Here is a 173,376-nt window from a genome sequence, read left to right on the forward strand (position 1 = left end):
GCGGAGATCGAGTGACGTCTAAAGTTCTGGACTGGATGATTGGGAGGGCACCTCAGTAATGAAGATTGAGGCTCCCCGTCCGATGTTTGACACAAGTGAGATGGTCCTAAACATGGGGCCACAGCACCCCAGTACACACGGCGTGCTTCGGATCGTGCTCCGCCTTGATGGTGAGCGCGTAGTTGATGCGGACGTTGTTGTCGGGTACCTCCACCGCGGGATTGAAAAACTTTGCGAGAATCGTGACTGGTCGCAGATCATCCTGCTGACCGATCGTATGGACTACGTGGCTGCAGCTTCTAGCAATCTTGGTTATTGCGAGACGGTGGAGAAGCTGATGTCGGTCGAGGTTCCACGTCGCGCACAATATATCCGGACGATCTTAGGGGAGCTCCAGCGGATTGCCAGTCACTGCCTATGGCTTGGAACCCACGCCATGGACATCGGCGCCATGACAGTTTTTCTCTACGCCTTCCGCGAGCGTGAGCTGATCCTCGACCTGTTCGAGGAGTACTGCGGAGCGCGACTGACGTATAACGCGACGCGTATCGGGGGACTGCCCCTCGACATACCGCCAGGTTGGGACAAGAAGGTTCGTGAGTTCTGCGACATCATGGACTCCAAGCTTGGCGAGTACGAGACACTACTCACACACAATCGAATCTGGCTAGAACGCACGAAGGGCATTGGTGTAATTGACGGACCCGAGGCAATCGCAATGGGTCTTTGTGGACCCACGCTGCGCGGGTCTGGTGTTCCTCGTGACGTCCGTAAGGATGAGCCGTACGCAGCCTATGATGAATTTGATTTCGAAGTGCCTATTGGGACTGAGGGGGATACCTACGATCGCTACCTCGTCCGACTCGAAGAGTTTAGGCAGTCGCTTCGCATCATCCGACAGGCCGTAGATGGGTTGCCCGAGGGGCCCATAGTTGGCAAGGTGCCTAGGCTTATCAAGCCACCAGCGGGGGAGACCTACCACGCTGTCGAGTCGCCCAAAGGCGAAATAGGTTTCTTCATTGCTAGTGATGGGCGATCGACGAATCCCTATCGATTCCGTGTGCGCCCGCCCTCGTTCTGTAATCTGCAAGGTCTACGTCGTCTCATCCGAGGACACTTGGTAGCTGACGTTGTGGCTCTAATTGGGTCCATAGATATCGTTCTGGGAGAGGTGGACCGCTGAAATCATGGTCGACACATTAGTGGTCCCGCTTCTCAAGATCGTCATTCTGCTAAATGCAGTGCTTATAGCTGTTACCTATATGGTTCTGCTCGAGCGAAAGGTGATCGCCTGGGTCCAGTCGCGGCTAGGCCCGATGCGCGTGGGTCCGTACGGCGCCTTGCAACCGATCGCTGATGCCGTCAAGTTGATGACGAAGGAAGATATTACGCCCACACGTGCGGACCGCTGGGTCTTTACCGCGTCACCGATCATTGTGATGGTGCCGGCTCTCATCGTCTTCGCGGTTATTCCCTTCGGCCCAGAGGTAGAGCTCTTTGGTCGGTCTGTGCCGCTTTACATTACCGACGTCAATGTCGGTTTGCTGTATATCGTGTCAGTTGCTTCGTTGGGCGTCTACGGCATCATCCTCGCGGGTTGGGCGTCGAACAGTAAGTATCCGCTATTGTCGAGCCTTCGTGCGTCAGCACAACTTATCAGTTACGAAGTTGCTGTGACGATGACGCTAGTCAGCATGATTCTGATGGCTGGTACACTTAGCATGGTCGGCATTGTTGAGTCGCAGCGCGAGGCTGGGCTGTGGTTTGCGTTCGTACAACCGGTAGCATTCGTCATCTTCTTCATCGGTGGTCTTGCAGAAACCAATCGCGCGCCATTTGACATGCCGGAAGCTGAACAGGAACTGACTGGCGGTTTCCACACTGAGTACAGTGGTATGCGGTTCGCACTGTTTTTCCTTGCTGAGTATGCAAACATGATCGTCATCTCGTGTGTGGCGGTCACACTCTTTTTGGGTGGGTGGCTCAGGCCGTTTCCCAGTGTGGAGGCGCTCAGCTTCCTTGACTTGGTACCATCGTGGATCTGGTTCTTGTTTAAGACCTTCGTATTCCTCTACATTTTTCTCTGGATTCGGGCAACCTTGCCCCGTTACCGCTACGACCAGTTGATGCGGCTAGGCTGGAAGGTGCTTATCCCCATCGCAATCGGAAACGTTGTGGTGACGGGCATAGCGAAGGTGCTGTTGTAGGCGGTGTAGTGATATGGGCGAAGCGGTCATTTTTTATGTTTTGTCGGCCTTGATTTTGGGTTTCGCAGTGCTGGTTATCAGTACCCGAAACACTGTTCACAGCGTGCTGTTTCTGGTTATGAACTTTCTCCTCGTTGCGATGTTATACGTCATGTTGGGCGCGGAGTTCTTGGCAGTCATTCAAGTCTTGGTCTACGCCGGCGGCATCGTCGTGCTGTATTTGTTTGTTGTTATGCTCGTGAATCTGAAGCGGCCTCCCGAGGTTCATCAAGACCCGCGCAGACAGGCACGGCTTGGATTGGCTGTGGCGGGTGCCGTGCTGGCCGAACTCGTAGCCATAATCGTGTACACCTCCACCAGCCCTGCCGCACCTGCCGTCGCCGCTGCGGGACAGACGGTCGAGGGCGGCAATGTCGAGCAGGTTGGTTGGTTGCTCTACACGGACTATCTGATTCCATTTGAGGTTGCGTCGATACTGCTGCTTGTCGCGATGGTTGGTGCGATCGTGCTGGCAAAGCGGGAATTGTAAAGGGATAAAACGTCGTGCTCGAAATCACTCCAGCGCATTACATGGTACTTTCATCAGCCCTTTTTATGATTGGGGTGATTGGCGTGATGGTGCGTCGTAACATCATCATTATCTTTATGTCGATCGAGCTGATGTTGAACGCGGTTAACGTCAACCTAGCGGCCTTTTCGCAGCAATGGCAGCATGTGATGGGGCAGGTATTTGCCATTTTTGTTATCGCGGTGGCAGCTGCCGAAGCGGCAGTTGGCTTGGGGATTATTCTGGCTTTCTACCGTAATAAGGAAACGGTGAACATTGACGAAATGAACGTGATGCGCTGGTAACATCACGTAATGGTGTAAGAACCTCTTATGGAAATTATCTGGCTGATTCCCTTGCTACCTGGCATCGGCGCTGCGGTGACTGGTCTACTTGGGATTCGGTTCTTCTCTAAGGCCCAAACCGCACTTGTTGCATGCACCTCGATGGCATTGGCGGCGCTTCTGTCGATTTATGCCTTTGTCCAGTTACTTGCATTGCCTGCGGAGGCCCGTGTCTATTTTGTCGTCGTGGCCCCGTGGATTCCGGCCATTCCCTTGGAGACCGCTGGTGGGATCGGGGAATTCGCTGTGGACTGGGGTTTCCGGTTGGATCCTTTGTCAGGCATGATGATCCTAATCGTTAGCGGCATTGGCCTTCTGATCCACTTGTACTCGACGTCATACATGCATGGAGAATCGGCGGCAGGCTACGCGAGGTTTTTCTGTTATCTGAATCTATTTTGCTTCTTTATGTTGACACTGGTGTTGGGTTCCAACTTCCTTGTCATGTTCGTCGGGTGGGAGGGCGTGGGTCTTTGTTCCTATCTGTTGATCGGATTCTGGTACCACAAACAGAGTGCGACCGACGCGGGGAAAAAGGCTTTTCTCGTGAATCGGATCGGAGACTGGGGCTTCGTCCTGGGTATTTTTCTTGTGTTTTTTACGTTCGGAACCATTGATTTTGAAGAGGTGATGGTATCCGCTGCGGCAATGCCGATTGAGGCCGCGGGGTTTGGTGTTATCTCGCTCATTTGTCTTTTGTTATTTATCGGGGCGACCGGGAAGAGTGCCCAGATTCCACTGTATGTTTGGTTGCCAGATGCCATGGAGGGGCCGACGCCAGTGTCGGCACTTATTCACGCCGCGACAATGGTCACGGCTGGTGTCTACATGGTGTGCCGCACTGCTACGCTCTTTACGCACGCACCCATGGTGATGACGGGCGTGGCGATAATCGGTGCACTCACCGCTTTGATGGCGGCGTCAATCGGCTTGTTGCAGACTGATATCAAGCGTGTACTTGCTTACTCGACAGTGTCACAATTGGGCTATATGTTTCTCGCAACTGGGGTGGGTGCGTTTGGGGCTGCGGCGTTTCACCTGATGACGCATGCATTCTTCAAGGCGCTGCTTTTCCTGGGAAGTGGCTCGGTTATCCACGCGATGGATGAAGAGCAGGACATGCGAGCCATGGGCGGGCTGAAACTGTATATGCCGGTCACATTTGTCACTATGTTGGTCGGGACGCTAGCGATTGCTGGCATTCCGCCGTTCGCGGGATTTTTTAGCAAGGACGAAATCCTCTTCCAGACCTTTTTACATAACCGGGCGCTATGGGTGATAGCAGTCTTGACTGCAGGGATGACCTCTTTCTATATGTTCCGGCTGATGGCAATGACGTTTTACGGTAAGTATCGGGGTCCGGCTTGGAAATCGGCCGCTGTGGTCCACGAAGGGGCTGACCATCACGGTGCTGATGCTGGGGAAGATGCCAACGATGGCCACGGATCTTGGCACGGTCCACACGAATCTCCGGCTCCAATGACCGGAACGCTGATGGCCTTGGCGATCGGCGCGATAGTGGCTGGTTTCGTGGGAATACCGGCGGCACTTGGCGGCAGTAATGCGATCGAGCATTTTTTGGAGCCGAGTTTTGTAGTTAGTGCCGATCATGAGGTCGGTGAAGCCAGTGGTGTTGCTCTGGCGGGAGCGGGGGCAGAACACGAGGTCTCACATGCGGTGGAATTGGGTCTGATGATTCTCTCGATTTTTGTCGCGCTCGGTGGTTTGGCGCTAGCCCATCGCCTGTACCTCAAGCAGCCAGAATTAGCTGGAGCGTGGAAGGCGCGATGGGCGGGAGTTCACCAACTGTTGTTCAACAAGTATTACGTGGACGAAATGTACCAGGGTACTGTTGTGCGTGGCACGATGTCTGGCGGCCGAGGACTCTGGCGTTTCGATGGTCGCGTGGTGGACGGTGCCGTCAATGGGAGTAGCTGGCTTACACTTGTGTCCTCCTGGTGTTCGGGATTGTTTGATCGTTACGTTGTCGATGGTGCGGTAAATCTTGTGGGCTGGTCGGCTTCAGAATCGAGCTTCAGTCTTCGTCGTATTCAGACTGGATTGATTCAGAACTATGCGCTGACCATGCTAATTGGGGTGTTCGTGTTCGTGAGTTTGTATCTATTGGTTGGTTGACGGGGTGTAATCGTACCGGCCTTTTGCCGGTAGGCGTCCCCACGTGGTTGCTTTATGAGTAACGTAGCTGAATTTCCTCTGTTATCACTAATCTTGTTCACGCCGCTGGCCGGCGCCATTGTCCTGCTATTCGTGAATCACCAGAGCACAGAAAAAATCAGGTGGATAGCGAACATCGTTGCGGGAATTGGTTTCCTCGTATCACTGCCTCTCTGGTTTTGGTACGAACCTAGGGGCACTCAATGGCAATTCGTAGAGCGCCTGTCTTGGATCCCATCAATTGGGGCCGATTATTTTTTGGGCGTTGATGGATTCAGCGCGCTGCTCGTACTGCTCGCGACGATGATGGGGTCGATTGCGATTCTGTCTTCGTGGACAGCGATTACCGAACGCGTGAAGGAGTACTACGTCTTTTTGTTACTGCTTCAAACAGGAATGATCGGTGCTTTTGTCGCACTTGACGCCCTCCTATTTTTTCTGTTCTGGGAGGTTATGTTGGTTCCGATGTACTTTCTCATCGGAATTTGGGGTAGCGACCGCCGGCTGTATAGCGCGATTAAGTTTTTCCTGTACACCCTTGTGGGTAGCGTTGTAATGCTACTTGGCCTTCTCGCAATCTATTTTGAGCACCAGGCGATTACCGGCATCTACAGTTTCGATATTACGCGTTTCCACGGATTGGACCTTCCTGTCGATCTGCAATGGTGGGTGTTTCTTGCACTCTTCTTGGGTTTTGCCGTCAAGGTGCCAATGTTTCCGTTTCACACCTGGCTTCCGGATGCACACACTGACGCGCCGACAGCCGGCTCAGTAATTCTGGCGGCCGTACTGTTAAAAATGGGCACTTACGGGTTTATTCGCTTCAGTTTGCCGATTCTGCCCGAGGCAACTGCAACGTTCGTGCCGATGGTCGTCACGCTGTCGATCATTGGGATTATCTATGGCGCACTTGTTGCTTTGGCGCAACGTGATTGGAAGCGATTGGTTGCGTATTCTTCGGTGAGCCACATGGGGCTGGTGATGCTTGGAATGTTTGCGTTGACGCCTGTCGGCATCACCGGGAGCATCGTTCAGCAACTCAACCACGGTATTTCAACTGGCGCGCTTTTCCTGATCGTTGGCATCGTCTATGAACGACGACACACGCGGGAGATCGCCGAGTACGGCGGGCTATCAAAAGTGATGCCGGTTTATGCCGTGATTTTTCTAATCATGACCTTGTCATCGATCGGACTGCCAACATTGAACGGTTTTATCGGAGAGATTCTGATTTTGCAGGGTGTTTTCGTGGTCAACAAGATGTGGGCAGCCGTGGCGGCAACCGGCATCGTACTGGGTGCAGCCTACATGCTCTGGCTGTACCAACGCACGATGTTCGGTACTATTGAAAATCCGAAGAACAAATCGCTGCCCGATCTAAACGCGCGCGAGGTGGCTACCTTTGTGCCTTTGATCGTGCTCGCGTTTTGGATCGGTCTGTATCCGGCCCCGTTCCTGAATCGCCTCGAATCGTCCGTGACGTATGTCATGTCACACGTCAACTCGACTTACGCGCCTCAAAATGTTAAGGCTGCTGTCGAGATGCAGGTGAGAGGTCAGTAGACGATGCCACCTGGGTTCTCTGCGGCGGATTTCTATTACATCCTGCCCGAGTTGGTGCTTGCGGGCGGTGCGCTGTTGGTCCTCGTGGTCGACGTTGTAACATCTCGGCAGCAGCGGCCGTTGCTGGGATGGGTAACGATCGGCGTTCTTCTGGCGACTACGCTGACACTCTTGCCGTTCAGTGATGTCGATGTTCTTGCGTCTCGTGGTCTCCTTGCTATTGACGGATTCGCGTTCTTCTTCAAGCTTGTCTTCTTACTGACTGCGCTCGTAACCGTCTTGATGTCGTCGTCGTATCTTGAGGTCGAGGGGTTGCGCGCTGGGGAATACTATTTCCTAATTCTCTGCGCCACGCTCGGCATGATGTTTATGGCGAGTGGCATTGATCTCGTCACGATTTTCATCGGTCTTGAGACGATGGCCGTGGCCTTCTACATCCTGACTGGGTTTCTCAAGCCGAACCGCCGGTCTAACGAGGCTGCCGTAAAGTATTTTCTACTCGGAGCGTTTTCACTGGGGATCTTGCTGTACGGCATGTCAATGCTCTATGGCCTATCGGGAACGACCAACCTCCGTGCATTGGCCACGGTGGTGGCAACCGGGGAATCTCGCCCCTTGTTAATTGTTGCGGTTGTGCTGGTTGTGTCCGGCATCGGATTCAAAATCGCTGCAGTCCCGTTCCACATGTGGGCCCCTGATGTCTATGAAGGTGCACCGACGCCGGTTACCGCATTTCTGTCCGTTGGGTCGAAGGCTGCGTCCTTTGCGATGTTACTGCGGATATTCATGGAGGGTTTACCATTTTTGGCTGAGGTGTGGCAGCCGATGTTTTGGGTGCTCGCAGTTGTCACGATGACGTTCGGTAACCTGGCAGCCTTGACGCAGAGCAACATTAAACGGATGTTGGCATACTCCTCAATCGCGCACGCAGGATACATCTTGATCGGAGTGGTGGCGAATTCGTCGCGTGGTGTCACTGCGTTGATGATCTATTTGATGTTGTATGTCTTTATGCAGCTAGGAGCATTCGCTGTGGTCGTGATGCTTCGTCGCCGTGACGTCGTGGGCGACGAGTTGAAGGATTTGAGCGGACTGTATTTTCGATATCCGGTGGCGGCCTGTGCGATGCTGTTCTTCATGCTATCGCTCGGCGGTATTCCGCCGACGGCTGGCTTCATGGGAAAGTTCTGGCTTTTTAGTGCGGCAATCGAGTCGGGTTACATCTGGCTCGCCGTTATCGGTGTAATCAACAGTGCCATCTCGCTCTACTACTACGTTCGGGTCGTCGTGTTCATGTGGCTGAGGGAAGAGACCCTAGGTTCGCCAATCGTTGCAAGTCCGGCCATGGCTCTGGCTCTGACCGTTGCACTAGTTGGTGCTGTTATTTTTGGGGTATATCCTGGTCCGCTGTTCGAGCTTGCCGAGTCCTCGGCACAGTCACTCGGGGGTGTGATTACCGGGATGGGTGTGTCCTCTTTTTAATCTGAATCGGCGCATCTGTCGTAGTCGCACGGGTGTCAGTACATGTGGCGTTTCGGTGAATCTCAGGGGCGCACTATTCGCACAGTCGGCGCACTAAGTGCCGTGGGGCTGTCATTCGTTCTGGCGGTTGTCATGGGGGCCGGCGCTGGCTACGTGGTGGATCGCTGGCTCGGCTCGTCTCCTTGGGGATTCCTGTTGTTCTTTTTTCTGGGTGTCGCTGCTGGTGTCCTCAACGTGATCAGGGTATCCACCGCTTACTTACGTGACGATGAGGGAGCACGATCCGAGTCTCCGCAGGATTGAACGCAATTCCGTGGCCGCCTGTGGACTCTTCGCGGTTGCTGCGTGGATTGTATCGGAACAGGTCGCATCAGCGGTTGGAGTAATGGTGGGCACCAGTCTCGTGGCGTTTAGCTACTGGATGATCAAAGGTAGCGTCAGCCGGTTAGGAACGTCACCAGCAGGCCGCCCGATGGCGATCGGGTGGTTCGTGGTGCGTATTCTTGGTCGATACGCTTTACTCGCTGGAATAGCGTACGTTACGATTGCGCGTTTGCACCTGCCCCCACTGGCTTTACTGGCTGGGGTATCGGCGATCGTGGTGGGTGTGGCGCTCGAAGGTTTTCGGGCGTTGGTCGGACGTCAAGTTCCTTCGTGACTGTCTTGGCTGAGATTTTAAGGTATGGAACAACTCGAACACCCCCTGTGGATCGTTGATACTGCTAACGCCGTGTTCGGGCCATTTATTGCTGCGCTCCTTGGCCTGCTAGGGTTCGACCTGAGTCACGCCGAGCACGTCATTCCGAATTACCTAGTCATCTCCGGGCTTATTGTTTTGGCGGTTATGGTCGGCTGTCTGCTGATCAAATCGCGCTTGAGTGTTGAGCACCCTGGACGCGTTCAACTGCTCCTTGAGGGTGGCCTCAGCGCTCTCTATGGGTTGCTCGAAGATATCGTTGGGCCGAAAGGTCGGCGGTATGCAACGTTGGTCGGAACGGTTGGTCTCTTCATCCTCCTGAGCAACTTATCCGGCCTTGTGCCGGGACTAATGGCCCCCACGAGTAACATTAACGTGACTCTTGGATGTGCTATCACGGTGTTTGTTTACTATCACTTTCACGGTGTGAAGGAACAGGGTGTGGTTGCGTACATCAAGCATTTCGCCGCGCCACCAGGCGCACCGATGTGGATTGCACCGATCTATTTTCCGGTTGAGATCATCAGTCACTGTTCACGAGTGTTGTCGCTATCTGTACGTTTATTTGGGAACGTCTTCGGTGAAGAGTTAGTAATTTTGATCTTGTTCTCGATTGTGCCATTTATTATTCCCTTGCCGATGATGTTGCTCGGCATCGTCACTGGTAGTTTGCAGGCGTTCATTTTTGTCATGCTGACAATGATTTATCTACAGGGTGCCGTGACCGTTGACCACGATCATGACCGGGACCATGATGAGAAAGTTCATGCACGTGGTGACGCGATGGCACCTGCGTCAGCGTAAGGTCTTTTAGTGGAAGAGTTGGTCGACGGGTTGATGTCATTCTTCGATTTAAGGAGGCAGTGGTCGTGAATACACGTGCAGTATGGATTTTAATGATCGGAATAGTGACGGTAGGATTAATTTCGCCGTTGCACGCACAAGAAGCTTCGGTGAGCGCGGATAGTGAATTGGTCAAGTGGTCGATCATTACCGCTGGATTCGCACTGGCAATCGCAGCCGCTTTCGGGACACTGGCTCAAGGGCTTGGTCTGAGCGCTGCGGCTAATGGAATTGCACGAAACCCGTCAGCAGCTCCGGACATTCGATTTTCGCTGATTTTAGGGCTCGTGTTGATTGAGTCGCTAGTTATTTATGTGTTGCTTATCGCCCTGATTTTATTCTTTGTACAGCCGTTCAGTGGATAAGCGGCAAGGTGAGTCGGGCGGGTTGCACGGCTGACCCGTCCGATCCATCTATGCCCTTAAGATTTACACGGATTGAATGGTTGCTTCTCCTCTTGACCCTTATCTGGGGTAGCAACTTCAGCGTCGTTAAAACCGCGATCGAAGAGTTTCCGCCTCTCCCGTTCAATGCTCTCCGGATGGCGCTCGCGTCGGCGATCTTCTTGGGCCTGCTGGCTAGTTCGTCCGCTTCTCGCCCGTGTCGCCGCGATTGGCCTGTCATCATCACCCTGGGTCTTGTAGGGCATTTTCTTTACCAGGTCTGCTTCATGGAGGGTATTTCCCGCACGAGCGTGGCCAATAGTTCACTGATTCTTGGGACAATACCTATTGCTGTTGCCATCCTGATGTGGTGTGGCGGCCGTGAATCTCTCTCGACGACGCACTGGCTCGGAATTGGGCTCTCTCTGGTCGGTGTCTACCTGGTTGTTGGTCAAGGCACTCGAATCAATAGTGCATCCTTGACTGGTGACCTCCTGATGATGGCTGCGGTTTGGTGTTGGGCGGCTTACACGGTCAGCGCTCAATCGATACTTAAAAGGTATTCGCCGTTGACGGTTACGACTTGGTCCATGGCGGTTGGCACCGCATTGTTCGTTCCTTTAGGGCTCCCTGGACTGTTCGTGCTCAATTGGCGTGATATCAGCTTCGGAGCGTGGGCCGGCCTTGTGTATTCTGCGATCTTTGCGTTGTGTGTTTCATACCTCATTTGGTACACGGCAGTTCAGCGTATCGGAAGCGCCCGCACCTCCATCTACTCCAATATGGTACCAGTGGTTGCGATGATCGTGGCTGCAGTGTGGTTGCGGGAGTCGATTAGCACCATGCAGATTGGTGGTGCGGTCAGTATTTTCGCCGGGGTTGCGCTTACTAAGGTCAGGCCGCCGCACGGGTGCTGATAATCCGCGCGAACGATACTCAAACGGGTTGTATTGCGGGATTTCGTGGATCAGTAATTGACAACGTCCTGAATCGCCCGAACGATGTCGGCTGCTTGTGGGAGCACGACTTCTTCAAAGACCGGATTGTAGCCAACGGGGCAGTCGAGTGCCGCGACCCGCTTAACTGGAGCATCCAAGGAATCAAATAGCTCGTCCGCCATACGAGCGACCAACTCGGCGCCGAAGCCGCATGTCAGCTGGTCCTCATGGGCCACGACCACGCGGTTTGTTTGGGCAACTGCCTCGGCGATCCCTTCCCAGTCGTATGGCATGATGGTTCTAAGGTCGAGCACCGACACCGCAATTCCCAATTTCTCAGCTTGCTGAGCGGCAGCGAGCGATCGTTGAACCAAAGCACCCCATGTGATGATCACAACATCGCTCCCCGAACGACGGAGTACGGATTGACCAAACGGCACCATGTGATCAACACCTGGGTAGGCTGCCTTATTGTAGGTCTGTCGGTATAAATGCTTGTGTTCGAGAAATAGTACGGGGTCATCGCACCGGATCGCTGTTCGCAATAAGCCACAGGCATCTGCGGCGTTGGAGGGATACGCGATTCGGAGGCCTGGAAAGTGCGCAAAAATACCCTCACCAGACTGACTGTGATAGATCGAACCACCGCGGAGATAGCCACCAATTGGCACCCGGACGACCATCGGACAGGAGTAAGTGTTATTGGAGCGGTAGCGCAACATCGCCACCTCGTTGCGCAATTGCATTGTTGCTGACCAGATGTAGTCGAAGAACTGAATCTCCACCACGGGCTTAATGCCTCGGATGGCCATGCCCATGGCTCGGCCGACGATGTTGGCCTCAGCCAGTGGTGAGTTGAAGACGCGCTCAGCACCGAATGTTCGTTGCAAGCTTTCTGTGACCTTGAACACTCCGCCCTTGCCCCGCACCTCCGATAGCGTTTCGGGGTGGCTGCTGTCAGCTACGTCTTGACCAAACACCACCATCCGGGAATTCCGAGCCATTTCGTCTTTGAGTGTCTGATTGATAGCCGAGACCATCGTCTTGGGCTCGCCTGACGGCTTTTCCGAGACGTCGAAAGTCTTAGAACAAGGGTCGACATCCGGGGAGTAGATGTAACGTGTGACTGTTTCCGAGACCGGCGAGGGCGCCTTGATCGCACCGTCTGTAGCCGCGGCAATCTCGTCTTCAACTTCACTGTCCAATGCATTTAGTTGATTGTTGGTGGCGACGCTGTTGGCCAGGCAGAACTCTCGAAAGCGTACCAACGGGTCTCGGACTGTCTCGCTATCTCGCTCAGCCTGTGTTTTGTAAACACGTTCGTCGTCAGAGTGCGAGTGTGAATAGGGACGGGTGGTATGCGCATGCACCAGTGCTGGCCCCCGGTGCGCTCGAACGTGGTCCACCGCGTCTTGCGCTGCCCTCCAGCTATCCAGCAGATCAGTACCGTCGGCGCGTGCGATCCGCAGTGAAGGAAAAGATTCAAGGAGTTTCGAAATACTTCCTCCAGGTGTCTGAATGTCAACCGGCACAGAAATCGCGTAACCGTTATCCTGGACTAAAAAGACAACTGGTAACTGCTGCGTGCACGCGGTGTTAAGCGATTCCCAGAATTCCCCCTCGCTTGTCGCACCGTCACCCAACGACACTAGAATCACCTCGTCGGCATGTGCCGACGGCTCTCGTCCATCACGGGTGCCAAGTGTTCGATTGAGCACGCCGCCTTCGGCACACCCGACGCCATGAAGGCACTGCGTGCCGGTCGCGCTCGACGGCGATACGATGTGAAGTAGACGGTCGCTCCAGTGCGAAGGCATCTGCCGACCACCTGAGGACGGATCATCCGACGATCCAACGCTACCTAAGAGCATCTCGGTCGGTGTAACACCGAGTGTCAAACAAAGAGCCCTGTCGCGATAGTACGGAAAAATCCAGTCGTAGCCGGGCCGGAGTGAAAAACCGATGGCGACTTGAATGGCCTCATGGCCAGCGGCACTGATCTGAAAGTAGGCGATACTTTGGTTCTTGAGTTGAATCTCCTTGTCGTCCAAGCGTCTCGACAATCGCATCGTGCGGTAGGCGCGAAGTAGTTGCTCTTGAGAAAGTTCAACGGTCTCGCGCCGGGGTGGGGTTGCTGCAGTGCGAGTCGAACTAGACGGAGTTTGCCCTTTAAAGCTCATTGACTATTTAGACCCGTTGAGACAGACCGTTTTTGGGGCCCGGAATCGCCTGACGACACCCACTGTCTGAGGCCATCTTCAGGCTGAACCGCGACATTATAGCACCGGATTCCGCTGATCAAATCTCGAGATTAACGAATGTAAATAGCTTAAAATGAGTGAGTTATGGTTATGACTACAAGGAGTGTCATCCAGTGAGTAGGGCCAGAGTGCATTGCTGGGATGACATTGCTCCGGAGAAAGTAACAGAGATGATGTCGCGCAAAATCGTTACTGGTGAACGCTCGCTGGTCGCGCAGGTTTATCTCAAGAAGGGCGCTCTCGTGCCGATGCACGCACATCCGAGCGAACAGTTAACTTATGTGCTAGAGGGTAGCCTTCGGATGATGGTGGCGGGGGAGGAGTCGATCGTGCGAGCGGGAGAGATCATTCACATCCCGTCGGACGTGTCGCACCAAGCTGAAGCGTTGGTTGACACGTTGGAACTCGACCTGTTCAGTCCGGTGCGGGAAGACTGGCTGGCGGCTGACTCTTCTCCGGGTCGCTGATTCAACTCTAGACCTCCATTAGTGAATTCGACGATCCCAGTCATCCTGACGTCCACCCGGGTGGACGCCGAACCGACTGCGCAGCCGGCGCATTTTCCACTTAATATACTGATACTTGATCTCGCCGATGAAACCACTTATCCCACCTTTTAAATACAAGTATCCAACTACTAAGCCGCCCAGGTGTGACGTGTGAGAAGTACCGCCACCCGTGTTGCCCACGTACAGAAAAGAGATCGCACCCAAAATCATGACGAAGTACTTTAATCGAATCGGGAACAGAAAATATACGAAGATGAGACGGTCGGGATAGTTGAGCGCTGACGCAAGCAATAAGCCATAGATCGCGCCGGATGCTCCGATTGTAGTACTCCCAGGGTGAACGAACGCAATCGATGGGAGGGCGGCGACGAGTGTTGTTACTGCAGCACCTAATCCCGTGATGAAGTAGTACTTGAGAAATCTTTCACTACCCCACAGCCGCTCCAGTTCAACACCGAACATCCAGAGCACCAGCATGTTGAAGAATATATGGGAGAGACCTGCGTGCAAGAATAGGTAGGTGATTGGCTGCCACAGCCAGAAATACTCGAAAACGGCAACAGGCGTAAGACCAAAGAAAGTGACTAAATCTGGGGCCAGAGTGGTCATGACGAACGCCACAACGTTCGCCCAGATGATTACCTTGATGGCGGGCGATATGCCTCCAGGCCCGAAGGAGTAGCTACTTGGCGCGTAACGGTATCGATACATCATCGGGGTGTTCCTGGAGTAGTGTCGACGCGTGCCTTGTGGGTCGGAGCCATCGTACCATAGGCCACACGCGTTACTTAGATACGGGTCTAGCGGGCATTGAGTCGGGTGAGAAGCCAACGACGCACATCGTCGAATTCCTCGATTCTTAACGCTCGTGCCGCAGTGGCCAATACGATGAGGCCAGCACTAATTGCAGTGCCGAGGCGGGTCGCCTGATGCCAGACCCCTAGTCCCGGCCATGTAGTTGCCAACCATTGTTCCGTTCCGAATGCTGCCCAGGCCATTAATGCAGAGGCCACACTAATCTTAACGAATGCCATCGCGATCCGAGGGCCCTCCAATCCACCGAGCCGGCGCTGCAGCAGGTAGAGTAGGGCTGCAGCGTTCACAAGGGCGGCGATAGCAGTACCGAGTGCGAGACCGCGATACCCCATTAGACGGATGAGCAATAAATTTAACGCAACGTTGAGGACTACCGAGCCCACACTGATGAGGGCAGGTGTTCGGCTGTCCCGAAGTGCGAAGAAACTCGGAACGGCAATTTTAACCGTTGAGTAACCAAGAAGGCCTGGCGCATAGCACATCAAAGCGGCGGCGGTGGCTGTAGTATCAGCGGGTGTGAAGCTACCGCGTTCAAAGATGAGGGCGACAATTGGTGACGCCAGAGTAACTAAGCCGAGCGTCGCGGGAACGTTCAGCATGAACATTAATCGCAGGCCGTTCGAGATCGTTTGCCGCATCTCTTCAGGGTTCTCACGCGCTGCTTGTCTGGAAAGGGTCGGCAGGGCGGCGGTCGCGATAGATACACCGAACAATCCGATCGGTAGGTACATCAGTCGAAAGGCATAGCTGAGCCAGGACACAGCACCTGTTCCTTCGCCAGTCGCGAGTATCGTATTGACGAGCAAGTTGATCTGTACAGCGGCTAGGCCAAGGATGCCAGGGCCCATCAGTCGCAGAATCTCTCTAAGGCCAGGGTCCCGTAGGTTGAGTATCGGGCGGTAGCGATACCCGGCGTGGTGCAGGGCGGGCCACTGGAGGACGACTTGGCCAACACCGCCGATTAAAGCTCCGATGGCCATGCCCGCAATCGGCGGAAGTCCCACGCTTGGCATCAGCGGGACCAGCGCAAACCCGCTGGCAATCATGGCGAGATTGAACATGGCGGGGGATAACGCAGGTGTGAAGAATCGCTGCAATGAGTTCAGCATGCCCATAAACGCGGCAGCGATAGCCACGAGACTGAGGAAGGGCAGCATGATGCGTGTGAGTGTCGTCGCAAGTTCGAGTTTGCCAGGCACTTCATTGAAGTGTCCGGCAAACAACATAACGAGCGGCGCGGCAAAAATGATACCGATCGTGACGAGGAGTCCGGTCACTATCAGCAGTGCGTTAATTAACTGATTGCCGAGTTGCCAAGCCTGGGTGCGACCCTCCGCGGTAAGTCGTTTTGTGAAGGTGGGTACGAAGGCCGCACTCATGGCACCCTCGGCGAAGAGGTCACGCATCAAGTTTGGAATACGGAAACCGACGTAAAAGGCGTCCATCGCGTTGCCAGCACCGAACAGGTAAGCTAGGACCTGGTCGCGGATAAGGCCAAGCAGTCGGCTGGTCATTGTTGCAGCACTGATCACGCCAGCCGAGCGGAGTAGCCCACTCGATGATGGTGTTTCAGGGACTGGCGCGTCGGCCGGCGGGGGAGGCTGTAAGTCGGGCATTAACTGTATGTCAGCCTAACATACGGCCTTAGCCGGTAGTTCGTCTGTCGGTTGAGCGGACCGAGGTGATCACTAGGAAAACCTTGGTTAATGCGGAGTGGGGAGGTATGGGTTCGACTCGCGAGCTGCCATTTGTCGGGGTTGCGTCGGTCCGCTTCAGTTCCTTGCGATCACCGCTGGGCCAGATTTTCTTTGTCATGTCAGGACGCGGACTCTGTAATGTCACCATTGGAGCCCGTCGACATGCTGAGTACCGAAGATACATGGAACGGCACTCGACCGAGGTCTGGCGTGACGATGAAGGCCTCCGTGACGTGTACGATGAATTTGTTGCTTACCTCAGCGGTCGTAGTCAGACATTTGTGGTGCCCACGGACCTCCGAGGTGTTACACCGTTCGTTGGGCAGGTGTTGCGTAAGGTTCAGGCGGTGACATTCGGGACCGTGACGAGTTACGGGTCGGTCGCTCGACAGCTAGGTCACCCCCGAGCCGGACGGGCAGTCGGAACTGCGTTGGGCAGAAACCCTGTGCCGATCGTTATTCCGTGCCACCGCGTTCTTCGCTCGACCGGCGAGGTCGGCGGGTATGCCTTCGGCAGTACGGTTAAGCGGGCCCTACTCGGCATCGAGGGCTATCGAACGCGTTAGCGTCACTGAGCCAGTTTTTGCTTGACGAGTGCTCCGATGGTCGAACCGTCGACAACCTGGCCGGCGAATTGGGCCATCACCTGTTTCATCACCCGTCCCATGTCCCGCGGCGAAGTGGCCCCCGTCTCAGTGATGGCGGTGTCGATGATCCGTTCGATCGCTGCCTCGTCGACCGGTGGCGGGAGAAATGGTTGAAGCGCCTCCAACTCAGCCTGCTCTTGGGTGACTAGTTCGGTCCTCCCCGCCTGCTCGAACTGTGCGATGGAATCCTGCCGTTGCTTTGCCAGGGTCGCAACCACCTTTTGAGCATCCACGTCTGTGAGTTCCTGACCGAGTTCAATGCGACGGTTGACCAGTGCGGTCTTCAACATGCGCAAGGAACCTAGTGTCGTTTTGTCCCGACTGCGCATGGCAGCTGTCATTGCTTCGTTGACACGTGCCAAGAGGTCCATAACGTTGACGTGCCTGGGGTCAGGTCACCCTTTCTGAAAATGTGCGATCACACGGGTCAGAATTTCGGTAAGTTGAACCTTTGGTTCATAACCGATGAATTTTTGGAGCTTAGTGATGTCGGGGACGCGCCTCGGCATATCTTCGAAGCCTGCTCCGTAAGCTTGGTCGTAGGGAACCTTGACGATCTCCGACTGACTGCCTGTCATTTCTTTGATTTTTTCAGCCAGTCCGAGGATGGAGATTTCCTGTCCGTTGCCGACGTTGAATACCTCCCCGACAGCCTTTGGCTCGTCGACGAGACGCATCAACGCGTCCACGACGTCACCGACGTAGGTGAAACTTCGCGATTGCGACCCGTCGCCGAACACAGTGATTGGCTGTCCTGCCAATGCCTGCTTCACGAAATTCGGCACCACCATGCCGTATTGGCCTGTCTGACGGGGTCCCACAGTGTTGAAGAGTCGCACGACGATGACTGGAAGCTTCTTCTCTTTCCAGTATGCGAGTGCAAGGAATTCGTCGAGGGCTTTACTACATGCGTAGGCCCAACGGTGTTTCCAAGTGGCACCAAGCCTGAGGTCGGCGTCTTCTCTGAACGGGATCTCCGTTGACTTACCGTAAACTTCTGAAGTTGAGGCAACAATGACAAGTTTCTTTTTCTGACTGTTCTTATTGGCCTGAGTCAGCACAACTTCCGTACCATGTACATTGGTCTCGATCGTGTGGACCGGACGTTCCACGATCAACTTGACTCCGACCGCAGCTGCTAGGTGGAACACAACGTCACAACGATTGGTTTGTTCGGCTAAGAGGTCTTCATTGGTGACTGAGTCGATTACGTATTGAAAGCCGCGCCGGTTCTTTAAGTGCTCAATGTTCTCCATTGAGCCTGTGGAAAGATCGTCAACCACTTCTACTTCATGGCCGGCGTCCAGAAGCGCTTCGGCAAGGTGAGACCCGATGAATCCGGCACCGCCAGTGATCAGGGCGCGCATAGCGGGATCGTATCACGTGGCGAAACGGAACGTGATGACGTCACCATCCCGTACGACGTAAGTCTTTCCTTCGAGGCGCACGAGGCCGTGTTCCCGACACGAAGCGAGTGAACCGTGCTCGATAAGATCGGTATAGGCTACGACCTCAGCGCGGATAAATCCTCGTGAAATGTCCGAGTGAATTTCCCTGGCGGCATCCTGGGCCACCGTGCCTCGTGGCAGTGTCCACGCCCGGCATTCATCTTCGCCTACGGTAAAGAAGGAAATGTAACCAAGAAGTTCGTAACTCGCCCGGATGATTCGATCTAGTCCAGATTCTGCGAGTCCGAGATCTGCTGAAAAAGCCTCCGCGCTCTCTTTATCGAGCTGCCCAATCTCAAGCTCGATTTTGGCGCACACGGCCACGGCTTTGGCGTCTGCCTCGCGAAGGACTTCCTGGAGGGAAGGGTCGGTTTCCTCTAATCCGCTCGGTAAATCAGATTCATCCAGATTGTTAATGACGAGTAATGGCTTAGCTGAGAGAAACTGGAAACCTCGAAGAAGCTTCGAGGCTTGTGGTTCCAGTGCCATTCGTCGTAACGGCGTTCCGGCCTCCAGTGTTGCCTGACACTTCGTTAGAACGGCCTGTTCGGCCTCTAGGTCATCGCTCTTATGCTTCTTTAGGTCTCGGTGCAGCCGCTCGATACGACGCTCAGCGACTCCGAGGTCAGCCAGAATCAGTTCTTCCTCCATGGTGCGTGTATCCCGCACTGGGTTGATACTGCCGGAGGTGTGGGGCACCCGTTCGTCGCGGAATGCACGGACGATGTGGAGGAGTGCGTCGGCGTCTCTGAACGCTGCAATGTCCACAAGTGACTGGGTCGTGGCGTGGCCGACCATTTCGGCCAACTCCACAGTTGCTGGAACGCGTTGCTGCGGCCGAAAGAGTTCAACCAAACGGTCTAGCCTTGGCTCAGGTACCTTGGCGATACCGACGTGTGCTTCGGCGCGCCTAGTTCCGTCGCGCGCTTCTTCCGCGCTAGTCATCAGACGGAATAGCGTTGTCTTACCGACAGCAGGGAATCCGATCAGGGCTGCTCTTAACATCGAAAATTTAACGAAAGCTCCTATTTCCCGTATGTTTTAACGGGAGAAAAATCTTGCAGACAGGCCAGGCGATGGTAACACGAAGGCGCCCAGCCAAACATTCCAACACCACAGCATATTGTGGCCTAAGTTGCTGCTGCTCTATATTTTAGGCATTGACAGGTTACGATGGTTTTCTTACGATTGCTGTGGATTTAAGTGGAGTTTTATGGAGTTTTTAGGTGATTAGAGGAAACCTGTCTGCAAAAATAGACGACAAGGGCAGACTGAAAATTCCGTCTGCCTTTCGTGTCTCGATAGAGAAGCGACACGGAAGCGCTCTGTTTATTACCAGCGTGACCGGCGAGTCGGTTCGTGTATATCCAATGCCGGTCTGGGAAGCCATTGAGGCCAAGTTAGCGAAGGTGCCAAACGCCCACCCGTCACGGCTCAGGTTTCTCGATCGCGTCAACTATTTTGGACAGTTTGCCGAATTCGACAAGCAGGGACGCGTTTCACTCCAAGCGCGGTTACGTGAAGCCGCTTCCATGACCGGTGAGGTCGACGTCTTAGGACAGTATGACTATCTCGAGATATGGAACCACAACCGCTTCGTTGCCAAGCTAGAGCGTGACCCGTATACGGACGACGACGCACGAGCCCTGGCGGAGTTTGGAATCTGATGGCCAACCCACATCACATGCCGGTGTTGACAGCGGAGACCATGGGCTATCTGGTGCCCGAATCCGGTGGGGTGTTTGTTGATTGTACCGTTGGAGCTGGGGGCCATGCTCGAGCGCTCATGGAGAGCGGCGCGACGAGGCTCCTTGGTTTCGATCGCGATCCTCAAGCACTTGTACATGCGGCCGAGGCGCTAGCGGCTTGGCGCGATCAAGTTCAACTGCTCCACGCGGATTTTCGAGACTTGGCATCAGTGCTTGACGACCGAGGCGTCGCCACTATCGATGGTGCCGTGGCTGATCTCGGTGTGTCGTCTATGCAATTGGATGGTGTGGAACGGGGTTTCAGCTTTCGGCGGGACGAGCCGCTTGACATGCGCATGGATCAGTCGACCGGTGCCACCGCCGCGGATCTCATTCGGGACATCTCCGAGCAGGATCTCGCGGATTTAATTTTTAAATTTGGAGAAGAACGACATTCTCGCCGGATCGCACGCGCCATCGTAGATACCCGCCGTAAGACACCCGTGCGCACCACAGGTCAGTTAGCAGCGATTGTACGGCGAGCAATGCCCAAGCGAGGCTGGCAACGGATCGACCCCGCGACCCGCACGTTTCAGGCCATTCGCATCTGGGTCAACCAGGAGCTCGATGGCCTCGAAAGGGCGCTCGAGGTGATCTGTAGACGACTTCGTGGTGGCGCGAGGGTGGTTATCATCACGTTCCATTCACTTGAAGATCGCATCGTTAAACACACGTTGCGCGCACTCGCCCGAGGACAAGAAGCCATTGTCCGAATCTTGACGAAGCACCCGCTTGTCGCAGACCTCGACGAGCGCGACCGGAATCCCAGAGCGCGGAGTGCCAAACTGAGAGCGGCGGAGCGGATTGCATGAGGAAACGTCAAATCGATTACGCGGTGAAGAAACGCGTCCGGAATCAGGTCATCCGTGAAGTTGACCCAATCCGACAGCGCGAATTTCGGCAGTCGCTGGGAGTTGGGATTCTGCTGGTTGCGGTGATCCTGTTTGCCGCCTGGCAACACCACGAGTTGCGGCAACACGGATACCAGATGGCGGGAATCGAAGAAGAACTAAAGAAAGTGCAGGAGGAAAATCAACGGCGACGGCTGGAGGTTGAGGGCCTTCGAGCACTGGAACGGATTTATACGATTGCGACCGAAGAGTTGGGTTTAGAAGTTCCTGCCGCGCAAGCGGTTGTGCACATCGAACGTATCACCCCGGCGCAACCAGCGGGCGACACCGTCGTGGCTCGCGGCACCGCAATGGGACAGCGCGACAATTAGAGGAGGTAAGTGGCTACACCCTCAGGACCGAAGAAGCGGCGACGGCGGGCGCCCCGTGAGCCCGGTGGCCTGTTTGCCTACTTCGATGCGCCGGAGGCACGCTTGGCAGACGCCCCAGCCGTTCAGTGGCGCCAGACGATACGCCGGCGAATCATCGTTGTGGTCGCCTTTCTAACGCTGTGGGCCGTTGGTATCGAGACCAGATTAGTTAACTTGCAAGTGTGGCAGCACGACTTCCTGAAGGGGCGCGCCGATTATCAGCGGGACCGAATGAGGGACGTGCTTGGCCGACGAGGCGACATTCTCGACCGCAACGGTGAGATCCTCGCGACTAGTTCCCAGGGTCATACGGTTTATGTGGCCGCAAGCGAAATCGACAAACCTCCTGAGGAGTTCGCTAAAGAACTCTGCGCTGTCGAGCTGAGCGGCTGTGACAACATTTCTCACCTCATTGAACGTTTACGCAAGGGAGTATTCACTTACGTCGAACGAAAGACGGTTTCGGAAGAAGAGGTGGCGGCAGTCAGGGCGCTAGAACTGCGAGGGGTCGGATTTGAAAGGGAGCCTCTACGGCAGTATCCGAACGATCAATTGCTCGCGCACGTCTTGGGTTGGGTCGGTACCGACAACATAGGTATAGAGGGTGTTGAAGCTACCTACGACGGGATCGTTCGAGGACGAGATGGCCAAACCCTCGACATGGTTGATGTGCGTGGGCGTGTCTTCAATTGGCAGCTGGAGCGTCCCTCCATGCCTGGCATCACGCTCGAACTAACGATCGACAAGCACCTCCAGTACATTGCGGAGCGCGAATTGCGCGCCGCGGTTAACGAGCACAAAGCGGAGGGTGGCACGGTCATCATTCTCGAATCCTCCACCGGCGACGTGCTAGCGCTCGCCAACGAACCTACCTTTGACCTGAATAAGAAAAAATTGGCGCCGGAAAAGGATCATCGGCGCAATCGCGCCACGCAAGATATTTACGAGCCGGGGTCAATATTCAAGCTGGTGCCTATTGCCGCGGCACTGGAGCAAGAGGTCGTTCAGTTGGACGACCAGTTCGATGTTAGTACTGGGAGTATCAGTCGCGATAATTGGGGTGGGCACAAAATTGATGACTACACTCGTTACGACGGCAGCCTGTCGGTTGTGGATATCGTCGTCAAATCGAGTAACGTCGGTGCTGTCCAGATCGCCGAGCACCTTAGGCCGGACACGCTCTACGAATACGCGAAGCGATTTGGCTTCGGCCAGAGGGTGTCAACCGAGACCTCTGGTTTCATCCCTGGCGAGGGGGATGATGGACCCGAGAAGTGGACAGTCCCGACAGAGTTTCCTGGCGAAAGTGTTGGCTTACTGCATCCCCCTAAGGACTGGAAACCCGTTAACATCGCCTCGTTCTCCATCGGCTATTACCTCAGTGCGACTCCGCTCCAGCTAGTGACCGCGGTCAACGCCATTGCTAATGGTGGCGTGCTCGTTCGACCCCGGCTGGTGCGAGCGACCCGGCAAAACGGTGACCGGGTCGAGTTGTTACCTCACTCGACCCAGCGGGCCGTCACTCCCACAACCGCCCTGATGCTGACGAACATCATGGAGGAAGTTGTCAAGCGAGGGACCGGAAGAAACGCTGCAATTCCTGGCTACACCGTGGCCGGAAAGACGGGAACCGCCAGGAAATACATTGGTGGGGCATACTCCGCGACGGAGCACAGAGCATCGTTTATTGGGTTTGTCCCGTCCCGCGACCCGGTTTTCACGATCTTGGTCCTGGTCGATTCTCCCGGCGTGGCGACAGACACGGGAGGGGCAGTCGCAGCTCCGGTCTTTAGGCGCATTACCGAAATTGCCCTTCGGGACAGCAGTGTCTCTCCTACAACGGAGCCCATTTCTCGAATCTTCGCCAAGCGCCGAGGTGATTCCTTGCCGGTCGTGCCGACCACGCCGTTGCCAGCTCCCGCATACGCCTCGGTCGCGGCTGTCGACTCTGAGTCACTAAGAATGCCCGACTTGTCAGGCATGGGTCTACGTAGAGCAACACGAACGCTTACGCAGCTAGGCCTATTTGTGAAGGTGCAGGGCGACGGGGTCGTCGTTGCTCAGTGGCCTAGTGCGGGTAGTGCTATCGAACGTGGTGAGGAAGGCGTGCTTCAGGGGACACGGCAGATGAGGGCCGTGGAATCCAGCAAGTCGCACCCATGACCCTAGGTGAACTGCTCTCACGGACGAGCACGCTGCTGGGGGAGGAGTTGACGACTGAGGACGGCCACGGAGATGTTCTAGCGCGCCCCGTTACATCGATCGCGTACAACTCAAAGCAAATGTCACCTGGAGCCGTGTTCGTCGGGCTTCGTGGACAGCGATCTGATGGAACGACGTTCGCGGGTGAGGCCGAACAGCAGGGTGCGGTGTGCATCGTTTCAGCTTCACCGGTGACCCCGGGTATCAACCTGCCGTGGGTGCGCGTACAGGACGCCAGACAGGCGCTGGCGGGACTGTCCGTTGAGTTCTTTGGGCATCCGAGCCAGGAGCTCTCGGTCATCGGCATCACCGGCACTAACGGGAAGACGACCACCGCGTGCCTGATTCAAAGCATTTTTGAATCGGCAGGTGTGCAGTGCGGCCGCATGGGGACGATCGGTCACCAGTTCGGCTCGACTCACCAGGTAGCATCACTGACCACACCTGAAGCGAGCGAAATTCAGCAGATGCTCAGGGAGATGATTGAAAACAGTATCGGTGCGTGTGCTCTGGAGGTGTCATCACACGCACTCGCTCTACACCGGGTAACCCACACCCGCTTTACGACGGCGGTTTTCACCAATCTGACTCGCGACCACTTGGATTTTCACGGAAATATGAATCGCTACTTTGAGGCGAAGCGCAGGTTGTTTGAGTTGCTCCCACATGGGCAGCCGTCGATTCTTAATATCGACGATCCCCGCGGCTCCACCTTGGCGGATTCCGTTGAGCGACCGGTCACCTATGCCCTTCGGAGCGAAGCTGACGTGACCTGCAGTTCAGTTGAGGGGTCTCTAACTGGATTGCGATTCGATGTGCGAACGCCACGAGGTGAAATAAGGGTGCGATCAGCGCTTATCGGACAAGCGAACGTCTACAACATCCTTGCAGCAGTGGCCACGGCTGTGGCGCTCGATGTGTCGTTTAGCGCGATCGAAACGGGCATCGCGGCGGTGACGGCCGTGCCGGGTCGGTTCGAAATTGTGTCGGATGCAACCGATGAAGTCGCGGTAGTGATCGACTTTGCTCACACGGACGACGCACTGAGGTTGCTGTTGGAGTCCGCCCGGCCATTGACGCCAGGAAGATTAATCACCGTGTTCGGATGCGGTGGTGACCGTGACCGCTCCAAGCGTCCCCTTATGGGAGCCGTGGCGGCCCGCTTGAGCGATCTCGTGGTTGTGACCTCGGACAATCCGCGTTCGGAGGATCCGGCAGCGATTATTGAGGACATCGTTGCCGGCATAGAGACGGGGCACGCCGGCCAAAAGGGAGATCGTGCTTCGGTTCGGGACGTAGGAGAGGAAACACCATTTATGACCATTGTCGATCGAGCTGAAGCGATTAGCCACGCTGTTGGGCAGGCGTGCAGAGGTGACGTTGTGATCATTGCGGGTAAGGGTCACGAAACTTATCAGGTTATCGCTGGCGAGACGGTGCCGTTCAACGATGCTGCCGTGGCTCGTGCAGCACTGACGAAGCGGCGGAGTAGTGCGCGCGTGTCGTGAAGGGACCTGTGCCGAAGCAGCCACCTTGGCAATTGACGGCAGAGGAGATCGCTAGTGTTGTCGGGGGGACGTTGGTTTCGGGTGAGCAAGATGAGCGGTTTGGGCCAGTCTCAATCGACACACGCACCCTAGCCGCTGGTGATTTGTTTTTTGCGATTCGTGGCGACCGGTTCGATGGTCATGACTTTGTGTCAGGTGCGCTCGATTGCGGAGCTCGAGGTGTGGTGGTGAGTGATCGCAGAGCGGTACCGACTTCGGTGACAGCGGTCGTCATCATCGTACAGGACACTGTCGGAGCGTTGCAGGCCTTGGCTCAGCATGTCCGGAGTGGGTCTGGGGCGCGTGTCATCGCGATCACCGGTAGCACAGGTAAGACATCAACTAAAGAGATCGTTGCAGTGATGCTTCAGACCCGTTATCGAGTTGTTCGAAATCAGGGTAACCGGAATAACCATATTGGGCTTCCGCTATCACTTTTGGCCTTACTGGCACGGCCGGAACTCGCCGTCGTGGAACTTGGCATGAACCACGTTGGCGAGATCGCACGTCTAGTAGCCATCGCAAAACCTGACGTTCGTGTATGGACTAATGTTGGGGACGCACATGTGGGGTTACTCGGCTCAGTCGAGAGGGTTGCCGACGCTAAGGCCGAGATCATGGAAGGGGCAACCCCCGACAGTTTATTGATTGCGAATGCCGACGACGCGTATGTGATGTCGCGCGCTCACCAGTTTCCTGGACAGGTCGTCACGTTTGGAATTCACGCACCAGCTGATGTCAAGGCGGGCGATGTACGCGATCGGGGCCTTAGTGGTATTGAGGCCACCATCACCACCAGCGAAGCATCGTTGCCGCTACGGGTGCCGCTCCTTGGACTCGGACAATTTGCGAATGTGCTAGCAGCGGTCACTGTCGCGTTACAGTTCCAGATTCCACTCCATACGATCGCGGCTGAGGCGAGCGCACTGAAACCGTTTGTGCATCGGGGCGAGGTGTTCAGGCTGCGGAACGACATTGTTGTTGTCGATGACTCCTACAATTCGAGTCCATCGGCTCTCACGGTTGCGCTGGAAATCTTGAACACTGAAAAGGCCGACGGGCGACGGGTGGCTGTGCTCGGCGAAATGCGTGAGTTGGGTTCGCGCGGTCGGGAACTCCACCGGCACAGCGGCCTCATGGCTGCCAAATGCGGACTTGATCTATTGGTGTCAGTGGGTGGCCCGGATGCGATCGCTTTAGCGGACGGTGCGGTCGATGGGGGCCTCAACCCGGAACAGGTTCACCACGTCACCACTAGTGATGAGGCCGGCCCGTTGACTGCGTCATTACTGCAGACGAGCGATCTCGTAGTCGTCAAAGGGTCCCGTGGCGTGCAGACCGACTTGGTCGTCGAGTATTTGAAATCGGAGCTGGCGTGATGCTGTATCACCTACTGTACCCGTTCCATACTGAGTTATCGGTGCTCAACGTGACGCGTTACATCACGTTTCGGACCGCCATTGCGAGTCTCACCGCGTTGGCGATCAGTCTTCTATTGGGCCCATGGATGATCCGAAAACTCCGCGAGGCGCAGATCGGCCAAGTCATCCGAGTGGAAGGGCCGGCAGCACACCAGCCAAAGGCTGGTACGCCAACGATGGGTGGATTGTTAATCCTTACTGCAGCACTCACGCCGACATTACTGTGGGCCGACCTCACGAACCCGTATATCTGGATTGCCGTCTTATCGACGATTGCATTCGGTGCGGTTGGGTTTGTTGATGACTACCTCAAGATCAGCAGACAGTCGCATCATGGACTACGCCCCCGCTACAAGTTCGTGGCCCAGATTGCCATCGCCGTGGGGGTGGGCATGGCTCTACTGGCTTTAACCGACGAGGGTGTTTACAACACGAACCTGATCTTTCCGTTCTTTAAGGACTTCGTTCCTGACCTCGGCTGGTTATATGTGCCGTTCGTTGTCCTGGTCCTTGTTGGCTCATCTAATGCTGTCAACCTTACTGATGGTCTAGACGGTTTAGCGATCGGTACCTTTACGGTGGCGGCAGCTGCGTTCACTGGGTTGGCCTATGTCACTGGCCATCGCGTGCTTGCGGAATATCTTCTGCTTGTTGGATTTCCGCCAACTGCTGAATTGACGATCTTTTGCGGTTCACTGGTCGGGGCGAGCCTCGGATTCCTCTGGTACAACTCTTATCCAGCCGACATATTCATGGGTGATGTCGGCTCCTTAGCACTTGGTGGTGCGCTCGGTACCGTTGCCGTGTTGATCAAGCAAGAGCTTCTCCTACCTCTGGTCGGTGGGATTTTTGTCCTCGAAGCGACTTCAGTGATTATCCAGGTGGCCGTGTTTCGTATGACCGGACGTCGAGTCTTTAAGATGGCGCCGCTCCATCATCACTTTGAACTCAGTGGATGGAGTGAACCGAAGATCATCGGACGGTCTCTCATCGTAGCGGTGATATTTGCGCTGTTTACCCTAACGACCCTGAAGCTTCGTTAGGCGAGATACACATGGTTGAAAAGGTGCAGTCAGAAGCCAACACGGAGTTCACGGTTGAGGGGCGCCGAGTGATCGTTGTCGGCGCCGCACGTAGCGGATTAGCGGCGGCTGAGCTCCTCGCTGCGCGAGGCGCTGACGTTGTGGTAACGGACATATGCACCGCGGTGAACCAGGACCTTGGCCGGTGGTCGAAACGGGTGACATTTGAACTCGGCGAGCATCGGAACCAAACGTTCCTCGGTGCCGACCTTGTGGTTCTGAGCCCAGGGGTGTCACCTGAGCAGTCAGCGGTTCGGACAGCACGTGAATCTGGTATTCCGGTTATTGGTGAGCTGGAGTTGGCGTCTCGATGGCTGAGTGGACGAGTCGTGGCGGTGACTGGGACCAAGGGTAAATCGACTACGAGCTTGCTTGCAGGCCGGCTTCTCGACGCCGCAGGATTCTCAACTCTGGTCGGTGGAAACGTCGGCCCGGCGCTAAGTGCCCAAGTTGCACAGTCGACACCTGACGTGATTCACGTTGTGGAGACTAGCAGTTTTCAATTGGAACTGACGGAGCAGTTTCATCCTTGGATTGCTGTCGTTCTCAATGTCTCTCCCGATCACTTGGATCGCCACGGGACGTTAGAGCGATACACCGCCGCTAAAGCGAAGATCCTGGCCAATCAAGGAGACACGGACTGGCTCGTGGTTAATGCCGATGATCCGCAGGTGCTCGCAATGGTTGACGGGAGTGATGCCCGGCGTTTGCCGTTCGCCTTGGACACATCGATTCCTGACGGTATCACGCTGGTCGATGACGTTATTGCGCGCCGGATGCCATCAGGGTCCGTGCCCCTAGTACCCCGCTCCGCAGTCCAGCTCATCGGCCGGCATCTTTTACAGGATGTCCTCGCGGCCGTCGCCATAGGAGTCATCGTCGGCGCGACACCTGAAGCGATGACACGTGCGGTGGCGGCATTCGAAGGTCTTGAGCACACGCTGGAGCCAGTGCGCCGGATCGGGGGTGTCCAGTTTATTAATGATTCAAAAGCGACAAATCTCACCGCCGCGCGACACGCTATTGAAAGCCTCGGTCCAGGCTTGGTGCCCATAGTCGGTGGGCGGTTTAAGGGTGGTGACTGGCGGGTTTTGCAGGACGGGTTGGTTCAGCGAGCGAAGGCGCTGGTGGCCATCGGTGAGGCGAGGCCGCAGATCGTGGAGGTGCTCGGCGGCAGCGTGCCAGTGCACGAAGCTGATTCTCTTGCTGAGGCGGTGAGGATGGGGTTCACGCTGGCAGCACCGCGTGGCACGGTGCTGTTGGCCCCAGCGTGTGCCAGTTTTGACATGTTCCGGGACTACGCGGAACGGGGCCGGTGTTTTAAGGAAGAAGTAGAGCGTTTAGCGGGAAGCGTGACGGAAATCGGTGAGCAGTGAGTAGTCATCAGTTGGCTTGCGGCGGTGGAGAACTGGCTGCTGGGAACGTAGGCTGCCCCGGTCTACGAGGCCGGTGTCTCGGTCCCCAAGTCTAGCTGATGACTACTCACTGCTCACGGACGGCCGCCACCCATGTTTCGGGCTGACCCGGCTAAACCTTTAGGGTTCGAACGGGCGAGCAGGAAACTGTAACTATGGCGCTAAAGCTAAAGTCAGACAAGGTGCTTTTTCTGGCTGCTTTTCTCTTGGTTTGCGTGAGTGTCGTGATGGTCTATGTCGCATCATCTGCGCATGCCGCTGAGCAGTACCAGAACGCGGAGTATTACCTTTGGAAACAGTTGAGCGTAGCGATCGTTGGACTCTTTGCCCTCTGGATTCTGATGCACATGGACTACCGGAATTATCGCCAGCCGGTCATTATTTGGACTGCGTTAGTCGGCATTATCGTGCTCTTGGTGGCCGTGTTGTTCTCGAAGGAGGTTGGCGGAGCACGAAGATGGCTTTGGTTGCCTGGGATCGGCGTCCAACCCTCAGAGTTTGCGAAGCTGGTAGTGATTCTATTCTCGGCTGCGATTCTCGAACGTCGGATGAATCGTATTAATGACATCGGCTACGCGCTCGCACCGATAGCGATCGTTCTAGCGACCGTAAGCATACTAATACTGCTGGAACCTGACCTCGGAACGGCGGTATCCATTATCGCGATTGTTGGGGTCATGATCTTCACCGCTGGCCTCAGTTTTCGGTATCTACTTGGAGGTGGGCTCGTCATCCTTCCACTGTTCGTTGCTGTCGTTGCCTATTCACCGGAGCGAGTGACTCGCTGGATGACATTTACGGATCCGTGGCATGACCCGTTGGGTGATGGGTGGCAGGTGATCCAGTCTCTGATTGCCGTTGGGACCGGCGGTATCTGGGGTGTAGGGAGGGGTGCTGGCGTGCAGCAGTTAGGTTTTCTGCCGGAGCCCCACACGGACTTCATCTATGCGGTCATTGCGGAAGAGACCGGCCTAATTGGAGCGACAGCAGTGCTGCTTTGCTTTTGTGTTGTTGTCTGGCGAGGAGCCCGGATCGCACTCCGCGCCCCTGATCGATTCGGTGCATTTATAGCGATAGGCCTCACTACGATGTTGACGCTTCAGGCCTTCATGAACATCAGTGTGGTGCTTAGTCTGCTACCCACCACGGGAATCCCACTGCCGTTTGTGAGCTCGGGTGGTTCGTCACTCCTCTGTAGTCTGGTGGGGATGGGTGTCCTACTCAACGTGTCACAGCACGCGTCGGCGGAGGGGTGAGGATGGATGGGTCAGACGGGCCAGTGGGACGCGAGGATGTCCAAGATGGTCGACCTCAGTGTGGTGATTGCAGGTGGAGGGACTGGAGGCCACGTATTTCCTGGCATTGCAGTCGGCAGGGAACTGCTGCGCCAGCGTCCGGAAGCATCGGTGATATTCGTAGGCACTTCACGGGGATTAGAGGCGAAGGCAGTGCCCCGGGCGGGATTCAAGGTCGAGTTTATCCGCAGTTCGGGTTTGAAGGGCAGAACTTGGCTGGAGACGGCATATGCCGCGATGCTACTTCCCCTGAGCGCTTGGGATGCGTGGCGCGTAGTCTCCCGTTGCAAGCCAGACCTTGTGGTAGGCGTTGGAGGATACAGTTCGGGCCCACTCGTGTTGGTGGCCGCACTGCGAGGTGTTCCGACCATGCTATTGGAGCAAAATGCTGTGCCAGGGTTGACGAATCGTCTACTGGCACCGTTCGTACGGTCTGCAGCCGTTTCGTTCGAGAGCACGCTAATATTTTTCGGTCGCAAAGGCTTCGTGAGTGGCAACCCCGTGCGTCCGGAGTTCTTGGACCCGATGGTCCAGAGCGACACGCCGTCCGACAGCTGTCGACTACTCGTCGTGGGTGGGTCTCAGGGCGCACAAAAGATCAACGAGGCGATGATGAGCGCTGCACCGGCGCTCGCGGCAATTCGCCCACGGCTGATTATTACCCACCAAGCTGGGCCTCGAGATGTCGACCCTGTGCAAGAAGCCTACGACACAGCTGGAATCGAGGCACGGGTGGCGTCTTTTCTCGAACCTATCGCTCCGGAGATGCACGCCTCGGAGATTGTCCTCTGTCGTGCGGGTGCGACAACGCTCGCGGAACTCGCGGCAGTAGGTCGCGCGAGCATCTTGGTGCCTCTTGCCACAGCTACCGACGATCACCAGCGCCGGAACGCGGAAGTGATCGCAGACGCTGGCGGTGCCGAAGTGTTACTGCAGGACGATTTACGAACGACGGTAGCTCAGCGGGTTGGCGCACTCGTTGCCGACCCGTCGCGCCGAACCCTGATGGCCAAGGCCATGCAAGGGTTTGCGCGCCCAGACGCTGCACGCGTCATTATCGAACGTGCCCTTCGGTTGGTGGTGTCGTGAGTGCCAGGATGAGACGCGCTGGCACCAGTGAGCATCTTCGAAGGTGTGGTGGCGGATTAGAGAGCCTGGACTAAGCAGATGTTGGGGTGTACGAGACGAATCCATTTTGTCGGCATTGGCGGTTCCGGTATGTGTGGCATCGCCGAGCTCTTGGCGAATTTCGGTTACGTCGTGAGCGGGTCGGATTTAAAGCGCTCAGTAGTTACTGATCAACTCGTCACCCTGGGTGTTGCTGTGCACATTGGTCACGACCCACAACTGGTATCCGAGGCCGATGTAGTGGTTGTCTCCTCGGCCGTCACTGACGACAACATCGAGGTTGCCGAGGCACGTCGTCGAAACATTTTGGTTATTCCGCGCGCAGAGATGCTAGCTGAACTGATGCGGCTACGCTCCGGTATTGCCGTGGCCGGGTCACACGGGAAAACCTCGACGACCTCAATGATTGCGTTGGCACTGGAAGGTGGCGAACTTGATCCAACGGTGGTAATAGGCGGCCGACTGAATGCGTTTGGCAGCAATGCACGGCGGGGGCAAGGCAAGTATATGGTGGCGGAAGCCGACGAAAGTGATCGTTCGTTTCTCCGTTTGACGCCGGAGATAGCTGTGATCACAAACGTCGATCACGAGCATCTTGAGCATTACGGTACATTCGAGAAGCTATGTGATGCGTTCGTCGAGTTTGGTAACGCTGTTCCGTTTAACGGTTCTGTTGTTGGATGCGCTGACGACGAGGGCCTGCGCCCTTTGCTGTGCCAAATGACAAGGCGGGTGCTGAGATACGGCCTAGACGAAAAACAGCCTGTTGATGTTCTCGGTAGTGAGGTGCAATTGCGACCCTTTGGGGTTTCCTGTGAGGTGCGTGTGCGCAAGACCGGCAAGAAACTGATGGAGTTATTGGGTCCCTTGCATCTACAGGTTCCGGGTCAGCACAACCTCGAGAATGCATTAGCCGCGGTTTGCGTTGGTTTGGAAGCCGGCGTGAGCTTTGGACGCATCGCAGACGCTTTGGCAGATTTTCGAGGCGTAGAGCGCCGATTTCAATTTCGAGGGGAAATCGGTGGGGTCATGGTCGTGGATGACTATGGTCATCACCCGACAGAGATTCAAGCGGTGCTAACGGCGATACGGGCTAGCCTTGATCGTCGCGTGCTGGTGGCCTTCCAACCCCATCGTTACACCCGGACTCATCAGTTAATCGAGGAGTTCGGAAGGGTTCTAGCGACAGCAGATGAAGTCGTGCTGACGGAAGTCTATGGAGCGGGTGAGGCTCCGATACCTGGCGCGACTGCTGCAGCAATTGCGGAGGCCGTCCAGCGGGCTGGCCAGCCCGCGGTGCATTTAGTCGACTCGGTGGACGATGTGACCGAGGCAGTCATGCAGCTCGTACGACCAGGGGATCTCGTTATCACTCTCGGTGCGGGGTCCATCGGTGATGTTGCTGATCAAATTGTTCAACAACTGCAATCTGGTCACTTTACTCGAGAAGATAGTGAAACGGGTGGTCGCCAGTACTTTGAGGTGAGGAACTAGATGGGGGTTCGAGCTCCTGCGGACAAGCGTTTCCATCGCTCGCACATCAAACCGTCACGACGACGGTCGATATGGCAGCAGGTGCGCAGACTCGGCCGAACCGTCGTACTGCTCGTCCTCGTGGGCTACGCGCTTCACCGTGCAACAGACTTGGTGCTCAACGCATCTATGTTGGCTATTAACAGGATTGAGGTCGAGGGCCTTTCGCGATTCTCGGAGGGAGAATTCAACGCCCTGGTGAGCCTTTTGCACGGACAGAACATCCTGACAATCGACCTCGATGGGTGGCGCAATAGGTTGACGGCGTCACCGTGGGTAAAAGATGTAGAGTTTCGTCGGGTGATGCCGTCGACGATCCAGATTGTTGTGTCAGAAAAGATGCCAGTCGGGGTCGGTCGATTCGGTGAGCGTCTTTATCTAATCGATGAACAGGGTGTTGTGATTGATGAGCACGGACCACAATATGGTGATTTCGATCTCCCGATTGTCGACAACCTTTTCGTGCACCTCGATCACGGGCGGCCCGTGATCGATTCGGACCGCAAGAAAATGCACGGCCGGTTCATTGAAGACTTCGAACGTCGGCCAGAGCTCTTGCGTCGAGTCTCGCAGATCGATGTTGCTGACCCTGACAATGTTGTCGTGCTGCTTGATGGTGACAGGGTGCATTTGCATCTTGGCAACGTCCGATTCGCAGACCGGATACACAAGTATCTGGAAATGATAGATGTGATACGGAAACACGTGTCTGAGATCGATTACGTGGATTTGCGGTATGGAAATCGGGTCTACGTCGGTCCTGCGGCATCAGAGTCTTTGAGTCCGATTGTTCCATGACGCACGCAAACGATAGTACGGAGGATATGTGGCTCGCAAAGATCGATATCTCGTAGGCCTGGACGTCGGCACGTCGAAGATTACCGCTATCGTCGGTGAGATCATGGACGACGGCGAACTCGACATCATCGGCATCGGTGTAGTGGAGGCGCACGGTATAAAGCGCGGTGTTGTCGTGAATCTGGAAGCCGCCGTGGGGTCGGTGAAGCAGGCGATCGACGCTGCTGAACTCACAGCTGGTGTGGAAATAGATTCAGTGCATCTCGGGCTTTCGGGTGCTCATGTCAAGGGTTTCAATAGTCGCGGCGTGGTTGCGGTTTCTGGAAAAAATAGAGAAATTTCTGGCGAGGATGTTCGTCGGGCGATTGATGCAGCTAAGGCTGTATCCCTGCCAAGCGGGCGAGAGATTCTCCATGTTCTTCCACAAGATTTCGTGGTGGATGACCAGGACGAGATTAGTTCACCCATTGGCATGACCGGCGCTCGACTCGAAGTGAACGTTCACATTATTACTGGTAGCGCGGCATCGACCCAGAATATCGTCGGATGCGTCAATCGCGCTGGGGTTGCAGTGCTGGATACCGTGCTTGAGCAGCTCGCTGCGAGCGAAGCGGTCTTGACGAACGACGAAAAACAATTAGGTGTTGTACTTGTCGACATCGGCGGAGGAACGACTGACTTCGCTGTCTTTGAGCGAGGAAGCCTCTGGCATACTGGCGTAGTCGCGATCGGAGGCGGGCATTTTACGCAAGATATCGCCGTTGGCTTACGGACACCAATTCCTGAGGCCGAGAAGATCAAACGCCGTTGCGGCTGTGCCTTATCTGCTCTGGTCGAAGAAGATCAGACAATCGACGTTGTTAGCCACGGCGGGCGACCACCTCGTGTTATGGCGAGGCGGCTCTTGTCTGACATCCTGCAGCCGCGTGCTGAGGAGGTCTTTCATCTTCTTTGGGACGAGATCCGGCGCGCGGGATACGAAAACGCCTTGAATGCAGGCATCGTTCTGACTGGTGGTGCGTCTGTACTTGAGGGAACAGCCGAGACTGCAGAACAAATCTTCGATCTTCCAATTAGGGTCGGGTCTCCAAGCGAAATCGGCGGACTAGCCGATCACGCACATAGCCCACAGTTTGCAACAGCGGTGGGACTCGTGATGTATGCTCACCGCAACTATTTTCCTCAACCATCGGGATTGGTTGGAGCAGGCGCGTTGAGTCGCGTCGCGGGTCGCTTACGAGGTTTGTTCCGGGAATTCTTTTAGATTGGGACTTGTTCTGGCGGTTTGCCCGCCCCTAGGTGGAGATTGAACTTGACACTCCTTTTTTCTTATCAATAATCTATATCTTGTATGAGGGAAGCTCGCTAGGCCTACCTGTTGTGAGCTTGTTAGCTGTTAATCATCGTAGATGAACTCCTAAAGATGACGGATGCGCGCCCAAACCGGACTAATGCCAACAGGGTTGCCCCTGGTAGCTCCTTGCGATTAACGCTTGACGATGAGAGTCGGGCGGGTGCTCGCATCAGGGTGATAGGTGTCGGAGGGGGTGGTGGTAACGCCGTTAACAGGATGGTGAAGTCTGGTCTGCAAGGAGTCGACTTCATTGTTGCTAACACAGACATCCAGGCTCTTCAAGCTAACGGCGCGCCGAGCAAGATTCAATTAGGGGTGAAACTCACCAAGGGACTCGGTGCGGGCGCCGACCCGAACCTCGGGCGAGAGGCGGCACTAGAGAATACAAACGAACTCATTGACGCTCTTGATGGTGCTGACATGGTGTTCGTGACAACGGGTCTTGGGGGTGGTACGGGCACGGGAGCGGCACCGGTGATCGCCAATTTGGCCAGTGAGCTTGGATGCCTGACGGTTGCTGTGGTTACTAAGCCTTTTCAATTTGAGGGTAAGCAGCGCGCTACGCGTGCCGATGAAGGACTCGACAAACTTCGCGACAGCGTAGATTCGGTAATCAGCATTCCGAATGAGCGTCTCTTATTGACGAAGAGCATGACCTTTCGTAAGGCGTTTGAAAAGGTTGATGACGTGCTTCTCCAAGCTGTTCAGGGTATTTCTGACCTAATTTTGGTACCCGGCTTGATCAACCTCGACTTCGCTGACGTGAGAACTATCATGTCTCGGACTGGCATGGCCATCATGGGCACTGGAGTTGGCAAAGGTGCGAGCCGAGCGAACGCCGCAGCAAATCGGGCAATTTCCAGTCCTCTTTTGGAAGATGCGGCTGTTGAGGGAGCGCGCGGTGTCATCATTAACGTCACTGGAGGCAACGACCTATCCATTGGTGAAGTCAATGAAGCATCGTCGATTATCCATCAAGCTGCGCACGACGACGCCAATATTATTTTCGGCGCAGTCGTCGATCCGCGGATGCAAAGCCAAGTTAAAATCACCGTGATAGCGACGGGATTTGACAAGCATGCGAGCACGGCGGAGGAACCGGCTTCGACACCAGTCGACCTTCAGGATTACTCGTCGTTGAAGCAGGGAGGCCATGAGCCGGCTGCCGAGGCGCCGAGACTATCACTGGCCAGGTCAGTGGAGTCTGAGCTATCGCGTGAGCCCAAACCGACCCCCGTCATAACCCAGTCCAGTCCGGATGATCATTCGGAACAAGTGGCCGGTGACCTTTTATTGGCAGGGCATGGTGATTCCCAAGCCGCTCTTGGCACCCAAATGAATATTGCTAAGCGGTTAGAAAAACTTATTAATCAACCTACAGAATCCACGACAGCGAATGGTGAATTGAAGGATGCTGACCTGAGTGACCCTGACGCAGTGGAGTTCGACACGCCAGCCTTCTTGCGCCGATAGTCGTGAGGTAAGCTGCCTTTCCATCGTCCTATCGTGAATCAGCCTGCGTGGTAGAGTAGGGGCGGAGCGGCCTAGTTCTTCCCACAGTGTGCTTGCGCAGCCACCGTTGTCCGTGCTGCACGCCGTTTCTGAATTCAAACTCGTTATGTCCTTTTGGCAGCAGCGTCAGGCGGCCCAGCAATTGCTCAGCCTTGAGCGGGGGCGCGGTCGTCGATCCGTTGGAGACCGGCTTCGTGTTGTGCTCGCGTTTCCTAATACCTACTACGTGGGTATGTCGAATCTCGGCGTGCAGACGGTGCATCATCTCTTTAATGTGGAAGATGGAGTTTCGTGTGAACGTGTCTTCTTACCACCGAAGCAGGAGCTCCGAGCACTGCTATCGTCTCGGACGCCGTTGCTAACACTTGATACCCAGACCCCGGTATCAGACTTTGATGTACTGGCGTTCACCGTATCGTTTGAGTGGGATTACGTGAATATCTTGACGATGATGCGTCTTGCGGGAATGCCGGTCTACGCAAGCGAGCGTAACGATCGGTACCCCCTAGTTGTTCTCGGCGGAGCCGTCACATTCTTGAACCCTGAGCCGCTTGCCCCATTCGTTGATGTCGTGACTGCCGGCGAAGGCGAGGCACTAATACCGTCTCTAGTCTCGGCTGTCAGCGCAACGGATCGGAGTTCGGCCTTGCGACGCTTAGCGACTCTGCCTGGTTTCTATGTACCTACCTTGTATCGGGTGAGTTACGACGATAGAGGGGTAGTTAAGCCTTACCAGGCCACGGAGCCGACCGTCCCACCGTTCGTTTCAAAGGCTGCTGTGAGGACTATTGACGAGATCGAACCGCCATGCACCAGAGTCTTCACGCCTCAGACGGCGTTCGGTTCGCGCTTCTTGATTGAGGTGGTCCGTGGCTGTGCGAAACTCTGCCGCTTCTGTTGGGCCGGCTATAACTACCTGCCTGTACGTGCATTTTCCACTGATCGGATACTCTCATTGGCCGAGTCAGCCAAGCCCTACGCCAACCGGGTTGGTTTGGTATCGATTGCTTTATGCGATCATCCGGATATTGAAGAAATCCTCGAACGCTTACTTGCGCTTGACTACACAGTAAGCCCGGCGTCGTTGCGACTAGATGATCTCACCCCACAGATCGTACAACTGCTCCGTCAAAGTGGAGAGCGCACGGTTACGATTGCTCCGGAGACAGGGTCTGATCGATTACGGCGCGTCATAAACAAGGTCATGACTAACGCTCAAATTCTCGACAAGGCTGATCTAATCTTTTCCAGTGGTATTGAAAACCTGAAGCTTTACTTCATGCTCGGTCTGCCTACGGAAACGGACGAAGATCTCGTGGCCATTCGTGATCTTGTTGTCCAGCTTCGCGACCGGATGCTCAAGTACGCTCGTCGTCGTGGCCGCCCTGGACGAATAGTCGGCAGTGTGAATCCACTTGTGCCAAAACCCGGCACGAGTTATCAGTGGCTTCCAATGACGTCACCGGCGATAGTGGCATCTCGGACAAAGCGTCTCAAGGGTCTTTTGTCTGGCCTCGACCATGTCTATCTGTCTATCAAGTCTGAACGGCAGTCGTTTTATCAGGCGCTGCTGTCACTTGGCGATCGCCGGGTTGCTCCTGTCATCGACGCCGCCTCACAGAACGGGGGAGATTGGCGCCGAGCTGCTGAAACGGCAGATGTAGACCCTAAATTTTGGGTTTTGCGAGACCGAAGTCAGGACGAGGTGCTTCCTTGGGACATTATCGATGGTGGTATCAAGGCGGAATTTTTTCGTTCTGAGTTCTTGAGGAGTATGAGAGCAGAGCCAACCGTGCCCTCTAATCGAGGCGTCTCGCCTACTGTACTGGGCGCCTTGGCCAGTCATCAGACTTCCTAGGTGAAGGCCACAGGAATTACCGACTACGCAGTTTCCCCTTAGTTGACGTCGTCCACCGCTTGTCTTTTCGAGAATTCTTCAAACCGAAGGTCATTGCCTATGTCTTCCAAGTGACCGTGACGGTCATGTCACCTCAAGATAATTGTAATTTGTACGCCAACGACACGGTGGCGACCTTATGCTTCTAGGAACTGACCAGTAACACGTGAGCGAGTGCCATGGCATCCGAGTGTGTGATTGTCAGGAGGGAGGACTCTGCACCGAGTTGAGCAAATCGTCGCGCTGCACCTCCATGGAATTCCAGTTGCGGAGGTCCGCTACTCCGTACGACCTCAATGTCTCGCCATAGGACCTTCTGTGAGCGACCAGTGCCGAGGGCCTTCATGGCGGCCTCCTTAGCGGCGAATCTACCTGCCAAATGAGGCACAGGATTCCGGCGGTGTTGACAGTAAGCAACTTCACCAGGAGTAAACACCCTTGCCAAGAATCTCTCCCCGTATCGTTTCCAGAGCCGTTCGATACGGGAAAGCTCAGTCGCGTCGATTCCAGACCCTATGATCACCATGGGAAAAACAAACTTTTCAGTCAGATTGCCGGGTCGGTGCTATTAGCCGCTTGGCTTTCATCCATTGCCTGATTTGCTAATCGGTCGGCATCGGTATTTGAGGTTCTGGGTACGTGCTCAAAGTCGACTCGCTCAAGTTTTTCTAACAGTGTTTGTGCTTCCCGATGCAGAGGCTGCAAATTCGGATGGCGTACACGGTATCTGCCAGTCATCTGTCGAATCAAAAGCTGAGAATCGGATCTGATCAGAATGTGGCAGTGACCAGCGCCGACAAAGTAGGTCAAAGCGGCGATCAGGCCACGATATTCTGCAACGTTGTTAGTCGCGACTCCAAGTGATCCCTTAAGTTCGGCGCAGACCGTTCCGTCAGGATTTTCAATCCGAACTCCGAATCCAGCCGGACCAGGATTTCCCCTTGAACCGCCGTCGATATAGGCAACGAACATCGTAAAGAACCGTTGCAGCTACTCAGTCCGAGCTCAGGCCCAATTCTCGGGCAACGACTTGTTTACCAACTGGAAGTAAAGAATCCGACCGCAGCTTTCGCACTGAATTACTCGGTCATTCAAACGGATGTCGTTGAAAACCTGTGGACGTAAACGAACATGGCAAGAACTGCACAAGTTATTCTCGGCTTCAACAACTGCAAGGCCATTTCGCTTCTCGGCGATTTGATCAAATAGCGCCAAGACTGCAGCATCGATCTCGCTAGCCAACGACTCACGGGCAATGAGCGCCTGTTTTGCTGTAGTCTCAGATGTTGCCCGCTCCTGTTCTATTGTCTGCCGCTCGGCCTCAATTTCCGCTTCGACAGTCGCCATTGAGCGCTCTGCCTCATTTACCGAGGCAGTCAAGGCGTCAGTTTCAAGCATCGACACCAGTAGGTCTTCTTCGAAGGCTTGCACGGCACTCTTGGCCGTGGTGATTTCTGTCTGTACGGCCCATAACTCTTCGTTCGTTTTCACGATCATTTCATGTTCTTGAAACTTAGCAAGACGGCTCTTGGCATCTGAGACCTCTTTCTCAAGATTGCGGCGAACTTCCCGATTATCGTCCAGCTGCTGTCTTGCGTCACTGAGGGCTGTTCTGAGCTTATTCAACTTAGTTTCAAAGGCCTCGAACTGTGCCGGAATCGCAGCGATACGCCGTCGAGCGTCGTCAACGATGTTATGCAAGCTCTGCAGACGGATCAGTCGTTCGAGATCTGGCAGCATCGATCGAAGTTACTGTGGTGTTGCCCACGCAGGCGATGGTTCAGCTTCTCCTGCGGTAGTTGGATTCGACCTTGGGGCGGTGGATATATCAACTTCTGTCCTTCACGCTCGTTGTGTGGCAGTTGATTACTGCGTCAGTTCTTGTCTTGTTAATGGTGGGCCCACCAGGATTCGAACCTGGGACTAACCGGTTATGAGCCGGTGGCTCTACCGCTGAGCTATGGGCCCCACATTGGCTACCAGCTGACGCCCTCTCAATTGCTAAGTAGACTTGGTTCATACGCTTCCCTCTAAAAACGCACGAAGTTTTCGACTGCGAGATGGATGTCGAAGCTTTCTGAGCGCCTTGGCTTCGATTTGTCGAATTCGTTCACGCGTAACCGCGAAGCACTGGCCAACTTCTTCTAGAGTGTGGTCCTTACCATCACCGACGCCGAACCGCATTTTAATAACGCGTTCTTCCCGTGGTGTGAGGGTCTGTAACACGGATTCCGTCTGTTCTTTTAGGTTCAGGTTAATCACAACATCAGACGGCGGGACGACATTTTGATCTTCGATGAAGTCACCGAGATGGCTGTCTTCCTCCTCACCGATCGGAGTCTCCAGAGAAATTGGCTCCTGTGCAATTTTCAAAACCTTCCGAACCTTAGACACCGCTATGTCCATTCGCTCAGCGATTTCCTCCGACGATGGTTCACGACCCAATTCCTGTACTAAGGCGCGAGACGTGCGAATCAGTTTATTGATCGTTTCGATCATATGTACCGGAATTCTGATCGTGCGTGCTTGGTCGGCAATAGCTCTCGTGATTGCCTGTCGGATCCACCATGTGGCATAGGTAGAGAACTTATAGCCGCGACGATACTCGAACTTGTCCACAGCCTTCATTAGCCCGATATTTCCCTCTTGGATTAAATCGAGAAATTGAAGACCCCGGTTCGTGTACTTCTTGGCGATTGAAACGACAAGGCGTAAGTTTGCTTCAACGAGTTCTTTCTTGGCTTGTTCGGCCTGAATTTCACCGCGCGTGATTGTGTGAAGAGTACGCACGAGTTGTTCGGATGTACTCTCAAGTTCAGCGGTAAGTTCACGCAGAGCGGCTCGAATTTCCCGTTGACGTCGCATTAGTTCTTTACGTACATCTTCTTTTAGGCGACCCCGCTTCTTCTTAAGTGCTATCTGGCGATTAACGCTGTCGAGCTCACGCTGAACCCGCTGAACAGTTTCGACCGATTCCTTAATCGGGTCGATCATCCGCCGCGTTACGGCTTCGGTAAACTCAATGCGTCTAATTTCCCGGGACAGTGCAATCTTAGCGCGAAGCGTCTTCCACTTGGCGCGTCGATATTTCTTACGATCACGCTTCAAAATTCCAGAGAGCTTCGTTTCCAGCTTCTGCACAGCAACCAACGCTTTCTGAATTGAGGCTATTTGCTTCAGTAACTTACGTGCACGTGCCTCACTTCGCTCCTCACTGAGTTCTTCGTCGCCTCCAAACACTACAAGGTCTCTGATGTTTACGGTCCGGCTTTTGAGCTGTTCGCCCATGAAGATGATGCCTTTAGCCACGGTTGAAGTTCGCGAGATGGATTTAATGGCTGCAAGCTTGCCTTGTTCGATCCGCTTTGCGATTTCCACCTCTCCCTCTCTGGTAAGGAGAGGAACTGTGCCCATCTCGCGCAGATACATGCGGACCGGATCATTTGTCTTGTCGAGTGTGCCGGGCGTTAGGTCGAGATTTGGCTCTTCGGCGCCTCCCGACCTTGGGTCACGCGTTTTGTCGTCACGGGACTTTTGCTCAGACTCAACCACCTCGATGCCAGCGTTTCCGAAGGTAGTAAATAAGTCATCGAGCTCATCGGACGACGTAATCTCTGCAGGTAGTAACTCGTTAACCTCGTCGTACGACAGGTAGCCCTTTTCCTTACCGATTGTGATGAGTTGCCGGACTTCGTCGTACCTTTCTTCTAAGGATAAGGCCAAAATTTCCCCCTTATAGCAATCGTGAACTTCCCGACCTAAAATTGGCTCCCCAATAGCTCTTGTCGGACTTAAGTATTCAGAGCTTCAAGTCGCTGCACGAGTTCTCTCGTCCGTTGTAACAGCGAATTGATTCTTGCAACGCTGTCTTTGTCACCAAGGTCCTGGAGCCGATCGATTTCCTCCTGCACAGCAGCTCGTTCCCGCTCGTAGCGAAGCCTCTTCAGGGCTTGGCAGCACTCAGGAGCCGGCGCTGGAGCCGTTGGTTCATCAGCAACTTCTTTAACGATCGTGGCTTCCCCCTCGCCTAGCCGCTCGCATAACGTCTGGGGTAGGTCATTGGACGGCCACTCGTTCAGGGTGCGGGCTACCTTTAAAATTGGCGCAGAAGCCAGCCCATCGATATCGTCAGCGTCAAGTTCTGCAAGTGCCGATTGTGCACTCTCTGGTTCGTGCATAAGAGCCCAAATCAATCCTTTTTCTGCTGTTCGTAACTGCCCCTGACTGGGAAGTGTACGCTCACCTAGCGTCGGTCTGCGTTCGACCGCCGCTTTCCGAATTTCGGTTCGCACGACTTCTTGCATCACTCGAGCGCGGTGAGCCAACCGGTCCGCGAACTGGTCGCGCTGCGCGGTATCGGGAATGCGTGCTGCGACAGTCAGCATTTGGTTTAGGAAGGCCCTCCGCCCTTCGTCGCGGTGAATATCGTGCTCGGCTTCGCCCCGATCGAGCAAAAGTTCCAAATATTTCTTCGAGGTGCGCAGTTTTTCCTTATAGCTTGCACCCCCAGACGCCCTTATGAATGTATCGGGATCTTCGCCGGTTGGCAGCACTGTCACGTTGACCTGGAATCCCTCACCCAGCAGCATTTCACCTGAGCGCAGTGCCGCTGTTTGCCCAGCCGTATCCGAGTCGAAGCTCAAAATGACCTTGTCCGTCAAGCGTCCTAAAAGCTTGCACTGCTGCAATGTTAACGCAGTACCACACGTTGCAGCCACTGCTGTAATACCCGCCTGAAGTGGCTGGGCGAAATCAAAGTATCCCTCAACAAGTACCGCGTAGCCTTTTTTTTGTATTGCCGATTTAGTCAGATGGAGACCGTAGAGGGTTCGTCCTTTTGTGTAGATTGGAGTTTCCGGTGAATTTACGTACTTGGGCTGCTGTCCATTGTCCACTGCACGTCCGCCGAACGCGATGATCGCACCGCTGTCCCTGCAGATCGGAATCGTGAGGCGATTACGGAAGCGATCCACGCATGCTCCAGCGTTACGTTCGGCTACCAGTCCGCTGGTCAAGAGAAGCGGCATCGGAAAACCTTTTTGGTGAAGGTATTTCGTGAGACCCTCTCGGGTTGGTGGCGCATAGCCAAGTCCGAGCATCTCGATTGTCTGGTCGTTTAGTCCTCTATCGTGCAGTTGCTGGCGCGTTCTCGTTCCTGCCTGTCCTGCCAGGTGTTCCTGAAAATACCTCTCTGCGTGTTCGTGCACCTTCAGTAGCGACTCGCGTTCGGCAGCCGCCGCTGGATTACTTGGACCACCCTCGAGTTCTGGAATCGACACGCCAAAACGTTGTGCGAGTTGACGCACCGCGTCCTGGAAGCCAATCTTTTCCCTGAGCTCAAGGAATTTGAAGACATCACCTCCAACACCGCATCCGAAGCAGTGAAAAAAGCCCCGATCGCGATTTACGTTAAACGAAGGCGTCTTCTCGGAGTGAAACGGACACAGTCCCTTAAAGCTCGTTCCAGCTTTCTTGAGAGGAACGTGGTCTTGAATCACAGCAACGAGGTCAACCTGCGATTTGAGATCGTCGATGAAAGCCTGGGGAAATAGTCCCATTGTTAACTCTTATGCGGAGCTCCCCAGCGCGTTGAAAATACAATCAAACCCAAGGGCCCTAGGGGCACCTACGTCCATGGACGGAATAATTGCTGCGGCGTACAGAACCGGGCTCCGATGACTACAACGATAAGGTACCCGAAAGCGCAACCTACAATTCTAGCATTCCTACTGGCCTACCCTCAAGTGACTTTGTCGATGACAATACCGAGATCAACCGGAGTTACGTTTGGCGAAGGCTGCTTGGGCGCTGCACCTACGGAGAAGTCTCATTTTCTCGTCAGTGGAAGCGGCCAGTCTTCAGGCAAGGTGATTGATGGTACTAGCAATTGCCGCCGCGCCGAATCCATTATCGATGTTAACGACCGACACGCCGGTGGCGCAGCTATTCAGCATTCCCAATAGCGCGCTAATCCCATCGAAGGCGGCGCCGTAACCGACACTGGTAGGCACCGCAACTACGGGTACGTCGACAAGTCCACTCACAACACTTGGCAGTGCTCCTTCCATGCCCGCGACTACAATGATGACGCGAGCGGTGGAGAGTCGTTTCGATTCTGCGAGAACGCGATGTAGACCAGCGACCCCAACGTCGTAAAGGCGGTCGACCATGTTGCCCATGATCTCGGCTGTCACCACGGCCTCCTCGGCTACCGGTAGGTCGGATGTTCCAGCGGCAACGACCATGACGTTCCCGCGTCCCTGAGGTGCAGCCGGACCGTGTGAGATCATCCGGGCATCCTCGTGGAATACAGCGCTTGGCACAACACTGCGGACGGCATCAAAGGAGGCAGGTGATGCCCGCGTTATCAACAGGGTGTTTCCATTAGCAGTGATACGCTCTGCCACGGCCGCGATCTGCTTTGGCGTCTTGCCCAGACCGAATACCACTTCAGGGAAGCCTTGACGAATCTCGCGGTGATGGTCAATTCGCGCGAATCCAAGATCTTCGTACGGAGCTTGTCGTAAGTGGTCGAGCAGTTGCTCGTGTGCGTCGTTAACGTTGATGTCACCGCTATGAACTTGGGCGAGTAAGAACTTTAATTCAGACGGTGTCATGATTGAGTCTGAGCCTCGTTGACTTTGGTATATTTCAGCGAGTACGCTTCGGGATCGCCGCGTGGCAATTCAGTTGCCGGTATTTGATGAGCCATACATCGTGGAATGGCTTATCAGGCTTTAGTCTGCGGACAGGACTATCCCTGAGATTGAGTGGAAATTCAAGTGTTTGATAATGCGGTAGAAAAGACCCTAGCAGTTGGTGGAAAACGCCCTTCAGAGAATCGACAATGAGTAACACTGGCGAAACCTTAACTTTTGAGGCTGGCCTGCAGGATGTGATTGCTACCACCTCTGACATCTGTTTCATCGATGGGGAGCATGGGGTGTTGTCCTACCGGGGCTTCGACATTCATGACCTTGCTGCCCGGGCATCGTTCGAGGAGGTCTGCTTTCTGCTGTGGTTTGGCCGCCTGCCTACCCGGGATGAGCTCAGCACACTCCAGTCTCAGCTTGCAGAATGGCGACCACTTCCCGAGAATGTCGTGCGTCTTATGCGCTCATTGCCACCGGGGAACGGCATGGACGCGCTGCGTACACTGACATCAGCGCTAGCGCACAGTGATCCAGACGCTGCTAAGAATTCGCCGGAAGCGAACGTCCGGAAAGCTATCAGACTCACTGCACAACTGGCGACTCTTGTGGCCACCTATGGAAGGGTTGCGCAAGGTGGAACTCTGATCGACCCTGACCCTTCGCTAGGCCATGCCGAAAATTTCTTGTTTGTGCTGACCGGTGAACGGCCGGATGCGGTGGCGACTCGTGCTTTCGACGTGGCTCTGATTCTACACGCAGACCACGAGTTAAACGCCTCTACGTTCGCCGCGCGGGTTGCCGCGGCTACGCTAACCGATATCCATTCAGCTGTAGTGGCTGGAATCAGTGCCTTGAAAGGACCGTTGCATGGTGGTGCAAATGCCGACGTGATGCGGCTCTTGCTGGCGTTAGGTGACGATGCTGACCCTCCACAGATTGAGGGGGCGATCCTCGACAAGCTGGCTCGAAAAGAGAAAATCCCAGGCTTCGGCCATCGCGTATACCTGACCGAGGACCCTCGTGCGACACATTTGCGGCGGATGTCGGAGGAACTGGGTACTCGAAGTGGGCGGGAGCATTGGTACGAAATGTCTCGACAGATCGAGGTGCTTGTCGGTCACGAAAAGAACCTGAATCCGAACGTAGATTTTTATTCGGCATCCACCTACTACACTCTTGGTATCAAGGTTGATCTCTTCACTCCGGTATTTGCCGTTAGTCGTGTTGCTGGGTGGACGGCGCATATTCTAGAGCAGTATGCGAATAACCGGTTGATCCGCCCACGTGCTGACTACACCGGCGAACTGCACCCTAAAGCCTTCGTTGCAATCGATCAACGTTAGGATTACGTCATCCAACGGTCTCTCGGCTCTATCAGCTTTGGCCTATAATGGTCACCTATCAGATGGATCCCCGTTTCATTCGTAACTTCTCGATCGTTGCGCACATCGATCACGGAAAGTCGACGCTCGCTGATCGGATTCTCGAGGTCACGGGAGCCCTGCGTCCGCGCGAGATGGAAGACCAGGTGCTCGACTCGATGGACCTCGAACGTGAACGGGGCATCACAATCAAGGCCCAGGCTGTGAGGTTGCAGTACACCTCAGCCAGTGGTCAGGACTACGTGCTTAATCTTATTGATACGCCTGGACATGTTGATTTTTCGTACGAGGTAACCCGCTCGTTAAAAGCGTGCGAAGGTGCGTTGTTATTGGTCGATGCGTCGCAGGGCGTTGAGGCTCAAACGCTGGCGAACGCTTACCTCGCGGTGGAAAGCGACCTCGAAGTGATTCCAGTCATCAACAAGATCGATTTACCTGGAGCACAGGTCGAGGAGGCTAGGCGACAAATTCGCGATGTTGTTGGACTCGACGCGAGCGAAGCAATTCTGACTAGTGCGAAGGAGGGCACAGGCATCAAGGAAGTTCTTGAGGCCGTCATCGCGAGGGTGCCCCCGCCACGTGGCAGCCGCGATGCACCGCTAAAGGCGCTAATCTTTGATTCTTGGTATGACTCGTACCGTGGCGTGGTTGTCCTTGTCCGGATTCTCGCGGGCGAGTTACAAGAGCGGACGAAGGTGCGTTTAATGGCTTTGGGGGAGGATTATGAAGTTGAACAAGTGGGTGTGTTTTCGCCAAAGCCAGTTGTGACCGAGACTCTTGGTGCGGGGGAGGTTGGGTTCGTCATAGCTGGAATTAAGCATGCCAGCGATGCCAGGATTGGCGACACGCTCACTGAGGTGACGCGGCCCACCGAGACCCCGTTTCCTGGGTTCAAGGAAATGCGGCCTGTCGTGTTTGCTGGGTTGTATCCAGTCGAGGGTCATCAATATCCTGACCTGCGCGAAGCCTTGGAGAAGCTTCGACTTAACGACTCCTCGTTTTTCTTTGAACCGGAAACGTCGGCAGCACTCGGGTTTGGGTTTCGGTGCGGGTTCCTTGGATTACTCCACATGGAAATTGTCCAGGAGAGGCTCGAACGGGAATTTGACATGGACTTAGTAACAACGGCCCCGGGAGTACTGTATCGCGTGACGATGACCTCCGGAAACGTTAAGGAGATCGATAGTCCAGCAAAGCTTCCCGGGACCAGTGAAATTCAGCGGATCGAGGAACCAGTTATTACGGCGATGATTCTGACACCGGCCGAACATGTAGGTGCCACGCTGCGGCTTTGTCAAGAAAAGCGCGGAGTCCAGAAGAGACTGGAATATCTGTCCTCGAACCGTGTCCTTGTAACATATGAGTTACCTTTCAGTGAAGTGGTTTTAGATTTTTATGACCGATTAAAGACACTGTCACGAGGTTATGCCTCATTGGACTATCAGGTATCTGGATACTGGGAGTCACCGTTGGTTAAGCTCGATGTTCTAGTGAATGGCGAGCCAGTAGATGCGCTGTCGATGATCGTGCATCGTGATACGGCGTATGAGAGAGGAAAGGCTTTCGCCAACAAAATACGTGAGTTGATTCCACGTCAGATGTTTGAAGTGGCGATCCAGGCCGCGATCGGTGGACGCATTATCGCCCGAGAGTCGGTGAAAGCGTTACGTAAGAATGTCTTAGCGAAGTGTTACGGTGGGGACATTTCACGAAAGCGGAAGCTATTGGAGAAACAGCGCGAGGGCAAGAAACGGATGAAGCGGGTTGGCCGTGTTGAGATTCCTCAGGAGGCTTTCCTTGCGATCCTGAAAATGGATTCGAGTGCAAACTGATATGTCTGCGTTTCGCAAGTCGACACTTCGCGAGTACTTTGAGTCAATCGTTGTTGCCGTGATTCTAGCTTTGTTTATCCGCACCTTCGTTGTGCAAGCGTTCAAGATTCCCACCGGCTCGATGGAACAAAATCTGCTGATTGGCGATCATCTCTTGGTGAATAAGTTTGTGTTTTCACCCACAGCCACTGGTGCTGAGCGCAGCATACTCCCGGTCACCTCCATCAAGAGGGGTGACGTAATTGTCTTCAAGTATCCTGAGGATCCCGAGCGGGATTTCATCAAACGTGTAATTGGATTACCAGGCGACGTTGTGGAGGTCAGACATAAGCGAGTATATATTGATGGCCGTCCTCTAGATGAACCCTATGTGTATTATCTGCGACCACCGTCGGACGTGGCTTCACCCTTCGGCGTTGGCGACCTTCGAGAACAATATGGCCCGGTCACCGTTCCGCCGAGTGAGTATTTTGTAATGGGGGACAATCGAGACAACTCTCAAGACAGTCGGTATTGGGGCTTTCTGCCGCGTGGTTTGGTTAAGGGAAGAGCCCTCGTCATCTATTGGTCATATGAAAGTGAAGATGACGAAGGCTATGCAACTGGTGGCAGAACAGGAACCCGTCGGTTCTGGTCGGTCATCACGCGCTTTTTTACACACACTAGGTGGGAAAGGTTACTGCAGCCCATCCGATGAGGGTGCGCACCACCGGTTTTAGTGTTCGGCGCCCTACCAATCTTGGAGAACAGCGTTCATAAGTTCCGAGCGCTCAGACAGTGGAAACCGGTGCTGTCCTTGTACCAAAAATAGCCGTACCTACCCGGACCATTGTTGCACCTTCAGCGATAGCTGTTTCAAAGTCGTGGCTCATGCCCATTGAAAGCTCTTGTAGCATTGTTCGGTCTACGCCACTGGCAACTACCTCATCACGAAGTTCGCGAAGTTGCCGGAAGTAGGGACGGGTCTGTTCCGGATTCTCTTCAAAGGGTGGTAGTAGCATCAGTCCACGGACCCGAACCGCCTGGCAACCTGCAGCCACATCGAGAATCCGAGAAAGATTTGAAGGCGGCAGTCCGTGCTTCGTTGTCTCACCTGCGAGGTCCACCTGAATAAGCAAGCTCAGGTGAGTTTCTTGTTCGGTTGCTACTTGTTCGAGACGCTGGAGTAGTTCAATCCTATCGACTGAATGGATCCACGAAAACGGTTGGACGACCTTCCGTACTTTATTTGTCTGCAGATGTCCGATCAGATGCCATCGTAAATCGAGGTCGCTGCCCTCGTCGCATTTACGGAGCGCCTCTTGCACACGATTTTCACCAAACTCGGTTTGACCAGCGTGGGCGGCCATTCGGACCTGATCAATCCCAAAAGTTTTTGAAACCGCGATCAAGCGCACATCATCAGGGTTCCGTCCCGCCGCACGTGCTGCGACACCAACACGGTGGCGGATGTCGCGCAAGTTTCTGGCGATGGGATGATGGGAAGAAAGAGACGTGGGAGCATCAGGGTATTCATTACCCGCTGCCCACTCATGGCTAGACGCCATGGCTACTGCTGCAAGGTTTGGATCATCGCCCTAGCTTGGTCTGCGTACTGTCCGCTGGGGTCCAGTTCAATATACGATTCGAGCGCCGTCACGGCGTCCGCCATGTCGCCCGTATTGAGATGTGTCATGGCCAGCCAGTAGTGCGCTTCAGCGTGACTCGGGTCGAGGGAAATTGTCTCCTGGAATTGAGCTTTCGCCTCGACGACGTTCCCTGCATTCATGTAAATGACGCCTTGGTTGTAGATCGCGATCGGATCCGCTGCCGCACCTTCCGCGCTTCCGGACAACCGCGCGGCTTCGGCACTAGCTTCGGCAGCTTCATCAAAGCGGCGCTGACTATTGTAAATATTCGAGAGATTGATGTAGGCGTTCGCATAATCGGGCCTCAGTTCAATAACTCGTTTGAAGGCTGCTTCTGCCTCATCAGCATTTTCGAGTTCAAGGTGGGAAATACCTATGTTCTGATAACAGTTGTAGCAGGAATCCAGAATTTCAATCGCGAGGAGGAACTGGGTGATTGCTTCCTGATGGTTGCCTGCCTGCATTGCGTCAGAGCCTAACCCGAAGGACGATTCAAATTCCTCGCGGTTCTCAATTATTGCCAGGTCTTCCTCGGAAAGTGCAGCGCTCGCTGCTGCAGCGGCTGCACCAATGTTAAGGTCGACTGTCAAGTTCTGACCTTCTCGGATCGTGAACACGGCGGCTGCACTTCCCACGCCCTCTTTTTCAGCCGTTACTTCGTAGCTGTTCGCTCTGAGACCCATGATGCGATAGGTCCCGTCGTCGTTCGTCTCGGCGTCTAAGACCATGCGTGGCACACCTTGGGTAATAGCTGTGACTGTGGCCCCTGCAATCCCAACTCCTTGGCTGTCTGTGACGCGGCCAACCAGTATTCCTGACGACTGGCCGAAGGCAGGGACTACCATGAAAGCCACAGCTGAAGCGGCGAGAATCACTTGGAATCGCAATAAACTCGATTTACAGAACATTTGGGCACTCCTCCATCGACGGTATCACTGACAACCGCTCTCTAGTCTACATCGAACCTGCACGCTAATAGTGTCGCTAACCACACCTTGTCGCGTCAAGCCACTGGTCCTATGAATCGACCGACCTCTTCAACATCATGGGTTACGGGTGCGGGCGGAAGTGAGGCGAGAAACCGTTGTCCATAACCCTTGGTTCTGACCCGAGGGTCAAGAATTGCCAGCACGCCTCTGTCCGACCGATGTCGAATTAGCCGTCCAAGACCCTGCTGGAGCGCCAGGATCGCTAGTGGCACTTGATAGTTAGTGAATGGGTCTTCACCACGCACGACGAGTGCCTCCATGCGCGCCGCTGTGATCGGATCCCCCGGGGACACGAAGGGTAATTTATCAACGATGACACAGCTGAGCGACTCGCCAACGACGTCTACGCCCTGCCAGAAACTGGATGTGCCAAGCAGGACAGCGTTTGCGGTCTGACGAAAGCGTCTCAGTAATGTTGACCGCGGAGCTGATCCCTGCACGAACAACGGAAAATCCAGTCCGGCTTCGGTGATGATGTCCCGAACGCCGTATAGATTAGCGTAGCTCGTAAACAGCACGAGTGCTCGTCCCTCCGTGCGTTTGATAATTTCGGTAATCTCGACGGCTGCAGCCTTGGTAAATCCAGATGTACGCGGGTCGGGCATCCGGCGGGGGAGGTACAGGATAGCCTGATGCCCGAAGTCGAACTCCGAGGGCAACCGTAACTCGTAGGCTGGACCCACGCCTAGTCTCGTCCGAATGTAATCGAAGTTACTGTCCACCGCCAACGTTGCGGAAGTCAGGATTTTGCCGTCCAACCGTTCCCAAATCGAGTCTCGGACCATGGTCGAAACATCGATTGGTGAGGCTCGAAGAAACACACCCCGATTCCTGATTTCTAGGAAAAATACGTGGGTTGGATCACTAGCTTGAAGCGTGAATCGCAGTTCATGGTCGACCTCATGGACGCGATGCTCGAGTGCACGAAAGTCTTCCGGTAGATCTGTCAAGAGCCCAAGTTCAGATTCCAGTGAGGATAAAGCGTCGAGGAGTGCGCGACCTAGATCCGCGAAAGGTTCGAACGTAGCAGCATCAATTCGTGAACGAACTCCTGCCGGTTCACTCTTTGAGCCGCGCACGGCAGTGAAAAATGCGTCCGCACCGTCTCGAACCTGTCCTAACGCGGCACGAACTGTGTCGGCGGGGACAGGATCTAATGGTAGACCGGCTTCCATGAGACGGAAGCCATCCTTAATCAAATCTTCAACACGAAACGTACTCACCGAAATGCCAAAATATTGTGTGGCGACATCCTCAAGTTGATGTGCTTCGTCAACGACGGCAAATGAGTAATCGGGAATAACCTCACCGTATCCACTTTGCCGAACGGCGGCATCAGCGCAGAGCAAATGGTGGTTGACAATCACTATGTCTGATTCGATAGCACGCTGGCGCATCTGCGTGACAAAGCAGTCGTTGTATTCTGGGCATTCGGTGCCGAGACAGTTCTCTTGTGTTGCTGAGACTTCACTCCAGAGCGGAAGGTCATCTGGAAGATCCTCGAGCTCCGCTCGATCACCGATCTCAGTTTGTTGAGCCCATTCTTTCAACGTTGTGAGATATGCATGATCGGTGGTGGGCCGGGGCATGGGACTGTCACATGCAGCTTCAAAGCGATGCAGACACAGGTAATTGTTGCGCCCTTTCATATAGGTCGCCTTGAAGGGGATATTCAATGCTTCATGTAGAAGGGGAAGATCTTTAAAGTAGAGCTGTTCTTGGAGGTTCTTTGTACCGGTCGACACCAAGACACGGCGTCCACTCAGAAGGGCCGGGATGAGATAAGCCAGCGTTTTACCCGTACCTGTACCTGCTTCGGCAAGTAAAGCACCGCCGCTCTCGAATATATCCGCAACAGCTACCGCCATATTGCGTTGGCCGCTCCGGACTTCGAAAGCGTCAATGGTGCTAGCGAGAGCACCGTCAGGATCGAACGCTTTTAGAACGCGTTCTCCTAGGGTTAAGCGTTCGGGTGAAGGGGGAACTCCCGACACAACTTTTGCACCTCAGCACGTACTGTCCCAGTGACTGATGTGTCACCCGGCCTAGCCAGCACGCGGCCAATCAACTCTCCGATCGTGTTCATTTCTGATTCACCCATTCCTCGAGTGGTTACAGCCGAGGTTCCGATGCGGATACCACTAGCAACGAAAGGTGGCTTCTTATCGAATGGAATGGCGTTCTTGTTGACCGTTATTCCTGCCACTTCCAAGGCTTCTTCCGCCTGCCGACCTGTAAGGCCACGCGCTAGTACGTCGACGAGGATGAGGTGGGTGTCTGTGCCGTCGCTAACAAGCCTGAAGCCGTGTCGAATTAGTGCTTCAGTTAAATGCTTTGCGTTTGTGATGACCTGGCGTTGATAGGCCACGAATGAAGGCTCGCTTGCTTCCCTCATGCAGACGGCCTTACCTGCGATGACGTGCATCAATGGCCCACCCTGAACGCCTGGGAAAACGGCCCTGTCGATCTCTTTCGCGAGGGACTTTCGGCAGAGGATTACGCCGCCGCGAGGACCCCGCAGCGTCTTGTGCGTGGTCATAGTTACCACGTCAGCGTGAGGCACCGGCGACGGATGTAGCCCAGCTGCTACGAGACCAGCGATGTGGGCCATATCCACGATGACTCGTGCGTCTATGGCAGCGCCAATCGCCGCGATATGTCCGAAGTCGATCTCTCTCGGATAAGCGCTAGCCCCGGCAATGATAACCTTCGGGCGATGTTGGCTAGCAAGGTCTGCCATGGCATCGTAATCGATCCGTTCGTTATCGCTCCGGACTCCATAGGAAATAAAGTTGTAAAGCTTGCCAGAAAAACTTAGTGGGTGGCCGTGTGTTAGGTGCCCGCCGTGGGCCAGGTTCATGCCCAGAACCGTATCGCCAGGTTTGAGCAGGGTGAAATAGGCGGCCATATTGGCCTGTGCCCCGGAGTGTGGCTGGACATTTGCGTGCTCCGCACCGAAAAGTTTCCTTGTTCTGGTGATCGCTAGGGACTCGATCTCATCGTAAAACTCGCAGCCACCGTAATAACGCCGGCCTGGATATCCCTCAGCATACTTATTGGTCAGAATGGAACCCGTTACCTCCATTACCGCCCTACTGACGAAGTTTTCTGAGGCGATTAATTCCAGACCTTCGTTCTGGCGACGGCGTTCTCGTGACAAAGTTTCCGCGATAGCCGGATCGACGGAGACCAGTGTACGGAGGCGAGAAGTTTGGTCGACCATGGTTTAGAGTCGACGGCAGACAGCGCGTGAAGCGGTGTCAGACGTCGCGCCGACGCTCGAGTTCAGCAATCTTGGCAATGCGTCGTTCGTGCCGACCCCCCAAAAACGATGTATTGAGAAAGACTTGTACGATCTTGAGAGCTATTGGGGTCGTTGTGACCATTGCCCCTAGCGCAAGGACATTCACGTCGTTATGTTCCCGACTCAGTTGCGCCGATTTAATATCGAGTACGTTAGCAGCCCGCACACCAGCGATCTTATTCGCGGCCATCGCCATACCGACACCGCTTCCGCAAATGAGTATTCCTCGGTCGTGGGTTCCCGTCGCGACAGCCTTTGATACCGGCCAGGCAAAATCTGGGTAGTCGACCGCTTTATCTGATTTAGTACCGAAATCTGTCACTGTGAACCGCAGTTCTGCCAGTACCCGCTTGACTTCGTTTTTCAACGACACGCCAGCATGATCCGCACCGAGCGCAATCTTCACAACAGGATTGTACTATAAGCGTTGGCAGACGCTGGATAGGACTATCTTTCGAGCTCTGGCAGTTTGTATTACCTGAAAGCACGTGAACTGTTGTTATCAGCAAGCTAGGGGCAGTTCGCGATCATGCGATTGGGCGCGACCTTTCGGAATCCGCTGGGTAGCGTAAAAAGGCTGCGTGGTATAGTGCCGCTCAGGTTAAGCACAAGCTGTGTCGTGAACCCGGGTTGTCCTGGTGGAAGCTTGCAAACTAACGTTGTTCCGCGATGGGGACGATCTGAATTATTGTGCTGTAGTGACTCGGTTGTCCCTCTGGCGACGAGTTCGGGTAACCGGCCGCGCCGTTCCAGGTGTAGTCCTTGATCGTTACGCTCGGCGGAAACGCCATTGTGTCTCGATTAAATTGTCCTAGTTCGAACATGTGGACCGGCGGTTCCCTAAATACTCGATCACCACGCCTATCTAGAACCGCCGAATAGTAGTCGACCATGTTCTGGAAACTGGCGTTTGTGCCGAATAGGTAATACCGCTGGCCGCGACGCGCGTCGTAGGACACCAGATATTGAGCATTTGGATAGACCGGCACTCCCAGCGTATCTTCACTTGGCGCCTCTAGGGTTGTTTGAGATGGCCGGTGCTCGACTTCAGCGGACCGGGAGAGCGGCGACTTGACTTTGTGAAGGGGTTCAGTCGGATTATGGGATGACTTTGGCCCAGGCTGCGCAATTACTGATGTAGCAATACTCACCAACAGAAAAAACAGAATGATTCCAGTAAATGGTGAGATCGGTCGCAACATCCTCTTACTATTATCGAGATGTCGAGACGTAGGTGCAAGGAGAGAGGACCAGACAACCTGTGAGACACGACCGAATTCGTGAATACGAAGCCTTTTGTGAACGCCATAGTGACTGGGCGATCACCATGGTGGAAGCGCTCGTAAGAAGGGAATCACCGACGACGGATAAGGTGGCTGTGGACCGGTGTGGGGTTGCTCTAGCTGAGTACCTAAATGATATCGGGGCCCATGTCACGGTACTTCCTCAGGACAGCGCGGGAGACCATCTATTTGCTGAACTCGGCGATGGTCCGACCCAGGTCCTCTTACTCGGACATTTCGATACGGTGTGGCCGCTGGGGCAATTGGAACGCATGCCGTTGCAGCGGAAGGGGCATCGATTGTTTGGTCCGGGTACCTTCGACATGAAAGGTGGAATTGCTATCGGCGTGTTAGCGGCACGGGCTGTGCTTGAAGTTGGGATGACCCAGGCCGCGCGTGTTGCGATGCTGTGGACTTCTGACGAGGAGACAGGAAGCGCGACTTCGCAGCAGGTGATTCTGCAACAGGGAGAGCGCAGCAAAGCAGTGCTTGTTCTTGAGCCCTCAGGACCAAGCGGAGCCGTTAAAACAAGTCGCAAGGGCTGCGGGCAGTTTGAGTTGACTGTGACTGGAGTTTCGGCGCATGCAGGCATCGAACCTGACCGGGGTGCCAGCGCAGTGCACGAGCTCGCACGACAAATCGTCTCTCTGGAATCGCTACAGGATGTTGAGTCTGGCGTAACAATCAATGTCGGTCGGGTATACGGAGGAACACGTCCAAATGTTGTTGCCGACAAAGCGCAAGCTATGGTCGATGTCCGGGTCCGTACCGTGGCTGACGCTGACAGGATTGAGCGAGCATTCGCTGGTCTCACGACTGACGACCCACGCACTCAACTACAGGTGAACGGAGAGTTCCGACCGCCGTTAGAGCGCAATGCGGCAGTGCGCCGATTGTATGAAGTTGCGAAACAGGTAGCATCCGACCTTGGTCGAGACTTGACGGAGTTTAGTACCGGTGGTGGGTCGGACGGTAACCTAACCTCGGCGCGGGGTATACCTACATTGGATGGATTAGGTGCTGTTGGAGAGGGAGCCCATGCACTGCACGAGCAGATTGACATTTCAGCCTTGCCGTGGCGGGCCGCAATGCTCGCCGGTGTGATCGCCCGTGTGGTCGAGGAATAAATGATGATGGCTCTGCCAAGAACTCATTTCCAAGGTTTACTTCATCCCGAGTGGCCTCGGTTATGAGCTTCTTTCGTGCCGTTATTCGCGGTCACACGCCTGACGCCAATAATCTAGTAGGTCAGAAAGGGTTTGGTTGAGAGGAATTTGTGGAGTCCAATCGAGCTCAGAGCGAATCCGTTTTGAGTCGCCCAAGAGTATCGGAGTGTCGTTGGGACGGAACTTGGAGGGATCCACTTGGACCGTTACCTTTACCTGAGCGAGAGCGACAATGTTATCCAGTACCTCTCTTATCGAATAGCCGTGGCCTGAACAGACGTTGTAGATTCTTCCTGAAACACCGTGATTGGCAAGCATTCTATAGGCGCGGACGACGTCACGTACGTCTGTCAGGTCTCGGACGGCGTCGAGATTGCCAGTGTGAATAATCGGTTCTACTTGGCCTTTTTCGATTCTTGCAATCCGCCGCGCAAAGCCGGAAGCAGCAAAGGACGGTGATTGGCGAGGTCCATGATGATTAAACGAGCGAGTTAGGATAGTCGCGTAACTGCCTTCCTCAGCAAGCCTAATGCTCAGTTGCTCTTGAGCGAGCTTACTCACGGCATAAGGGCTGGACGGCCCCAATGGGGCTTCCTCAGAGAGGGCTAAGCTGGACGGTCGGTAGACGAGTGCTGAACCAGGAATTACGATTCTTGTTTTAAGTTGTGAGCGCCGGACAGCTTCGAGTAGGAAATGGGTTCCTCGAACGTTTGTGGCAAGGGTGTTTGCGGTCTGTTCCCAGGATGACCCGACATGAGCAGCCCCCGCACAGTGAAAAATGACATCCGGCTGACTTTCCTCAACCGTTTTACTAACCGCCCTAGCGTTAAGTAAGTCGACTGGCAGCCACCGGACTAGGCTGGATTGGGCGCGTTGTCTATTCGGTTCGGTTCCTGGTCTGTGCCAACCGTCAACTGGAAGGCCCTCGTTGCCCAGTAAGTCAACAAGATGGCTTCCAACGAAACCTGCTGCACCAGTGACCAGTGCCCGAGGTCGGTTGTCCTCAGCTTTAATGGCTGTACTACTCCTGATAGTAGGTTCTGAATACGGGAATGTTTTCCTTAACTGGTCGCCACCATGACTCGTTTTCCTGATACCACATCACGGTATCGGTTAGTCCCTGAACGAAGTTGACCATTGGCTGCCATCCGAGCTTCCGCAACTTCATGGTGTCAAGGCAGTACCGGTGGTCATGACCAGGACGGTCATCGACACGCTGAATCAGCGAATCCGGCTTGTTTAGCAGTCGAAGGAGTTCTCGGGTCAATTCGATATTAGTAATTTCGTGACCACCACCAACGTTGTAAACCTCGCCAGGTTCGCCATCCGCTATTAGAAGGTCGAGTGCGCGACAATGGTCATCAACATGCAGCCAGTCGCGAACGTTTAGGCCGTCGCCGTAGAGTGGTACGGTGCGGTCATCGATGGCGTTTGTGATGAATAAAGGTATTACCTTTTCTGGAAACTGGTTCGGGCCATAGTTATTTGACGCGCGCGCGATGACGATTGGTGTGTTGTGCGTTGCCCAGAAGCTATAAGCGAGACGGTCGGCACCAGCCTTGCTGGCTGAGTACGGATTGCTTGGTCGAATCTCATCGGTTTCTCGGCTGGCGCCCTCCGAGACACTACCGTAGACCTCGTCAGTCGACACTTGGATAAAACGTCGAAGTTTCTCAGCGTTACGGGCGGCTTCCAGTAAAACAAAGGTTCCGTAGACGTCAGTCATAATGAAGTCGCTAGCGTTCACAATTGACCGGTCAACATGGGTCTCTGCGGCAAGGTGCAGAACAATCTCGGCTTGCTCGACCAGCGGCTTCACGATTATCGGGTCTGTAACGTCACCCTGGATGAAGGTGTGTCGGGGATTGTCCTTGACCGACTGAAGATTCTCGAGCCGACCTGCATAGGTCAGCTTATCGAGTGTAGTGATCCGCCAATCAGGGTGAGCATCTAGCGCGAACTTGACGAAGTTACTGCCGATGAAACCTGCGCCACCCGTGACGAGAACCTCAACCATCGACTCTTGACCAGTCGTAGGGAAGCTTACCGTGGGGGTCTAACCGGTATTCATCGGGTTCCGAGTACTGATAGGCCTCGTTCGCAATATTGGCAACCAGTGAAGGTTCCGTTCCGATGCATTTCCATCCGTGATAGACGAGCGCTGGTACCTGCACTAGCATCGGATTCTTTGAGCCAATGAAGAATTCGTTCACTGTCCCTTCGGTTGCTGAGCCGGACCGAGTATCGATTAGGACGAGTTTCACCATGCCTGAGATACAGGCAAAACTATCGATCTGCTTTTTGTGATAGTGCCAAGCTTTGACGACGCCTGGGTAGGTTGCTGACACGTACACTTGGCCAAACTTTGTGAAGAGTTCTGTATCGTCGGATCGCAGGATTTCCATCAACCAACCTCGCTCATCAGCGATGAGACGCAATGATTTGGTCTTGACTCCCTCGATTCTTGTGACTGTTCCAGTTGCAGTGTAGGCTTCGGGATCTTTCGTCATAGGGTCATGATCCTCCGTTGGCGGTCTATCATGGTATCCCGACCTCTGAGTTGTCTCCCAGCATGAATCGATACGTCGACGGCGTTCCTGGATCGCGCAAAATCTTCACATTCTTACCGATCAGGCTATCGGTCATCCGGCTTTGAAGCCCGCTGAGGTCACTGCCTTCCAAAACTATACTGTGTTCAATTGCTGAGTCATGGACTCTTACATTGTTCATGATCGAGGTAAATGGTCCAATGTCGGCACTCGTGATCCTTGCATCTGCACCAATAATTGCTGGCCCTCGAACCTTAGACTGTTTGATCGATGCACCTGGCTCAACGACCACGTTCCCGTCAATTTGGGAGTCAGTGTCGACCTCACCGTCGATCCTTCGCTCCATAGTTTCTAGGATTAGTCTATTGGCTTCGAGTATGTCTTCTAGTTTGCCGGTGTCCTTCCACCATCCGTCGACGATATGCGGTGTCACCGTTAGACCATTATCAATGAGCTGTTGAATAGCGTCGGTTATTTCCAACTCATTACGCGGACTAGGTGAGATGTTCCGAACAGCCTGAAATACCTCAGGTTGGAACATGTAAACGCCGACCAGAGCTAAGTCACTCTTAGGTTTCGCCGGTTTCTCGACAAGCTTTTTCACACGGCCATCTTCTGCAAGCTCTGCAACGCCGAACCTTTCTGGGTCCGATACGCGCGCAAGCAGGATCTGAGCGGCCGGTTGTGCGTCAACAAAACGTTCAACGAAAGGTACGATGCCCTTTGCTAGGAGATTGTCTCCAAGGTAGACAATGAATGGATCGTCGCCAATGAAGGATTGGCTAATGAGTACGGCATGTGCCAGACCACGTGGCGCGTCCTGTTCGATATAGGTGACGTCAATATTCCAGGCAGCGCCGTCACCGACGGCTGCGCGTATTTCCGCCTGAGTATCGCCGACGACAATTCCGATATCACGGATCCCTGCGGCAGCCAGTGCTTCGATGCCGTAAAACAACACCGGCTTGTTCGCGACGGGAACTAGCTGTTTAGCGCTGGTGTAGGTCAGGGGGCGCAAGCGAGTGCCTCGTCCCCCGCTTAGAATCAATCCTTTCATCGGAGTTGTTCCTGATTACCGAAAAAGGCACCAAAAAAGTTTGAGAACGACCCAATACCGGCCAAGGTAAATGAGACGTTGATTCGGCGGTCGACAGGCATACGGCTGTGACGTCCGTAGTAGCCTCTAAGCCCTGTAAAGTTGAAGCTTTGATACTCCGCGGATATGCCACAGCATTGGGCGTTGTAGTACGCCATAAAACGCTGTTGCATAAAGCTGTTTCTTAACATGTCGTAGTTAAACGTGTAGATGCCCCCTGCACGATTTCCACGGGAACGTATGATTGTCGATGCGTTGAGATAGTGGTTAAGTTGCGCGCGATTGTTGAACCCCTGAAGCCCCTCGATGTATCGGCGCTGGCTCCATCCGCCTGTCGTCTGGAGCCAATCGCTCACTGCCAGCGTGCCGCTTGCACTGATCTCGCGAAATGCGCCATAACGTGTGTCGTACTCTGCCCGTACCGAGGTGTTGATTTGGTCGTTTGGGCTGCTACGTACGAGCAGTGAAACGGGAGTCAATCGGCTGGGTGCTGTACCGTTAAAGCTTGTCCGAAATCTACGATCAAATTGTGAGGCTCTGTCGTCGGTGTAAAAACTCTGAAGAAGTGAAATGCTCAACACTTCGCGAGCGTCCCCTTGGCGCCGACGGGCCAAGAATCGGTTGACGAGGCCATAGCCTAGCCGCGTCACGCTGCCCACGACCATGTCGGTTCCTTCGAGTTTGACGATTTGATTAAAGTTGTTGATCGCCGTTGCGCGCTGCACTGTAACCGTTGGCTCAATCAAGTGTTTGAAACGCTCAGCATATCCACTGTTCGGGGTATCCCAAATTTTCATGAAGACCGGTCCAGTAATGGTTGACTGTAAGTCGAAGTACTGGCGAAAAATGCCTTCGTCGACCTGTAAACTTTGCTCTGGGTCGAATCGTTCTGTCCAGTAGGTGCCTCGCCACGCTACCGAAGTATTCACTGTCAAGAATGGCCATTTTGTGAACGGAATCCGAATTTTCGGATTGAAATCAAGGCGGGTTAGTCCGAGGTCCTTAACCTGGTCATTGCTACGTCCCTGTCGGACTAGGGTCCCAGCCTCAGCTCCCAGTGAGAAGTAGATCGGCCAGTTTTGCGCGATTGGCCGATCAGCTCGTCTCAGCGAGAGCCTTGGCGTCGATCCGACTAGGGTTGATGCAGTGTCGCCAAAAAAGGTTTCATTCCAGTCGAACGTTCCACTCAGGGTGTAACTGCCCCAGTTACCCTGAACGTTGCCCAGGAACCGCCGCTGTCGACGGGAGGCTTCGAGCACGTTCGTATGAAAAGTTTGTTGGACAGTAACGTCTGAGAAGTAATCGACCCGTCCACGGGCACGAATGTTAGAACCAAGCGATTGGTTAAAATCACCGGTCAGCTGAAAGCTTCGCCTTGCCGGTATGACATCATTCTCATCCTCCGAAAGGGTAATGGCAGGTTCGTTGAGGAAATAGGCCGTTAAATCACCACGAGAAGTGCCGGCTCCAACATACCGGTACTGCGCGCCTGTTCCCTGACCCGCAGTCGAGAACCAATCATGCATGATCGTCGCGTCGTTACTGCGGTTGATTGCCCAGAAGAAGGCGTTGCTCAGTGACTGTCCCCTAAACGTCGAACTACCGTACGCGGGAAGCAGGAAACCGGTTGACCGATCGTCCTCTTGAATCGGATAGTACATCACTGGAAGGTATAAGAGCGGCACTCCTTTTACTTTGAGAACCGTGTTCTTAAGAATTGCGTAATCATCGAGGTTCACCACGGCCGAACTCGTTGTTAGCTGCCATCTGGGCGTCGGCTGTACGCAAGTCGTAAAGCCACCATCTGTGATGCGATATTTACGAGGTCCGAGCTTGTCAATTGTCTCTCCGTAAAAATACACATCAGGTTCTTGAGTACCAAAAAAGCTTCGGTCAACCTCGGCGTCTCTTAACGAAACGGTGCCGGTGGCTACAAAAAAAGTACCGGTTCGAGTTTTCATATCGAACTCGACACGATCCGCAGCGAGGCTAGTGTCGGCCGATGTATAAACGACGTTACCACTAGCTACTAATCGCTCCGTATCAGTAAATAACTCAACCTCTTCAGCAAAGAATTTCCAGTCGTCACGCTCAATCTCCACCGCACCGATCAGGCGCACATGGTCATCACCAATTCTTTCAATGCGAAATTGTCTAGAGTTGTAACCCTCGAGTAATTGGGCTACGCCCACGAGTGGAAACATTAAGATGCAGATAAGAATGAGTTGCAGCAGGCGAGTCATTCGCAAAGCGCAGGTGTCAAGATCGCTGCGACTCCTATTAGAAACGCGGCGCGCTGTCCGGATGCGCCGAGGACGCCACGTTACTAAAACCCCATCAACCAGCATAGTCATCAGTTAGAGTGCATCGGATGTTCTCGTTGGCCTCAATGGTGCTGAGGAGGTGACCGACCAAAAAGATTGATCCTGTTGCACAAGTGTCAGGAGCATCACTTAGGGCCAATGCCACTGCAGCCTGTGGGTCTGATTCAATGGCTACGTTCGTTTTCGGCGAACGCTCACGCACGCAGTCCGCAAGGATACTCGCGGAAATCGCGCGCTCAGTGGCCATCGTTGTACAGACAATATGACTTGCGAGCGGCGCCAGCATGTCAATGATACCCGCTATGTCCTTATCCCGCATGATGGCTAGCACGAACGACAAAGGAGCATCTCTGACTTCAGCAAGATATTCAGCTAATGCTCTGGCTGCATCGGGATTGTGAGCGGCATCGAGCAGAACACGGCCGGAAGGAACCTTGATCCATTCCAGTCGACCGTGCCAGGTTACGTTGGTAAGGCCAGAGATAATTGCTGGTGTGCTTACCTTGATTCCTTGGCACGCTAGCCCTTCAAGCAGTCTCACGGTGGTGACCGCGTTTACGGCTTGGTGTCGGCCCTGAAGGCCTAGACTGACTTGGTCGTAATGCCGCACGGGAGTTTCAAGTGACAGCCGCGTGGCATCTGGAGTGCAGTGGACACTCACGGAGATACCCTGTTGCGAGTCGATAAATCTAGCTCCCCGCTCACGACACGTTGCTGCAATGAGGTCTTGGATCTCCGGCACAGTTTGACCTAGCACGACAACGGTATTCGGTTTGATCACCCCGGCCTTTTCATATGCAATATCGGAAATCGATTTTCCAAGCTGAGCTTCATGGTCCAGGGCAATTGTTGTAATTGCAACTCCGACAGGATGGACCACATTTGTTGCGTCAAATCGACCACCAAGACCAACTTCTAGTACCGCAAGTTCAACTTCGGCTTGCCTGAATGCGACGAAGGCCGCAGCAGTCGTGACTTCGAAGAATGTAGGCGATACTTCGAGTCGGCCCTCCCGGCGCAGCCGGTTGACCGCATGCCGGACAGTTTCAACGGCCAAGTCAAATTCTCTGGTTGTTATTGGCTTGCCCGCAATCGAAATTCGTTCCTCCAGCCGGACTAGGTGAGGTGACGTGTAGCGCCCCGTGTGGTATCCATCAGCACGTAGGGCAGCTTCAGTCATCGCTGCGACTGAACCTTTTCCGTTGGTGCCCCCAATCACGAGTGATTTGAATGTTCGTTCGGGGTGTGCGAGTGCCTCGCACAGTAGGTTCATGTTGTCCAAACCCAGCTTGATACCGAACTTCTCGAGGTCACGTAGGTAGGAACTCACGTCCGCTGAGGGTGTGAGATTGACCATTTCAGGGTGTGGGTTCTGAGAAAGTTCAGGGCTTCTTGGTTGCGTTGGGCCTATCCGTGCCTGAATCTGTTTCCTTACGTGGACCCGACACTGATAACTCAGCCGGTCCGGTATCAGGCCCTGTATCGACTGATTCGTCTAGGCCTTTCTCGACTGCCGTTGTTTCTTGAGAGGTGGTATCCACCACAGTGCGGTTTGCACCCATAAACCTCAATGCTCTCGACAGCGTTTTCTTGAGTTCCCGACGGTCCACGACAGCGTCAAGCATGCCGTGTTCTTGAAGGAACTCACTACGCTGAAATCCCTCAGGTAATTTCTGACGGATTGTTTGTTCGATTACTCTTGGGCCAGCGAAGCCAATTAACGCCTTCGGCTCGGCAATGTTGAGGTCGCCCAACATCGCAAAGCTGGCTGTGACTCCGCCCGTGGTGGGGTCGGTAAGGACCGAAATGTAGGGGAGCCGTGCCCGGTCTAATCGGGCCAAGGCTGCGCTGATCTTGGCCATCTGCATCAGAGACAGTGTTCCTTCCATCATACGGGCACCACCGGAGCATGACACGATGACGATAGGCAACAGATTGTTAAGAGCTCGCTCGATGGCGCGAGTAATTTTCTCACCCATAACGATGCCCATGCTGCCACCGATGAACCCGTATTCCATCGCCGCAATGACGGCGGGGTAGCCGTCGACCTGCCCGGAAGCAACGATGATCGCATCCCTGAGTCCAGTTGATGCCATCCCTGCTTCCAGCCGTGCCCCGTACGGTTTCGTGTCTTCGAACTTGAGTGGATCAGTTGAAGCGAGTGATTTGTCGTGTTCAACCCACCCATCGTCAAACAACGACTCGAGACGATCGACTGCGCTTAATCTGAAATGAAAACCACACTTCGCACAAACACTCAGATTGGCGACTAGGTTCTTCTTATAAAGGATTTGCGCACAAGCAGGGCACTTAGCCCAGAGCCCTTCTGGGACGCGACTCGCGCGCCCTACTCTTGACTCGATCGGTTTCCGACGTCGCTTGAACCACGGCATGGAGTTTTGAGCTTAGGAGGTGCTATGGGTAGAGGTCAAGGTCAGGGGCTTCCAGTGTTGGGCGCTCTAATCACGAAAATACGACTCACCCTCCCGTCCGCGGCACGTAATACCTGGTTCCCAGCCCCATGTCGCGAAGTTGCCGTGAGAGATCTTCTAGGGCAGCGTCATTCCAGGATATGTCGAACTGTGAAGTCTCTACAACTAGCAGCGGAGTGGCGGTGTAGTGAAAAAAATATTTGTTATACGCTTCGTTGAGCTCCTGAACGTAGCGCGCATCGGGTAACGGCCGCCTGGGATCTCTCTTAGCCCTTTCTTTCAGCCGTCGATTTAGCACTTTCGAGGGCGATTGGAGATAGATGACGAGGTCAGGTGTGACCACGTCCTGGACCAGCAGATCGAATAGACGTTGGTAAATGGAGAGCTCGTTGTCGTCAAGATTTAGATAGGCGTAGATTTTGTCTTTGGTAAACAAGTAATCGCTGATGGTTGATTGATTAAACAGGTCAGGCTGTTGTAGTTGCTTTTGCTGCCGGTGACGTGCGAGAAGCGAAAATAGTTGGGCCTGAAACGCAGCACCTGGGCGGGCAGCATAAAAATCGGCAAGGAAAGGGTTCTCAGTTACGTCCTGTATCGGGGCCGCATCGAGTCGCACCGCGAGTCGCTCGGCGAGCCGTGACTTACCGGCTCCCAACGGGCCTTCAATGGCAATGTGACGGAAATCCAATCTGCTGTTCAGTATAGCAGCGATTTCAGGTTGAATGAGGACGTAGGCCATGGAATAGGCAGCTCTGTACGCATGGTAAGATCCCTTGTTCGAGGGGTTGCGAACGCGGCGCGCATTCGCAATCGACTGGCACGGGTTCCCGATCTTTTGAGTCCAACTGACGCACGGTGAATAATACTTTTATGAGAATTAACCGGATCGAATTGCGGCTGGTCCGACTGCCGCTCGTCCAGTTCTTTGAAACTAGTTTCGGAAGAATTCATGACCGAGAGTTCATCGTTGTAATGGTGGACGGTGACGGCCAGCGTGGTTACGGTGAGTGTGTTGCCGATCGTGATCCGTTCTATAGCTCTGAGACATCCAAAACCGCTTGGCATATCCTGACGGACTATCTCGTACCACTTGGACTAGGTGTTGAGTTTTCGCATCCGCGTGACGTTTTTCCAGCTTTTGCTCAAGTGCGAGGACACAACATGGCCAAGGCTGCACTTGAAATGGCTGCCTGGGACCTTTATGCTCGCCAGTCCAGCCTGCCGTTGTCCCAGGTGCTTGGTGGTTCTCGCACCACGATTGCGTCAGGTGTTTCAATAGGGATCCAAGATTCGCTCGAACAACTTGGCGACAAGGTTGCTGCGGAATTGGCAGCCGGGTACAAGCGCATCAAGATGAAGATCAAGCCAGGCTGGGATATTGAGGCCGTCGCCTCAGTCCGCCAGCGCTTTGGCGGAATTCCACTTATGGTTGACGCAAACGCTGCTTACACGCTAGCGGATGCTGAGCACTTAGCGATTTTGGACCAGTATGACCTAATGATGATCGAACAACCTCTACATTACGACGACGTTCATGATCACGCTCAATTACAAAGGCGACTCCGCACCCCAATCTGCCTCGATGAATCGATTCACACGCTGCACAACGCTACGGAAGCGCTCACAGTGGGAGCGTGCCGTATCATCAACATTAAACCGGGTCGCATTGGCGGCCATGCGCAGTCGATCCATCTTCACGACTTGTGTGCTGAGCACGGGGTTCCGGTGTGGCATGGTGGGATGCTTGAGAGCGGGATCGGACGGATGCACAACATCCATCTTTCAACGCTGCAGAACTTCACGCTCCCGGGCGATGTGTCGGCGAGTTGTCGCTATTTTGAACCAGATTTGATTGAACCTCCGGTCGAATTACAGAGCGACGGAACTATCAGTGTGCCCACGTTGCCTGGTCTGGGAGTGACGGTTGTCGAGGAACGAATTGACCGCGCGACTGAACGTGCGGTGACTCTGGGCCCGTAGCATGACCCCGCCTCTAGAAGGAGCGCAAGGGTTGCAAGGAAAACGTGCGACCGGCTCCATATTGCACTGGGGGGGAACGGGAATAGCGCTCTCACTGCTTATGGCCGGTTGCGCAACAGCGCCGCCGACGGTTGCTCCGGCCTTGACGACCAGACAGAAGCTCGCCGTCATTCTCCAATTGGAGCATCAACGTGTGATCGTTCCGCCTGAGGGTGCTGTGGTGCCGCTGCCTGGCTTGATGCCTGGCACGCCTCTTCCTCGGACACCCAGCTTATTCGAGTTTCTGGAAGACCCTGTGGCCAGAGTAAGACGTCGATCTGCGATCGCACTCGGAAGGGTCGGCTTATCCGATGCAGTGGAGCCACTTAGTGCATCTCTTGCTGATTCGAACCCCGCCGTGCGTCAGATGGCCGCGTTCTCTCTTGGTTTGATCGGGGAGCCGGAAGTCGCTGATGTACTCATGACCGCGCTCAGCGACCCGGATCCACTGGTGCGTGGTCGGGCAGCGGAGGCGCTAAGTCGGCTCGGGGTGCGTGAGGCAGCGCCAGCCGTCGGACAGATGGTCTCAGAGGTTGCTTCCATAGCTGCTCAAGTAGATCCCGATGACATGACCTATCCCCAGCCCCCTCCTGTCGAAGCCTTCCGTCTTGGGGTGATTGCACTTACGCGTCTTGAGGCGTATCAGTCGCTGTCGACGGCGCTACTTGATACTAATAATCTTTCAATAGTGCGTTGGTGGCCGGTGGCCTGGGCGTTCCAGCAACTTGCTGACCCAAGGGCAGCCGGAGCACTCACGGAGCTAATCGGAGGATCCGGCAGTTATCGAATTTCGTTTGCTGCCAGAGGTCTGGGACGTCTCGGCGATCCCACAATGGCTGAATTATTGGTTCCACTTCTTGATCCGCGCCGATACGACTCCCAGGTCATCGTGTCTGCAGTTCGGGCCTTGGCTGATTTGGGTGCCCGGGAGAACATCCCGACATTGATGCGCCTACTACAGGAACCAGATCTCGATTTCGCGATACTCATCGAAGTATTGAAGGCGCTCGGGCGAGTGGGTGGAGCTGAGTCGACGGACCTGTTTCTAGATCTGCTGTCACATCCGCGGTCAGCGATTAGGGTGGAAGCGCTTCGAGGACTGGCGAATTTCGATTCTCAAACATTTGTTCTTATGCTGTCAGGATTCGACGGTGATCCGCATTGGAGTGTCCGCGCGGCCCTCGCGGACATCCTTGGTTCAATGAATTCTGATCTGGCCATGGCGCGTCTTGAGGCGATGCTGGACGACCCCGACCGCCGGGTGTTGCCATTCGTGCTCAGAGGCCTGGATGCATCTAGAGCTACCGAGGTCGCGCTTCAATATTTGGCAAGTGACGATGTTGTGATGGGAAGGGTTGCGGCACAGCAACTCGGTGTGCATACATCGGCTGAAGGAGCCTTGGCTTTGAAGCGGGCCTATGAGATGAGCCAAGGAGGAGAGAGGGCAGTCTTACGGCGTGCCATCGTTGAGGCGATTGTGACCTACGGGGGCAGTGTTTCTGCGGAGTTAATGCACGAAGCGCTGAAAGATTCGGATTGGTCTGTGCGAACTCGTGCGGCGCAAGTGTTGGACGCCGAGGAGGTCACCAAACCATACGAGGGCAGAATCCGTCCGTTGCCAGCACCCGGCTTTGAAGAGGCTCTGACGCTGGCCGTTCCTACAGTGTCTCCGCAGGTCTACCTTGAAACGGACGCGGGAACGATTCAGATTGAATTATTAGTACTTGATGCCCCTCTATCGAGCAGTCGTTTCGCGGAGTTGGCTGGGAACGGGTATTTCCACGGAGTGCCGTTTCACGATGTAGTCGCAAATGGTCTGGTGAGGGGTGGAGACCCACGTGGCGACGGATTTGGAGGTACGGGTGTTACCTTGCGAGATGAGTTGAGTGAACGACCGATACTTCGTGGAACCGTAGGTTTAACGCTGCAAGGGGAAGAGCCAGAAACCGCAGAGGGGCAGTTCTTCATTGCACTCACACCTCAGCCTGAGCTCGATGGGCATTACACGGTCATCGGACGCGTTGTAGACGGAATGGCGGTCGTCGACGGTCTGACTCAATGGGACGTTATCCGGCGAACCCGTGTGTGGGATGGAGTCTCGATGACAGGACTAGAGTGACGCCGAAAGCATTGTGCAGTTGAAAAAAGGGGGCGACGATCGCCCCCTTTTTCGTTACGCGGGAAGGCACTCTTAACGCTTCTTTGCGCCCTTCTTCTTAGCCGCCTTCTTCTTCTTCTTAGCTGCTTTTCTCTTTGCCATTGTCGCCTATTCCCCCCCTTCATCCGGAGATTTCGACGTGCACAAAAATTTAGGGGGTGTCGATGTTGTTGACACCCCCATACAGATTGTCGAAAGAATCAGCGCTTCTTCGCGCCCTTCTTCTTAGCCGCCTTCTTCTTTTTTGCCTTCTTTTTCGCCATTGCTATCCCCTATTAGGAGTCTATCTACGACGATTAACAGCTAACGAACTAACACAATAGGTAGGCTTAGTGAACTTCCCTCATACAACATATAGATTATTGATAAGAAAAATGTGGTGTCAAGGACAAAGTGCACAAAATGTCAAAAAAGTGTCGCCGAAGCGCCCACAACAGGGTGTGTCGGTCGCTAGAGCGCACGACTGTAGACTTGTAATTAGAGCGCCCTGTCCACTCTCTGTCCTACGCGATCTGCTCGATGAAAAAACTCATCACGGGAAGCTCGTCCGTAATAATTTCTTGGCAGCATGTTTCTCCAATGCCAATTGTATTAACCGATCCAACAACTCGACATACGCCACTCCGCTCGCCTCCCACAGTTTAGGATACATGCTGACCGTTGTGAACCCTGGAATCGTGTTTACTTCACTCACGAACAATTCCTTCGTCTCGTCATTCAAAAGGAAATCCACCCTAGCCATTCCTGAACCATCAATGGCTCTGAACGCGGTCACAGCGAGGTGCTGCACCTTATCGGTTAGCTCAGCGTCAAGTGGAGCCGGAATCCGGAGTAACGAACCTTCGTCAACGTATTTTGCCTCGTAGTCGTAGAACTCTCGCGATGGAACCACCTCTCCAGGTATCGAAGCCTCGAGTTGATTGTAACCGAGGACAGCACATTCGATTTCCCGCGCGTCCGGCACGGCCTGCTCGACGACAACCTTTCGATCGAACTCCGCCGCATAGGACATTGCAGCTTTCAGATTGTTTGCAGATGTGACCTTGGAGATACCGACACTTGAACCGAGATTGGCCGGTTTAACAAACACTGGAAAGCCGAGTTCGGAGGCAATCATCTTACAGATCGCGTCCGGTGTGCTGGTCCAGTCGGATTGCCGAATAATGCGGTAGTCGACTTGAGGTAAATTGTTCGCCGCGAACAGTTGTTTCATCACGGCCTTGTCCATGCCCACCGCCGAGGCAAGAACACCCGCCCCGACGTAGGGCATGTCAATCATCTCCAACAGGCCCTGCACCGTGCCGTCCTCGCCGTAGGGACCGTGTAAAACCGGAAAGACTACATCGAGTGCAAGGTCTTGAACCATCGCAGACGGCTCATTGATTCTAGGCCGGCCTGGAATGCCATCTTGGTGATTTCGGACAGTCCCAGCTGCTCTCAAACGCGCATGTTCAATTAGCTCTGAAGCCTGAACGACTGTCGGTGGACGCTCGGGCTGGCTCCACCGTCCATCTTTACCAATGAGGATTGGAACTGGCTCGTAACGGCTCGGGTCTAGATGGTGAACGACAGCGGCCGCGGAGGCTAGCGAGACCTCATGCTCGCCGGAGCGCCCACCGAAGAGTACGCCGATCCGCATCCGTGTCACCGCTTTGTCACTTCAAACTAAAATGGGAATCGCCTATCCTGTTCAAAAAACTCGCATAGTATACGCTTAATGAGCGGCGTCTTCGACTTTCAAGTTACCGAGCGTGACGGTGATGCCCGGTGCGGCAGGTTGTCGACGCCACACGGTGTCATACATACGCCCGCCTTCATGCCGGTAGCCACTCGCGGCACGGTCAAGGCCATGACCCATCGGGACCTGCTCGGTATGAAAGCCGAGGTGATTTTAGCCAACACGTATCACCTACACCTACGACCTGGCACTCACCTCATTGAACAGTTGGGCGGCCTGCACCGATTCATTGGCTGGGACCGGCCTATTTTGACGGATAGCGGTGGTTATCAAGTGTTCAGTCTCGCTTCACGGCGAACCGTTGATGAGCAGGGGGTGCGCTTCAGATCCCATTTAGATGGCGAAGAACACCTGCTTACGCCGGAGGGAGTCACCGATCTTCAGTGGGCACTCGGCTCAGATGTCGCAATGGCTTTTGACGAGTGCGTTGCTTATCCTTGCGACGCATCTGACCTAGGTCGCGCGATGGAGCGGACACTTCGGTGGGCACAGCGCGCTCGTCAGCGATTCAAGAGCCTCCGTGAAAACAGTGCCGGGGTTAATCCCGGACAAGTACAATTTGGTATTGTGCAAGGAGGTGTTGACCACAAACTTCGAGTGATCAGTGCACGGGAAACGGTCTCGCTGGGCTTTGACGCCTACGCCATTGGAGGCCTCAGTGTTGGTGAGCCCGTGCAGGTTATGTACGAGGTCGTAGGCGAGACAGCACCACGACTTCCGGAGGGGTGTCCACGTTATCTGATGGGGGCCGGCACCCCTGTTGACCTTGTTGAAGCCGTGTCGCGGGGTATCGACCTCTTTGACTGCGTCCTTCCGACACGAAACGCCAGGAACGGACAGCTATTCACTTCCAAAGGGCGTCTTAACATCAAACAGGCACAGTTCGTCGACGATATAAGACCCCCAGATGAGCAGTGTAAATGCTACACCTGCCAACGTCACTCGAGGGCTTATTTGAGACATCTTTACCTTGTTGATGAAATGTCTGCGTCGACCCTTAACACGTTGCATAATCTCCACTTTTACCTTGACACAATGCGGCGGGTTAGGGAATGTATAAAGCTCGGCACGCTGGAAACACTCAGACAGGAATTCCGCCTGCTCGACTCCTGACTTCCAACGGTCAAGGCCTGAACGGACACTGACTGAAAGACACGCGTCGACTAGGCAAAGCTGCTGAGGATTCCATGCACGACGGGTGACCAATGATGAGGTATTCAATGTTTACCGATCCTTCACTAGTTGTGGCGATGGGCGCTCCGCCTGAATCGGGCGGGAGTGTCTGGCTGCAGTTTGTGCCTTTCGCTATGATTTTAGCGATCTTTTATTTCGTGATCTTGTTACCAATGAAGCGGAGACAGAAAAAGGTACAGGATTTTCAGGGGGCGCTTAAGGTGAACGATCGCGTCGTCACGACTAGTGGCCTATATGGCATTATCACGAAGCTGAACGACGAACGCTCGGTGCAGGTTCAGATTGCTGAGAAAGTCAGAGTCGACATTGCCCGGGCGGCTATCGGTGGCTACCAGGGGCAGGAGCCGGTAGTCAAGGATTCTGGACAAAACTGAATCGAATAGAGTCGCTGTGCGTGCGACTCGGTAAAGTGAATGAATAAGAATCTTCGTTGGAAACTTCTTTTGATAGTTGGGATCGTTGCTTTGGCAGGATGGTCCGTGTACCCACCAGAGGAAAAAGTTCGCCTAGGGCTCGACCTGAAGGGTGGGGTCCACATGGTTCTCCGCGTACAGACTGACGATGCGCTCCGCATTGAAACTGAGACAAGTCTCGAGCGAGTGCGCGAGATACTGGAAGTGCGAAGCATCGGGGTTGGAGCTATGACGATGGAATCCCCGACGCGTTTTCGCATTGAGGGTGTCTCTCCTGCGCAGGACGCCGAGTTTCGAGCGATTACTGACGAGCAACTACTGGTGGTCTATCGCCGGGAGTCCAGTGCCGGCGGGCGGTACGCGTTCGAGATGAGGCCTAATATGGCCGTATCGTTACGTGAAGAGTCCGTTCGGCAGGCGCTGCAAACCATTGAACGGCGCGTCAACGAACTGGGTGTCAACGAACCAATTGTTGCTCCACACGGTGTTGGTGGAGACCAAATTCTGGTTCAGTTGCCAGGCGTCAGTGACGTTGCGCGTGCTAAAGAGATTATTCGTTCCACGGCGCTTCTCGAGCTAAAACTTGTTGAGCAGGGTCCAGCAATATCGCGAGAGACTTTACTGCAAGCCAACGGAGGGCGGTTACCGGATGGGATGGAGGTGGTGCCGGGTACAGACGACACGCTCACTCCTGGTGCGGCACCCCAGTCTGTTTTTTACCTTGTGCGTCGAGTAGCTGCGATCACCGGGAGGGACCTGCGAACTGCGCGTTCAACGCTTGACGAGTATAACCAACCCGCGGTCAGTTTCTTGTTGAATGGTGATGGGGCCAGAAAATTTGGGAATATCACCAGCCAGAACATCGGTCGTCAGTTGGCGATCATTCTTGATGGTCGGGTATATTCCGCACCGGTTATCGAATCACGGATTACGGACGAGGGACGAATTACCGGCTACTTCAGTCAAGAAGAGGCTGCGGACCTTGGCCTTGTGCTTCGTTCGGGTGCGTTGCCGGCTTCTCTCACCTATCTAGAAGAGCGCAGGGTCGGCCCGACGCTCGGTGCGGACTCTGTGCGTGCTGGAATTCTTGCGTCCGTGACCGGACTGTTGCTCGTGGCATTTTTTATGCTCGTCTACTACAAGTTGGCCGGTATTAACGCAATCTTATCGGTCGCACTCAATCTACTGATTCTGCTGGGAGTGATGGCGTATCTGAACGCAACGATGACACTTCCTGGTATTGCCGGATTTATCTTAACGATTGGAATGGGTATTGATTCGAACGTACTGATCTTTGAGCGGATCAAGGAAGAGTTAGCATCCGCGAAAAATGTCAGACTCGCGGTGGCGGCAGGGTTTGACCGTGTGTTTCTGACCATCCTCGACACACACGTCGCGTCGCTAATTGCTGCGGCATTCTTGTTCCAATTTGGCACAGGCCCAATCCGAGGGTTTGCGACCACGCTTTTCTTTGGGCTGCTATCCAACGTCTTCACGGCCGTGTTCGTCTCGCGGACGCTGTTTGAGACAATTCTTACTCGTCGACGAGTGGCGAAACTCAGCATCTGACATATGCAGATCTTTAAGACTCCGAATATCAATTTTTTCCGTTGGCGGTGGCAGGCAATTGGAGTGTCGACCATTGTCATTCTCGTCGGCGTGAGCACGATTTGGTCTGGGGGCGGCTTACCGCTTGGTATTGACTTCTCAGGTGGAACGGCAGTTGTCCTGCGCTTCGAGGAACGAACACCCGAAGAGGCAGTCCGAATGGCCATATCCAGTGTCGAGGGCGAGAAGGTCGTGCAGCAGTATGGTGATCCAGCCGAGAACGAGGTGCTCATAAGGCTCCCACAAATTGCTGAAGAAACAGGAGCCAGCTTGGAACAGGGCGCCAACTCTGTTGTTGAAGCGATTGAGTCGGCTGCGTTAGGAGAGTTTGAGGTGCAGAGCACCGACATCGTGGGGCCTGTGATTGGTCGGGAACTGCAGCAGAAAGGGATCTATGCCACGCTGGCAGCGTTGGCAGGCATCCTGATCTATGTCGGTATCCGGTTCAGGTTTAGCTTCGCTGTAGGCGCGATTGCTGCCGTGTTCCACGACATCCTCGTCACACTGACTTTTTTGACGGTCTTCGGCTACGAGCTGTCGCTGAATGTTGTGGCTGCGATCTTGACAATCACTGGTTATTCGGTCAACGACACGATCGTTATCTTCGACCGGGTGCGCGAGAACCTGCGTTCGATGCGTCGAGACAAGCTTGAGTTGGTTGTCAATAGGAGCGTGAATCAGACTCTGGCTAGGACGATTATTACTTCGGCCACAACGTCGTTGGCCGTTTTAGCTTTGTTCCTCTTCGGGGGTGAGGTGCTACATGGCTTTGCTTTTACGATGCTGGTCGGCATCATTAGCGGTACTTACTCAACAGTGTTTATTGCGGCGAGCACAGCTGTTTTCGTGAATGAACGCCGTGCTAACCAGCGAGTTTCTACTGCACCTGGGCTGACGGGCGGGAAGAAAAGGTCCCGGCGGCAGAAAATGAAAATTCGAGCCTCGTAATCTGTTGAGTCAACCCCCTGAGCATGCTCATTGCCGCCCTCCTTGGTGTTATTCAGGGGCTCACGGAGTTCCTGCCGGTTTCTAGTTCAGCTCATTTATTGTTGGTCAGAGAGTTTCTTGGATGGGACATCGGTCAATTTGGGCTCGCGTTCGATGTCGCTTGTCACCTTGGGACCCTTTTGGCAGTCGTGGTGTTTTTCTGGCACGACCTTACGGCTATGGCTCGGTCGTTGCCGCGTGTGCTCTCGACATCGCCTGGAGACGCTGGTCGCCAAGTGCAAATGCTTGTGCTTGGAACCCTGCCTATTGCTGTTAGTGGCTTAGCGTTTGAAGATGTCGTTGAATCGTCACTCCGCACTCCTGGTGTGACCGTATTCACACTGTCACTCGGCGCCGTCGCGTTCTTTCTTGTTGAACGAATGTCGCGTGGAATCGGCGACGGACGAACGGTGACTTGGTTGGTGGCACTGGCGATGGGTGTAGGTCAGGCGATAGCACTGATTCCAGGCGTCTCACGGTCGGGTGCCACAATCGTAGTTGGTATGTCCTTAGGCCTCTCTCGTTCAGCGGCTGCTCGCTTTGCTTTTCTATTGGGGCTGCCGGCGATCATGGCAGCTGTTGGGCACACTGCGATCACACTCGAACCTAGTGAGGTAACGGGCTCGGTGGTTGTCTGGTTTCTGACTGGTCTTGTAATGTCGGCTATCGTGGGTTACGCGGTGATTGCTTGGTTCCTGCGATATATTGTCAAGCATTCGCTTGATGTGTTCGCGATCTATCGTCTAGTGCTGGCCGGCGTGGTATTGGTCTGGCTCTGGGGTGCGTAAGTTTTTCCACCAAGAGGTCTGGAAGATTCGGTCATTATTTGATCAGAACTGGTTGACTCAATGCAATGGTTCCGTCGGAGTTTGATCGCGGGTTTTTTCGTGACCGTACCGCTCATTGTGAGCGTTGTGGCGCTGGTTTGGATGTTCCAGTGGATTGATGGTCTTATGGGCCCATACCTGGTCCGCTGGTTGGGGCAGGAGGTGCCGGGCCTAGGTTTGCTCGCGACGATTGCAGGGATGCTTATCGTCGGCGCGGTCGCGACCAACGTCCTTGGCCGTCGGCTGGTGGAGCGCGCAGAGAAATACCTGATGCGGGTGCCGATTTTTAAGACGGTCTACGCGCCCGTAAAACAACTCATGTTGGCTTTTTCCCCTGACAATGAGTATGGATTCAAAAGGGTGGTCATTGTCGAGGACCTGGAGCGCGGTTTCGTTCTCGGATTTCTAACCAAAGAGTTCGACCTTGACCGTGGTCTCGGAGCCGAACGACTCATGGCGATTTATGTTCCGACCAACCACTTATACTTAGGAGACATTCGAATCTACCCGAGTCGGCTTGCCCGCTTTCCTAATATTACGGTTCAAGAAGGGATTAGGATTTTTCTGACTGGTGGGATGGCTGTTGCTGATCTTGTCCGTGCGGACATAGAGCAAGTGTCCGATGGTCAGGCGTCAGAGCCTCTGTGATCGCTTGCCTGCCTAATACGAGCCAGTAAGACCTGTCACACCAGTCCGAATGGGTGGACGAGGGAAGCTTGATGGCTCCTCAGGTCGCGTTGTTTGTGTGAACTCGATTGACACATACGAGACTGGATTGTTACATTGACGGGTTTCTTGGCGTGGTAACGGTGTCGGTAAGAGGTGTGACCGAGAGGAAATATCGATGGAACAACGGCTCTTTTTGATGTTCGGCTTTGGCGCCCCGTTGTGCGCAGCTATTTTTGCTTTCGTTCTTATTCGGCAAATCAATCAGCGTGATGCTGGTAATGAACGGATGCAAAGTATAGCGGCTCTCATTCGGAGCGGAGCCATGGCCTTCTTACGTGTCGAGTACAGCGTGCTAGCTGTGTTTGTCGGGGTAATGTTTATCGTTCTTGCGGTCTTCCTGCCCCGGAGCGGCATGACGACGGCCATCAGTTTCCTTGTTGGAGCTGTACTTTCAGCGAGTGCCGGTTGGGTGGGTATGCGAACTGCGACTAGTGCGGCCGTTCGAACGACTCACGCTGCAAAGACTAGTCTTGGAAGCGCGCTGAGAGTGGCGTTTTGTAGCGGTGCGGTGATGGGATTGACTGTTGTGGCGCTTGGCACGCTAGGAATTGCGATCCTGTACTCAACATTTGGAGGACTAGATGGAGCCGGAGCTGCGGCCATCGAATCGCTCTTCGGCTTGTCGCTTGGAGCTTCGTCAATCGCGCTTTTTGCCCGCGTGGGCGGGGGCATTTATACCAAAGCAGCCGATGTTGGTGCTGATCTTTCCGGCAAAGTAGAGGCGGGTATCCCCGAAGACGACCCTCGCAATCCGGCGACTATCGCCGACGCGGTGGGCGACAACGTTGGAGACGTAGCGGGCATGGGTGCTGACCTGTTCGAATCCTACGTAGGAAGCATTATTTCCTCGATTGCCCTTGCGTGGGCGATGACGGCATCATCGGCCCAGGCGTTATGGGGCTTATCGGCAAGCGACTTCGGAACAGTGCAGAATGGCCTGGTTTTGTTTCCGGTCGTACTTGCGGGTGTCGGTGTACTGTGTTCAATCGTCGGTACGTTCGCCGTGCGAACTAACAACGAGAAGGCTATTCAGGGTGCCCTGAACCGCGGTCTATTCACAGCGTCAATCTTGGTCCTCCTCGCTACTGCTGGATTGGTTTCCGTAATGGGCTTACCGCTCGCGATACTTTGGTGTGTCGTCGCGGGGCTGACCTCTGGTGTGGCGATCGGCAAATTAACCGAGTACTACACTGCAAAGGATCTCGCGCCAGTGCAGAGGATTGCTCAGCAGTCGGAGACTGGTCCGGCCACTAATATCATCGCCGGCTTAGGAATCGGAATGATGTCGTGCGGAGGGCCGATTCTAGTGATTTGTCTGGCGATCTTCCTGAGTTTCGGTTGGGCAGGGCTTTACGGCATCGCCATTGCTGCTGTTGGGATGCTATCAACGCTCGGTATCAGTTTGGGGGTTGATGCCTACGGTCCAGTGGCGGACAACGCTGGAGGCATCGCTGAACTCAGTCGATGCGAACCGTTCGTGCGAGAACGTACCGACGCGCTGGACGCAGTTGGTAACACAACGGCCGCTATCGGAAAGGGCTTCGCGATTGGGTCGGCAGCGCTAACGGCGTTGGCACTGTTCAGCACGTATCGAGCGACCGCTGATGCGGCGGTCGAGGCGGCAGGCGGCTCCGCTTCGTTCGACCAACGTCTGCTCAGTCTCAATCTCGACAATCCAAACGTTTTGCTCGGGATGTTTATCGGTGGAATGTTGCCATTCATCTTCTCGGCGTTAACCATGAACGCAGTTGGACGCTCGGCCAATAAGATGATTGAAGAGGTCCGGCGACAGTTCAAAACGATTCCTGGACTGTTGGAGGGGAAGGCCGAGCCCGACTCAGCGCAATGCGTTTCAATTTCGACAAAGGCTGCTATTCGGGAGATGTTGATGCCGGGCTTATTAGCCGTTATCGCGCCCATCGCTACGGGCTTTGCCCTTGGTGTTGCTGGGCTGGGTGGGCTCCTTGGCGGTTCGCTGGTAACCGGCGTCCTCATGGCGTTGATGATGGCCAATGCTGGTGGGGCCTGGGACAACGCGAAAAAGTATATTGAGGAAGGTCATTTAGGCGGTAAGGGATCCGAGCCGCATAAAGCGGCGGTCATTGGAGATACGGTTGGAGACCCCTTTAAAGACACAGCGGGTCCGAGTTTGAATATTCTTATCAAACTGATGAGCATCGTATCGGTCATCTTTGCCCCTCTGGTGGTCGGCTGGATGCAGTGAGGCTCTAAAGGTATGATTTAATTAGTTTTGGAGGATTTGGCTTTTCGATTTCCTCGTGATTTTGGGCTGCCAAATTGTCCAGTCTTTTTCGATGAAGCTTTGCCGGTGGGGCTGATTATTGGTTTAGGAACACGCTGCCTGGACTTTGTGGCGTTTATTAGTTGACGCGGGTTTTTCGCTCTGCTTAGAATGGACGGTCATGTGCTGCTTCATTCGCGGATGCGGCGCGTAGGAGGTTGATATTGGCTGAGATGTTCGGTGACATTACCAACCCCCAGGTGAGGGTGGGATCGCAGAAGTGGTACACCGTGCCGGTGTCGATTCTTCTGCATGTCCTTCTCGTTGGCGCGGTTATTATCGTTCCGTTAATGGCGGCTGACATCCTGCCGACTCCACCAACGATGATGGCTTTCGTGGCTGCTCCACCGCCACCGCCGCCACCGCCGCCACCGCCACCACCACCAGCCTCTGTGGATAGACCGCCGCCACCGGACATCACCCCGGACGCTGCGCCGGTTCAGGCTCCTGAGCAAATCACTGCTGAAACCGGTATCACCATCGATACGGGAATTGTCGGTGGTGTTGAAGGTGGCGTTGCTGGCGGTATTGTAGGCGGTGTTGTCGGTGGCCTAGACTTAGCGCCGCCACCACCGCCGCCACCACCAGCTGAGCCGATCCGTGTGGGTGGCAACATCAGGCCGCCGGCGAAGACCCGCGACGTGGCTCCGATCTATCCAGCGATTGCGCAGTCAGCTCGAGTGCAAGGGATTGTGATTATTGAAGCGACCATCGCAGCGGACGGTCGAGTGACTGATGCCAATGTGTTGCGCTCGATTCCTCTGCTTGATGCTGCCGCTCTGACGGCGGTGCGACAGTGGGAGTTTTCGCCGACGCTTCTGAATGGGATTCCTGTTCCAGTCATCATGACGGTGACGGTGAATTTCACGCTGCAGTAGCGTGCTACGGTCGACGGATTTGAGAGACAAGAATTTAATGAAGATGTGGAAGTGGGGCCGTCCTAGCGCCCACTCACCGGAGGCCGGAACAATCTGTTTTTTAAACGGGAGGATGGGCGATGGAAGGAACTAATTTAGTCGAGATGTGGGGACAGATGGGTTTTGTCGCGAAAGGGATCGCGGTCGTCCTCTTCTTCATGTCATTCTGGTCGGTCGGCGTGGCTGTTGAACGGATGTTTACCTTCATGCAGGCTCGGAAGCAGTCGAAGGAGTATGCACCGCAGGTGGCCAAGCACCTCAAGTCTGGTAGCTTGAAGGATGCGATTGCCCTTGCAAAGAAGGAAGACTACAAGTACAGCCACTTGGCCAAAGTCGTCACGGCGGGAATTCAGGAGTATCAGTTCCAGCAGGAATCTGGTGGCGGCCGCCTGCAACGTGACGACATGCTGGATACTGTACGACGGGCGATTCAGCGTGCATCGGCTCTGACGGCCAACGACCTGAAGAAGGGTGTTCCGTCGTTGGCGACCATTGGTTCAACGGCGCCGTTTGTTGGCTTGCTTGGCACTGTTGTCGGTATTATCAACGCCTTTGTCGGCATTGCGTCGACTGGGTCTGGTGGTATTGGTGCGGTGTCCGCAGGTATCGCGGAGGCGCTTGTGGAGACCGCGCTCGGGCTCGTCGTGGCCATACCGGCGGTCTGGTTCTATAACTATTTGACCGGCATAGTCGATTACTTCAACGTTGAGATGGACAACTCGGCATCTGAGTTGATTGACTACTTCATCAAGAAGACGGCGTAATAGTCTGTCCGCTCACGTCTGCCATGGTGCCAAGCAGGTGCCATGGTGTGGCGCGGGACGCGCGTGTTTGCGTAACAGACAAGGAGACTCTTTATGGCTATGGACCTGGGCGGCGCCAAAGGCGGGGTCAAGTCCGACATCAACGTCACACCACTGGTTGACGTGATGCTGGTGCTCCTGATCATTATGATGCTCGTTGCCCCAATGTTGCAGCAAGGTGTCGATGTTCGGCTGCCACAGGCAGCGAACACAGTCGACAAACCGGAGACGCAGGGCCAGACGGTACTGTCGATAACTGCCGACAGGCGGTTTTATGTCAATTCCGTCCAGGTGGCTGAAACCGAGATGCTGAATCGCATCCAGGGCGCGCTTGAAGAGACGCGTGAGCGGATTGTCTTGATTAAAGGCGATGAAGATGCGTCGTATGGCTCGATCATGACGGTCATGGATGAATTGCGGCGGGTTGGTATCGAGGACGTCGGTCTTATCGTCGATCGCCGGCTGCGGGCAGGCATCGGAGGTGACTAGTAATGGCAAGAATGAAAGAAAAGACGAACAAGGGTGCGCACATGGAGACCAGCTGTGACATGAATGTCACGCCGCTGATTGATGTGCTTCTCGTGCTGCTTATTATCTTCATGGCCGCGCTTCCGCTTACTCAGAAGGGCGTTGATATTAACCTTCCGGCTGAGACACGCTCAGCGAATCAAGCACAGCCTGATACCAGTCAGATTGTGCTTGAATACACCGCTGACCGTCGTGTGTCAGTGAATAAACAAGAGGTTCAGCTCCGCGAGGTAGCCGCTCGTCTGCGAACCATCTTTGAGCAGCGGAAGGACAAGACGATGTTCATTGCTGGAGCAGCCACCTTGCGCTACGGTGAAATCATCGACATCATCGACGCGGCGAAAGGTGCGGGTGTTGACAAGGTCGGCATCGTTACCGATGGTATGCGTCAGGCAGCTGGTGTAACGGGTGGTGGGGGAGGCTAGGCTCAACTCCTCAAGATCGATTTGAACGGCGGCGCGTGCACTGTGTGTATGCGCCGTTTTTTTGAGTACCATTTTCCTACCAGACCAGAATCTTCGAGTTAAGACTGAAACCTTCAAAAGGGTAAGAGATTTGGTTTCTTGCTCGAAATATCTCCACGTTGATACAGTTGAGGTCTAACACCTAGGTATTTCTCCGGTCTTTCCTCAGTTTCCTTGCGTGTTTGATGCAGATAGCTATTCGGGCGGCTCTAACATTCTTGCGTTAGCGAGGAGGAATCTTTAATTGACCTTTGGCGTTGCCGGGCAGACGAAGACTGCAGTTTGTTCGAGGTGTGGCGGTGAAGGCCTAGAAAAAACGGCCAGCCCCCTAAAGGGAACCGGCCGTTTCGTGTCCGTGTGCGAGCAAACGTTGATTAACCGCCGCTGGAGGCCGCCGCCGCCGCCGCAACAGCTCGCTCCTGTTGTTCGAGACGGAGCTCGTTTGCCCGTTCGCGAAGTGCATCTGCCTCGGCGATCAAGGCATCTTGTGTTGCCTTATTGGTCGTGGCGTTTGCTTGCATTCTGAGTAGGATGTTCTTGTAGGTCATTGCTTCGTGGTAGTCATCCTTCAACTCGAGTGCTTGATCTACTTCAACGATGCCTTCCGCAACGTACCCTGCCTTTTCCTCTTCATCTAATCGGAAGTCGCGAAACGCTTTCTCCCAGAAATACGTAGCGAGTGTGTAATACGCTTCTGGGTTGTCCGGCTCGATCGCCGCTCTACTTCTAAGTGCTGTGATCGTCTCCTCGAACATCTCTTGACGGTTGAAGAACGCAGCCAATTGTAAGTAGACCGAAGGATCGCGAGGCTGGAGGTCAACGACGTTTCTGAGGATCGTCTCGGCCTCTTGGGCCTGCCCTGAGTCTTCATAGAGTCGTGCCAGTGCAAAGTGATTGGCGACCTCGTCAGGGTTTAACTCGATCATCCTGCGGATGATCGGCTCAGCTGCACCTGGGTTGTTCAATTTATCCGGACCATAAGTGGCTACGAGGTATTCCATCGACAGTTGCTGCATATCCGGGTTGTCGATAATCTGCTCAGAAGCCAATCGGTAGTTCTCGACTGCTTTTTCCAGTAAGACGTCATTCTCTGGCTCGCCACGCCGACTCGGTCTATACATTTGGTCGTAGCTGTTTCCCAGATAGAAATAGGCAACACGGAGCTCGGGTGCAGAATCGAACGCGCCGCTGTCGGCTACCGTTAGCTCGTAAGCGTGCGCGGCCCGCTCGTACTCAGCCTGCGTGTACAGGCCATTCGCTTCCTTGAAATTCTTTCGAGCCATGAGCATGGAGTAGTAGTCACAGCCGGCTAGTGAAACGCTTAGCGCCGCCACGATGGTCAACCGCGGCATAATCCGTCGCATATTCATGATTTCCCCTTTTAACTGCATCTCGAGTCTCTCCATTTAGAGCACGGAAACCTGTTGACCAAAACCCGGTCAAAGGGGGGCGAGAAATCTCGGGCAAGACCCGCGAGAACGCCCCGAACCGAGCCAGTATAGTGAACCAAAAAACGACCCGTCAAGCTTGTTTGAGGTTTTGGTCGATTAACCTTCACAGGCTTCTAGGCTGCCCGCGCACTGGTTGTGGAACCCTAACGTCCTTGACCGGTTCCAAGAGCCGTCTCTATCATGGTGTCAGGATGGTCCACAAGTAACGGATCTCATTACTGGAACACCGCTTGTCATGATTCAGTTCGAAGAACTTATCGAGAAGGTTCGGCGGAATAGCCCGGACGCCAATATTGAACTTCTGAGGCGGGCTTATACCTTCTCGGCTACGGAGCACGAAGGCCAAGTCCGTCGTTCGGGCGAGCCTTACCTTGGCCATCCACTTGAAGTTGCCGACTTCCTGGCCGATATGCACCTTGACTCTGTAGCCATTGCGGCAGCGCTGCTCCACGACGTCGTCGAAGACACATTAACTACTATCGAACGAATTGAAGAGGGTTTTGGACCAGAAGTAGCGCATGTGGTAGCGGGCGTGACGAAGCTTGGCGCGATACCGTTTTCATCTTCGGAGGAGCGTCAGGCTGAAAACTTCCGAAAGATGCTTCTAGCGATGGTTGACGACGTTCGTGTCATCCTGGTGAAACTAGGAGATCGACTCCACAACATGCGTACGCTGGATCATCTACCGGAGGCTCACCGGATCCGCATCGCGCAGGAAACGAAAGACATCTACGCTCCGATTGCCAACCGGCTCGGGATGAGCAAAGTAAAGAATGAGCTCGAAGAGCTAGCGTTTCACCATTTAGAACCTCGAGCCTACGAGGCCTTGCGTATAAAGGTCGAAGACCGCCGGCGCGTAAGCGAAGGGCAAATCGAGGAGCTCAGGCAGACCATCGCGACTAAGCTCACCGATGCGCAGATTCCCATTGAGTACCTGGAGGGGCGGATTAAACGCCTCTTTAGTATTCATCAAAAGCTTAGACGACAACGAATCAACATAGACCAAGTATACGACTTGGTGGCTCTACGCTTAGTCACACACACGACCAAGGATTGTTATGCAGCGCTCGGAATCATTCACCATACTTGGTCCCCTGTGCCTGGACGGATCAAGGACTTTATTGCGATGCCTAGACCTAACGGATATCAGTCACTTCACACCTCGGTAGTGAGTGAACGAGGATTCGCGTTCGAGGTCCAAATCCGAACGGCAGAGATGCACCGAGTGGCTGAGGAAGGGATCGCGGCGCACTGGAAGTACAAGGAAGGCCGGATTGGCGCTAATCGCGACGAGCAATACTTTCTCTGGCTCCGACAAATGCTCGAATGGAATCAGGAGGTCCGCGACCCTCAGGAGTTTATGCAGAGCCTGAAGGTCGATCTTTATCCAGAAGAGGTCTACTGCTTCACGCCTCGCGGCGAGGTGAAATCACTTCCCCGTGGAGCAACGATCATCGATTTTGCCTACACGGTACATACCGATGTCGGGCACCAATGTACCGGGGGAAGGCTGAATGGGAAGATGGTGCCGTTACGTACCCAATTGAAGAACGGTGACATTGTTGAAATTGTGACCACCCAGGGTCGTCGTCCGAGTCGGGACTGGCTGAGTATTGTGGTGACCTCACGGGCGAGAAACAAGATTCGTCATTTCATTAATGCCGAAGAGAAAACCCGCGCCACGGAAATCGGTCGGAAGCTTCTTGAACGAGAAGCTCGCCGGTGCAACATCAAAATTAAGTCGAAGCTAACTGCTCAGTCGATGACCCGACTAGCGGCAGAATACGGCTTTCCGAAAATCGAGGAGTTGTACGCCAAGATCGGTTATGGGAAGGTTGCCGCGAGGCACGTACTTGGAAAGCTTGTGCCCGAGTCTGACCTATCGGACCATGGGGCTAAGAACGAAGTCGCGGCCCCACCGGTGGCAAACGTTCAGTCAAGTAAAGAACGCATCACAGTGCGCGGATTCGACGATCTTTTGGTGTTCCGTGCACGTTGTTGCAATCCGATTCGCGATGAATCGATTGTTGGCTATATCACGCGCGGCAAAGGCGTCTCGGTCCACGCTACGGACTGCCCGAATGTTCTCAATCTACTCTATGATCCCGAACGGCGCATCGATGTAGTGTGGGATAGATATGATGATCCGACGCCTTACATCGTCCACTTGGCGATCCAGATCGAAGATCGGCAAGGCATTCTGGCGGATGTCAGTGCACAGATCGCAAACATTGATACCAACATCAAGAACATCGAGGCGACGACCTTTGACGATCAACGAGGTCGAATTAACGTCACTGTTGAGGTCCGTAACGTCGAACACCTTCAACGCGTGCTCGAGTCACTTCGCGGTGTTTCCGGTGTGCTAGACGTCGAACGGGCAGCGGGCTGAGAATCAAAGTAGAGCGATCGCGTCGATCTCTACCCGAGCATCTTTTGGTAAGCGTGCGACTTGGAAGGCTGCTCGGGCAGGTTCCGGTGTCTCGAAGTAGTTACCGTAAATTTCGTTGACCACAGCAAAGTCGCTCAGGTCGGCCAGAAAGATCGTTGTTCGAACGACGTGGTCGAACGACACGTTGGCAGCGGCAAGGATGCTGGCGATGTTCTTCATGACCTGTTCGGTCTGCGCCTTGATATCGCCTTTCACCATTTCTCCAGTTGACGGGTCCAGTGGAATTTGGCCAGATACGAACAGAAGTTCACCGGTCCTAATAGCCTGTGAATAAGGTCCGATTGCTTGGGGTGCGTCCTGAGTGTGGATGGCTTGCCGCATAGGGGAGGGTGTGCCTTACTAGGCTGCCTTAGCGACCTTGCCGGAGCGCAGACAGCGGGTACAAACACGGATTCGTTTGACGCTTCCGTCGATTATCGCTCGGACCATCTGAATGTTTGCCTGGAATCGCCTCGGGGTCACATTGTGGGCGTGGCTGACGTTACGGCCTACCCTAGGACCCTTACCGCAAATTTCACACCGTCGCGCCATTTCGGTTTCTCCTTGATGTCGTCGGGAACGCCTCAGACCACCACCGCGATGCGCTCCTATAGTACCAAACGAACCAACAATTATAGCATTCGAGAAGAGGTGCGCCAGCGGCTATGGCACGATCAGTCCTTTGGCTGTGTTTGAGGGGGGATCGGAACTCTCAGAACTAGGGGCGTTGCCAGCTATTGTCGAATCTTGTTGTTGACCGTCCGGCTTGGACTCCACGGCATGCTCAGCGATACTGCGCAGAATACCGTCTAGGATAAGGTGAAGGTAGGCATCATCTCCGCCACCCAATGCAGCTCCTGCGTCCCGGCAGGCCCGCTCGGTACGATGTAAGACGGTCACAAAGTCGAGGTCGAGCGAGGTTGGCCCATTCTTCCTCTGTGCTTCGATGGCTGCTTTCAGACCTTGTTCTAGGCGCTGAGCGGGTAATGACGATGCACTATGTTCGTAAATGATGCCACGTCGTTCCGTTTCGAGTGTGGCGGCCAGCGCATGAACGGCGTCAGCGACATCTAGGTCCGTTAATCGCTGAAGCGCCTCAGGGCGGTGACGCGCGATGACGCCCTGAACGAATAGGAATAGTCGGTATTGCCGTTCTGATAAGTCCCGAATTAACGGTACGAGAAAGCGTGCCTCACGCTCGTGCCGCCGCTGGACCAAGGCCGGTGGATGTTGTTGCGCGGTTGCCAGATAGGTGCAATCTGACGGGCATGCTATTTCATGCAAGCGCTTCGTGCCGCAGCATGTGGGGCAAATCAACCCAGTTAACGCTGGGCAGGTCCGCCGCCCCTTCCGCTTTCCACACGAGATGCATCGATTGTCTGACTTTGGGGCCATAGGCAAGGAGCCGACCCAGCGTCGCACAATCGTCCTGAAGGGTCAAACCCCATTGTCCTAGTGCACAGGATTTCTAGGTTACGGCCGATAAAGGTCTTGTAGTGATGAGGGGCGGACACGGGCTAGACGCCCCTCTGGACCAGCTTTTCTTGGGTTGTTTAGGAGAAATAAGGAACTAAATTAGGGCGTTCAGCAACCAAATCCAGCCTTATGGCGTCTATACATGTGGTTGCCCTCGCCATCCAACTTTTGACGGTCTGGTTAGAAGAAATCTAGTCAGTACGAGCCACGTGGAATTAATGCGGGGCAATGCGATACGAAGGCCGGTCTCACCGAGGAAATCTTGAGGCTGCTTGGTGTTTCCGGACTGTGCGGCGGGTATTGGTAAGGAGAAACAACTTCATGGCGACGACAACATATCCTGTAGAAAGTGAGCGCTGTGCTGAGCTGAGACGTATTCTTGAAGAGCGGCGCCAGGACATGATGGTCGAGGTGCACGACCGAATGCGCGTTGTACGTGCTGAAGGCAACAGTGCTACGATGCACGGCGTTCTCGATTCGGTGGAGACTTCTGAGGCGGATATTCAGGACGAACTAGAGTTCTCCCTAATTCAGATGAAAGCCGAGACGCTGAGCAAGATCGATGGGGCACTCCAGCGGCTCAAGGTTGGAGCCTATGGTAATTGTTTTGAGTGCGGAGAAGAGATTTCCGAACAGCGATTACGGGCCCTACCTTTCGCGATAAGGTGCACAGTCTGCGAAGAGGAGCGAGAACAAGCAACGCGGAAAAGCACAACCCAGGAGCGTAGTGACTTGGAAGCACTGTTCGTAGATTTCGCGAGTTAAACCAACAAGGCTGATTGCCTAGAATTCTTCGCTTCAGGCAAACCGCGACCTAAAGGTGAACAGGAGTAAGACGGATCGCCATATGAGCGGTCAAGACGAACGTTACGATTCTGGAAGCGACATGAGCGCTGAGCACCCAATCTCAATTCCGTCGGAGGTGCCTATCCTGCCGCTGCGGGACACCGTCTTGTTTCCCAACTCGTTTATTCCGCTAGCGGTGGCTCGCGAAAGTTCAGTGCGTCTTATCGAAGAGGCAATCGCTTCTGACGCGCTGGTGGGTGTTTTCACGCAACGTGAAGCAGCGACCGAGAAACCTGCACAAGCCGATCTCTATCCGATCGGAACGGTTACCCGTATTCACAAGATGTTGAAGCTGCCGGATGGCAGTCTCCGACTCATTGTACAGGGCTTGGAGCGGCTGCACATCCTCCGTTTCAACACTGAGCACCCCTACTTACGCGCGGCAGTGGAACCGGCAACTGAGGTAATGGTGGAAGAGGATCGTCTTGAAGTGGATGCGTTCCAGCGCAATATCAAGGCTAACTTTCAGCAGGTCGTTTCATTGTCACCACTGTTGTCGGATGACCTGCAAATACTCGCGTCGAACATTGAGGAGCCTGGAAAACTAGCTGATTTTATTGCCTCCAGTTTTACAACAATCCCTACTTCTGTGAGGCAGGAGGTACTGGAAGCCTTAGACATTCGTACTCGAATGGACGTGCTCAACCGGATTCTTATCAAGGAGCTCGAGGTGCTCGAGCTAGGCTCGAAGATCCAGTCTCAGGTGCAGTCTGAAGTTGGTAAGAATCAGCGCGACTACTTCCTACGCGAGCAGATGAAGGCGATCCAAAAAGAGCTAGGTGAAGGCGACGAACAGACTAAGGAGATCGAGGACATCAGAGCCAAGCTTGAGAGCTCTGGGATGCCGGAATCCGTGTTGAAGGAAGCACTACGAGAACTGGATCGTTTATCAAAAATGCCTGTGGCGGCGGCTGAGTACACCGTCGCTCGAACCTACTTGGACTGGATCGTTGCGCTGCCGTGGGCGGTTCGGACAGAGGAGGTCATTGATTTGGCGAGGACGAAGTCGGTTCTAGATAGCGATCATTCCGATCTTGAGAAGGCAAAGGACCGGATTCTTGAGTATTTGGCGGTGCGAAAGCTAAACCCAGAAATCAAGAGCCCGATTTTATGTTTCGTTGGTCCCCCAGGGGTCGGGAAGACGTCGCTCGCTAAGTCAATCGCATCCTCACTCGACCGAAAGCTCGTTCGTATCTCGCTTGGCGGCATGCGCGATGAGGCAGAAATTAGGGGACACCGTCGTACTTATATCGGCGCCTTGCCCGGACAGATAATTCAGGGACTACGGCGCGCCGAATCGAAAAATCCCGTTTTCGTGCTGGATGAGATCGATAAGCTCGGCATGGATTTCCGGGGCGATCCGGCGTCAGCGCTGCTTGAGGTGCTCGATCCCGAGCAGAACAACACGTTTCGTGATCACTACCTTGATGTGCCGTTTGATTTATCTGAAATTCTGTTTATCACGACGGCTAACTTTCTCGACCCGGTGTCTCCAGCCTTACGGGACCGGATGGAGGTGCTTGAACTACCGGGTTACACGGATGAAGAAAAACTCAAGATTGCGTGTGAACATCTCGTGGGCCGCCAAATTGAAAATCACGGTCTGACACGGGAGCAAATTAGTTTCGAAGAGACGGCGATTCAAACAGTAATTCGCAGTCATACGCGAGAAGCCGGCGTACGAAACTTGGAGCGAGAGATCGGCTCACTTTGCCGGAAGGTTGCGCGGCGAAGGGCGGAAGGTTTGGAGGAACCAATTGTTGTGACCTCCGACACGGTTTTAGAGATGCTTGGGTCGCCGAGGTTCCATGACGAAGAGGTCGTTGAACGAACCAAAGATCCCGGCGTAGCGGTAGGACTTGCGTGGACGCCGGTGGGTGGCGAGGTGTTGTTTGTTGAGGCAACGTTAATGGCCGGGAGTGGCACATTGACTCTTACAGGACAGCTCGGCGAGGTGATGAAGGAATCGGCCCAGACCGCTCTTTCGTGGTTCAGGGCCCATGCCGGGGAGTACGGTGTCGACATGGCCTTCTATCAGAATGCTGAGCTTCATGTGCACGTACCCTCAGGTGCGATACCTAAGGACGGGCCGTCCGCTGGTGTGACGATGGCTACTGCCCTCGCGTCGCGGCTGGCGAACCGGGCCGTCCGCGAGGACTTGGCAATGACGGGCGAAATTACTCTTTCGGGCCGTGTATTACCGGTGGGTGGAATTAAAGAAAAGGTGCTCGCTGCACGCCGCCTAGGGATTCCACATATCGTTGTGCCCCGCCTCAATCAGAAGAACATCGACGAGGATTTGAGTGAGGATCTTCGTCGTGAAATGACTATCCACTATGTGTCGTCGGTTGATGAAGTCCTCGAACTGGCATTGGAGCCCTCAAAAGTTCGTGCGGGTGGTCAGTCCTCGGAATCACCGATACCACAGATCGCTAGTTAATTTAGACATTCGCTGCCAGTGCAGGTCGGTTTCTTACTAGGGTTGCGCTTGCTTTCTCAGGTCGCGCAGCAAGCATCTTAGGTCCTTGGGAAGTTTGGCACGAAACTCGACTTGGCGTCTGTCTCGCGGATGCTTGAAGGCCAGCCTGCTAGCGTGGAGAAAGGGCCGTGAGAGACTCGCCACGGTACGATGTCTTGGTGCAAGTCGATGTTTGGTACCACCGTACACGGAATCGCCAACGATAGGATGACCGATAGCTGCTAGATGAACCCGGATTTGGTGGGTGCGACCGGTTAAAATCATGACCCCTATGAGGGTCAGCCCATCGAGTGGTTCAGCTCTCACGATTTCAGTTATTGCTGTTCTGGACCGAGTCGAACTTGTAGACATTCGCTGTCGCTCAGTCCGGTGTCGACCGATCGGGAGATCAATTTTTCGCCCGTCTTGAATACCTCCCCAAACGAGTGCCACGTACTCCTTCTTGACTTCACGCTGGCGGAATTGACGCCCCAGCTCACGATGGGCCTGATCGTGTTTTGCGGCAACCAGTAGGCCTGAGGTTCCCTTATCTAGTCGATGTACGATGCCTGGGCGAAGTTCACCACCGACGCCGCTCAGACCACCCGCGTGATAGAGCAGAGCATTGACCAGCGTGCCACTTGTGTGGCCGGCTGCGGGGTGCACGACCATCCCCGAGGGTTTATTGATTACGATGATGTCGGCGTCTTCGTGAATGATGTCTAGTGGTAAATTCTCTGGAGTTAGGGTTGGAGAGATTGGCGCAGGTACATCGATCGCGATGTGAGCCCCAACACGTGCAACGACACTGGCCTTGACTGGTTCCCCATTAAGTTGCACCCGGTTTGTCTTAATCAGCCGTTGGATAAATGAGCGCGAGTGGTTGGGTAGCAACGTTACCAGAAGTTGATCGATACGTGTTCCACCGTACTTCTCTGGGGTGATTATTTCGATGTGTTCGCCCAGTTCATTCTGATCGGAAGACTCAGGCATGGGACTTACGTTGGTCGGTAAAGGAGAATCTAGCAAGATAGACCAACATAACAATACTGAGCGGAACGATGAGTCCCGAGACGAACTGTGAGGTCGAAATGGCGTCGAAAACCATTCCTCTAGGATCGCCGCGGTAGAATTCGGTAACGAAGCGTGAGACCCCGTACAGTAGAACGTACAGCCAGAACGTACGGCCCGGAAAACCCTGACTGCGCCGTTCCATACCTAACAGCATTAGCAAGATGCCTAATTCTGCGAACGATTCATACAACTGTGTCGGATGGAGGTGGACGTCAAGTGGCGTTCCTACATTGGTTGCTGCGAACGTATTCGTGAACACGATGCCCCAGGGCATATCGGTCGGCTTGCCGTAGCAGCAACCTGCCATTAAACAACCGAGGCGACCGATGGCATGCCCCAGCGCGATGCCCGGGGCGAAGGCGTCGCATGCCGTCCAGACCGGCATCCGGTGGCGGCGTAGATACCACCAGGCCACCGGTACGGCGAGGAGTAGCCCGCCGTAGAAGACTCCACCAGCTCGTACGAGCGATAACAACCGTTCCGCGCTTTGGGAGAAGTACTCAAAATCCACAAGGAACAACATCAGTTTGGCACCAACCAGCGCCGATATGATGATGAGGATTCCTAAATCCATCACCTTATTTGGGTCAAATCCCTGTCTTGCCGAGCGGACTAATGCAAGTTTTAGGCCTATTAGGTAGGCCGCTGCAAGCAGAACGCCATAGCTGTAAATCGTGATTGGACCGAAACTAAGCAGTGTTGGATACATTGCGATCTTCCGTGCGAACGGTATCAACAAGTAAACAGATTGCACCGATTGTTATCATTGAATCTGCAACATTGAATGCCCAAAAATGATACGTACCCCAGTACACATCGACGAAATCAACGACATGGCCGATCATGAGGCGATCGGCCATGTTTCCCAAAGCACCGCCGAAAATCAATGCCAAGCCAATCCTCGCAGAAGTACCGTGTGAGAAAGTCCGCGCGGCATAGATCCCGAGTATAACCAGCGCCAGCAGAGCGACTCCTGTCATGACCACGGGCTTAAAAGGAAAGTCCGCTGCATTCAGGATGCCGAATGCTGCTCCCGTATTCCGCACGTGGGTGATGTTCACGAGGCCTGGGATCAGAGTGATGCTGTCGTGGAGTGGAATGAGTTGTCGGACGAGTGCTTTACAGAGTTGGTCTAAGCCAACGATACTTCCTGCCACAATGAAGATCGACCATCGAATGTGGCAGGGCCACGATTTACCCATCGAAGGTCCGATTGGGTGAGACATCATCGTGATGTTAGGGAGAAGGGATCTTTGCGGCGCTCAACATTTCGACGCAACGATCACACAATCCTTGCTTGTCCGGTTGGTTAGATAGTGACGGCACGTAACGCCAGCAACGCTCGCATTTGAGTCCAGAAGCACGGCCGACTTCAATCCCAATCGTCTCACCCGTCACCGAGCTCTCGTCCGTGGACGTCATTTGCACGGACTCGACCTGTGCTTGCGCGATTAACAGGGTTGGAAGCTCGTCTCGGTATCGTTCAAGCAGGGCGAGTGTATCACCGCTTGCTCGAAGTTGAACACATGCTTCAAGAGAGGTGCCGACCGTCTTGTTCTTACGCAGGATCTCTATCTTGGCATTTACCGCCTCGCGAATTCTAACTAAACGTTCCCACCGTTCGACCAACTCAGAATCAATGAGTTCGTCGAGCCCAGACGGAAAATCAGCAAGATGTACGGAAACCTCTCTGGAACCCGGTAGCACTCTCCAGAGTTCGTCTGCCGTCACGGGTAATATCGGAGCGATGAGCTGCGTCAAACCATCGGCAATCCGAAAGATCGCAGTCTGCGTAGACCGGCGTGCTGGATGTGCCGGTGCGAATGTATACAGCCGGTCCTTTACGATATCGATGTAGAGGGCACTCAACTCAACGGTGACAAATCTATTAAGTGTTTGAAAAATTTGCTGAAAATCGTACCTATCGTAAGCAGTGATGACTCGCGTTGCATTGTCGGCGTAGCGCGCGAGCACGAATCTGTCAAGCTCCTCTAATTGGTCGGGTGGCACAGCATCCTCAATCGGCTCAAAATCATGAAGGTTGGCGACCAGAATGCGTAATGTGTTACGAATTTTTCGGTAAGCCTCGATGACTCGTGCCAAGATCTCTTTACCGATTCTAACGTCTTCTCGGTAGTCGACCATCGCGACCCACAGCCGTAGGATCTCCGCACCGCTTTCTTCGATGACGGTCTGTGGAGCGATGTCGTTGCCTAGAGACTTCGACATCTTTCGGCCTGATTCATCGACGACGAATCCGTGTGTGATGACCTGACGGTAGGGCGCTTTTCCTCGTGTGCCTTGTCCAACTAGAAGGGAACTGTGGAACCATCCACGATATTGGTCGCTTCCTTCGAGGTAGATCTCGGCTGGCCACCCGAGCTGGCGGTCCTCCAGGACCGCCTCGTGGCTGGAGCCAGAATCGAACCAAACATCCAAGATGTCCTGTTCGCGTTTGAATTCATTACCACCACAGGTGTCACACTTATGTTTCGGTGGAACGAATTCCGATAGGTCTCGTTCATACCAGGCGTCTGCTCCAAAGGCTTCAAACACTTTGGCCGCGTGCTCGGTCAGGGCTGTCGTTAGCGCAGCGTCACCACACTTCGTGCAGTACAACGCAGGAATTGGTACACCCCACGACCTCTGGCGGGAAATACACCAGTCGGGACGATATTCCAGCATGTTGTGAATGCGTTCTTGACCCCACGGGGGGAACCACTGAACCTCTTGAATAGCATTCAATGCACCTTGCCGTAGTCCCGCTGCTTCCATTGCAATAAACCATTGCCAGGTTGCGAGGAAAATGACGGGGTGCCGACAGCGCCAGCAGTGGGGATAGGAATGTTCCAATTGAGCTCTATGCCATAGTCGTCCAGCATCGGCTAAAGCCTCTTCGATTTTCGGATTCGCGTCGAAGACACGCATGCCAGAGAAGGTTTTAACCGTGCTGTCGAATTTTCCATCGGGGCCAACCGGGGCGTATGTCTCTAGACCGTACTTCACACCTGTGTTGAAGTCGTCAGCACCGTGACCAGGCGCCGTGTGTACGACCCCGGTACCCTGCTCAAGCGTTACGTAATTGCCTAGAACGCCGACCGATACTCGATCGTAGAGTGGATGCTTGAAGCGTAAGCCCTCGAGCTCGGCACCCTTAACGACAGCGAGGCGTTCGCCTAGGTGGCGTCCTATTTCAGTTTCGATACGTTCCGCGATTGCATCAGCGACGACGACAATAGTGGGAGAGTCACCGCTATCCGGAGAATAGAACCCATAGTCGAGATCAGGATGAAATGCGATCGCCAGGTTGGACGGGATGGTCCATGGTGTTGTGGTCCAGATGAGAGCGGAAACGGGCCGCTCCCCAAGGGCTTTTTGCTTGGCGGCAAGTTCCTCAATGGACTCCTTTGCCATCTTGAACTCTACGTAGATCGAAGGTGAGTTATGAGGTGCGTAATCGACCTCCGCTTCTGCCAGCGCTGTTTGGCAATGAATGCACCAATGCACTGGTTTCTTACCTCGATACACCATACCTTGCTCGACGAATTTACCCAGTGCCCGGACGATTGCGGCTTGGTAGCGAAAAGCCATGGTCAGGTAGGGTTCCGACCAAGTTCCGAGTACACCCAGGCGCTTGAAGTCTTCACGCTGCACGCCAACGTAGGTTTCAGCGTAAGTCCTGTATGCTCGGCGGAGATCGGCTTTACTTAGATCGCGTTTTCTTGAGCCAAGCTCACGGTCTACCTTGAGTTCAATTGGGAGTCCGTGACAATCCCAGCCGGGCACGTATGGGCTGTCGAACCCAGACATTGTTTTGGCCCGTACGACAAAATCCTTAAGGATCTTGTTGAGTGCTGTGCCGATGTGAATGCGCCCGTTAGCGTAAGGTGGACCGTCGTGCAGAACGCATTTAGGTGCTCCAGCACGGTGAGCACGAATTTGCTCGTAGAGTCCGGTCTCTTCCCAGCGCGCAATCGCTTCGGGCTCAGCCTTCTGCAGGCTTGCCTTCATAGGGAACTCGGTGCGTGGGAGGTTGAGGGTTGATTTCCAGTCGGCCATGAAACGTTGTCAGTTGCTAGGTTCGTGCTAGGCTACCTCCGGAGCGCCTCGCTGCCCCCTAGTTTGCCTGATCATTGTAGTGCAATTTAGCGAGACAACACGGAGCCGAACCCAGACTCCTGGCGAATTAATATAACGCCGACGTGGTCGATCTTTGTGTTGAGGTGGCTGTTCCGTCCATTCGTGCGACAATGTTTGACAACGGATGTAGCGTGCCTTGGCTTCGTCGACCCACACGATACGGATGTTGAAGGCGCCAACTTTCCACGATGTTGAGTCAGCCCTTCCGATTTCGCGATCTCCATACGCTGGATGAACTAAAGCGTGTGGTCGAACTTGAGACGATTGTCTGGGAGTACACAGATCTCCAGGATGTAGTTCCAGTACCGATTCTAGCGATCAACGTGAAGCGTGGTGGGATCCTGATAGGCGCATTCGATGAGTCCGAGGCGATGGTGGGATTCGCTTACTCGCTACCGGGCTTGAAATCTGGTCACCTGATTCAATGGTCACACATGCTCGGAGTGTTAGAGGCGCACCGCAATACTGGCCTCGGCCGGTTGCTTAAGCTGGAGCAGCGGAAGCGAGCGCTCGAGATGGATATTAAAGTGATCGAATGGACTTTCGACCCGATGCAGTCGATGAACGCGCACTTTAATCTAACGAAACTTGGTGCTGTGATAATCGAGTACGAAGAAAATATTTATGGTGAGTCAAGTAGCTCGCTCCACCGAGGAACCCCGACAGACCGTTTTGTAGCAGGGTGGAATCTGGAATCATCCCGCGTTCTTACTCGAATCGCTGGGACTACAGATGACATACCCATTGCCAGCGAGCTGCCGTTGATTAACGAAACCAACGTTGAGGATGTTTGGCTTACTTTCAAATCTTGGGATTCGAAACTTACACAACCTCGTCTTCGGGTTGAGATTCCGACTGGTTTTGGGGAAATGCAGCGCTCGTCACCCGACAGGGCTCGCGATTGGCGCACTGCCAGCCGCGACATGTTCACCACTTATATGGCTCGTGGCTACCAGGTAGTTGAATTCGTCTTCGACCGTGCGGCTGGGCGCGGTTGGTACTTCCTAGAACGGTGATGGTTCGAAGGGACTCGATTGTTATCCGGGCGGCCAGGTGAGAGCGCGTCCGCCAAGCAGGTGCAGGTGGATGTGAAAGACGGTTTGCCCCGCCCCACGGTTGCAATTAAAGACGGTACGATACCCACTGTCCGCGATACCTCGTTCCTTGGCGATAGCAGCGGAACGCCAGATCATTTCACCAACGAGTTCCTTGTCGCTAGGAGTGAGGTCATTAAGAGTTTCCACATGCTGGCGTGGCACGATTAGTACGTGTGTCGGCGCTCGCGGGCTGATGTCCTCAAATGCCACAAGTGTCTCATCTTCGTACACAATTGTGGCCGACACCTCGCCTTTGACAATTCGGCAAAACAGACAGTCACTCATCGGTTATTCCGATACGTTGCCACGCCAACGCGGGGCAACCCTTGAATGTCGTGGACGACTTGTATATCGGTTAGATGAGTAGCGTTGGCAATCTGCCTAAACACCGCTTCTTGATCGCACCCGAACTCAACTATAAGTGAACCGTTATTGACGAGTTTGAGGCTAGCTTTCTCGATAAGCGCACGCAGTGTCTCAGTACCGCCGGCTCCGCCGTTCAGCGCAAGGTGCGGTTCGTGGTCTCGCACCTCCGGTGCTAGGTGCTGCATTGCCTGGGCCGTTACGTAGGGCGGATTTGACACGATTAGGTCAAGGGGTCCGGAAAGACCTGCTAACTGCGGGCCGTGCCGTAACTCGATCCGATCCGAGACGCCATGACGTTTGGCATTGGCCTGAGCAACGGCCAGTGCCGGTTGGGAGATGTCCGTTGCGACGATCGTCATATTAGGAAATTCAATGGCAAGTACGACGGCGATACAGCCCGACCCGGTACCCACGTCGACGAGCACACCGTTTATTGATCGATCAGGTCTAAGTTGTAGGACGGTTTCGATAAGGAGCTCTGTTTCAGGTCTAGGAATTAAAGTGTCTGGTGTTACAGCGAATTCCAAGCCCCAGAACTCGCGCTTACCCGTTAGATAGGCCACTGGTTCTCGCCGCGCGCGCCGCGCAATCAGAGAAATGTACTCTTTGTCGAATGCCCGGGTGATTTTCTGGTGGCGTTCGGTGAAATAGGTCGCACGGTCCCACCCGAGAAGGTGGCGTGCAAGGACCTCCGCATCGAGGCCGGCTTCTTCCGGACGGATTCCCGACTCGATCAGTCTTGTGCAAGCGGCATTCACCAGAGAGAGGATACTCACGGTTTGAGGGATACCTCTTGGACTTGTTTAAGCTCTTCGGATTGGAAATGGGTCACAACCTGCTCAATCAAATCTGATAAATCACCGTTCAACACTTCAGTAAGCTGGTGCGTCGTGAAGTTAATACGGTGATCCGTGATTCGGTTTTGCGGGAAGTTGTATGTGCGGATTTTTTCTGAGCGTTCGCCAGTACCGACTTGACTGCGTCGGTCTTGGGCAATGGCATCCTGTTGTTTTTGAAGCTCGAGCTCGTAGAGTCGTGAACGAAGAACCTTCATTGCCTTCGCCTTGTTCTTGATCTGTGATTTTTCGTCCTGCTGCGATACCACAATTCCCGTCGGTAGGTGGGTCACACGCACGGCTGAATACGTGGTGTTAACACTTTGTCCTCCCGGGCCGCTTGAACAGAATGTGTCGATCCGAATTTCCTTCGGGTCGATTTGAATATCGACATCTTCGGCTTCAGGAAGTACGGCGACAGTCGCCGTTGATGTATGAATCCGGCCGCTTGCTTCAGTTGTTGGTACGCGCTGAACCCGGTGCACGCCACTTTCGTACTTTAGTCGGCTATACACTCGGCGTCCCTCAATAATCGCGATAACTTCTTTAATGCCGCCTATACCGGTCTCGTTAATCGAAAGCATGTCGATCCGCCATCCTTGGCGCTCGGCAAATCGACTGTACATCCGGAAGAGATCGGCTCCAAAAATACCGGCCTCGTTTCCACCTGTGCCTGCCCGAATTTCCAGAATCACGTTTTTTTCATCGTTAGGGTCCTTGGGAACGAGGAGCAATTTAATGTCGGCGAGTAAGGTGTCCTCACGTTCGCGCAGGACGTGAAGCTCCTGCTCTGCGAGGTCGTGCATCTCGCCGTCAGTCGAATTTAGGAGTTCTCGAGCCTGTTCGATTTCGGCCAAGATACCTTTGTAGTCGCGAAACTTTTCGACTAACGGCTGAATGTCAGCGAGTGCTTTGGCATGTTTACGATACTGCGCGGAATCAGATTCAGCACTCAAATTGCTGATGCTCTGCATCAGTTCGTCGTACCGTGTTTCAATCGCAGTCAGTTTTTCGAACATAGCCGGACCCAGTGTCAGCCGGGAAATTCTCCACCCGAGACAGGAGGAAGGAAGGCCACCTCATCGCCATCATCGAGTACCGTTTCCATTTTTGCGTATTCAGCATTCACCGCCGTTGATATCGACCCTGTGTAGGTACTGATGTCAGGAAACTCCTCCACTAGATCGTCCCATATCCTTTGTGCAGTTGTGCCAGTTGGTACGTCGCGGTTCAGCTCAGCCACGCCGACAATGTCGCGAAGGCGGGCGAACACGCGAATGTTCACACGCATGCCCGTCGGAACGCTTCCTCGCGTGCTGCTGCGTCATCAGGATCGGTTGTGGCACCCTCGATCCACACGTCACCGTCTTTGAAGAACTCTCGTTTCCAAATCGGTGCGATCTGTTTCACTCGTTCGATCGCGTATCGACTGGCCGCGAATGCATCGGCGCGATGTGGCGCCGCCACGACGATCGCCACGCTAACTTCGCCGATGGTTAGGACTCCGATACGATGGTGTAGAGCAAGTTGAGCGGTTGGCCATCGTTCGACAATTTCGTTGTCGATTCGTTTGAAAGCGCGCAGCGCTAATGGTTCGTAGGCCTCGTATTTCAACTTGACGACGCGGCGTCCAAGATTGGACTCACGCACTAGTCCGAGAAATGAGGCCACTGCACCAGTACCCTCCGAACCGTCGCTTATTGGAGCATCATGGACGCACCTGATCAGGGCATCGAGATTTAATCGCTCCGTTGTCACCGCGAGTCGAGCAAGACCCATCATGGGAAGTATAGCAGTCGGGAAACCAAGGCCTCTTGTCCTTGATTTCGAACGCATCTCCTAGCGGTAAACTCACCCGAGTCTCACTGCTAGCACTTCCAAAAGTGGCCGAGAGGTCCGTGTCCGCTTCCAAATGGTAGCCCGTGGCGAATCGCCTGCGCGACGTAGTGTTTGGCGCCCGAGATGGCGTCCGGCGTCGGGAGTCCCAGTGCCAAGTTAGCTGCCACGGCTGCGGCAAATGTACACCCAGTGCCGTGTGTTTGACGGGAGGGGAGGCGTGGGCCACTCAACTCTAGGTACTCGTGACCGTCGTAGACAAGGTCGACCGCATCTGCTGTTGGGATGTGTCCGCCCTTGATCACGACCGTTCCCGGTCCAAGATCGTAGATACGCCGGGCAGCTTCTCTGGCCGATCCAAGCGAGTCGATCTCAATCTTGGCCAGCACTTCCGCTTCCATAGCGTTTGGGGTTACAACAGAAGCGTGAGGTAAGAGCATTCGGCGAACAGCGTCAATAGCTTCTTCGGCCAACAAGCGTGCACCGCTTTTAGCAACCATCACGGGGTCCACAACGATGTGGGGTGTAGGCAGCGATGGTAATAGTGTCGCAACCCTTTCCACGATTTCTGGTGTTGCCAACATGCCAGTCTTTACAGCATCCACGCCAATGTCATCAGCAACGACATTAACCTGCGCGACAATCAATTCTACTGAAAGATTCTCAACCGCTTCGACGCCGAGAGTATTCTGAGCGGTAACGGCTGTAATAGCGCACGTCCCGTATACGCCGTGTGCAGCAAAGGTCTTCAGATCGGCTTGGATACCCGCACCGCCACCCGAGTCGCTTCCCGCAATTGTCAGTGCTGTCTTCATCGGCTAAGATGTCGCTATGTCAAGGATAGAGGGTTTGCGCACTCTTGGAGTCCCTTCGGCGTCTCTGCCTCTAGTATTGCACTGGACCCGTTCCAGCGAGTACGGCCAGCTGGTTAGGACGTTGGCGGTGCTATTTTTCGCTGCACTGATTGCATCGGCGGCCCAGATAAGCATCCCATTGCCATTGACGCCAGTCCCTCTGACGCTTCAACCAACAATTGTACTGCTAAGCGCCGCTGTATTGGGTGCCCGTTTGGGTGCGACCTGTCTCGTGCTTTATCTCGCAGCCGGTGTTGTCGGTTTCCAGGTATTTACTTGGTCGCCTTGGCTACCGCTAGGTGTTGGTCGCCTCCTTGGACCGACCGGTGGGTACTTACTGGCCTATCCGATCGCGGCCTATCTAGTCGGCTGGCTCGTTCAGCGCGGAATGGATCGACGATACATTACCTCTGTTGGAGCGATGCTGGCCGGGCTCGCTGTAATCTATCTTGGCGGTTTTGCTTGGCTGCTGGTGTTTACCTCACCGGAATGGAGCACGCAGGCGGCGGCCAAACTCGGTGTCTATCCCTTCCTACTGGCTGACGCGGTTAAACTTTGTCTTGCCGCGGCCCTACTTCCTAGTTTTAGGCGATTCACGACTGGCCGTTAGCACCATTTTTTGCGGTTTCGATTTCTGGTCTTTGGTTCCTAGAATAGTAACCAAAGACGGAACTTGCCGTCAGTATGGCCTATTATAGTTAGGTATGTTGTCGCAATTATTCGAGAGCGTTCTCGATTTAATCGTGCAGACGTCGACCAATCTTCCACCAGACGTCCGCGCAGCCATGTCGCATACCGTGGGTTCTGAATCTTCTGGCAGCCGGTCTTCTCAAGCGCTCGACATCATTTCACTGAACATCGATCAGGCCTCCGACTGTGAGGGGGCGATCTGTCAAGACACCGGGATGCCAACGTTCGAAATTCAAACGCCTGTCGACGTCAATCAGATTGTAATGCACCGGGAGATCCATCGGGCCGTTGTGGAAGCGACTGAGCAGGGCAAGCTTCGACCGAATTCAGTCGACTCAATCACGGGCAAGAATTCTGGTGACAACCTCGGACCTGGGACGCCGATCATCCACTTTAATCAATGGGAGCGCGACGAGATTGAGATCCGATTGTTACTGAAGGGTGGCGGTTGTGAGAACATGAACGCCCAGTATGCCTTGCCGGCCGAGCTGACGCACTTGGGTCGTGCCGATCGGACACTCGAGGGCGTCCGAAAGTGTATTCTACATGCCGTATGGCAGGCTCAAGGTAGGGGCTGTAGTCCTGGTGCAGTCGGAGTGTGTGTTGGCGGCGACCGAACGTCGGGCTACTCCCATGCTAAGGCTCAGCTCTTTAGATTGCTGGACGACGTTAATCCCGACTCTCGTCTGGCGGACCTCGAGCGTTCTGTGATGGCTACGGTTAATGGGCTCGGTGTGGGCACGATGGGGTTTGGGGGTGACGTGTCGCTTATTGGGTGCAAGATTGCTGCACTCAATCGGCTTCCCGCGAGTTTCTTTGTATCCGTTGCGTATGATTGTTGGGCCTTCCGTCGGCTAGGAGTCGTGCTTGATAAGGAATCTGGAGCGATCCGCCGCTGGCTTTATCGTGACCCTACGATGCCAGTAATGCGAATGACCGCGGTTACCGACACCGGGTTCTCGAAAACTGGGCAGGAAGTAGTGCTAATGGCGCCGATTGATGAAGCTACGATCAGGAAACTTCGCGTTGGCGATGTTGTGTTGGTTTCTGGCCGTGTCTATACGGGGCGTGATGCTGTTCACACGTATCTAATGGAGCACAAGTCTCCGGTCGATCTCCGGGGTGGCGTTCTTTATCACTGCGGCCCCGTCGTTGTACGCGAAGGTGAAGGGTGGCGTATTACAGCCGCGGGACCAACGACCAGTATCCGTGAGGAGCCATACCAGGGAGAGGTTTTGAAGCGCCATGGAATTCGGGTGGTGATTGGAAAAGGGGGCATGGGAGCTGAGACACTTGCAGCACTTCAAGAGACTGGCGCGGTCTATCTAAATGCCATTGGTGGCGCTGCCCAGTTCTACGCACGCGCGATTGAGCGGGTCGACGGTGTATCCCTTCTGGACTTCGGTACCCCCGAAGCGATGTGGCATCTGCAGGTGCACGACTTTCCAGCCATCGTGACGATGGATGCGCATGGTGCTAGTCTTCACCGTGAAGTTGAAAAAGACTCCGGTGAACGACTGGCAACTATGTGACTACGTCTCTCTCTTTAGTTCGTTATAGGACCGCCGGCACAACCAGCATCATTTGATTCCCCTAGAGGTGCTTCAGGAAGCGGCGGACGTACGAGATTTCGTTCCATGGCTCGTACATCGCCAGCCGTCGTCGCGAGATCCTCAATTGGTAGAAGGATGGACGGAATCGCCTCGTTCACTTCGATAACCTTTAGGTAACCGCAGCACACCTCACAGAATAAAAGCTGTAGTGAAGGTTGACCTGGTGTTGGCGGTTCATGCTGAATCTCTGGTGACAAGCAGTATGGGCATGCGGGTTCTTGGAGCTTCCATCCGGCACCGCAGAAGGAACACCTCAGAGTGACATCGCACTCCCGGCATTCGCCGAGGGCAGGCCAGGAGCCACATATGAGGCATGTTCCATGGCCCCAAGCATTAATAGCCTTACGGACCTTAGGTTCGATGCCGTCATTGGTAAGGATTGCTCTCTGGAACTCATGAGCAATGGGTCCAACAGTCAGTTCGGCAACTAACCACAGAAGATCCGGCGCTAAGCCAGGGTGGATGGCACCCGTTCGGATATCGTTTTGGCGGCGAGTTAGTGATGCGTTCAGGAGCGAGGTTGTGCTGAGCCGCTGTTCTTGAATCGCGTGGTCGACATGTCGGGCCGCGTCGCCTGCGCCGCCGATCGCCAGAATGTTACATAGGTCGCATAACCCGGGTTCGAGGATTTCTGTTGGTAGATCAACACGGTGTTCATGTAGTAGGGCACGCGACATGCTAAGCGTAGTTACTATCACTGTCGTTTCAATGTCAGGTGGTGTCCAATTTGATTGCTCGAGTGCTTCGGTTAACCCAGCAATTCGTCGGACGAGAGATCGCTGAAGTGTGACAGCTGCTGCTAACTCAGGGGTGTCAGCCTCGATCTGGCACCATCGTGCTTCGGCGCGTTGCAGTGAGTCTTCTAAGTTGAAATCCTTACGGGTCATCTGAGTAAGTATGTCGTAGTCGCACGCGTGACATCTTATCGTGGTCTCGGAGTATGACGCGTCGATCTAATTACTGACAGGTTCTTGTCGGTCGAGGATTAAACGGTTCTGTGTATCCTAGCGGAGCTTGCCGGGCTTTCTCTTATAAAGCTATAATCAACTCTGGTCAAGGGAGACTTCGCGCATATGAGTGGACTTATTAACGTGACTCCGACTGCGGCTACCAAGATTCAGGCGCTTCTTAGCGAGGAAGACAAGCAGCTGGCAGGACTTCGTGTTTTCGTGCAGGGTGGTGGATGCTCAGGGTTTCAGTACGGCTTGATGATTGAGGAGGGCGAGGGCGACGCGGAATCCGATCGCGTGTTCGAGTCAAATGGGGTCAAGCTGTTCGTTGATCCGATCAGTATCCGATACCTCACAGGTGCCGAAGTAGACTTCGTCGATAATCTAACAGGCGGTGGATTCACCATTAAGAATCCGAACGCCAAGTCCACCTGTGGTTGTGGTTCGTCGTTCGGTGTTTAAGTTTCAGCTGTCGATTAGTTTCGGACCACGCGTCTGTTAGTCCGGCTACGGCCGTGGTTGTACTGAGAAAGTCATTGTGATTCCGTGACGATGGAACAGCCGGCTGCCTACGTAGACCGTCTCCGCCCTGCTGGTGGGAAGCGTTCGGGTAAGCGCGATCTGATCGTCGATGTGTTCCTCCGTCAGGAGGGTCACCTAAGCGCTGATGACCTGGCCAGTCTCGTTAAGAAGGAAGACAATAAAATTGGTCGGGCCACCGTGTACCGGGCGCTCCAGTGGATGGTGGCTGCTGGGATCGCACGCAAGGTCGATTTCGGCGAAGGCCATTTTCGATTCGAGCACTCGTATCGACATCCGCGACACTTCCACTTGCTATGCAAGGCTTGTGGGCGCTCATCTGAGTTCCTCAGTTCAGATATTGAGTTATTGATTGAAGAAATCGCTTCAGTCCAGCGGTTCACAACCAGTCAAAACGTGTTGCAGGTGTACGGTACGTGCGACGCGTGCAAGACAGGGAGTAAATCTGTAGACAATGTCGCGACAACGGAGTTGCTATTCGCGCGTGACGCCCTTCGTATTGCTATTGCGACTGAGCGGAGTGGACTGGCGTTCTATTTGAAGGCTTCGAGCATTACCAATGACAGGAACGGGCGCAAGGTGTTTCAAAAATTGGCCGAGGAAGAGCGCGAGCACCTGGAATGCCTAGAGAAACGATATAAGGAGATACTCGCCCAAGATCCGCAGTTAGAGGTTCGACCTACGTTCTTGTTCTTTAAGGGAGCAGCGGATGGTCTGTTCACGGTAGGCACCGAAGAGCTACTAAAAGGTGTCGATGCGAAACAAGCGTTCATGATTGGTATTAAGTGTGAGCGTGGATCACACCGCTTCTTTAAGCGGTACGGTGAGCGTTTCGAAGACTCTGAAGGTAAACAGATTTTCTTGGATTTTGCCGACGACGAACGTGAGCATCTTGAGTTGCTGATTCGTGAATCCCGCGCCTTATTTAAGCGATCACCACGAAAACGGCCAAATGCTAAGCGCTCCTCCCGTTCAACCCGCCGTGCGAGTGCTTAATACTGGTAACATCGGCCTGAGAAGTCTACCTCGAGTCCGGAATCGAGAGTCGTGATCGACCTTCACCTACACACCACAGCGTCTGACGGTGCTTACTCGCCCGAAGAGTTGTTGTTACTGGCGTCGTCTGTTGGTGTACGGACTCTTAGTATTACGGACCACGATACGATGGCTGCCGTTCCGAAGGCATCAGCACTTGCGGACTCCTTCGGAGTGGAGTTGCTAGCAGGCATCGAAATTACGGCAGTGTGCGACGGCCATGATATTCACATTCTGGGCTACTTTCTGACGGTTCGTCCCACGGGACTTGACACCTTTCTTGCTGCCCAACGGCGGCACCGAACTGACCGTTTACGGGAGATGGCCAATCGACTGACAGTTTTAGGCGTTGGTGTGGACATCGATCGATTGCTGGCCGAACGTGCCGCTGCCGGTCGATCGCCGGGGCGTCCGCATTTGGCTGAAGCCTTGGTAGCTGCGAGGCACGCCACATCTGTTCAGGAGGCCTTTGAACGTTGGCTTGGTGATGGTCGCGCTGCGTGGGTGCCACGGCACGGACCTTCACCTGAGCAGGTGATAGAGACTATTTCGCGGGCTGGTGGTGTCGCTTCACTGGCCCATCCTGGCCTAACTGGTAATCGTCGGCTGGTGAGCCGCTTAGCTGAGGTGGGGCTGGAAGCTGTGGAGGTGTACCATGGTCAACACGATCTGGTAACCAAGAAGCGACTTCTCAAACAAGCACGTAGCTTGGGGTTGGCAGTCACTGGAGGGTCGGATTTTCATAGTGATGCTGATCATCGCTCTAGTCATTTGGGACGGGTCGGTCTTCCAGTGATGGAGCTTCAGGGTTTGCGCGATCGGTTGACGCGTGCCGATCGCCGTATCGAGACCGACCAAAGCGATTCTGAGTAGCGGCGACTTTAAGAATAAACGAATGCCATCAGCGCTCCTAACGGCTACCACGCTCTCTGTTCTTGGCTTGGCTGCGAGTGTTGTCTTGGGTCAGTTTGCGGCAACCTCACAAGAGGTGATCCAGCACGTGTCGCTAGCCGTATTTGTAACAATGATGACACTGCTCTCTCATTCGATGCTCATGTTTTATTTAATCGGGAAGGGCAAGGCGGTTCGAGAAGCAGTCACAGAGGCGAGTTTGTCAGCAGACTTCGTCGTCGAAATCTCGCGTGCACGCAAACCGGTTTTCTCAGTTGGCATGCCTGCAATACTTCTGACAATCGTAGCCGCGGTAATAGGGGCCGGTGTTGATACTGGGGCCATACCCAGTTGGTTTCATGGGCTGTTCGGATACTGCGCCGTATTGAGTAACGTCATGTTGCTCCGTGCCGAATATATTGCGTTGGCCGCAAGTACACGCACTGTTGCCAAGGTGAATCGCCTATTAAGTGTCTGAAGTTCTAGGACCGCTCTAATCCTGGCGATCTGTATCGCCGATGTCGGCCAGTAACAACGCGGACGTCGAAGACGCCCGCGCTCTTTTTCACGATAGAAGGTCAACCGAGTTGGGGTGGCCGCCGACTCGGTGCGTTCAACCTGAAGTTACTCGACTGTGAAAGAGACCATAGCGTTCAAGCCTTCAATCGTCCGATGCTCCCCATCGCCGATTTGTAGGCAAACACGATGAGGGCCGGGTTCAAATTGCATGTCAATCATGAATGAACCAGTGCCAAAATGTACCCACGGATCCGCCTGTGGAATCACCTCGCCAGCTGGGAGACAGTCGGTGTCAATACCAATGTGGTGGTGTCCAAAACCCTGGCGGATTGTAGGTGGATCGGTCACCGGCTCAATCACGAAGTTTTCAGCCCCAAACATCAAATGCACAGGGCTGCTAACCGTGGCACCCTCTTCCGGGGCAAGGAAGGAGACGCGCGGTGACGTATCCATCGGTGATTCTTCGACTGCCGGTTCTTCGACAACGGTGTCAGGCTCCTGGGCCGTCTCCTCGCCGCCGCCGCATGCGGTCGTGGTGATCGCTCCACCTGCTATCAACATAACTAGAACGAAACGGGTCGAACTGCATAACACTTCTGTGTACTCATTACGATGCATTGCCACTCTCCTCGGCGATCAAACCACACCATGGCGCCTATGTTCGAAAGGAGCCGTCCACGCGATGCCCACCTCAGTGCCGCTTCAGCCTTATAAAAAGAGATGTGGGTCAGGATTAACAGGGGACCACTATATAGCAAGGCCATATTGAACCGGTTGAAATGGCGGAAGCGCCTGGGAGTCGAACCCAGCCCCCCTGCTGAGCAGGGAGCGACCGATTTTGAAGACCGGGAGGGCCACCGGGCCCCGTTCGCTTCCAGGGACGCCCAGGCGGGTTACGCCCGGTGTATTCGGATAGAGGCCACACTCAAAACACTCGGAGCGGGGGGAGCGAAGCGCACTGGCTCGTGCGGGAACGGGAATTCTGACTAGCTCTCGATGAGTTGGACCTCGCCAGCGCGGGGACCCTTGGCAGATTCTTCTACAACGAACTCCACACGTTGGCCCTCACGGAGCAATTCGAACACAGCACCTCGCACCGCACTACGGTGGAAGAAGTGTTCGATTCCACCCTCATCGCGGATGAAACCAAAGCCTTTGTCAATGAGGAGTCTCGCAATCGTGCCGCTTGACATACCCTTATTCCTCCGATCTTCCCTCGGCCAAACTTCCGGCCTTTCCAACAACTTCAAAGCCGGATTGCGCTGTCTTGGTGTCACGATTCACCCGACACCAGGGTCGGCGCAAAGAGCGCCAAGTGTGGTGCATTCCTAGAAGGAAGTCAAGCTAACGGCAGACTTTACCGGCATTCGAGACATCATGGTTGGACGGTGGTGACGACTTCTGACTACCCGATCATAAATTAGCGCTCTATAATTCGAGAAAGCCCATATCTATCCAGAGATTGGCGCTGTTCTAGGAGTAGCCGGCTTTGGAGGTGGGTAGGTGGTCCAAAAGTGTCGGCCACACCGTGAGCAGACCCAAAACTGCTGCGGCTTCCACTCCGCACCAGGGGAGGGGTCAGCCATGTCCATCTGGGTACCGCACCGCTGGCATCTAATTTGGATGGAAACATCAGGCATGCCAAGATTCTAACACGATGGCTCACGCCAACGACCTACGCCCAAGGACTGCTAGACTGGTAATAGTGTCTGCCCTTGGTTTACTAGAGGCCTCGTCATGATCCCTGGTGTGATCCTAGCAGGTGGTGCGTCATCCAGGATGGGGCGCGCCAAAGCTCTACTGCCTACTGCCAACGAAGGTCAGACTTTTCTTTCCCAGCTCGTGAGAACACTTTGGGCCGGTGGCGTGGATGACGTTGTGGTCGTGGTTTCGTCAACGTCTGGAGATGTTGAGCGTGTACTCTCCAAGGAGTCGCTAAGTTGTCGCCTTGTCGTAAATCATCAGCCCGAGCGTGGCCAGATTTCGTCAGTGCTTACTGCATTAGCCGCAATCGACAGACCTGGAGTGACAGGCATGCTGGTCACCCTAGTCGACGTTCCGTTAGTGAGTCCGGAGACGATAAGCCGTATCCTTGCAGCGTTTCGCACCCGACACGGGCCGGTTGTACGACCAGCCTCCGGCGCTAAGCACGGTCACCCTGTGGTGTTTGGTCGGGAGGTGTTCGACGATCTGCGACAGGCCGATCAATCTGTCGGGCTCAAATCCGTCATCCGTGCTCATGAGGCGGCCATTATCAACGTTCCCATCGATGACCCAGGTGCATTCATCGATATTGATGACCCCGAAGATTACGTGCGATTTATCGGCCCTTGGCCATTTAGCAAGTCGTTGCGTTGATTGGGACTGTTACGGTCAGATAAGATGTACGCCTGCCGCGCGGCAGTTTGGGGCCAGTGGCGCAGTTGGGAGCGCGCGTGAATGGCATTCACGAGGTCACGGGTTCGACCCCCGTCTGGTCCACCATTTTTCCCTTCCTTTGACAATCGGTCTCAACCGAAGAGTCTTTCGACGTGTATCCTGCAGCTTTTCGGTTTCCGTCTAGTGATAAGCGACTCAGTACTCCGAGAACATCCGACGAATTTCTGTAACATCGCTGGTTCTCGTCAAGGCCAACATCAGCAGAATGCGAGCCTTGAGTGGGGCTAGGTCTTGTGCGGCGATTCGATGAGCGATGCCCAGTCGGCGGCTTTCTGGCATGCCTTGTTCGAGTGGCGGTAGTTGGCGTGGTATGACGCGCCCGCTCCCGCTACGTGTGCTCATGACGGTGAATACACCTCGTTTGTGCGCGTAGGCCATTGCTTCGTTTTGGGTACCGCTCGTCGCACCAGCGCCGGCTGCTGCGACTACGATGCCATGAGCTCCGGCATCGACGACCGACTCGATCAAGTCCCCGGAAGCGCCCTGGTAGACCAAAATTACGTCAACGCGAGGCAATTCCGTGACGCCAGCCAGATCAAATTCGCTCCGGTAAGTGTGACGGCGCAACATGTTACGGTAGTAAACGACACCATCGCGGTCCACGAGGCCAAGGACTCCATAACCTCTTGTTGCGAATGTGTGTAGACGCAGAGAGTCGGTCTTGGTCACCTCTCGGGCTGAATTGATTTCCCCATTGAGCACGACGAGGGCACCTTTACCACGAGATTGAGGTGCGGCCGCTACACGAAACGCCTGCTGCAGGTTCGCCGCGCCCTCATATCCGAGCGTACTTGGATTGCGCATCGCGCCCACCACGACGACGGGACGTTCACTTCTGACCGTCAGATGCAAGAAATAAGCTGTTTCTTCAAGCGTGTCGGTTCCGCTCGTGACGACAACGCCAGCCAATCCTGGGTCCTCGGCAAGGACGTGGTTCACGCGCCGCGAGAGTTGTAGCCATTGGTTCAGTGTTAGCCGGGAACTTGAGACATTAGCGAACTGTTCCGCCTCGACCTGCGCGTAGTTGGTCAGGTTCGGAACGAGCTCAATAAGTTCTTTAGCCGTTAGGCGGCCACCCTCCCGATTCGAAATCGTTCCGCCAGTGGCGATCAAACGCACGCGGGCCGAAGCCATTTCTTGTGCCGCTATGGAGGTTCCAGTCAGTAGAACTGCGACAAGAACCAGAATGAAAGCCTGGACAACACGCCCCATGGACTCTCCCTTCGATGTCCCGCCAAGCAAGCGGCCTAGGCCTTGGGACCGGATTTATACTGACTTCTGCGCTTTACGATGAGCAAGTGTCAACCAGTTGGTCAGCTGCTGCGCCGCCTCATCTGGCGTGTCGCCATAGAATGGCATAAGTGCCGACGCGCCAGCCCGCACGCCACCGAGTCTGGCGCACCAAGTCGTCCGACTGACTAGAGACACCTCAATCTCATATTCGCGTCCGTTGATGACTTCTTCGAAGCGTTGAACGATCACGGTGATGAATAAAGAGTTATCAATTGGCCAAATAAGTGAGATGCCGATTCTATTCGTTCACCGATCCTGGTCAAGCGGAAGAAATGTCGAAAGGGTAGTCGTAGGTCGTAATTGGATTGCATTGCGCAGAAACAGTAATAACTAAGAAAATGTAATCAGGATATTGTTCACAGGGTATTCACGTTTCTTCCACACTTTTTCAACAGTTGGTGTGACCTCGTCTGAGCTGTGACCTACTTTGTCACCTTGTGGTGGCATTCTTAGTCTGGATTAAGTGTAACCACCTAATAGAAGTGATGGTTCGCCGTTTGGGAAGGAAGCACATAACTTGGGAATAGAGGCGGTCACTCCTCGACGCACCCGCCTTCTTAGGGCGCAGGATCTTCAGTCTTTTCAACGTGCCATCGTTGACACTATCGCGCGCCCAGGTCAGACAGAGCCTGAATCTAGCGCCGTGATCGTGCCTTCCCGGTCCGCCGCTACCCAACTCCGGTACACCATCGAAGCACTGACCAACAGTAGCGAGCAGTTTTCTGCATTACTCACACGCTCTGAGTGGTACGCGTGCTTGCATCAACGCCTCCCGGGCTCACCTCCTGCACTTTCGGACTGTGAGCGAGAATTCCTGCTAGCTGAAGCTGCAAGAGACACTGTTGCCAGTGGTGTTTCGCCGCCATTCATCATTAGGCCAGGTCTGGTTGGGAAAATGCTGGCGTTCTACGATGCGCTCCGTCGGCAGCGGCGAACCTTAGGTGATTTTTCGAGGCTAGCTGTTGGAGAACTGGAGCCCAGTGCACCAATCGATCGTGGTGCGGCACGGATGCTTGACCAGACGAATTTTCTTGTCGACGCCTTTACGGAGTTTGAGGCGCGCGTCACAGCGACGGCTCGACTAGATGAGCACCAACTTCGGGCACGGCTCCTCACGGATGTCTGCCAACCACCGTTTCAACACATCGTTATAACCGTAGGCGAACAACCCGTTTCGACGGATGGTCTCTGGCTCGCCGATTTCGATCTTCTGACCCGGATGCCTCATCTTGAGCAGATTGACGTTGTGGTGACTGAGGAATTGCTCGCGTGTGGTTTCCTTGAGCGAATCCACGAACTCTTGCCTGGCATTAGAGAAGAGCGTGTTGAGACCTCACAAAGTCGTCAGCCGAGTCTGGAAACACCTGTCGATGCGGAGAAGACCTATTTTGTCCACCGTGACCGCGAAGAGGAGCTGTGGGCAATCGCGAGGCGCTTGAAAAAGGATCGTCTCACCGACGCCGCTCAGGAAACCGCAGCTGACGGTGGGGTCGGCGTCGTCTTTCAGCGTCCTTTGCCTTACTTATATCTCGCTGAGCAAATCTTCGGTGGGTCGAAGATTTCTTTCGAGACAGCACACGGATTTCCACTTGCGGCCGAGCCTTATGCGGCGTTCGTTGACCTTGTCCTGGACGTCGTGATCTCCAAGTTCGCTAGGGACGATCTGACCGCGTTGCTAAGATCGCCGCATTTGCCCTTAGCCAGTTGTAATGACGACGGCAAGGTCACTCCGCTGTCGGCGGAGTCCATAAGCGTGCTCAGCCGAAATTTAGAGCAGGCCGGGCACGTTGGGGGGCGAGATGGCTTGAACCAACTCGCCGACTCTTGGCATCAGCGCTCCGATGCCGAAGAACTTCGCCACCCGTTGAATACTGCGTTGGCGATCGTTGATGCCTTGGCTCCACTTGAGATTGTTTCCTCCGCATCCGAGGAATGGCATATTTTGCTCACCTTCCTCAAGAGGGGTGACCCTGTGAATGTTGGGTTGGAGGCTGAACGGGAGCGACAGAGTCGAGTCCGCGAGGCAGTCTACAGCGTCATCGGACAGTTAGAGAAGGCTGCCAAAGTATCCGCCGGTCCTTCGGTAACCCCGAGCGAGTTGAAAGCAAGCTTTCGCCGTCGGATCGAAGCAGAGGTATTCACGCCCCATTACGATCGAGGTGGCGTACGTTTCGTCGATGCCGCAGCGGCCAAGTATGGGCGCTTCCGGGTTCTATGCGTCGTTGGTTTGGTTCATGGCGAATGGGCCACTATGCCTCCGCGTAATGTCTTTTACCCCACGACCATACTTCAGCAACTAGGATGGCCTAGTGACGCACAAGTAACACAAATTGGCCGAGCGGAGTTCAGGGACTTATTATTCTTGCCTACTCGACACGTTAGGCTTTCGACCTTTCAACTGGAGCACGATACGCTTGCTACGCCGGCCACACTTCTCGAGGACGCACCCGAGGTCGAACTTTCATTAAGTCTTGAGCCCCAATTTCAAATCAATCGAGTCAGTGCCACTGATATGTTTGCCGGTGGACCGATTGTACCGTCAGTAGTCTCTGGTGAAGTTAGGCAATGGCTGTTGGCACGGCATTCGACTTGCACTGAGCCGGAGCCGATGCCTGGCGTCATTAGCGCTCTCGAGCCACGGCCCTACACGGTGAGTCGTGTTGAGCAATATCTTAACTGTCCGTTCAAGTACTTTTGCGGGTCGGTACTGCAACTCGATGAAGAGCATGATCTCACTCCAACTCTCACCAGGCGCGCGCAGGGAGAGTTACTTCATGAGATTCTTCGGAAGTTCGTTGAGGCATGGCAAGCTCTCGGTCATTTCGGTTTTGCGGTGGAAGATATCGACGCTGCGCTCACCCTTGCCCAGCGGATTGTTGACCAAGAATTGAAAGTGTTGTCCCCGGTAGATCGCCAGCTTGCGCGGAATCGCCTTCTAGGTTCGGCTGCAGGAACAGGACTAGTTGAACGGTTCATTAGAGTTGAAACTGGTCGCTTGGGCGAAGTTATCGAGTCGCAGGTCGAGCGGCCATTCAGCGGGGAGTTCGAGTTCCTCGACCGTGCTGGGGCCAAGCGCCGCGTTGGTATACGCGGAGTTGCTGACCGAGTTGATTTTCTCTCCGACGGCTCGGTCCGAGTCATTGATTACAAACTCGGTAGACCACCGAAAAGCGGGCGAGCGATTCAACTTCCGGTCTATATGACGTGTGTTGACCAGGATCTCGCAAGAGATCGAAAACAGTCGTGGCGGTCAGGCGAAGCAGCCTATGTCGCCTTTGGAGCTTCAGAGCCCAGGGTGCCAATATTCACTTCTGGCGATGGCGGGGAATCGGTTCTGAATGAGGGTCAGGCGCGGTTCCTCGAGGCCGTTGATGGTATCGAGAGCGGTGAACTTCCGCCGCGTCCTGCGGAGGATCGGCTCTGCTCGTCGTGTGGTTTTGCCGCTGTCTGTCGAAAGGGGAAGCGAGTTTGACGTCTGACCCACGCGTTTCGCGGCGTCCAAATCCAGGAAGCGCCCTGCCGGCAAAGGCTAGGCAGCTTGCTGCAGATCCATCACGTAACCTAGTACTCGAGGCATCGGCGGGTACCGGAAAGACGACAGTGCTGGTCGAGCGTTACCTTAATTTACTCCGAGCTGGTGTCGATCCTTCTAACGTGTTAGCGGTCACTTTTACCCGAAAGGCTGCGGTCGAGATGCGGGAGCGAATCTTCGATGAACTCCGGAACGCGGCCGACCATTCAGAGGAAGCACGTCGCTATTGGCGCTCCTTGCGTGATCGAACCAGCGATATCGCTATTACCACGATCGATGCGTTTTGCTTGTCGTTGTTGCGGGAGTTTCCGCTGGAAGCTGACCTCGACCCGGATTTTGGTGTTGCGGACGAGACTGAAATTCCCCGTTTGATGGCCCAAGCGCTCGACCGAGCACAGCACATTATTATTAGCATGGCAATGCGCGACGAGTGTGTGTCGTTGCTACTCACATACCTAGACACCGCGAATCTTCGACGAGGTCTCGAGCGTTTGTTGCAAGGCCGACTTGTGGCGTCAGAGGCGCTAAGACGATTTCTGACAAAGAGGCCCAAGAGCTTGACCTTGACACAGGTCACGGGACGCGTCGCGCAGAAGTTACAAGATCTTTTTAATGAAGCGCCTGACGGGTTCAGCTCCTTCCTCGCCAATGGCCCAATCGGTCAGCCGGATTTCAGGATGCTATCCGTAGACCTCCGGCGGCTGATGTTGCCCGACGAGATGGAACAGCTGGAGGTGCGTAGTCTCGTTGACCGTCTTTCAGAGCACCTCCTAACACGTGCTGGACGACCCCGCCGCCGGCTCCCGTACCGGTCATCGGATTACCCATCGGACGCAGCTCGTAAATGTCATATCCGTGCGGTCCATCACATTGGACCTCTTTTCGCTGACGTTTTATCTGGATACAGACGTGATTTAGGCGTGATCCTCGCGCGTGGTGTCCGCCGCGCGTATCGGATTGCTGAGCGGGAATACCGCCGTACACTTCGAGCGCACGCAGTGCTGGATTTTACCGACCTTCAAGTGCACGCGCTCGGACTACTTCGACAAATGGATGAATTTGCTCAGAGCCGTTATCGCCTCGAGTCCCGCTATCACCACGTGCTGGTTGACGAATTTCAAGACACTAGCCGCGCGCAGTGGGAACTGGTGTCGTTACTCGTACAGTCGTGGGGGGAAGGAATCGGAATTGTGCAAGCTGCACCCATGCCACCGTCGATATTTGTGGTGGGGGACCGGAAGCAGTCAATCTATCGGTTTCGCGATGCTGACATCGGTCTCTTCAACGAAGCAACTGACTATATCTCCCGTCTGCGGCCTGGCACACCTGTTCGAGCGGCAATCAGCCAGAGTTTTCGGGCCCTTCCTGAATTATTGGCTTTCGTGAATGATCTTTGTGGTTCGATTGACAAGCGACCCCACAGATCTGATGCCTTCCGATTCGAACCGCAAGACCACTTTCCTCTGGACGTTGACAAGTCTGAGCCGAATAGTGGCCAGACTACTGCGCATTCTGATCGCCCATCGCTCGGGATAGCGTTGGGGAACAACGAAGCTTCCTGTGCGTCAGCTATCGCTGGAGAAATCGACCGGCTCATTACCAAAGAGAGTGTACGAGATCCTCACACTGGGCTGAGACGAGCCATTCGGCCAGATGACATCGCGATTCTCTTCCGTTCACGGATTAGTCACCGTGAGTATGAGCGAGCTTTGTCGGCGCGCGGTCTTCCGGCATACGTCTATAAGGGACTTGGGTTTTTCGAGGCCGAAGAGATTCAGGACCTCCGAGTACTTATTAGGTTTTTGGCCGAGCCTTCATCGAATTTCTGGGCAGCCGCGTTCTTGCGATCGGGATTTTCAAGACTTTCGGATGAAGCGATACGAGCGCTTGCACCAGACATTGCTAGCGCGGTTACCGGCACCGATGAACCTGTTAATAACGAACTTCTTTCGATGCAGGATCGTGAGCGAGTTCAGTTAGTTCGGACCGGAATTTCCCGGTGGCTCAAACTTGTCGATTGGATTCCACCTGCCGAACTTGTCGACCGCGTGCTTAATGAGTCGGCTTACCTCTTCGAAACACGAGGACCCCGATCACTACAGGCGAGGGAGAACCTCAAAAAAATGCGCGAACTCCTTCGGCGAATTCAAAATCGCGGTTACGTCACGCTGTCACGGATTGCCGATCATATCGATCGTCTTTCCACTGGTGGCGAATCCAATGCGGTGATTGATGCTGCGGGCGCTGTCCATCTGATGACGGTTCATGCTGCCAAGGGCCTTGAGTTCCCAGTTGTTTTTGTCGTTGGGCTCTCTCGTGGAGTGGGTGGCGCAACTCCGCCCATTCAGGTCATACCCGATCGTGGAGATGGTTTACCGCTTGTCACCGTCTGGGGTGCACGTCCAGAGATTGAAAACGATGAACGAGCGCGTGAGCTAGAAGAAACGAAACGTCTGTTGTATGTTGCGGTCACCCGAGCGCGTGATGGACTTTATCTAGGTATTGTGCGTCGCGATAAACGACTTTCACCTGGCCGCGGTAGTCTCGCAGAAGTACTGCCTAAATCATTTATTGCGAAGATTGATGCGATTACCGGAACCTCTCGTTGGGTGGGGTGGTCACCGAGCGACCTGAGCGGTGCGCGGCATCGTTTTAGGCTCTGCGATTCTGATGACTCGTCGCGGTTCGCACCGGCGGAGCCTCCAGTGGCTTCGCTAGAGCAGCCAGCGCCCAATGATGATTTCTCGGCTTGGTCTTGTTAGGCCCTAGGTGATTTCTCACCCACATGATTAGTGCGGCTGGGTGGTGTGCCTCAGAAGGGAAGGCCTACTGTGTAACTGGAGGGCTCCTGTATATAGAAGCGTTCTTGATGAACGCCACAGGTCCGTGGTTCCGTCAGTAATTCTGTTTGTCCCAACGATCAAGCATCGGTGGATGCCACCCGATTTTCTGCCCACTGGCGAGCCCGTGTTTCGGCCTCTTCTTGAGTTTGGCCAACCAACACCACCGAGCCATCTGGAGTGTCGTGACCGCTAAGGACTACCCAGGCGATCCAATGTGCCCCTTTTGCTTCACTACGCACGTCGAAAACGTCAGACGGTAGATTTGTCATAGTTGTCGTTTCCCCCATGTTAATGTGTGATTCTAACTGATCATGGTGCATGGCTTCATCTGAGATGCGTATCACACAAGATTGCCGTTGCGTCTTAGTAAGGCATTTTTTACACTTGGAAGAGTTTAAAGAAGTGTTTTACGAACGTCTCGTGTTTTGGGAGATCTGAATGATGTTGACTTGTCCCACTTGTGGGAATGAAAAGGACTTTGTGGTGAAGACATTGCGGATGCATGTTGTGCATCTGGAGGATTCGCGCATCGAGGTATCGGATGAGACTCAGCCGTCTGTGCTAGAAGTGCTCTGCGATGAATGCGAAGCCGAAGTGAATCTGGCTGACTTTGAAGAACCGCTCCGGCGCGAGATTATGTTGACCATTTCCTCACGATAGTTGAACTTTAGTCGGTGATACGTGCCGACCGAGCATCACGCCTTTCGTTCTACGACCCTTTCCCAGAATATTTACTGCTCGACTGTGTTATCCGAATTCCTGCTGCAGGGAAGTTGGTCTATAGCGAATAAATGTTTGGCATATTTGCAATCGACGAAACAGCAGTTATGACTATAACCCTCAGCTTAATAAAATAATTACCTAAGCTCTGATGACTCGGTCGGTCTCATTCATTCACGGGATGGCCAGTTGATAGCCGGTTACCTTGACAAGCTGAAAATCCGCTCCTATGGTTAGCGATTGTGTCTGAGTACTCGTGGGTGGTTGGAGTACCTCGGGGTGCCCTGCCAGATGATTTGCGTCGTGTGCATCAAGAGGTCGTGCGTCAACGTCGTGTGTGTGCAAGCCAACGTGAACGGATGACCTCTCGGGCGTGCGAAATAGTACGGGCATATGAGGCGGGTGATGAGTGGGCCGCCGTGCGCTCCACGCCTGGTAGCATCCTAGACTTTCCCCAACGAACCATTTCTCAGCAGCAAGACGTAGCAATTGATTTCCCGTCGGTGAAACGTGTAATTGACCGGATCGGGCGTGGGCTAATGGCCACTAAGAAACCATGTATCACTCAAGTTCGGCTATCCTGGCGCGAGGCGTGTGAGGGCGTTCATGTGTCATTGAAAGTTCCGGTGCGAAGTACATGTCTAGTTTGCGGTGGACGTGGCGCGGTATGGAACGACGACTGTTCGAAGTGTGGCGGCGTGGGGACGGAGTCGAAGAGTCATGTTGTACACCTGTCGATTCCACCCGGCGTTCGGCCCGATGCCTGCTTTTGTTTCGCAGTCAATCCTCCGTGTGCACCTAGAACCAATGTCGAGGTGCATGTCACCATCCAATAGCGGATGATATCCATTTCGGACAAAACGTCCTTCTTCACCTTGTCAGTTTGAGGACAAACTCGATAAGCTACGTCCTTGTGTCTGGGACGCATGGCTCGGATTCAAGTAAATCGGGAACGATTGGTGGACTCGTAGCGGGCTATTTTCAAAAGGGTGGACATGTCTCAACCGGGTATTGACGAATCGGCGGTGCTGGAAGCGCTTAAGGTAATCCAGGATCCCGATCTTCATCGGGATATCGTGAGCCTCGGATTTGTCAAGCGAGTCAGCATCGATGGGGAGATGGTCTCGGTTGTTATCGAACTCACCACGCCAGCATGTCCTGTCAAGGATCAGATGCGTGACCAGGCTGAAATGTTGCTGCGCCAACTACCTGGGGTTGAGAAGGTGCATGTCGAGATGACGGCTAATGTGCGTTCCGCGTCGTCACCTGACGAAGGACGAGCAGCAATCCCAGGTGTGAAAAACATTATTGCGGTTGGGGCAGGTAAGGGCGGAGTTGGTAAAACAACCGTATCTGTAAACTTAGCCTGCGCGCTGGCTCGACACGGAAGCCGCGTTGGGCTACTCGACGGGGATGTGTACGGGCCGAATGTACCGATCATGCTCGGAGCAAAGACGCAACTGGAGACGGACGACCAGAAGATCGTGCCAGCGGAGTGCTTTGGTATTCGAACCGTATCGATCGGCTTCCTGACGCAGGATGAGTCGCCGGTGATTTGGCGTGGTCCCATGCTACACGGCGTGATCCAGCAGTTCTTTCGAGAAGTCAACTGGGGTGAGTTGGACTACCTTGTAATTGACATGCCTCCCGGGACTGGCGATGTTGCACTCAGCCTGAGCCAAACCGTCCCGGTATCTGGCGCGGTGGCCGTCACTACTCCACAAACGGTATCGTTGGCCGACACACGGCGGGCGATCCGCATGTACCAGAAGCTTAATATTCCGGTGTTAGGACTCTTGGAGAACATGAGCCACTTCGTCTGTCCGAGCTGCAGTCATGAGAGCGACATCTTTGGTAAGGGCGGCGGCGAGTCCCTCGCCGAGCAGATCGAAATTCCATTTTTAGGGCAGATTCCACTCTATGAACCGATCCGTGTTGGTGGCGACCAGGGTACGCCGATTGTTGTAGCCGAACCGGAATGCCCCGCAGCTCAGTCGTTAATTGATGCAGCCGCGCGGCTGGCCGCACAGGTTTCGATTGCTAGCTATGAGACAAGCGTCGATGTCCCTGTAGCGGGATGATAACGGCAATCTCGTGATTGGTTAATTATCCGACCCGTTGATTAACGAACCTGAAGCGTCGTTCCTGATCTGGAAGCATTACTAGTGAGTCGCGGCGCTGATTGGACGTTATGAACATCCCGTTCATTAAGCACACACTCGCCAATGGTCTCGATGTGATAGTCCATGAGGACCACGGCTGTCCAATCGTTGCAGTGAATGTTTGGTATCACGTTGGTTCAAAGAACGAACAACCGGGGCGCACCGGGTTTGCACATCTGTTCGAGCATCTGATGTTTGAGGGATCTCAGCATACCAACCAAGGATATTTTTTCCCGTTACAGCAAGCTGGTGCTGAACTAAACGGTTCAACTAACGCCGATCGTACCAACTACTGGGAAGTTGTGCCCTCGAGTGCCCTCGATTTGGCTCTTTGGATGGAGTCGGACCGGATGGGCCACTTGCTGCCGGCTTTGACGCGCGAGAAATTTGAGAATCAGCGGGATGTTGTGCTTAACGAACGCCGGCAGAACTATGAGAATCGTCCATATGGCATGGTTGGGATGGCAACCATGGAGGCTCTCTATCCCGTCGACCATCCATATAGCTGGATGACGATTGGCCGGATTAAAGACCTTCAGGCTGCCGAGCTCGACGAAGTTCGTTCGTTCTTCAAAACTTTTTACGGTCCGGCGAACGCCTCGCTGACAATCGCCGGTGATGTCGAAGTAGATAAGGTGCTTGAAATGGCTGAGCACTACTTTGAAGAGATTTCCGGAGGGCCAGTGCCTCCGGCGGTCGAAATTGAGCGACCTCTGATTTGCGATGAGCGGCGCTTATTAATTGAAGACCGAGTCGAACTGCCTAGGCTCTATCTTGCTTGGCATTCTCCTCAACTCTTCGGGCCAGGTGATGCGGAACTTGATCTTCTTTCCGATGTACTGTCAAACGGCAAAGCATCACGCCTCTACAGAACCCTGGTACACGAACTGCGATTGGCAACGGACGTGAGTGTCGTTCAGTCTTCACGGGAGTTGTCTGGTGTTTTTCAGATTGTGGCCACTGCCGCGCCAGGGCATACCCTTCGCGAGATTGACGACGTAATTTCCATCGAGCTTGAGCGGGTAAGTTCTGAGGAGCTGACGACTGATGAACTTCATCGTAGTCTTACGCAGATCGAAACAAGTTTTGTATGCCAACTGGAGACGGTCGGAGGGTTTGGTGGTAAATCGGATCAGCTCAATGGTTATAACGTTGTGGTGAACGATCCAGGATACTTTGAGACCGACCTCTCGCGGTACCGTAATGCGACAAGTGCTACGATCGCCAGAATCTCACGAGACCATCTATCGAACCGGCAACGGATCGCGGTGAGCGTTGTGCCAATTGGGGCGACCACGCTTGCACTAGCAGATTCGGTTGTCGCAGAGGTGTCTTAATGCGGGTCGATCGTTCAAAGCTGCCAGAAGTCGGACCCGATCCTTCTTTCACTTTTCCATCAGTGTGCAAGGTAATCCTTCCCAATGGCCTTTCCGTCTGGAGCGTTGAGCACCGCAAGATACCTGTCGTGAGCTGTTTACTCTTACTTCCAGGAGGCTCAGCCGAGGATCCGATGGACCAGGCGGGGGTTACATCTCTAACCGCGGCACTCCTAGATGAGGGCTGTGGTAAACGCTCCGGTCTTGAATTACATCGGTTGCTGGGGCGCCTAGGCACGCAACTCAATGTCAGAGTTGGAATGGACGCGACGACGCTCCGCCTGACGATGCTTCGTCGTTTTTCGAATAAAGCACTGTCCTTACTAGCTGAACTTGTGGGCGAGCCGCGTTTCGAGCCCGAAGCGTTCGAACGACTTCGGAAACTTCGTTTAGACCGTTTGGCACAGCTCAGAGAAGTCCCAGCGGCTATCGCCGATCGTGCATTCGCGCATGTTTTGTATCGTGACCAACCCTACGGGCATCTGCCATTTGGGACGGAGTCTGCCATCCGCAGGCTAACCAGAGACGACATCGTTGCGAGGCACTCCCAAGCCTATCGCCCATCTGAGGCGATCGTGATCTTAGCCGGAGATGCTACCCACGCGGAGTTTGAACAAATGGCTGGTGAGGCTTTTGGTGATTGGAAAGCAGTGGATACGGAGGGTCAGCAGTCAGAACGAATACCCCACGGTGAATCGAAGCGGGCTTCTCTCGTTGTCTGGGACCGTCCACAGGCTGCACAATCAGAATTGCGGATTGGCCACGTGGCTGTTGCTAGGAATACCCCTGACTATTTTCCGCTCCTGGTCATGAACACAGCGCTGGGTGGCCAGTTCACCAGCCGAATCAACCTGAATCTACGTGAAGCTAAGGGTTACACCTACGGTGCGCAATCGTCGTTCGACTTTCGCCGAGAGCCCGGGCCGTTTTCGGTCCAGACAAGTGTTCAGACAGATGTGACCGCAAACGCAATTCAAGAGGTGCTCGGGGAACTGCATGCCGTGCGTGATGGACGCCCACTCACAGACTCTGAGATCGTACATGCCAAGCGGACATTGACGCGGGGATATCCGCAAGGGTTCGAAACCGCTAATCAGATTGTTCGCGGGTTAGCCCAACTGGCGCTACACGACTTGCCCGATGATCACTTTACCCAGTTCAGTCCGAGTGTTACTGCTGTTCAATCGGAGGATATCGTCAGAGTCACTCAGACGCATCTTGACCCGCTTCACCTTTCGACTGTAGTTGTTGGTGACCTAACAGTGATTAAGGACGGACTCCAGGGCATTGGTCTCGATGCACCTGAGAAGATTGTTCTGCCGTGAATCACTTGCGGGGCAGTGGAACGACTTTCTCGTCTTCCCGTTGGCGGTTTACTTTAGGAAGTGTGTGAGCTTCAGTCTGATCAGTAAATCGCGGCTGTCGATGCCTATCGGATGGTCTCTTCAACGTATCGCGCGGCAGTGAGCAAGTTCACTGTCTGATTCGTATGACCGACGAGTTGAAGACCACACGGAAGGCCGGTGGGCGTGTTACCACTCGGGATCGAGATTGCCGGATGACCAGTGAGGTTGAACACTTGGGTGAGTCGGAGGGTCAGATTCCTGACTGACTCAGTCAGACCGCCCACGGTAACTGACTCGATACCGAATGGTGGAGCGGGGATGGCGAGCGTGGGAAGGACAAGGGCGTCGTGGCCTGACAGCGCTTCAGTCACTTCACGTCGCAACATTTCCCGGCCGCGCTGCGCTCTCAGGTAATCTTCGGCGAGTATGTAGTGTCCCATTTCTAGACGTCGGCGAACGCCTGGGGTGTAATCCTCAGGCCGAGAGTTGAGTGTTTTGGAGTGATAGGTCATACCCTCGGGTAAGACTATATGCAGGTAAACGGCTGCGATTTCTCCTGCGTGGGGCACGTCAACGTCACTAAGGTCCACACCGGCGTTGCCGAGCCGGTCCAAAGCATCGTTGAATTGATCACGAACGTGTGGGTCAAGATGATCCATGAAATGCCGCCGTGGCACACCAAGCCGTAGTTTTTTTCTTGTTGTGCCCTTAAGTGGCACCGTAGTTTGTTCGCCCCCCATTGCCCGGTAGAGGAGCCAGACGTCCACCACGCTTCGTGCCAAAGGGCCCACGTGGTCAAGTGACCGACTGAGCGGTACAACGCCATCGCACGACAATTCACCAAAACTAGGTTTCAAGCCAACAACGCCGCACGCTGCTGAAGGGATCCGTATTGATCCTCCGGTATCTGTTCCGATCGATCCATAAGACATACCGGCCGCGACAGCTGCCGCCGAGCCGCCGCTGGAACCGCCGGGTGACCGCGAAGTGTCATGGGGATTACGGGTTGGCCCGAATGCCGACTCTTCTCCTGTTGTACCAAACGCGAACTCGTGCAGATTGCATTTGCCGAGCACGACTGCACCCGCAGCCTTAAGGTTGGCAACGATGGTTGCATCATGTTGAGCTGGTGTCGTTGGCCGGACTCTCGATGCCGCTGTCGTCGGCAATCCGGCAACAGCGACCATGTCCTTGACTGATATTGGGATACCGTGCAGTGGTCCACGGTACTGGCCGGCAGCGATTTCATCGTCTGCGCGACTAGCGGTAGCTCTGGCACCGTCTCTATCGACAGCGATGAAGGCATTGAGGTCAGCCTCGCGCTTGGTGATTTGCTCGAGGCAAGCATCGGTAAGTTCTAGCGCCGAGATCGCACCTGCTTTGACTTGGGGTGCCAGTTCAGCGATCGTGCGAAGGTAGAGTTCCGAAGTCAATCTGACTCCTTCGTTACGATAATATTCTCTTGATCGTCGCGGTCGGCGGATTCATTCCAATCGGCCAACCGGAGCGTCTGCGTCGCCTGAACGAGTCCACCTAAGAGCGGAACCAGTTGGGACAGGCCCCTCAACTTGACGTCCGCAATGATCGCCTGTGTCCACGCTTCAATGCGCATTAGTCCTCCCTTGCACTCTGGGTCGGGTTCGCCGAAATATATCCGAAGCTAGAGCGTTGCGTTGTCCCTCCCTCCACGTGGGTATAGTCACTATGGTCAGGCAGACGACGTTGTAGAGCTGGAAAAAAGTCTTGTTTCCAACGTGACATGTCGCACGCAAAATTTTCCCCTGGCGGTTCATCCAGTTTTGTGTGGGCGACGATGAACCGGTCCTGTTCATCGAAGTGCTGAGGATTGTCATGTCGCCAATGCACACCAGACGGATCGACGACCATCGGGTACCGTTTAGAAGTTGGGGTTCGCAGAAATGCACGGAAGAGGTGCTGCCGTACTGGCTGGACCGGGATCGTGACTCCTGCGAGTTCCGCCTATCATTAGATGGTAAGCGATACTAGACCCGACAACGCCACCACCGATGATGATGACGTCCGCGCCCATCATCGAAGTCAAGTCAGGCTACTAGGACCGTCGACGGGCGTGTTTCACTGCCCGGGACGTTGTTGTTAGCTCTTCAATACGAGCCATGGGTTTCTTGTCAACCGCGCTGGTTACCGGTGGGACCACGTGCTTCGGCGCAGTTTCTATGTAAGCCTTCAGCGACTGGAGAGATGTAACCCAACCCGATTCAATAACACTGTAGTAACGCTCCCAACGCTCACCCATACCACGGCCACTCTGACGGACCTGCACACGTGTACCGGGGCCTTCAACTCGGCAGGTAACTTGAAGCGCCATCGGTCCAAGAGGTGGGCCCTCTGGGGGCAGCCAGAAAGCATTAGCAACGAAGAATTCCCTATTGGCTCGATACTCCATCACGGTGCCGTGAAAGGCGCCGCCCAGCGGACCCAGTATTGGGTCCCGAAACGCCGCAGGTTTCCATTCCACCGCATAAACGCCGAGCGGTTGTGGAACAGCCACGGATCGAGTTGTGAGCCACCAGGCTGATAGGTCGATCGGATCGAAGAAAGCCGCTAGAACGCGGTCAGGCGCAGCTGTAATCAGCTCTTTGTGCTCTGTCACGAAGTCGTTGAGATCCTGGACCGGCCGTTGACGTGTCATTCTCTGTTTCCTACGAGTGCCCGGACGTTACATTATGTCAGTTGCTGCTTCGCGCGTCGTCAACCATCTGCTGCACTTCATCCATCAGGGTTGGAACGTGGTAGGGCACGCCGTCCTTGATCGTCCATTCGATTCCACCGCCGTGAACGCTTCGGCCATCGACATTCACACTCGTGCCATAAGGATTGAGAAGACGAAGATTTTCCAGCGGATTCCCGTTCACGACGAGTAGGTCAGCAAGGTAACCAACCCTAACACGTCCGAGTTTATCCGAGAGTCCAAGCATCCGCGCACCGTTGGCAGTTGCATGTTTCAGAACCTCCAGCGGGTGGAAGCCCGCTTCCTCGTGTAGTTCCAACTCACGGATCAGTCCGAAGCCATACAGCGAATAAATGTAGCCAGCGTCGTCTCCTGTAGTGATGAGGCCGCCACGCCGCCCGAAGTGATTGAGCGTGTCCATCCAAATCCGGTAGTTACGGCGCCAAGCAGCTTCGTTGGACGAAGTCCAACCCGCGAAGTAGGACCCGTGGTGATCGGGAGCTGGCCTCCAAAACTCTTCCATGGATGGATGTAAATAGTCGCGATACCAGGGTAGATTTTGAGCTCGCACAACGTCACGGCTTGCCTCGTAGATCGACAGTGTTGGACTCCAGCCGACATTGTGCTCGATCATCGATTCGACAACCTTACGTAATCCTTCTGGGTCAGCCTGCGAAAAAAGTTCACCAGCGTAGGCGAACCTGTGCGTTTCATCGCTATAGTTCATGTCAGCTGGGAAATCTTGGATACCATCGATTGCGACCTCTCCAATTCCATAGAAGTGTTCGATTGAATCAACTCCCAGTTCTATGTAATCAGCAGCTGTTGTTTCTTCTACCCCGATATGTGCAGCGGTTCGAAGTCCCTGAATATGCGCCTCACCGAGGAGCGCCTCCAGCTGGTCTCTATCAAGTCCGCCAATTTTTAAACCATCGGCACCGTCTAATTTGGCCTGACGGACGCCTATGCGTATCTCCTCAGGTGTTCGATTGGTGCCCAGTTCGGGGCGAGCGTAAACAAAAATTCTAGGTGAAACGATTGCGTTCGCAGCGCTCTCGGCTTGCCAAATTTTCGATTTTCTGAAGTTCCCGCCTACTTCGCGGACAGTTGTGACACCTGCTGCTAGGTACAAATTGCGTTCATACTGAATCGACTGAGGGATCGAGGGTACGCGCCATTCGTGCCAGTGCATGTGGGTGTTAATGATTCCGGGCATAACGTATTTCCCGGTCGCGTCAATTACAGCGTCGGGTATACGTGCGCTACCAGTTGTCCAGGTCCCGACGCGTGTTATGAGTCCGTCTTCAACGACGATGTCTACCGGGCCGAACGGAGGGCGACCGTTGCCGTAAATCACCATGGCGTTGGTGATCATCAGTCGCTCGACAGCTTTGCCGTGGGCGGGTTCTTGTGCCGCATTCTGTGTGGTGGTCTTGACAACACTACTTCCGATTAGAATCGCGGCAATGAGTTGTGCCACCACTGTAAAGCGGCGAGCAAGATACTTGGAGGGCGAGTTCTGAATACTCGGCATTGCGCTAGAGTCGGTCGACGTACTCCCGCGGGGGAGTCGTCCTAAGCGAAAGGATCGGATCGTACTGTCTCACATGGCCTGAGTCAAAGGCTCATAAGGGCCTTGCAGGTGGCTGCACACTGTGACTCTGGAAAAGCAGAAAGGATGCCGCTCAACGGCCAGCACTGTTACCGAAAATCACTCAATACAGCAGATATCTTTCCCTGATCTCCAAAAAATCGTCCAAACCTTCCGCATGGGCATCTGCCACGGACCTGCTTGTATCGAGATATGTTCGAAGTCGGTCAGAACCCCAGAGTAGGTCGATTGGCATGCGTTCATACTCATATTCGTAAGGTGGCTCTTTCCACGCAAACTGATCAGGGGCCATTTTCCGGCAGGCATCAAGAATGGCCAACGTAGTTTTGACGGAACAATACCGCTGACGGTCGACAACGTGGATCTGGCAGCCTGCACAGGCAGTACCAGCATGTTTCTGAAATGTCGGCTCAAATCTCGTAGGGCGGAACCGTACACCAGGGAGTCCCAAGTCGTTTAGGTGAATTGCTAATTGCTCGCCATGTAACCAGGGGGCACCAAACAATTCGAATGGACGGGTGGTGCCACGTCCCTCTGACAGATTGGTTCCCTCAAGTAATACCATGCCCGGATACACGATGAGGCTCTCAAGTGTAGGGAGGTTCGGCGACGGCATTACCCATGGCAGCCCCGTATCGTCAAAATACATCGCACGATTCCAATCAGTCATTGGCACAATCTCGAGCTCGGCGCCAACACCAAATTCCGAATTGAAGAGCTCAGCCAGTTCTCCCATCGTCAGGCCGTGTCGGAGCGGAATCGGGAACTGACCCACAAATGAGGTCCATCCAGACTCAAGCATCGGACCCTCGACAGTGACACCATCGATAGGGTTCGGTCGATCTGTGACGATTGCTGGGATGCCGTGTTCACGGCACGCACGAAGACAGTTAGCCATTGTCGATGCATAGGTGTACACGCGCGTGCCGATGTCTGGAAGGTCAATGACCATCAGGTCAATCCCGTTGAGCATTTCGGTGGTTGGAGTCCGGGTCTCGCTATAAAGGGAATAGACTGGAACCAAGTGGTGCTCGTCGTGCTCGTGAGGCGTCTCGACCATATTGTCTTGACGGTCCGATGTGAAACCGTGTTGTGGACCAAAAAGAGCGGTTAGCCTTGCACCTGAGTTAACCACTACCTTGGCCGCGTGCTGGAAATGACGATCGAGGGAGGCCGGGTTGCTGACTAGTCCTACGCGCTGATTGGACAATCGGCCGGAAGCCCCGAGTGAATCCAAGCCGAGCGTGACAGGCACGCTTGCATTATACGACTTGGTGCAACCTACCCAAATGATGAGATGCAGCCCGACTCTATTGAGGTAAAGCCACTCTTAGTTTTTGAACATCAGCCCCTGTGGGGGGGGGGATTACTTACTTCTGATCGCGTGTTGAGAAGAGTACGCAAATTCTTAGTAAGAACTCGATTACGATTATTGAATCAATCAGTAACGTGGCAGGATTCTGGCACTAAGAGTCGTTAGGGCGAGAGCTTGGATAGTTCGTGGGATTTAATTGTGGAGTTTGAAGACAGTAACTAGACTGTGGAGGGTGGCTTCGTCTTAGCGAAGCTCCGAGCCTTGATCCAACCCCTTGTGCTCTAGGCCCTGAACCGGCTATGGACATGACTAGGACCTCAGAAAGTTGCCCGTTCGTTCTATTAGTCGCAACCTCCTTTTTCTGTGCCTGTGCCGGAAGTAATCAGCAGGACCCTCCCCTTGGTGGAGTCGTTGGTGGAGGGGACGCTGCCCTCGTTCTAGCGTTAGCTGCTTTAGGTGAAAACGAGGATGGTTCGCCAAAGCCTCTGCCAGCCCGCCTAGGAATTCTGACGCGTCAGGGAAATAAGTGGACCCATCGTGTCCTCGAGGATCCCGATAGCAACGTGTTTCATAAAGCTATGGTCTACCGAGACGGTTACGGGGCTGAGGGTATCCTAACTCTCGGCGGAATGAACGCTGCCGTGAAGCTCTGGAAGACTGATGGGACTAGTAACACGTTGTGGGAAGCTGATTTTGGCGGGGCATTCAGCCGGATGCGAGACGCCGAGGTGGGTGACATTTACGGCGATGGTTCAGCTGCCATCGCCGTGGCAACGCATGATCAGGGAGTTGTAGCGGTGGTAAGGCCTGACGGCTCAGGTGGCTTTTCCATAGATGAACTCGATCGTGAACCGAATAAGGTGGTGCACGAGATTGAACTCGGCGATTTGGACGGTGACGGATTGCTTGAGATTTATGCAACCGCCACGGCTCCGAACGCGGTGGATGGCACGTCCCAGCCAGGCAAAGTTGTACGATACACGCCGGCAGCAGGGGAAGGACGCGTGGAAGTGGTAGACCTCGGTTTACGTCACGCTAAGGAGATTTTAGTGGAAGATGTTGACGGTGATGGGCGCGATGAACTCTATGTGTCGGTTGAGGCGGTCTCAGGGGGGCAAATCGAAATTCGCCGCTATGATGCCGGCACCCAATCGGCAGAGCCGAACGTAGTAGCCACTTTGAACGATCGCCTTTGCCGCTTTCTTACAGCTGGTGACGTTGATGGTGATGGCACTCTGGAGCTAGTTGCTGCGACTTACAAGGCCGGCCTCTGGCTGTTACTTCCAGGCGAAGACGGTTGGACGACGGAGTTGATTGACGCCGAATCCTCAGGCTTTGAGCACGCAGCTATCCTTCTGGACTTAGACCGGAATGGCCGGGATGAACTTTACGTGGCAAGTGACGACCAGGGTCAGGTGCGGAGTTACGCTTGGGCTGACCACGGGTGGCACCGAAGCGTCATTCTGGAATATTCGGACAAACTTAGCCGATTTACTTGGAATATCATGCCGGTGCCTTCTGCCTTACTACCGGCGAGCAAACCAGCATTTGTTTTGGAACAGTGAAGGGATTCAGCGAGATGAGACGGCGAGAGGATAAAGGTTCTACACCGGTGATTGGGATCTTTGTAGTGGTTGTAGCTGCAATGTACATGATCAGTTGTGGGGGACAGGAGGTTTCTGAGTCGAGTACGGATGGGGAATCGGACGCTTCTACAGTTGTGGAGGCAAGTGGACCCCGCGGTGTTCGGGTGAACACGCCTCAGGTGTCGCCTGGATATGTGTACTTCGCGCCGCTCCTGTCGGACACGACCTATCTCATCGATACCGACGGTCAAGTTGTGCACACGTGGAAGAGCAATTACGCGCCGTCCGGCGGGGTTTACCTGTTGGACAATGGTCATCTGATCCGTGGCGCACGCGAACCGGAGGTGCCGACGTTCAGTGGAGGTGGACTGGGTGGTCGCATCCAGGAATTCACCTGGGATGGTGAGGTGGTGTCGAACTTTACCTTTGCCAACGAGGATCATCTTTTGCACCACGACGTAGCGGTGCTCCCCAACGGCAACATATTGGCCATTGCTTGGGAGCGCAAGGGCGTCGAGGAAGTACGGCGAGCGGGCCGACGGGCGGAGCTAACTCCCGAAGCGGGGCTGTGGCCAGACATGGTTGTTGAGTTCGAGCGCCAATCACCCCACGAGGCTCGGATCGTATGGGAGTGGCATATGTGGGACCATACAATCCAGAACTACGATGACACTCTAGACAACTACGGCGACCCATCCGAACACCCCGAGCTAATTGATGTTAACGGCGAGCTAGAGCCCCCGACGATATCCGAGGAAGAGCTTGCACGACTCAAGACGCTCGGCTACGTCCCGTCGGACACCACGCCAAAAGACCTGCAGTCAGACTTCATGCACACCAATGCCATCGCGTATAACGCCGATCTCGATCAAATCGTTCTAAGTATTTTGAAATATAACGAGGTCTGGATCATTGACCACAGCACCACGGTCGACGAAGCTGCCGGTCACACTGGCGGGCGTTGGGAACGAGGAGGTGATCTTCTCTACCGCTGGGGAAATCCCCGCGTATACGGGCGGGGCGATGGCACCCAGCAGCGATTGTTTGGCCAGCATGACCCCCGGTGGATTCCCCAGGGCATGCCCGGTGCGGGGCACCTGTTGGTATTCAACAACAACCTTAATGGGTCCGAAGGCCCTTATTCTGCTGTCTTCGAGTTCGCGCTACCAACGGACGATGAGGGCCTGTTCGTTGTGCCAGATACCGAGGCCTTCGGCCCAGAGACTCTGTCGTGGAGTTACACGGCGCCCGATAAGAGTTCAATGTTTAGCTCGTTCATTTCGGGGGCTCACCGTCTAGCTAATGGTCGCACGATGATCACGTCAGGTGCGCAAGGACGATTCTTGGAAGTTACTTCAGAGGGAGTGATCGTCTGGGATTACTGGACGCCCTACTCGGGCGACGTGAAGATGCCTGATGGATCGCGGCCCCAGCCGACGGCTAGCTGGACCTACCCCGTATTCCGAGCCACAAAGATCCTTCCCGATCATCCGGCGCTCGCCGGCCGCGACTTGACACCCCTCGATCCGCAACCGCCCATCGTGTTACCCAGCAGTTCGGCGGAGGATAGTCCTTGAACGCATTACGGCGACGGAGGGTCAAGATTGGTGCGGAAGAGGGGATTCGAACCCCTACGATGTTGCCACCGCCAGCCCCTCAAGCTGGTGCGTCTGCCAGTTCCGCCACTTCCGCGCCTCAATGGTTGGGTACAATCTCAGACCGAAGGCCGTGCTCAGATCTAACTACCGCTGAGGCGGATCGACCGACGTTTCTTCGGCAGCTTCGGTGTCTGCTGGTGTCTCCGCCACCGCCGGTTCTACTGCGGTAGCAGCAGCCGGTAAAAGCGGCACCCCTTGAGGATCATCGAAGCCGCTTAGGAGTGAACCAGGCCCTTGCTGACCAATAATCGCCAAGACGAGCGCTCCGACGATGAACAGCGTTCCAAGGACAGTCGTTGCTTTTGAGAGAACAGTCGCACTTCCTCTCGCGCCAAATGCAGTCTGGCTACCACCCCCGCCGAAGGCGCTCGCGATGTCGCCTCCCTTGCCCTGCTGCAAAAGCACTACTAGGAGTAGAAGTAAACAGACAAGCACGTAGACGGTTAACAGTGCGTAATAAAACATAGCCACCTATTATACTGTCGTAATTCGGCCACCTTCCACAATCTCGAAAAAGCTCTCCGGGTCGAGGCTAGCACCGCCGACTAGCGCGCCGTCAATCTCCGACTGCGCAACAAGATCTCTAACATTTCCGGGCTTGACGCTGCCACCGTATACGATTCGACACGACTCGGCCGCACCTTTTCCAAATTTTTTCCTTAGCGTTGTACGAATGTGGCTATGTGCCTGACCGGCTTGCTCGGCGGTGGCATGGTGCCCTGTACCGATCGCCCAGACGGGCTCATAGGCGACAACGAGCGGGGCGATGTTCCTACCGGCTAGACCATCAAGACCCCGACAGATTTGGCGGGTTAGCACAGTAAGCGTTTCGTCGTTATCACGCTCCTCGAGTGTTTCTCCGACACAGAGGATCGGTGCTAATCCGAAGTCGAGCGCAGAGCTCATCTTCCGGTTGACTGCCTCATCAGAATCCCCAAAGATCTGCCGCCGTTCAGAGTGGCCGATGATGACGCGAGTGGCGCCAGTTTGTAGGAGTAGCTTTGGACTGATCGCACCGGTGAACGCACCATCTGCTTCCCAAAAGACATCCTGTCCAGCGACGGCAATTGAAGAACCTTGGACGGCCGCTACGACAGCTGTCAAAGCCGTGAACGGTGGTGCGATCACGATATCGACGCCAGTCACATCTTTAGTCAGGCGACGGAACACCTTGAGAAAGGCCATCGCTTCGTCAACCGTCTTGTGCATCTTCCAGTTTGCAGCTATGAGGGGAGTGCGCATCGTTACCTCGGCGAAAGGAAACCTATACAGACTTGTCGGCTAGGCGATCCGGTATGGCTGCAACGCCGGGCAGTGTTCGCCCGCCGAGAAATTCTAACGAAGCACCGCCACCTGTCGAGATGTGAGAAATGTGATCTTTAATCCCCAACTCAGCTATTGCTGCAATAGAGTCACCGCCACCAACGATAGTGGTGCCACTGACGGCCGCGACGGCAGTGGCAACACCTTTTGTACCATTAGCAAAAACATCGGTTTCAAAGATGCCCATTGGCCCATTCCAGACCACAGTACTTGCTCCAGCGAGGATGCTCGAATAATGTTCCACAGTTTTCGGTCCAATATCGACTCCCAGTCGGTTGCCGATTGCTGGATTGTCCACCTCAAGTACTTCGTATGCCCCCGAACCATCAGTCTTAAATGTCACGACATGATCCAGTGGGAGTTCGAATGAAATATCTCGAGTTTTGACTCTACTCATGATATTTCGTGCTGTTTCTAAAAGTTCATTCTCGACTAATGACTGGCCAACAGGAAGTCCCAGTTCCTTCAAGAAAGTGTAGGCCATGGCGCCGCCAATAAGTAATGTGTCGGCACGTTCGACCAGATTGTGAATTACGTCAATCTTACTAGATACCTTCGCGCCACCGATCAGAGCCACGAACGGCCGACCTGGATCGTCAAGCACTCGCCCTAAGTAATTGAGCTCAGCTGCCATTAGGAGTCCAATGCCTACTTCGTTGAAATATTGTGTAATCCCTTCAGTTGACGCGTGGGCTCGATGTGCGGCACCGAAGGCGTCATTCACGTAAATGTCAGCGAGGTCAGCGAGTGCCCCAGCAAACTCTGGAGCGTTGGTTTCTTCTCCCTTGTGAAACCTAAGGTTTTCGAGGAGCACGACGTTACCAGGTTTTGTATCAGCGATGACTCTCTGCGCGGATGCCCCGATTGTTTCTTCAGCGAACTTAATGGGATTATTGAGGAGCTCAGACAGACGGGCGGCGACGGGACGCAGCGTAAGAGCATCGCACCGATGACCTCCCGGCCGTCCGAGATGTGATGCGAGAATGACAGTGGCGTTTCTCGAAAGCGCGTAGCGAATAGTCGGAAGCGATCCTCTGATCCGGGTATCGTCGGTAATTTTTCCGTCGATGATCGGAACGTTGAAATCGACCCGGATGAAGACCCGCCTACCAGCGATGTCGAGGTCTTCAATAGTTCTCTTACGGAGACGAGTAGCCTCAGCCATTCACGCGGGGCCAGAAATCTAGATGCCCTTTTCGGAAATGAATTGCACGAGATCGACGCACCGATTGGAATAGCCCCACTCATTGTCATACCAAGCCAGCACCTTGATGAAGTTACCGTCCATCACCTTTGTGTAGGCTGCATCAACGATTGACGAGTGTGGGTTGCCCTTGAAGTCGACCGACACGAGTTCGTCTTCAGAAACCTGAAGTACACCCTTCAGTGGACCATCGGCCGCTTCCTGAAACGCCTTGATCACTTCGTCACTTGTCGTCTTATTGTTCACGTTGGCGACGAGGTCGACGATTGAGACGTTCGGCGTAGGTACCCTGACGGATATCCCGTCGAGACGGCCCTTTAACTCTGGTAACACCTCACCGACGGCGAGCGCTGCACCTGTTGTTGTCGGTATCATCGAAACTCCGGCAGCACGTGCGCGCCGGTAGTCCTTGTGAGGGAGATCCAGTAACTGTTGGTCATTAGTATAGGAATGAACGGTCGTCATCCATCCGTGCTGCAGTCCAAAATGTTCATGGAGCACCTTGGCGACCGGGGCCAAACAGTTGGTTGTACAGGAGGCGTTTGAGATTAGCTTATGTTTGGTTGGGTCGTAGAGATCGGCGTTGACTCCGAGGACTACGGTGACATCGGGACCTTTGGCCGGTGCGGTTACAATGACTCGCTTGGCCCCACCCGTGAAGTGCTTGCTTGCGGCCTCACGATTAGCGAAGAGCCCAGTCGATTCCAGAACTATATCCACTCCTAGGTCGCTCCATGGCAAATCGGCCGGGTCGCGGTGTGAGACAACCTTAAACGACCGACCGTCTACGCGGATCTCACCTCTGCCAGCTTCGACGGTGGCCGTCAGATTCCCCATGACCGAGTCGTACTTAAGTAGGTAAGCCAGCATTTCTGCACTGGTTAGGTCGTTAACCGCGACAACCTCAATACCTGGCCTAGCCATTGCCGCCCGCATGATGTTCCGGCCAATGCGGCCAAATCCGTTAATACCAATTCGAATGCTCATGTAATCCAGTCTCGAAGGTGTCTCAATTCTTACCGATCGTCAGTCTTCTCTGGCGTAAAAATAGCATTCTAGTTAACGATCTTGCGAATGGTCAAACTGATAGCTATACTCGACCGACGTCGAAGAGATGGCGTTGCTGCACCGAACAGGCCAGCGTGTGGCTATTAACGGGTGCAGGGCATCTCCGATGTACCTCATTTATAGTCTGCTAACGTTCGCATTCTTCGTGACAGTGTCACCGTATTTTGGCTATCAGGCACTGCGCTACCGTAAGTACGTTAACAGTTTTTCGCAGCGGCTTGGATACCTTCCGGTGTCTCTTAATGTCGACGCCGAATCATCCATCTGGATTCACGCCGTCTCGGTTGGTGAGGTGTTGACCGCACGGTCACTATTGCCAGAGCTCAGAAAAAGATACCCGTCGCTTCGGTTGTTCATGTCGACGACGACGATGACCGGTCAACGATTGGCACGCGAGAATCTGCAAGGACTCGATGGCGTCTTTTACTTTCCATTCGATCTGAATTTCATCGTGAACAGGACATTGCGGCTGGTGAAGCCCAAACTGTTTATCATGATGGAAACAGAAATTTGGCCAAACCTGTTACGAGCGTGTCATCGTTGCGATGTTAAGACGATTCTAGTAAATGGCCGGATCTCCTCCCGGTCGTATCCCCGCTACCGCGCTATCAGACCGTTGTTCTGTAAGGTCTTGGCCCACGTCGATCGTTTTTGCATGCAAGGAAACGAATCATCGAGACGCCTGATTGAGCTTGGCGCGGATCCCGTGCGCGTGACCGTAACTGGAACCTTGAAGTTCGACTCACTGGAAACCCCGGCAGCGCGACCAAGTCTTCAGACGAAGGACCGTGTGTTGCGATATTTTATAATTAGCGATCTTCGTCACGTGGTCGTTGCAGCGAGTACACTGCGCGGTGAGGAGGAGCCTGTTTTGCGGGCTTTCGCCAAGATTAAGCTCGACACATCAGACGCCCTTCTCATCATTGCCCCCCGACATCCTGAGCGTTTTGACGAAGTTGTTCGAATGGTGGACTCAGCAGGATTCTCGGCTGCCCGCCGAACAGACCTTCCCATCGATAGTGAGCCACGCGTCGATGTCGTGGTCCTTGACACGATTGGCGAGCTTGCGCGCCTCTACCAAATTGCGACAGTCGTTTTTGTGGGAGGGAGTCTAGTCGATGTTGGGGGGCACAACATTTTGGAGCCTGCCATTTTTGGTAAGCCGATTGTTTTCGGACCTTGGATGCAGAATTTCAAGGAGGTGGCCGAAACATTCTTGGCAGCCAACGGTGCCTGCCAAGTGCAGTCTGGTGGTGAACTTGAAGAGACACTACAGGCATTGCTTAACGATCCAGTGCGTCGAGCTGGGCTCGGTGCTACTGCTCGAGCGCTTGTCGAGTCGAATCGCGGTGCCAAGGAACGGAGCCTTGAGGTAATCCAAGAGCTTTTACCTCCCGAAGACTCAGAAACCTCTGTAAGGGTGGCGAGCCCCTCCCGTTTTACTCGGTAATAAGTTGTCTGAGGTTGTGTGCAGCTAATTGATTCACTGTATGCGGTAGTTGCTCGACAGAGACGCCGGTGGTACGAAGCAACCCCGACGCGTCGCCGACGTTTGAAGCAGCCTGTGGTGAGCATCGGCAGTCTCTCCGTTGGAGGGAGTGGTAAGACGCCGATCGCGGCCTTTGTAGCGACGTTGCTTCGGGATGCCGGTGAACGACCAGCTATTCTCAGTCGGGGCTACGGTCGGCAAAAAGCAGTAGATGGAGTTACGGTGGTTCGTGATGTCGATGGAATCCTAACGGACATAGGGCAAGCGGGCGACGAGCCAATGATGCTGGCGCATGCACTGGATAGGGTGGTAGTCGCCGTTTCCTCCGAACGTTACTTAGCAGGTCACTTTGCAGAGGCTCGACTTGGAGCTACGGTCCACGTTCTCGATGATGGATTTCAGCACGTGCAACTTGAACGGGATGTTGACATTTTAGTGATGCAGGCGGGGGAGTTAGACGGTCAGTCAACGCTGCCGTCAGGTCGACTTCGCGAACCGCTGGGAGTGGCAGTTCGAGCGCACGCATTGTTAATAAGTGGCGCTACGAGGAGTGAAGCAGAGGTGGCCGGTGCCCGTCTTGGTGTGTCTACTGTGTTTGAGTTTACTCGCCGATTGGCTGGGCCGGTTGATATCGACCCGAGCAGGCCAAGAGTTACACTCACTTCAGAGACGCGGGTGTTGTGCGTGGCTGGCATCGCCCAGCCAGAACGATTCTTCGAAGACGTGCGGTCAACGGGCGTGACGGTTGTTTGTGAGTTACGGTATTCTGACCACCATCCGTTTTCTGTAGACGACATTCGAGATATTGAGAGGAAGGTAAACACCGCACGCGTGGACCTAGTTCTCACAACAGAGAAAGACCTTGTGCGGTTACAACAGTACCAACCGCTACCATTCACTGTGGCTGCACTGCCACTATTTGTCGAAATGGTGTCAGAGAGCACGTTTCGATCTTGGCTACTGGCGCGAGTGGAATCAGCTCGTCGTGAGCGGCTGCGTGGGTAATGGACGGCCACAGCGCGATTCGTTATCGCTGTGAGTACGTGGCACTCGTCGTCATTGCGATGGTTGTCGGGGTACTACCGTGGTCTTTCACCCGGTGGGCTGGCCGGGCTCTTGGACAGGCGTTTTATTTGTTGGACCATTCGCATCGCCGATTAGCGATTGAAAACTTACAAACAGCCTTTCCAAGCCTAAACTCTGCTGAATGTCGAGCTTTAGCTCGTTCCACTTTCCACCATTTCGGTCGATTAGCCGCTGATCTCCTAAAATTCCGAACGCTGTCGCCCAATGCGATGCTCGACTTGATTGAGGTGTCAGGTGCAGAGCGCGTCGAGGAAGCACAAGCTTATGGCAAGGGCATCCTGTTTTTAACTGGACACTTCGGATTTTGGGAAATCCAAGCGCTGGCTCACGCCCTTAAGTTTGAGTCGATGTCGGTCATGGCGAGAGCGCTCGACAATCCTCACGCGCACAAGTTTCTGGAGCGCATCCGCGTTTCCACGGGCAATGTGGTGATCTATCGTCGCGGCGCATTGCGAAGAGTGTTCAAAACTCTTCGCCAGAATGGTGCGGTGGGTATTCTTATCGACCAGCACGTCCAAAGTCGAGACGCGGTTTACGTTGAATTTTTCAAACGTACTGTTGCGACAACCTCCGCCCTGGCAGTTTTTGCGGCGCGTACCGGTGCGCCAGTGATTCCCTTATTTGCCTTACCCCTGAATGATGGACGGTATCGTCTGGTGTACGAGCCGATGGTCCCACCACCCGAGAACGAGACTCCAGAGGCCCTGCTTGCATTCACCCAGCGGTGTACGGATGTGCTTGAGACGTACGTGAGGCGACACCCCAGTTTGTGGTTGTGGATGCATCGGCGGTGGCGGGACGAAGAGTCCGAGTTTAAAGAGACTGACGGTGTGTTTCCAGCGGCCAAGTAAGAGAGAAGAATAAGAAGCGCCTCAATTAAGTAGTTCATCTGATGAATCGTGACTGATCCGAAGCGCGTGTTAATCGTGCTGCCGAACTGGCTCGGGGACATTGTGATGGCGCTGCCATCGGTAGCCGCTGCCCGGAACCATTTTGCTCCTCAACATCTTGCTGTGGCGTTACCTAGAGCGATGACGCCGGTTGTCCGAATGTTCTCAGGTCTCGACGCGGTCGTGTCCCTTGAGGGTGGGCAGGACGGGTTCGCTTCGGACGTGGCAACTTTGGCTGGCAGAAAATACGACGTTGCAGTTTTATTTCCCAATTCATTTCGCTCGGCATGGATGACGTACCGGGCTGGCATTGTGGAGCGTTGGGGTTACGCAGCTGACTTTAGGAGGTTATTACTAACCCGAGCCGTCAAGCGACCACGGGAGGGAGGTCATCATTCAAACTATTATCGTATGTTATTGAGGAAACTTAAGATTTCGATAGAGGACGATAATGCCAAGCTCGTTGTAACAGACTCGCAGCGGGTTCGTGCCGCGAGGCTTCTCGAGCGGCACAGAGTCGCCTCTAGTAGACCGATTGTGGTAATGGCGCCGGGTTCGGCGCACGGGCACGCCAAGCAGTGGCTACCTGAGCGGTATGCCGAGGTCGCAAGACGATCAGTGATGGAACTGGGCTGTTCGGTTGTGTTTGTTGGTGGTATTGACGACCGGCCAGTTGGTCGTGCGATAGAATCCTTCATAACTGAGGCTGGACACGGTTTGTCCGATGAGAGGCGGATCGTCAATCTGATTGGTCATACTGACCTTACGGAGCTAATCGGAATACTCGCAAACTGTGAGGCGTGCGTGTCAAATGATACCGGCGCGATGCATCTTGCGGCAGTACTCACCAAGCCCGTGGTTGCGGTGTTCGGGCCTTCGGATGAGCGAGTAACGGCACCGATAGGACCACGCGAACTGTTATTGCACCCTGTCCGGTGTCGTCCCTGTCTACTACGAGATTGTCCGATCGATCATCGCTGCATGACTGGCATCTCGACCAACGATGTTTTCAGTGCTCTCGTTCGATGCTTAAACTCAAATGAAACAAAAGAGGCGTCCTTGTGACTCCAGCCGTCTTTCTCGATCGTGATGGCACGTTAATCGAGGAAGTTGGATATCTGGACCGGCTTGATCGCATTGTTTTCTATCCATGGAGCATTGATGCGGTAAGACTTCTCAATCGTGCTGGCTTCAAGGTCATCATTGTGACGAACCAGTCGGGTGTGGCGCGCGGCATGTTCGAGGAATGTTTCGTCGAGGAAGCTCACGAGTTTATCGACGGACGCGTACGCGAGGGCAATGCACTTATCGATCGCTTCTATTACTGTCCTCATCATCCGGACGCGTCCATTGAGGCCTATCGTCAGAAGTGTGAATGTAGAAAACCATCTCCCGGCATGGTTCGCCAAGCGCAGCGAGACTTTCATCTCGACCTTGAACGGTCATTTGTGATTGGCGACCGGTGGCACGATGTTGAATTGGCCCAGTCCTTTGGTGGTCTAGGTGTACTCGTTCGAACGGGCTACGGCGAGGCTGAGGTTGCCAAGCCGAGGCCCAAAGTTAACGCAGCGTTGATCGCTCCCGAGCTGATGACCGCGGTTGGATGGATTCTCCGGCGGATCGCCTAAGGGACTGATATGTACCCACGACTTCCCGTAAAGGCTTTACCAGGCGATCACGATCAGGCCAATCGCTTCCTTGAGCTTATTGATGGTCTTGCGAATAAGCACGTGGCAATCATCGGTGACGTAATCGCTGATGAATTCATCTATGGTCGGATTGAGCGAGTTTCAAGAGAGGCACCGGTGCTGATCTTAAACTACGATTCAGCCGAGATCGTAGCTGGAGGTGCCGGTAATGCCGCGAACAATGTAGCCGCGCTCGGAGGGCAGTCTTGGCTGTGCGGATTGTTGGGGCAGGATACCGTTGGCGAATCCCTGCTTACTGGCTTTCAGGACGGCGTTGAGACCTCGAGTCTTGTGCGCCCGCATCGTTATAGGACGCCGACGAAGACACGTATTTTTGCTGGCGGCGTGCACTCGGCGAAGCAGCAGGTCGTCCGGATTGACAGGACGCCACCTGTATTTGACTCGTCTACGTCCAAGGTTTTCCTACGAGCCGTGCAGCGTGCAGTCAGAGGCTGTGATGCGGTGATCCTCTCTGACTATGGCTCGGGCCTAGTTACACCAGCGTTAGCGCAGACCATCAAGCTGCAAGTTGCCAAGACGAAGCGTCGTCGCCCGGTCCCGATTGTGATCGATTCGCGATACCACCTCCTAGACTATAAGGGCTTCACGGCGTGTACGCCGAACGAGGGTGAAGTCGAGCAGTTGTTGGGCTTTACGATTGGGGAAGATACGAAGGCTCTTGAGAAGGCTGGGCGAACCGTACTGAAGCGACTGCAAATGGTGGCTACGTTAATTACACGCGGTAGTCGGGGGATGGCGCTGTTTGAGCGCAAGCAGCGCACCGCGCACGTGCCGATCTTCGGTTCGGATGAAATCGTTGATGTTACGGGTGCCGGTGACACCGTAATTGCTACTTTAACGCTTGCGTTGGCGGCCGGTGCCTCAATGTTTGAAGCGACGCGGTTAGCTACCTATGCCAGTGGTTTAGTTGTTATGAAACGCGGAACTGCAACAGTCACCGTTGAGGAGCTTCGGGAAGCTGTAATACGGGACCACGAACTCCCCGAGTTGTGACGCAACGTGGAGTGTGATGTGGGACGGGTTGTCGGTCGTGATGAACTCGTGAGGCTAGTCGCTACATTTCGGCGCAATAAAGAGTCAGTGGCGCTCGCCAACGGCTGTTTCGATCTCCTTCACGTGGGCCACATACGATACTTGCAAGGAGCTAAACTCGAAGCCGACCGACTGGTGGTTGCTATCAACGACGATTCGTCCGTTACTGCAATCAAGGGAGCCGGTCGACCGATTCTTCCAGTATCGGCTCGTGCGGAGTTGGTGTCGGCTCTTCTTGTCGTCGATGCCGTGGTGATCTTTTCCGGTTTAACGGTCAATGACGTACTCCGGACAATTCAACCTGACGTACACTGCAAGGGAACTGATTACACCGTTGAGACAGTGCCGGAGCGCGAGACTGTCCTCGCTTACGGTGGCCGTACGGCCATTGTCGGAGATCCGAAAGGTCATTCGACCCGGGACCTGTTGGCTCGCATCAAACAAAGAGTGGACAAGATCGACTAATGACAAATGTCGACCGGATCTTGATCGTCCGACTTGGTTCACTCGGGGATATTGTGCACACGTTGCCACTAGCTGCCGCGCTACGGCGTGGGTTTCCTTCAGCGCGTATCGATTGGGTCGTCGATGAGCGTCACCATGAGTTCCTCGACCTTGTGTCAGTTATAAACCGATGCATCGTTTGGCGAACCCGTTCTGTATCCGCTTGGCGAAGTATCGGCGGGGTGATTACTGAACTGCGTCGCGAACACTATGACGTCGTGCTGGATTCTCAGGGACTGTTGAAATCAGCTGCGCTCGCAAGGATGGCTGGTGGTCGCCGAGTGATTGGATTTCCGAGAACTCACCTCCGTGAGCCAGCGGCTCGGTTTTTCTATGATGAGCAGTGCTCTCCAAGCACTAGGCGTCATGTTGTCGAGTTGAACCTCTCACTGGCGTCGTTACTCGGCGTGGAACGTGGGCCTTGGGAGTTTCCAGTTGAGGTTCGTGACACGGTCGCTTGTACCGATGTTCAGCGTCAGCTTGATGTTGGAACTGGTCAATATGCCGTCTTGAATCCTGGGGCTGCTTGGCCCAATAAGCGGTGGCCTCCTGAACGGTTTGGCTCGATTGCGCGGCGACTTCGTATGAAGCATGGGCTCCCAGTTGTAGTGATCTGGGGGCCGGGTGAGGAGTCTCTCGCTGAATCTGTTGCAGCAGCTTCTGATGGGGCAGCAATTGTGACCGGATCGACTTCACTTGCTGATTTGGTTGCAGTGTTAAAAAGTGCGACCCTCCTAGTGTCTGGAGACACGGGCCCGCTTCACATAGCCGCGGCCCTTGGAACGCCGATCGTTGGGATTTACGGTCCGACTAACCCTGACCGTAATGGCCCGTGGGCATCTGCGGATCACACGGTGTCACGATTCTCCGAATGTCGATGCCATCACCGTCGTTCCTGTCGAGTGACACGATGGTGTGTTGGCAACATTTCCGTCGACGCGGTCGCCGAGGCCGTGGATTATCGACTGTCGGCTATTTCGTAGCATGCCTGAGTGGGATTCCGTGAAGACCACGGCCTTGATACGTGTTGCGCGGCTACGCGTGCCGGTCGGTTTCATTGTTGGCATCATGACGATTGCGATGGCACGTCCAACTTATGTGACGTTGGTGATCGGTGCGCCGATCGTTGTAGTTGGTGAAGCACTTCGGATTTGGGCGGCTGGACATCTTGAGAAAAAACGTGAGGTCACGAACTCTGGGCCATATCGCTGGTTGCGTCACCCACTTTACGTTGGTTCGTCAATTCTTGGAATTGGATTTGCTATTGCAACGGGAACAGTGCTCGTCGCAGCCGTCGTGGTCGGCTATCTTGGGATGACGTTGACGGCAGCGATTAAAACAGAGGAGGCTTTCCTACGTGAACAGTTCGGGATTTTGTACGATCAGTACAAATCCGGCCTACTACCAGACGCTCATCGATCGTTTAGTGTGGCTCGGGCGATTCGAAATCGGGAGTACCGGGCAGTTCTTGGCCTTTTGATTGTTGCTGCTATTCTCTGGTCGCGCGCCTCAACGTGATGATTGTTACTTGGCCGCATTTATCTGCGCTTCCCTATGATGATGTGATTGTGATGAAGTCAACAACTATGCTGGGGCGGTTAGCTCAGTGGTAGAGCACCGGCTTTACACGCCGGGTGTCACAGGTTCAAGTCCTGTACCGCCCACCAAAACCTGACGATCGACGCGGGTCGAATTAATGGCGTAAATGTGACGTTCTCTGGAGCCAGCCCACACAAGGCGTTCAGATTTGAGCTTCGTTGTTTGAGGTATCGAGAGAGATACGATGGTTAAATGGGTTGGTGTAAGGCAGAACGGCGAAAATGCATTATAGTACTCGGCTGGATCGATTGTGTTACATCTAACGGGGTCGTAGTTCAGTTGGTTAGAACGCCGGCCTGTCACGCCGGAGGTCGCGAGTTCGAGTCTCGTCGGCCCCGCCATTTACTTCCAAACGGTATCGGATCGAGTGACAGCGGTCCCTGCTTTTCACTGTTCTCGGGTGAGGTGTCTTTCGGTGCGACACACGGTCCTTCCCCTTCGGTTGCCGTGATACGATCGTGGCGAGATTTTCATGCCACTGCGGGCGGTTACCGGTCACCGGCCTCTAATTAGACTCTTGGCCCGCGCCGTTTCACGCGGCACGCTTCCGCCAACCCTACTGTTTGCTGGTCCCGAAGGCGTCGGGAAGCGAACCGTGGCCGTTGCCCTAGCTCAAGCTATCAACTGTGAGACGCCAGAACAGGCATCGGCGTCATCAAGGGGCGGCGACCGCTCTGAGTTTGATGCCTGTGGTGTCTGCCAGAATTGCAAGCGAATTGAGCGTCGACTTCATGGTGAGGTGTGGTTGGTTGAGCCCAACGACAAGAGTAAGATCGACATCGAACAAGTGCGAGAGGTTGTGCGCCAGGCAAGCTACACACCATTCGAAGGCCGAACGCGTGTTGTAATTCTTGACCAAGCGGATCGGCTGACTTGGCAAGCACAGGCTGCATTACTAAAAATTTTGGAAGAGCCGCCGGCTAGGTCGATGGTCATCCTTGTGTCGTCCCGTCCTGATGCGCTTTTTCCCACTGTGCTCTCGCGGTGTCCGCGGTTGCGCTTTGGACGGTTAACGGCAGCTGAGGTTGCCGAGCTTCTTGTTCGGGATCACGGATATAGCGAAGGGGACGCGAGCGTGGTAGCGGCAACAGCGGACGGCAGTCTTGGTCTGGCGCTTCGGTTGAATTCTGATGATTTAGCCAGCGCTCGTGAGTGCGCCTCAAAAAGTTTACAGAGCTCAGCAACGACAGCTGATTCGAAGCGCCGTTTAGCCGCGCTAAAGGAGCTTTTCAAGGAGTTCGTCGAGAGGAAGAGTCCTTCAGCTACTAGGGATGCGTTAGCCCTCATGCTACAGGTGATGATGTCGCTACTTCGAGACATTGGACTAGTCACCAATCGTGCAGATCGCAAAGCCCTCGCCAATTCCGATCTTGAATCGGAGTTAACCCAATTGGCGACCGACTATGATGACGGCAGCGATCGAGTGTTGAACGCATTTTCTTCGGTCGACCAAGCTCTTTACGCTTTGACCGTTCGAAACGCTAACCCAAAAATCGTTGCGGACTGGCTGATGTTACAGCTCTGACACGCCTGGGTAAGTTCGACTTTTGCGAGGCAGATTCGGCAGACAATTCATGTCCAAAAGGCTCAAGATTGCGATAACCGTGGGCGATCCGTCTGGGATTGGTCCAGAGGTGTCCCTCAAGGCGGCAGAAGATCCAAGGGTCAAAGCAGCCGGGGAAATTGTCCTCTACGGTCCCAAAACGGATGCGGAACTCGGGGAATTTTCTGCCGGAAAGGTAACAGCCAAGGCCGGCAGCTCTGCATACGAGACTATTGTGCAGGCGGTCACCGATGTTCAGGCTGGTCGGGTGGACGCACTCGTGACGGCACCAATTAATAAGCAAGCGTTTGCTAAGGCGGGCTTACCGTGGCGCGGGCATACCGATTTACTAGCCCATCTCACTGGGACGTCAAGAGTTGCCATGATGTTCCACTCTGAGGCGTTGCGTGTAGTGTTGGCAACTGTACATGTACCGCTCGCGGAGGTTCCGGCCCTCCTCACTACAGATCGTCTTGAGGCGACCATTCGTCTTACCGCGACCGAGTTGCCCCATTTCGGATTTTCGAATCCACGGCTAGCAGTAGCGGGACTCAATCCACATGCGGGAGAGCAAGGCCTGCTAGGACACGAGGACGAACAGGTTCTACGGCCGGCGGTGGAAGCTTGCCGGCAGGACGGTATCAATGTGGTTGGGCCGCTTCCGGCAGATACCTTGTTTGTGAACGCAATGCAAGGTGAATACGACGTTGTGGTGGCCTGCTACCACGATCAAGGGCTGATTCCGGCCAAGCTGGTGGCCTTTGGTCGAACGGTTAATGTGACGCTTGGGTTACCAATCGTCCGGACGTCGGTCGATCATGGTACGGCATTCGACATTTCCCGTCAGGGAGTTGCCGATCCGTCGAGCATGGTGGAGGCGGTCCTACTGGCGGCGCGGCTAGTCAAGGCGACGCGCAAACGGTCTTCCGCATGACCGGCCGCTCACGAGGGGAACGACCGATCACGGAGCACCGCAAGGCATTTCATGACTATCACATTATTGATACTTTCGAGGCGGGCATCGTGCTCACGGGCACTGAAGTTAAAGCGATTCGCGAGGGTCGTGTGAATCTACGCGACAGTTATGGTCGGGTAGAGGCCGGAGAGGTATTTGTTTATAACATTCACATTAGTTCTTACAGTCACCGTGGCTATGCTGATCACGAGCCCACGCGCCGGCGAAAAGTGCTATTACATAAAACGGAGATTCGGAAACTTGTCGGGAAGACAGTCGAGCGTGGCATGACCCTCGTGCCGGTTCGAATGCACTTTAAGAACGGCCGTGTCAAACTTGCAATCGCGTTGGCCAAAGGAAAAAAAACCCACGACAAGCGTGAACGCATCCGGCAGCGTGAAACCGAACGGGAGACGAGAGCTGCAATCAAGGAGCGGCAAGGTAGATGAGACAGCCAACCGAGATGACGGTGCCACTGGTTGATCTCAAGGCTCAGTACGACTCTATTCGCGCTGATGTGTTCGCCGCGATCACCAGGGTCTGCGACAGTCAGCAATTTATCCTTGGGCCAGAGGTTGAGCTGCTCGAGCAGGAGTTGGCGGAGTACCTTTCGGCTAAGCATGCCGTTGGAGTGTCCTCCGGAACCGACGCACTACTTGCGATCATGATGGGGCTTGGGATCGGTCCAGGTGATGAGGTGATTACCACCACCTACTCGTTCTTTTCGGCTGCGGGCTCCATCGTGCGACTCGGCGCCACCCCAGTGTTTGTTGACATCGACCCGGACACCTTCAACATAGACCCGGATGCGGCTGGGGAAGCCATGACGTCTCGAACGAAAGCTATAGTTCCAGTGCATCTATTCGGCTTGAGTGCGGATCTTGATCCACTACTAACTGTCACTTCAAGAAGTGGCGTTTCAATTATTGAAGATTCCTGTCAAGCCATCGGGGCTCGGTACAAGGGGCAGTGTGTTGGGGCGCTCGGGATGGCTGGCGGGCTCTCATTTTTTCCGAGTAAAAGCCTTGGTGCATACGGGGATGCGGGGTTGATTGCTACCAATGACGACGCTTTGGCGGAACATCTTCACTCGCTTCGGGTACACGGTGCCCAGCCCAGGTACGTGCACAAGCGCGTTGGTGGAAATTTTCGATTGGATGCGATTCAAGCAGCCGTTTTACGAGTAAAGCTTCCGCATCTAAACCAATGGTGTAGGGCGAGACGTGAGGTGGCGGATAGATACCATCAGTTGTTTACCGATGCAGGGTTGGAGGCCTTTGGTGTTGAGCTTCCCGTCCAGCCCCAGGACCGGTGGCACACCTATCATCAATACGTTGTCCAAACGCCGAGGAGAGACCAGCTTCACACACATCTGGAGTCACGCGGTGTCGGGACCGCGATTTACTATCCGGTACCGCTGCATCGGCAGGAGTGCTTCGCGAGTCTTGGCTATTCAGAAGGTGCGTTTCCCAAGGCCGAAAATGCCGCTCGCACTGCGTTGGCGCTTCCAATGTATCCCGAGTTAACCGAAGACCAGCAGGCGTACGTGGTTGAGATGATCGCAGAGTACCTGCGGATGTCATAAACGTCCCACGATGGGAAAACGAAAAGTCCTCGTGACCGGGTCGGGTGGTCAGCTCGGTGGGGCTATCTGTGCTGAATTTAGTGACGAAGAACTTATTCCTTTGACTCATGCAGAACTAGAGCTGGTTGACCACGGTAATCTTCTTAAGGTTGTAACAGCACATAATCCGTCAATCATCATCAATTGTGCCGGGTATAACCGTGTTGACGAGGCCGAAAACAACGTAGAGGTGGCATTAGCGGTGAATGCGTTCGGCGTCCGTTCCCTCGCACGTGCAGCTACCGACGTCGGTGCCATCTTCGTCCACTACAGCACCGATTTTGTTTTTGACGGCGTTGCCACGGTGCCATACACCGAGCAAGATGAAGCAAGTCCGAGAAATGTGTACGGCACCTCGAAGTTGATTGGGGAATGGTTCGCGAGCGACATTATGGGTGCTTATATTCTTCGTGTCGAGAGTCTGTTCGGTGGCACGCCCGCCCGGAGTAGCATCGATCAGATTACTGACGCGATTGTAAATGGCCGTGAGCCGAATGTGTTCATGGACCGCGTGGTGTCGCCAAGCTTTGTTCACGATGTCGCTCGAGCGACCCGGTCACTTATCGACGCGAAGGCGCCAGCTGGGCTTTACCACTGTGTTAATACGGGTCACACGACATGGTTGCACCTTGCCGAGGAAATCACACGGCAACTTCAATCGACAACATCCCTTAGGCCAATCTCTGTTGCCAGTTTGTCGCTGCCAGCCGTTCGGCCAGTGTTTTGTGCCCTTTCCACCGCGAAGCTTGCAGCGGCGGGTTTCAAAATGCCGTCTTGGCAGGACGCTCTGACTCGTCATCTAGCGTCTCGGCGGCAGGCGTTACGATGAGCCCTAGGAAGTTGTCTGGCGATGCGCAAGCGTGGTTCATTCCCTCAGGAAACAGCGTGTTATAGTGGCATCGTGATGGGTGGCGCGACTACTTTGCTGCTGGAACGGCTGAACAATCGATCCGCTACTGTCGGGGTGATCGGCCTCGGATACGTTGGGCTGCCGCTACTTGTGGAATTCGCGAAGGCGGGTTTTTCGGCGTTTGGCTTTGATGTCGATGGTGCGAGAGTAGAGCGAATTGGTCGTGGTGAATCTGACATTCCAGATGTAGCTACTGAAGAACTCGCAGCCGCTGTAGATGCTGGTCGTCTCGTGGCGACCAGCGATTTCCAAAAGCTTGCAGAGGTTGACACCGTCAACATCTGTGTGCCGACGCCTCTTCGCAAGACGAAGGATCCCGACCTCTCGTTCGTGGCCGCGGCAACTGAGTCCGTTAGTGCACATTTACATCCTGGCCAGCTAATTATTCTTGAGTCGACGACCTATCCGGGAACGACCGAGGAGGTCGTCCAGCCGTTGCTGGAACGTAGTGGATTGAAGGTGGGACAGGATTTCTTCCTAGCATTTTCTCCAGAGCGTGTGGACCCAGGCAACTCCGAGTGGCGCACCGCGAACATTCCTAAGGTCGTTGGTGGAGTTGATTCAGCATCAACGGAGGTAGCCGCAGCCTTGTACCGGCAAATCGTCAAGACGGTCGTGCCTGTTTCTTCAACGCGTGTCGCTGAGATGGTTAAGCTGTTGGAAAATACTTTTAGGGCGGTCAACATTGGTCTCGTCAATGAATTGGCGCTGATGTGTCGCGATCTAGAGGTCAATGTTTGGGAAGTTATTGATGCTGCGAAGACCAAGCCGTTCGGATTTATGCCGTTCTATCCCGGCCCTGGCCTCGGTGGGCATTGCATTCCGATCGATCCGTTCTATTTGAGCTGGAAAGCACGCCAGAACGGCTTTGAGAGTCGCTTCATTGAGTTGGCCGGACATATCAACGGCCGGATGCCTCGCTATGTGCTCGAGCGAGTTAGTGATGCGCTAAATACAGTTGGTAAACCACTTAAGGGAGCAGCAATTCATTTATTCGGTGTTGCTTACAAAGCTAATGTGGGTGATATTCGCGAGTCGCCGGCGCTCGACCTAGCACAGTTGCTGCAGGAGCGTGGTGCTAAGTTGTCCTACAGTGACCCGTATGTGGCGTCCCTCGAGCTAGGGCAAGTGCATTTGGAGGCCATCGAACCCTCTGCGACTTTCGATCAAGAATTTGACTGTGCGGTGATCACCACTCCTCACGCGTCGTTTGATTACGACGAAATCGTTCGACGTTCGCCGCTAATCGTAGACACTCGTAACGCACTTCGGGGCCGGACCGATCTCCATATTGTGCGACTCTGACGGGAACGACCCTGGCTGAAATGGGCGCCTCACGCTGTGATCTTCCTGAGCCTAGGGATTGTTAACGACAGACCGAGACGCCCAGCTATAGAGCCGGTGACCCTTCTATGTTGTCTAACGACTCTCAGACTCTCTATGTTTCGTACGACGGCGCACTTGAACCGCTCGGCGAGTCACAAGTCGTCAATTACCTGACGCGACTTTCGGTCAACTACCGAATTACGCTAATTAGCTTCGAGAAGCCTGAGGACCTATCGGATCATACGCGCGTGATAGCGATGGAGCGGCGGTTCCACGCGTCTGGTATCAACTGGATTCCATTGCGTTATCACAAGTCGCCCCCTGTCTTCTCAACGATCTTTGACGTTGTTAGTGGAGCGCTGGCCGCCTGGCGCGTCTGCCAGCAGGGGACCATCCGAATCGTGCACGCCCGAGGCTACGTAGCAGCATTGGTCGCCCTGTTCGTTCGCCGTGGCGGCGCCTCGCGCTTCCTGTTTGACATGCGAGGCTTCTGGGTTGACGAGAAGGTGGAAGCTGGGCATTGGTGCGCGCGCGGGTTTCTTTATCGACTCGGTAAGTGGTGGGAACGGCAGTTCTTCGAACGGGCTGACGCCATTGTCTCTTTGACGAAGGCTGGCGTGCAGGCACTGCCGGCGCTTGGGTACGACATTCCGGATACCGTGCCAACGGTGGTGATCCCGACCTGCGTCGATTTGCAACGGTTCAAACCCATCAAGAAAGACCCTGATTTGATTGGTCCACTCGGTCTTCAAGGCAAGCTTGTGATCGGATGTGTAGGCACGATGAGTAACTGGTATCTGCGGAATGAGATGCTTCGTTACCTAGCGTATTTGTCGAAATCGATTCAATCCTTGCGAGTTCTCATTGTGACGCGTGAAGACCATGAGACTCTACGCCGAGACGCTGTGGCTAGTGGCATTCCTGATTCTGCTATGGTGCTTACAAGAGCCAGCTTTTCAGAAATGCCCCGCTATACGGCCTTGTTCGATGCCGGGCTGTTTTTCATACGCCCGACACTGTCGAAACGTGCATCAGCAGCTACCAAGCTCGCGGAGTTTCTTTCATGCGGAGTTCCCGTGATCCTGAACGATGGAGTCGGCGATTCTGGTGCGATTGTCAGGCATCACGATGTTGGGGTGGTCCTTACAGCAATGGACCAGGAGGCGTTTGTAGCCTCACTTCCGCCCGTTCGAGCCCTTTTCACTGACTTGGAGACGGGCAAACGGTGTCGTCGGGTCGCGAGTGAACTGTTTGACATTGAAAAGGGCACCGAGGAGTATCGAAAATTATACGAAAGTCTTAGTGATGGTCCAACGGAAGGGTCTGGCTAAGTTGAGAAACTTCAAAACGCTAAGCAAAAGTGTGTTCATTTATTGAACGATTGACTATCTGAGGGATTACGAAAGACTCCATGCGGTCTGGACCATGAAATTGGTCTAACTTGACAAACCCATGAAAACTAAGGAAAAATTATGTTCAGTTCATGAACGACTCACTAGAGAGGGGATTTTTCATTCCTATACTGTAAGTGAGAGGGCGTGAGTCTGCCCGAGGGTTAGCTTGGGGATGGCGTCCAAGTAGAAGATACCAAACATTTTATTCGACTGAGAAGCATGCCCGCGAGCATAGCCAGCTAAACGCTTCTACCCCAAACGTTTGAACCATTGGTCGTTACTGCATGAAGTTCACTGAGTTGGCACTGCAGGGGGTGTGGCTTATTGAGCCGGTGGTCTTTTCTGACCAACGAGGTGGCTTTCGTCGTCACTTCTGTACCGAGGAGTTTGCGGCACATGGTCTTGCACCAACTGTTGCTCAGGGCAATATTTCGGAGAATGTTCAAAGTGGTACGCTTCGGGGCTTTCACTACCAGGTGGGCCGATACGCAGAATCCAAGACTATTTCGTGTATGTCCGGTGGGATTTATGACGTAGTCGTCGATCTACGGCAAACCTCACCGACTTTCATGCAATGGGTCTCGGTAAAGATTTCAGCTGATGACCGTCGAAGCCTTTATGTGCCAGCTGGGTGCGCCAACGCTTGGTTGACGACTGTCGCGAACACCGTGCTTCACTATTACATGAGCGAAATGTTTTCTCCAGAGTCAGCGCGGGGCTTCCGTTACAACGATCCTGCGTTCAAGGTGAACTGGCCAACAGAACCAGTCGTGATCTCGGAACGGGATCGAACTTTTCCTGATTTTGATCCAGCGTCGCTCGAATAGTTCTGAATTGCGATGCGCGTATTGTTGACTGGCGGCACCGGTTTTATCGGGAGCCGCGTACTTCCTCTTTTAAGGGAGCACGAAGTGCTTTGCCTCTCCCGAGATCCAGCTAAGTTGCCTCGGCGTCATGGGATGGAAGCGATCACAGCCGATTTGGGGAGGGACGGTGACTGGATTAACGAGACCATAAGGTTTCAACCCGAGTGGTGTCTCCATCTGGCGTGGGAAGGGTTACCGGACTATTCGCTTGAAAGGTGCCGCACGAATTTGGATGCTGGCCTTCGGCTTATCGGCGCTGTGGCGCGATCGGGCGTACGGCGAATGGTCGTTGCAGGAACCTGTGCAGAATATGGTCGCGCTTCTGGAGCTGTCTCCGAAGAAAGCGTTCCAGTTGATCGGGGCTTCTGTGCAGCAACGAAGCACGCGCAGTTGAACGTGCTGGAAACGGTCGCTCGTGATGCGGCGTTTAATTATCAATGGGTCCGGATTTTCTTTGTCTATGGACCCGGGCAGATGCAGGGTTCACTAATTCCCTCTCTTCGGGCATCTTATGCCTCCGGACAAAAGGCAAGTATTCGTACACCGAACGCCTTTAGGGACTTTGTTCACGTTGACGACGTAGCCTCTGCTTTCGTGTCGCTGGTCTCTTCAGACATACCCTCTGGGGTCTTTAATGTCGGAAGTGGCCAACCAACGAGTGTCGGCCACGTCGCAAACTTGGCTGCGGAGTACTACGACATGCCACGTCCGATCACACATCCTCTAGTCGAATGCCCTCTTGGTGGTGACGGATTCTGGGCAGATACACGTAGGCTCTGTGCAGCAACCGGTTGGCGTGCACGCATCGGCATCAAGGAAGGGGTCGTGAAGACTCTGGAGGCTCTGGACGGCAAGTGAGCGAGCTGCAACTGGTAATGATTATTTTCAATCCGGTACTGACGGTTACCGTAACGTGACTTTTCCCCTAGTATCAATTTGTGTTCCCACGATCGGACGTGTCGAGTATCTGAGTGCCGCTCTGCAATCTCTCCGAGAGCAGACTTACGAGAACTACGAAGTGATTGTTCTAGATAATGCGAGTGGGCCCGAAGCCCAGGCGGTAATAACTGGATTCGTTGCGAACAATTCAAATGCGCGAATCTTGAGGGTTAACGAGCGCGTGCCGATGTTCGCAAATTTTAATCGCGGCATCCGCGCCGCGGTTGGTGAATATGTCGTTTTTTTCCATGATGATGACCACTACGATCCAAGATTCCTGGATTTCCACGTTGCAGTGCTTGAAGCTAATCCACAGGCGGCATTCGCTGGTAGTAACTGGAATATGATCGACGGTGAGGGACGACTGACCGTTCGTCGTCGATTGATTAAGAAAACCGGGACTTGGAGTGGCAGAGACTTCATTGAGCGGCTAGTTCGCAGAGGAAGGTCTGAACTGGCGACACCAGCCCTTGTATTCCGCCGGGAAGTGGTGAAGACGTCTGGCTTTGATGAGCGCTGCCCAATCCACTGGGGTGATTTCACGATCCTAATGCGGATTGCTGAGCAGTGGGATGTTGCCGTGGTGGCCGAATCGCTCTTTTCGTGGAGGTCGCACGAACAGAATTCTTCAAGGATGGCCTTCAGTCAAAGTATTCCTCTCCGAACCAGTGTGCTACGCGATTACTGCTCGGAATTCGCCGTACGACATCCTGAGGACTTGGAGTTCTTAAATCGATTAAAAAGTCTTGTGGACCGCGGACACAGTCGAGGTTTGTTGTGGGGTTGGCTTGTGGCTTCTAATGACGCGGAGTCTCGTACGTGCCGTCATCTCTTGGAGGAGGCGTCCTGTCCGATGACCGTAGGGCTTTTGAGGCTGCTGGAATCAGTTGGCTTGACGGTAACTTCCCGACGGTCACTTGTTCCAGCGGCGCGTCATGTTATTAACTTGATCGGCATCTAAGTTGAGCACCGGCTGTTAACGAATGCTGACACCTAACAAATAGCGCCCATCTCTATGTCCAAGCGAGCGATCATTACTGGCATCACTGGCCAAGACGGCTCCTACTTAGCTGAGTTGCTTTTAGACAAGGGCTACGAAGTTGTCGGAGTGGTTCGCCGTTCTAGTACGCCAAATTTATGGCGTATAGAACACCTGCTCGACAGGGTTCAGCTGCGAACGGCCGACCTCCTTGATCAACTCTCGATGATTCGTGTCATTGAGGAGGTGCGGCCACACGAATTCTACAATCTGGCGGCGATGTCGTTCGTACCAGCATCGTGGGACCAGCCGATGCTTACGGGTGAATTTAATGCTCTTGGGGTAACAAGGATCTTGGATGCAATTCGTCAGGTTGACACCTCAATTCGGTTCTATCAAGCCTCCTCTAGCGAAATGTTTGGGAAGGTGCGTGATGTGCCACAGACCGAGGCGACGCCATTCTATCCAAGAAGTCCGTACGGTGTTGCCAAGGCGTTCGGACACCACATCACGGTAAATTATCGTGAGAGTTATGATCTATTTGCCGTTTCAGGGATTCTCTTTAATCATGAGTCACCACGGCGAGGTCTGGAATTCGTCACCCGTAAAGTGAGTGATGGAGTAGCTAGAGTCAAGCATGGTCTTATCGACTCACTGTTGCTTGGTAACCTCGATGCACGCCGTGATTGGGGCTTTGCGGGTGACTACGTTCGCGCGATGTGGATGATGTTGCAGTGCGATCGACCGGATGATTACGTTATCGCTACTGGTACAAGTCACTCGGTCAGAGACTTGGTGCGGCTTGCGTTCAGCCACGTAGGACTTGAGTGGGAAGAGTGGGTTCGTGTCGATCCAAATCTATTGCGCCCTGCGGAAGTCGACCATCTAGTCGGGGACGCCTCGAAAGCTCGACAGAACATCAATTGGTCGCCAACGGTAGATTTCGAACATTTGGTCGGCCGAATGGTTGACGCCGATATGGAGCGAGTGACACGCTAGGGTTAAGATTCCAGGTAATTGTTTTTCGGTCGGCGCGTGATTGGTTGTCATCCTGCTGGGTTGCTTTCACATTGTTCATGACGACATCTGGTTCTTTGTAAGTGTGTGTGCCTAACTGACTCTGCCGGTTATAATCGTTCCTGTGTTCCAGCGTTTCAAACGGACACCCCGTTTTTTCTGCACTGTCAAGAAGTGCGATAGGCAGCTTAACCGCATCTCAGGTCCTCACGCGTGACTGGTCATACTAAGCGTCAGACGTGTCGAGTGTGTGGCGGCACCCAACTGACTAAATTTCTTTCTTTGGGGCCGACACCACTCGCAAATGCTTTCTTGCGTTCAACTGATGAATTTCCAGCGGAACAGTCCTATCCTCTTGATGTCTACCGTTGCGAGGGGTGCTCACTAGTACAACTGCTAGATCTTATCGATCCGGGAACGCTGTTTAGCCATTACATCTATGTCACGGGAACTTCAGAAACCGTGGCAGAGCATAATCGTACTTACTCCAAAACCATTGTCGAACTTCTCAAATTACAACCTGGGAACTTGGTTGTTGAGGTAGCGAGTAATGATGGGAGCCTCCTGAAATGCTTTGAGCCATATGGAATGAAGACACTTGGTATCGAGCCTGCTGAGAACATCTCAGAATTGGCCCGCTCACAAGGAGTCGAAACACTGACGCGGTTCTTCAATGAAGCTACCGGTCGTGAGGTGCAGGAGACATACGGTGCAGCTCATGTGGTTATTGCAAACAACGTCTTAGCGCATGTGGATGACACGCCAGATTTTCTGGAAGGGTGTAAGCACGTTCTCAAACCAGACGGACTCATTGTTATCGAAGCGCCTTATCTTCGAGATCTATTGGATCGTCTGGAGTACGACACGATTTATCATGAGCATCTGTGCTACTTCTCTGTAACAACGTTGATGCGTTTGTGCGACCGCGTTGGCCTATCCATTAGGCGAGTTGAGCATGTACCGCTTCATGGAGGGTCGTTGCGGGTGTATCTGGGTAGACAAGAGGTTCAAGGGGGTCATGCAGATACCGTTCTTGATTATGCTGCGGCGGAGACCGAAGCAGGGTTCGAAAACATGGACCGCTATGAACGATTTGCAGTTGACGTAGCTTTGAATCGACAGGCTATTCGCCGTCTACTAGAAAAGCTCAAATCTGATGGCAAGGTGGTTGCGGGCTATGGTGCGCCGGCGAAAGGGAACACCCTACTTAACTACTGCGGCATTGACACTCAACTCGTGTCGTTCACGGTTGATCAAAACCCCATGAAGATTGGCCACTATACTCCAGGCACGCACCTGCCAGTGCTTCCGGTGGAGGCCCTCCGTGAACGTGAAGCTGATTTTGCGTTCGTCCTCGCGTGGAACTTCGAAGAGGAAATCAGGCGACAACAGCGCGACTATGCCGAGGCTGGTGGTCGGTTTATCATTCCTATTCCTGAGCCAAGGGTCGTTTGAGCCACCGGTAATGTATGGAAGGGTTGCGGGTTTGCTATTAGCATCAATTTTGGAAGGGACTAACTTATGGTCGCTCATCCACACCTAGATTTACTTCATAGCAGATATCGGGCTCGTTCCAAGGGTGACCAGGAAGCCTTGAACGGCATTATTGCGGACAATGTGGTGTGGCACGTTGCTGGTAAGAGTCAGGTCTCAGGTGACTATCGAGGACCTGAAGCCGTGTTTGGGCTCTTTGCTAGGATGGAAGTTCTTGTCGGCGGGACACTGAGTGTCGAAGATCAGGACTTTTTCACGAGTGACGAACGAACCGTCGTTCTTTTCAAGATGACTTCGACTCGAGGAAACAAAACACTAACCGCCAACTGTTGTGAGGTAGCTCGTTGGCACGATGGTCAGATTACCGAGGCGTGGGTTTTCACGTCTGACCAATACGGATTCGACGAATTCTGGTCTTCAGGATGGTTCAGCGAGGCAGCAGACGGAGTGTGGGCTCGCCGTGTGAAATTGTAACTTTTTCACTGACTCAGCCTTGGTGCCAGAGTAACTTCAATGTTAACTGTGTAGTGTTCTGCCTACTGTAGCGGTCTCTGTCTTAGCGATCTAACGCCTCTTCGGGGCTTCCATCGCGGTTTTCAACTTCATTGTTGGGATGTTAGGGGTTGTGGTCGAAATATTCGACCTCCATTGTTGTGAGAAAAGATTGGTCCGACTAATGTTGACTGCTTCCATTATCTACGGCGGAGGGAGACCTCAATGTAGTCGTAGGCTACCCACGATTCTTCTAAATGGGCGCTTATGGTGTAGCTCATGGGGAGGTCATTGTGGATCCTGAGGCGCGCCGCGACCTCGAGGCACTCGAAGCCATTGCGGAGAATTCGCGAATTACCCAGCGTGGTTTGTCAACCAAACTAGGGATTGCCCTAGGCCTGGCTAATCTTTACGTGAAGCGTTTGGTCCGCAAGGGTTATGTCAAGTGCGTCAACTTCAAACCGAATCGGATTTTGTACGTGCTGACTCCGACTGGCATTGCTGAAAAGACGCGACTCACATATGAGTTCATGGACTATTCGATGTTCTTGTATGGCCAGGTACGGCAACACCTGCGGTCGGTTTTACAGCCGTTTACGGAAGGTCAGCGCAGGCGCGTTGCCATCTACGGCACTGGCGAAGCGGCAGAACTAGCGTATTTGTCACTAACCGAATTAGGCATGGAACTCGTAGCAATATTTAATGGTGTGGGCGCCGACAAGTTCTTAGGAATGCCGGTACAAGACATTCGTGAACAGCACAGCGTTGATTATGACCTGATAATTGTTGCGACACTAGAGCAGCCTGATGCCATGGTTGAGGGTCTGCTCGGCTATGGTGTACCACGCGAAAAGATCGTGATGTTTCAAAATTGACGATGAGTGAGGATGGACCTTGCCGGTCCCGTCTAAGTGAATGATATGAAGCTACGCTTGCTTGAATGGCTTGTCTGCCCAGTTTGTTCGAAGTCTTTTTCCCATACACCCCTTTTGCGTAATGGTGATGAGACGACGGAGGGGTTGCTGTCGTGCGACTGCGGTCGCAGTTACCCGATTGTGGACGGCATACCTCGCGTGGTGGAAGATGCCTTCGGCCTTTTTCCAGCTTTCGGTGAGAAGTATGGCAACCTTTTGCCTCACGCGCGTCCCAGAAATGTTGACAGTCATCCCCCCGGTGAGGAACTTCGGCGCACTCGCGAGAGCTTCGGTTACCAGTGGACAGCATTTTCGGCGATGGTGATCGATTTTAGAGAGAACTTCCTTGAGTATATCCATCCAGTCCAACCGGCGTTTTTTCCTGGTAAGCGCGGGCTAGATGTTGGCTGCGGATTCGGTCGACATATTGCAAACGCAGCACAGTTCGGCGCTGAGATGGTGGGTGTCGATATCAGTGCAGCAATCGACGTGACCTACAAGAACACCTGCAACTTGTCGAACGTGCATCTGGTACAAGCGGACGTGTACCGCATGCCGTTCAGGCAAGGGACCTTCGATTTTGCCTACAGTATTGGTGTTCTACACCACCTGCCCGATCCCGAGGCCGGGTTTAAACAACTCGTCTCTGTCGTGAAATCTAAAGGTGTGGTGTTCATCTGGGTATACAGCAAGAAACGGCGTCTCGTAAACGCAATGCTTGAAACGGTACGGGCGTTAACGACACGACTTTCTCCCCGTTTCCAAATGGCGCTGTCGTGGGCTGCCGCAGCTGTGGATTGGGGCGGTTTCGTCGTCCCATACCGGATCATGTCTCAGTTGCCAGGCTTAGGTTCTGTGGTGCGCCGGTTCGGAACCCCGCGTTTGAAGGTCTATGGTAATTATCCGTTTCAAGTCGCGTGGGCCGATTGGTTCGATCGTCTCGCGGCGCCAATTCGTTTCTACTACAATGAAAATGACCTTAATGGCTGGCTGAGACGTAGCGACCTCAGCCGCACTCTCGTATCTCCAACTGGCCTGTTTGGGTGGCGGGCGTATGGTGAGCGAGACGGACAAACCACCACCTCCACTCGCTCACAAACCTAATGGATAAACCCCCTGTGATGATCCTTTGTGGCGGTTTGGGAACTCGGCTCCACGAGGAAAGCGACGTTAAACCGAAACCCATGGTGATGATTGGTAACCGGCCGATTCTGTGGCACATCATGAAAATGTATGCGGCACACGGCTTAACGGAGTTCATCGTGTGTCTCGGGTATAAGGGCCATGTCATCAAGAACTACTTCATGAACTATAAGACCTATAGCGCCGACTTCACGGTCGATCTCCGAGAACCAGAGCGTATTGAGTACCACAATCATCCGATCGAAGAAGATTGGCGGGTGACTCTAGTCGAGACGGGTGAGCACAGTCAGACTGGTGCTCGGATACGGCGTGCAGGACGGGAATACGTGAAGAGCGATTGTTTCTTGGTGACCTACGGTGATGGCCTAGGTAACGTTAACATTGATGAGCTCCTGGCCTTTCACCGCTCTCACGGGAAAATCGGTACGGTGACAGGCGTGCGCCCACCAGGGCGTTTTGGTGAAATGTGTGCCGGTAATGACAACCAAGTGTACGAGTTCAACGAGAAACCGCAGGTCAGCGATGGCCTGATCAACGGAGGTTTTCTGGTATTTCAGCGCGAATTTCTTGACCGCTATCTGAGGGATCGGGACGATGAAGTTCTGGAGCAGGAGCCGTTGAAGCGACTGGCAAGCGATGGGCAATTAATGGTCTACAGACACGATGGTTTCTGGCAGCCGATGGACACCTACCGTGAGGTGAAAATCCTGAATGAGTTGTGGGCAAGTGGTAAAGCACCGTGGAGTATCTGGACATGAACTCGGTTGGAGCGTGGCATCGTCGTCGTGTCTTGGTCACCGGCTGCACCGGTCTCTTGGGCTCGTGGCTTACCCGATGGTTGGTCGATCAGCAAGCTGATGTCGTTGGGCTCGTGCGTGATCACGCGCCCCAGTCAAATTTCTACCGCCTTGGTCTCGACCGCGAAGTCAGAGTTGTACACGGAGCCTTGGAAGATCATCCTCTCCTTGAACGCTCGCTTAACGAATACGAAATTGAAGTCGTTTTCCATCTCGGTGCACAGACGATCGTTGGTATTGCCAACGAGAATCCTCTGTCGACCTTCAGTGCGAACATTCAGGGCACCTGGAATGTGCTTGAGGCCGCTCGCCGGCGAAAAGGCATTTGTGCTGTTGTCGTTGCCTCCAGTGACAAGGCCTACGGGGCTCAGGCTGAGCTGCCGTATCGAGAGGATGCACCACTTATAGGTCGGCATCCGTATGATGCTTCGAAGAGTTGTGCCGATCTTATCGCGCAGATGTACTGGCATACGTATCGCCTGCCAGTGGCCATTACCCGTTGCGGCAACTTTTACGGGGGTGGCGATCTTAATTTTAACCGCATCGTGCCGGGCACGATCCGGTCACTGTTCGACGGCCAGCGTCCTATCGTTCGCAGCGATGGGACGCTCCGCCGCGACTACGTCTACATTAAAGAGGCCGTGAGTGCTTATGTGCTGCTCGCAGAACGATTAATGGAAGGGGAGGCGGGCGGTGAGGGCTACAACTTTAGCCATGGACAACCGCTTCGCGTCCTTGAGTTGGTCGACGTCATCACTCGTGTAATGGGACATACTGACCTAACACCGGTGGTGTTAAACGAGGCCACGAATGAAATTCCCGACCAGTTCCTTGATGCGAGTAAGGCCGCTGCGGACCTCGGTTGGACACCGCGCTATCGGTTGGAGGATGGACTGCAGGAGACGGTAGTGTGGTACAAGGAGTTCTTTAAAGCGCAACGCGATGCGCGAACACTGGACGAGTAAACGTGGGTGCAATCGATCTAAATGGGCACTTGGCGGTTAGCACTGAGGGTTTTTACTGCGTCTATAGTGAGATTGGTTGTGGTGCATTGGAGTCCTCTAGCGGAACGAGACAGTCTGCTGGCGACCGTGGGCTATTTGGCCGACACTACGTAGAGACACCGGCTCCTGCCTTTTCGCGGTTGCAAGCAGGGATGTGTGCGAGATTTAGCGTTTAACTGGAGGGCTGACTCGACTTTGTCATCCTCACAGTGGTGAGTGTTACTGGAATAGGAATAGCCTATGGCCCTTATTGACGATCGCGGACGTTTGTTTGGTCGAATCAATCTGATTGATATAGCCGCAGCTCTCGTAATACTTCTGTTAATTCCTTTAGGTTACGGTGCCTATCAACTCTTTCGCACGCCCCCGCCGGAGATCCTAACGATTGAGCCGGGAACATTGACTCAGGGTAGTGATCTCAGAGTCATCATGGAGGGCAGGTATCTCCAACCGTTCTTGAGAGCCGTCGTCGGTTCTCTTGAGGCCGAACTACTTGTCGTAACTCCGACTCGGGCCGAAATCAAACTGCCAGAGAATCTCGGGCCAGGGTCGCACGACCTCATTTTGTTCGATGTGGCCCGGGAAGTCGCCCGTCATCCTGCGGCCGTTACCATTGAGGCGCCCCTTAGGGGGGAGTCGCTACCCCTGCCGCTTCCGCCTCCAACCCTGATGCAGATGCGCGTGCTCGGCGCCTTTACCGGTTTGGACCGTGAACGCACTGCAATGCCCGTAAGGGCTGAAACGTTTGGGGCGGAGGGGGAGATCGGTGCTGGAGAGATTCTTGCTGTCGCCCCAGCGGAACGAGAGGCTATGGAGCTGGGCGGATTCCCTCCCCTTGCGCGAAGTGATGGTGACACAGTGCGAGTTGTTGCCGTGGTTCGTGTCTGGTGTGAACTCATTGGTATTGACTGTCGGGTTGGCGGCACCAACGTGGTGCCTGGCGAATCCCTCGGTATCGTGAGGGGAGACGACGAGCGTGCTCGGTTCGAGGTCATGGAGCTCTATCTTCCTTCGACCGAGTTACAGACTGAAGTGACCGTTATGGGTGCGTTCGTCGGACTTGACGACGTGCAAGCCGACCGGATATCAGGCTTAGGCGAGTCGAGTGAGGTGTCCTCAGATTCCTGGAGTCGTGTCCTGTCTCTCGGGCGACTGGAACCAGAGAACATCCAACTGACGGGAGGGGTGCGTGCAGGAACCACGGGGAAGAATCGCATTCCTGCGTTGGTCTCCATCCACTGTGCGATTGTGGACCAACAATGCTGGCTGGGAAGTCAAGTGGTCGGTCCTGGTGAAAGACTTGCCATTCCCACTGGCGAAGGAATCGTCTGGTTTGAGGTCACCGAACTCTATCCGGCGGCCATGACAGACTTCCCACCACCTCCACCGGTGTTGGAGATTCGCGTACTGGGCGCCTTCACTGGTTTGGACCCTGCAGATCCTGCAACGCCTGAGAGGTCTGAAACATTTGGGACGGAGGGGGAGGTCGGGTCTGGAGAAATAATTGCCGTGGCCCCGGTGGAGCGAGAGGCTCTGGATCTAGCCGGGGTTCCTTCGGTCGCGCGTGGTGACCTTGACACGGTCCGTGTCGTTGCCTTGGTTCGTGTTCGGTGTGCGCTCGTTGACAATGATTGCAGGGTTGGAGGTGCCTTGGTGGCACCTGGAACGGCCCTCGATATCGTGAGGGGAAACGAGAGCTTCTCGTTCAGGGTGATGGAACTCTACCGTTCGCCGATCGAGTTACAAGCCGAAGTCACCGTCATGGGGGCGTTCGTCGGACTGGACGACGCGCGAGCCGACCGGATATCAGGCTTAGACGAGTCGAGTGATGCAGCCTCGGATTCCTGGGGTCGGGTCCTGTCGCTCGGGCGACCGGAACCAGAGAATCTGGAGTTGACGGGGGGAGTGCGCGCGGGAATTACGGGGAAGCACCGTGTCCGCGGGCTGGTCGCCATCCGTTGTGCGATTGTTGGCCATGAGTGCTGGCGAGGGAACAAGGTGGTCGGTCCTGGTGAAAGACTCGCTCTTCCCACTAGTGAGGGAATCGTCTGGTTCGACGTGACTGAGAACTACCCGGCCGCCAACGACCGATTAGTGGAGCTCAAGGTATCAGGAGCCTTTGTTGGTCTTGAGAGGGAGCAAGCCCAGAAGCTGGGAACGATGACCCTCTCCGACCAGCCGAACCACCCTTGGGGCAAGATTTTAGGCGTAGCCCCGCCAGTACCGGAGACTGTCGAGCTTAGTGAGGACTCTGGCGTGTTCAGTGCCGGTACAACGGGTAAGTTCAAGGTCGAGGCGTTGGTCGCTGTTCGGTGCTTGGTTTCTGGGACCGAATGTCGATTAGGGAGCACCTTAATCGGACCCGAGGCCATGCTCTCGATTCCGACCTCTGAGGGTCTGCTTCTGTTTGATGCGACTGAGATTCAACCCGCAGAAACTACTCTTGTAGATATCACGGTTCGCAGTGCAACCGACCGAACGATTCTGTCGCTGCTGCGAAACGGGCTTTCGATGGAACAGGCTGAGGCACAGCAAGGTCGCCAAACACCATCTGGAGTCACGCTTTTTGCCGTGGGCGAGATTGAAGAGGAGACCACTCTTCGGACTAGTTACGGCGCTTACAGCTGGGAGCAGCCGGGCGTAGTCGTCTCGGTGATCCTTCGTGTGCCTGCTCACCAAACCGTTTCCGGATGGCAGTATGGCCTCGGAAGCGATACTTTTGTTCCCTTGAGAGCCGGCGAAATGTTCCGCTATACGCGGCCCTCATATGTGCTTGCTGGCGTCATCACCAGTGTTGAGGTGGCGTCGGTAGACCAGGGGAATACCGGCAGGTAGGGGTGAGCACAGTGAAACCATCATTTCGGCAGGTCTGGCTCGCCAGTATCTTCGGGAAATGGATGAATGACATTGCTCGTCTGCTTGGGCGTGGAACGTCACCGGAGAGTAGTCGTGTGTTGCGCTCCGTAACCGCTTCCCAGGACCGCCAAAGATTGGAACGGATTCAGCAGCTGGTTCAGAACAGTCGGCTCGGGCGTTTCATAAATCGGAGTCTCCTCCGTTTAGGTGGAGCGTGGAGGAACGCCGCCATCATTCGGGTTGTGAGTTCACAGAAAGGTCGGATGTTGGCGTTGGCCCCTGCCCGTCGCTCACGTCTCATAGGCTGGATGCTATTTGTAATCGTGTTGACGCACTTCGCCCTTTCTATGGACCCAGCTCGCGAAGCTAGAACGCACCCAGTAATTTTGGGTGGAGTGCTTGCTCTCTCCGTTGTGCTCATGTTTGCTGGCGATGCTCTGACGAGAGCTTGGGCTAGTCGGAGCGCCAAGCGCCGGATCAATTCGTGACCTGGTGTTTTTTTCAGACGCAATCTTGAGGGTGATTCCTTAGTTTCCCCATGTCCGTGTCACAACCCCAGTCTCCTGATTCGCTGAAGGCGGAGATTCTTAATCTGGTGCGCGAGTACTACGCTACCGCATTCGGTTCGAGTCCCTTCATTCCAGGTGAGACCCCCATTCCCTATGCGGGCCGTGTGTTTGATGATGACGAACTTGCCTGTCTGGTGGAAGCGGGCTTGGATTTTTGGCTCACCTCTGGACGGTTCGCCGATCGATTCGAACACGACTTCGCGCGGTTTTGCGGGATTAGGTATGCGATGCTGGTGAATTCTGGGTCATCCGCAAACCTAGCGGCATTGTCATGTTTGACCTCTCCAAAGTTGGGCGAGCGTCAATTACGACCGGGTGATGAAGTGATCACCTTGGCCACGGGATTTCCGACGACCGTCAACCCAATCGTACAGAACCAACTCGTGCCTGTGTTCGTCGATGTTGATCTTGCAACCTATAACTTAGATGTGACCCAGCTCGAAGCGGCTTACACTGAGCGCACGCGTGCCATTATGGTGGCTCATACGCTCGGCAACCCTTTTGACTTGGATGCGGTAACGAGTATTGCGAAACGTCGGAATCTTTGGTTGATTGAGGATTGCTGTGATGCGGTCGGCGCGACGTACAAAGGCAAGACAGTTGGTACATTTGGTGACCTTTCAACAGTAAGTTTCTACCCTGCGCACCACATCACCATGGGTGAGGGGGGCTGCGTTCTAACCGACAACACCGTTTTGAAGACCCTTGTGGAATCGTTTCGAGATTGGGGTCGTGACTGTTGGTGCGATCCGGGCAAGGAGGATACCTGCCGAAAACGGTTCGGTTGGAAGATTGGCGATCTCCCCGAGGGCTATGACCACAAGTACACCTACACCCATATTGGCTATAACCTGAAACTTACTGACATGCAGGCGGCCGTGGGTGTCGCACAGCTACAGAAATTACCAGCGTTCATCGCGGCTCGCCGTCAGAACTTTGCCAACCTTTACGAAGGGCTTAAGGACCTTGAGGAGTTTTTTATTTTACCGAAGGCCACCGAGGGAAGTGAGCCGAGTTGGTTCGGTTTTCCCCTAGCCGTTCGCAAAGGAGCACCGTTTACACGTCGTGAGGTGACACAACATCTCGAAGAGCGTCGTATTAGCACGCGGTTACTGTTTGGCGGAAACCTCGTCCGTCAGCCTGCCTATCTTAACGTTCCGCACCGCACCGTAGGTAAGTTACCCAACGCCGATTTTGTTATGGAGAATGTCTTTTGGATCGGGGTATATCCCGGCTTGGGGCGGCAGGCTATTGAGTTCATCCTCGAGACCTTTCATCAGTTGAAGGAATAAGGGTATGCGCTGTCTAGTTACGGGAGCGTCGGGCCACCTGGGTTCGTATCTGACAAGGCGTCTACTAGGGGCGGGTCATACAGTTGCGGTGGTTGTGCGACCGCAGAGCGACCTATGGCGTCTTGCGGATGTAATCGCTGACACAACGGTTATCCGCAGTCAGCTTGAAGACATTGACCAAATGGAATCGGCACTAATGGCCGCCGCTCCAGAGGTGGTGTTTCATCTTGCTTGGCAGGGTGTCACCAGTAAGTTCAGAAATGATCTTCACCAAATTGAAAATAATCTTCTGGGTAGCGTCCGCCTGCTGGAAATTGTCCAACAGGCAGGTTGCAAGTGTTGGGTAGGTCTCGGTTCCCAAGCGGAGTATGGGGTGTACGAGGGGGTGATTCGCGAAGATCTGCCGCTCCAGCCCAGGACCTTATATGGTGCAACCAAGCTCTGCGTTGGCTTTCTTACGCGACAACTTTGTGACCTAGCCGGTACGCGTTATGTGTGGCTTCGGGTACTGGCGGCCTATGGGCCGAAGGATGATCCGGTTCATCTGATTCCTGCAGTTATCTTAAAACTACTAGCAGGCGAGAAGCCTGCACTCACACCAGGCGAGCAACGGTGGGATTACTTATACGTTGAAGATGTTGCTGAGGCTGCTTGCGAGGTGATTCAGCAGCCTCGCCTTCAAGGTATTTACAATCTCGGTTCTGGTCAGGCTCATACGGTGCGCGACATTGTGACCCGAATACGCGACATGATCGATACGGGCCTTCCGTTGGGGATCGGGGAGATACCCTACGGTCCAAATCAGATTATGCGTTTACAAGGGGAGGGCCTGAGCTCACCGTTTTGCCGTGAGACCGGTTGGAAGCCAAAAGTCGGCCTAGATGAAGGACTGCAGCAGACAGTCGATTGGTTCCGCGCTAATAGGCAACGCTATGGTCTCTGATACAAGCGCAGTCTCGGAATTGGCTCGAAAGATTCGTGTGCAGGTGTTGCGCATGATTCACAAGGCGAAAGCATCGCATGTTGGTACGAGTCTCTCGATAGCAGATATTTTGGCAGTGCTCTATGGAAGCGTTCTACAGATCCAACCGACCGAACCGGAGTCACCAGACCGCGATCGGCTAATCGTGAGTAAGGGACACAGCGCAGCCGCGGTATATGCGGTCCTTGCGGAAACTGGGTTCTATCCACGAACGTGGCTCGATACCTATTGTCAGGACGGCTCACGCTTGGCAGGGCATGTGACGCGGGGTGTTCCAGGCGTCGAGGCCTCTACTGGGTCGCTTGGTCATGGTCTTGCTATCGGCTGTGGAATGGCCCTGGGGGCGAAGCGTGGTCAGAATTCCAATCGGGTTTTCGTCCTAATGAGCGATGGCGAATGCGATGAAGGTTCCATCTGGGAGGCAGCACTTTTTGGCCCTCATCACCGGTTGGATAATCTGGTGGCAATCATCGATTACAACAAGATTCAGAGTCTTGGCTCGGTCAAAGAGGTCCTCGATTTGGAGCCGTTGGCCGACAAGTGGCGGGCCTTTGGATGGTCGGTCCAGGAGGTCGATGGTCACGACCACGAACAACTGCTCGACGTGTTAGGACGCGTACCACTTGTTGAAGGACGGCCGACCTGCATCATCGCCCATACTGTCAAGGGTAAAGGTGTGAGCTTTATGGAGCATCAGCTTGCTTGGCACTACAAGTCGCCTGACGCCGAGCAGCTCCGTGAAGCCTTACAGGAACTCGAGGTGCGGCAATGAGGACGGCTTTCATTCGAGCTCTTCGTGAGGCGGCTGCGACTGATGACCGGGTGTTTTTATTGGTCGGCGACTTGGGTTATTCGGTTGTTGAGCCGTTTGCGCAAGAGTTTCCAAATCGCTTTTTCAACATCGGCGTCGCTGAGCAAAATCTAGCTGGAGTTGCTGCGGGCCTAGCTTCATCGGGGAAGGTCGTTTTCACCTACTCTATCGGCAATTTTCCAACGTTACGCTGCTTAGAACACATTCGAAACGACATCTGCTATCACCAAGCAGCCGTAAAAATCGTTGCAGTCGGTGGAGGGATGGCTTACGGCAGCCTTGGTATGACGCACCACGCGACGGAAGACCTGGCGATTATGCGCGCATTACCTGGCATGGAGGTGATCGCACCTGGTGATCCAATTGAAACTACCCTAGCCACACGAGCGATTGTCACCAGGCCTGGTCCTTGCTATCTCCGCCTCGGCAAGGCCGGTGAACCGGTGGTTCACGACGAACCCCCTCCCTTCACCGTTGGAAAGGCTATTACTCTCAGTCGAGGGTCCGACGTCACTTTTGTGAGCACAGGTGGCATGCTCGCTGCTGCCGTACAGGCGGCCGAGCAACTAGGGCAGACGGGTATTAGTGTTGGTGTGGTCAGCATGCCCACGGTAAAGCCGTTGGACGCTGATTGTCTTCGAGCGGTGGCCAAACAGTGTGAGTTGATTGTAACTATCGAAGAGCACAATGTGATTGGTGGACTAGGTGGCGCTGTGAGCGAAGTACTCGTGGGAGTGCATGGTTCGCAAGTTGGGCTAAAGAGGGTGGGTGTTCAGGATCGGTTCTATGAGGAGATCGGCAGCCAAGAATACCTTCGCGCCCAAACCGGTCTGACTGTGGAACAACTGGTCGATGCCGCTGAGACCGGTCTGGCTGAGCGCCGATTGACGAACGGACAACCTGGGAAGCCAATCCGGAAGCAACGGGAATCAGCCACAAGAGGGAAGGCCTAATGTCGAAGGACGAGCCCGGACGAGCAGTGGTTGAATCCCAACCGCCGACAACACCGCTGGTGTCCATCATTATTCCCGCTCTTAACGAGGAAAATAACTTCGCGCGCCTTGAACGCGAACTGCTACCCGTTGTTGATGATTTGCCCTATCGATTTGAGTTTATCGTTATTGATAATGCCAGCACCGATCGGACGGGTGACCTAGCGAAGGCACTCTGTAAGCGCGATCAACGTTGGAAATACTTAAGATTCAGTCGTAATTTTGAAGTGGAAATGTCGATCACGGCCGGGTACCGGCTTGCTTCGGGAGACGCGATGATCGTGTTGTACTCGGACCTTCAAGACCCACCCGAGTGCATTCCTCGTTTTCTCGAAGTGTGGCAACAGGGATACGACGTGGTGTCTGGGGTCCGAACGATCAGGCGAGGGGATCCTCGGTGGCGTAACGCTTTGGTACGGCTCGCCTACAGGGTGATCGCCTGGACGGCTAATGTTTCGATTCCGACCGATACCGGGGATTTTAAATTGATCACACGACAAGTCCGTGATGCATTGGAAACATGCGGTGAATACAATCGCTACCTGCGAGGGTTGATCGCTTGGTTGGGATTTAGGCAAACGGGGATCATTTACGAACGTCGACCGCGAACCGCTGGACAGAGTAAGGCGCCGTTTTGGCATCTCGTGTTATTTGCGTTCGATGCAATAACCAGCTTTTCGCTTAAGCCCCTGCGGATATTTACCATGACGGGGTTTGTGCTCCTCATGCTCGCTGGCCTTGCGAGTGTGGTCTACGGAGGACTCGCGCTTATCGGTAGGCCTCCACCTGGTATCACGACCATCATCGTACTGCTGCTGTTCGCCATTGGGCTGAACAGCCTTGGGATTGGTGTGCTCGGTGAGTACTTGGGACGCACCTACGCCGAAACGAAACGTCGTCCGTTGTACATCGTGCAGGAGTCGATGAATCTTGAGACCGAGGGACCAGAATCGGAGCCCCCAGCATCCGCTCTGTAAAGCGAATGCACTCAGTTCCTCCGAAAGGCAAAGTGGGCGACGCATCGGCCCCAAGGTTTCGTCGGCGAAGCCTCACGGGCTTCGTGCAAGCCTTCGGGTTTTCGATTTCAGCGATGACGCTCACCACTGGCTTGGGCGTCATATCGAACAAGATAATCGCTGTCTGGGGAGGTCCCGAGCTTTCTGGACTTGTGGCGGTATTTCGCCAGTTGTATGGAGGACTCTCACAGGGATTGTCGTTCGGCGCGGACGTTGTGGTTGTGCAATGGGTCTCCTCGGGTCAAAAGACGCTCTCGACTACCGTTCGCATCGCCTCGCAGTACGTTCTCATAGTCGGCGGGCTCTTGGCCGTCGTGGCGGTCTTTCTACCGAAGTGGGTCGCTCTCGGCTTGTTTGGACGTCCACTGGCCAGTTCGTACGTTCTGGAAGTGGCCGTCGTGGTGATGTCGTCGGCCGTCGGCCTCGCCATGATCTTCGTCATTGCGATCCTCAACGGGCTCGTGAGGGTCAGAACGGTTGCCGCGCTGAACATCATCGCAGCAAGTACAACCGCGGTGGCAGCCTACCTTCTGATTACTCGCTGGGCTTCCTTCGGTGCGGCTTTACTGGTGGGCTTCGGGAATGTTGCGGCTCTGATCGTTGGCGGTTGGCTCATTCGGCGGCTGGTCTCTGGTGGTGACTCCATACGCCACGGCCTGGTGAACGCGGTCAGAACCCTGGTGAGTTCCGGCAGTCTTCTGGCTGGTCTGAACATACTCGCAACGGTTGTTCTCTTGACGGTGCAGGCGATCGTCACACGGGGTTACGGTCTAGAAGGCTTGGCTCTCTATAGTGCCTCCGCAACTATTTCGAATACGTTCATGATGTTGTTTATGTCGCCCATGAAGACCTATGTGCTGCCCACCTTGGGCGGATTGGGTGCATCACCAGAGCGCTCTAGGTTTGTTAACCGAGCATTACAGTTCACCCTGTTACTCGTGTTCCCATGTGCCCTTGCCCTCCTGGGTTTGAGGAATGGGATTATTCAAGGACTTTACAGCACAGAGTTCCTTGGGGCGGGTGAGCTTTTAGCGATTGAGACGCTCGCCATCATTCCCAGGACGGTCACTTGGGTGCTGGCGATGGCTTTGTTGAGTGCTGGTTTATACAGGACTTACGCGGTGACAGAAGTTACACGGGCGACCATCCTCATCTTCGGCTGCGGGGTGGTTGTGGCACTACAACTGGGCATTCATGCAGTGGCGTGGGTATTTTGCGCGGCCTATGCGGTCGACCTCGTCATCTATCTTGGCTATTCGATACGACAACTTCAGCTGAGGCTCAACGCCGCGAGCATTGCGTTAGCGGCTAGCATGATGCTTCTCGTGACACTGGCGTACCTCTCCTAGGCGCCACTCTTCTTGTTTCTCTGCACAGCAGAGTTGCACGATGACATATATCGAACCTACTCCTCTCGTGTCTGTGATTCTACTGTCCTATAACTACCGCGAGTATCTCGCGTCTGCCATTGATAGTGTGCTAGCACAGACCTACCCTAATTGGGAGTTGATCATTCTTGAAAATGGTTCGACCGATGGGTCGCAAGAGATTGTGTCACGCTACGCGGGTGATGCTAGGGTTCGGCTAATCTTCCTTGAGGACAACATTTATCCTACGCGGTGTCTCAACCGTGGCATTCGTGCTGCTAAGGGAGAGTACATATCCTTTCTTCTGGCGGACGACTATTACCTTCCTGAGAAGCTTGAGCGCCAAGTCGAAGTGTTGAAGGCGCTACCTGAGGACTACGGAGTGGTGTACTCGCCTGGGCGTCGAGTTGATGTGGAGACGAAGACGGAATGGGTGACCATTGGAGTACAGAGTTCCGGTACGATCTTAAAAGCCCTGCTGAACTATCAACGTAATTTCATTGATTTTATTACCGTGCTTGTGAAACGTGAATGTCTCGAGCGTTACCGTTTTCATGAGGACATCTTTTTTCAGGGTGAAGTTATCTTTTTTCACATTGCGCTCCGGTACAAGTTTTCCTACTTGGCGGAGCCGTTGGTGATGATGCGGGACCATCAACGGAACATGGGTAAGGATTTCAATCTGAATATGGCCCCAACTCTGACAGTGTTGGATCGTCTCGGCCAAGCTGCGGAGTTCCCATCTGAACTTTCCGGCGATCTGTCGAGGCTCAAGAGTCGACTCCTGATGAGTTACGGGTGGCAGAGTTTGCGCATTGATAGTAACGGTCCGGTGGCGCGGAAGCGGATAGGATTGGCTGTGGTCGCACACTGGCGACAACTGTTAGAACCGCGAGTATTAATCGGGTGGTGCTTATCGTGGCTCCCTCATCCTGGGCTTCGGTGGGTCAACGGCCTAAATGATACCGTCAGAAAACGGCTTCATTGAGAGGCATGGCGACAAGTACCCAGTGTGACCGTAATGTGCAGTAACGAGTGTGAACCTCGATGATCATTAAGGGTTACAAGCGGAAGGGCACGGGGTTTGCTGGGCAGGACCAAGAGTCCTGGTCAGGCGTTTGGGGGTCAGTCCAGGATTTGAAGAAGAGCTTTGATAATGCAGACAGTGATTATCTCGCGCCATTTTTCAGAAAGTTCTTCCCACGTCCGCCAGGGAAGATTCTCGAAGGTGGGTGTGGAATCGGGAAGTATGTGGCTGCATATAAACGTCTTGGCTACGACATTCGCGGTGTCGATTTCTCGGCTGACACGATCCGACGGGTCAAGGACTTCGACCCATCACTTCCGATCGAAGAAGGTAACATCGAAGCTCTTCCTTATGACGATAACTCTTTCGACTGTTACTACTCTGGTGGTGTGATTGAACACTTTGAGGAAGGTCCGGATGGACCACTACGAGAAGCTCGACGTGTGTTGAGGAACGGCGGTGTGCTGCTCGCTACCGTACCCTACGTAAATTTGTTGCGCCGCATGTATTTTTCAACTGGCTTGCAGCGAAGGGATAAGAATCTCCTGCTACAGCGGTGCGATGCGTGTGCTGTCGACGTAGTGGGCCCCGAGGGATTTCTGTTTTCCGAGTATTCATTCGATGTGGCATCGGCGCGGCCTTTCTTTGAGCGCCACGGCTTTGGCATTGAAGAAGGCATACCGACGGATTTTCTTTGGGGTGAACTTGGGCTGTTCTTGGTGAGTACGGCAAGACTCCTCACCGGACAAACTTGGGACCGTAAGAAGAGTCTGTATGACCAGCCCTCTGCCGGGGTGTTTGGTGGCTCCCAAGCGAGACTACGGCGTTCTTGGCTCTACGACTTTTTGGTCACCGAAGACTGGGCGGCGCACCCAGAGTTTCGGCTCCCGCTGCGCGCACTGAATTACTTGAGTGGTCATATGGTCATGCTGGTGGCCAGAGCGGTGTGACGGTCGGTCCACCTCTTTCTGTAACTCTACTAATTACGTAGCTCAATCGGCCTAAAAAGGTGAGTACGTGAAGATACCGGTATCGGCGTCGCGCTTGGAGGGATTCGCTCTGGCGGGCACACTGGTGGTCGCAGCGATGCTGCGCGGCTGGGGTGTGACGGAGCACGGGCTGCTCAGCGAGGACGAGGGGCTGTATAGCGAAGGCGTCAAAACGTATTCTGCCGTGTTCGCCTACCTGTGGGCCTACCTGACGGGGGGCGGGCAGGAGGGTCTCGTTGCCTATTTTACCCAACACGGGGGCACGCAGATTCTGAGCGACAAACCGACATTCGTAGTTCTTGGGTTTCTAGCGTCACTGGTGCTTGGCGTTCACGACTATACGCTCATCGCCGTCTCCGCACTCTTTGGGGTGTTGACGGTTTTCTGTGTTTACCAAGTTGGCA

160 protein-coding genes and 6 tRNA genes (1 of these 166 cut by a window edge) are annotated in these 173,376 nt (G+C 54.3%); 107 read left to right on the forward strand and 59 right to left on the reverse strand.

The genetic code is table 11. The features are described from left to right. From QGH09_00395 to QGH09_00455, 13 genes are all read left to right on the forward strand, one after another. Positions 1 to 15, forward strand: partial view of an NADH-quinone oxidoreductase subunit C gene (locus QGH09_00395; protein ID HJO16647.1) — the 3' end only. 672 nt of this gene lie to the left of the window's left edge; only the last 15 of its 687 coding nucleotides appear in the window; its start codon lies beyond the left edge, outside the window; it ends in the stop codon at positions 13 to 15. Between the two features lie 43 nt (positions 16 to 58). Continuing rightward, a complete protein-coding gene (locus QGH09_00400; protein HJO16648.1) occupies positions 59 to 1,183 on the forward strand; it encodes an NADH-quinone oxidoreductase subunit D in 1,125 nt (374 codons plus the stop codon). Positions 1,184 to 1,187: 4 nt separating this feature from the next. After that, positions 1,188 to 2,207 (forward strand): NADH-quinone oxidoreductase subunit NuoH, encoded by a 1,020-nt coding sequence (nuoH, locus tag QGH09_00405; GenBank protein ID HJO16649.1) that lies wholly within the window; start codon positions 1,188 to 1,190, stop codon positions 2,205 to 2,207. 13 nt (positions 2,208 to 2,220) lie between these two features. Next, positions 2,221 to 2,736, forward strand: a complete 516-nt coding sequence (locus QGH09_00410) for an NADH-quinone oxidoreductase subunit J (protein ID HJO16650.1) — start codon at positions 2,221 to 2,223, stop codon at positions 2,734 to 2,736. Between the two features lie 14 nt (positions 2,737 to 2,750). Beyond that, positions 2,751 to 3,059, forward strand: coding sequence for an NADH-quinone oxidoreductase subunit NuoK (gene nuoK, locus QGH09_00415; protein HJO16651.1), 309 nt, complete (start codon positions 2,751 to 2,753; stop codon positions 3,057 to 3,059). Positions 3,060 to 3,086: 27 nt separating this feature from the next. Further along, on the forward strand, positions 3,087 to 5,234 hold the full coding sequence (gene nuoL / locus QGH09_00420; protein ID HJO16652.1) for an NADH-quinone oxidoreductase subunit L: 2,148 nt from the start codon (positions 3,087 to 3,089) through the stop codon (positions 5,232 to 5,234). A 54-nt stretch (positions 5,235 to 5,288) separates the two neighbouring features. Continuing rightward, entirely contained in the window at positions 5,289 to 6,836 is a 1,548-nt protein-coding gene (locus tag QGH09_00425; GenBank protein ID HJO16653.1) for an NADH-quinone oxidoreductase subunit M, read from the forward strand. A gap of 3 nt (positions 6,837 to 6,839) precedes the next feature. Further along, a complete protein-coding gene (locus tag QGH09_00430; GenBank protein ID HJO16654.1) occupies positions 6,840 to 8,318 on the forward strand; it encodes an NADH-quinone oxidoreductase subunit N in 1,479 nt (492 codons plus the stop codon). Between the two features lie 42 nt (positions 8,319 to 8,360). Beyond that, positions 8,361 to 8,621 carry an AtpZ/AtpI family protein gene (locus QGH09_00435; GenBank protein ID HJO16655.1) on the forward strand — a complete coding sequence of 87 codons (261 nt, stop codon included), beginning with the start codon at positions 8,361 to 8,363 and terminating at the stop codon, positions 8,619 to 8,621. Between the two features lie 10 nt (positions 8,622 to 8,631). After that, entirely contained in the window at positions 8,632 to 8,976 is a 345-nt protein-coding gene (locus QGH09_00440; GenBank protein ID HJO16656.1) for an ATP synthase subunit I, read from the forward strand. A gap of 24 nt (positions 8,977 to 9,000) precedes the next feature. Continuing rightward, complete coding sequence (gene atpB, locus QGH09_00445) at positions 9,001 to 9,819, forward strand: F0F1 ATP synthase subunit A (protein HJO16657.1); 819 nt, start codon at positions 9,001 to 9,003, stop codon at positions 9,817 to 9,819. Between the two features lie 65 nt (positions 9,820 to 9,884). Continuing rightward, the gene (locus QGH09_00450; protein HJO16658.1) at positions 9,885 to 10,223 is read left to right on the forward strand and encodes an ATP synthase F0 subunit C; all 339 of its coding nucleotides are present in this window, start codon (positions 9,885 to 9,887) and stop codon (positions 10,221 to 10,223) included. A gap of 50 nt (positions 10,224 to 10,273) precedes the next feature. Next, on the forward strand, positions 10,274 to 11,158 hold the full coding sequence (locus QGH09_00455; protein ID HJO16659.1) for a DMT family transporter: 885 nt from the start codon (positions 10,274 to 10,276) through the stop codon (positions 11,156 to 11,158). A 50-nt stretch (positions 11,159 to 11,208) separates the two neighbouring features. On the opposite strand, the gene QGH09_00460 is transcribed toward QGH09_00455, so the two are convergent. Beyond that, a complete protein-coding gene (locus QGH09_00460) occupies positions 11,209 to 13,359 on the reverse strand; it encodes a dehydrogenase E1 component subunit alpha/beta (GenBank protein ID HJO16660.1) in 2,151 nt (716 codons plus the stop codon). 194 nt (positions 13,360 to 13,553) lie between these two features. Between QGH09_00460 and QGH09_00465 the strand changes: the two genes are divergently transcribed. Then, positions 13,554 to 13,907, forward strand: coding sequence for a cupin domain-containing protein (locus QGH09_00465; protein ID HJO16661.1), 354 nt, complete (start codon positions 13,554 to 13,556; stop codon positions 13,905 to 13,907). Positions 13,908 to 13,925: 18 nt separating this feature from the next. Here QGH09_00465 and QGH09_00470 read toward each other — a convergent pair whose 3' ends face one another. Further along, positions 13,926 to 14,663, reverse strand: a complete 738-nt coding sequence (locus QGH09_00470; GenBank protein HJO16662.1) for a rhomboid family intramembrane serine protease — start codon at positions 14,661 to 14,663, stop codon at positions 13,926 to 13,928. A gap of 86 nt (positions 14,664 to 14,749) precedes the next feature. Then, positions 14,750 to 16,381 (reverse strand): murein biosynthesis integral membrane protein MurJ, encoded by a 1,632-nt coding sequence (gene murJ / locus QGH09_00475; GenBank protein HJO16663.1) that lies wholly within the window; start codon positions 16,379 to 16,381, stop codon positions 14,750 to 14,752. Between the two features lie 107 nt (positions 16,382 to 16,488). Between murJ and QGH09_00480 the strand changes: the two genes are divergently transcribed. After that, on the forward strand, positions 16,489 to 17,028 hold the full coding sequence (locus tag QGH09_00480; protein HJO16664.1) for a methylated-DNA--[protein]-cysteine S-methyltransferase: 540 nt from the start codon (positions 16,489 to 16,491) through the stop codon (positions 17,026 to 17,028). Positions 17,029 to 17,030: 2 nt separating this feature from the next. Here QGH09_00480 and QGH09_00485 read toward each other — a convergent pair whose 3' ends face one another. From QGH09_00485 to ychF, 3 genes are read right to left on the reverse strand one after another with little or no spacing between them, the layout of a single operon-like run. Then, a complete protein-coding gene (locus QGH09_00485; GenBank protein HJO16665.1) occupies positions 17,031 to 17,480 on the reverse strand; it encodes a GatB/YqeY domain-containing protein in 450 nt (149 codons plus the stop codon). A gap of 24 nt (positions 17,481 to 17,504) precedes the next feature. Next, on the reverse strand, positions 17,505 to 18,476 hold the full coding sequence (locus QGH09_00490; GenBank protein HJO16666.1) for a GDP-mannose 4,6-dehydratase: 972 nt from the start codon (positions 18,474 to 18,476) through the stop codon (positions 17,505 to 17,507). Between the two features lie 12 nt (positions 18,477 to 18,488). After that, a complete protein-coding gene (gene ychF, locus QGH09_00495) occupies positions 18,489 to 19,562 on the reverse strand; it encodes a redox-regulated ATPase YchF (GenBank protein ID HJO16667.1) in 1,074 nt (357 codons plus the stop codon). 221 nt (positions 19,563 to 19,783) lie between these two features. On the opposite strand from ychF, the gene QGH09_00500 reads away from it, so the two are divergent. The 15 genes from QGH09_00500 (at position 19,784) to QGH09_00570 (ending at position 38,711) form a co-directional block, all read left to right on the forward strand. Then, complete coding sequence (locus tag QGH09_00500; GenBank protein ID HJO16668.1) at positions 19,784 to 20,224, forward strand: hypothetical protein; 441 nt, start codon at positions 19,784 to 19,786, stop codon at positions 20,222 to 20,224. Further along, positions 20,224 to 21,117 (forward strand): 16S rRNA (cytosine(1402)-N(4))-methyltransferase RsmH, encoded by an 894-nt coding sequence (gene rsmH, locus QGH09_00505; protein ID HJO16669.1) that lies wholly within the window; start codon positions 20,224 to 20,226, stop codon positions 21,115 to 21,117. The genes QGH09_00500 and rsmH overlap by 1 nt, the downstream gene beginning before the upstream one ends. Beyond that, positions 21,114 to 21,527: a cell division protein FtsL gene (locus QGH09_00510; GenBank protein ID HJO16670.1), complete on the forward strand. Its 414-nt coding sequence runs from the start codon at positions 21,114 to 21,116 to the stop codon at positions 21,525 to 21,527. The genes rsmH and QGH09_00510 overlap by 4 nt, the downstream gene beginning before the upstream one ends. Before the next feature lie 9 nt (positions 21,528 to 21,536). Then, positions 21,537 to 23,729, forward strand: a complete 2,193-nt coding sequence (locus QGH09_00515) for a penicillin-binding protein (protein HJO16671.1) — start codon at positions 21,537 to 21,539, stop codon at positions 23,727 to 23,729. Beyond that, on the forward strand, positions 23,726 to 25,276 hold the full coding sequence (locus QGH09_00520; protein HJO16672.1) for a UDP-N-acetylmuramoyl-L-alanyl-D-glutamate--2,6-diaminopimelate ligase: 1,551 nt from the start codon (positions 23,726 to 23,728) through the stop codon (positions 25,274 to 25,276). Before QGH09_00515 ends, QGH09_00520 begins: the two co-directional genes overlap by 4 nt. A gap of 8 nt (positions 25,277 to 25,284) precedes the next feature. Beyond that, positions 25,285 to 26,694, forward strand: coding sequence for a UDP-N-acetylmuramoyl-tripeptide--D-alanyl-D-alanine ligase (gene murF / locus QGH09_00525; GenBank protein ID HJO16673.1), 1,410 nt, complete (start codon positions 25,285 to 25,287; stop codon positions 26,692 to 26,694). Continuing rightward, positions 26,694 to 27,779: a phospho-N-acetylmuramoyl-pentapeptide-transferase gene (gene mraY / locus QGH09_00530; GenBank protein HJO16674.1), complete on the forward strand. Its 1,086-nt coding sequence runs from the start codon at positions 26,694 to 26,696 to the stop codon at positions 27,777 to 27,779. Before murF ends, mraY begins: the two co-directional genes overlap by 1 nt. A gap of 11 nt (positions 27,780 to 27,790) precedes the next feature. After that, on the forward strand, positions 27,791 to 29,194 hold the full coding sequence (gene murD, locus QGH09_00535; protein HJO16675.1) for a UDP-N-acetylmuramoyl-L-alanine--D-glutamate ligase: 1,404 nt from the start codon (positions 27,791 to 27,793) through the stop codon (positions 29,192 to 29,194). Between the two features lie 194 nt (positions 29,195 to 29,388). Continuing rightward, positions 29,389 to 30,489, forward strand: coding sequence for a putative lipid II flippase FtsW (gene ftsW, locus QGH09_00540; protein HJO16676.1), 1,101 nt, complete (start codon positions 29,389 to 29,391; stop codon positions 30,487 to 30,489). A gap of 45 nt (positions 30,490 to 30,534) precedes the next feature. Continuing rightward, on the forward strand, positions 30,535 to 31,617 hold the full coding sequence (gene murG / locus QGH09_00545) for an undecaprenyldiphospho-muramoylpentapeptide beta-N-acetylglucosaminyltransferase (GenBank protein HJO16677.1): 1,083 nt from the start codon (positions 30,535 to 30,537) through the stop codon (positions 31,615 to 31,617). Between the two features lie 78 nt (positions 31,618 to 31,695). After that, entirely contained in the window at positions 31,696 to 33,150 is a 1,455-nt protein-coding gene (gene murC / locus QGH09_00550; protein ID HJO16678.1) for a UDP-N-acetylmuramate--L-alanine ligase, read from the forward strand. After that, on the forward strand, positions 33,151 to 33,987 hold the full coding sequence (locus tag QGH09_00555; GenBank protein HJO16679.1) for an FtsQ-type POTRA domain-containing protein: 837 nt from the start codon (positions 33,151 to 33,153) through the stop codon (positions 33,985 to 33,987). Positions 33,988 to 34,015: 28 nt separating this feature from the next. Continuing rightward, complete coding sequence (ftsA, locus tag QGH09_00560) at positions 34,016 to 35,251, forward strand: cell division protein FtsA (protein HJO16680.1); 1,236 nt, start codon at positions 34,016 to 34,018, stop codon at positions 35,249 to 35,251. Between the two features lie 159 nt (positions 35,252 to 35,410). Continuing rightward, entirely contained in the window at positions 35,411 to 36,814 is a 1,404-nt protein-coding gene (ftsZ, locus tag QGH09_00565) for a cell division protein FtsZ (GenBank protein ID HJO16681.1), read from the forward strand. Between the two features lie 145 nt (positions 36,815 to 36,959). Continuing rightward, positions 36,960 to 38,711: a radical SAM protein gene (locus tag QGH09_00570; protein ID HJO16682.1), complete on the forward strand. Its 1,752-nt coding sequence runs from the start codon at positions 36,960 to 36,962 to the stop codon at positions 38,709 to 38,711. A 184-nt stretch (positions 38,712 to 38,895) separates the two neighbouring features. Here the strand turns inward: QGH09_00570 and acpS are convergent, their stop codons facing one another. From acpS to larB, 7 genes are all read right to left on the reverse strand, one after another. Next, positions 38,896 to 39,276: a holo-ACP synthase gene (acpS, locus tag QGH09_00575; GenBank protein ID HJO16683.1), complete on the reverse strand. Its 381-nt coding sequence runs from the start codon at positions 39,274 to 39,276 to the stop codon at positions 38,896 to 38,898. Between the two features lie 20 nt (positions 39,277 to 39,296). Then, the gene (locus tag QGH09_00580; GenBank protein HJO16684.1) at positions 39,297 to 39,722 is read right to left on the reverse strand and encodes a ribonuclease HI family protein; all 426 of its coding nucleotides are present in this window, start codon (positions 39,720 to 39,722) and stop codon (positions 39,297 to 39,299) included. Positions 39,723 to 39,755: 33 nt separating this feature from the next. After that, on the reverse strand, positions 39,756 to 40,490 hold the full coding sequence (locus QGH09_00585; protein HJO16685.1) for a C4-type zinc ribbon domain-containing protein: 735 nt from the start codon (positions 40,488 to 40,490) through the stop codon (positions 39,756 to 39,758). Positions 40,491 to 40,643: 153 nt separating this feature from the next. Beyond that, positions 40,644 to 40,718: transfer RNA gene (locus QGH09_00590), tRNA-Ile, on the reverse strand. Positions 40,719 to 40,766: 48 nt separating this feature from the next. Next, positions 40,767 to 42,473, reverse strand: coding sequence for an RNA polymerase sigma factor RpoD (gene rpoD / locus QGH09_00595; GenBank protein ID HJO16686.1), 1,707 nt, complete (start codon positions 42,471 to 42,473; stop codon positions 40,767 to 40,769). 68 nt (positions 42,474 to 42,541) lie between these two features. Then, positions 42,542 to 44,308: a DNA primase gene (gene dnaG, locus QGH09_00600; protein HJO16687.1), complete on the reverse strand. Its 1,767-nt coding sequence runs from the start codon at positions 44,306 to 44,308 to the stop codon at positions 42,542 to 42,544. 300 nt (positions 44,309 to 44,608) lie between these two features. Beyond that, on the reverse strand, positions 44,609 to 45,367 hold the full coding sequence (gene larB, locus QGH09_00605) for a nickel pincer cofactor biosynthesis protein LarB (protein ID HJO16688.1): 759 nt from the start codon (positions 45,365 to 45,367) through the stop codon (positions 44,609 to 44,611). A 230-nt stretch (positions 45,368 to 45,597) separates the two neighbouring features. On the opposite strand from larB, the gene QGH09_00610 reads away from it, so the two are divergent. The 3 genes from QGH09_00610 to lepB all read left to right on the forward strand — a co-directional run bounded on the left by QGH09_00610 (position 45,598) and on the right by lepB (position 49,314). After that, positions 45,598 to 46,746, forward strand: a complete 1,149-nt coding sequence (locus tag QGH09_00610) for a citrate synthase (GenBank protein ID HJO16689.1) — start codon at positions 45,598 to 45,600, stop codon at positions 46,744 to 46,746. A gap of 62 nt (positions 46,747 to 46,808) precedes the next feature. Then, a complete protein-coding gene (gene lepA / locus QGH09_00615; GenBank protein HJO16690.1) occupies positions 46,809 to 48,617 on the forward strand; it encodes a translation elongation factor 4 in 1,809 nt (602 codons plus the stop codon). 1 nt (position 48,618) lies between these two features. After that, complete coding sequence (lepB, locus tag QGH09_00620) at positions 48,619 to 49,314, forward strand: signal peptidase I (protein ID HJO16691.1); 696 nt, start codon at positions 48,619 to 48,621, stop codon at positions 49,312 to 49,314. A 73-nt stretch (positions 49,315 to 49,387) separates the two neighbouring features. On the opposite strand, the gene QGH09_00625 is transcribed toward lepB, so the two are convergent. The 6 genes from QGH09_00625 to QGH09_00650 all read right to left on the reverse strand — a co-directional run bounded on the left by QGH09_00625 (position 49,388) and on the right by QGH09_00650 (position 55,740). Further along, a complete protein-coding gene (locus QGH09_00625) occupies positions 49,388 to 50,164 on the reverse strand; it encodes a YggS family pyridoxal phosphate-dependent enzyme (GenBank protein HJO16692.1) in 777 nt (258 codons plus the stop codon). Between the two features lie 2 nt (positions 50,165 to 50,166). Continuing rightward, entirely contained in the window at positions 50,167 to 51,153 is a 987-nt protein-coding gene (locus tag QGH09_00630; protein ID HJO16693.1) for a tetratricopeptide repeat protein, read from the reverse strand. A 95-nt stretch (positions 51,154 to 51,248) separates the two neighbouring features. Then, a complete protein-coding gene (locus QGH09_00635) occupies positions 51,249 to 53,228 on the reverse strand; it encodes an ATP-dependent DNA helicase (GenBank protein ID HJO16694.1) in 1,980 nt (659 codons plus the stop codon). Beyond that, the gene (gene glyA / locus QGH09_00640) at positions 53,195 to 54,457 is read right to left on the reverse strand and encodes a serine hydroxymethyltransferase (GenBank protein ID HJO16695.1); all 1,263 of its coding nucleotides are present in this window, start codon (positions 54,455 to 54,457) and stop codon (positions 53,195 to 53,197) included. The genes QGH09_00635 and glyA overlap by 34 nt, the downstream gene beginning before the upstream one ends. 37 nt (positions 54,458 to 54,494) lie before the next feature. Continuing rightward, complete coding sequence (rpiB, locus tag QGH09_00645; protein HJO16696.1) at positions 54,495 to 54,944, reverse strand: ribose 5-phosphate isomerase B; 450 nt, start codon at positions 54,942 to 54,944, stop codon at positions 54,495 to 54,497. A 247-nt stretch (positions 54,945 to 55,191) separates the two neighbouring features. Further along, positions 55,192 to 55,740: a hypothetical protein gene (locus tag QGH09_00650; GenBank protein ID HJO16697.1), complete on the reverse strand. Its 549-nt coding sequence runs from the start codon at positions 55,738 to 55,740 to the stop codon at positions 55,192 to 55,194. 59 nt (positions 55,741 to 55,799) lie between these two features. Here QGH09_00650 and QGH09_00655 point away from each other — a divergent pair, with 59 nt between their 5' ends. Further along, the gene (locus QGH09_00655) at positions 55,800 to 56,948 is read left to right on the forward strand and encodes a M20 family metallopeptidase (protein HJO16698.1); all 1,149 of its coding nucleotides are present in this window, start codon (positions 55,800 to 55,802) and stop codon (positions 56,946 to 56,948) included. 81 nt (positions 56,949 to 57,029) lie between these two features. Here the strand turns inward: QGH09_00655 and QGH09_00660 are convergent, their stop codons facing one another. The 8 genes from QGH09_00660 to QGH09_00695 form a co-directional block, all read right to left on the reverse strand. Further along, the gene (locus tag QGH09_00660; GenBank protein ID HJO16699.1) at positions 57,030 to 58,082 is read right to left on the reverse strand and encodes a GDP-mannose 4,6-dehydratase; all 1,053 of its coding nucleotides are present in this window, start codon (positions 58,080 to 58,082) and stop codon (positions 57,030 to 57,032) included. Next, positions 58,009 to 59,004 (reverse strand): dTDP-glucose 4,6-dehydratase, encoded by a 996-nt coding sequence (rfbB, locus tag QGH09_00665; protein ID HJO16700.1) that lies wholly within the window; start codon positions 59,002 to 59,004, stop codon positions 58,009 to 58,011. Before rfbB ends, QGH09_00660 begins: the two co-directional genes overlap by 74 nt. Further along, positions 58,997 to 59,497 (reverse strand): dTDP-4-dehydrorhamnose 3,5-epimerase family protein, encoded by a 501-nt coding sequence (locus QGH09_00670; protein HJO16701.1) that lies wholly within the window; start codon positions 59,495 to 59,497, stop codon positions 58,997 to 58,999. Before QGH09_00670 ends, rfbB begins: the two co-directional genes overlap by 8 nt. A 28-nt stretch (positions 59,498 to 59,525) precedes the next feature. After that, positions 59,526 to 60,593 (reverse strand): glucose-1-phosphate thymidylyltransferase, encoded by a 1,068-nt coding sequence (locus QGH09_00675; GenBank protein ID HJO16702.1) that lies wholly within the window; start codon positions 60,591 to 60,593, stop codon positions 59,526 to 59,528. After that, entirely contained in the window at positions 60,590 to 62,875 is a 2,286-nt protein-coding gene (locus QGH09_00680; GenBank protein HJO16703.1) for a putative LPS assembly protein LptD, read from the reverse strand. Before QGH09_00680 ends, QGH09_00675 begins: the two co-directional genes overlap by 4 nt. Positions 62,876 to 62,969: 94 nt before the next feature. Continuing rightward, positions 62,970 to 64,313 (reverse strand): folylpolyglutamate synthase/dihydrofolate synthase family protein, encoded by a 1,344-nt coding sequence (locus QGH09_00685; protein HJO16704.1) that lies wholly within the window; start codon positions 64,311 to 64,313, stop codon positions 62,970 to 62,972. Positions 64,314 to 64,338: 25 nt separating this feature from the next. Beyond that, entirely contained in the window at positions 64,339 to 65,349 is a 1,011-nt protein-coding gene (gene accD, locus QGH09_00690; protein ID HJO16705.1) for an acetyl-CoA carboxylase, carboxyltransferase subunit beta, read from the reverse strand. Positions 65,350 to 65,434: 85 nt separating this feature from the next. Further along, entirely contained in the window at positions 65,435 to 66,127 is a 693-nt protein-coding gene (locus tag QGH09_00695; protein HJO16706.1) for a deoxynucleoside kinase, read from the reverse strand. Between the two features lie 131 nt (positions 66,128 to 66,258). Here QGH09_00695 and menC point away from each other — a divergent pair, with 131 nt between their 5' ends. Next, entirely contained in the window at positions 66,259 to 67,368 is a 1,110-nt protein-coding gene (menC, locus tag QGH09_00700; GenBank protein HJO16707.1) for an o-succinylbenzoate synthase, read from the forward strand. A 1-nt stretch (position 67,369) separates the two neighbouring features. After that, positions 67,370 to 69,526, forward strand: coding sequence for a HEAT repeat domain-containing protein (locus QGH09_00705; protein ID HJO16708.1), 2,157 nt, complete (start codon positions 67,370 to 67,372; stop codon positions 69,524 to 69,526). 571 nt (positions 69,527 to 70,097) lie between these two features. Here QGH09_00705 and QGH09_00710 read toward each other — a convergent pair. Beyond that, complete coding sequence (locus QGH09_00710; protein HJO16709.1) at positions 70,098 to 71,204, reverse strand: D-alanine--D-alanine ligase family protein; 1,107 nt, start codon at positions 71,202 to 71,204, stop codon at positions 70,098 to 70,100. A 78-nt stretch (positions 71,205 to 71,282) separates the two neighbouring features. Between QGH09_00710 and tgt the strand changes: the two genes are divergently transcribed. The 11 genes from tgt (at position 71,283) to QGH09_00765 (ending at position 82,036) form a co-directional block, all read left to right on the forward strand. Beyond that, positions 71,283 to 72,416: a tRNA guanosine(34) transglycosylase Tgt gene (tgt, locus tag QGH09_00715; protein HJO16710.1), complete on the forward strand. Its 1,134-nt coding sequence runs from the start codon at positions 71,283 to 71,285 to the stop codon at positions 72,414 to 72,416. Positions 72,417 to 72,523: 107 nt separating this feature from the next. Then, positions 72,524 to 72,871, forward strand: a complete 348-nt coding sequence (yajC, locus tag QGH09_00720) for a preprotein translocase subunit YajC (protein HJO16711.1) — start codon at positions 72,524 to 72,526, stop codon at positions 72,869 to 72,871. 39 nt (positions 72,872 to 72,910) lie between these two features. Then, the gene (gene secD / locus QGH09_00725; GenBank protein HJO16712.1) at positions 72,911 to 74,479 is read left to right on the forward strand and encodes a protein translocase subunit SecD; all 1,569 of its coding nucleotides are present in this window, start codon (positions 72,911 to 72,913) and stop codon (positions 74,477 to 74,479) included. Between the two features lie 3 nt (positions 74,480 to 74,482). After that, positions 74,483 to 75,466 (forward strand): protein translocase subunit SecF, encoded by a 984-nt coding sequence (gene secF / locus QGH09_00730; GenBank protein HJO16713.1) that lies wholly within the window; start codon positions 74,483 to 74,485, stop codon positions 75,464 to 75,466. Between the two features lie 23 nt (positions 75,467 to 75,489). Then, positions 75,490 to 76,293 (forward strand): undecaprenyl-diphosphate phosphatase, encoded by an 804-nt coding sequence (locus tag QGH09_00735; protein ID HJO16714.1) that lies wholly within the window; start codon positions 75,490 to 75,492, stop codon positions 76,291 to 76,293. 60 nt (positions 76,294 to 76,353) lie between these two features. After that, a complete protein-coding gene (locus tag QGH09_00740) occupies positions 76,354 to 76,980 on the forward strand; it encodes a DUF502 domain-containing protein (protein HJO16715.1) in 627 nt (208 codons plus the stop codon). A 196-nt stretch (positions 76,981 to 77,176) separates the two neighbouring features. Then, complete coding sequence (locus QGH09_00745) at positions 77,177 to 79,285, forward strand: sodium-translocating pyrophosphatase (GenBank protein ID HJO16716.1); 2,109 nt, start codon at positions 77,177 to 77,179, stop codon at positions 79,283 to 79,285. A 251-nt stretch (positions 79,286 to 79,536) separates the two neighbouring features. Then, on the forward strand, positions 79,537 to 80,241 hold the full coding sequence (locus QGH09_00750) for a TonB family protein (GenBank protein HJO16717.1): 705 nt from the start codon (positions 79,537 to 79,539) through the stop codon (positions 80,239 to 80,241). A gap of 119 nt (positions 80,242 to 80,360) precedes the next feature. Then, complete coding sequence (locus tag QGH09_00755) at positions 80,361 to 81,044, forward strand: MotA/TolQ/ExbB proton channel family protein (GenBank protein HJO16718.1); 684 nt, start codon at positions 80,361 to 80,363, stop codon at positions 81,042 to 81,044. A gap of 93 nt (positions 81,045 to 81,137) precedes the next feature. Then, positions 81,138 to 81,572, forward strand: a complete 435-nt coding sequence (locus QGH09_00760; GenBank protein HJO16719.1) for an ExbD/TolR family protein — start codon at positions 81,138 to 81,140, stop codon at positions 81,570 to 81,572. A gap of 2 nt (positions 81,573 to 81,574) precedes the next feature. Continuing rightward, positions 81,575 to 82,036, forward strand: coding sequence for a biopolymer transporter ExbD (locus tag QGH09_00765; GenBank protein ID HJO16720.1), 462 nt, complete (start codon positions 81,575 to 81,577; stop codon positions 82,034 to 82,036). A gap of 413 nt (positions 82,037 to 82,449) precedes the next feature. Here the strand turns inward: QGH09_00765 and QGH09_00770 are convergent, their stop codons facing one another. Then, on the reverse strand, positions 82,450 to 83,466 hold the full coding sequence (locus tag QGH09_00770) for a tetratricopeptide repeat protein (protein ID HJO16721.1): 1,017 nt from the start codon (positions 83,464 to 83,466) through the stop codon (positions 82,450 to 82,452). 295 nt (positions 83,467 to 83,761) lie between these two features. Here QGH09_00770 and QGH09_00775 point away from each other — a divergent pair, with 295 nt between their 5' ends. Further along, complete coding sequence (locus tag QGH09_00775; GenBank protein ID HJO16722.1) at positions 83,762 to 85,918, forward strand: bifunctional (p)ppGpp synthetase/guanosine-3',5'-bis(diphosphate) 3'-pyrophosphohydrolase; 2,157 nt, start codon at positions 83,762 to 83,764, stop codon at positions 85,916 to 85,918. Positions 85,919 to 85,921: 3 nt separating this feature from the next. On the opposite strand, the gene QGH09_00780 is transcribed toward QGH09_00775, so the two are convergent. The 3 genes from QGH09_00780 to QGH09_00790 all read right to left on the reverse strand — a co-directional run bounded on the left by QGH09_00780 (position 85,922) and on the right by QGH09_00790 (position 87,241). Then, a complete protein-coding gene (locus tag QGH09_00780) occupies positions 85,922 to 86,299 on the reverse strand; it encodes a RidA family protein (protein ID HJO16723.1) in 378 nt (125 codons plus the stop codon). An 18-nt stretch (positions 86,300 to 86,317) separates the two neighbouring features. After that, positions 86,318 to 86,509 carry a 50S ribosomal protein L28 gene (rpmB, locus tag QGH09_00785; GenBank protein HJO16724.1) on the reverse strand — a complete coding sequence of 64 codons (192 nt, stop codon included), beginning with the start codon at positions 86,507 to 86,509 and terminating at the stop codon, positions 86,318 to 86,320. Between the two features lie 111 nt (positions 86,510 to 86,620). Continuing rightward, the gene (locus QGH09_00790; protein ID HJO16725.1) at positions 86,621 to 87,241 is read right to left on the reverse strand and encodes a hypothetical protein; all 621 of its coding nucleotides are present in this window, start codon (positions 87,239 to 87,241) and stop codon (positions 86,621 to 86,623) included. A 513-nt stretch (positions 87,242 to 87,754) separates the two neighbouring features. On the opposite strand from QGH09_00790, the gene QGH09_00795 reads away from it, so the two are divergent. After that, on the forward strand, positions 87,755 to 88,198 hold the full coding sequence (locus tag QGH09_00795) for a TraR/DksA C4-type zinc finger protein (GenBank protein ID HJO16726.1): 444 nt from the start codon (positions 87,755 to 87,757) through the stop codon (positions 88,196 to 88,198). A gap of 82 nt (positions 88,199 to 88,280) precedes the next feature. After that, the gene (gene lon / locus QGH09_00800) at positions 88,281 to 90,719 is read left to right on the forward strand and encodes an endopeptidase La (protein ID HJO16727.1); all 2,439 of its coding nucleotides are present in this window, start codon (positions 88,281 to 88,283) and stop codon (positions 90,717 to 90,719) included. A gap of 36 nt (positions 90,720 to 90,755) precedes the next feature. On the opposite strand, the gene QGH09_00805 is transcribed toward lon, so the two are convergent. From QGH09_00805 to ileS, 4 genes are read right to left on the reverse strand one after another with little or no spacing between them, the layout of a single operon-like run. Beyond that, complete coding sequence (locus tag QGH09_00805; GenBank protein HJO16728.1) at positions 90,756 to 91,730, reverse strand: RluA family pseudouridine synthase; 975 nt, start codon at positions 91,728 to 91,730, stop codon at positions 90,756 to 90,758. Continuing rightward, positions 91,723 to 92,520 carry a prolipoprotein diacylglyceryl transferase gene (gene lgt / locus QGH09_00810; GenBank protein HJO16729.1) on the reverse strand — a complete coding sequence of 266 codons (798 nt, stop codon included), beginning with the start codon at positions 92,518 to 92,520 and terminating at the stop codon, positions 91,723 to 91,725. Before lgt ends, QGH09_00805 begins: the two co-directional genes overlap by 8 nt. After that, complete coding sequence (gene lspA, locus QGH09_00815) at positions 92,501 to 93,040, reverse strand: signal peptidase II (GenBank protein HJO16730.1); 540 nt, start codon at positions 93,038 to 93,040, stop codon at positions 92,501 to 92,503. Before lspA ends, lgt begins: the two co-directional genes overlap by 20 nt. A 7-nt stretch (positions 93,041 to 93,047) precedes the next feature. Then, positions 93,048 to 95,822 carry an isoleucine--tRNA ligase gene (ileS, locus tag QGH09_00820; protein HJO16731.1) on the reverse strand — a complete coding sequence of 925 codons (2,775 nt, stop codon included), beginning with the start codon at positions 95,820 to 95,822 and terminating at the stop codon, positions 93,048 to 93,050. Between the two features lie 317 nt (positions 95,823 to 96,139). On the opposite strand from ileS, the gene QGH09_00825 reads away from it, so the two are divergent. Continuing rightward, the gene (locus tag QGH09_00825; GenBank protein HJO16732.1) at positions 96,140 to 96,967 is read left to right on the forward strand and encodes a hypothetical protein; all 828 of its coding nucleotides are present in this window, start codon (positions 96,140 to 96,142) and stop codon (positions 96,965 to 96,967) included. Between the two features lie 21 nt (positions 96,968 to 96,988). Here the strand turns inward: QGH09_00825 and QGH09_00830 are convergent, their stop codons facing one another. The 6 genes from QGH09_00830 to thiD all read right to left on the reverse strand — a co-directional run bounded on the left by QGH09_00830 (position 96,989) and on the right by thiD (position 100,901). Beyond that, positions 96,989 to 97,333, reverse strand: coding sequence for a histidine triad nucleotide-binding protein (locus QGH09_00830; protein HJO16733.1), 345 nt, complete (start codon positions 97,331 to 97,333; stop codon positions 96,989 to 96,991). Further along, positions 97,330 to 98,190 carry a peptide chain release factor N(5)-glutamine methyltransferase gene (gene prmC, locus QGH09_00835; GenBank protein ID HJO16734.1) on the reverse strand — a complete coding sequence of 287 codons (861 nt, stop codon included), beginning with the start codon at positions 98,188 to 98,190 and terminating at the stop codon, positions 97,330 to 97,332. Before prmC ends, QGH09_00830 begins: the two co-directional genes overlap by 4 nt. Next, positions 98,187 to 99,269: a peptide chain release factor 1 gene (gene prfA, locus QGH09_00840; protein ID HJO16735.1), complete on the reverse strand. Its 1,083-nt coding sequence runs from the start codon at positions 99,267 to 99,269 to the stop codon at positions 98,187 to 98,189. The genes prmC and prfA overlap by 4 nt, the downstream gene beginning before the upstream one ends. A gap of 14 nt (positions 99,270 to 99,283) precedes the next feature. After that, positions 99,284 to 99,541, reverse strand: coding sequence for a molybdopterin converting factor subunit 1 (gene moaD / locus QGH09_00845; protein HJO16736.1), 258 nt, complete (start codon positions 99,539 to 99,541; stop codon positions 99,284 to 99,286). Beyond that, positions 99,532 to 100,032 (reverse strand): molybdenum cofactor biosynthesis protein MoaE, encoded by a 501-nt coding sequence (locus QGH09_00850; GenBank protein ID HJO16737.1) that lies wholly within the window; start codon positions 100,030 to 100,032, stop codon positions 99,532 to 99,534. Before QGH09_00850 ends, moaD begins: the two co-directional genes overlap by 10 nt. 86 nt (positions 100,033 to 100,118) lie before the next feature. Beyond that, complete coding sequence (thiD, locus tag QGH09_00855; protein HJO16738.1) at positions 100,119 to 100,901, reverse strand: bifunctional hydroxymethylpyrimidine kinase/phosphomethylpyrimidine kinase; 783 nt, start codon at positions 100,899 to 100,901, stop codon at positions 100,119 to 100,121. Positions 100,902 to 100,917: 16 nt separating this feature from the next. Between thiD and QGH09_00860 the strand changes: the two genes are divergently transcribed. Both QGH09_00860 and QGH09_00865 read left to right on the forward strand, forming a co-directional pair. Next, positions 100,918 to 101,550 carry a biotin transporter BioY gene (locus tag QGH09_00860; GenBank protein HJO16739.1) on the forward strand — a complete coding sequence of 211 codons (633 nt, stop codon included), beginning with the start codon at positions 100,918 to 100,920 and terminating at the stop codon, positions 101,548 to 101,550. 94 nt (positions 101,551 to 101,644) lie between these two features. Beyond that, positions 101,645 to 103,162 (forward strand): FumA C-terminus/TtdB family hydratase beta subunit, encoded by a 1,518-nt coding sequence (locus QGH09_00865; protein ID HJO16740.1) that lies wholly within the window; start codon positions 101,645 to 101,647, stop codon positions 103,160 to 103,162. A gap of 14 nt (positions 103,163 to 103,176) precedes the next feature. Here the strand turns inward: QGH09_00865 and fdhE are convergent, their stop codons facing one another. Next, positions 103,177 to 104,130 carry a formate dehydrogenase accessory protein FdhE gene (gene fdhE / locus QGH09_00870; GenBank protein ID HJO16741.1) on the reverse strand — a complete coding sequence of 318 codons (954 nt, stop codon included), beginning with the start codon at positions 104,128 to 104,130 and terminating at the stop codon, positions 103,177 to 103,179. A gap of 186 nt (positions 104,131 to 104,316) precedes the next feature. Between fdhE and erpA the strand changes: the two genes are divergently transcribed. From erpA to QGH09_00890, 4 genes are all read left to right on the forward strand, one after another. Further along, positions 104,317 to 104,655: an iron-sulfur cluster insertion protein ErpA gene (erpA, locus tag QGH09_00875; GenBank protein ID HJO16742.1), complete on the forward strand. Its 339-nt coding sequence runs from the start codon at positions 104,317 to 104,319 to the stop codon at positions 104,653 to 104,655. Between the two features lie 90 nt (positions 104,656 to 104,745). Beyond that, on the forward strand, positions 104,746 to 105,729 hold the full coding sequence (locus QGH09_00880) for a transcriptional repressor (GenBank protein HJO16743.1): 984 nt from the start codon (positions 104,746 to 104,748) through the stop codon (positions 105,727 to 105,729). 51 nt (positions 105,730 to 105,780) lie between these two features. Beyond that, entirely contained in the window at positions 105,781 to 106,641 is an 861-nt protein-coding gene (locus QGH09_00885; GenBank protein HJO16744.1) for a PHP domain-containing protein, read from the forward strand. Between the two features lie 22 nt (positions 106,642 to 106,663). Beyond that, complete coding sequence (locus tag QGH09_00890) at positions 106,664 to 107,137, forward strand: hypothetical protein (GenBank protein HJO16745.1); 474 nt, start codon at positions 106,664 to 106,666, stop codon at positions 107,135 to 107,137. A gap of 146 nt (positions 107,138 to 107,283) precedes the next feature. Here the strand turns inward: QGH09_00890 and QGH09_00895 are convergent, their stop codons facing one another. The 3 genes from QGH09_00895 to QGH09_00905 form a co-directional block, all read right to left on the reverse strand. After that, the gene (locus tag QGH09_00895; GenBank protein HJO16746.1) at positions 107,284 to 107,796 is read right to left on the reverse strand and encodes a DUF6130 family protein; all 513 of its coding nucleotides are present in this window, start codon (positions 107,794 to 107,796) and stop codon (positions 107,284 to 107,286) included. Positions 107,797 to 107,958: 162 nt separating this feature from the next. Further along, a tRNA-Sec gene (locus QGH09_00900) sits at positions 107,959 to 108,054 on the reverse strand. Between the two features lie 110 nt (positions 108,055 to 108,164). Next, entirely contained in the window at positions 108,165 to 108,371 is a 207-nt protein-coding gene (locus tag QGH09_00905; GenBank protein HJO16747.1) for a cold shock domain-containing protein, read from the reverse strand. A 544-nt stretch (positions 108,372 to 108,915) separates the two neighbouring features. On the opposite strand from QGH09_00905, the gene QGH09_00910 reads away from it, so the two are divergent. Beyond that, positions 108,916 to 109,536 (forward strand): nucleotidyltransferase family protein, encoded by a 621-nt coding sequence (locus QGH09_00910; GenBank protein ID HJO16748.1) that lies wholly within the window; start codon positions 108,916 to 108,918, stop codon positions 109,534 to 109,536. A 50-nt stretch (positions 109,537 to 109,586) separates the two neighbouring features. After that, a tRNA-Ala gene (locus QGH09_00915) sits at positions 109,587 to 109,662 on the forward strand. Between the two features lie 90 nt (positions 109,663 to 109,752). Here the strand turns inward: QGH09_00915 and QGH09_00920 are convergent. Both QGH09_00920 and QGH09_00925 read right to left on the reverse strand, forming a co-directional pair. After that, positions 109,753 to 110,829 carry an asparaginase gene (locus tag QGH09_00920; protein HJO16749.1) on the reverse strand — a complete coding sequence of 359 codons (1,077 nt, stop codon included), beginning with the start codon at positions 110,827 to 110,829 and terminating at the stop codon, positions 109,753 to 109,755. 54 nt (positions 110,830 to 110,883) lie between these two features. After that, positions 110,884 to 111,099: a hypothetical protein gene (locus tag QGH09_00925; GenBank protein ID HJO16750.1), complete on the reverse strand. Its 216-nt coding sequence runs from the start codon at positions 111,097 to 111,099 to the stop codon at positions 110,884 to 110,886. Between the two features lie 328 nt (positions 111,100 to 111,427). On the opposite strand from QGH09_00925, the gene QGH09_00930 reads away from it, so the two are divergent. Then, positions 111,428 to 114,382, forward strand: a complete 2,955-nt coding sequence (locus tag QGH09_00930; GenBank protein HJO16751.1) for a PD-(D/E)XK nuclease family protein — start codon at positions 111,428 to 111,430, stop codon at positions 114,380 to 114,382. Then, entirely contained in the window at positions 114,379 to 117,204 is a 2,826-nt protein-coding gene (locus QGH09_00935; GenBank protein HJO16752.1) for a UvrD-helicase domain-containing protein, read from the forward strand. The genes QGH09_00930 and QGH09_00935 overlap by 4 nt, the downstream gene beginning before the upstream one ends. Before the next feature lie 158 nt (positions 117,205 to 117,362). On the opposite strand, the gene QGH09_00940 is transcribed toward QGH09_00935, so the two are convergent. Then, positions 117,363 to 117,554 carry a hypothetical protein gene (locus tag QGH09_00940; GenBank protein ID HJO16753.1) on the reverse strand — a complete coding sequence of 64 codons (192 nt, stop codon included), beginning with the start codon at positions 117,552 to 117,554 and terminating at the stop codon, positions 117,363 to 117,365. A 169-nt stretch (positions 117,555 to 117,723) separates the two neighbouring features. On the opposite strand from QGH09_00940, the gene QGH09_00945 reads away from it, so the two are divergent. The 5 genes from QGH09_00945 (at position 117,724) to QGH09_00965 (ending at position 122,868) form a co-directional block, all read left to right on the forward strand. Then, on the forward strand, positions 117,724 to 117,945 hold the full coding sequence (locus QGH09_00945) for a hypothetical protein (protein ID HJO16754.1): 222 nt from the start codon (positions 117,724 to 117,726) through the stop codon (positions 117,943 to 117,945). 302 nt (positions 117,946 to 118,247) lie between these two features. After that, positions 118,248 to 118,841: a hypothetical protein gene (locus QGH09_00950; GenBank protein ID HJO16755.1), complete on the forward strand. Its 594-nt coding sequence runs from the start codon at positions 118,248 to 118,250 to the stop codon at positions 118,839 to 118,841. 159 nt (positions 118,842 to 119,000) lie between these two features. After that, positions 119,001 to 120,086, forward strand: a complete 1,086-nt coding sequence (locus QGH09_00955) for an Mrp/NBP35 family ATP-binding protein (GenBank protein ID HJO16756.1) — start codon at positions 119,001 to 119,003, stop codon at positions 120,084 to 120,086. 110 nt (positions 120,087 to 120,196) lie between these two features. Then, positions 120,197 to 121,504 (forward strand): pitrilysin family protein, encoded by a 1,308-nt coding sequence (locus QGH09_00960; protein ID HJO16757.1) that lies wholly within the window; start codon positions 120,197 to 120,199, stop codon positions 121,502 to 121,504. Further along, positions 121,504 to 122,868, forward strand: coding sequence for a pitrilysin family protein (locus QGH09_00965; protein HJO16758.1), 1,365 nt, complete (start codon positions 121,504 to 121,506; stop codon positions 122,866 to 122,868). Before QGH09_00960 ends, QGH09_00965 begins: the two co-directional genes overlap by 1 nt. A 104-nt stretch (positions 122,869 to 122,972) precedes the next feature. Here the strand turns inward: QGH09_00965 and QGH09_00970 are convergent, their stop codons facing one another. The 5 genes from QGH09_00970 to QGH09_00990 all read right to left on the reverse strand — a co-directional run bounded on the left by QGH09_00970 (position 122,973) and on the right by QGH09_00990 (position 128,466). Next, positions 122,973 to 124,322, reverse strand: coding sequence for an amidase (locus QGH09_00970; GenBank protein ID HJO16759.1), 1,350 nt, complete (start codon positions 124,320 to 124,322; stop codon positions 122,973 to 122,975). Beyond that, positions 124,319 to 124,501 carry a hypothetical protein gene (locus QGH09_00975; protein HJO16760.1) on the reverse strand — a complete coding sequence of 61 codons (183 nt, stop codon included), beginning with the start codon at positions 124,499 to 124,501 and terminating at the stop codon, positions 124,319 to 124,321. The genes QGH09_00970 and QGH09_00975 overlap by 4 nt, the downstream gene beginning before the upstream one ends. Positions 124,502 to 124,960: 459 nt before the next feature. Further along, on the reverse strand, positions 124,961 to 125,560 hold the full coding sequence (locus QGH09_00980; protein HJO16761.1) for an SRPBCC domain-containing protein: 600 nt from the start codon (positions 125,558 to 125,560) through the stop codon (positions 124,961 to 124,963). 37 nt (positions 125,561 to 125,597) lie between these two features. Then, entirely contained in the window at positions 125,598 to 127,133 is a 1,536-nt protein-coding gene (locus tag QGH09_00985; GenBank protein ID HJO16762.1) for an amidohydrolase family protein, read from the reverse strand. A 181-nt stretch (positions 127,134 to 127,314) separates the two neighbouring features. Further along, positions 127,315 to 128,466: a DUF1343 domain-containing protein gene (locus QGH09_00990; GenBank protein HJO16763.1), complete on the reverse strand. Its 1,152-nt coding sequence runs from the start codon at positions 128,464 to 128,466 to the stop codon at positions 127,315 to 127,317. 365 nt (positions 128,467 to 128,831) lie between these two features. On the opposite strand from QGH09_00990, the gene QGH09_00995 reads away from it, so the two are divergent. After that, on the forward strand, positions 128,832 to 130,091 hold the full coding sequence (locus QGH09_00995) for a VCBS repeat-containing protein (protein HJO16764.1): 1,260 nt from the start codon (positions 128,832 to 128,834) through the stop codon (positions 130,089 to 130,091). A 14-nt stretch (positions 130,092 to 130,105) separates the two neighbouring features. Beyond that, positions 130,106 to 131,689, forward strand: coding sequence for an aryl-sulfate sulfotransferase (locus QGH09_01000; protein ID HJO16765.1), 1,584 nt, complete (start codon positions 130,106 to 130,108; stop codon positions 131,687 to 131,689). Between the two features lie 28 nt (positions 131,690 to 131,717). Here the strand turns inward: QGH09_01000 and QGH09_01005 are convergent. From QGH09_01005 to gap, 5 genes are all read right to left on the reverse strand, one after another. Then, positions 131,718 to 131,804 (reverse strand) — tRNA-Leu (locus QGH09_01005). A gap of 50 nt (positions 131,805 to 131,854) precedes the next feature. Further along, the gene (gene secG / locus QGH09_01010; GenBank protein ID HJO16766.1) at positions 131,855 to 132,235 is read right to left on the reverse strand and encodes a preprotein translocase subunit SecG; all 381 of its coding nucleotides are present in this window, start codon (positions 132,233 to 132,235) and stop codon (positions 131,855 to 131,857) included. 9 nt (positions 132,236 to 132,244) lie between these two features. Next, positions 132,245 to 133,012 (reverse strand): triose-phosphate isomerase, encoded by a 768-nt coding sequence (tpiA, locus tag QGH09_01015; protein HJO16767.1) that lies wholly within the window; start codon positions 133,010 to 133,012, stop codon positions 132,245 to 132,247. 22 nt (positions 133,013 to 133,034) lie between these two features. Continuing rightward, entirely contained in the window at positions 133,035 to 134,258 is a 1,224-nt protein-coding gene (locus QGH09_01020) for a phosphoglycerate kinase (protein HJO16768.1), read from the reverse strand. 18 nt (positions 134,259 to 134,276) lie between these two features. Continuing rightward, positions 134,277 to 135,284, reverse strand: coding sequence for a type I glyceraldehyde-3-phosphate dehydrogenase (gene gap, locus QGH09_01025; GenBank protein HJO16769.1), 1,008 nt, complete (start codon positions 135,282 to 135,284; stop codon positions 134,277 to 134,279). A 133-nt stretch (positions 135,285 to 135,417) separates the two neighbouring features. On the opposite strand from gap, the gene QGH09_01030 reads away from it, so the two are divergent. From QGH09_01030 to QGH09_01220, 39 genes are all read left to right on the forward strand, one after another. Continuing rightward, positions 135,418 to 136,815 carry a 3-deoxy-D-manno-octulosonic acid transferase gene (locus tag QGH09_01030; GenBank protein HJO16770.1) on the forward strand — a complete coding sequence of 466 codons (1,398 nt, stop codon included), beginning with the start codon at positions 135,418 to 135,420 and terminating at the stop codon, positions 136,813 to 136,815. A gap of 18 nt (positions 136,816 to 136,833) precedes the next feature. After that, positions 136,834 to 137,859, forward strand: a complete 1,026-nt coding sequence (gene lpxK / locus QGH09_01035; protein ID HJO16771.1) for a tetraacyldisaccharide 4'-kinase — start codon at positions 136,834 to 136,836, stop codon at positions 137,857 to 137,859. Beyond that, positions 137,859 to 138,791 carry a lysophospholipid acyltransferase family protein gene (locus QGH09_01040; protein ID HJO16772.1) on the forward strand — a complete coding sequence of 311 codons (933 nt, stop codon included), beginning with the start codon at positions 137,859 to 137,861 and terminating at the stop codon, positions 138,789 to 138,791. The genes lpxK and QGH09_01040 overlap by 1 nt, the downstream gene beginning before the upstream one ends. Before the next feature lie 48 nt (positions 138,792 to 138,839). Next, on the forward strand, positions 138,840 to 139,895 hold the full coding sequence (waaF, locus tag QGH09_01045; GenBank protein HJO16773.1) for a lipopolysaccharide heptosyltransferase II: 1,056 nt from the start codon (positions 138,840 to 138,842) through the stop codon (positions 139,893 to 139,895). After that, positions 139,892 to 140,458: an HAD family hydrolase gene (locus QGH09_01050; protein ID HJO16774.1), complete on the forward strand. Its 567-nt coding sequence runs from the start codon at positions 139,892 to 139,894 to the stop codon at positions 140,456 to 140,458. The genes waaF and QGH09_01050 overlap by 4 nt, the downstream gene beginning before the upstream one ends. 9 nt (positions 140,459 to 140,467) lie before the next feature. Beyond that, positions 140,468 to 141,532, forward strand: a complete 1,065-nt coding sequence (locus tag QGH09_01055) for a PfkB family carbohydrate kinase (GenBank protein ID HJO16775.1) — start codon at positions 140,468 to 140,470, stop codon at positions 141,530 to 141,532. An 18-nt stretch (positions 141,533 to 141,550) separates the two neighbouring features. Continuing rightward, a complete protein-coding gene (locus QGH09_01060; protein ID HJO16776.1) occupies positions 141,551 to 142,036 on the forward strand; it encodes an adenylyltransferase/cytidyltransferase family protein in 486 nt (161 codons plus the stop codon). Further along, positions 142,036 to 143,058 carry a lipopolysaccharide heptosyltransferase I gene (gene waaC, locus QGH09_01065; GenBank protein HJO16777.1) on the forward strand — a complete coding sequence of 341 codons (1,023 nt, stop codon included), beginning with the start codon at positions 142,036 to 142,038 and terminating at the stop codon, positions 143,056 to 143,058. The genes QGH09_01060 and waaC overlap by 1 nt, the downstream gene beginning before the upstream one ends. A gap of 19 nt (positions 143,059 to 143,077) precedes the next feature. Then, positions 143,078 to 143,593 carry an isoprenylcysteine carboxylmethyltransferase family protein gene (locus QGH09_01070; GenBank protein ID HJO16778.1) on the forward strand — a complete coding sequence of 172 codons (516 nt, stop codon included), beginning with the start codon at positions 143,078 to 143,080 and terminating at the stop codon, positions 143,591 to 143,593. A 74-nt stretch (positions 143,594 to 143,667) separates the two neighbouring features. Further along, a tRNA-Val gene (locus tag QGH09_01075) sits at positions 143,668 to 143,742 on the forward strand. A gap of 196 nt (positions 143,743 to 143,938) precedes the next feature. Further along, positions 143,939 to 144,015: transfer RNA gene (locus tag QGH09_01080), tRNA-Asp, on the forward strand. Positions 144,016 to 144,146: 131 nt separating this feature from the next. After that, positions 144,147 to 145,199, forward strand: a complete 1,053-nt coding sequence (locus QGH09_01085; GenBank protein HJO16779.1) for a DNA polymerase III subunit delta' — start codon at positions 144,147 to 144,149, stop codon at positions 145,197 to 145,199. A gap of 49 nt (positions 145,200 to 145,248) precedes the next feature. Continuing rightward, positions 145,249 to 146,151: a 4-hydroxythreonine-4-phosphate dehydrogenase PdxA gene (gene pdxA / locus QGH09_01090; protein HJO16780.1), complete on the forward strand. Its 903-nt coding sequence runs from the start codon at positions 145,249 to 145,251 to the stop codon at positions 146,149 to 146,151. Next, positions 146,148 to 146,621: an SsrA-binding protein SmpB gene (gene smpB / locus QGH09_01095; protein ID HJO16781.1), complete on the forward strand. Its 474-nt coding sequence runs from the start codon at positions 146,148 to 146,150 to the stop codon at positions 146,619 to 146,621. Before pdxA ends, smpB begins: the two co-directional genes overlap by 4 nt. After that, positions 146,618 to 147,757 carry a DegT/DnrJ/EryC1/StrS family aminotransferase gene (locus QGH09_01100; protein HJO16782.1) on the forward strand — a complete coding sequence of 380 codons (1,140 nt, stop codon included), beginning with the start codon at positions 146,618 to 146,620 and terminating at the stop codon, positions 147,755 to 147,757. The genes smpB and QGH09_01100 overlap by 4 nt, the downstream gene beginning before the upstream one ends. A gap of 10 nt (positions 147,758 to 147,767) precedes the next feature. Beyond that, the gene (gene rfbD / locus QGH09_01105) at positions 147,768 to 148,625 is read left to right on the forward strand and encodes a dTDP-4-dehydrorhamnose reductase (protein HJO16783.1); all 858 of its coding nucleotides are present in this window, start codon (positions 147,768 to 147,770) and stop codon (positions 148,623 to 148,625) included. Positions 148,626 to 148,646: 21 nt separating this feature from the next. Next, on the forward strand, positions 148,647 to 150,011 hold the full coding sequence (locus QGH09_01110) for a nucleotide sugar dehydrogenase (GenBank protein ID HJO16784.1): 1,365 nt from the start codon (positions 148,647 to 148,649) through the stop codon (positions 150,009 to 150,011). Positions 150,012 to 150,118: 107 nt separating this feature from the next. Then, positions 150,119 to 151,363 (forward strand): glycosyltransferase, encoded by a 1,245-nt coding sequence (locus QGH09_01115; GenBank protein ID HJO16785.1) that lies wholly within the window; start codon positions 150,119 to 150,121, stop codon positions 151,361 to 151,363. Positions 151,364 to 151,710: 347 nt separating this feature from the next. Beyond that, complete coding sequence (locus tag QGH09_01120; GenBank protein HJO16786.1) at positions 151,711 to 152,253, forward strand: dTDP-4-dehydrorhamnose 3,5-epimerase family protein; 543 nt, start codon at positions 151,711 to 151,713, stop codon at positions 152,251 to 152,253. A gap of 12 nt (positions 152,254 to 152,265) precedes the next feature. Beyond that, a complete protein-coding gene (locus tag QGH09_01125) occupies positions 152,266 to 153,150 on the forward strand; it encodes an NAD(P)-dependent oxidoreductase (GenBank protein ID HJO16787.1) in 885 nt (294 codons plus the stop codon). Positions 153,151 to 153,205: 55 nt separating this feature from the next. Continuing rightward, positions 153,206 to 154,192, forward strand: coding sequence for a glycosyltransferase family A protein (locus QGH09_01130; protein HJO16788.1), 987 nt, complete (start codon positions 153,206 to 153,208; stop codon positions 154,190 to 154,192). A 54-nt stretch (positions 154,193 to 154,246) separates the two neighbouring features. Then, positions 154,247 to 155,209, forward strand: a complete 963-nt coding sequence (gene gmd / locus QGH09_01135) for a GDP-mannose 4,6-dehydratase (GenBank protein ID HJO16789.1) — start codon at positions 154,247 to 154,249, stop codon at positions 155,207 to 155,209. 231 nt (positions 155,210 to 155,440) lie between these two features. Next, the gene (locus QGH09_01140; protein HJO16790.1) at positions 155,441 to 156,682 is read left to right on the forward strand and encodes a class I SAM-dependent methyltransferase; all 1,242 of its coding nucleotides are present in this window, start codon (positions 155,441 to 155,443) and stop codon (positions 156,680 to 156,682) included. 66 nt (positions 156,683 to 156,748) lie between these two features. Beyond that, a complete protein-coding gene (locus QGH09_01145) occupies positions 156,749 to 157,195 on the forward strand; it encodes a nuclear transport factor 2 family protein (protein HJO16791.1) in 447 nt (148 codons plus the stop codon). 275 nt (positions 157,196 to 157,470) lie between these two features. Beyond that, the gene (locus tag QGH09_01150) at positions 157,471 to 158,088 is read left to right on the forward strand and encodes a winged helix-turn-helix transcriptional regulator (GenBank protein ID HJO16792.1); all 618 of its coding nucleotides are present in this window, start codon (positions 157,471 to 157,473) and stop codon (positions 158,086 to 158,088) included. A gap of 45 nt (positions 158,089 to 158,133) precedes the next feature. Beyond that, a complete protein-coding gene (locus tag QGH09_01155) occupies positions 158,134 to 159,231 on the forward strand; it encodes a methyltransferase domain-containing protein (GenBank protein ID HJO16793.1) in 1,098 nt (365 codons plus the stop codon). A 17-nt stretch (positions 159,232 to 159,248) separates the two neighbouring features. Next, a complete protein-coding gene (gene rfbF / locus QGH09_01160) occupies positions 159,249 to 160,028 on the forward strand; it encodes a glucose-1-phosphate cytidylyltransferase (GenBank protein HJO16794.1) in 780 nt (259 codons plus the stop codon). Continuing rightward, the gene (locus QGH09_01165; GenBank protein HJO16795.1) at positions 160,025 to 161,032 is read left to right on the forward strand and encodes a GDP-mannose 4,6-dehydratase; all 1,008 of its coding nucleotides are present in this window, start codon (positions 160,025 to 160,027) and stop codon (positions 161,030 to 161,032) included. The genes rfbF and QGH09_01165 overlap by 4 nt, the downstream gene beginning before the upstream one ends. Before the next feature lie 279 nt (positions 161,033 to 161,311). After that, the gene (locus QGH09_01170) at positions 161,312 to 163,906 is read left to right on the forward strand and encodes a DUF4330 domain-containing protein (GenBank protein HJO16796.1); all 2,595 of its coding nucleotides are present in this window, start codon (positions 161,312 to 161,314) and stop codon (positions 163,904 to 163,906) included. Between the two features lie 11 nt (positions 163,907 to 163,917). Beyond that, entirely contained in the window at positions 163,918 to 164,415 is a 498-nt protein-coding gene (locus QGH09_01175; GenBank protein ID HJO16797.1) for a hypothetical protein, read from the forward strand. A 50-nt stretch (positions 164,416 to 164,465) separates the two neighbouring features. Next, entirely contained in the window at positions 164,466 to 165,788 is a 1,323-nt protein-coding gene (rfbH, locus tag QGH09_01180) for a lipopolysaccharide biosynthesis protein RfbH (protein ID HJO16798.1), read from the forward strand. Positions 165,789 to 165,792: 4 nt separating this feature from the next. Continuing rightward, on the forward strand, positions 165,793 to 166,731 hold the full coding sequence (locus QGH09_01185) for an NAD(P)-dependent oxidoreductase (protein HJO16799.1): 939 nt from the start codon (positions 165,793 to 165,795) through the stop codon (positions 166,729 to 166,731). After that, positions 166,721 to 167,542: a transketolase gene (locus QGH09_01190; protein HJO16800.1), complete on the forward strand. Its 822-nt coding sequence runs from the start codon at positions 166,721 to 166,723 to the stop codon at positions 167,540 to 167,542. The genes QGH09_01185 and QGH09_01190 overlap by 11 nt, the downstream gene beginning before the upstream one ends. Beyond that, a complete protein-coding gene (locus QGH09_01195) occupies positions 167,539 to 168,534 on the forward strand; it encodes a transketolase C-terminal domain-containing protein (protein ID HJO16801.1) in 996 nt (331 codons plus the stop codon). The genes QGH09_01190 and QGH09_01195 overlap by 4 nt, the downstream gene beginning before the upstream one ends. Continuing rightward, on the forward strand, positions 168,534 to 169,550 hold the full coding sequence (locus QGH09_01200) for a glycosyltransferase family 2 protein (GenBank protein ID HJO16802.1): 1,017 nt from the start codon (positions 168,534 to 168,536) through the stop codon (positions 169,548 to 169,550). Before QGH09_01195 ends, QGH09_01200 begins: the two co-directional genes overlap by 1 nt. Positions 169,551 to 169,663: 113 nt before the next feature. After that, complete coding sequence (locus tag QGH09_01205; protein ID HJO16803.1) at positions 169,664 to 170,938, forward strand: hypothetical protein; 1,275 nt, start codon at positions 169,664 to 169,666, stop codon at positions 170,936 to 170,938. 40 nt (positions 170,939 to 170,978) lie between these two features. Further along, complete coding sequence (locus QGH09_01210) at positions 170,979 to 171,944, forward strand: glycosyltransferase (protein HJO16804.1); 966 nt, start codon at positions 170,979 to 170,981, stop codon at positions 171,942 to 171,944. Between the two features lie 59 nt (positions 171,945 to 172,003). After that, complete coding sequence (locus tag QGH09_01215; protein ID HJO16805.1) at positions 172,004 to 172,933, forward strand: class I SAM-dependent methyltransferase; 930 nt, start codon at positions 172,004 to 172,006, stop codon at positions 172,931 to 172,933. Between the two features lie 67 nt (positions 172,934 to 173,000). Next, the coding region (locus tag QGH09_01220) for a hypothetical protein (protein ID HJO16806.1) at positions 173,001 to 173,376 on the forward strand (376 nt) is incomplete at its 3' end.

Source organism: Vicinamibacterales bacterium (assembly GCA_036012125.1).
In the GTDB taxonomy this organism is placed as follows: domain Bacteria; phylum Acidobacteriota; class Vicinamibacteria; order Vicinamibacterales; family UBA823; genus UBA11600.

Bases quoted from the DNA above. Each gene is read 5' to 3' on its own strand.
- QGH09_00400 (HJO16648.1), top strand. From the start codon at position 59: ATGAAGATTGAGGCTCCCCGTCCGATGTTTGACACAAGTGAGATGGTC.
- nuoH (HJO16649.1), top strand. From the start codon at position 1,188: ATGGTCGACACATTAGTGGTCCCGCTTCTCAAGATCGTCATTCTGCTA.
- QGH09_00410 (HJO16650.1), top strand. From the start codon at position 2,221: ATGGGCGAAGCGGTCATTTTTTATGTTTTGTCGGCCTTGATTTTGGGT.
- nuoL (HJO16652.1), top strand. From the start codon at position 3,087: ATGGAAATTATCTGGCTGATTCCCTTGCTACCTGGCATCGGCGCTGCG.
- QGH09_00425 (HJO16653.1), top strand. From the start codon at position 5,289: ATGAGTAACGTAGCTGAATTTCCTCTGTTATCACTAATCTTGTTCACG.
- QGH09_00430 (HJO16654.1), top strand. From the start codon at position 6,840: ATGCCACCTGGGTTCTCTGCGGCGGATTTCTATTACATCCTGCCCGAG.
- QGH09_00435 (HJO16655.1), top strand. From the start codon at position 8,361: ATGTGGCGTTTCGGTGAATCTCAGGGGCGCACTATTCGCACAGTCGGC.
- atpB (HJO16657.1), top strand. From the start codon at position 9,001: ATGGAACAACTCGAACACCCCCTGTGGATCGTTGATACTGCTAACGCC.
- QGH09_00455 (HJO16659.1), top strand. From the start codon at position 10,274: ATGCCCTTAAGATTTACACGGATTGAATGGTTGCTTCTCCTCTTGACC.
- QGH09_00460 (HJO16660.1), bottom strand. From the start codon at position 13,359: ATGAGCTTTAAAGGGCAAACTCCGTCTAGTTCGACTCGCACTGCAGCA.
- QGH09_00470 (HJO16662.1), bottom strand. From the start codon at position 14,663: ATGATGTATCGATACCGTTACGCGCCAAGTAGCTACTCCTTCGGGCCT.
- murJ (HJO16663.1), bottom strand. From the start codon at position 16,381: ATGCCCGACTTACAGCCTCCCCCGCCGGCCGACGCGCCAGTCCCTGAA.
- QGH09_00480 (HJO16664.1), top strand. From the start codon at position 16,489: ATGGGTTCGACTCGCGAGCTGCCATTTGTCGGGGTTGCGTCGGTCCGC.
- QGH09_00485 (HJO16665.1), bottom strand. From the start codon at position 17,480: ATGGACCTCTTGGCACGTGTCAACGAAGCAATGACAGCTGCCATGCGC.
- QGH09_00490 (HJO16666.1), bottom strand. From the start codon at position 18,476: ATGCGCGCCCTGATCACTGGCGGTGCCGGATTCATCGGGTCTCACCTT.
- ychF (HJO16667.1), bottom strand. From the start codon at position 19,562: ATGTTAAGAGCAGCCCTGATCGGATTCCCTGCTGTCGGTAAGACAACG.
- rsmH (HJO16669.1), top strand. From the start codon at position 20,224: ATGGCCAACCCACATCACATGCCGGTGTTGACAGCGGAGACCATGGGC.
- QGH09_00510 (HJO16670.1), top strand. From the start codon at position 21,114: ATGAGGAAACGTCAAATCGATTACGCGGTGAAGAAACGCGTCCGGAAT.
- QGH09_00520 (HJO16672.1), top strand. From the start codon at position 23,726: ATGACCCTAGGTGAACTGCTCTCACGGACGAGCACGCTGCTGGGGGAG.
- mraY (HJO16674.1), top strand. From the start codon at position 26,694: ATGCTGTATCACCTACTGTACCCGTTCCATACTGAGTTATCGGTGCTC.
- murD (HJO16675.1), top strand. From the start codon at position 27,791: ATGGTTGAAAAGGTGCAGTCAGAAGCCAACACGGAGTTCACGGTTGAG.
- ftsW (HJO16676.1), top strand. From the start codon at position 29,389: ATGGCGCTAAAGCTAAAGTCAGACAAGGTGCTTTTTCTGGCTGCTTTT.
- murG (HJO16677.1), top strand. From the start codon at position 30,535: ATGGTCGACCTCAGTGTGGTGATTGCAGGTGGAGGGACTGGAGGCCAC.
- murC (HJO16678.1), top strand. From the start codon at position 31,696: ATGTTGGGGTGTACGAGACGAATCCATTTTGTCGGCATTGGCGGTTCC.
- QGH09_00555 (HJO16679.1), top strand. From the start codon at position 33,151: ATGGGGGTTCGAGCTCCTGCGGACAAGCGTTTCCATCGCTCGCACATC.
- ftsZ (HJO16681.1), top strand. From the start codon at position 35,411: ATGACGGATGCGCGCCCAAACCGGACTAATGCCAACAGGGTTGCCCCT.
- QGH09_00570 (HJO16682.1), top strand. From the start codon at position 36,960: ATGTCCTTTTGGCAGCAGCGTCAGGCGGCCCAGCAATTGCTCAGCCTT.
- acpS (HJO16683.1), bottom strand. From the start codon at position 39,276: ATGGTGATCATAGGGTCTGGAATCGACGCGACTGAGCTTTCCCGTATC.
- QGH09_00580 (HJO16684.1), bottom strand. From the start codon at position 39,722: ATGTTCGTTGCCTATATCGACGGCGGTTCAAGGGGAAATCCTGGTCCG.
- QGH09_00585 (HJO16685.1), bottom strand. From the start codon at position 40,490: ATGCTGCCAGATCTCGAACGACTGATCCGTCTGCAGAGCTTGCATAAC.
- dnaG (HJO16687.1), bottom strand. From the start codon at position 44,308: ATGGGACTATTTCCCCAGGCTTTCATCGACGATCTCAAATCGCAGGTT.
- larB (HJO16688.1), bottom strand. From the start codon at position 45,367: ATGACACCGTCTGAATTAAAGTTCTTACTCGCCCAAGTTCATAGCGGT.
- QGH09_00610 (HJO16689.1), top strand. From the start codon at position 45,598: ATGAGTAACACTGGCGAAACCTTAACTTTTGAGGCTGGCCTGCAGGAT.
- lepA (HJO16690.1), top strand. From the start codon at position 46,809: ATGGATCCCCGTTTCATTCGTAACTTCTCGATCGTTGCGCACATCGAT.
- lepB (HJO16691.1), top strand. From the start codon at position 48,619: ATGTCTGCGTTTCGCAAGTCGACACTTCGCGAGTACTTTGAGTCAATC.
- QGH09_00625 (HJO16692.1), bottom strand. From the start codon at position 50,164: ATGGCGTCTAGCCATGAGTGGGCAGCGGGTAATGAATACCCTGATGCT.
- QGH09_00630 (HJO16693.1), bottom strand. From the start codon at position 51,153: ATGTTCTGTAAATCGAGTTTATTGCGATTCCAAGTGATTCTCGCCGCT.
- glyA (HJO16695.1), bottom strand. From the start codon at position 54,457: ATGGTCGACCAAACTTCTCGCCTCCGTACACTGGTCTCCGTCGATCCG.
- QGH09_00650 (HJO16697.1), bottom strand. From the start codon at position 55,740: ATGTTGCGACCGATCTCACCATTTACTGGAATCATTCTGTTTTTTCTG.
- rfbB (HJO16700.1), bottom strand. From the start codon at position 59,004: ATGGTTGAGGTTCTCGTCACGGGTGGCGCAGGTTTCATCGGCAGTAAC.
- QGH09_00670 (HJO16701.1), bottom strand. From the start codon at position 59,497: ATGACGAAAGATCCCGAAGCCTACACTGCAACTGGAACAGTCACAAGA.
- QGH09_00675 (HJO16702.1), bottom strand. From the start codon at position 60,593: ATGAAAGGATTGATTCTAAGCGGGGGACGAGGCACTCGCTTGCGCCCC.
- QGH09_00680 (HJO16703.1), bottom strand. From the start codon at position 62,875: ATGACTCGCCTGCTGCAACTCATTCTTATCTGCATCTTAATGTTTCCA.
- QGH09_00685 (HJO16704.1), bottom strand. From the start codon at position 64,313: ATGGTCAATCTCACACCCTCAGCGGACGTGAGTTCCTACCTACGTGAC.
- accD (HJO16705.1), bottom strand. From the start codon at position 65,349: ATGCCGTGGTTCAAGCGACGTCGGAAACCGATCGAGTCAAGAGTAGGG.
- QGH09_00695 (HJO16706.1), bottom strand. From the start codon at position 66,127: ATGGCCTACGTCCTCATTCAACCTGAAATCGCTGCTATACTGAACAGC.
- menC (HJO16707.1), top strand. From the start codon at position 66,259: ATGAGAATTAACCGGATCGAATTGCGGCTGGTCCGACTGCCGCTCGTC.
- QGH09_00705 (HJO16708.1), top strand. From the start codon at position 67,370: ATGACCCCGCCTCTAGAAGGAGCGCAAGGGTTGCAAGGAAAACGTGCG.
- QGH09_00710 (HJO16709.1), bottom strand. From the start codon at position 71,204: ATGCGGATCGGCGTACTCTTCGGTGGGCGCTCCGGCGAGCATGAGGTC.
- tgt (HJO16710.1), top strand. From the start codon at position 71,283: ATGAGCGGCGTCTTCGACTTTCAAGTTACCGAGCGTGACGGTGATGCC.
- yajC (HJO16711.1), top strand. From the start codon at position 72,524: ATGTTTACCGATCCTTCACTAGTTGTGGCGATGGGCGCTCCGCCTGAA.
- secD (HJO16712.1), top strand. From the start codon at position 72,911: ATGAATAAGAATCTTCGTTGGAAACTTCTTTTGATAGTTGGGATCGTT.
- secF (HJO16713.1), top strand. From the start codon at position 74,483: ATGCAGATCTTTAAGACTCCGAATATCAATTTTTTCCGTTGGCGGTGG.
- QGH09_00735 (HJO16714.1), top strand. From the start codon at position 75,490: ATGCTCATTGCCGCCCTCCTTGGTGTTATTCAGGGGCTCACGGAGTTC.
- QGH09_00740 (HJO16715.1), top strand. From the start codon at position 76,354: ATGCAATGGTTCCGTCGGAGTTTGATCGCGGGTTTTTTCGTGACCGTA.
- QGH09_00745 (HJO16716.1), top strand. From the start codon at position 77,177: ATGGAACAACGGCTCTTTTTGATGTTCGGCTTTGGCGCCCCGTTGTGC.
- QGH09_00750 (HJO16717.1), top strand. From the start codon at position 79,537: ATGTTCGGTGACATTACCAACCCCCAGGTGAGGGTGGGATCGCAGAAG.
- QGH09_00755 (HJO16718.1), top strand. From the start codon at position 80,361: ATGGAAGGAACTAATTTAGTCGAGATGTGGGGACAGATGGGTTTTGTC.
- QGH09_00760 (HJO16719.1), top strand. From the start codon at position 81,138: ATGGCTATGGACCTGGGCGGCGCCAAAGGCGGGGTCAAGTCCGACATC.
- QGH09_00765 (HJO16720.1), top strand. From the start codon at position 81,575: ATGGCAAGAATGAAAGAAAAGACGAACAAGGGTGCGCACATGGAGACC.
- QGH09_00770 (HJO16721.1), bottom strand. From the start codon at position 83,466: ATGCAGTTAAAAGGGGAAATCATGAATATGCGACGGATTATGCCGCGG.
- QGH09_00775 (HJO16722.1), top strand. From the start codon at position 83,762: ATGATTCAGTTCGAAGAACTTATCGAGAAGGTTCGGCGGAATAGCCCG.
- QGH09_00780 (HJO16723.1), bottom strand. From the start codon at position 86,299: ATGCGGCAAGCCATCCACACTCAGGACGCACCCCAAGCAATCGGACCT.
- rpmB (HJO16724.1), bottom strand. From the start codon at position 86,509: ATGGCGCGACGGTGTGAAATTTGCGGTAAGGGTCCTAGGGTAGGCCGT.
- QGH09_00795 (HJO16726.1), top strand. From the start codon at position 87,755: ATGGCGACGACAACATATCCTGTAGAAAGTGAGCGCTGTGCTGAGCTG.
- lon (HJO16727.1), top strand. From the start codon at position 88,281: ATGAGCGGTCAAGACGAACGTTACGATTCTGGAAGCGACATGAGCGCT.
- QGH09_00805 (HJO16728.1), bottom strand. From the start codon at position 91,730: ATGCCTGAGTCTTCCGATCAGAATGAACTGGGCGAACACATCGAAATA.
- lgt (HJO16729.1), bottom strand. From the start codon at position 92,520: ATGTATCCAACACTGCTTAGTTTCGGTCCAATCACGATTTACAGCTAT.
- lspA (HJO16730.1), bottom strand. From the start codon at position 93,040: ATGATGTCTCACCCAATCGGACCTTCGATGGGTAAATCGTGGCCCTGC.
- ileS (HJO16731.1), bottom strand. From the start codon at position 95,822: ATGAAGGCAAGCCTGCAGAAGGCTGAGCCCGAAGCGATTGCGCGCTGG.
- QGH09_00825 (HJO16732.1), top strand. From the start codon at position 96,140: ATGTTGAGTCAGCCCTTCCGATTTCGCGATCTCCATACGCTGGATGAA.
- QGH09_00830 (HJO16733.1), bottom strand. From the start codon at position 97,333: ATGAGTGACTGTCTGTTTTGCCGAATTGTCAAAGGCGAGGTGTCGGCC.
- prfA (HJO16735.1), bottom strand. From the start codon at position 99,269: ATGTTCGAAAAACTGACTGCGATTGAAACACGGTACGACGAACTGATG.
- moaD (HJO16736.1), bottom strand. From the start codon at position 99,541: ATGCGTGTGAACATTCGCGTGTTCGCCCGCCTTCGCGACATTGTCGGC.
- QGH09_00850 (HJO16737.1), bottom strand. From the start codon at position 100,032: ATGATGGGTCTTGCTCGACTCGCGGTGACAACGGAGCGATTAAATCTC.
- thiD (HJO16738.1), bottom strand. From the start codon at position 100,901: ATGAAGACAGCACTGACAATTGCGGGAAGCGACTCGGGTGGCGGTGCG.
- QGH09_00860 (HJO16739.1), top strand. From the start codon at position 100,918: ATGTCAAGGATAGAGGGTTTGCGCACTCTTGGAGTCCCTTCGGCGTCT.
- QGH09_00865 (HJO16740.1), top strand. From the start codon at position 101,645: ATGTTGTCGCAATTATTCGAGAGCGTTCTCGATTTAATCGTGCAGACG.
- fdhE (HJO16741.1), bottom strand. From the start codon at position 104,130: ATGACCCGTAAGGATTTCAACTTAGAAGACTCACTGCAACGCGCCGAA.
- erpA (HJO16742.1), top strand. From the start codon at position 104,317: ATGAGTGGACTTATTAACGTGACTCCGACTGCGGCTACCAAGATTCAG.
- QGH09_00880 (HJO16743.1), top strand. From the start codon at position 104,746: ATGGAACAGCCGGCTGCCTACGTAGACCGTCTCCGCCCTGCTGGTGGG.
- QGH09_00890 (HJO16745.1), top strand. From the start codon at position 106,664: ATGCCATCAGCGCTCCTAACGGCTACCACGCTCTCTGTTCTTGGCTTG.
- QGH09_00895 (HJO16746.1), bottom strand. From the start codon at position 107,796: ATGCATCGTAATGAGTACACAGAAGTGTTATGCAGTTCGACCCGTTTC.
- QGH09_00905 (HJO16747.1), bottom strand. From the start codon at position 108,371: ATGTCAAGCGGCACGATTGCGAGACTCCTCATTGACAAAGGCTTTGGT.
- QGH09_00910 (HJO16748.1), top strand. From the start codon at position 108,916: ATGATCCCTGGTGTGATCCTAGCAGGTGGTGCGTCATCCAGGATGGGG.
- QGH09_00920 (HJO16749.1), bottom strand. From the start codon at position 110,829: ATGGGGCGTGTTGTCCAGGCTTTCATTCTGGTTCTTGTCGCAGTTCTA.
- QGH09_00940 (HJO16753.1), bottom strand. From the start codon at position 117,554: ATGACAAATCTACCGTCTGACGTTTTCGACGTGCGTAGTGAAGCAAAA.
- QGH09_00945 (HJO16754.1), top strand. From the start codon at position 117,724: ATGATGTTGACTTGTCCCACTTGTGGGAATGAAAAGGACTTTGTGGTG.
- QGH09_00955 (HJO16756.1), top strand. From the start codon at position 119,001: ATGTCTCAACCGGGTATTGACGAATCGGCGGTGCTGGAAGCGCTTAAG.
- QGH09_00960 (HJO16757.1), top strand. From the start codon at position 120,197: ATGAACATCCCGTTCATTAAGCACACACTCGCCAATGGTCTCGATGTG.
- QGH09_00965 (HJO16758.1), top strand. From the start codon at position 121,504: ATGCGGGTCGATCGTTCAAAGCTGCCAGAAGTCGGACCCGATCCTTCT.
- QGH09_00975 (HJO16760.1), bottom strand. From the start codon at position 124,501: ATGCGCATTGAAGCGTGGACACAGGCGATCATTGCGGACGTCAAGTTG.
- QGH09_00980 (HJO16761.1), bottom strand. From the start codon at position 125,560: ATGACACGTCAACGGCCGGTCCAGGATCTCAACGACTTCGTGACAGAG.
- QGH09_00985 (HJO16762.1), bottom strand. From the start codon at position 127,133: ATGCCGAGTATTCAGAACTCGCCCTCCAAGTATCTTGCTCGCCGCTTT.
- QGH09_00995 (HJO16764.1), top strand. From the start codon at position 128,832: ATGACTAGGACCTCAGAAAGTTGCCCGTTCGTTCTATTAGTCGCAACC.
- QGH09_01000 (HJO16765.1), top strand. From the start codon at position 130,106: ATGAGACGGCGAGAGGATAAAGGTTCTACACCGGTGATTGGGATCTTT.
- secG (HJO16766.1), bottom strand. From the start codon at position 132,235: ATGTTTTATTACGCACTGTTAACCGTCTACGTGCTTGTCTGTTTACTT.
- tpiA (HJO16767.1), bottom strand. From the start codon at position 133,012: ATGCGCACTCCCCTCATAGCTGCAAACTGGAAGATGCACAAGACGGTT.
- QGH09_01020 (HJO16768.1), bottom strand. From the start codon at position 134,258: ATGGCTGAGGCTACTCGTCTCCGTAAGAGAACTATTGAAGACCTCGAC.
- gap (HJO16769.1), bottom strand. From the start codon at position 135,284: ATGAGCATTCGAATTGGTATTAACGGATTTGGCCGCATTGGCCGGAAC.
- QGH09_01040 (HJO16772.1), top strand. From the start codon at position 137,859: ATGGACGGCCACAGCGCGATTCGTTATCGCTGTGAGTACGTGGCACTC.
- QGH09_01055 (HJO16775.1), top strand. From the start codon at position 140,468: ATGTACCCACGACTTCCCGTAAAGGCTTTACCAGGCGATCACGATCAG.
- waaC (HJO16777.1), top strand. From the start codon at position 142,036: ATGACAAATGTCGACCGGATCTTGATCGTCCGACTTGGTTCACTCGGG.
- QGH09_01085 (HJO16779.1), top strand. From the start codon at position 144,147: ATGCCACTGCGGGCGGTTACCGGTCACCGGCCTCTAATTAGACTCTTG.
- pdxA (HJO16780.1), top strand. From the start codon at position 145,249: ATGTCCAAAAGGCTCAAGATTGCGATAACCGTGGGCGATCCGTCTGGG.
- smpB (HJO16781.1), top strand. From the start codon at position 146,148: ATGACCGGCCGCTCACGAGGGGAACGACCGATCACGGAGCACCGCAAG.
- QGH09_01100 (HJO16782.1), top strand. From the start codon at position 146,618: ATGAGACAGCCAACCGAGATGACGGTGCCACTGGTTGATCTCAAGGCT.
- rfbD (HJO16783.1), top strand. From the start codon at position 147,768: ATGGGAAAACGAAAAGTCCTCGTGACCGGGTCGGGTGGTCAGCTCGGT.
- QGH09_01110 (HJO16784.1), top strand. From the start codon at position 148,647: ATGCGCAAGCGTGGTTCATTCCCTCAGGAAACAGCGTGTTATAGTGGC.
- QGH09_01115 (HJO16785.1), top strand. From the start codon at position 150,119: ATGTTGTCTAACGACTCTCAGACTCTCTATGTTTCGTACGACGGCGCA.
- QGH09_01120 (HJO16786.1), top strand. From the start codon at position 151,711: ATGAAGTTCACTGAGTTGGCACTGCAGGGGGTGTGGCTTATTGAGCCG.
- QGH09_01125 (HJO16787.1), top strand. From the start codon at position 152,266: ATGCGCGTATTGTTGACTGGCGGCACCGGTTTTATCGGGAGCCGCGTA.
- gmd (HJO16789.1), top strand. From the start codon at position 154,247: ATGTCCAAGCGAGCGATCATTACTGGCATCACTGGCCAAGACGGCTCC.
- QGH09_01145 (HJO16791.1), top strand. From the start codon at position 156,749: ATGGTCGCTCATCCACACCTAGATTTACTTCATAGCAGATATCGGGCT.
- QGH09_01150 (HJO16792.1), top strand. From the start codon at position 157,471: ATGGGCGCTTATGGTGTAGCTCATGGGGAGGTCATTGTGGATCCTGAG.
- QGH09_01155 (HJO16793.1), top strand. From the start codon at position 158,134: ATGAAGCTACGCTTGCTTGAATGGCTTGTCTGCCCAGTTTGTTCGAAG.
- rfbF (HJO16794.1), top strand. From the start codon at position 159,249: ATGATCCTTTGTGGCGGTTTGGGAACTCGGCTCCACGAGGAAAGCGAC.
- QGH09_01165 (HJO16795.1), top strand. From the start codon at position 160,025: ATGAACTCGGTTGGAGCGTGGCATCGTCGTCGTGTCTTGGTCACCGGC.
- QGH09_01170 (HJO16796.1), top strand. From the start codon at position 161,312: ATGGCCCTTATTGACGATCGCGGACGTTTGTTTGGTCGAATCAATCTG.
- rfbH (HJO16798.1), top strand. From the start codon at position 164,466: ATGTCCGTGTCACAACCCCAGTCTCCTGATTCGCTGAAGGCGGAGATT.
- QGH09_01185 (HJO16799.1), top strand. From the start codon at position 165,793: ATGCGCTGTCTAGTTACGGGAGCGTCGGGCCACCTGGGTTCGTATCTG.
- QGH09_01190 (HJO16800.1), top strand. From the start codon at position 166,721: ATGGTCTCTGATACAAGCGCAGTCTCGGAATTGGCTCGAAAGATTCGT.
- QGH09_01195 (HJO16801.1), top strand. From the start codon at position 167,539: ATGAGGACGGCTTTCATTCGAGCTCTTCGTGAGGCGGCTGCGACTGAT.
- QGH09_01200 (HJO16802.1), top strand. From the start codon at position 168,534: ATGTCGAAGGACGAGCCCGGACGAGCAGTGGTTGAATCCCAACCGCCG.
- QGH09_01205 (HJO16803.1), top strand. From the start codon at position 169,664: ATGACGCTCACCACTGGCTTGGGCGTCATATCGAACAAGATAATCGCT.
- QGH09_01210 (HJO16804.1), top strand. From the start codon at position 170,979: ATGACATATATCGAACCTACTCCTCTCGTGTCTGTGATTCTACTGTCC.
- QGH09_01215 (HJO16805.1), top strand. From the start codon at position 172,004: ATGATCATTAAGGGTTACAAGCGGAAGGGCACGGGGTTTGCTGGGCAG.